At 63.4% G+C, this 226,521-nt stretch carries 220 protein-coding genes, 1 tRNA gene and 1 pseudogene; 140 read left to right on the top strand and 82 right to left on the bottom strand.

Translation table 11 applies throughout. From position 1 onward, the window contains the following. Window positions 1-92 precede the first annotated feature (92 nt). Window positions 93-740 carry a pyridoxamine 5'-phosphate oxidase gene (gene pdxH, locus EA795_RS11200; RefSeq protein WP_122077287.1) on the top strand — a complete coding sequence of 216 codons (648 nt, stop codon included), beginning with the start codon at window positions 93-95 and terminating at the stop codon, window positions 738-740. A 39-nt stretch (window positions 741-779) separates the two neighbouring features. Here pdxH and EA795_RS11195 read toward each other — a convergent pair whose 3' ends face one another. Continuing rightward, on the bottom strand, window positions 780-1,016 hold the full coding sequence (locus EA795_RS11195; protein WP_014853662.1) for a hypothetical protein: 237 nt from the start codon (window positions 1,014-1,016) through the stop codon (window positions 780-782). Window positions 1,017-1,198: 182 nt separating this feature from the next. On the opposite strand from EA795_RS11195, the gene EA795_RS11190 reads away from it, so the two are divergent. From EA795_RS11190 to EA795_RS11160, 7 genes are all read left to right on the top strand, one after another. Further along, entirely contained in the window at window positions 1,199-1,657 is a 459-nt protein-coding gene (locus EA795_RS11190) for an outer membrane lipoprotein (protein WP_058074323.1), read from the top strand. Between the two features lie 307 nt (window positions 1,658-1,964). Further along, entirely contained in the window at window positions 1,965-4,757 is a 2,793-nt protein-coding gene (locus EA795_RS11185) for a monovalent cation/H+ antiporter subunit A (RefSeq protein WP_122077285.1), read from the top strand. Beyond that, window positions 4,757-5,086 (top strand): Na+/H+ antiporter subunit C, encoded by a 330-nt coding sequence (locus EA795_RS11180; RefSeq protein WP_014853659.1) that lies wholly within the window; start codon window positions 4,757-4,759, stop codon window positions 5,084-5,086. The genes EA795_RS11185 and EA795_RS11180 overlap by 1 nt, the downstream gene beginning before the upstream one ends. After that, window positions 5,083-6,585 (top strand): monovalent cation/H+ antiporter subunit D, encoded by a 1,503-nt coding sequence (locus EA795_RS11175; RefSeq protein WP_122077282.1) that lies wholly within the window; start codon window positions 5,083-5,085, stop codon window positions 6,583-6,585. Before EA795_RS11180 ends, EA795_RS11175 begins: the two co-directional genes overlap by 4 nt. Beyond that, window positions 6,582-7,082 (top strand): Na+/H+ antiporter subunit E, encoded by a 501-nt coding sequence (locus EA795_RS11170; RefSeq protein WP_014853657.1) that lies wholly within the window; start codon window positions 6,582-6,584, stop codon window positions 7,080-7,082. The genes EA795_RS11175 and EA795_RS11170 overlap by 4 nt, the downstream gene beginning before the upstream one ends. Next, on the top strand, window positions 7,067-7,336 hold the full coding sequence (locus tag EA795_RS11165; RefSeq protein ID WP_014853656.1) for a K+/H+ antiporter subunit F: 270 nt from the start codon (window positions 7,067-7,069) through the stop codon (window positions 7,334-7,336). Before EA795_RS11170 ends, EA795_RS11165 begins: the two co-directional genes overlap by 16 nt. Before the next feature lie 10 nt (window positions 7,337-7,346). Beyond that, entirely contained in the window at window positions 7,347-7,676 is a 330-nt protein-coding gene (locus EA795_RS11160; protein ID WP_014853655.1) for a Na+/H+ antiporter subunit G, read from the top strand. Between the two features lies 1 nt (window position 7,677). Here EA795_RS11160 and EA795_RS11155 read toward each other — a convergent pair whose 3' ends face one another. After that, on the bottom strand, window positions 7,678-10,380 hold the full coding sequence (locus EA795_RS11155) for a [protein-PII] uridylyltransferase (protein WP_122077278.1): 2,703 nt from the start codon (window positions 10,378-10,380) through the stop codon (window positions 7,678-7,680). Window positions 10,381-10,420: 40 nt separating this feature from the next. Next, window positions 10,421-11,203, bottom strand: a complete 783-nt coding sequence (gene map, locus EA795_RS11150; RefSeq protein WP_014853653.1) for a type I methionyl aminopeptidase — start codon at window positions 11,201-11,203, stop codon at window positions 10,421-10,423. A gap of 282 nt (window positions 11,204-11,485) precedes the next feature. On the opposite strand from map, the gene rpsB reads away from it, so the two are divergent. From rpsB to ispD, 23 genes are all read left to right on the top strand, one after another. Further along, window positions 11,486-12,226 (top strand): 30S ribosomal protein S2, encoded by a 741-nt coding sequence (gene rpsB, locus EA795_RS11145; RefSeq protein WP_014853652.1) that lies wholly within the window; start codon window positions 11,486-11,488, stop codon window positions 12,224-12,226. A 124-nt stretch (window positions 12,227-12,350) separates the two neighbouring features. Further along, the gene (gene tsf, locus EA795_RS11140; RefSeq protein WP_014853651.1) at window positions 12,351-13,220 is read left to right on the top strand and encodes a translation elongation factor Ts; all 870 of its coding nucleotides are present in this window, start codon (window positions 12,351-12,353) and stop codon (window positions 13,218-13,220) included. Between the two features lie 194 nt (window positions 13,221-13,414). Next, a complete protein-coding gene (pyrH, locus tag EA795_RS11135; RefSeq protein WP_014853650.1) occupies window positions 13,415-14,158 on the top strand; it encodes a UMP kinase in 744 nt (247 codons plus the stop codon). Then, window positions 14,155-14,712, top strand: a complete 558-nt coding sequence (frr, locus tag EA795_RS11130; RefSeq protein WP_014853649.1) for a ribosome recycling factor — start codon at window positions 14,155-14,157, stop codon at window positions 14,710-14,712. The genes pyrH and frr overlap by 4 nt, the downstream gene beginning before the upstream one ends. A gap of 155 nt (window positions 14,713-14,867) precedes the next feature. Beyond that, on the top strand, window positions 14,868-15,629 hold the full coding sequence (gene uppS / locus EA795_RS11125) for a polyprenyl diphosphate synthase (RefSeq protein WP_014853648.1): 762 nt from the start codon (window positions 14,868-14,870) through the stop codon (window positions 15,627-15,629). Continuing rightward, complete coding sequence (locus EA795_RS11120) at window positions 15,623-16,438, top strand: phosphatidate cytidylyltransferase (protein ID WP_122077275.1); 816 nt, start codon at window positions 15,623-15,625, stop codon at window positions 16,436-16,438. Before uppS ends, EA795_RS11120 begins: the two co-directional genes overlap by 7 nt. Continuing rightward, window positions 16,435-17,625: a 1-deoxy-D-xylulose-5-phosphate reductoisomerase gene (ispC, locus tag EA795_RS11115; protein WP_122077273.1), complete on the top strand. Its 1,191-nt coding sequence runs from the start codon at window positions 16,435-16,437 to the stop codon at window positions 17,623-17,625. The genes EA795_RS11120 and ispC overlap by 4 nt, the downstream gene beginning before the upstream one ends. A 109-nt stretch (window positions 17,626-17,734) precedes the next feature. Further along, window positions 17,735-19,087, top strand: a complete 1,353-nt coding sequence (gene rseP / locus EA795_RS11110; RefSeq protein ID WP_122077270.1) for an RIP metalloprotease RseP — start codon at window positions 17,735-17,737, stop codon at window positions 19,085-19,087. Between the two features lie 62 nt (window positions 19,088-19,149). Beyond that, complete coding sequence (gene bamA, locus EA795_RS11105; protein ID WP_122077268.1) at window positions 19,150-21,555, top strand: outer membrane protein assembly factor BamA; 2,406 nt, start codon at window positions 19,150-19,152, stop codon at window positions 21,553-21,555. 47 nt (window positions 21,556-21,602) lie between these two features. Further along, window positions 21,603-22,106: an OmpH/Skp family outer membrane protein gene (locus EA795_RS11100; RefSeq protein ID WP_058074332.1), complete on the top strand. Its 504-nt coding sequence runs from the start codon at window positions 21,603-21,605 to the stop codon at window positions 22,104-22,106. Between the two features lies 1 nt (window position 22,107). Further along, window positions 22,108-23,169, top strand: a complete 1,062-nt coding sequence (lpxD, locus tag EA795_RS11095; RefSeq protein WP_122077265.1) for a UDP-3-O-(3-hydroxymyristoyl)glucosamine N-acyltransferase — start codon at window positions 22,108-22,110, stop codon at window positions 23,167-23,169. Window positions 23,170-23,257: 88 nt separating this feature from the next. Beyond that, window positions 23,258-23,698 carry a 3-hydroxyacyl-ACP dehydratase FabZ gene (fabZ, locus tag EA795_RS11090; protein WP_058074334.1) on the top strand — a complete coding sequence of 147 codons (441 nt, stop codon included), beginning with the start codon at window positions 23,258-23,260 and terminating at the stop codon, window positions 23,696-23,698. Beyond that, window positions 23,695-24,471: an acyl-ACP--UDP-N-acetylglucosamine O-acyltransferase gene (gene lpxA / locus EA795_RS11085; RefSeq protein WP_058074335.1), complete on the top strand. Its 777-nt coding sequence runs from the start codon at window positions 23,695-23,697 to the stop codon at window positions 24,469-24,471. The genes fabZ and lpxA overlap by 4 nt, the downstream gene beginning before the upstream one ends. A gap of 1 nt (window position 24,472) precedes the next feature. Then, window positions 24,473-25,606, top strand: a complete 1,134-nt coding sequence (gene lpxB / locus EA795_RS11080; RefSeq protein WP_122077261.1) for a lipid-A-disaccharide synthase — start codon at window positions 24,473-24,475, stop codon at window positions 25,604-25,606. Further along, window positions 25,606-26,247, top strand: a complete 642-nt coding sequence (gene rnhB, locus EA795_RS11075; RefSeq protein WP_014853638.1) for a ribonuclease HII — start codon at window positions 25,606-25,608, stop codon at window positions 26,245-26,247. The genes lpxB and rnhB overlap by 1 nt, the downstream gene beginning before the upstream one ends. 91 nt (window positions 26,248-26,338) lie before the next feature. Next, a complete protein-coding gene (gene dnaE / locus EA795_RS11070) occupies window positions 26,339-29,860 on the top strand; it encodes a DNA polymerase III subunit alpha (RefSeq protein WP_122077258.1) in 3,522 nt (1,173 codons plus the stop codon). Window positions 29,861-30,047: 187 nt separating this feature from the next. Next, window positions 30,048-30,998, top strand: coding sequence for an acetyl-CoA carboxylase carboxyltransferase subunit alpha (locus EA795_RS11065; RefSeq protein WP_122077255.1), 951 nt, complete (start codon window positions 30,048-30,050; stop codon window positions 30,996-30,998). Between the two features lie 114 nt (window positions 30,999-31,112). Continuing rightward, complete coding sequence (gene tilS / locus EA795_RS11060; RefSeq protein WP_205891486.1) at window positions 31,113-32,396, top strand: tRNA lysidine(34) synthetase TilS; 1,284 nt, start codon at window positions 31,113-31,115, stop codon at window positions 32,394-32,396. A 171-nt stretch (window positions 32,397-32,567) separates the two neighbouring features. After that, window positions 32,568-34,199 (top strand): CTP synthase, encoded by a 1,632-nt coding sequence (gene pyrG / locus EA795_RS11055; RefSeq protein ID WP_058077548.1) that lies wholly within the window; start codon window positions 32,568-32,570, stop codon window positions 34,197-34,199. Next, window positions 34,196-35,041, top strand: coding sequence for a 3-deoxy-8-phosphooctulonate synthase (gene kdsA / locus EA795_RS11050; RefSeq protein WP_122077252.1), 846 nt, complete (start codon window positions 34,196-34,198; stop codon window positions 35,039-35,041). Before pyrG ends, kdsA begins: the two co-directional genes overlap by 4 nt. 33 nt (window positions 35,042-35,074) lie before the next feature. Next, window positions 35,075-36,364, top strand: a complete 1,290-nt coding sequence (gene eno / locus EA795_RS11045) for a phosphopyruvate hydratase (RefSeq protein ID WP_122077249.1) — start codon at window positions 35,075-35,077, stop codon at window positions 36,362-36,364. Window positions 36,365-36,781: 417 nt separating this feature from the next. Next, entirely contained in the window at window positions 36,782-37,060 is a 279-nt protein-coding gene (gene ftsB / locus EA795_RS11040; protein ID WP_014853631.1) for a cell division protein FtsB, read from the top strand. Continuing rightward, entirely contained in the window at window positions 37,057-37,755 is a 699-nt protein-coding gene (gene ispD / locus EA795_RS11035) for a 2-C-methyl-D-erythritol 4-phosphate cytidylyltransferase (protein ID WP_058074340.1), read from the top strand. Before ftsB ends, ispD begins: the two co-directional genes overlap by 4 nt. An 18-nt stretch (window positions 37,756-37,773) precedes the next feature. Here ispD and EA795_RS11030 read toward each other — a convergent pair whose 3' ends face one another. Together EA795_RS11030 and EA795_RS11025 are read right to left on the bottom strand one after the other, a co-directional pair. Further along, window positions 37,774-38,940, bottom strand: a complete 1,167-nt coding sequence (locus EA795_RS11030) for a baeRF3 domain-containing protein (RefSeq protein ID WP_122077246.1) — start codon at window positions 38,938-38,940, stop codon at window positions 37,774-37,776. 193 nt (window positions 38,941-39,133) lie between these two features. After that, complete coding sequence (locus tag EA795_RS11025; RefSeq protein ID WP_122077243.1) at window positions 39,134-40,027, bottom strand: LysR family transcriptional regulator; 894 nt, start codon at window positions 40,025-40,027, stop codon at window positions 39,134-39,136. A gap of 124 nt (window positions 40,028-40,151) precedes the next feature. On the opposite strand from EA795_RS11025, the gene EA795_RS11020 reads away from it, so the two are divergent. Further along, window positions 40,152-41,267 carry an S-(hydroxymethyl)glutathione dehydrogenase/class III alcohol dehydrogenase gene (locus EA795_RS11020; protein WP_122077241.1) on the top strand — a complete coding sequence of 372 codons (1,116 nt, stop codon included), beginning with the start codon at window positions 40,152-40,154 and terminating at the stop codon, window positions 41,265-41,267. A 92-nt stretch (window positions 41,268-41,359) separates the two neighbouring features. After that, entirely contained in the window at window positions 41,360-42,205 is an 846-nt protein-coding gene (gene fghA / locus EA795_RS11015; RefSeq protein ID WP_122077238.1) for an S-formylglutathione hydrolase, read from the top strand. Window positions 42,206-42,427: 222 nt separating this feature from the next. Here the strand turns inward: fghA and EA795_RS11010 are convergent, their stop codons facing one another. Continuing rightward, window positions 42,428-43,477 carry an alkene reductase gene (locus EA795_RS11010; protein ID WP_122077235.1) on the bottom strand — a complete coding sequence of 350 codons (1,050 nt, stop codon included), beginning with the start codon at window positions 43,475-43,477 and terminating at the stop codon, window positions 42,428-42,430. 33 nt (window positions 43,478-43,510) lie between these two features. After that, window positions 43,511-43,813, bottom strand: a complete 303-nt coding sequence (locus EA795_RS11005; protein WP_014853624.1) for an ArsR/SmtB family transcription factor — start codon at window positions 43,811-43,813, stop codon at window positions 43,511-43,513. 163 nt (window positions 43,814-43,976) lie between these two features. Between EA795_RS11005 and ispF the strand changes: the two genes are divergently transcribed. The 8 genes from ispF to EA795_RS21035 all read left to right on the top strand — a co-directional run bounded on the left by ispF (window position 43,977) and on the right by EA795_RS21035 (window position 50,514). After that, window positions 43,977-44,450: a 2-C-methyl-D-erythritol 2,4-cyclodiphosphate synthase gene (gene ispF / locus EA795_RS11000; protein WP_014853623.1), complete on the top strand. Its 474-nt coding sequence runs from the start codon at window positions 43,977-43,979 to the stop codon at window positions 44,448-44,450. Beyond that, entirely contained in the window at window positions 44,447-45,487 is a 1,041-nt protein-coding gene (gene truD / locus EA795_RS10995) for a tRNA pseudouridine(13) synthase TruD (protein WP_122077232.1), read from the top strand. Before ispF ends, truD begins: the two co-directional genes overlap by 4 nt. Further along, complete coding sequence (surE, locus tag EA795_RS10990) at window positions 45,487-46,236, top strand: 5'/3'-nucleotidase SurE (RefSeq protein WP_014853621.1); 750 nt, start codon at window positions 45,487-45,489, stop codon at window positions 46,234-46,236. Before truD ends, surE begins: the two co-directional genes overlap by 1 nt. Before the next feature lie 41 nt (window positions 46,237-46,277). Next, the gene (locus EA795_RS10985; RefSeq protein ID WP_014853620.1) at window positions 46,278-46,913 is read left to right on the top strand and encodes a protein-L-isoaspartate(D-aspartate) O-methyltransferase; all 636 of its coding nucleotides are present in this window, start codon (window positions 46,278-46,280) and stop codon (window positions 46,911-46,913) included. Window positions 46,914-46,932: 19 nt separating this feature from the next. Continuing rightward, window positions 46,933-47,868, top strand: a complete 936-nt coding sequence (locus tag EA795_RS10980) for a polyprenyl-phosphate transporter (protein WP_043942642.1) — start codon at window positions 46,933-46,935, stop codon at window positions 47,866-47,868. Between the two features lie 28 nt (window positions 47,869-47,896). Next, window positions 47,897-48,727 carry a peptidoglycan DD-metalloendopeptidase family protein gene (locus EA795_RS10975; RefSeq protein ID WP_014853618.1) on the top strand — a complete coding sequence of 277 codons (831 nt, stop codon included), beginning with the start codon at window positions 47,897-47,899 and terminating at the stop codon, window positions 48,725-48,727. Window positions 48,728-48,824: 97 nt separating this feature from the next. Beyond that, window positions 48,825-49,823: an RNA polymerase sigma factor RpoS gene (gene rpoS / locus EA795_RS10970; protein ID WP_014853617.1), complete on the top strand. Its 999-nt coding sequence runs from the start codon at window positions 48,825-48,827 to the stop codon at window positions 49,821-49,823. A gap of 544 nt (window positions 49,824-50,367) precedes the next feature. Continuing rightward, window positions 50,368-50,514 (top strand): hypothetical protein, encoded by a 147-nt coding sequence (locus EA795_RS21035; RefSeq protein ID WP_014853616.1) that lies wholly within the window; start codon window positions 50,368-50,370, stop codon window positions 50,512-50,514. Between the two features lie 34 nt (window positions 50,515-50,548). On the opposite strand, the gene EA795_RS10965 is transcribed toward EA795_RS21035, so the two are convergent. Next, window positions 50,549-51,373, bottom strand: a complete 825-nt coding sequence (locus tag EA795_RS10965; protein WP_122077230.1) for a GNAT family N-acetyltransferase — start codon at window positions 51,371-51,373, stop codon at window positions 50,549-50,551. Between the two features lie 157 nt (window positions 51,374-51,530). Between EA795_RS10965 and EA795_RS10960 the strand changes: the two genes are divergently transcribed. Continuing rightward, window positions 51,531-53,471 (top strand): sodium:solute symporter family protein, encoded by a 1,941-nt coding sequence (locus tag EA795_RS10960; protein ID WP_122077227.1) that lies wholly within the window; start codon window positions 51,531-51,533, stop codon window positions 53,469-53,471. A 36-nt stretch (window positions 53,472-53,507) separates the two neighbouring features. Here EA795_RS10960 and EA795_RS10955 read toward each other — a convergent pair whose 3' ends face one another. Next, window positions 53,508-54,311 carry an SIR2 family protein gene (locus EA795_RS10955; protein WP_014853613.1) on the bottom strand — a complete coding sequence of 268 codons (804 nt, stop codon included), beginning with the start codon at window positions 54,309-54,311 and terminating at the stop codon, window positions 53,508-53,510. A gap of 9 nt (window positions 54,312-54,320) precedes the next feature. Then, complete coding sequence (locus EA795_RS10950) at window positions 54,321-54,869, bottom strand: non-canonical purine NTP pyrophosphatase (protein WP_014853612.1); 549 nt, start codon at window positions 54,867-54,869, stop codon at window positions 54,321-54,323. Window positions 54,870-54,965: 96 nt separating this feature from the next. Here EA795_RS10950 and EA795_RS10945 point away from each other — a divergent pair, with 96 nt between their 5' ends. Then, window positions 54,966-55,403, top strand: coding sequence for a pyrimidine dimer DNA glycosylase/endonuclease V (locus tag EA795_RS10945; RefSeq protein ID WP_014853611.1), 438 nt, complete (start codon window positions 54,966-54,968; stop codon window positions 55,401-55,403). A 4-nt stretch (window positions 55,404-55,407) separates the two neighbouring features. Here the strand turns inward: EA795_RS10945 and EA795_RS10940 are convergent, their stop codons facing one another. Beyond that, window positions 55,408-55,851: a group II truncated hemoglobin gene (locus EA795_RS10940; protein WP_058074351.1), complete on the bottom strand. Its 444-nt coding sequence runs from the start codon at window positions 55,849-55,851 to the stop codon at window positions 55,408-55,410. A gap of 106 nt (window positions 55,852-55,957) precedes the next feature. On the opposite strand from EA795_RS10940, the gene EA795_RS10935 reads away from it, so the two are divergent. Then, a complete protein-coding gene (locus EA795_RS10935) occupies window positions 55,958-56,380 on the top strand; it encodes a universal stress protein (protein ID WP_014853609.1) in 423 nt (140 codons plus the stop codon). Between the two features lie 20 nt (window positions 56,381-56,400). On the opposite strand, the gene EA795_RS10930 is transcribed toward EA795_RS10935, so the two are convergent. Beyond that, window positions 56,401-56,745, bottom strand: coding sequence for a YajD family HNH nuclease (locus EA795_RS10930; protein ID WP_014853608.1), 345 nt, complete (start codon window positions 56,743-56,745; stop codon window positions 56,401-56,403). Between the two features lie 43 nt (window positions 56,746-56,788). Then, window positions 56,789-57,493: a YebC/PmpR family DNA-binding transcriptional regulator gene (locus EA795_RS10925; RefSeq protein WP_058074352.1), complete on the bottom strand. Its 705-nt coding sequence runs from the start codon at window positions 57,491-57,493 to the stop codon at window positions 56,789-56,791. Between the two features lie 244 nt (window positions 57,494-57,737). On the opposite strand from EA795_RS10925, the gene EA795_RS10920 reads away from it, so the two are divergent. Beyond that, window positions 57,738-58,634, top strand: coding sequence for an EamA family transporter (locus EA795_RS10920; protein WP_122077224.1), 897 nt, complete (start codon window positions 57,738-57,740; stop codon window positions 58,632-58,634). 9 nt (window positions 58,635-58,643) lie between these two features. Here EA795_RS10920 and EA795_RS10915 read toward each other — a convergent pair whose 3' ends face one another. Beyond that, window positions 58,644-58,835 carry a hypothetical protein gene (locus EA795_RS10915; protein ID WP_058074354.1) on the bottom strand — a complete coding sequence of 64 codons (192 nt, stop codon included), beginning with the start codon at window positions 58,833-58,835 and terminating at the stop codon, window positions 58,644-58,646. A gap of 112 nt (window positions 58,836-58,947) precedes the next feature. Here EA795_RS10915 and dgt point away from each other — a divergent pair, with 112 nt between their 5' ends. The 5 genes from dgt to EA795_RS10890 all read left to right on the top strand — a co-directional run bounded on the left by dgt (window position 58,948) and on the right by EA795_RS10890 (window position 62,889). Continuing rightward, window positions 58,948-60,447, top strand: a complete 1,500-nt coding sequence (gene dgt / locus EA795_RS10910) for a dGTPase (protein ID WP_122077221.1) — start codon at window positions 58,948-58,950, stop codon at window positions 60,445-60,447. 189 nt (window positions 60,448-60,636) lie between these two features. Then, the gene (locus EA795_RS10905; RefSeq protein ID WP_014853603.1) at window positions 60,637-61,050 is read left to right on the top strand and encodes an HPF/RaiA family ribosome-associated protein; all 414 of its coding nucleotides are present in this window, start codon (window positions 60,637-60,639) and stop codon (window positions 61,048-61,050) included. Between the two features lie 270 nt (window positions 61,051-61,320). After that, window positions 61,321-61,581: a hypothetical protein gene (locus EA795_RS10900; RefSeq protein WP_058077534.1), complete on the top strand. Its 261-nt coding sequence runs from the start codon at window positions 61,321-61,323 to the stop codon at window positions 61,579-61,581. Window positions 61,582-61,688: 107 nt separating this feature from the next. Continuing rightward, window positions 61,689-61,937 (top strand): DUF2789 domain-containing protein, encoded by a 249-nt coding sequence (locus tag EA795_RS10895; RefSeq protein ID WP_014853601.1) that lies wholly within the window; start codon window positions 61,689-61,691, stop codon window positions 61,935-61,937. A 118-nt stretch (window positions 61,938-62,055) separates the two neighbouring features. Next, window positions 62,056-62,889, top strand: a complete 834-nt coding sequence (locus EA795_RS10890; RefSeq protein WP_122077219.1) for an inositol monophosphatase family protein — start codon at window positions 62,056-62,058, stop codon at window positions 62,887-62,889. Window positions 62,890-63,029: 140 nt separating this feature from the next. Here EA795_RS10890 and EA795_RS10885 read toward each other — a convergent pair whose 3' ends face one another. The 3 genes from EA795_RS10885 to EA795_RS10875 all read right to left on the bottom strand — a co-directional run bounded on the left by EA795_RS10885 (window position 63,030) and on the right by EA795_RS10875 (window position 64,129). Then, window positions 63,030-63,497, bottom strand: coding sequence for a DUF3597 domain-containing protein (locus EA795_RS10885; RefSeq protein ID WP_122077216.1), 468 nt, complete (start codon window positions 63,495-63,497; stop codon window positions 63,030-63,032). Between the two features lie 62 nt (window positions 63,498-63,559). Continuing rightward, on the bottom strand, window positions 63,560-63,646 hold the full coding sequence (locus EA795_RS21695) for a small membrane protein YohP (RefSeq protein ID WP_115028165.1): 87 nt from the start codon (window positions 63,644-63,646) through the stop codon (window positions 63,560-63,562). Window positions 63,647-63,757: 111 nt separating this feature from the next. After that, complete coding sequence (locus EA795_RS10875) at window positions 63,758-64,129, bottom strand: SpoIIAA family protein (RefSeq protein WP_122077213.1); 372 nt, start codon at window positions 64,127-64,129, stop codon at window positions 63,758-63,760. Window positions 64,130-64,438: 309 nt separating this feature from the next. On the opposite strand from EA795_RS10875, the gene EA795_RS10870 reads away from it, so the two are divergent. Further along, window positions 64,439-66,046 carry a methyl-accepting chemotaxis protein gene (locus EA795_RS10870; RefSeq protein ID WP_122077210.1) on the top strand — a complete coding sequence of 536 codons (1,608 nt, stop codon included), beginning with the start codon at window positions 64,439-64,441 and terminating at the stop codon, window positions 66,044-66,046. A gap of 85 nt (window positions 66,047-66,131) precedes the next feature. Here the strand turns inward: EA795_RS10870 and EA795_RS10865 are convergent, their stop codons facing one another. The 5 genes from EA795_RS10865 to EA795_RS10845 form a co-directional block, all read right to left on the bottom strand. After that, complete coding sequence (locus tag EA795_RS10865; RefSeq protein WP_058074360.1) at window positions 66,132-66,413, bottom strand: peptidylprolyl isomerase; 282 nt, start codon at window positions 66,411-66,413, stop codon at window positions 66,132-66,134. A 227-nt stretch (window positions 66,414-66,640) separates the two neighbouring features. Further along, entirely contained in the window at window positions 66,641-68,185 is a 1,545-nt protein-coding gene (glpD, locus tag EA795_RS10860; protein WP_122077207.1) for a glycerol-3-phosphate dehydrogenase, read from the bottom strand. Window positions 68,186-68,464: 279 nt separating this feature from the next. Next, window positions 68,465-69,223: a DeoR family transcriptional regulator gene (locus EA795_RS10855; protein WP_122077205.1), complete on the bottom strand. Its 759-nt coding sequence runs from the start codon at window positions 69,221-69,223 to the stop codon at window positions 68,465-68,467. A 136-nt stretch (window positions 69,224-69,359) separates the two neighbouring features. Next, the gene (gene glpK / locus EA795_RS10850) at window positions 69,360-70,871 is read right to left on the bottom strand and encodes a glycerol kinase GlpK (RefSeq protein WP_122077202.1); all 1,512 of its coding nucleotides are present in this window, start codon (window positions 70,869-70,871) and stop codon (window positions 69,360-69,362) included. A gap of 157 nt (window positions 70,872-71,028) precedes the next feature. Then, window positions 71,029-71,451 carry a DUF1810 domain-containing protein gene (locus tag EA795_RS10845; RefSeq protein ID WP_058077526.1) on the bottom strand — a complete coding sequence of 141 codons (423 nt, stop codon included), beginning with the start codon at window positions 71,449-71,451 and terminating at the stop codon, window positions 71,029-71,031. A gap of 166 nt (window positions 71,452-71,617) precedes the next feature. On the opposite strand from EA795_RS10845, the gene EA795_RS10840 reads away from it, so the two are divergent. After that, entirely contained in the window at window positions 71,618-71,932 is a 315-nt protein-coding gene (locus tag EA795_RS10840; protein ID WP_058077525.1) for a hypothetical protein, read from the top strand. A gap of 92 nt (window positions 71,933-72,024) precedes the next feature. Here the strand turns inward: EA795_RS10840 and EA795_RS10835 are convergent, their stop codons facing one another. Continuing rightward, entirely contained in the window at window positions 72,025-74,463 is a 2,439-nt protein-coding gene (locus EA795_RS10835) for a helicase-related protein (RefSeq protein WP_122077199.1), read from the bottom strand. Window positions 74,464-74,642: 179 nt separating this feature from the next. Here EA795_RS10835 and EA795_RS10830 point away from each other — a divergent pair. Together EA795_RS10830 and EA795_RS10825 are read left to right on the top strand one after the other, a co-directional pair. Continuing rightward, window positions 74,643-75,098: pseudogene (locus EA795_RS10830) on the top strand (DUF72 domain-containing protein); the annotation flags it as partial. Between the two features lie 198 nt (window positions 75,099-75,296). After that, window positions 75,297-75,641, top strand: coding sequence for a DUF72 domain-containing protein (locus tag EA795_RS10825; RefSeq protein WP_432813940.1), 345 nt, complete (start codon window positions 75,297-75,299; stop codon window positions 75,639-75,641). A gap of 67 nt (window positions 75,642-75,708) precedes the next feature. On the opposite strand, the gene EA795_RS10820 is transcribed toward EA795_RS10825, so the two are convergent. Continuing rightward, window positions 75,709-76,572, bottom strand: coding sequence for an SDR family oxidoreductase (locus EA795_RS10820; protein ID WP_014853588.1), 864 nt, complete (start codon window positions 76,570-76,572; stop codon window positions 75,709-75,711). A gap of 236 nt (window positions 76,573-76,808) precedes the next feature. On the opposite strand from EA795_RS10820, the gene EA795_RS10815 reads away from it, so the two are divergent. Beyond that, window positions 76,809-77,246 (top strand): hypothetical protein, encoded by a 438-nt coding sequence (locus tag EA795_RS10815; RefSeq protein WP_058077605.1) that lies wholly within the window; start codon window positions 76,809-76,811, stop codon window positions 77,244-77,246. Between the two features lie 59 nt (window positions 77,247-77,305). On the opposite strand, the gene EA795_RS10810 is transcribed toward EA795_RS10815, so the two are convergent. Both EA795_RS10810 and EA795_RS10805 read right to left on the bottom strand, forming a co-directional pair. Further along, entirely contained in the window at window positions 77,306-79,303 is a 1,998-nt protein-coding gene (locus EA795_RS10810) for a peptidase U32 family protein (protein WP_122077196.1), read from the bottom strand. Window positions 79,304-79,577: 274 nt separating this feature from the next. Beyond that, window positions 79,578-80,111 carry an REP-associated tyrosine transposase gene (locus tag EA795_RS10805; RefSeq protein ID WP_122077192.1) on the bottom strand — a complete coding sequence of 178 codons (534 nt, stop codon included), beginning with the start codon at window positions 80,109-80,111 and terminating at the stop codon, window positions 79,578-79,580. Between the two features lie 445 nt (window positions 80,112-80,556). Between EA795_RS10805 and EA795_RS10800 the strand changes: the two genes are divergently transcribed. Next, window positions 80,557-81,753 carry a sugar transporter gene (locus tag EA795_RS10800; RefSeq protein ID WP_376752515.1) on the top strand — a complete coding sequence of 399 codons (1,197 nt, stop codon included), beginning with the start codon at window positions 80,557-80,559 and terminating at the stop codon, window positions 81,751-81,753. 33 nt (window positions 81,754-81,786) lie between these two features. On the opposite strand, the gene EA795_RS10795 is transcribed toward EA795_RS10800, so the two are convergent. Beyond that, entirely contained in the window at window positions 81,787-82,191 is a 405-nt protein-coding gene (locus EA795_RS10795; protein WP_058077520.1) for a hypothetical protein, read from the bottom strand. 75 nt (window positions 82,192-82,266) lie between these two features. On the opposite strand from EA795_RS10795, the gene EA795_RS10790 reads away from it, so the two are divergent. The 7 genes from EA795_RS10790 (at window position 82,267) to EA795_RS10760 (ending at window position 88,728) form a co-directional block, all read left to right on the top strand. Continuing rightward, entirely contained in the window at window positions 82,267-83,106 is an 840-nt protein-coding gene (locus EA795_RS10790; RefSeq protein ID WP_122077189.1) for a CAP domain-containing protein, read from the top strand. Window positions 83,107-83,185: 79 nt separating this feature from the next. Further along, entirely contained in the window at window positions 83,186-85,126 is a 1,941-nt protein-coding gene (locus EA795_RS10785) for an alkaline phosphatase D family protein (protein WP_122077187.1), read from the top strand. Between the two features lie 126 nt (window positions 85,127-85,252). Beyond that, window positions 85,253-86,038, top strand: coding sequence for a dienelactone hydrolase family protein (locus EA795_RS10780; protein WP_240645004.1), 786 nt, complete (start codon window positions 85,253-85,255; stop codon window positions 86,036-86,038). A gap of 115 nt (window positions 86,039-86,153) precedes the next feature. Next, complete coding sequence (locus EA795_RS10775; RefSeq protein WP_014853579.1) at window positions 86,154-86,396, top strand: hypothetical protein; 243 nt, start codon at window positions 86,154-86,156, stop codon at window positions 86,394-86,396. A 45-nt stretch (window positions 86,397-86,441) separates the two neighbouring features. Beyond that, window positions 86,442-86,993, top strand: coding sequence for a hypothetical protein (locus tag EA795_RS21030; RefSeq protein WP_158601301.1), 552 nt, complete (start codon window positions 86,442-86,444; stop codon window positions 86,991-86,993). An 85-nt stretch (window positions 86,994-87,078) separates the two neighbouring features. After that, complete coding sequence (locus EA795_RS10765) at window positions 87,079-87,507, top strand: transcriptional regulator (RefSeq protein ID WP_122077181.1); 429 nt, start codon at window positions 87,079-87,081, stop codon at window positions 87,505-87,507. A gap of 237 nt (window positions 87,508-87,744) precedes the next feature. Further along, window positions 87,745-88,728 carry a TerC family protein gene (locus tag EA795_RS10760; protein WP_122077179.1) on the top strand — a complete coding sequence of 328 codons (984 nt, stop codon included), beginning with the start codon at window positions 87,745-87,747 and terminating at the stop codon, window positions 88,726-88,728. Between the two features lie 59 nt (window positions 88,729-88,787). On the opposite strand, the gene EA795_RS10755 is transcribed toward EA795_RS10760, so the two are convergent. From EA795_RS10755 to EA795_RS10735, 6 genes are all read right to left on the bottom strand, one after another. Further along, window positions 88,788-89,441 (bottom strand): potassium channel family protein, encoded by a 654-nt coding sequence (locus EA795_RS10755; RefSeq protein ID WP_122077176.1) that lies wholly within the window; start codon window positions 89,439-89,441, stop codon window positions 88,788-88,790. A 9-nt stretch (window positions 89,442-89,450) separates the two neighbouring features. After that, complete coding sequence (locus tag EA795_RS21195) at window positions 89,451-89,735, bottom strand: hypothetical protein (RefSeq protein WP_170162223.1); 285 nt, start codon at window positions 89,733-89,735, stop codon at window positions 89,451-89,453. Between the two features lie 81 nt (window positions 89,736-89,816). Further along, the gene (locus tag EA795_RS10750) at window positions 89,817-90,209 is read right to left on the bottom strand and encodes an MAPEG family protein (RefSeq protein ID WP_122077174.1); all 393 of its coding nucleotides are present in this window, start codon (window positions 90,207-90,209) and stop codon (window positions 89,817-89,819) included. 206 nt (window positions 90,210-90,415) lie between these two features. Continuing rightward, window positions 90,416-92,338 carry a HAMP domain-containing methyl-accepting chemotaxis protein gene (locus tag EA795_RS10745; RefSeq protein ID WP_122077171.1) on the bottom strand — a complete coding sequence of 641 codons (1,923 nt, stop codon included), beginning with the start codon at window positions 92,336-92,338 and terminating at the stop codon, window positions 90,416-90,418. Between the two features lie 58 nt (window positions 92,339-92,396). Continuing rightward, complete coding sequence (locus EA795_RS10740; RefSeq protein ID WP_122077168.1) at window positions 92,397-93,698, bottom strand: SLC13 family permease; 1,302 nt, start codon at window positions 93,696-93,698, stop codon at window positions 92,397-92,399. Window positions 93,699-93,726: 28 nt separating this feature from the next. Further along, a complete protein-coding gene (locus tag EA795_RS10735) occupies window positions 93,727-94,557 on the bottom strand; it encodes an amidohydrolase family protein (protein WP_122077165.1) in 831 nt (276 codons plus the stop codon). Window positions 94,558-94,766: 209 nt separating this feature from the next. On the opposite strand from EA795_RS10735, the gene EA795_RS10730 reads away from it, so the two are divergent. Next, the gene (locus tag EA795_RS10730; RefSeq protein ID WP_122077162.1) at window positions 94,767-95,504 is read left to right on the top strand and encodes a GntR family transcriptional regulator; all 738 of its coding nucleotides are present in this window, start codon (window positions 94,767-94,769) and stop codon (window positions 95,502-95,504) included. Window positions 95,505-95,567: 63 nt separating this feature from the next. Here the strand turns inward: EA795_RS10730 and EA795_RS10725 are convergent, their stop codons facing one another. Next, window positions 95,568-96,203 (bottom strand): hypothetical protein, encoded by a 636-nt coding sequence (locus tag EA795_RS10725; protein ID WP_122077160.1) that lies wholly within the window; start codon window positions 96,201-96,203, stop codon window positions 95,568-95,570. Between the two features lie 180 nt (window positions 96,204-96,383). On the opposite strand from EA795_RS10725, the gene EA795_RS10720 reads away from it, so the two are divergent. Continuing rightward, complete coding sequence (locus EA795_RS10720; RefSeq protein ID WP_122077157.1) at window positions 96,384-97,127, top strand: class I SAM-dependent DNA methyltransferase; 744 nt, start codon at window positions 96,384-96,386, stop codon at window positions 97,125-97,127. Between the two features lie 72 nt (window positions 97,128-97,199). Here EA795_RS10720 and EA795_RS10715 read toward each other — a convergent pair whose 3' ends face one another. The 5 genes from EA795_RS10715 to EA795_RS10695 all read right to left on the bottom strand — a co-directional run bounded on the left by EA795_RS10715 (window position 97,200) and on the right by EA795_RS10695 (window position 101,180). Further along, window positions 97,200-97,895 carry a GNAT family N-acetyltransferase gene (locus EA795_RS10715; RefSeq protein ID WP_122077154.1) on the bottom strand — a complete coding sequence of 232 codons (696 nt, stop codon included), beginning with the start codon at window positions 97,893-97,895 and terminating at the stop codon, window positions 97,200-97,202. Window positions 97,896-98,124: 229 nt separating this feature from the next. Next, the gene (gene eco, locus EA795_RS10710; RefSeq protein ID WP_122077152.1) at window positions 98,125-98,601 is read right to left on the bottom strand and encodes a serine protease inhibitor ecotin; all 477 of its coding nucleotides are present in this window, start codon (window positions 98,599-98,601) and stop codon (window positions 98,125-98,127) included. Window positions 98,602-98,856: 255 nt separating this feature from the next. Then, the gene (locus EA795_RS10705; protein WP_122077149.1) at window positions 98,857-99,378 is read right to left on the bottom strand and encodes an REP-associated tyrosine transposase; all 522 of its coding nucleotides are present in this window, start codon (window positions 99,376-99,378) and stop codon (window positions 98,857-98,859) included. A 214-nt stretch (window positions 99,379-99,592) separates the two neighbouring features. Then, on the bottom strand, window positions 99,593-100,003 hold the full coding sequence (locus EA795_RS10700) for a BRO-N domain-containing protein (RefSeq protein ID WP_122077146.1): 411 nt from the start codon (window positions 100,001-100,003) through the stop codon (window positions 99,593-99,595). Between the two features lie 451 nt (window positions 100,004-100,454). Further along, complete coding sequence (locus EA795_RS10695; protein ID WP_122077145.1) at window positions 100,455-101,180, bottom strand: FMN-dependent NADH-azoreductase; 726 nt, start codon at window positions 101,178-101,180, stop codon at window positions 100,455-100,457. A 117-nt stretch (window positions 101,181-101,297) separates the two neighbouring features. Here EA795_RS10695 and EA795_RS10690 point away from each other — a divergent pair, with 117 nt between their 5' ends. Beyond that, complete coding sequence (locus EA795_RS10690) at window positions 101,298-102,197, top strand: LysR substrate-binding domain-containing protein (RefSeq protein WP_122077142.1); 900 nt, start codon at window positions 101,298-101,300, stop codon at window positions 102,195-102,197. A gap of 382 nt (window positions 102,198-102,579) precedes the next feature. Here EA795_RS10690 and EA795_RS20910 read toward each other — a convergent pair whose 3' ends face one another. The 5 genes from EA795_RS20910 to EA795_RS21300 all read right to left on the bottom strand — a co-directional run bounded on the left by EA795_RS20910 (window position 102,580) and on the right by EA795_RS21300 (window position 110,168). Continuing rightward, window positions 102,580-103,416 carry a hypothetical protein gene (locus EA795_RS20910; RefSeq protein ID WP_147456296.1) on the bottom strand — a complete coding sequence of 279 codons (837 nt, stop codon included), beginning with the start codon at window positions 103,414-103,416 and terminating at the stop codon, window positions 102,580-102,582. Window positions 103,417-103,515: 99 nt separating this feature from the next. After that, window positions 103,516-105,078: an RNA-directed DNA polymerase gene (locus tag EA795_RS10685; RefSeq protein ID WP_122077139.1), complete on the bottom strand. Its 1,563-nt coding sequence runs from the start codon at window positions 105,076-105,078 to the stop codon at window positions 103,516-103,518. Between the two features lie 62 nt (window positions 105,079-105,140). After that, complete coding sequence (locus EA795_RS10680; protein ID WP_122077136.1) at window positions 105,141-106,388, bottom strand: ribonucleotide-diphosphate reductase subunit beta; 1,248 nt, start codon at window positions 106,386-106,388, stop codon at window positions 105,141-105,143. A gap of 453 nt (window positions 106,389-106,841) precedes the next feature. After that, window positions 106,842-109,739, bottom strand: coding sequence for a ribonucleoside-diphosphate reductase subunit alpha (locus EA795_RS10675; protein ID WP_122077134.1), 2,898 nt, complete (start codon window positions 109,737-109,739; stop codon window positions 106,842-106,844). Window positions 109,740-109,883: 144 nt separating this feature from the next. Further along, a complete protein-coding gene (locus EA795_RS21300) occupies window positions 109,884-110,168 on the bottom strand; it encodes a hypothetical protein (RefSeq protein ID WP_205891484.1) in 285 nt (94 codons plus the stop codon). 359 nt (window positions 110,169-110,527) lie between these two features. On the opposite strand from EA795_RS21300, the gene EA795_RS10670 reads away from it, so the two are divergent. Further along, window positions 110,528-111,238, top strand: coding sequence for a winged helix-turn-helix domain-containing protein (locus EA795_RS10670; RefSeq protein WP_058075476.1), 711 nt, complete (start codon window positions 110,528-110,530; stop codon window positions 111,236-111,238). Between the two features lie 53 nt (window positions 111,239-111,291). Then, the gene (locus EA795_RS10665; protein ID WP_014853335.1) at window positions 111,292-112,896 is read left to right on the top strand and encodes an ATP-binding protein; all 1,605 of its coding nucleotides are present in this window, start codon (window positions 111,292-111,294) and stop codon (window positions 112,894-112,896) included. A gap of 144 nt (window positions 112,897-113,040) precedes the next feature. On the opposite strand, the gene EA795_RS10660 is transcribed toward EA795_RS10665, so the two are convergent. Then, entirely contained in the window at window positions 113,041-113,754 is a 714-nt protein-coding gene (locus EA795_RS10660; RefSeq protein WP_122077314.1) for a 4'-phosphopantetheinyl transferase family protein, read from the bottom strand. A gap of 5 nt (window positions 113,755-113,759) precedes the next feature. Beyond that, on the bottom strand, window positions 113,760-114,674 hold the full coding sequence (locus tag EA795_RS10655) for an HTH-type transcriptional regulator ArgP (protein ID WP_122077132.1): 915 nt from the start codon (window positions 114,672-114,674) through the stop codon (window positions 113,760-113,762). A gap of 123 nt (window positions 114,675-114,797) precedes the next feature. Between EA795_RS10655 and EA795_RS10650 the strand changes: the two genes are divergently transcribed. Continuing rightward, window positions 114,798-115,424, top strand: a complete 627-nt coding sequence (locus EA795_RS10650; RefSeq protein WP_014853338.1) for a trimeric intracellular cation channel family protein — start codon at window positions 114,798-114,800, stop codon at window positions 115,422-115,424. 78 nt (window positions 115,425-115,502) lie between these two features. After that, window positions 115,503-118,256, top strand: coding sequence for a response regulator (locus tag EA795_RS10645; RefSeq protein ID WP_205891483.1), 2,754 nt, complete (start codon window positions 115,503-115,505; stop codon window positions 118,254-118,256). A 51-nt stretch (window positions 118,257-118,307) separates the two neighbouring features. Here the strand turns inward: EA795_RS10645 and EA795_RS10640 are convergent, their stop codons facing one another. After that, window positions 118,308-120,101 carry a gamma-glutamyltransferase family protein gene (locus tag EA795_RS10640; RefSeq protein ID WP_122077129.1) on the bottom strand — a complete coding sequence of 598 codons (1,794 nt, stop codon included), beginning with the start codon at window positions 120,099-120,101 and terminating at the stop codon, window positions 118,308-118,310. A gap of 194 nt (window positions 120,102-120,295) precedes the next feature. Between EA795_RS10640 and cysM the strand changes: the two genes are divergently transcribed. The 6 genes from cysM (at window position 120,296) to EA795_RS21190 (ending at window position 126,990) form a co-directional block, all read left to right on the top strand. Next, window positions 120,296-121,198: a cysteine synthase CysM gene (cysM, locus tag EA795_RS10635; RefSeq protein ID WP_014853341.1), complete on the top strand. Its 903-nt coding sequence runs from the start codon at window positions 120,296-120,298 to the stop codon at window positions 121,196-121,198. A gap of 31 nt (window positions 121,199-121,229) precedes the next feature. After that, entirely contained in the window at window positions 121,230-122,588 is a 1,359-nt protein-coding gene (gene rlmD, locus EA795_RS10630) for a 23S rRNA (uracil(1939)-C(5))-methyltransferase RlmD (protein ID WP_122077126.1), read from the top strand. Window positions 122,589-122,675: 87 nt separating this feature from the next. Further along, a complete protein-coding gene (gene relA, locus EA795_RS10625) occupies window positions 122,676-124,919 on the top strand; it encodes a GTP diphosphokinase (protein ID WP_122077123.1) in 2,244 nt (747 codons plus the stop codon). Between the two features lie 206 nt (window positions 124,920-125,125). Continuing rightward, window positions 125,126-125,956, top strand: a complete 831-nt coding sequence (gene mazG, locus EA795_RS10620) for a nucleoside triphosphate pyrophosphohydrolase (RefSeq protein WP_122077120.1) — start codon at window positions 125,126-125,128, stop codon at window positions 125,954-125,956. Between the two features lie 222 nt (window positions 125,957-126,178). Next, entirely contained in the window at window positions 126,179-126,718 is a 540-nt protein-coding gene (locus EA795_RS10615; RefSeq protein WP_058075468.1) for a DUF2058 domain-containing protein, read from the top strand. Between the two features lie 110 nt (window positions 126,719-126,828). Beyond that, window positions 126,829-126,990: a hypothetical protein gene (locus EA795_RS21190; RefSeq protein WP_014853346.1), complete on the top strand. Its 162-nt coding sequence runs from the start codon at window positions 126,829-126,831 to the stop codon at window positions 126,988-126,990. A gap of 137 nt (window positions 126,991-127,127) precedes the next feature. On the opposite strand, the gene EA795_RS10610 is transcribed toward EA795_RS21190, so the two are convergent. Together EA795_RS10610 and EA795_RS10605 are read right to left on the bottom strand one after the other, a co-directional pair. Then, on the bottom strand, window positions 127,128-127,817 hold the full coding sequence (locus tag EA795_RS10610; protein ID WP_014853347.1) for a phosphoribosyltransferase: 690 nt from the start codon (window positions 127,815-127,817) through the stop codon (window positions 127,128-127,130). Window positions 127,818-127,820: 3 nt separating this feature from the next. Next, on the bottom strand, window positions 127,821-129,161 hold the full coding sequence (locus EA795_RS10605) for an erythromycin esterase family protein (RefSeq protein WP_014853348.1): 1,341 nt from the start codon (window positions 129,159-129,161) through the stop codon (window positions 127,821-127,823). A 186-nt stretch (window positions 129,162-129,347) separates the two neighbouring features. Here EA795_RS10605 and EA795_RS10600 point away from each other — a divergent pair, with 186 nt between their 5' ends. Continuing rightward, window positions 129,348-129,581, top strand: a complete 234-nt coding sequence (locus EA795_RS10600) for a hypothetical protein (RefSeq protein ID WP_014853349.1) — start codon at window positions 129,348-129,350, stop codon at window positions 129,579-129,581. A gap of 31 nt (window positions 129,582-129,612) precedes the next feature. On the opposite strand, the gene pdeM is transcribed toward EA795_RS10600, so the two are convergent. From pdeM to EA795_RS10525, 15 genes are all read right to left on the bottom strand, one after another. After that, a complete protein-coding gene (gene pdeM / locus EA795_RS10595) occupies window positions 129,613-130,269 on the bottom strand; it encodes a ligase-associated DNA damage response endonuclease PdeM (protein WP_014853350.1) in 657 nt (218 codons plus the stop codon). Window positions 130,270-130,508: 239 nt separating this feature from the next. Further along, on the bottom strand, window positions 130,509-133,118 hold the full coding sequence (locus EA795_RS10590; RefSeq protein ID WP_122077117.1) for a ligase-associated DNA damage response DEXH box helicase: 2,610 nt from the start codon (window positions 133,116-133,118) through the stop codon (window positions 130,509-130,511). A 139-nt stretch (window positions 133,119-133,257) separates the two neighbouring features. After that, window positions 133,258-133,956, bottom strand: coding sequence for an urea ABC transporter ATP-binding subunit UrtE (gene urtE / locus EA795_RS10585; protein WP_122077113.1), 699 nt, complete (start codon window positions 133,954-133,956; stop codon window positions 133,258-133,260). A 73-nt stretch (window positions 133,957-134,029) separates the two neighbouring features. Continuing rightward, window positions 134,030-134,863, bottom strand: coding sequence for an urea ABC transporter ATP-binding protein UrtD (gene urtD / locus EA795_RS10580; protein WP_058077491.1), 834 nt, complete (start codon window positions 134,861-134,863; stop codon window positions 134,030-134,032). After that, window positions 134,860-135,939 carry an urea ABC transporter permease subunit UrtC gene (gene urtC, locus EA795_RS10575; protein WP_122077110.1) on the bottom strand — a complete coding sequence of 360 codons (1,080 nt, stop codon included), beginning with the start codon at window positions 135,937-135,939 and terminating at the stop codon, window positions 134,860-134,862. The genes urtD and urtC overlap by 4 nt, the downstream gene beginning before the upstream one ends. A gap of 292 nt (window positions 135,940-136,231) precedes the next feature. Then, window positions 136,232-137,803: an urea ABC transporter permease subunit UrtB gene (gene urtB, locus EA795_RS10570; protein WP_122077107.1), complete on the bottom strand. Its 1,572-nt coding sequence runs from the start codon at window positions 137,801-137,803 to the stop codon at window positions 136,232-136,234. A 96-nt stretch (window positions 137,804-137,899) separates the two neighbouring features. Next, window positions 137,900-139,168, bottom strand: coding sequence for an urea ABC transporter substrate-binding protein (urtA, locus tag EA795_RS10565; protein ID WP_122077103.1), 1,269 nt, complete (start codon window positions 139,166-139,168; stop codon window positions 137,900-137,902). 230 nt (window positions 139,169-139,398) lie between these two features. After that, entirely contained in the window at window positions 139,399-139,974 is a 576-nt protein-coding gene (locus EA795_RS10560; protein WP_115028137.1) for a HupE/UreJ family protein, read from the bottom strand. A gap of 67 nt (window positions 139,975-140,041) precedes the next feature. After that, complete coding sequence (gene ureG / locus EA795_RS10555) at window positions 140,042-140,656, bottom strand: urease accessory protein UreG (RefSeq protein ID WP_122077099.1); 615 nt, start codon at window positions 140,654-140,656, stop codon at window positions 140,042-140,044. Window positions 140,657-140,705: 49 nt separating this feature from the next. Continuing rightward, entirely contained in the window at window positions 140,706-141,383 is a 678-nt protein-coding gene (locus EA795_RS10550) for an urease accessory protein UreF (RefSeq protein ID WP_122077096.1), read from the bottom strand. After that, the gene (gene ureE / locus EA795_RS10545) at window positions 141,380-141,880 is read right to left on the bottom strand and encodes an urease accessory protein UreE (RefSeq protein WP_122077093.1); all 501 of its coding nucleotides are present in this window, start codon (window positions 141,878-141,880) and stop codon (window positions 141,380-141,382) included. The genes EA795_RS10550 and ureE overlap by 4 nt, the downstream gene beginning before the upstream one ends. A gap of 307 nt (window positions 141,881-142,187) precedes the next feature. Then, window positions 142,188-143,888 carry an urease subunit alpha gene (ureC, locus tag EA795_RS10540; protein ID WP_122077090.1) on the bottom strand — a complete coding sequence of 567 codons (1,701 nt, stop codon included), beginning with the start codon at window positions 143,886-143,888 and terminating at the stop codon, window positions 142,188-142,190. A gap of 98 nt (window positions 143,889-143,986) precedes the next feature. Next, window positions 143,987-144,292 (bottom strand): urease subunit beta, encoded by a 306-nt coding sequence (locus tag EA795_RS10535; protein ID WP_122077087.1) that lies wholly within the window; start codon window positions 144,290-144,292, stop codon window positions 143,987-143,989. 14 nt (window positions 144,293-144,306) lie between these two features. Next, complete coding sequence (gene ureA, locus EA795_RS10530; protein WP_122077085.1) at window positions 144,307-144,609, bottom strand: urease subunit gamma; 303 nt, start codon at window positions 144,607-144,609, stop codon at window positions 144,307-144,309. A gap of 102 nt (window positions 144,610-144,711) precedes the next feature. Next, on the bottom strand, window positions 144,712-145,545 hold the full coding sequence (locus EA795_RS10525; protein WP_122077082.1) for an urease accessory protein UreD: 834 nt from the start codon (window positions 145,543-145,545) through the stop codon (window positions 144,712-144,714). A gap of 319 nt (window positions 145,546-145,864) precedes the next feature. Here EA795_RS10525 and EA795_RS10520 point away from each other — a divergent pair, with 319 nt between their 5' ends. After that, window positions 145,865-146,314, top strand: coding sequence for an REP-associated tyrosine transposase (locus tag EA795_RS10520; RefSeq protein WP_122077079.1), 450 nt, complete (start codon window positions 145,865-145,867; stop codon window positions 146,312-146,314). Between the two features lie 36 nt (window positions 146,315-146,350). Here the strand turns inward: EA795_RS10520 and EA795_RS10515 are convergent, their stop codons facing one another. Further along, a complete protein-coding gene (locus EA795_RS10515) occupies window positions 146,351-148,054 on the bottom strand; it encodes an ATP-dependent DNA ligase (RefSeq protein WP_122077077.1) in 1,704 nt (567 codons plus the stop codon). Between the two features lie 149 nt (window positions 148,055-148,203). On the opposite strand from EA795_RS10515, the gene leuA reads away from it, so the two are divergent. After that, entirely contained in the window at window positions 148,204-149,877 is a 1,674-nt protein-coding gene (gene leuA, locus EA795_RS10510) for a 2-isopropylmalate synthase (protein ID WP_122077074.1), read from the top strand. Here leuA and EA795_RS10505 read toward each other — a convergent pair. The 5 genes from EA795_RS10505 to mfd all read right to left on the bottom strand — a co-directional run bounded on the left by EA795_RS10505 (window position 149,874) and on the right by mfd (window position 159,450). Continuing rightward, on the bottom strand, window positions 149,874-150,662 hold the full coding sequence (locus EA795_RS10505; protein ID WP_122077070.1) for an AraC family transcriptional regulator: 789 nt from the start codon (window positions 150,660-150,662) through the stop codon (window positions 149,874-149,876). The two genes, leuA and EA795_RS10505, sit on opposite strands and share 4 nt — an antisense overlap. A gap of 46 nt (window positions 150,663-150,708) precedes the next feature. Beyond that, complete coding sequence (locus tag EA795_RS10500) at window positions 150,709-151,740, bottom strand: ligase-associated DNA damage response exonuclease (protein ID WP_058077476.1); 1,032 nt, start codon at window positions 151,738-151,740, stop codon at window positions 150,709-150,711. 268 nt (window positions 151,741-152,008) lie between these two features. Further along, entirely contained in the window at window positions 152,009-152,554 is a 546-nt protein-coding gene (locus tag EA795_RS10495) for a hypothetical protein (protein WP_122077066.1), read from the bottom strand. A gap of 120 nt (window positions 152,555-152,674) precedes the next feature. Then, window positions 152,675-155,950, bottom strand: a complete 3,276-nt coding sequence (locus EA795_RS10490; RefSeq protein WP_122077063.1) for a DEAD/DEAH box helicase — start codon at window positions 155,948-155,950, stop codon at window positions 152,675-152,677. Between the two features lie 56 nt (window positions 155,951-156,006). Further along, window positions 156,007-159,450 carry a transcription-repair coupling factor gene (gene mfd, locus EA795_RS10485; protein ID WP_122077060.1) on the bottom strand — a complete coding sequence of 1,148 codons (3,444 nt, stop codon included), beginning with the start codon at window positions 159,448-159,450 and terminating at the stop codon, window positions 156,007-156,009. 160 nt (window positions 159,451-159,610) lie between these two features. On the opposite strand from mfd, the gene EA795_RS10480 reads away from it, so the two are divergent. From EA795_RS10480 to sthA, 10 genes are all read left to right on the top strand, one after another. Beyond that, window positions 159,611-161,062: a glyceraldehyde-3-phosphate dehydrogenase gene (locus EA795_RS10480; protein WP_058075446.1), complete on the top strand. Its 1,452-nt coding sequence runs from the start codon at window positions 159,611-159,613 to the stop codon at window positions 161,060-161,062. Between the two features lie 342 nt (window positions 161,063-161,404). Beyond that, window positions 161,405-162,742: a Na(+)-translocating NADH-quinone reductase subunit A gene (locus EA795_RS10475; RefSeq protein WP_122077058.1), complete on the top strand. Its 1,338-nt coding sequence runs from the start codon at window positions 161,405-161,407 to the stop codon at window positions 162,740-162,742. A gap of 3 nt (window positions 162,743-162,745) precedes the next feature. After that, on the top strand, window positions 162,746-163,957 hold the full coding sequence (locus EA795_RS10470; protein ID WP_014853374.1) for an NADH:ubiquinone reductase (Na(+)-transporting) subunit B: 1,212 nt from the start codon (window positions 162,746-162,748) through the stop codon (window positions 163,955-163,957). Further along, window positions 163,950-164,738 carry a Na(+)-translocating NADH-quinone reductase subunit C gene (locus tag EA795_RS10465; protein WP_014853375.1) on the top strand — a complete coding sequence of 263 codons (789 nt, stop codon included), beginning with the start codon at window positions 163,950-163,952 and terminating at the stop codon, window positions 164,736-164,738. Before EA795_RS10470 ends, EA795_RS10465 begins: the two co-directional genes overlap by 8 nt. Then, window positions 164,735-165,409, top strand: coding sequence for an NADH:ubiquinone reductase (Na(+)-transporting) subunit D (locus EA795_RS10460; protein WP_170910719.1), 675 nt, complete (start codon window positions 164,735-164,737; stop codon window positions 165,407-165,409). The genes EA795_RS10465 and EA795_RS10460 overlap by 4 nt, the downstream gene beginning before the upstream one ends. Then, the gene (gene nqrE / locus EA795_RS10455; RefSeq protein ID WP_013983269.1) at window positions 165,409-166,017 is read left to right on the top strand and encodes an NADH:ubiquinone reductase (Na(+)-transporting) subunit E; all 609 of its coding nucleotides are present in this window, start codon (window positions 165,409-165,411) and stop codon (window positions 166,015-166,017) included. The genes EA795_RS10460 and nqrE overlap by 1 nt, the downstream gene beginning before the upstream one ends. Before the next feature lie 15 nt (window positions 166,018-166,032). Beyond that, complete coding sequence (gene nqrF, locus EA795_RS10450; protein ID WP_115028114.1) at window positions 166,033-167,256, top strand: NADH:ubiquinone reductase (Na(+)-transporting) subunit F; 1,224 nt, start codon at window positions 166,033-166,035, stop codon at window positions 167,254-167,256. Window position 167,257: 1 nt separating this feature from the next. Further along, complete coding sequence (locus EA795_RS10445; protein ID WP_014853377.1) at window positions 167,258-168,283, top strand: FAD:protein FMN transferase; 1,026 nt, start codon at window positions 167,258-167,260, stop codon at window positions 168,281-168,283. Next, a complete protein-coding gene (nqrM, locus tag EA795_RS10440; protein ID WP_014853378.1) occupies window positions 168,280-168,504 on the top strand; it encodes a (Na+)-NQR maturation NqrM in 225 nt (74 codons plus the stop codon). The genes EA795_RS10445 and nqrM overlap by 4 nt, the downstream gene beginning before the upstream one ends. A gap of 177 nt (window positions 168,505-168,681) precedes the next feature. Continuing rightward, entirely contained in the window at window positions 168,682-170,076 is a 1,395-nt protein-coding gene (gene sthA / locus EA795_RS10435; protein WP_014853379.1) for a Si-specific NAD(P)(+) transhydrogenase, read from the top strand. Between the two features lie 153 nt (window positions 170,077-170,229). On the opposite strand, the gene EA795_RS10430 is transcribed toward sthA, so the two are convergent. Genes EA795_RS10430 through EA795_RS10420 form a run of 3 tightly spaced genes read right to left on the bottom strand, consistent with a single transcriptional unit; the run spans window position 170,230 to window position 171,826 of the window. Continuing rightward, entirely contained in the window at window positions 170,230-170,952 is a 723-nt protein-coding gene (locus EA795_RS10430) for a glycerophosphodiester phosphodiesterase (protein ID WP_122077056.1), read from the bottom strand. Continuing rightward, window positions 170,949-171,254 carry a phosphodiesterase gene (locus tag EA795_RS10425; RefSeq protein ID WP_122077054.1) on the bottom strand — a complete coding sequence of 102 codons (306 nt, stop codon included), beginning with the start codon at window positions 171,252-171,254 and terminating at the stop codon, window positions 170,949-170,951. Before EA795_RS10425 ends, EA795_RS10430 begins: the two co-directional genes overlap by 4 nt. A 2-nt stretch (window positions 171,255-171,256) precedes the next feature. Next, complete coding sequence (locus tag EA795_RS10420) at window positions 171,257-171,826, bottom strand: PilZ domain-containing protein (protein ID WP_122077309.1); 570 nt, start codon at window positions 171,824-171,826, stop codon at window positions 171,257-171,259. Between the two features lie 104 nt (window positions 171,827-171,930). Here EA795_RS10420 and EA795_RS10415 point away from each other — a divergent pair, with 104 nt between their 5' ends. From EA795_RS10415 to EA795_RS10405, 3 genes are read left to right on the top strand one after another with little or no spacing between them, the layout of a single operon-like run. Next, window positions 171,931-173,178: a lipoprotein-releasing ABC transporter permease subunit gene (locus EA795_RS10415; protein WP_122077052.1), complete on the top strand. Its 1,248-nt coding sequence runs from the start codon at window positions 171,931-171,933 to the stop codon at window positions 173,176-173,178. A 7-nt stretch (window positions 173,179-173,185) separates the two neighbouring features. Continuing rightward, window positions 173,186-173,884, top strand: a complete 699-nt coding sequence (gene lolD / locus EA795_RS10410; RefSeq protein ID WP_014853384.1) for a lipoprotein-releasing ABC transporter ATP-binding protein LolD — start codon at window positions 173,186-173,188, stop codon at window positions 173,882-173,884. Continuing rightward, window positions 173,884-175,128: a lipoprotein-releasing ABC transporter permease subunit gene (locus EA795_RS10405; protein WP_014853385.1), complete on the top strand. Its 1,245-nt coding sequence runs from the start codon at window positions 173,884-173,886 to the stop codon at window positions 175,126-175,128. The genes lolD and EA795_RS10405 overlap by 1 nt, the downstream gene beginning before the upstream one ends. 13 nt (window positions 175,129-175,141) lie before the next feature. Here the strand turns inward: EA795_RS10405 and EA795_RS10400 are convergent, their stop codons facing one another. Continuing rightward, on the bottom strand, window positions 175,142-175,657 hold the full coding sequence (locus EA795_RS10400; protein WP_014853386.1) for a DUF2062 domain-containing protein: 516 nt from the start codon (window positions 175,655-175,657) through the stop codon (window positions 175,142-175,144). A gap of 193 nt (window positions 175,658-175,850) precedes the next feature. Here EA795_RS10400 and EA795_RS10395 point away from each other — a divergent pair, with 193 nt between their 5' ends. The 8 genes from EA795_RS10395 to murB all read left to right on the top strand — a co-directional run bounded on the left by EA795_RS10395 (window position 175,851) and on the right by murB (window position 182,694). Then, window positions 175,851-178,076, top strand: coding sequence for a DNA internalization-related competence protein ComEC/Rec2 (locus tag EA795_RS10395; protein ID WP_205891482.1), 2,226 nt, complete (start codon window positions 175,851-175,853; stop codon window positions 178,074-178,076). Between the two features lie 71 nt (window positions 178,077-178,147). Beyond that, window positions 178,148-178,780, top strand: coding sequence for a MotA/TolQ/ExbB proton channel family protein (locus tag EA795_RS10390; protein WP_014853388.1), 633 nt, complete (start codon window positions 178,148-178,150; stop codon window positions 178,778-178,780). Further along, window positions 178,777-179,205: an ExbD/TolR family protein gene (locus EA795_RS10385; protein ID WP_014853389.1), complete on the top strand. Its 429-nt coding sequence runs from the start codon at window positions 178,777-178,779 to the stop codon at window positions 179,203-179,205. The genes EA795_RS10390 and EA795_RS10385 overlap by 4 nt, the downstream gene beginning before the upstream one ends. Beyond that, entirely contained in the window at window positions 179,205-180,212 is a 1,008-nt protein-coding gene (lpxK, locus tag EA795_RS10380) for a tetraacyldisaccharide 4'-kinase (RefSeq protein ID WP_122077050.1), read from the top strand. The genes EA795_RS10385 and lpxK overlap by 1 nt, the downstream gene beginning before the upstream one ends. Before the next feature lie 46 nt (window positions 180,213-180,258). Further along, window positions 180,259-180,444 (top strand): Trm112 family protein, encoded by a 186-nt coding sequence (locus EA795_RS10375; RefSeq protein ID WP_122077048.1) that lies wholly within the window; start codon window positions 180,259-180,261, stop codon window positions 180,442-180,444. After that, window positions 180,441-181,205 carry a 3-deoxy-manno-octulosonate cytidylyltransferase gene (gene kdsB, locus EA795_RS10370; protein WP_122077045.1) on the top strand — a complete coding sequence of 255 codons (765 nt, stop codon included), beginning with the start codon at window positions 180,441-180,443 and terminating at the stop codon, window positions 181,203-181,205. Before EA795_RS10375 ends, kdsB begins: the two co-directional genes overlap by 4 nt. A 2-nt stretch (window positions 181,206-181,207) precedes the next feature. Next, entirely contained in the window at window positions 181,208-181,672 is a 465-nt protein-coding gene (locus EA795_RS10365) for a low molecular weight protein-tyrosine-phosphatase (protein ID WP_122077042.1), read from the top strand. Further along, complete coding sequence (gene murB, locus EA795_RS10360; protein ID WP_122077039.1) at window positions 181,669-182,694, top strand: UDP-N-acetylmuramate dehydrogenase; 1,026 nt, start codon at window positions 181,669-181,671, stop codon at window positions 182,692-182,694. The genes EA795_RS10365 and murB overlap by 4 nt, the downstream gene beginning before the upstream one ends. Window positions 182,695-182,702: 8 nt before the next feature. Here the strand turns inward: murB and EA795_RS10355 are convergent, their stop codons facing one another. Together EA795_RS10355 and rne are read right to left on the bottom strand one after the other, a co-directional pair. Continuing rightward, window positions 182,703-184,307, bottom strand: coding sequence for an FMN-binding glutamate synthase family protein (locus EA795_RS10355; RefSeq protein WP_058075434.1), 1,605 nt, complete (start codon window positions 184,305-184,307; stop codon window positions 182,703-182,705). Window positions 184,308-184,519: 212 nt separating this feature from the next. After that, complete coding sequence (rne, locus tag EA795_RS10350; protein WP_205891481.1) at window positions 184,520-187,606, bottom strand: ribonuclease E; 3,087 nt, start codon at window positions 187,604-187,606, stop codon at window positions 184,520-184,522. Window positions 187,607-188,299: 693 nt separating this feature from the next. On the opposite strand from rne, the gene rluC reads away from it, so the two are divergent. From rluC to EA795_RS10335, 3 genes are read left to right on the top strand one after another with little or no spacing between them, the layout of a single operon-like run. Next, complete coding sequence (rluC, locus tag EA795_RS10345) at window positions 188,300-189,253, top strand: 23S rRNA pseudouridine(955/2504/2580) synthase RluC (RefSeq protein WP_014853397.1); 954 nt, start codon at window positions 188,300-188,302, stop codon at window positions 189,251-189,253. Next, window positions 189,246-189,929 (top strand): HAD-IA family hydrolase, encoded by a 684-nt coding sequence (locus EA795_RS10340; protein WP_122077034.1) that lies wholly within the window; start codon window positions 189,246-189,248, stop codon window positions 189,927-189,929. Before rluC ends, EA795_RS10340 begins: the two co-directional genes overlap by 8 nt. Next, window positions 189,919-190,905 carry a S49 family peptidase gene (locus tag EA795_RS10335; RefSeq protein ID WP_122077032.1) on the top strand — a complete coding sequence of 329 codons (987 nt, stop codon included), beginning with the start codon at window positions 189,919-189,921 and terminating at the stop codon, window positions 190,903-190,905. The genes EA795_RS10340 and EA795_RS10335 overlap by 11 nt, the downstream gene beginning before the upstream one ends. Window positions 190,906-190,927: 22 nt before the next feature. On the opposite strand, the gene EA795_RS10330 is transcribed toward EA795_RS10335, so the two are convergent. Then, window positions 190,928-191,506 carry a Maf family protein gene (locus EA795_RS10330; RefSeq protein ID WP_058075429.1) on the bottom strand — a complete coding sequence of 193 codons (579 nt, stop codon included), beginning with the start codon at window positions 191,504-191,506 and terminating at the stop codon, window positions 190,928-190,930. Between the two features lie 104 nt (window positions 191,507-191,610). Here EA795_RS10330 and EA795_RS10325 point away from each other — a divergent pair, with 104 nt between their 5' ends. The 12 genes from EA795_RS10325 (at window position 191,611) to EA795_RS10270 (ending at window position 200,908) form a co-directional block, all read left to right on the top strand. After that, window positions 191,611-192,138: a YceD family protein gene (locus tag EA795_RS10325; RefSeq protein WP_014853401.1), complete on the top strand. Its 528-nt coding sequence runs from the start codon at window positions 191,611-191,613 to the stop codon at window positions 192,136-192,138. A gap of 12 nt (window positions 192,139-192,150) precedes the next feature. Further along, window positions 192,151-192,333 carry a 50S ribosomal protein L32 gene (gene rpmF, locus EA795_RS10320; protein WP_019342480.1) on the top strand — a complete coding sequence of 61 codons (183 nt, stop codon included), beginning with the start codon at window positions 192,151-192,153 and terminating at the stop codon, window positions 192,331-192,333. 3 nt (window positions 192,334-192,336) lie between these two features. Next, the gene (gene plsX / locus EA795_RS10315; protein WP_058077458.1) at window positions 192,337-193,404 is read left to right on the top strand and encodes a phosphate acyltransferase PlsX; all 1,068 of its coding nucleotides are present in this window, start codon (window positions 192,337-192,339) and stop codon (window positions 193,402-193,404) included. Between the two features lie 63 nt (window positions 193,405-193,467). Next, on the top strand, window positions 193,468-194,406 hold the full coding sequence (gene fabD / locus EA795_RS10310) for an ACP S-malonyltransferase (protein WP_014853404.1): 939 nt from the start codon (window positions 193,468-193,470) through the stop codon (window positions 194,404-194,406). A 14-nt stretch (window positions 194,407-194,420) separates the two neighbouring features. After that, complete coding sequence (gene fabG, locus EA795_RS10305; protein ID WP_014853405.1) at window positions 194,421-195,164, top strand: 3-oxoacyl-ACP reductase FabG; 744 nt, start codon at window positions 194,421-194,423, stop codon at window positions 195,162-195,164. A gap of 191 nt (window positions 195,165-195,355) precedes the next feature. After that, the gene (gene acpP, locus EA795_RS10300; protein WP_003283670.1) at window positions 195,356-195,592 is read left to right on the top strand and encodes an acyl carrier protein; all 237 of its coding nucleotides are present in this window, start codon (window positions 195,356-195,358) and stop codon (window positions 195,590-195,592) included. A gap of 190 nt (window positions 195,593-195,782) precedes the next feature. Continuing rightward, a complete protein-coding gene (fabF, locus tag EA795_RS10295) occupies window positions 195,783-197,027 on the top strand; it encodes a beta-ketoacyl-ACP synthase II (protein WP_122077030.1) in 1,245 nt (414 codons plus the stop codon). 2 nt (window positions 197,028-197,029) lie between these two features. Continuing rightward, on the top strand, window positions 197,030-197,845 hold the full coding sequence (gene pabC / locus EA795_RS10290; protein ID WP_043942631.1) for an aminodeoxychorismate lyase: 816 nt from the start codon (window positions 197,030-197,032) through the stop codon (window positions 197,843-197,845). Next, the gene (gene mltG / locus EA795_RS10285; protein WP_014853408.1) at window positions 197,842-198,909 is read left to right on the top strand and encodes an endolytic transglycosylase MltG; all 1,068 of its coding nucleotides are present in this window, start codon (window positions 197,842-197,844) and stop codon (window positions 198,907-198,909) included. Before pabC ends, mltG begins: the two co-directional genes overlap by 4 nt. Then, window positions 198,906-199,538 (top strand): dTMP kinase, encoded by a 633-nt coding sequence (gene tmk, locus EA795_RS10280; RefSeq protein ID WP_058077453.1) that lies wholly within the window; start codon window positions 198,906-198,908, stop codon window positions 199,536-199,538. Before mltG ends, tmk begins: the two co-directional genes overlap by 4 nt. After that, the gene (locus tag EA795_RS10275; protein WP_115028093.1) at window positions 199,531-200,520 is read left to right on the top strand and encodes a DNA polymerase III subunit delta'; all 990 of its coding nucleotides are present in this window, start codon (window positions 199,531-199,533) and stop codon (window positions 200,518-200,520) included. The genes tmk and EA795_RS10275 overlap by 8 nt, the downstream gene beginning before the upstream one ends. A 31-nt stretch (window positions 200,521-200,551) precedes the next feature. Beyond that, window positions 200,552-200,908 carry a PilZ domain-containing protein gene (locus EA795_RS10270; RefSeq protein WP_014853411.1) on the top strand — a complete coding sequence of 119 codons (357 nt, stop codon included), beginning with the start codon at window positions 200,552-200,554 and terminating at the stop codon, window positions 200,906-200,908. A gap of 52 nt (window positions 200,909-200,960) precedes the next feature. On the opposite strand, the gene EA795_RS10265 is transcribed toward EA795_RS10270, so the two are convergent. The 4 genes from EA795_RS10265 to EA795_RS10250 form a co-directional block, all read right to left on the bottom strand. Further along, window positions 200,961-201,458 carry an RDD family protein gene (locus EA795_RS10265; RefSeq protein WP_115028091.1) on the bottom strand — a complete coding sequence of 166 codons (498 nt, stop codon included), beginning with the start codon at window positions 201,456-201,458 and terminating at the stop codon, window positions 200,961-200,963. 149 nt (window positions 201,459-201,607) lie between these two features. After that, a complete protein-coding gene (locus EA795_RS10260) occupies window positions 201,608-201,820 on the bottom strand; it encodes a cold-shock protein (protein WP_014853413.1) in 213 nt (70 codons plus the stop codon). A 211-nt stretch (window positions 201,821-202,031) separates the two neighbouring features. After that, the gene (locus tag EA795_RS10255; protein WP_115028089.1) at window positions 202,032-202,214 is read right to left on the bottom strand and encodes a hypothetical protein; all 183 of its coding nucleotides are present in this window, start codon (window positions 202,212-202,214) and stop codon (window positions 202,032-202,034) included. A gap of 38 nt (window positions 202,215-202,252) precedes the next feature. Further along, window positions 202,253-202,339 (bottom strand) — tRNA-Leu (locus EA795_RS10250). Between the two features lie 115 nt (window positions 202,340-202,454). Here EA795_RS10250 and queA point away from each other — a divergent pair. The 6 genes from queA (at window position 202,455) to EA795_RS10220 (ending at window position 208,473) form a co-directional block, all read left to right on the top strand. Further along, window positions 202,455-203,504, top strand: coding sequence for a tRNA preQ1(34) S-adenosylmethionine ribosyltransferase-isomerase QueA (gene queA, locus EA795_RS10245; protein ID WP_122077027.1), 1,050 nt, complete (start codon window positions 202,455-202,457; stop codon window positions 203,502-203,504). Between the two features lie 14 nt (window positions 203,505-203,518). Continuing rightward, complete coding sequence (gene tgt / locus EA795_RS10240) at window positions 203,519-204,634, top strand: tRNA guanosine(34) transglycosylase Tgt (protein WP_170162226.1); 1,116 nt, start codon at window positions 203,519-203,521, stop codon at window positions 204,632-204,634. A 42-nt stretch (window positions 204,635-204,676) separates the two neighbouring features. Then, window positions 204,677-205,006: a preprotein translocase subunit YajC gene (gene yajC / locus EA795_RS10235; RefSeq protein ID WP_014853417.1), complete on the top strand. Its 330-nt coding sequence runs from the start codon at window positions 204,677-204,679 to the stop codon at window positions 205,004-205,006. A 69-nt stretch (window positions 205,007-205,075) separates the two neighbouring features. After that, the gene (secD, locus tag EA795_RS10230) at window positions 205,076-206,944 is read left to right on the top strand and encodes a protein translocase subunit SecD (protein ID WP_115028084.1); all 1,869 of its coding nucleotides are present in this window, start codon (window positions 205,076-205,078) and stop codon (window positions 206,942-206,944) included. A gap of 12 nt (window positions 206,945-206,956) precedes the next feature. After that, the gene (gene secF / locus EA795_RS10225) at window positions 206,957-207,865 is read left to right on the top strand and encodes a protein translocase subunit SecF (RefSeq protein ID WP_058075418.1); all 909 of its coding nucleotides are present in this window, start codon (window positions 206,957-206,959) and stop codon (window positions 207,863-207,865) included. Between the two features lie 74 nt (window positions 207,866-207,939). Beyond that, a complete protein-coding gene (locus EA795_RS10220) occupies window positions 207,940-208,473 on the top strand; it encodes a glycine zipper 2TM domain-containing protein (protein WP_014853420.1) in 534 nt (177 codons plus the stop codon). Window positions 208,474-208,532: 59 nt separating this feature from the next. On the opposite strand, the gene suhB is transcribed toward EA795_RS10220, so the two are convergent. Continuing rightward, entirely contained in the window at window positions 208,533-209,348 is an 816-nt protein-coding gene (gene suhB / locus EA795_RS10215) for a type III secretion system regulator SuhB (protein WP_058075417.1), read from the bottom strand. Window positions 209,349-209,490: 142 nt separating this feature from the next. Here suhB and trmJ point away from each other — a divergent pair, with 142 nt between their 5' ends. The 19 genes from trmJ to der all read left to right on the top strand — a co-directional run bounded on the left by trmJ (window position 209,491) and on the right by der (window position 226,062). Continuing rightward, window positions 209,491-210,267, top strand: a complete 777-nt coding sequence (trmJ, locus tag EA795_RS10210; RefSeq protein ID WP_014853422.1) for a tRNA (cytosine(32)/uridine(32)-2'-O)-methyltransferase TrmJ — start codon at window positions 209,491-209,493, stop codon at window positions 210,265-210,267. Then, a complete protein-coding gene (gene cysE, locus EA795_RS10205; RefSeq protein WP_122077022.1) occupies window positions 210,267-211,043 on the top strand; it encodes a serine O-acetyltransferase in 777 nt (258 codons plus the stop codon). Before trmJ ends, cysE begins: the two co-directional genes overlap by 1 nt. A gap of 167 nt (window positions 211,044-211,210) precedes the next feature. Next, window positions 211,211-211,702: a Fe-S cluster assembly transcriptional regulator IscR gene (gene iscR, locus EA795_RS10200; protein ID WP_014853424.1), complete on the top strand. Its 492-nt coding sequence runs from the start codon at window positions 211,211-211,213 to the stop codon at window positions 211,700-211,702. Between the two features lie 30 nt (window positions 211,703-211,732). Then, the gene (locus EA795_RS10195; protein WP_014853425.1) at window positions 211,733-212,947 is read left to right on the top strand and encodes an IscS subfamily cysteine desulfurase; all 1,215 of its coding nucleotides are present in this window, start codon (window positions 211,733-211,735) and stop codon (window positions 212,945-212,947) included. 42 nt (window positions 212,948-212,989) lie between these two features. Next, window positions 212,990-213,382 (top strand): Fe-S cluster assembly scaffold IscU, encoded by a 393-nt coding sequence (iscU, locus tag EA795_RS10190; RefSeq protein WP_014853426.1) that lies wholly within the window; start codon window positions 212,990-212,992, stop codon window positions 213,380-213,382. 15 nt (window positions 213,383-213,397) lie between these two features. Then, on the top strand, window positions 213,398-213,721 hold the full coding sequence (gene iscA, locus EA795_RS10185; RefSeq protein ID WP_014853427.1) for an iron-sulfur cluster assembly protein IscA: 324 nt from the start codon (window positions 213,398-213,400) through the stop codon (window positions 213,719-213,721). Window positions 213,722-213,728: 7 nt separating this feature from the next. Continuing rightward, window positions 213,729-214,250, top strand: coding sequence for a co-chaperone HscB (gene hscB, locus EA795_RS10180; RefSeq protein WP_014853428.1), 522 nt, complete (start codon window positions 213,729-213,731; stop codon window positions 214,248-214,250). Between the two features lie 40 nt (window positions 214,251-214,290). Beyond that, the gene (gene hscA / locus EA795_RS10175) at window positions 214,291-216,153 is read left to right on the top strand and encodes a Fe-S protein assembly chaperone HscA (RefSeq protein WP_014853429.1); all 1,863 of its coding nucleotides are present in this window, start codon (window positions 214,291-214,293) and stop codon (window positions 216,151-216,153) included. 5 nt (window positions 216,154-216,158) lie between these two features. Continuing rightward, complete coding sequence (gene fdx / locus EA795_RS10170; protein WP_058075491.1) at window positions 216,159-216,497, top strand: ISC system 2Fe-2S type ferredoxin; 339 nt, start codon at window positions 216,159-216,161, stop codon at window positions 216,495-216,497. Between the two features lie 14 nt (window positions 216,498-216,511). Continuing rightward, window positions 216,512-216,709, top strand: a complete 198-nt coding sequence (iscX, locus tag EA795_RS10165; protein WP_014853431.1) for a Fe-S cluster assembly protein IscX — start codon at window positions 216,512-216,514, stop codon at window positions 216,707-216,709. Window positions 216,710-216,869: 160 nt separating this feature from the next. Further along, window positions 216,870-217,301, top strand: a complete 432-nt coding sequence (gene ndk, locus EA795_RS10160; RefSeq protein ID WP_014853432.1) for a nucleoside-diphosphate kinase — start codon at window positions 216,870-216,872, stop codon at window positions 217,299-217,301. Between the two features lie 21 nt (window positions 217,302-217,322). Beyond that, window positions 217,323-218,468 carry a dual-specificity RNA methyltransferase RlmN gene (gene rlmN, locus EA795_RS10155; protein WP_122077303.1) on the top strand — a complete coding sequence of 382 codons (1,146 nt, stop codon included), beginning with the start codon at window positions 217,323-217,325 and terminating at the stop codon, window positions 218,466-218,468. Window positions 218,469-218,479: 11 nt separating this feature from the next. Further along, on the top strand, window positions 218,480-219,235 hold the full coding sequence (pilW, locus tag EA795_RS10150) for a type IV pilus biogenesis/stability protein PilW (protein WP_014853434.1): 756 nt from the start codon (window positions 218,480-218,482) through the stop codon (window positions 219,233-219,235). Further along, window positions 219,235-220,215 carry a RodZ domain-containing protein gene (locus EA795_RS10145; protein ID WP_122077020.1) on the top strand — a complete coding sequence of 327 codons (981 nt, stop codon included), beginning with the start codon at window positions 219,235-219,237 and terminating at the stop codon, window positions 220,213-220,215. The genes pilW and EA795_RS10145 overlap by 1 nt, the downstream gene beginning before the upstream one ends. Before the next feature lie 3 nt (window positions 220,216-220,218). Continuing rightward, window positions 220,219-221,331, top strand: coding sequence for a flavodoxin-dependent (E)-4-hydroxy-3-methylbut-2-enyl-diphosphate synthase (gene ispG / locus EA795_RS10140; RefSeq protein WP_014853436.1), 1,113 nt, complete (start codon window positions 220,219-220,221; stop codon window positions 221,329-221,331). Window positions 221,332-221,345: 14 nt separating this feature from the next. Beyond that, window positions 221,346-222,635 carry a histidine--tRNA ligase gene (gene hisS / locus EA795_RS10135; RefSeq protein WP_058075409.1) on the top strand — a complete coding sequence of 430 codons (1,290 nt, stop codon included), beginning with the start codon at window positions 221,346-221,348 and terminating at the stop codon, window positions 222,633-222,635. Between the two features lie 27 nt (window positions 222,636-222,662). Next, window positions 222,663-223,304, top strand: a complete 642-nt coding sequence (locus tag EA795_RS10130) for a tetratricopeptide repeat protein (RefSeq protein WP_122077017.1) — start codon at window positions 222,663-222,665, stop codon at window positions 223,302-223,304. Window positions 223,305-223,307: 3 nt separating this feature from the next. Continuing rightward, complete coding sequence (bamB, locus tag EA795_RS10125) at window positions 223,308-224,456, top strand: outer membrane protein assembly factor BamB (RefSeq protein WP_122077015.1); 1,149 nt, start codon at window positions 223,308-223,310, stop codon at window positions 224,454-224,456. A gap of 118 nt (window positions 224,457-224,574) precedes the next feature. Continuing rightward, the gene (gene der / locus EA795_RS10120; protein ID WP_122077012.1) at window positions 224,575-226,062 is read left to right on the top strand and encodes a ribosome biogenesis GTPase Der; all 1,488 of its coding nucleotides are present in this window, start codon (window positions 224,575-224,577) and stop codon (window positions 226,060-226,062) included. The last annotated feature ends 459 nt before the right edge of the window (window positions 226,063-226,521 follow it).

The raw sequence follows: 226,521 nt of genomic DNA, 5'->3' as shown, positions 1-226,521 counted from the left end.
TGCCGTTAGTTCCAGCTGCTTTGCCTTGAATCAAGTGAGGCGAACGGCCAGGCAGGCTAAGCTTTCAGCCCGATCGTTTCAGGAAGCTTGTGATGACCCAGACTCTGGCTGATATGCGCCGCGATTACACCCGTGACGGGCTCAGCGAGGCGAACGCCCCGGATGACCCCTTGAGTCTGTTCCGGCAATGGTTCGACGATGCCGTGCAGACCGAGCAGCTGCCGGTGGAGCCGAATGCCATGATGCTGGCCACTGTCGATGCCGAAGGGCGGCCGCATTGCCGGGTGCTCTTGCTCAAGGCACTGGACGATCGCGGTTTCAGCTTTTTCAGCAACTACGAAAGCGACAAGGGACGGCAGCTGGAAGCCAACCCGCTGGCTGCCATGACCTTCTTCTGGCCGACCCTGGAGCGCCAGGTGCGGATAGAGGGACGGGTGGAGAAGCTGACGGCGCAAGAGTCGGATGCCTACTACCAGGTCCGTCCTTTGGGTAGCCGTCTCGGTGCCTGGGCGTCTCCGCAGAGCCGGGTCATTCGTGATCGCGCCGAGCTGGAGCGGAGCCTGGCCGAGACGGAGCAGCGTTTCCTCGAGCAGATGCCGCATCGCCCGCCGCACTGGGGCGGTTATCTGCTGCTGCCAGAGCGTATGGAGTTCTGGCAGGGCCGTCCGAGCCGGCTGCATGATCGGCTCAATTATCTGCGTATCGCCAACGACTGGCAGCGAGAGCGTCTCGCTCCCTGATCGCTCGCACTGGCGGGCTTTCTTTGCCTCACGCGGATTTCAGCGTGGGGCGTAGCCGTCCAGTTCACGTCTCAACCAGCTCTCCAGCTCCTTCCTCCGAACACCCTCGGCTTTCGCCTGCGCCAGGCGCTCCAGCGCCCAGGCGCGCTTTTGCGGGTCATTGCCGGCCAGCGAAAGCGCCAGATCCCGATCCGCCCACCGTCTGAAGCGAACGAACAGCCAGCCATGGAAAGCCAGCCCGGCCAGGGTGGTGACGGCTATGATGAAATAGTCCATGAAAATGAATCTCGTATACGACTTAGGCAGGGCGGATCATGCGAGGCGGGAGCGTGTGGCGTAAAGTAGCGTCCAATGGAGACGGATGCTGAACCAGGCAGAGGGACTCCGCCAAGCGTTCCATCGCCGCAGGCGCCTGCCTGGCGACCGGGATCATCAATTCGCGACTCAGGAGCACACCAATGCGTAACGCCATTTTCATCGCATCGTTCACCGCTATGGCTCTTGCTACGGGTTGTACTTCCAACCTGACCGGCGACAGTTATTCCCGTGACGAGGCGCGTACCGTGCAGACCGTTCGTTACGGAACCATCGAGTCGTTGCGCCCGGTCAAGCTCGAAGGCACCAAGACCCCCATCGGCACCGGCGCAGGTGCAGTAGTGGGGGGTATCGCCGGTAGCGGCGTCGGTGGCGGCCGTGGCAGTGCCGTGGCTGCAGTGATCGGCGCCGTAGCCGGTGGCATGCTGGGCGCGGCCGCCGAAGAGGGCATCACCCGTGCGCAGGGCGTCGAAATCACCGTCCGAGAAGACGACGGCAATATGCGCGCCTATGTCCAGGAAGTGGAGCCCAACCAAGTGTTTCGGGTGGGGCAGCGGGTTCGCATCATGACCGTCAACGGAACCAGCCGGATAGCGCCATAAGGCAACGGCGCTCGAGCCTGCCGCGCAGACTGGTTACTTCATCGACTCCGCGTGCGGCGAGGGCGTGCCGGAGATGAGGCTGATGGTCCGCCGGAAGCTTGGCGGACCGACATCTGTTTTTTCTTATCTGTCAGATGGTTGGGGCTGACAGCGGGCCGGCTTTTTGTTTTTCAAAATGCACGATTTCAGGACGCTGGCCTGGGCAATATGGATAATCGGCCCGCTGCACTTTTTATGGCTTGGGGCCGAAAGCTGGTCTGCCAGGGAAAACATGCCTACGTTTTGTCGGCTTAAAGGGGTTTAGGTCATGGCGCTTGCGCTGATAATCGCTCTGCCATTCTTGGGGATCTTCCTGCCTCTGTTGCTGGAGCGTACCGGGAGATCTGCCTGCGCATTCGGCGCCGGGCTGGCGCCTCTGGCGGCGCTGGTTCTGCTGTTGTCGAAGCGCGAAGAAGTGTTTGCCGGCGAAACGGAAATCCAGACGTTGCCATGGCTGCCCGAATTGGGATTGAACCTCAGTTTACGGCTCGACGGGCTGGGCTTCCTGTTCGCCCTGCTGATTCTCGGCATCGGGCTGCTGGTCATCCTTTATGCGCGCTATTACCTTTCGAAGAAGGACCCGATGGGCCGCTTCTTCGGGTATTTCCTGCTCTTCATGGGCTCAATGCTGGGCGTCGTGCTTTCTGAAAACCTCCTGCTGATGCTGATGTTCTGGGAGCTGACGAGCCTGTCGTCGTTCCTGCTGATCGGCTACTGGAGTCATCGTTCGGATGCGCGCCAGGGCGCGCGCATGGCGCTGACGATCACCGGCGGTGGCGGCCTGGCGTTGCTCGCCGGCATTCTGCTGATCGGTCACATCGTCGGCAGCTACGAGCTGACTACGGTACTGGCTTCCGGTGACCTGATCCGTGCCCACGGGCTCTATCCGCTGGCCCTGATCCTGGTGCTGCTGGGCGTCTTCACCAAATCCGCCCAGTTTCCCTTTCATTTCTGGTTGCCGCAGGCGATGGCGGCACCGACGCCGGTCTCGGCGTTCCTGCATTCGGCGACCATGGTCAAGGCAGGTGTCTTCCTGCTTGCTCGTTTGTATCCGGCCCTGGCCGACTCGGAGTGGTGGTTCTATCTGGTCAGTCTGACGGGCCTGACGACCTTGTTGCTGGGTGCGGTCATGGCGTTGTTCCAGCACGACCTCAAGGGCTTGCTGGCTTATTCCACGATCAGTCACCTGGGACTGATCACTCTGCTGTTCGGGCTCGACTCACGCCTTGGCGCCGTTGCCGCCATCTTCCATGTCATTAACCACGCCACATTCAAGGCTTCGTTGTTCATGGCGGCAGGGATCATCGATCATGAGACCGGAACCCGCGATATGCGCCGTATCAACGGCATGTGGAAGTACATGCCGCACACGGCGGTGCTGGCCATGGTGGCGTCGCTGGCAATGGCTGGCGTGCCGCTGCTCAACGGCTTCCTGAGCAAGGAAATGTTCTTCGCCGAGACCCTGGAGCAGCATCTGCTGGGCAGCTTCTACTGGACCATTCCGGTGATCGCGACTCTGGCAGGGGCGTTTTCGGTGGCCTATTCGCTGCGCTTCGTCCACGACGTGTTCTTCAATGGCGAGCCGATCGACCTGCCCAAGTACCCCCCTCACGAGCCGGCGCGCTACATGAAGATACCGGTGGAAATCCTGGTACTGCTGTGCCTGCTGGTGGGCATGCTGCCGGCCTATACCGTCGCGCCCCTGCTGGCTGCTGCGGTAAACGGGACGCTCAACGGCAACGTGCCGGAGTACAGCCTGGCGATCTGGCATGGCCTGAACCTGCCGTTGCTCATGAGTTTCATCGCACTGGGTGGCGGCATCCTGATCTATGCGCTGCGCAAATGGTCGTTTAGCTGGTACGAGGGCTTGCCCGAGGTGGACTCGTTGCAGATATTCGGGCAGTTCATACGCAGCCTGGCCGCGAGTGCCCGCAGGATTACCGACACGCTGGAAAGCGGCTCCCTGCAGCGTTATCTGGCCTTGATGCTGGTCAGTACGCTGGTCCTGGTGATCTATGCGCTGATGCCGCTGGAATCCCTGCGCGGCTCGCGGCCCCTGACATCGATCGATGGCGGCACGCTGCTCGGCATGGGCATCCTGATGGTTTCGTCACTGCTCACCGTGTTCTTCCATCGGCGCCGCCTCGTGGCCTTGATGATCCTCAGCGTGGCCGGCCTGCTGGTGGCGCTGGGCTTCGCGCGTTTTTCCGCGCCGGATCTGGCTTTGACCCAGTTGTCCGTCGAGGTGGTGACGATCATCCTGCTGATCCTCACGCTGTTCTTCATGCCCGACCGTACCCCCGCCGAATCCAGCAGCCTGCGCAGCATGCGCGACCTGGTGTTGGCCAGCGGCGTCGGCGTCATGATCGCGCTGTTGAGCTATGCGGTGCTGACACGCCCGTTCGACAGCATCGCTTCGTTCTTCCTCGAGAACAGCGTGTCGGGCGGCGGCGGGACCAACGTGGTCAACGTGATTCTGGTGGACTTCCGCGGCTTCGATACGCTCGGCGAGATCAGCGTGCTGGCGATCGCCGGCGTGGGTATCTACAGCCTGCTGTATGGCCTGCATCTGCCTCACCCGACCCGTGATTACGGTGGCCGCCTGTGGTCGACCGACAGCCATCCGATGATCCTCGATAACCTGTCGCGGGCGATCCTGCCGATGGCCTTGCTGATTTCGTTCTTCATCTTCCTGCGTGGCCACAATCTGCCGGGCGGTGGTTTCATCGCCGGCCTGATCACGGCCGTGGCGCTGATCCTGCAGTACGTGTCTCACGGGGTCACCTGGGCGCAGGAGCGCCAGCCGTTGAGCTACCACGGCATCGCCGGTTCCGGCGTGCTGATAGCGGGGCTCACGGGGCTGGGTAGCTGGGCCTTCGGCTATCCGTTCCTGACGTCGTCCTTCGGCCACTTCCATATACCTCTGATCGGCGAGATCGAGCTGGCGACCGCCATGCTGTTCGATCTGGGCGTCTACCTGGCCGTAGTGGGGGCGACTCTGCTGATCCTTTCCAATATCGGTCACGTCAGCCAGGACGAGTCGGCCAAGGAGGTGCTGTGATGGAAGCCTTGTTTGCAATCACGCTGGGTGTCATGACCAGCAGCGGCGTCTATCTGCTGCTGCGCGCACGCATCTTTCCGGTGGTGATGGGGCTGACGCTGATCTCCTATGCGGTCAACCTGTTCATCTTCTCCATGGGAAGGCTGCCGACCGGGATGCCGGCAGTTATCGGCAAGAGTGCCGAATACGGTGACCCCTTGCCCCAGGCCCTGGTGCTGACCGCCATCGTCATCGGCTTCGCCATGACGGCCTTCGTGGTGGTGCTGGCGCTGCGTGGGCTCGGTGAATTGCGCAGCGATCATGTGGACGGTCGGGAGACGCGCGAATGACGCATGCACTGATCCTGCCGATTCTGCTGCCGCTGTTCATGGGCAGCCTGCTGCTGGTGCTGCACCGTCTGGAAAAACCTGCCAAGCGCGTCCTGTCGCTGCTCGCGACCTTTGTGCTGGTACCGGTCGCTGTCTGGTTGTTGCTGCTCGCCGGCGATGACCAGCTGCGCATCTATGCCCTGGGCAATTGGCAACCGCCGTTCGGTATCATCCTGATGCTCGACCGGTTGAGCGCGTTGATGCTGCTGGTCACAGCCGTGCTGGCGGCAGGCGCGGTGCTCTATGCCAGCCGCGGCGACGATGCACGAGGCCCCAACTTCCATGCGCTGTTCCAGTTCCAGCTGGTGGGCATCAATGGTGCCTTCCTTACCGCGGACCTGTTCAACCTGTTCGTCTTCTTCGAGATTCTGCTGATCTCCTCCTATGCCTTGCTGCTGCATGGCAACGGTGCCGCGCGGGTGCGTGCGGGGGTCCACTACGTGGTGCTGAACCTGCTCGGCTCGGCGTTTTTCCTGATTGGCGTCAGCATGCTCTACGGGCTGACCGGCACGCTCAACATGGGCGATCTGGCCGTCCGGATCAGCATTGCCGATGCGGCGGACGGTCCGTTGCTGGCGGCGGCGGGTTTTCTGCTGCTGATCGTGTTCGGGCTCAAGGCGGCGCTGCTGCCGCTGTATTTCTGGTTGCCCAGCTCCTACGCCTCGGCCACCGCGCCGGTCGCCGCGCTTTTCGCCATCATGACCAAGGTCGGGCTCTACGCCATCCTGCGGGTATTCACCCTGCTGTTCGGCAGCGCGGCGGGCTCGTTGAGCTTCATGGCCAACGATTGGCTCTGGCCGCTCGCCCTGCTTACCGTCGCGGCGGGTGTCATCGGCGCCTTGGCGGCCCGGGGGCTGCAGGTGTTGCTGTCGTACCTGGTGATCGTCTCTGTGGGTACCTTGCTCGCCGGCATCGCGCTGGGTACCGAGCAAGGGGTGAGCGCGGCGCTCTATTATCTCGTTCACAGTACCTTCGTGGCGGGTGGGTTGTTCTTGCTGGCCGACCTGATCGGTCGCCAGCGCGGTGACAGCGAAACCCGGCTGGTAGTGGCGCCCGCTCTGCGTCAGCCGTTGCTGCTGGGCGCGCTGTTCTTCATGGGGGCGATTTCCGTGGCGGGCCTGCCGCCGTTCTCGGGTTTCATCGGCAAGGTGATGCTGCTCTCCGCGGTTGCGCCCGGCATCCAGGCGTGGATGCTTTGGTCCGTGCTGCTGGTGGGCGGACTGGGAATGGTGATTGCGTTGAGTCGTGCCGGCAGTCTGGTGTTCTGGCTGCCCAGCGAATCGGCCCCGGTCGGGGCGCCGGCCGATCCGGTCAGGTTGATCGCGGCTGCCAGCCTGCTGCTTGGCAGCCTGGTTCTGGTGATCTGGGCCCAGCCGCTGCAGGCCTACGCGCAAAGCACGGCAAGTCAGTTGCTCGATCTCGGGCCTTATCTGCAGATCATTCAAGGAGAAGGGGCATGAAAGCTCGCTGGCTGCCTAATCCTGCTCTGTCCCTGATGCTTGCGCTGTTGTGGCTGCTGTTGAACAACACGCCGAGCCTTGGTCATCTGTTGCTCGGGCTGTTCCTGGGCTGGGTGATTCCGCTGCTGGTGCGCGGTTTTCTCGTGGAAGTGCCGGCGGTGCGCAGACCCTTGCGGCTATGCGCGTTCATGCTGATGGTGTTCTACGACATCGTGCGGGCCAACCTGACCGTGGCCCGACTGGTGCTGGGGCCGACGCGCAATCTGCAACCCGCGTTCATCGAAGTGCCGATGCTGATCGAGAACGAGTTCGTCCTGTCGGTACTCACGAGCATCATTTCGCTGACGCCCGGCACTGTCTCTTCGGGCCTCAGCCCGGATCACAAGATGCTGCTGCTGCATGCGCTGGACGCGCCGGATATCGAGGCGCTGGTCGCCGAGATCAAGACCCGCTACGAAGCCCCGCTGCTGGAGATATTCCAATGCTCGCGTACGTGATCCTGCTGTGCATGGCCATTCTCGGCGTGGCCGCGGTACTGACCCTGATCCGCCTGGTGGTCGGGCCGGAGATGCCGGATCGCGTGCTGGCGCTCGATACGCTTTACATCAACGCGCTCGCCCTGATCGTGCTGTTCGGCATCTGGCTGGCGTCGGACCTGTTCTTCGAGGCAGCGCTGCTGATTGCGGTGATGGGCTTCGTCAGCACGGTGGCGGTGGGCAAGCATCTGCTGCACGGCGAAATCATCGACTGAGGAGATTCACGTGTCTTTCTGGCTCGAATTGCTCATCTGTTTCTTTCTGCTGACCGGCAGCCTGTTCGCCTTGATCGGGGCGATCGGATTGTTCCGGCTGCCGGATTTCTTCACCCGTCTGCATGGCCCGACCAAGGCCACCACTCTTGGCGTCGGCGGCATCATCATCGGCTCGGCGATTTTCTTCAGCCATCATGGCGAGGGCCTGAGCCTGCATGAGCTGCTGATCACCCTGTTCCTGTTCATCACCGCCCCGGTCAGTGCGCACATGCTGGCCAAGGCAGCCATGCAGCAGAAACTCGAAACCATCGAGCGCACCCGCGGCAAGCCGTGGGACTGATCTAGATCACGATGCTGCTGGGGGAGGGTTGATGCTCGTTCTCCTGGCTCAGCTGCTTGACCAGCGCCTGCTGTAGCTGCGTGCACAACTGCAGGTCCGACAGCGGCTGATTGTCGGCGTTGGTCACGAAGAAGACGTCTTCGACCCGTTCACCCATTGTGGCGATCTTGGCGTTCTGCACGGAAAGGTCGAACTCCAGGAACAGCTGGCCGATGCGTGCCAGCAAGCCGGGGCGATCCGGCGCGATGACCTCGATGATGGTCTGTGGCCGCTGGGTGTCGTTGTGGATGGTGACCTGTGGCGGAAAGGCGAAGTGCTTGAGCTGCCGCGGGACGTGCCGCTTTATGATCGTCAGGTAGTCCTCGGGATTGCGCAGCGCCTCGGTGAGGCCCTGGCGGATCTCCTGGATGCGCTCGGGATCGTTGCCGATCGGTGCGCCATCGGCGTCCAGCACGATGTAGGTGTCGAGGGTGAACTGGCTGCTGGAGGTGATGATGCGGGCGTCGTGGATGTTCAGGTTGAGCTGGTCCATCGCCGCCACCGTCACGGCGAAGAAGTCATGCTGGTCGGCGGCATAGATGAATATCTGCGTGCCACCCTCGAATTCGTGCTGGGTGGTTTCCTTGATCAGAACCAGAGGCTCGCTGCTGTCGCCGTGCCGGAGGATCGCCTGGGTATGCCAGGCCACGTCGGTCGATGAGTGGCGCATGAAGTAGTCGTCACCCAGTTGCGCCCACAGTTGCTCGGCCTCGTCCGGGTCGGTGCCGTTGCGCACCAGGCTGTCGAGCCCCGCCCGTTGGGTCTGGCGAATCTGCTCCTCGCGCTCCAGCGGGTTTTCCAGCCCGCGCTTGAGTGCCCGCTTGGTCGCGGTGTACAGCTGACGCAGCAGGCTGGCCCGCCAGGAATTCCACAGTGTCGGGTTGGTGGCGTTGATGTCGGCCACGGTGTGCACGTACAGATAGTCCAGGTGGGTTTCATCGCCGACCGCCTGGGCGAAGTCGTTGATCACCTGCGGGTCGGAGAGATCCTTGCGCTGGGCGGTCGTCGACATCACCAGGTGGTTCTCAACCAGCCAGACCACCAGGCGCGTATCCCAGGCCGGCAGCTTGTGGCGGATGCAGAACGCCTGGGCGTCCACGGCGCCGAGCTCGGAGTGGTCGCCGCCGCGGCCCTTCGCGATGTCGTGATAAAGGCCGGCGATATAGATCAGCTCGGGCTTGGGCAGGCGCTCCACGATCTTGCTGGCCAGCGGATACTTCTCCGCGACGCCGGGTTTGCTCAGCTTGCGCAGGTACTTGATGACGTTGAGGGTGTGCGCATCCACGGTATAGATGTGGAACAGGTCGTGCTGCATCTGCCCGACTATATGACCGAACTCGGGAAGGTAGCGGCCGAGGATTCCGTAGCGATTCATCCGACGCAGGTTGCGATGGATACCTTCCTTGCACTTGAACAGCTCGACGAACAGGCTGGTGTTGCGGATATCGCTGCGGAACTCGTCGTCGATCAGGTGCCGGTGGTCGCGCAGCAGGCGGATGGTTTCGGCGCGCACACCCTGAATCCGAGGGTTCTGCGCCAGCAGCACGAAGACCTCGAGGATGGCGAAGGGCGTGCGTTTGAATACCGAGTCGTTGGCGACCTCCAGGTAGTTGTCGCGCACCAGGAAGCGGCTGTTGAGCGGCACGGCCGGCCCGCTGTCGCCTTCCCAGAGAATCACCTCGGCAAAGTGCTGGCCCACCAGGTCGCTGAGTTCGGAAACGCTCATCACCACCCGGTAGTACTTCTGCATGAAACGCTCGATCGCGAGCTTGGCGTCGTTGTCTTCGTAGCCGAGCAGAGCGGCGAGGCTGCGCTGGTGATCGAACAGCAGGCGATCCTCGGCACGGCCGGCCAGCATGTGCAGCCCGTAACGGACGCGCCAGAGAAACGCCTGGGCCGAAACCAGCAGCGAGTTTTCGCCTTCGGTGAGAAAGCCCTGGTCGACGATGGCGTTCAGGTTCAGCGTGCCGAACTGGCGGCGTGCGATCCAGAGGATGGTCTGGATGTCGCGCAGCCCGCCCGGAGAGCCTTTGACATTGGGCTCCAGGTTGTACTCGGTATTGTTGTACTTGGAATGACGGGCGCGTTGCTCGTTGCGCTTGGCGAGGAAGAATTCCTTGCTCGGCCACATTTCGTTCGGGCTGGTGACCTTCAGCATGTCTTGCCGCAGGTGCTCGGGGCCGGCGATGGTGCGGCTTTCCATCAGGTTGGTGACCACCGTCAGGTCCGCGCGCGCCTCTTCGGCGCATTCGGCCACCGAACGCACGCTCTGGCCGACCTCCAGGCCGATGTCCCAGAGCAGGGTCAGAAAACCTTCGATGGCCTCGCGGAAAATTTCCCGGTCGCTGTCATCGAGCAGGATCAGCAGGTCGATGTCGGAGTAGGGGTGCAACTCGCCGCGGCCATAACCGCCCACCGCCACCAGCGCGATATCGGCATCTTCGTTCCAGTCGAAGCGCTGCCAGGCGGCGCGCAGGATCTGGTCGACGAACCAGGCCCGGTCTTCCACCAGGCGCCGGATATCCCGTCCGGCCAGGAAGCGCGCATCGAGAATCTTGCGCGCCTTGCCGATCACCTTCTTGAAGGCGGCGATGGGGCTGGACTTGAGCGCCAGCTCGGCCTGGAATTGACTGCGATCGAACAGCTCGGGGTCAACCTGCGGCATGCGCTGGCCCTCCTTCGAGGAAGCTGGCTGGGGAAATGGGTCAGGCCGATGTGCGCGCGATGGTGTCGTCCTTGCGCAGCGTGAATATCTCGTAGCCATCGGCGGTGACCACGATGGTGTGCTCCCACTGCGCCGACAGTTTCCGATCCTTGGTGATGGCGGTCCAGCCATCGCCCAGCAGGCGGGTCTCGGCGCGTCCCTGATTGATCATCGGCTCGATGGTGAAGGTCATGCCTTCCTTCAGTTCCAGGCCGGTGCCGGCGCGGCCGTAATGCAGCACCTGCGGCTCTTCGTGGAAGACCTTGCCGATGCCGTGGCCGCAGTATTCGCGAACCACGGAAAAACCGTTCTTCTCCGCATGCTTCTGGATCACCTCGCCGATATCGCCGAGACGGGTGCCGGGGCGGACGATCTCGATACCCTTGTAGAGGCATTCCTGGGTGACGCGGCACAGTCGTTCGGCCCATTCGGGAACCTTGCCGACCATGAACATCCGGCTGGTGTCGCCGTGGTAGCCGTCCTTGATCACGGTGATGTCGACATTGAGGATGTCGCCATCCTTCAGTGGCTTGTCATTGGGGATGCCATGGCAGACCACGTGGTTGATCGAAGTGCAGATGGACTTGGGAAAGCCCTTGTAGTTGAGCGGTGCCGGAATTGCCTGCTGCACGTTGACGATGTGATCGTGGCAGAGGCGGTCCAGTTCGTCGGTGGTGACGCCGGGGCGAATGTGTTCTTCGAGCATTTCCAGCACCTCGGCGGCCAGGCGGCCGGCGATACGCATCTTCTCGATATCTTCAGGCGTCTTGATGGTGACAGTCATTGGGAACTCTCGGGGTGCGGAAAGGGAAAGGCGCTATGTTAGCAGCTTGAAACAGGGCGGTGCGGGTGGGGCGAAGGAGCGGCATCGCGCGCCGGATATCGGTTCCGCGCTTGCCGCCTATGGCGTCCAGCTTTGCGTTTGTGCTATAAAACGCGCCGCTCAACGGGGACCACCGTTTTGCTTGAATTCCACACACGTGTCGACACGGTATCCTGGGTGCTCGAAAGAGTTGGATATCGGGGCGCGTGGAGGCCTAACCCGACTTATCTGAGGAAGTACCAAATGACTCAAGTCACCATGCGCGACATGCTGAAGGCCGGTGTGCACTTCGGCCACCAGACCCGTTACTGGAACCCGAAAATGAACAAGTACATTTTCGGCGCGCGCAACAAGATCCATATCATCAACCTCGAAAAAACCCTGCCGATGTTCAACGACGCGCTGCAGTTCGTTGAAAAGCTGGCTGCGGGCAAGAACAAGATCCTGTTCGTCGGCACCAAGCGCTCCGCTGGCAAGATCGTTCGCGAAGAAGCTGCACGTTGCGGCTCGCCGTACGTCGATCATCGCTGGTTGGGCGGCATGCTGACCAACTACAAGACCATCCGTGCGTCGATCAAGCGCCTGCGCGAGCTGGAAACCCAGTCCCAGGACGGTACTTTCGACAAGCTGACCAAGAAAGAAGCGCTGATGCGCACCCGTGACCTCGAGAAGCTCGAGCGCAGCCTGGGTGGTATCAAGGATATGGGCGGTCTGCCGGACGCCATGTTCGTCGTCGACGTCGACCACGAGCGCATCGCCATCAGCGAAGCCAACAAGCTGGGCATCCCGGTCATCGGCATCGTCGATACCAACAGCAGCCCGGAAGGCGTCGACTACATCATCCCCGGTAACGATGATGCAATCCGTGCCGTGCAACTCTATCTGGGCTCCATGGCCGACGCCGTGCTGCGTGGCCGCCAGAACGGCACCGGCGGTGCCGAGCAGTTCGTCGAAGAAGCCGCCCCTGAGGCTGCTCAAGGCTGAGCGAGTAGTACGCCTAGTTGATACCCGGTGAACAAGAAGGGGGCTATGCCCCCTTTTTGCCACTTCCGAATTGATCGCCCGAGCGAAGGGCGATGTCGATAACGAATCGAGAGGATTTGCGAACATGGCAGAGATTACTGCAGCCCTGGTTAAAGAACTGCGCGAGCGCACCGGCCAAGGCATGATGGATTGCAAAAAGGCACTCACCGCCGCTGGCGGCGACATCGAGAAAGCCATTGACGACATGCGTGCCGCTGGCGCCATCAAGGCCGCCAAGAAAGCCGGCAACATCGCTGCCGAAGGCTCGATCGCCGTCAAGGTCGCCGATGACAACAAGCGTGCCGTGATCATCGAAGTCAACTCCCAGACCGACTTCCTGGCTCTGCAGGAAGACTTCAAGAACTTCGTCGCCAACAGCGTCGAGCAGGCCTTCGCCGAGAACATGACCGATGCCGCTCCGCTGATCGCCGCTCAGGAGAGCAATCGCGAAGCGCTGGTCGCCAAGTGCGGCGAAAACGTCAACATCCGTCGCCTGACTGCCGTTTCCGGCGAAACCGTGGGTGCCTATCTGCACGGCCACCGCATCGGTGTTCTGGTCGTTCTGAAAGGCGGCAACGAGGAGCTGGCCAAGCATGTCGCCATGCACGTCGCTGCTTCCAACCCGGCGGTCGTCTCTCCGGATCAGGTCTCGGAAGAGCTGGTCGCCAAGGAGAAGGAAATCTTCCTGCAGCTGAACGCCGAGAAGATTGCCGGCAAGCCGGAAAACATCGTCGAAAACATGGTCAAGGGCCGTATCAACAAGTTCCTGGCCGAAGCCAGCCTGGTCGAGCAAGCCTTCATCATGGATCCGGAAGTCAAGGTCGGTGACCTGGTGAAGAAAGCCGGTGCCGAAATCGTTTCCTTCGTGCGTTACGAAGTGGGCGAAGGCATCGAGCGCGCCGAGGTCGACTTCGCCGCTGAAGTCGCTGCCCAGGTCGCCGCTACCAAGCAGTAAGGTCTCCCTGCTGTCCTCGAAGAGGCTGCCCGCTCACGCGCGCGGCCTCTTTGTCGAATTGGGCGGCGGAATAGTTTTTTTCGTCACGTTATAGTCACCGCCTGGCACCAATCCACGGCTGCGCTGTCATAGCGCCGTTGTTCGCTGGTTGGAACGCCAGTTCAGTCATGTACGCCGCAGGAGAGACAACGCCAATGGCTCAGCAGATGAGTGCACGCAATCCTCGCTATAAACGCATTCTGCTCAAATTAAGCGGCGAAGCCCTGATGGGCTCGGAAGATTTCGGCATCGATCCCAAGGTGCTCGATCGTATGGCGCTGGAAGTCGGCCAGCTGGTCGGAATCGGCGTCGAGGTCGGTCTGGTCATCGGCGGCGGCAACCTGTTTCGCGGCGCGGCGTTGTCGGCGGCCGGGATGGATCGCGTCACTGGCGACCACATGGGCATGCTGGCGACCGTCATGAACGCCCTGGCCATGCGCGATGCGCTGGAGCGCTCGAATATTCCCGCGCTGGTGATGTCTGCCATCTCCATGGTCGGCGTCACCGATCATTACGACCGCCGCAAGGCCATGCGCCATCTCAAGAGCGGTGAAGTGGTGATCTTCTCGGCTGGTACCGGCAATCCGTTCTTCACCACCGATTCGGCCGCCTGCCTGCGCGCCATCGAGATTCATGCGGACGTCGTGCTCAAGGCCACCAAGGTCGATGGCGTCTACACGGCCGATCCGTTCAAGGATCCGAATGCCGAGAAATTCGAGCAGTTGACCTATGATGACGTGCTCGACCGCAAGCTGGGTGTGATGGACCTGACGGCCATCTGCCTGTGTCGTGACCACGACATGCCGCTGCGGGTATTCAACATGAACAAGCCCGGCGCCCTGCTCAATATCGTACTTGGCGGCGCTGAAGGAACCCTGATCGAGGAACCGAATCAATGATCAACGAGATCAAGCAAGACGCGCAGGAGCGCATGAAGAAGAGCCTGGAGTCCCTGGGGCACGCATTCGCCAAGATCCGCACCGGGCGCGCGCATCCGAGCATCCTCGACGGCGTGATGGTTTCCTACTACGGCAGTGATACGCCCCTGCGCCAGGTCGCCAACGTCACCGTCGAGGATTCCCGCACGCTGGCGCTGACCGTGTTCGACAAGAGCATGATCCAGGCTGTCGAAAAAGCCATCATGACCTCCGACCTGGGCCTGAATCCGGCCACTGCCGGTACCACCATTCGCGTGCCGATGCCGGCGCTGACCGAGGAAACCCGCAAGGGCTTCACCAAGCAGGCGCGTGCCGAGGCCGAGAACTCCCGGGTTGCAGTGCGCAACATCCGCCGTGATGCGCTTGCCCAGCTCAAGGAGTTGGTCAAGGAGAAGGAGATCAGCGAAGACGAAGAGCGTCGCGGCCAGGACGACGTGCAGAAGCTGACCGACAAGTACGTTGCGGAGATCGACAAGGCGCTGGAAAGCAAGGAACAGGATCTGATGGCGGTGTGATGCCGTTTTCGATCTCGTCCATCCGGACCGCTCGTGTCGGAACCTGTCGGCCTGAAACGGGTCGGCAGGCTAGGGGATTTCGTTATACCCCAGGGGGTCGTTCGGCGACTCCTCCAATTGTTTGCAGCGTGAATGAGCGCAGGTAGAGTCGTTTGATGGAAAAGGTCAGGCAGATTGCCCGGTGGAACGTACCCCGCCATGTGGCAATCATCATGGATGGCAACAACCGCTGGGCAAAGAGGCGTCTCCTGCCGGGCGTGGCTGGACACAAGGCCGGTGTCGATGCGGTTCGGGCCGTGATCGAGGTGTGTGCCGAGTCCGGTGTCGAAGTCCTTACACTGTTCGCCTTCTCCAGCGAGAACTGGCAAAGGCCCGCCGACGAGGTGGGCGCGTTGATGGAGCTGTTCCTGACGGCCCTGCGTCGGGAAGCCCGCAAACTCAACGAGAACGGCATCCGTCTGCGCATCATCGGCGATCGCAGCCGCTTCCATGCCGATCTGCAGGCCGCCATGCTCGAAGCGGAGGCCATGACCGCCGGGAACGACCGTTTCGTTCTGCAGGTGGCCGCCAATTACGGTGGCCAGTGGGACATCATGCAGGCCGCACAGCATGTGGCCCGAGAGGCGCAGGCAGGCCGGCTCGACCCGAATGCCGTGACTCCCGAGCTCTTCCAGAGCTTTCTCGCCACCGGAAACATGCCGCTGCCGGATCTGTGTATCCGTACGGGCGGCGAGCGGCGCATCAGCAATTTCCTGTTATGGCAGCTCGCCTATGCCGAGCTGTACTTCTCCGACCTGTTCTGGCCGGATTTCAAGCAGCGCGCCATGCGTGAGGCATTGGCCGATTTCGCCAAGCGTCAGCGGCGTTTCGGTAAAACCAGCGACCAGATCGAAACCGAGGTCCGTGCGGAATGTTGAAGCAACGCATCATCACGGCTGCCATTCTCCTGCCGATCGCGCTGATCGGCTTTTTTCTTCTCGAAGGCCTGGCCTTCGCCCTGTTCATTGGTCTGGTCGTGTCGCTCGGAGCCTGGGAGTGGGCGCGCCTGGCCGGGTTCGCCGGGCAGCCGGTGCGAGTCGGCTATGCGCTGGTGGTGGTGCTGCTCCTGGCTCTGCTCCACCAGGCACCGGCCCTGGCGCCCTGGTTGCTGGTCGCCGGCGGTATCTGGTGGCTGGCCGCCACGGCACTGGTGCTGAGCTATCCGGACAGCCGCAGATACTGGGGCGGCGCGCCTGGTAGCCTGATCATCGGGCTGTTGGTGCTGCTGCCTGCCTGGCAGGCGCTGGTCGTGCTCAAGCAATGGCAGCTGGGCAACTGGCTGATCCTGGCGGTGATGGTGCTGGTGTGGGCGGCCGATATCGGTGCCTATTTCTCCGGCAAGCGCTTCGGGCGCCGCAAGCTCGCGCCGCAGGTCAGTCCGGGCAAGAGCTGGGAAGGGCTTCTCGGTGGTCTGCTGACCAGCCTGCTGATCACTTTCTGCGTCGGGCTTTATCGCGGCTGGTCCATGGGCGAACTGGTCCTGGCGCTGCTGGGTGCCGCGCTGGTGGTGCTGATCTCCGTGGTAGGCGACCTGACCGAAAGCATGTTCAAGCGCAGCTCTGGCATCAAGGACAGCAGCCAGCTGCTGCCAGGGCATGGGGGCGTGATGGATCGTATCGACAGTCTCACCGCCGCGGTTCCGGTGTTCGCCTTGTTGTTGTGGATGGCTGGCTGGGGTGCCTGGTGAACAGACCCTTACAGGTAACGGTACTCGGGGCGACAGGCTCCATCGGCTTGAGCACGCTGGATGTCGTCGCTCGCCATCCGCAGCATTACCAGGCTTTCGCGTTGACCGCCTTCAGCCGTATCGCCGAACTGCGAGCACTCTGCCAGCGGCATGCGCCGCGCTATGCCGTGGTTGCCGACGCCGAGCAGGCGCGCGCGTTGCAGGCGCAACTGCTCGCTGATGGCCTGCAGACGCGAGTGCTGGTCGGCGAGGGTGGGTTGAGCGAAGTCGCCGTGCATCCTGAAGTGGATGTGGTGATGGCGGCCATCGTCGGTGCTGCCGGGTTGCGCCCGACGCTGTCGGCGGTGCAGGCCGACAAGCGCGTGCTGCTGGCCAACAAGGAAGCGCTGGTGATGTCCGGCGCGCTGTTCATGCAGGCGCTGCGTGACAGCGCCGCGGTATTGCTGCCGATCGACAGTGAGCACAACGCGATCTTCCAGTGCCTGCCCGGCAACTATTCCAACGGGCTGACCAAGGTCGGCGTGCGCCGCATTCTGCTGACCGCATCCGGTGGTCCGTTCCGTGAACTGCCCGTCGAGCGATTGGCTGCCGTGACGCCCGAACAGGCCTGTGCGCATCCGAACTGGTCGATGGGGCGCAAGATTTCGGTGGACTCGGCCAGCATGATGAACAAGGGGCTCGAGCTGATCGAGGCCTGCTGGCTGTTCGATGCGCGGCCCGATCAGGTGGAGGTCGTCGTTCATCCACAGAGCGTGATCCATTCGATGGTCGACTACATCGACGGCTCGGTGCTGGCGCAGCTGGGCAATCCGGACATGCGCACGCCGATCGCCCATGCGCTGGCATGGCCCGAGCGGATCGACTCCGGTGTGTCGCCGCTGGATCTGCTGCAGATCGGACAGCTCGAATTCCGCGCGCCCGACGAGCAGCGCTTCCCCTGTCTGCGGCTGGCGCGGCAGGCCGCAGAGCAATGCGGGACGGCTCCGGCAATGCTCAACGCCGCCAACGAGATCGCCGTCGAAGCCTTTCTGCAGGGGCGCATACGCTTCACCGAGATCGCGAGTATCATCGAGAGCGTTCTGGAGCGGCAGGCGTCGGTCGCGGTGCGCTGCCTGGAAGACGTGCTCGCCGCCGACGAGCAGGCTCGCCGCCTGGCCATGGGCTGGCTGGATGGCCGCGGTTGCTGATCGATCGCTCAGTCAGGCAGGTGCTGCAGCGACTGTCGTTCGTGTTACCGGCTCGAACCCGATCCCGCGAGGATTCGATGCCTGAAGGCCTTTCGAGGCAGAGGTTTTTATGAGCGCGCTGTACATGATCATCGGCACCCTGGTCGCACTGGGTGTGCTGGTTACCTTTCACGAGTACGGTCATTTCTGGGTGGCACGGCGTTGTGGCGTCAAGGTGCTGCGCTTCTCGGTGGGCTTCGGCAGCCCGCTGCTGCGCTGGCATGACCGGCATGGCACCGAGTTCGTGGTGGCGGCGATTCCGCTCGGCGGCTACGTGAAGATGCTCGACGAGCGCGAAGGCGAGGTTCCCGAGAGCTTGCTGAGCCAGGCGTTCAATCGAAAGAGCGTCAAGCAGCGTATCGCGATCGTTTCGGCAGGGCCGCTGGCCAACTTCATTCTGGCGCTGCTGTTCTTCTGGGTGCTGGCGATGCTCGGCAGCGAGCAGATCCGGCCGGTGGTCGGCGCGGTCCAGCCCGGCAGCATGGCCGAGCAGGCTGGACTGATGCCGGGGCAGGAAATCGTTGCGGTCAATGGCGAACGTACCGAGGGCTGGGCCGGCGTCAACCTGCAGTTGATTCGCCGTCTCGGGGAGAGCGGTGTGCTCGACCTGCATGTGCGTGATCTGCAGGGCTCCGCCGAACAGCATCTGCAACTGCAGCTCAGCGACTGGTTGAAAGGAGTCGAGGAGCCCGATCCCATCGGTTCGCTGGGAATCCGCCCCTGGCGCCCGGAAATCCCGCCGGTCATTGCTCAACTGGATCCCGAGGGCCCGGCGCAGAAGGCTGGCATCGCCCTGGGGGATCGCCTGCTGAGCCTCGACGGCCAGCCATTGAATGAGTGGCAGGAGGTTATCGATCAGGTCGGCCGGCTACCGGGCAAATCGGTGTCGTTGCAGGTCGAGCGCGACGGTCTGCAGCTGGAGGTGCCGCTGACGCTCGCCGTGCGTGGCGAAGGCGACAGTCAGCGAGGTTACCTGGGTGCCGGCGTCGAGGCGGGTGAGTGGCCGGCGGAAATGCTCCGCGAAGTGAGCTACGGCCCGCTGGCGGCGGTGGGCGAGGGGCTCGAGCGCACCTGGACGATGAGTGTTCTGACCCTCGATTCGCTGCGCAAAATGCTCTTCGGGGAGCTCTCGGTAAAAAACTTGAGCGGCCCGATAACCATTGCTAAAGTGGCGGGCGCTTCTGCCCAGTCGGGGTTCGGGGATTTTCTCAACTTCCTTGCCTACCTGAGCATCAGTTTGGGGGTTCTCAATCTGTTACCGATCCCGGTGCTTGATGGGGGGCACCTGCTGTTCTATCTCGTCGAATGGGTCCGTGGACGTCCCTTGTCGGACAGGGTGCAGGGGTGGGGCGTACAGATCGGTATCAGCCTGGTGGTTGGGGTGATGCTGCTAGCGCTGGTCAATGATCTTGGCCGCTTGTAATGCCGAAATGTCACCGCGCCAAGCGCAAGTTCAATTATCAGGTTTGAATAAGAAAGGACTTCATGAAACGTCTGCTGCTACCTGCGGTGATTTCCGCATTGATGATCGCCGAGGTTCACGCCGAGTCTTTCACGATTTCCGATATCCGCGTCAACGGTCTGCAGCGGGTTTCCGCCGGTAGCGTATTCGGTGCATTGCCTCTGAACGTGGGGCAGGCAACCGACGATGCGCGCCTGGTCGAGGCGACCCGCGCATTGTTCCGGACCGGCTTCTTCGAGGACATCCAGCTCGGTCGCGAAGGCGACGTGCTGGTGATCAGCGTGGTGGAAAGACCATCGATTTCGAGCATCGAGATCGACGGCAACAAGGCGATCAAGACCGAAGACCTGCTCTCCGGACTGCAGCAGTCGGGGCTGGCCGAAGGCGAGATCTTCCAGCGAGCCACCCTCGAAGGCGTGCGCAACGAACTGCAGCGCCAGTACGTCGCCCAGGGCCGCTACTCGGCGACCATCGAGACCGAGGCCATTGCCCAGCCGCGCAACCGGGTCGCCCTGAAGATCAAGATCAACGAAGGCTCGGTGGCGGCGATCAAGCACATCAACGTCGTCGGCAACAGTGTCTTCGCCGACGAAGACCTGGTGGACCTGTTCGAGCTGAAGACGACCAACTGGCTGTCGTTCTTCCGCAACGACGACAAGTATGCCCGCGAAAAACTCTCCGGCGACCTCGAGCGCCTGCGCTCCTACTACCTGGATCGCGGCTACATCAACATGGATATCACCTCGACCCAGGTATCCATCACGCCGGACAAGAAGGACGTCTACGTCACCGTGAACATCGCCGAAGGCGAGCGTTACACCGTGCGCGACGTCAAGCTCAGCGGCGATCTCAAGGTACCGCAGGAAGAGCTGCAGGCACTGCTGCTCGCCAAGGAAGGGCAGGTGTTTTCGCGCAAGGTCATGACCACGACCTCCGAACTGATCACCCGCCGCCTGGGCAACGAGGGCTACACCTTCGCCAACGTCAATGGCGTGCCCGAAGCCCATGACGAAGACAACACCGTATCCATCACCTTCGTGGTCGATCCGGGCAAGCGCGCATACGTCAACCGCATCAATTTCCGCGGCAACACCAAGACCGAAGACGAAGTGCTGCGTCGCGAGATGCGCCAGATGGAAGGCGGCTGGGCCTCGACTTACCTGATCGACCAGTCCAAGGTCCGCCTCGAGCGCCTGGGCTTCTTCAAGGAAGTCAACGTCGAGACGCCCCAGGTGCCGGGTACCGACGACCAGATCGACGTCAACTACAGCGTCGAGGAACAGCCGTCCGGTTCGATCATGGCCAGTATCGGCTTCGCCCAGAACGCGGGCCTGATCCTCGGTGGCTCGATCAGCCAGAACAACTTCCTCGGTACCGGCAACCGTGTGAGCCTCGGCCTCAACCGCAGCGAATACCAGACGCGCTACAACTTCGGCTTCGTCGATCCCTACTGGACCGAAGACGGCGTGAGCCTCGGCTACAACGCCTTCTATCGCACCACCGACTACGACGAGCTCGATTACGATGTGTCCAGCTACTCGGTGGACAGCCTGGGTGGCGGCGTCAATATCGGTTATCCGATCAGCGAAACCTCACGCCTGTCCTTCGGGCTTACCGTGCAGCAGGACGACCTGGACACCGGCCGCTATACCGTCGACGAGATATACGACTTCATGGAGGAGGAAGGCGACAGCTTCCTCAACTTCAAAGCATCGGTGGGCTGGTCCGAATCGACGCTAAACCGGGGCGTGCTGGCGACTCGTGGCCATTCGCAGAGCCTGGTGTTCGAAACCACCATTCCGGGCAGCGATCTGTCGTTCTACAAGCTCGACTACAACGGCCAGTTGTTCGTGCCCATGACCCAGAACTACACCCTGCGCATGCATACGCGCCTGGGTTATGGCGACGCCTATGGCTCCACCTCGCGCCTGCCGTTCTACGAGCATTACTATGCCGGTGGCTTCAACTCGGTGCGTGGCTTCGAAGACAGCAGCCTCGGCCCGCGCAGTACGCCGAGCCAGGCCTATCACCCTGTTACCGGAGCTCCGTTGACGGGTGAAGGCCAGTGCGGTGTCGATAGACAGGGGCGGCCTACCTGTACCGATGATCAGGATCCGAGGCCCTTCGGTGGTAACGTGCTGGTCCAGGGTGGTCTCGAGGTGCTGTTCCCGATGCCGTTCGTCAAGGATCAGCGCTCGCTGCGCACCTCTTTCTTCTGGGATGTTGGTAATGTGTTCGATACCAACTGCCCGTCCGGTTCGAACAATTGTAGCGATATCGATTTCGGCGACATGGCCAGTTCGGTCGGCGTGGGTCTGACCTGGATCACCGCCATGGGGCCGCTGAGTTTCAGCCTGGCGATGCCGGTGGTGAAGCCGGACGATGCCGATACGCAGGTGTTCCAGTTCTCCCTGGGGCAGACTTTCTAATCAACTGGTGCCGCCGGTATCAGGGTTTTTCAGGAGTGGTTTAAATCGTGCGCAAGTTGACTCAACTGTTTCTCGTCGCCGCCGCGCTGGTAGCGACCCCGGCATTCGCCGACATGAAGATCGCCGTCATGAACTACCAGATGGCGCTGCTCGAGTCCGACGCGGCCAAGCGTTACTCGGTGGATGCCGAGAAGAAGTTCGGCCCGCAGCTGGAAAAGCTGAAGAACCTCGAGAGCGATGCCAAGCGTATCCAGGACCGCCTGGTCAAGGATGGCGACAAGATGCAGCAGGCCGAACGCGAGCGCCTCGAGCTCGAGTTCAAGCAGAAGGCCCGTGACTTCCAGTTCCAGTCCAAGGAGCTCAACGAGTCCAAGGCCGTGGCCGACCGCGAAATGCTCAAGCAGCTCAAGCCCAAGCTGGACAAGGCGGTGGAAGAAGTCATCAAGAAGGGCGATTACGACCTGGTGTTCGAGCGCGGCGCGGTGGTCGATGTCAAGCCGCAGTACGACATCACCCGTCAGGTCATCGAGCGCATGAACCAGCTGCGTTGATATGGCCGATTCAATCGCATTGACGCTCGGGCATTTGGCCGGGCACTTGGGCGCCACGCTTCGTGGCGATCCGGACAAGGTCGTTACCGGGCTGGCTACCTTGCAGGATGCCGGGCCCGGGCAGCTGAGTTTTCTCGCCAACGCACAGTACCGCCGTTACCTGGCCGATTGCCGCGCCGGCGCGGTATTGCTGACCTCGGCCGACGCCGAAGGTTATCCGGGTGCGGCGCTGGTCGTCGATAATCCCTATCTGGCCTATGCCCGCGCCTCGCACCTGTTCGAGACGCGCCCGCAGGTCACGCCGGGCATTCATCCCAGCGCAGTGGTGGACGCCGAGGCCGAGGTGCATCCCTCCGCCAGCATCGGTGCGCAGGTGGTCATCGAGGCCGGTGTGCGAATCGGTGCGGGCGTGGTGATCGGCGCGCAGTCCTTCATCGGCGCGCGCAGCTGCATCGGTGCCGGTGGTCGTCTGGCGCAGCGGGTCACGCTCGGGCATGACGTGATCATCGGTGAGCGGGTGGTGATCCAGCCGGGCGCGGTGATCGGCGGTGAAGGCTTCGGCTTCGCCAATGCCAAGGGCGTCTGGGAAAAGATCGCCCAGATCGGCGGCGTACGCATCGGCGATGACGTGGAGATCGGTGCCAACACCACCATCGACCGCGGCGCCCTGTCGGACACCCTGATCGGTAACGGCGTCAAGCTGGACAACCAGATCATGATCGCGCACAACGTGCAGATCGGCGATCACACGGCCATGGCGGGATGCTGCGGTATTTCCGGCAGCACCAAGATCGGCCGCCATTGCATGATCGCCGGGGGCGTCGGCATGGTCGGTCATATCGAGATCTGCGACAACGCCTTCATCACCGGCATGACCATGGTCACGCATTCGATCACCGAACCGGGCAGCTATTCGTCCGGTACCGCCGTGCAGCCTGCTGCCGATTGGCGCAAGAGCGTCGCCCGGTTCCGTCAGCTGGACAAGTTGGCTCGTCGTCTGCAACAGCTGGAAAAACGCCTGGATACCGTGACCCCAGCGGGAGATACGGCTTCTGATGCCTGACCTTATCGTCTGATTGTGGTTTTTCTGGACGATGCAGCCGTGCCGCCGCACAGGCGAGCCCCATAATTCTTACAGGCTTTTTCCTGACATGATGGACATCAACGAGATTCGCCAATACCTGCCTCACCGCTACCCGTTCCTGCTGGTCGACCGGGTCAGTGAGCTGGACATGGACGCCAAGCGTATTCGCGCCTACAAGAACGTTTCGATCAACGAGCCCTTCTTCGAGGGGCATTTCCCGCGCCATCCGATCATGCCGGGCGTGTTGATCATCGAGGCGATGGCGCAGGCGGCGGGTATCCTCGGCTTCAGAATGATGGAAACCAAACCCGACGACGGCACGCTCTACGTGTTCGTCGGCTCGGACAAGTTGCGCTTCCGCCAGCCCGTGGTGCCTGGCGATCAACTGGTTCTCGAAGCCAGCTTTCTCAGCGCCAAGCGCGGCATCTGGAAGTTCGAGTGCCGGGCCAGCGTCGATGGCAAGACGGCCTGCGCCGCCGAGATCATCTGTGCGGAACAGAAGATATGAGTCTGATCGACCCCCGCGCCATCGTCGATCCGACGGCCCGGCTGGCTGATGACGTCCAGGTCGGACCCTGGTCGATCATCGGTCCGGACGTCGAGATAGGCGAGGGGACGGTGATCGCCTCACATGTGATCGTCAAGGGGCCGACCCGTATCGGTCGCCACAACCGCATCTACCAGTTCTCGTCGATCGGCGAGGACACCCCGGATCTCAAGTACAAGGGCGAACCGACGCGACTGGTCATCGGCGATCACAATGTGATTCGCGAGGGTGTGACCATCCATCGCGGCACCATTCAGGATCGCTCCGAGACCACCATCGGTCACCACAACCTGATCATGGCCTATGCCCATATCGGTCACGACAGCGTGATCGCCGATCACTGCATCCTGGTCAACAACACCGCGCTGGCGGGACACGTGCATGTGGGCGACTGGGCGATCCTGTCGGGCTATACGCTGGTCCATCAGTATTGCCATATCGGAGCCCACAGCTTCGCCGGCATGGGCACTGCCATCGGCAAGGACGTGCCGGCGTTCGTCACCGTGTTCGGCAATCCGGCCGAGGCGCGCAGCATGAATTTCGAAGGCATGCGTCGGCGCGGTTTCAGCGCCGAGGCCATCCATGCCCTGCGCTGTGCCTACAAGACTGTTTACCGCAAGGGCCTGACGGTGGAAGCCGCGCTGGCCGAGTTGGTCGAGGACGCGCTGGCATTCCCCGAGGTCGCGCTGTTCCGTGATTCGGTCCAGTCTTCCACGCGCGGTATCACCCGCTGATATGAGCAGGCCGCTGACAGTGGCGCTGGTTGCCGGCGAGTCGTCCGGTGACATTCTCGGCGCGGGCCTGATGCAGGCACTCAAGGTCCGGCATCCGGACGTCGAATTCGTCGGGGTCGGTGGTGCGCGGATGGAAGCCGAAGGGCTGAAATCCTATTTCCCGCTCGAGCGTCTGGCGGTCATGGGGCTGGTCGAAGTGCTGGGGCGCCTGCCCGAGCTGCTGTCGCGCCGCAAGCGCCTGCTTCGCACCCTGCTGGATGTCAGGCCGGACGTGTTCATCGGCATCGATGCGCCGGATTTCAACCTGGATCTCGAGCTCAAGCTGCGTCGCGCCGGCATCAAGACGGTGCACTATGTCAGTCCCTCGGTATGGGCCTGGCGGCAGAAGCGCGTGCTGAAGATTCGCGACGGCTGCGATCTGATGCTGACGCTGTTTCCCTTCGAAGCGAAGTTCTACGACGCCCATCAGGTGGCGGTGCGCTTCGTCGGTCATCCGCTGGCCGACGCCATTCCGCTGTGTGCGGATCGGGACGCCGCGCGAGTGTTGCTGAACTTGCCGGCGGACGCGCCTATCGTTGCGCTGATGCCTGGAAGTCGTGGTGGCGAGGTGGCGCGTTTGGGTAGCCTGTTCCTGGATGCCGCCGAGCGGTTGCGTGGCTTGCGGCCCGGCATTCGCTTCGTCATGCCCTGCGCCAGCCCCGAGCGGCGTACGCAACTGGAGCAGATGCTGGCCGGACGGGACTTGCCCCTGACCCTGATCGACGGTCGTTCTCACGAGGCGCTCGCCGCCTGTGATGCGGTACTGATCGCATCGGGCACGGCAACGCTCGAGGCGCTGCTCTACAAGCGGCCGATGGTGGTGGCCTATCGCGTTGCGCCGCTGACCTTCAGCATCCTCAAGCGCATGGTCAAGAGCGCCTACGTGTCCCTGCCCAACCTGCTGGCACAGCGGCTGCTGGTGCCCGAGCTGTTGCAGGAGGCCGCGACCCCTGAGGCCATGGCTCAACTGCTCTCGCCGTTGCTCGAACATGGCGAGGTGCAGACCGAGGGTTTCGATGAAATCCATCGCACTCTGCGTCGCGATGCGTCCAGCCAGGCGGCCGATGCCGTGCTCGAGCTGGTTGGGAGACCGTGATGCAGTTCGGGCTCGATTTCAATCTCGTCGAAGAACTCGTCGCCGGCGTCGACGAGGTCGGTCGTGGCCCGCTCTGTGGTCCGGTGGTCACCGCGGCGGTGATTCTCGATCCGGCGCGGCCGATCCTCGGTCTCAACGACTCGAAGAAACTCAGCGAGGTTCGTCGCGAGGCGTTGTTCGAGGAAATCTGCGAGAAGGCCCTCGCCTGGTGCATCGCGCGTGCCGAGGTCGAGGAAATCGATCGGCTGAACATCCTTCACGCCACCATGCTGGCGATGCAGCGTGCGGTCGAAGGACTCAGCGTGACGCCGCGTCTGGCCCTGATCGACGGCAACCGCTGCCCACAGCTGTCGGTGCCCAGTGCGCCGGTCATCCAGGGCGATGGACAGGTGCCGGCAATCGCGGCGGCGTCGATACTGGCCAAGGTCAGTCGTGACCGCGAAATGTGCGCGCTGGATCTCTGTTACCCCGGCTACGGGCTGGCCGGCCACAAGGGTTACCCGACCGCGGCCCATCTGGAAGCCCTGCAACGGCTGGGGCCGACCATCATTCACCGGCGCTCCTTCGCGCCGGTGCGCAACCTGCTGGAGCAGGCTGCTCCGGTCGCCGAACCCCTCGTCGACAGCGCCTTGCTCGTCTGAGCATTCATCGGGCGCGCTAGCGGCAACCTGCCCGCGAGCTGTTTTCCGGTACAATCCCGCGCTTGTCGTTTCGCCAGCCCAGGGTTCGTTCATGCCTGTTTCCTTCGTCCACCTCCGCGTGCATACCGAATACTCACTGGTCGATGGGCTGGTGCGCGTCAAGCCACTGGTTAAGACGGTGGCGTCCGCGGGCATGCCGGCGGTGGCGGTTACCGATCAGAGCAACATGTGCTCGCTGGTCAAGTTCTACAAGGCGGCGCAGGGCGCCGGCGTCAAGCCGATCTGTGGCGCCGACATCTGGTTGGCCAGCCGCGACGAGGACGGTCCGCTGAGCCGGCTGACGCTGCTGGCGATGAATGGACAAGGCTATCGCAACCTCACCGAGCTGGTGTCCCGCGGCTGGGCCGAGGGGCAGCGCAACGATCTGGTGATCATCGAGCGCGACTGGGTCAAGCAGGCCGCCGACGGCCTGATCGCCCTGTCGGGTTCCAAGGAAGGGGAGGTCGGTCAAGCGCTGCTCAATGGCGAGCAGGGCCTGGCGGATGCGCTGCTGGCCGAATGGTGCGAAGTCTTCCCCGAGCGCTTCTACCTGGAGGTTCAGCGCACCAGTCGGGTCAACGACGAAGAGCATTTGCACGCCGCCGTCGCCCTCGCCGAACGCAGCGGCACGCCACTGGTGGCGACCAACGACGTGCGCTTCCTCAAGCAGGAAGATTTCGAGGCCCACGAGACGCGCGTCTGTATCGGCGAAGGGCGCGTGCTGGGTGATCCGCGTCGGCCGCGCACCTACTCGGACCAGCAATACCTGAAGACGCCGGCGGAAATGGCCGAGCTGTTCGCCGACCTGCCCGAGGCGCTGGAAAATACCGTCGAGATCGCCAAACGCTGCAACATCGAGGTGCAGCTGGGCACCTACTTCCTGCCGAACTTCCCCGTGCCCGAAGGCATGACCATCGACGACTACCTGCGCCAGGTGTCGTTCGAGGGCCTGGAGGAGCGCCTGGAGGTCCTGCTGCCCAGGGACACGCCCGATTATGAGGCGAAGAAGCAGGTCTACGTCGACCGCCTCGAGTTCGAGCTGGGCACCATCATCCAGATGGGCTTCCCCGGTTACTTCCTGATCGTCATGGACTTCATCAAGTGGGCCAAGAACAACGGCGTGCCGGTCGGCCCGGGCCGGGGTTCGGGCGCCGGTTCGCTGGTGGCCTATGTGCTGAAGATCACCGACCTCGACCCGCTGGCCTACGACCTGCTGTTCGAACGCTTCCTCAACCCGGAACGGATTTCCATGCCCGACTTCGACGTCGACTTCTGCATGGACGGCCGCGACCGGGTGATCGACTACGTGGCCGAGGCTTACGGGCGCAACGCGGTGAGCCAGATCATCACCTTCGGCACCATGGCGGCCAAGGCGGTGGTACGCGACGTGGCGCGGGTGCAGGGCAAATCCTACGGCTTGGCCGATCGGCTGTCGAAGATGATCCCCTTCGAAGTCGGCATGACCCTGGAAAAGGCCTACGAGATGGAGGAGCCGCTGCGCGACTTCCTTGCCGTCGACGAGGACGCCAAGGAAATCTGGGACATGGCGCTCAAGCTCGAAGGCATCACCCGCGGCACCGGCAAGCACGCCGGCGGCGTGGTGATCGCGCCGACCAAGCTCACCGACTTCGCGCCGATCGCCTGCGACGAGGAAGGCGGTGGTCTGGTGACCCAGTTCGACAAGGACGACGTGGAACAGGCCGGCCTGGTGAAGTTCGACTTCCTCGGCCTGCGCACCCTGACCATCATCAAGTGGGCGCTGGAGACCATCAACCGCGAGCAGGCCAAGAAGGGCCTGGAGCCGGTGAACATCGACTTCATCCCGCTGGACGACAAGCCGACCTATCAGCTGTTGCAGAAGGCCGAGACCACCGCGGTGTTTCAGCTCGAATCGCGCGGCATGAAGGAGCTGATCAAGAAGCTCAAGCCGGACTGCCTGGAAGACCTCATCGCACTGGTGGCGCTGTTCCGTCCCGGCCCGCTGCAGTCGGGCATGGTGGACGACTTCATCAACCGCAAGCATGGTCGCGCCGAGGTTTCCTACCCGCATCCGGACTATCAGTACGCGGGTCTCGAGCCGGTGCTCAAGCCCACCTACGGCATCATCCTGTACCAGGAACAGGTGATGCAGATCGCCCAGGTCATGGCCGGCTATACCCTCGGCGGCGCGGACATGCTGCGCCGCGCCATGGGCAAGAAGAAGCCCGAGGAGATGGCCAAGCAGCGCGGCGGTTTCATCGAAGGCTGCACGAACAATGGCATCGAGCCTGAGTTGGCGGGCAACATCTTTGACCTGGTAGAGAAGTTCGCCGGCTACGGCTTCAACAAGTCGCACTCGGCCGCCTACGGCCTGGTTTCCTACCAGACCGCCTGGCTCAAGGCACACTATCCGTCGCCGTTCATGGCTGCGGTGCTTTCGGCGGATATGCACAACACCGACAAGGTGGTGATCCTCATCGAGGAATGCCGCAGCATGAAGCTGCGCATCGATCCGCCGGACGTCAACGTTTCCGAGTTCAAGTTCACCGTCAACGACGACGGCCGCATCGTCTACGGCCTGGGTGCGGTGAAGGGGGTCGGCGAAGGGCCGGTCGAGGCCATCGCCGAGTGCCGTGCCGAGGGCGGGCCGTTCAAGGATCTGTTCGATTTTTGCGCGCGAATCGACCTCAAGCGCATCAACAAACGCACCCTCGAGGCGTTGATTCGATCCGGTGCGCTGGATCGCCTTGGACCGTACTTCCATGACGAGCCCAAGGCCTACCAGGCCAATATCGACCGCAACCGCGCGGTGCTGCTGGCAGCCATGGAAGAAGCGGTGCAGGCCGCCGAACAGACGGCGCGCAGCGAGGAAAGCGGCCATATGGACCTGTTCGGCGGTTTGTTCGCCGAACCCGAGGCGGATGTCTACGCCAACCACCGCAAGGCCCGCGAGCTTTCGCTCAAGGAGCGTTTGAAGGGCGAGAAGGACACCCTCGGTCTCTACCTCACAGGCCATCCGATCGACGAATACGAAGGCGAGGTGCGGCGCTTCGCCCGCCAGCGCATCATCGACCTGCGGCCGGCGCGCGATACCCAGACCGTGGCGGGGCTGATCGTCAACCTGCGGGTGATGAAGAACAAGAAAGGCGACAAGATGGGTTTCATCACCCTCGACGATCGCTCCGGGCGCATCGAGGCCTCGCTGTTCGCTGAGGCCTTCAATACGGCTCAGGCGCTGTTGCAGACCGATGCCCTGGTGGTGGTGGAGGGCGAAGTCAGCAACGATGACTTCTCCGGCGGCCTGCGCCTGCGCGCCAAGCGCGTGATGAGCCTGGAAGAAGCACGTACCGGCCTGGCCGAAAGCCTGCGGGTGAAGGTCGCCAGCGAAGCACTCAAGGGTGATCGCATGCGCTGGCTGGCCGATGTCTGCGGCCGTCACCGCGGTGCCTGCCCGATCACCCTGGAGTACACCAGCAGCGATGCGCGGGCGCTGCTGCAGTTCGGCGAGAGCTGGCGAATCGATCCGGCGGATCAGTTGATTCAGGTATTGCGTGACCAGTTCGGACGCGACAACGTCTTCCTCCAATACCGATAGCGGCCAGCCTCGGTTCGTGACCAGGATCGCTGGCGCCTGGCCGGCCGCTACCCGAGCGACCCGATCACGATCGAGTCATGATTGCGAACATTTTTTGTTCGACCTGAAAGCGTCCGTCCCGTAAGGTAGGGCGCAAAAAAACGGAACAGCTTCCCGGCCCCTGGCCGTCGACGCATGACGGATGACTATGAACCCGAATTTCCTCGATTTCGAACAGCCGATCGCCGACCTGCAAGCCAAGATCGAAGAATTGCGCCTGGTTGGTAATGACAACTCGCTGAACATCGGCGATGAAATCGCCCGCCTGCAGGACAAGAGCGAATCGCTCACCGAGAGCATCTTCGGCAACCTGACCAGCTGGCAGATCGCCCGCCTGGCCCGGCACCCGCAGCGGCCCTACACCCTCGATTACATCAAGCACCTGTTCACCGAGTTCGAAGAGCTGCACGGTGATCGCCATTTCTCCGATGACGCCGCCATCGTTGGTGGTACCGCGCGTCTGAACGGTGAACCGGTGATGATCATCGGTCATCAGAAAGGCCGCGAAGTGCGCGAGAAGGTGCGTCGCAACTTCGGCATGCCGCGTCCGGAAGGCTACCGCAAGGCCTGTCGTCTGATGGAGCTGGCCGAGCGCTTCAAGATGCCGATCCTGACCTTCATCGACACCCCCGGCGCCTACCCGGGCATTGATGCCGAGGAGCGCAACCAGAGCGAGGCCATCGCCTGGAACCTGCGCGTGATGGCGCGGCTGAAGACGCCGATCATCGCCACCGTGATCGGCGAGGGCGGCTCCGGCGGTGCGCTGGCCATCGGCGTCTGCGACCAGTTGAACATGCTGCAATATTCCACCTACGCGGTGATCTCGCCGGAAGGCTGCGCCTCGATTCTCTGGCGCACCGCCGAGAAGGCGCCGGAAGCGGCCGAGGCCATGGGTGTGACGGCCGAGCGCCTGAAAGATCTGGGGATCGTCGATCAGGTCATTTCCGAGCCGCTCGGTGGTGCCCATCGCAATCCGGTCGCCACCGCGGCATCCGTTCGCGAAGCGTTGACCGCGCAACTCGAGATGCTCAAGGGGCTCGATACCGACGCCCTGCTCGCGCGCCGCTACGAGCGCCTGATGAGCTACGGCATCGCCTGAGTATGACGGCATGATGAGAACGGCGGGCCTGGCTCGCCGTTTTCTTTTTGAACCCGCACCCTGCGGGCGCGTTCAGTCCTATCCTTGGCGTCTCGTCTTTCCGAGCGTGCGCGCATGGCACTTGAGTCCCATCTCCTCTCCGTTCTGAAGCCTTGGCTGGATGCGCCAGCATGGCGTGTCGCCTTTTCCGGCGGGCTGGATTCGACCGTCCTGCTCGATGCACTGGTTCGCCTGGGACGGCTGCACCGGTTTCCGACGCTCAGCGCCATCCACGTCCATCATGGTTTGCAGCCCGTCGCGGATGGCTGGCCCGCGCATTGCGAAAGGATCTGCGATCGCCTGGGCATAGGGCTGGAGATCGTTCCGGTGCAAGTCGCGGCAGGTGCGAGTGTCGAACGCCAGGCGCGCGTGGCTCGCTACCGGGCGTTCGCCGACCGGCTTGGCGAGGGCGAGGTGCTGCTCATGGCCCAGCATCGTGATGACCAGGCCGAAACCCTGCTGTTTCGTTTGCTGCGCGGAACGGGCGTGCGCGGCCTCGGTGCGATGCCCATCAGCCGCGAACTGGGGCAGGGCAGCCTTGTTCGGCCGCTGCTCGGCATCGATCGCGCCGAGCTGGAATCCTATGCGCGCGCACAGCAGCTGGAATGGGTCGAGGATCCCTCTAACGCAAGCCTCGAACATGCGCGCAACTATCTCCGTCACCAGGTGATGCCGGTGTTGACACGGCGCTGGCCGCGCGCATCGCTCAGCATGGCGCGAACCGCTGCGCATCTGGTCGAGGCGCAGGCGTTGCTCGACGAGCTGGCCGATATGGACCTGCAGGGCGCCCACGGGCCGGACGACTGGTCATGGGTGTCGCGGCCGAGTCTGGCGTTGTCGGCTTTGCGCGCGCTGAGTCCTGCTCGTCAGCGCAACGCCCTGCGGCGCTGGCTGGCCGCCTTCACGCTGCTGCCCGACAGTGATCACTGGGCCGGCTGGGAAGCGATGCGCGATGCGGCTCCGGATGCTGCACCGCTGTGGCGTCTGGCCGGCGGCGAACTTCATCGGGCAGGGGATCGTTTGTGGTGGCTGAGCGGCGCCTGGCTCGATGCGGTCGATGGGCGTTTCGACTGGCCGCAGGACTCCGCCATGTTGACGCTTCCCGGCAACGGCTCGGTGAGCCTCGCGAATCGACCGCAAGGCAGGCTTGAGGTGCGCTACCGGCAAGGCGGAGAAGCGATGGCCTTGCCCGGTCGCGGCAGGCGCGATCTGAAGCGATTGCTCAACGAGGCCGCCGTTCCCGGGTTCGTGCGCCCGCGCTTGCCGCTGCTCTACCGCGACGGCGAGCTGGTCGCCGTCGCCAATCTGCCGCAATTCGATGCCGCCCAGGTGTCACTCGTCTGGACGCCACCGGCTTGATGTCTGTTTGAGCTGATGGGGTCTTTCCAGTAGACTACGCTCCCGTCTCAATACAGCTTCTACGGTTTCCTCGAATCCGTGGCAGTTGCGCTATTGCCGATTGACGAGCAGTGGCACCTTCGCTTTCCCCTGGCGGCGCCGGCCGCTTAACGCAGACTTCTAGGGTTTTTCATGACGCGCTACATCTTCGTCACGGGTGGTGTTGTTTCTTCATTGGGGAAAGGCATCGCCTCGGCTTCATTGGCGGCCATCCTGGAGGCGCGGGGCCTGAAGGTCACGATGCTCAAGCTGGACCCTTACATCAACGTCGATCCGGGCACCATGAGCCCGTTCCAGCACGGTGAGGTGTTCGTCACCCACGACGGCGCCGAGACCGACCTCGACCTGGGCCATTACGAGCGTTTCATCCGCACCCGGATGACCCAGAACAACAACTTCACCACCGGCCGCGTCTATGAAGACGTGATTCGCCGCGAGCGTCGCGGCGATTACCTGGGCGCAACCATCCAGGTCATTCCGCACATCACCGACGAGATCAAGCGTCGCGTCATCAAGGGCGCCGGCGATGCCGACGTGGCCCTGGTGGAAGTGGGCGGCACCGTGGGTGACATCGAGTCGCAGCCGTTCCTGGAGGCGATTCGCCAGTTGCGTGTCGAAGTAGGCGCCAAGCGCGCCATGCTGATGCACCTGACGCTGGTGCCCTACATCGCTACCGCCGGCGAGACCAAGACCAAGCCGACCCAGCATTCGGTGAAGGAGCTACGCTCCATCGGCCTGCAGCCGGACGTGCTGGTGTGCCGTTCGGAAGTGCCGATCGACCTGTCCTCGCGGCGCAAGATCGCCCTGTTCACCAACGTCGAAGAGCGAGCGGTGATCAGCCTGCCGGATGCCGACACCATCTACAAGATTCCTGGCATGCTGCATGCCCAGGGTCTGGACGACTATGTGCTCGAGCGTTTCGGCCTCGAATGCCGTGGCGCCGATCTCTCCGAGTGGGACCGCGTGGTCGATGCCAAGCTGAATCCCGAGAAGGAAGTCACCATCGCCATGGTCGGCAAGTACATGGAACTTCTCGATGCCTACAAATCTCTGATCGAGGCCATGAGCCACGCCGGCATCCAGAGCCGTACCAAAGTGAATCTCCGTTACATCGACTCCGAAGACATCGAGAACCAGGGCACCAGTCTGCTCGAAGGCATGGACGCGATCCTGGTGCCGGGCGGTTTCGGTCTGCGCGGCGTCGAAGGCAAGATCGCCACGGTGCAGTACGCTCGCGAGAACAAGATTCCTTACCTCGGCATCTGCCTCGGCATGCAGGTGGCGGTGATCGAGTTCGCCCGCAACGTGCTGGGCTGGGCCGACGCCAACTCCACCGAGTTCGACAAGGACAGTGGCCATCCGGTTGTGGGCCTGATCACCGAGTGGGCCGACGCCACCGGCGCCGTGGAAACCCGCGACGATGCTTCCGACCTGGGCGGTACCATGCGTCTGGGCGCCCAGGAATGCGGCCTGGAAGCCGGTTCCAAGGTATTTGCCTGCTACGGTGCAGAGCGAATCGTCGAGCGCCATCGCCATCGTTACGAAGTGAACAACAACCTGCTGCCGCAGCTGCAGGACGCCGGCCTGAAGATCACCGGGCGTTCCAGCGACGGTGCGCTGGTAGAAGTGGTCGAGGCTCCGGATCATCCCTGGTTCGTTGCGTGCCAGTTCCACCCGGAATTCACCTCCACGCCCCGTGACGGTCATCCTCTGTTCAGCGGCTTCGTCCAGGCGGCGCTGGACTACAAGGCGGGCAAGGCATGAGCCAGAAGATCATTCGCGTCGGCAATATCGAGATCGCCAACGACAAGCCGTTCGTGCTGTTCGGCGGCATGAACGTGCTGGAGTCCCGCGACCTGGCGCTGCAGATCTGCGAAACCTATGTGAAGGTGACCGAGAAGCTCGGCATCCCCTACGTGTTCAAGGCCAGTTTCGACAAGGCCAACCGTTCGTCCATCAACTCCTTCCGTGGCCCGGGGCTGGAAGAGGGCATGCGGATTTTCGAGGACGTGAAGAAAGCCTTCGGCGTGCCGGTGATCACCGACGTGCACGAGCCGCACCAGGCGCAGCCGGTGGCCGATGTCTGCGACATCATCCAGCTGCCGGCCTTCCTTTCCCGCCAGACCGATCTGGTGGTGGCCATGGCCAAGACCGGCGCCGTCATCAACATCAAGAAGGCACAGTTCCTGGCCCCCCAGGAAATGAAGCACATCCTGAAGAAATGCGAGGAAGCGGGCAACGACCAGCTGATCCTCTGCGAGCGCGGCTCGTCCTTCGGCTACAACAACCTGGTGGTCGACATGCTCGGCTTCGGCATCATGAAGCAGACCAACTACCCGGTATTCTTCGACGTGACCCATGCGCTGCAGATGCCGGGCGGTCGTGCCGATTCGGCTGGCGGGCGCCGCGCCCAGGTGACCGAGCTGGCCAGGGCCGGCCTGTCCCAGGGCCTGGCCGGACTGTTCCTGGAAGCCCACCCCGATCCCGATAACGCCAAGTGTGACGGCCCCTGCGCGTTGCGCCTGGACAAGCTCGAGCCATTCCTCTCCCAGCTCAAGCAGCTGGATGACCTGATCAAGAATTTTTCGCCAATCGAAACTGCTTGAAGCCTTGAAGCTATCTACGGAGTGTTAATAAAAATGGCAAAGATCGTCGACATCAAAGGGCGTGAAGTTCTCGACTCCCGTGGCAACCCCACCGTGGAAGCGGACGTTATCCTCGATAACGGCATCGTCGGCAGCGCCTGTGCGCCGTCCGGTGCGTCCACCGGTTCGCGCGAGGCGCTGGAGCTGCGCGATGGCGACAAGAGCCGTTACATGGGCAAGGGCGTGCTGAAGGCGGTCGGCAACATCAACGGCCCGATTCGCGATCTGCTGCTGGGCAAGGACCCGGCCGACCAGAAGGCGCTGGACCGCGCGATGATCGAGCTGGACGGCACCGAGAACAAGGCCAAGCTGGGCGCCAATGCCATCCTCGCCGTGTCCCTCGCCGCCGCCAAGGCCGCTGCCCAGGATCAGGACCTGCCGCTCTACGCGCACATCGCCAACCTCAACGGCACGCCGGGCCAGTACTCCATGCCGGTGCCGATGATGAACATCATCAACGGCGGCGAGCATGCCGACAACAACGTCGACATCCAGGAATTCATGGTCCAGCCGGTCGGCGCCAAGACCTTTGCCGATGCGCTGCGCATGGGCACCGAAATCTTCCATAACCTCAAGGCCGTCCTCAAGGCCCGTGGCCTGAGCACTTCCGTGGGCGACGAAGGCGGTTTCGCACCGAACCTGGCGTCTAACGAAGACGCCCTCGGCGCTATCGCCGAAGCGGTCGAGAAGGCCGGCTACACGCTGGGCACCGACGTGACCCTGGCGCTGGACTGTGCTTCCAGCGAGTTCTACAAGGACGGCAAGTACGACCTGGCCGGCGAGGGCAAGGCATTCGACGCTGCCGGTTTCGCCGATTATCTGGCCGGCCTGGCTCAGCGTTATCCGATCATCTCCATCGAAGACGGCATGGACGAGTCCGACTGGGCCGGCTGGAAGGTGCTCACTGACAAGATCGGCGAGAAGGTGCAACTGGTCGGCGACGACCTGTTCGTGACCAACACCCGCATCCTCAAGGAAGGCATCGAGAAGGGCATCGGCAACTCGATCCTGATCAAGTTCAACCAGATCGGCTCGCTGACCGAGACCCTGGAAGCCATCCAGATGGCCAAGGCCGCCGGCTACACCGCAGTGATCTCGCACCGCAGCGGCGAAACCGAAGACCACACCATCGCCGATCTCGCCGTGGGCACTGCCGCTGGTCAGATCAAGACCGGCTCACTGTGCCGTTCGGACCGCGTTTCCAAGTACAACCAGCTGCTGCGCATCGAAGAGCAGCTGGCCGGCAAGGCGCCGTATAAGGGACGTGCCGAGTTCCGCGGCTGACAGGCTGTTGAAAAACTAGCTGCGTTGGCAATACTGCGTTAAAAACAGGCTCGGAAAGCCGCTTGCGGCTAACGCGCTTTAGCGCGGCCCGGTAGGGCGAACGAAGTGAGTACTGCTCATTTAGATCACTAAACTCCGCNGAACGAAGTGAGTACTGCTCATTTAGATCACTAAACTCCGCGTCCTCGCCTGTTTTTGCCTTGTCTTGCCTGCCTCGCTTACGTTTTTCCACTAGCCTGTTAAACCCGACGTGGTAGAAAGGGCGGCGTAAGCCGCCCTTTTTTGTGAAAGCTTAAGTCCGGTTCTGATGCGGGTGACCAACATCGTGGATCAATCGGCGATTGAAAGGGTCGGATGATGTCGCCGCTTGCCTTTACACCCTCATTGGAACCCAACCGAATTCATTCAATGCCGTCCATGCGTACTCCCTACTGGTTGTTCGTCGTTCTGATCCTGCTGCTGGGTGGCCTTCAGTATCGCCTCTGGGTGGGCGAGGGCAGCATGGCCCAGGTCAGCGGGCTGAACCGTCAGATAGCCGAACAGAAGGGCGAGAACCAGCGCCTGCTGGAACGCAATCGCATCCTCGAAGCCGAGGTGATGGAGCTCAAGCAGGGCATGGAAACCGTGGAAGAACGCGCCCGCCAGGAGCTGGGCATGGTCAAAGAGGGCGAAACCCTCTATCAGCTCAGCGAATGAGCGCCGCGCCATCCTTCTGGGTCGTGATCCCGGCGGCCGGTGTGGGCAGTCGCATGCGCGCCGACCGTCCCAAGCAGTATCTGCCACTGGCCGGGCGCACCATCCTCGAACACACCCTCGATTGTTTTCTCGGGCATCCGGGCTTGCGAGGCCTGGTTGTAAGCCTGGCTAGCGATGATCCCTGGTGGCCATCCCTCAGCTGCGCCAGGGATCCGCAAGTTCGGCGAGCCGAGGGCGGTGCCGAGCGTGCCGATTCGGTATTGAACGGGCTGCGCCTGCTGGGTGAGCTGGGTGCCCGTGCGGATGACTGGGTGCTGGTTCACGATGCGGCGCGACCCAATCTGACACCTGAGGATCTCGACAGGCTGCTGACCGCGTTGGCGGACGACCCGGTCGGAGGCCTGCTCGCCGTTCCGGTGCGCGACACGCTCAAGCGTGCCGGCCCTGACGGTCGCGTGCTGGAAACCGTGGACCGCAGCGTGATCTGGCAGGCCTATACGCCGCAGATGTTCCGTTTCGGCGCGCTGCAAGCGGCGCTCGCCGGTGCGTTGGCGGAGAGGGTGGCGATTACCGATGAGGCTTCGGCGCTGGAGTGGGCGGGGCAATCACCGCGCCTGATCGAAGGTCGGGCGGACAATCTGAAGATCACCCGCCCGGAAGACCTGCAGTGGCTGGAGCAGCGCTGGAAATCCTGACCAACGCTGCTTTCCCGATCAGAAGCGATAGATCGCCGCCGCACCGCTCTGTGTGGGCATTCGTTCCACCGGAACGACAATGACCTCGCCACCTTGCTCCAGCGTCCAGATGGTCAGTTCGTCCAACAGGTCGGGCGTTGTCGCGTCCCCATTTTCTGCTGGTGTTGCCTTGCCTTCGGCCTTGTCGACGCAGCCGGGTATCTGCCGCTCGGCCTCCACCAGCAACGTGGCCACGCGGCCTTGTACCGCCGCCTGGCCGATTTCCTCCAGCTGATCCGAGGCCAGTCCTTTGCCGTGAGAGGTGCCGAACTGGTTGACCAGCCCTTCGAGCCGCTTCAGGTAACGCGGCTGCATCACCAGCCAGCTGTCTTCCCTGATTTCGTTGAGCGTCAGCGCGCCCTGGCCGACCTCGATGCCTTCGGGCAGCAGGTACTCGTTGTGGCTGATGCGACGGAAATGCGACTGCTGCTCCGGCAGTGCGGCCAGGATCAGCGGCAAGCCGCTGGGGCGCGAGTGATGTTCGAGAATGGTTCGGTCCACCTCGCGGAAGTAGCGGTCGCGGTCGCGATCGATTTCCGCCTGCTTGCCGCTGCCGCCTGCTTCGGTCTGCATGGAGTCGCCTCGTTCGCTGGCGCGACTGTAGCCTTGCGAAAAACCGCTCTGGCTCTTGCCGGTCAACTCGCTGCCCAAGGCATCCGCGAGGGTGCGCGGTACGTTTTCATGCAGGGGAATTTCATCCAGCGCATCGCGGTTGCCGCCCAGCAGCCGTACCGAGTCCCGTGACAGGCAGAGGATCTGATAGCGGTCCGCGGACTGCGCGATGCGTACCAGGGGTTTGACGTGCATACGGTCATTGGCGACGGCCAGTTCCGGCACCCTGCGCTGCAGCCGAAAGAACTGGAAATAGCCGCGGCAGCCGAATACCGCCAGCCCGTCCAGGTTGTGATTCCAGAAATCACCGTCTTCCATCAACGCCAGAAAAGGGCGTAGCAGGGACTCGGTCTGATCGCCCCAACCCTGTTGCTTGAGCGAGTCCTCCAGTTGGCGAACCAGGTGCCTGAAACGGATGGGGTCCTGCTGGCGTTCAGGAAAGCTGCGGTGGGTGGGCTGGTACAGGGAAAGGCAGGGGGCCTCACGTTGGGCCAGCAACTCGTTGAGGGTTTTGCTATCGAGCAGTCTGTTCATGCACGGCCTCGTTCGGTTGAGTGGTTTGGTCCTCGCGAATGTGCCAATGACCGGTTCGGTCAGATGGGGGTGCTGCGCGCCAGGATAGGAAAAGCGCGAAAGTTGGCAGCTACCTCATATCGACGTGACCACCGATGGGGGGTTCCGGGCGAGGTCTGGCCGTCGGACGCGCGGCCAGGATGATGCTGAGCAATCAGGCCCGGCGGTATTCCGGACGATTGGCCAGGCCTTCCTTTAACGCCTGGATCAGCAGGCGTACCTTGGGCAACGGGTAACGGCGCTGTGGGTAGACGGCCCAGACGGCGGTGTTGGGCGGCTGATGGGCTTCGAGCAGCGACACCAGTTCGCCCCGGCGCAACGGCTCCTGCACGTAATAGTCCGGGAGCTGACACAGGCCGAAGCCGCGCAGGGCCGCGTCCAGCACCGCCTGGCCGCTATTGCAGCGCCAGTTGCCGCTGGGCTTGAAGGGTTGCTCGCGGCCATCGACCTGCAGCATCCAGGTATCGCCGGTGCCCACCAGGCAGTTGTGTCGCGCCAGTTCGGAAAGGGTGTGCGGGCGCCCGTAGCGTTCCAGATAGGCCGGTGCGGCACACAGGTACATGGCCCGTGGCGCGATGCGGGTCGCCACCAGCCGCGATTCGCCGAGACGGCCCAGGCGTATGGCGAGGTCGAAGCCTTCCTGCACCATGTCCAGGGTGCGGTTGGACAGCTCGATCTCCACCCGCAACTGTGGATGCTGCGCCATGAAGTCGTTCACCAGCGGCACGATGAAGCGCTCGCCGTAAGCCACAGCGGCGGTCATGCGCAGCAGCCCGGTGGGTGCCGTGTGCAGGTCGCTGATGGCATGGAAGGCTTCGTCGCGTTCTTCGATCAGGCGCTGGCAGCGCGCCAGAAAGGTGTGTCCCGCCTCGGTCAGCGAGACGCGCCTCGTGGTGCGGTAGAGCAGGCGGGCCTGCAGCCGCTCTTCGAGACGCGCCACCTGGCGGCTGACGTGGGAGGACGATACCCGCAGCTGTTCGGCGGCGCGCATGAAACTGCCACACTCGGCAACGGCGACGAACTCGTCGAGACCTTCCCAGCGATTCATATCGGCTTCCTTCTGCGAGCTTCGGATTATCCCTGGGGAGCAACAATGTTTCCACGATTGGCTCATTAACCCAGCAAGTGAATGAAACTACACTCTGCCGCATCCATCCAGGAGGACATCGTTCATGACCATCAAATCGCGCGCCGCCGTCGCCTTCGGCCCCAACCAGCCTCTGCAGATCGTCGAGGTGGACGTCGAACCGCCCAAGGCCGGCGAAGTGCTGGTACGCATCGTCGCCACCGGTGTTTGCCACACCGACGCCTATACCCTGTCCGGCGAGGACTCCGAAGGCGTCTTCCCCTGCATCCTCGGCCACGAGGGTGGCGGCATCGTCGAGGCGGTCGGCGAGGGCGTGACCTCGGTAGCGGTGGGCGACCACGTGATCCCGCTGTATACCGCCGAGTGCCGCCAGTGCAAGTTCTGCACCTCCGGCAAGACCAATCTCTGCAGCTCGGTGCGCGCCACTCAAGGCAAGGGCCTGATGCCGGACGGCACCACCCGCTTCAGCTACCAGGGCCAGCCGATCTATCACTACATGGGCACCTCGACCTTCTCCGAATACACGGTGCTGCCGGAAGTCTCCGTGGCGAAGATTCCCAAGGAAGCGCCGCTGGACAAGGTCTGCCTGCTGGGCTGTGGCGTGACCACCGGCATCGGCGCGGTGCTCAATACGGCCAAGGTGGAAGCGGGTGCCACGGTGGCCATCTTCGGCCTCGGCGGCATCGGCCTGGCGGCGATCATCGGCGCGAAGATGGCCGGCGCCAGCCGCATCATCGTCATCGACATCAACCCGTCGAAGTTCCCCATCGCCGAGGAGCTGGGCGCCACCGATTTCGTCAATCCGAAGGATCACGACAAGCCGATCCAGGAGGTCATCGTCGAGATGACCGATGGTGGCGTGGACTACAGCTTCGAATGCGTGGGCAACGTGCAGCTGATGCGCGCCGCGCTAGAGTGTGCGCACAAGGGCTGGGGCGAGTCGGTGATCATCGGCGTCGCTGGCGCGGGGCAGGAGATCAGCACCCGTCCGTTCCAGCTGGTCACCGGCCGGGTCTGGCGCGGCAGCGCCTTCGGTGGCGTCAAGGGTCGCACCGAACTGCCGGGTTACGTGGAGAAGGCGCAGAGCGGCGAGATCCCGCTGGATACCTTCATCACCCACAACATGGGGCTCGATGAAATCAACCAGGCCTTCGATCTGATGCACGAAGGCAAGAGCATCCGCACCGTCATCCACTACTGATCCGCAGGGTGGATAACGCCGTCGTCAGACGGCTTATCCACCCGACTGGTGGAGAACGCTTCGCGGTTTTCCACCCCACGCGAGGCACAGCCATGACCCTTGAAAACATTTCCTGCCAGAAAAGCTTCGGCGGCTGGCACAAGCGTTACCGGCATCGCTCCAGCAGCCTGAACTGCGACATGGTGTTTGCCGTGTACCTGCCGCCGCAGGCGGAACAGGGCGAGAAACTGCCGGTGCTGTACTGGCTGTCGGGCCTGACCTGCACCGACGAGAACTTCATGCAGAAGGCCGGCGCGCATCGGCTGGCCGCCGAACTGGGGCTGATCATCGTCGCGCCGGATACCAGCCCACGCGGGCCGGACGTGCCGGATGACCCGGACGGCGCCTGGGATTTCGGTCTGGGCGCGGGCTTCTATCTGAACGCCATCCAGCAGCCATGGGCGCAGCACTACCGTATGTACGACTACGTGGTCGACGAGCTGCCGGCGCTGATCGAGGCGAACTTCCCGGTATCCGACAAGCGCGGCATCAGCGGGCATTCCATGGGCGGCCATGGCGCGCTGGTCTGTGCATTGAAGAATCCCGGTCGCTACCGCTCGGTGTCGGCTTTCGCGCCCATCACCAATCCCCTCAATTGCCCCTGGGGCGAAAAGGCGTTTTCCCGCTACCTGGGCGAGGACCGCTCGCGCTGGCGCGAATGGGACGCCTGCGCGCTGTTGGCCGAGGCGGGCGAGAAGCTGCCGCTGCTGGTGGACCAGGGCGACCGAGACGATTTCATGGCCAACCAGTTGAAACCCGAGGCACTGGAAGCTGCGGCCAAGGCGGCGGAGCATCCGCTGACGCTGCGCATCCAGCCGGGTTATGACCACAGCTACTACTTCATCGCCAGCTTCATCGATGACCACCTGCGGCATCATGCCGAGGCGTTGAAGGCGTAGGGTGGATGACCGCGCAGCCTCATCCACGCGTCGGGTTCGGCCGGCGACCATGTTGGCCGGGTGTTTGCGTGATGTGCTGGCTGCGTGGAAAACGCTTCGCGGTTTTCCACCCTACGAAGCTGCAACCGCGGCATCGAGGGCGTCTGTTCGCTTGACGTCTGTTCCGATTGTCATAAAAAAGGCCCGACCGAGTGGCCGGTCGGGCCTTTCCATCGCCGGGAGCTAGAGCGATGGATAATCGGTGTAGCCTTCCGCGCCCTTGGCGTAGAACAGCTCAGGCTTGGGCTCGTTGAGCGGCGCATCCTGGCGCAGACGCTCGACCAGATCCGGGTTGGCGATATAGGGAATGCCGAACGCCACCGCGTCGGCCTTGCCTTCGGCCAGCCATTCGTTGGCCTGTTCCCGGGTGAAGCGTTCGTTGGCGATATAGACGCCACCGAAGATCTGCTTTAGCTGCGGGCCGAGGCTGTCTTCGCCAGCCTGTTCGCGGGTGCAGATGAACGCCACGCCGCGTTTGCCCAGTTCACGAGCCACATAGCCGAAGGTCTCGGCGCGGTTGGAGTCGCCCATGTCGTGGGAGTCGGCGCGCGGCGCCAGGTGCATGCCGACGCGTCCGGCGCCCCAGACGCTGATGGCGGCATCGGTGACTTCCAGCATCAGTCGAGCACGATTTTCCAAGGAGCCGCCATATTGGTCGGTACGCTGGTTGGTGCTGTCCTGCAGGAACTGGTCGAGCAGATAACCATTGGCGCCGTGGATTTCCACGCCGTCGAAGCCCGCTTCCTTGGCATTCTCGGCGCCCTTGCGGTAGGCCTCGACGATGTCGGCGATCTCTTCGGTCTCCAGTGCGCGTGGAGTCTCGTAATCCTTCATCGGCCGCACCAGGCTCACATGCCCGGCGGGCTTGATGGCGCTGGGCGCGACCGGCAGCTGGCCGTCGAGGTAGATCGGGTCGGAGATGCGCCCCACATGCCAGAGCTGCAGCACGATCTTGCCGCCCTTGGCATGCACGGCATCGGTGATCTTCTTCCAGCCTTGCACCTGCTCGGCAGACCAGATGCCGGGCGTGTCCGGGTAACCGACGCCCATGGGCGTCACCGAGGTGGCTTCGCTGATGATCAGGCCGGCATCGGCGCGCTGGCGGTAGTACTCGACCATCAAGTCACCGGGTACCCGGCCAGGTTCCGCACGGCAGCGGGTCAGGGGCGCCATGATGATGCGGTTGGTCAGTTCCAGATCGCCGATGCGGATCGGGTCGAAGAGTGTAGGCATGCGGTGTTGCTCCTCTACAGGGTGCGAAAGGGTTCAGAGTTCCTGGCCGATGCGAGCCAGAAAGTCCTGGATGAGCGGCTCGTTGCGCTTGAAGAAATGCCACTGACCGACCTTGCGGCTGGTGATCAATCCGGCTCGCTGCAAAGTGGCCAGGTGTGCCGATACCGTCGATTGCGAGAGGCCGGCCCGCTGGTCGATCTGTCCGGCGCAGACGCCGTTCTCGAGGGAATGGTGCTGCTCGGAAAAGTAGCGTTGCGGCTCCTTCAACCACTGCAGGATTTCCCGGCGCAGTGGGTGGGCGAGGGCCTTGATGATGTCGTCGAAATCGTCGGGCATGGCGTTCGTCTGGTTCGGTATATCGCGATGGGGCGAACTATATATCGTTGAATTCCGATACGGGATCGATTCGGTCGATGGTGACTATCGCGCCCATCGATACCGGCGCAGGCCCTAGCAGCTCCTGTAGAATCCGCGGCTGATCTTTTCAGGGGTTCTGACTATGCGTATTGGCCACGGCTATGACGTACACCGCTTCGCCGAGGGCGACTTCGTGACCCTCGGTGGCGTGCGGATTCCTCACCGGTTCGGCTTGCTGGCGCACTCCGATGGTGACGTGCTGCTGCACGCGCTCAGCGATGCGCTGCTCGGTGCCGCCGCGCTGGGCGACATCGGCAAGCATTTCCCGGATACCGACCCGCAGTTCAAGGGCGCCGACAGCCGCGTGCTGCTGCGCCACGTGCTCGAACAGGTGAAGAGCAAGGGCTGGAAGGTCGGCAACGTCGACGCCACCATCATCGCCCAGGCTCCGAAGATGGCGCCGCATATCGAAACCATGCGCGCATCGATCGCCGAGGACCTGCAGGTCGAGCTGGATCAGGTCAACGTCAAGGCCACCACCACCGAGAAGCTGGGCTTCACCGGGCGTGAAGAGGGCATCGCCGTGCATGCCGTCGCCCTGCTGGTTCGCGCATGACCGAAGAACAGCTGCAGGGGCCACGGGCACACGGTGGGCCGTGTGGCAGCGCCGTGCTCAAGGCCGTGGCCGAGGATTTCCAGGTCGATGAGGTGCTGGACATTCCCCTGTCCGGCGAAGGCGAGCATCTCTGGCTCTGGGTCGAGAAGCGCAACCTCAATACCGAGGAAGCGGCCCGTCGCATCGCCCGCGCTGCCGGCGTGCCGCTGCGCAGCATCAGCTATGCGGGCCTCAAGGACCGCCAGGCGCTGACGCGCCAGTGGTTCAGCCTGCACCTGCCGGGCAAGGCCGACCCGGTCCTCGGCAAGGCCGAGGACGAGACCCTGAAAATCCTCGAGACTCGCCGCCACCAGCGCAAGTTGCAGCGCGGCGCCCACTCGGCCAACGGCTTCACCCTGCGCCTGACCCAGTTGGACGCCGATCGTGCCGACCTGGAGGCGCGTCTCGAGCGCATCAAGGCGCAGGGTGTGCCCAACTACTTTGGCCTGCAGCGCTTCGGCTTCGAGGGCAGCAACGTTCATGGCGCACGCGAATATGCCGAGCGGCAAGAGTTGCCGGTACAGCGCAACCTGCGCTCGCGGCTGCTCTCGGCTGGGCGCAGCCATCTGTTCAACCGGGCCCTGGCAGAGCGTGTCGGCAATGGAAGCTGGAACCAGGCGCAGGTGGGCGATCTGCTGGCCTTCACCGACAGTCGCAGCTTTTTCCCGGCGGGGGAGGCCGAATGCCAGGACCCGCGCCTGGCCATCCTCGATCTGCATCCTACCGGCCCCTTGTGGGGTGCCGGTGAATCACCCGTAAGCGGTGAAGTACAGGCGCTGGAAGCCGAAGTCGCGGCGGCCGAACCGGCAATCGCCAAGTGGCTCGCAGAAGCTGGAATGAAGCATGAGCGGCGTATTCTTCGCCTCCCCATCGGCGGCTTGTCGTGGCATTATCCCGGGCCTGACATTCTGCAACTTGAATTCGTCCTGCCGACCGGATGCTTCGCCACCGCCGTGGTGCGCGAGCTGGTCAGCCTGGCAGGGCAGACGGACATCTGATGCGTATTCTGATCGCCAACGACGACGGGGTGTATGCACCCGGGCTCGCCGCGCTTTACGACGCGCTGGCGGACTATGCCGAGTGCCGGGTCGTCGCCCCCATCCAGGACATGAGCGGTGCCAGCAGCGCACTGACCCTGGATCGCCCGCTGCACCCGACGACCATGCCGAACGGCTTCATCGGTGTGAACGGCACGCCCACCGACTGTGTTCACCTGGGTATCAACGGTTTGCTCGAAGAGGCACCCGACATGGTGGTTTCGGGCATCAACCTGGGTGCCAACCTGGGTGATGACGTGCTCTATTCCGGCACCGTGGCCGCTGCCATCGAGGGACGCTTCACCGGCAAGCCGGCCTTCGCCTTTTCGCTGATCTCGCGCTCACCGGACAACCTGCCGACGGCGGCCTACGTCGCCCGCAAGCTGGTGGAGCGGCACGACCAGCTCGATCTGCCGCCGCGTACGGTGCTCAGCGTCAACGTACCCAACTTGCCGCTGGATCATATCCGCGGTATTCAGCTGACCCGGCTCGGGCATCGCAGCCGGGCCAAGCCACCGGTGCGCCAGGCCAACCCGCGGGGTAAGGACGGTTACTGGATCTCCGTGGCTGGCGACGTCGAGGACGGCGGGCCGGGAACCGATTTTCATGCAGTGATGCAGGGCTATGTCTCGATTACGCCCCTGCAGCTCGATCGAACCTTTCGTGAGGCGTTCCAAGGCCTGGAAAGCTGGCTGGAGAAGGTGCTGTGAACCATCTTGGACAGGAGAATCTGATGCGCCACGGAACCGGGATGACTTCGCAGCGTACCCGCGATCGCTTGATTCAGCGCCTCTACGAGGAAGGGCTGTCCAACGCGCACGTGCTGGAAGTCATTCGTCGCACGCCACGCCATCTGTTCGTCGACGAGGCGCTGTCGCATCGCGCCTACGAAGACACCGCGCTGCCCATCGGTCACAACCAGACCATTTCCCAGCCGTTCATGGTCGCGCGCATGAGCGAACTGCTGCTGGCCGACGGTCCGCTGGACAAGGTGCTGGAGATCGGCACCGGCTCGGGTTACCAGACCGCGGTACTGGCGCAGCTGGTGGAACGGGTGTTCTCCGTCGAGCGGATCCAGGCGTTGCAAGAGCGCGCCAAGGAGCGGCTCGGCGAACTGAAGTTGCGCAACGTGGTCTTTCGCTGGGGTGATGGCTGGGAGGGGTGGTCCGCATTGGCGCCTTACAACGGCATCATCGTTACCGCCGCAGCAGCCGACGTGCCGCAAGCCCTGCTCGATCAACTGGCGCCTGGTGGGCGTCTGGTGATTCCGGTAGGGGTAGGTGAAGTGCAGCAACTGATGCTTATCGTTCGTGAGGAAGGCGGTTTTTCCAGGCATCTGTTGGACACCGTACGCTTCGTGCCGCTGCTAAATGGACCCGTAGTTTGAGTATTCAGCGGAAGGAAGCATGAAGAACGCGTTAATGCTGTACATCAAGGGTATCGCCATGGGCGCCGCCGACGTGGTACCTGGCGTATCCGGCGGCACCATCGCCTTCATCACCGGCATCTACGACGAGTTGCTGCGGTCGATTGGCGCGATTCCCGGTGCTGCGATGCTGCTGTTCCGCGGTCGCGTTCGGCAGGCATGGACGGCTGCCAACGCCAACTTTCTGCTTGTTCTGCTGGGCGGCATCCTTACCAGTGTCGTCAGCCTGGCCAAATTGATTTCTTACCTGCTCGATACCCATCCGATCCCGGTATGGTCGTTCTTCTTTGGACTGATACTGGTCTCCGTGCACCTGGTCGGCAAGGAGATCCAGCGTTGGGATCTGTCGCGTGTCGTCGGGTTGATACTGGGTGTCGCATTCGCCTATGTGATCACCGTGGCCGCTCCGGTACAGTGGAGCAGCAGCGGTTTGAGCCTGTTTTTCGCCGGTGCCATCGCGATCTGCGCGATGATCCTGCCGGGCATCTCCGGCAGCTTCATTCTGGTATTGCTGGGCTTGTACCCGGTTGTACTGGGCGCGGTAAAAGACCTCGACGTGGCTGTACTGGCGATTTTCGCCTCCGGCTGCCTGGTCGGTATCCTGAGTTTCGCGCGCATCCTCAGCTGGATGCTCGATCGCTGGCGCGACCTTACCCTGGCTTTTCTCACCGGGCTGATGCTGGGCTCGTTGAACAAGGTCTGGCCGTGGAAGGAAGTGCTGACCTGGCGCATCGACTCGCAGGGTGAGCGCACGCCCGTGCTGGAGCAGAACCTGCTGCCGGGCAGCTTCGCGGAGGTTACCGGTCAGAATCCGCAGCTGTTGCTGGCGGTGCTGATGGCGGTTGCGGGGATCGTGCTGGTACTGGGACTTGAATGGTTCGCCGGACGACGTCAGCCTATGGCGCAAAGCGTCTGAACAGACACGGCAATGTAGGGAGCGGGCATTGAAGCTCACAGCAGTTGCGCGGTGGATCCGCCATCCGTCGGTTCGCTGCGTCCTGGTCGCAGCAGTCGTCGGGACGCTGCTGGCTGGTTGCGCCAGCCCACCTCGGGGCGGTGTGCAGGTCGTCGACCGCAACAACCGTGATCGTGTGACGACGGGGCATTACATCGTTCAGCGTGGCGACACGCTATGGTCCATCGCCTTTCGTTTCGGTTGGGACTGGAAAGAACTGGCTCAACGCAACGGTATCGCTCCTCCCCATGTGATTCATCCGGGTCAACAGATCCGCTTCGACGGTCGTGCGCCGCGCAATGTCGCTGCTGCTCCAGCGCCGAAGGTATCCACGCCGCGGACCACAGCGCCGGTCGTGACCACGCCCGTACCGATCCCACCACCCATCACCAGGGCTCCGCAGGCCCCGCCACCGGCCAGTACGCCGATCAAACGGGTGACTCGCTCGGCCAGCGGCTGGGCATGGCCGGCGAATGGCCAGATCATCGGCCGATTCTCGTCAAACGGTAGTTTGAATAAAGGCATTGATATCGCCGGGGAATTAGGACAGCCTGTTTTAGCTGCTTCTGATGGCGCTGTTGTGTACGCCGGTAGTGGTTTACGGGGTTACGGCGAACTTGTGATCATCAAGCACAGCGATACCTATGTAAGCGCCTACGGTCACAACCGCAGGCTGCTGGTTCAGGAAGGCCAACAAGTCAAAGCTGGGCAGAGCATTGCCGAGATGGGATCGACTGGAACCGACCGGGTGAAGCTGCACTTCGAGATTCGCCGCCAAGGCAAACCTGTTGATCCTCTGCAATACCTGCCGAAACGTTGACCTGAAGCTCGCCTGCTCCGGCACTAGGGGGCTCGAGTGACGCCAGGGACAGGGTGCCATCCGAGCCTGTTGTCGAACTCAGAACAGGACAACAATAATGGCTCTCAAAAAAGAAGTGCCGGAGTTTGACGTAGACGATGCCGTTCTACTCATGGAACCCACCGCTGGGTCGAAACGCCCCAGCGAAGCCTCTCGCGTTCGTTCGATTGGTGCCCGATCCAAGACCACGGTCGCCAAGCAGCACAAGTTCATCGATTACAACCGGGCGCTCGACGCCACGCAGCTGTACCTCAACGAAATCGGCTTTTCCCCCCTCCTGACTCCCGAAGAAGAAGTGCATTTCGCTCGCCTGGCCCAGAAGGGCGATCCGGCGGGTCGCAAGCGCATGATCGAGAGCAACCTGCGGCTGGTCGTCAAGATCGCCCGTCGTTACATCAACCGCGGACTTTCCTTGCTCGACCTGGTGGAGGAGGGCAACTTGGGGCTGATCCGCGCGGTAGAGAAGTTCGACCCGGAGCGCGGCTTCCGCTTCTCGACCTACGCGACCTGGTGGATCCGGCAGACCATCGAGCGGGCCATCATGAACCAGACCCGCACCATTCGTCTGCCGATTCATGTGGTCAAGGAGCTGAACGTCTATCTGCGCGCCGCCCGAGAGCTGACCCAGAAACTCGACCACGAACCCAGCCCGGAAGAGATCGCGCATCTGCTGGAACGACCGGTAGGCGAGGTCAAGCGCATGCTGGGCCTGAACGAACGAGTGACTTCGGTGGACGTCTCGCTGGGGCCGGATACCGACAAGACCCTGCTCGATACGCTGACCGACGAACGGCCCACCGATCCCTGCGAGCTGTTGCTGGATGACGATCTTGCCGCCAGCATCGATCACTGGCTGTCGGATCTCACCGAGAAGCAGCGCGATGTGGTCATCCGCCGCTTCGGCCTGCGGGGGCATGAGAGCTGCACCCTGGAGGAAGTCGGCAAGGAAATCGGCCTCACCCGCGAGCGGGTCCGGCAGATTCAGGTCGAGGCGCTCAAGCGTTTGCGCGAGATATTCGAGCGCAATGGCCTGTCCAGCGACGCGCTTTTCCAGTAATCGGCGAAGCTGTCCGACCGGCAGAACGGTCGGGCAGCGAGTCGGCAGTTTATCGCTCTGCGCTGTTCCCTCTACGCGACAGCCCGATGGTTAATTCCTCCCCCGTTTCCATTTCCCAGGATGCACCGCTGCTTGTAGGTATTTGCTTACAAGGTATGTAAGTAAATATGTGGGAATGGATTCAGCTGTTCTCCCTTCGAATGAATGCTGCTCGTAACTTGCAGGCATCAAAGGACTTTTTCAGCGCTACGGCGACGAAGCGGCCTCCTGAGACCTGTCCGAGTGAAGTTGCCGCAACCGTACGGATCATTAATATCGGCTCCGTGCTGACGGATCAGCGCGGGCCATCAGGATGACGGTCGGGAACAATCGCTGGAAGCGATTTCATCAGGACGATGAGCAGGAAACAAAGGGAGCAAGGAAGGAGGCGGGCGGGCTTAGTCCCGCCCCTTTTTTTGGGCAATACGCCGGCGGCATCGAACCTGTCGCCTCAATGGCAGCCTAATCGTTCAGAGCGTCTCGTATCACCACGAGGAGTAGCGTCATGAACGGTAACGAACCGCGGAACCCCATCCCCCCGGCCGAGGAACAGGACGATCGCATCGAGCGAAGTCCGGACGAAGCCGACGAAGATCAGCTGGATGAAGCCCTGGAAGAAACCTTTCCGGCCAGCGACCCCATTTCCCCATGAACCCTGCGCTGACGGCAGCAGGTGATAGCGCGCATCAGTGGGCTGTGGTTGCACGCTCGCTCAGCACCGGCAGGATCTTTTCCCGCAGCAAGGGTGCAAGCCGAAGTGCCTCCGGTGCGTCCAGTTCGAGCCAGCCCGTCTCTTCGATTTCCGCCTGAACCCGTGGGGTTTGGGTGAGCTTGCCGATGAATACCTGAGCTTCTACCCAATGTCCCGGCTCGTTGGCCGCGGGTGCCTGGAAATGTCCGAGCCACTGCAGGTCGGCATCGTCGAGTTGCAGCGCGAGCTCTTCATGCAGTTCGCGCCGGACGGTCATGAGCGCGGTTTCGTCTGCTTCGGCCTTGCCGCCCGGCAGCATGAAGTAGTGAGTGCCGCGTTTGCGTACCAGCAGGATGCGGCCCTGCTCGTCGTGCAGGCAGGCGGTGGCGATTCTCAGGACGGGCTGGGTCATTTCGTTCCTCACGAGGGCAATCAACGGCTTGTGCCGGGCGTATCGCTGCAGGCGGTCGCGCAGTGGCTCCGGCAAGTCTAATGTCTGTACGAACCCCAGCCGTGCATAAAAACCGGCCAGCCGTGGATGGCAGAACAGCCATACCGGTGATCGAACACTTTCCAGTGCTTGCTCGATCAGCCGCCGTGCCAATCCCTGACTGCGGTATTCAGGCGCGACCAGCAGCCCGGTCAACCAGTGTCCCTCCGCGACGGGGGTGAGGCACAAGCCGGCGATGATGTCCCGGTCGGTCGCCACCCAGCAGCTTGCCCCCGGCATGCCACGCATCTGGCTGCGCTGAGCGCGATAGAACTTGTTCAGCAAGGGCTGCAGCTCGGCAGGAAGCTGGCGAATGGCAGGGGTTGGCATGGCCTGGGGAAATCTCGTTCGAACGACGCATGTTAACCCACCGGGTGCTGAGATACCGAGGCCTGCCGGCCGCCCCAGCCGTTCATCAGGACAGTGCAATTTTCGGGAACCCGCCAGGCTCTCAAGCTGAGATCGTTCCAACGAAAGGAAGAACAAGATGTTGGACTTGCTGATTGTGCTGGCCTTCGTGCTCTACGGTCTGGGCTCGGGGCTACGTGCCCGGAACAAGGCCTCGCAAAGCCTCGATGAGTACTTTCTCGCCGGCAAGACCATCAAAGGCTGGAAAGCCGGATTCTCCATGGCAGCAACGCAGTTCGCGGCGGATACGCCTTTGCTGGTCACGGGCCTGGTTGCCACCGCCGGCATCTTCGCGCTCTGGCGCCTGTGGATCTATGGCCTGGCTTTCCTGCTCATGGCCTTCGTCTTCGCGGTGTGCTGGCGCCGTGCCGGCGTACTGACCGATGCCGAACTGACCCGAGTACGCTACAGCGGGGCCGGCGTCACGCCGTTGCGTTTGCTCAAGGCGATCTATTACGGAACGGTGATCAACTGCGTGGTGCTGGCGATGGTGCTGGTGGCTGCGGTCCGTATCGCCGAAGTGTTTCTGCCATGGCACGACTGGCTGCCGGCGGGCATTTACCAGCCCGTCGTGGGGTTCATCGCCGCGACCGGCATTCAGCTGGGCGAAAGCATCACCGGGCTCGAACCGGCGATGATGAGTGCCAACAATCTGATCTCGATCCTGCTGATCCTGGCATTTACGGCCATGTACTCCATAACCGGCGGGTTGCGGGCCGTGGTGCAGACCGACGTGGTTCAGTTCAGCCTGGCGATGATCGGCACCCTCGCTTATGCCTGGTTCGTCATCGATGCGGCAGGCGGGCTGAGCGGCCTGACCGATCGTATCGTCGAGCTGTACGGTATCGAGCAGGCGAGCAAGATGCTGTCGTTCGCCCCGCCTGCCAATGCCAGTGACGCCCTGATGCCCTTTCTCGTGATCATCGGCTTGCAGTGGTTCTTTCAGATGAATTCCGACGGCACCGGTTATCTCGCACAGCGAAGCATGGCCTGTCCGACCGATCGGGACGCCCGGATGGCGGGTCTGGTATTCACCTGGTTGCAGATACTGCTGCGCAGCCTGTTCTGGATGGCGATCGCCATCGGCCTGCTGGTGCTGTATCCCTTCACGCCGGCCGAGATGGAAGGCGCGGGCTTTACCGCCGGCCGTGAGGCGCTGTTCGTCCAGGGCATCGAGGAACTGCTGCCGCCGGGCGTGCGGGGCCTGATGCTGGTGGGCTTGCTGGCGGCGCTGGCTTCCACGGTCGACACCCACCTCAACTGGGGCGCCTCTTACTGGAGCAACGATGTCTATGCCGGCGTCGTGGCGCCGCACGTGCTCAAGCGCAAGCCGAAGGATCGCGAGCTGGTCCTGGTCGCGAGGCTGTCCAACGTGCTGATCCTGGTGATCGCGATGATCATCATGGCCAACCTGGGCTCGATCCAGACCGCATGGTTCATATCCCTGCTGTTCGGCGCCGGGATGGGCTCGGTGCTGGTACTTCGCTGGCTCTGGGAGCGCATCAATCTCTATTCGGAACTGACCGCCATGGGGGTATCGCTGATCACCGCACCGCTGCTGCTCTACTATCTGGGCACCGATCCGGAGGGCGAGTGGATCCGTCTCGGCATCATGGCGCTGGTAACGACGTCGGCGGCAATCCTGGTCACCCTCATCACACCGGCGACCGACGATGCCACCCTGAAGCGGTTCTATCGCCGGGTGCGGCCGTTCGGTTTCTGGGGGCATGCCGCCGCGCTCAACAACGTCGGTGGCGACGTATCGGTCAAGGCGCTCGGCAGGCGTCTTTATGCCGTCGCGGCAACGGCGATATCACTGTTCACGCTGTTGGTGGGCATAGGCCGGCTGCTGTTCCCGGCGCCCGAAAGCAGCCCCGTCATCAGTTGGGTCTGCATTGCGATCGGCCTGGCGCTCATTCCCTTGTGGTTGCGCATGGCGCTGTCGAAGGACTTCGACGTCGATCCGGAGGATGAGCCCGTTACCCTGGGGGCAGGGGAGCGGTCACCTCGGCAGGCGTGAGCTCAGGATGCCGGGGCGGTTCTGCCCCGGTGGACTTCAGGGCTTGATGTCGCCCTCGACCAGGTCTTCGAGAAAGCGTTGCAGCGCCAGGCCCGGCTGGTCGTCCTCGGAGGCGATCATGCGTATGCCCCACTGGCTGAGGATTTCCTGCTGCACGGGGTTGGGCTTGTGCGAGAACACGTAGGAAATGGGTCGCACACCCTTGGTTTCCCGCTCGTTCCACATCTTCGACAGTTTGTAGAACAGCAAGCGGATGTTGGTATCGGAAAGGCTGTAGCCGATGAACAGCACGGCCTTGCTCAGGGTATCGGCGCGCAGCTTGATGTCCAGTGGCGTCTCGAATTGCAGTCGCTCGTAGTAGCTGGTTTCGTCGAGCACGATGGAGTCGTCGTCATCGAAATCGCCGTGAAACTTGACGATCTGCCGCACGCCGGTCTGCGCCTTCACCAGATCGCTGGCGTTGGCGATCTTGATGTAATCGACCCCGTGAGCATCGTGGGCGTTTTCCAGCCAGCGGTCGTAGTTGGTGGTGTAGATCGCCGGAAAACGGCCCTGGACGATCAGGCGATGGATCTCCGAGTTGCGGATCTCGATGTCGCGATGCCATTCGCGATCCATCCAGCTGCGCAGCGGGCCGATGTTGCCCTTGCGGATACGGTAGTACTCGGCCAGGGCGAGAAAATTGCCGTAGGTATCGAAGACTTCCGGATCGTAGTCCAGCTGCGTGGCGATCTCGTCGATCAGCTCGCGCCAGGGCGGCAGCCCGATATTCGCCGAGACACCGGAACCCACGAAGAGAATCAGCCGATTGTTTCGGTACGCTTCTCTGAGCTTGTCCATCGGTTGTCCTCACTGTGCCCGCAGAAAGGCGACGAATTCGTCGAGCGCCTGCTTGCGCATGGATATGCCGTTCTTTCGCTCGCCCAGTTCCGCGAAGGTCTCCGAGTGGCCGTCGGGAATGAATACGTTGTCCCATTCGAACCCATGGACGCCGGCCGGTTGGCGCGCGATCCGCCCGCTTACCGAGCCTTCGAAGAAGTGCCGCTTGCGGCCATCGCAATAGCCGATCAGCGTCCTGGCTATCGCGGATGGATCATCCAGCCCGCCGATCAGCTTGCAGAACCCCGCTGCCTGCAACCGTTCCCAGAAGGCCTGCGTCAAGCCGCCGGGAAAACCGTTCAGGCTGTTCACGTAGAGCGCGGTATGCTCGACGAAGACCGGTTTGCCGATCAGCTTGAATGCCACCAGCAGCTTGTCGCTCACCAGCTGCTGCAGGTCTTCGGTACGCATCTCCTCGATCTTGACCGGAAAGGGCAGAATCTCGATGCCGCTTGGTTCGAGGATGTCCCGGACTTCGGAAATTTTCTGTTGATTGACCGAGGCGAAACGGATTTTCATGCAGATCCCGAGTATCGGCTGCCCTGTGTATGGATGCGGCAAGCCATGCTTGGATAGACGTGCGCCGGGCTCATCGGTTCGGTAGAAGGAGATTCGATGCGACTCTGGTCACTACATCCCAGGTACCTGGACAGCAAAGGGCTGGTTGCGCTGTGGCGCGAGGCACTGCTGGCCCAGGCCGTGCTGGCCGATCTGACGCGTGGTTACCGCAACCACCCTCAACTGCGTCGCTTCCGGCAATGCGATGATCCGTCGTCGCAGATCGCGGCCTATCTGGCCGAGGTGCATGCCGAGGCCACGGCCCGTGGCTACCGTTTCGATGCCAGCAAGATCGGTCGGGTCGAACAGGCGCAGCCCATGCCGGTGAACCGTGGTCAGCTCGATTACGAAACCCGGCATCTGCTGGCCAAGCTGGCCGTGCGCGAGCCTGCGAAGATGCCGGCGCTGGCGTACGGTGATCCGCGGCCGCACCCGTTGTTCCGGGTCGTCGAAGGAGGCGTGGCGGAATGGGAGATAGTGACGCCGCCGGACTGACGACTCAGTCCGTAGGCCGCGCAGGAGGCCGTATCGCCAGACCCGCCTGGCGAATACGCTCGGCCGGTACGCGCAGCTGGGTCAGCAGATAGTCGGCGAACGCCGGCGAGTACGGCTGCAGGGCGATGGCCCGCTGCATGCAATCCAGCCAGGCGTCCCGCTCGGCCTCGCCGACCGGCCAGCGGGTATGGAATTGCGGAATACTGATGCTGCCGAATTTCTCGGCATAGCGGCGCGGCCCGCCCAGCCAGCCGCTGAGAAAGGCGGCCAGCTTTTCGCGGGCCAGCGTCAGGTCTTCGGGGTACATGCTGCGCACGCCTTGCGCGGCCTCGGATTCATCCATGATGCGGTAGAAGTCCGCGACCAGGCGTTCGATGCCGGCGCTGCCTCCGGCTGCCTGGTAGGAAGCGTCGCCGACGCCGAACAATGGTTGGCTGGGTGTATTCATCGTGATGCCTTTGGCGATATCTGACGCACTGGCTGAGTCATTCTGACGCTGACAGACCGCGGGGGCCGTGGTCTATGCTGGTGGCAAAGCATACAGGAGATTGAAAATGCGCAAGATTCTGCTCGCCTTTGACGGTTCCGAAAACTCGAAACGAGCCGTGCAATACCTGATCGATCTCGACACGCCTCCTGTCGAGGTGCATGTCGTCAACGTGCAGCACGAGCCGGTGATCTATGGGGAATACGTGACGGCCAACATGCTCGAGGAGCTCAACAACAGCCTGCTGACCAAATCGCGCAACGTGCTGGCAGAGGCGGCCGATGCGCTACAGGCCGCAGGTATCGCGCATCAGACCCACGCGGTGCTGGGCAATGTGGCCGAACAGGTCAACGAGGCCGTGAAGCGGTTGGGTTGCGATACCGTCGTCATGGGCACACGTGGCCTGGGCAGCTTCGGTGGATTGCTGCTGGGCTCGGTGGCCACTCGGGTGATTCATGAGGTCTCGGTGCCGGTACTGCTGGTGAAGTGACCGGCACGCGAAGGGCGGGCTCAGTCGGGCTTGCCCTTGAGCAGATCGGCCAGGTTGGCGAAGGCTTTGAAGGTTTCCTTCGGGCCCAGGTCGCTGCCGGGCCTGGCTTCGGCCTGGTACTGGTTGTCGGTATAGCGCGAGTGCTCGTTGTCGTGGCAATACAGGCAGAGCAGCTCCCAGTTCGAGCCGTCTTCGGGGTTGTTGTCGTGGTTGTGGTCCTTGTGATGGACCGTCAGCTCGCTGAGTCGCTTGCCCGAGAACTCGCGGGCACAACGTCCGCAGACCCAGGGGTACATCTTCAGCGCCTTTTCGCGATAACCCTGTTCGCGCTGGGCGTAGGGGGTGTTGGGCTTCTGGGTACTCATCGTCGTGACCTGCTCCCGATTCGTCGAATGATGGGCGTCGGCCTCAACCGGCCAACCCTACGTACAGGTTCTGCACATCGTCATGGGCGTCGATGGCGGCGAGAAAGGCTTCGACTTCCTCGAGCTGTGCCGCGGACAGGGTCGTGACCGGATTCTTCGGCCGATAGCCCAGCTGTGCCGACTGCACGCTGAAGCCGAACTCGGGTAGCGCACGGCAGACCACGTCCAGGTCGGCAGGATCGCTGACGAACAGTGTGGTTCCGTCTTCACCCGCTTCGAAATCCTGCGCGCCGGCCTCGATGGCGGCCAGTTCCGGATCGGCATCTGCCGTGCTCGGCGCCGCTTCGATCATGCCGCAGTGGTCGAAATCCCAGGCGACCGAACCGGAAGCACCGAGCTGGCCCTTGCGAAACAGCACGCGGATCTCGGCCACGGTGCGGTTGATGTTGTCCGTCAGGCACTCGACGATCAGCGGCACCTGATGCGGGGCGAAACCTTCGTAGGTGGTGCGTTCGTAATGGACGCTTTCACCCAGCAGGCCGGCGCCTTTCTTGATCGCACGTTCCAGCGTTTCGCGCGGCATCGAGGCCTTCTTCGCCTGCTCCACCACCAGGCGCAGGCGCGGGTTCATGTCCGGATCGGCACCGCTGCGCGCGGCGATCATGATCTCTTTCGACAGCTTGCCGAAGGTACGTCCCTTGGCGTTGGCTGCCGCTTCTTTATGCTTCGCTTTCCACTGTGCGCCCATGGCTGCTCTCTTGGTTCGTTCAGAAGGGGATTTTAGCTGTTGCGGCGGTCGCTGGCACGGCGCGCGATGATGATGGAGGGGCTGTTCCCGGCGCGGACGCGTACGAAACGGGAACAGACCCTGGTCGGGATTGCCGAGCATGGTAGCGACACCGGCAACTGTATGACCGAATCCGCTGTCGGCTGTACGAGTGCAAGTGGGTCGCGCTCGGTTCTAATGAATCCTTTATCCGGAACGCTTTGCCATGTCGCCCAAAGACCTGTTGCTGGCCCTGGTGGTGATCGTCGTCTGGGGCATGAACTTCGTGGTGATCAAGGTCGGCCTGGAGGATATCCCGCCGATGCTGCTGGGCGCCCTGCGTTTCATGCTGGCGGCCTTTCCGGCGGTATTCTTCATCCGGCGCCCGCAGTTGCCGCTGCGCTGGCTGTTCGCCTACGGCGCGACGATTTCCCTGGGCCAGTTCGCCTTTCTCTTCTACGCGATGAACGTCGGCATGCCCGCCGGGCTGGCCTCGCTGGTGCTGCAATCCCAGGCGTTCTTCACGCTGTTCTTCGCGGCGCTGTTCCTGGGTGAGCGCCTGCGCGCGAGCAACCTGATCGGGCTGCTGATCGCTGCGGGCGGTTTACTGTTGATCGGCCTGCAGGGCGACCGCAGCATGACCCTGGCCGGTTTCGTGCTGACCATCTGTGCGGCCTCGATGTGGGCGCTGGGCAATATCGTCACGCGCAAGGTGGGCAAGGTGAATCTGGTGGGGTTGGTAGTCTGGGGCAGTCTGATTCCGCCACTGCCATTTCTCGCCCTTTCCTGGCTGCTGGAAGGGCCGGTACGCATCGAGACGGCCCTGCGGGGCATCGGACTGGATTCGATCCTGGTGCTGGCCTATCTCTCCTTCGGCGCGACCATTCTCGGCTACGGCCTGTGGAGCCGGTTGCTGTCGCGCTATCCGGCCGGAACCGTGGCACCGTTCTCGTTGCTGGTACCGGTGGTGGGGCTTACCTCGGCGGCCCTGCTGCTCGACGAGCACCTGGGGCTGCTGCAGACCTTCGGCGCGCTGCTGGTGATGCTGGGGTTGGTGATCAACGTCGGCGGCGGCTGGTTGCTGGGGCGGATGCGCACGGCGCTGGGCCACTCGTCGATCTGAGGCGGGTCATCAGTCACCTGCATTCAGGCGTTGCAGCTCGCGGCGCACCATGGCCGCATATTCCGGTGGGGACAGCTGATAAAGCTCGGCGGCGACCCAGGTCAGCCAGCGGCTGCCCAACACTTCGCGTTGGTCGAACAGGCGCTGTGCCTCGCTGCGGGCGCGCTCGGCGTGTTGCTGGTGAAAGTCGAAGCGGCTCATGGCAAATTCCTGATTGTGACAGGCGATTCTAAGCCACTCGCAGCGGAGCAATCTTGGTAAACCCGCCAGCCCGCGTTAGGCTCCGGTTCTCTTCATCGACGAGTGCGAACTCATGCCCGGGCCTGTGAACTTCAAGGACAAGATATCCCGCCAGCGGCCTTACGGTCGTTCGGAGCCGGGTATGCGCGCATCGGACGGCAACCTGCAGGCGGTGATCGACCAGCTGGAAAGCGACCGAGGTCGCATCATGCATTCGGCCGCCGTGCGCCGGCTGCAACAGAAGACCCAGGTATTCCCGCTGGAGCGCAACGCGGCGGTGCGCAGTCGCCTGACTCATTCATTGGAAGTGCAGCAGGCCGGTCGTTTCATCGTTCGCACGCTCTACAAGCAGCTGGGCAACAGCGCCAGCGACCATGGCCTGGACGGTCTCGAAGGCGCGCTGGAAAGCCTGGTGGAAATGGCCTGCCTGATGCACGACATCGGCAATCCCCCGTTCGGCCACTTCGGCGAGTTCGCCATCGGCGAATGGTTCGAGCGTTCGCTCGATGAGCTTTTCGCCAGCGCCGTGCCGGCAGACCAAGGGGATGCCGCGTTGCGCCAGCGCATGCTGACCGACCTCAAGCGCTTCGAGGGCAACGCCCAGGGCATTCGCCTGGTGGTGACCCTGCAACGCCTGAATCTGACCTATACCCAGACCGCCGGATTGCTCAAGTACGTGCGGGCCGCCTATGCGCCGCGGCCCGAGAAGGGCAGCCTTGGAGCCTATCTGCACAAGAAACCGGGTTTCTACCTGTCCGAAGAGCCCTTCATCGACGACCTGCGCCGCGCGCTCGATCTGCCGCCCGGCACCCGGCATCCGCTGGCCTACATCATGGAAGCCGCGGACGACATCGCTTACTGCCTGGCCGATATCGAGGATTCGGTGGAGAAGGGAATCTTCAGCATCGAGCAACTGGCGCAACTGCTGCTCGACAAGTTCGCCGATCACGGCTCGCCCGACGAGGCGATCGCCGGTCCCAATCGCAGCTTCCGCAGCATGGTGAACTACGCGCTGGAGCGGGCGGCGAAGGAGCCCATCAACAAGGTGGGCGAATTCTTCATCTGGCTGCGGGTGACCCTGGTCCACCCGCTGGTGCAGCACGCCGCCCAGCAGTTCATCGACAACATCGAGGCGGTCTATCACGGCACCCTGGATCGTGCCTTGCTGGAAGATGCCAGCCTGCCCAACGCGATCGTGCAGACCTTCAAGGACGTGGCGATGGACAGGGTGTTCTGTCATCGCGAAGTGGAGACGCTACAGCTGCAGGGCTATCGCATCCTGCAAGGACTCCTGGACGCCTATGCGCCACTGCTGCGCACCAGCCCGGCGACCTTCCATGAGCTGACCGAAGGCCACTGTCGCCGCGAGCCGCACCTGCAGATGCTCGCCCGGCGCCTGCCCAGCCAACTGGTCAAGGCCTACCACGAGGCGCTGAAGAAGATTCCCGAAAACTCGTCCGAGCAACCTTTGTGGGAGTTCTACTACCGCAGTCGGATGCTTCAGGACTTCATCAGCGGCATGACCGATCAGCATGCCCAGGACGAGTACCGCACCTTGTCGGCGCAGCGCTGAGCGGATCGACCGAAAGGTGCCAGTGCGCAGCTGGGTTGAAAGCGGCACGCTGCCGGCTCACAGCCTGCGGGGAAATGTCGCGAGGGGACCAAACTGCCGGGCTTGCTTAAAACTTCCATTAGTGGCTATCTAGGGTTGCCGTTTGAGCAAAGCGGTGTGACCCAGGAATATGCAGAAGGAAAGACGTTTATGCAGATTCAAGTCCACAGCGATAACCACATTGAAGGAAGTGCCCGGCTCGTAGAGTGGGTAAGCGCCAGCGTCGCCGACAAGCTCGACCGTTTCGATGATGAAATCACCCGCGTTGTCGTGCACCTCAATGACGAAAACGGAATCAAGGCAGGCTCGCAGGACAAGCGCTGCCAGATCGAAGCGCGGCCGAAGGGGCTGCAACCCATTTCCGTCACCCACAAGGCCGAATCGCTCGACCTGGCCGTGGAGGGTGCCATCGACAAGCTGGGCAATGCCCTGAACCATCAATTCGGCAAGCTGCGCAGCAAGCGTGTCACCGGTCCCGCGCCCGTTGCGGAGGAGGCCGTCGAAGGCCAGGACGCGCTGCTGGAGGAAGATTTCCTGGCTGACGAGCAACTGCGCTCGTCCTGATCCTGTAACGGCAACAGACCCTGCCCATGCATGCGGGAGCGCCCAGTCGCTCCCGCTTTCCTTTCGCCCTCTGCTAGATCGGGCGCTTCGCTCCCCACCTTCGCACTCGACCACCGGCATGCTGTCGCGGTTTTCACTGTGCTATACACAATCGACCCGAATTGGCATGAGCGCCGAGTATCCGCGCGCGCTCACAGGGGAGAAAGCAACGGGAAACCAGGCAGGTATCGCTTCGCCGTCTGATAGCTGCCTTCGGTAAGGAGGTGAATCATGAGCTTGATGCAATGCGAATACCGCGGCCACGTCATTTCGGCCGCCGTCATGGAACATCCCGGCAGCCCGACGCCCTGGGCCGGCGGCTGCCGTATTGCCGATCCGAATGGCAACCAGACACGGCGCCTGCCGCTTCCGGTGGGGCATGCCTTCATGGCCGAGCTGGACCAGGCCCAGCGCGCGTCCATCGCCCATGGCAAATGGCTGGTGGATCAGTGCCTCGATCATGGCAGGCCGCTTTTCGACCAGGCGGCATAGGGGCGACAGCTCCGGGGAACTGTCGCTGCCCGCGGCGGCTCTACTCAGGACATGCCGTACCGCTGCCAGGCGGTGCGGCATCCGCCCGCCACCTGATGGAGCCTGCCATGGAACTGCCCAACAAAGATCTCGGTACCCTTTTCGAGCAACTGGGAATGCCTTCGGATCCCGCCAGTATCGACGCCTTCATCGCCAGCCATGCTCCGCTACCGGAGCACATGAAGCTTGCCGAAGCCCCCTTCTGGAACGAATCGCAGCGTACCTTCTTCGAGCAGGAATGGATCGAGGATGCCGACTGGGCGCCGATCGTCGATGAGCTCAACGTACGGCTGCACGAAACGCCCCATACGGCCTGATGGCGCAGGCCGCTTCGCCCGGTAACGGCATAGCCGGTAAGCTTCGTGGCCAGCGTATCCCTGACCGGCATTTGCCGGCGGGGTCGCGTTTCCCCACTGGCCAAACCAAGGATCACCCATGACCACGACCCCGCCCACCGCGCAAGACGGCCTGGACATCGATGCCCGTTACGCCTTCGCCAGGCGCGTCGCGCTGGAGGCGGCGCGCATGGGCATGAATTACTACCGCGATCGCAACGCGCTGGTAGTCGAGCATAAAGGCGACCCGCAGGATGTCGTCAGCCTCGCCGACAAGGAGATCGAGCAGTTCATCCGCCACCAGCTGTCGGCGCATTTTCCCGAGGATGGCTTTCTCGGCGAGGAAAGCGGCTCGGCCGCGCTCGCGGCGCGCTGCGTGTGGGTGATCGACCCGATAGACGGAACTGCCTGCTTTCTCAACGGACTGCACAACTGGTGCGTGTCGATCGGCCTGCTGATCGATGGCGAACCTTATCTGGGCGCCATCGCCGACCCCAATCATGACGAACTCTTCCATGGCTGCCTGGGGCGCGGTGCGTTCGTCAACGATGTGCCGCTGGCTGTGAGTGCGGCACAGCATGTACGAGAGGGGCTGACCGGCACCGGCACTTTTCACCCGCGCGGCAAGCAGCATTTCATTCCTTTTCTGCAAGGCCTGCTGGGCGAGGGCGGGATGTTTCTGCGTAACGGTTCCGGCGCGCTGATGACCGCCTATGTGGCGGCGGGACGGTTGATCGGCTACTACGAGACCAACCTGAAAAGCTGGGATTGTCTGGCCGGCCTGGTGCTGGTCAGGGAAGCGGGTGGGCTGGTCAACGACTTCTTTCGCGATGACGGGTTGCTGCGGGGCAATCCGTACCTGGTCGCCTGCCCGGGTGTTTATGACCAATTGGCGGCGTTGATTGGCCCGTCACTGGATGGCGCCGTCGATTAAGCCTGGTTCGGAGCCGGTGTATTCAGATGCAGCTTCAAAAGCTTCGCCCCGAGGGCGGGGCTCCCACGAGTCACGCATCGCTCGTGTGGGAGCCGCACCCTCGGAGCGAAGGCAGGCATAGAGGCTCACGGCTCAACAGCTCAGATGCGCAACTCCGGCGGCACCGTCCCGCCATGTTCGGCGAGCTGATGCATGACGGCCTTGTGCAGCCACATGTTCATCGCCGCCGAGTCGCCCATCTGCTCCTGCGGGCAGCCGAGTTCGGTGGCCAGCTGCTTGCGCGCTTCCAGGCTGCTGTCGAGTCCCAGCAGCTTGAGCAGGTCGACGATGGAAGTGCGCCAGTTCAACTGCTCGGAATGAGCGGCCGCCATGCCGTCGAGCTTCGCCGGCACGTCCACGGCACTGACGTTTGCGGCCGTCGTGCCTGTCAGCGGTGCGCTACCCGGCGGTGTGGTCGTGGCGTTGTGAGCGGCCGTGGGCCGCTGCGAGTCGACCACGGTGTCGGTGGCATGCTGATTGGGTGTAGTGGTTGGATCGACAGGTTTGTGCGCCTCGTTGCTGACGCCGCCCATCCCCAGTTTCTCTTTGATCTTGTCGAACAGGCCCATTTTGCGATTCCTCGAGTTGTGGTGGGTCCGCATTGGACCCGTGTGGCCTGCAATCGGCTCGTTCAGAAAATCAGCATGAACAGACCGATGACGACCAGCAGGCCGATCAGGAAGATGATGCCGACCGTGCTACCGATGAACTTCAGCATGGCGATGACTCCTGTGCATTGGGTTCACTATCTGGGACTGGCAGCAGAAGGCATCGTTCAGCGTGGCGATCGATGAGCGACGGCGCGTCAAGGTCCTGGGGGCCCTAGACCCTAGGATCGGGCCTCGAGCCACTGATGCGCCTGTTCCACCTCATGCAGGTCGAACGCCTTGATCGTCAGCCCGGGGATCATGATGCCCTCGATCTCGCTGGCCCGCCGGACCCATTCCTTGCCCGCGACGACCGCGCAGCGATCGAAGCGTCGGACGAAACGGAACAGTTCGGGGATGCGCGACAGCTCGACGCCCACGGCGCCCAGCGTGGGCATGTCGAAATCGCCGATTCGATAGAGCATCTGTCCGTGGGAAATGCCCTCGGATTTGAGCATCAACTCATCCAGCGCGAAGCGCATGTCGTTGCTGTCGAGCTTGCCGGAGAAATCCACGTCGATGCGTTTGTCGCCTATGCGTGTTACCTGGAACATCACATCGCTCCTCTATCAGGGTGGGGCGGGCAATCAGTCCTGCACTTCGTTGACCATAGCGTCTGGTGGGGTGTTCAGCTGGAAAAATAACTTCTTAGGTCCATTTGATTGACGTGGGTCAAAACACGTCAAGGATGTTTGTGATTATCCGCTAATAGGAAAAATTTCTTTATGAATCAATTGGTTAAGAATGGACGAACGGTCTAAGGATCATCCTCTACAGGCCGAGAAAGAGATAACGGCGCCATGCCGATGAAGGTTGTTCACGGCTATGGCGCGCTCTTTCTATTCGGCTAACGGACGATCTCCATGACCAGTACCCTGGCGAACGCGATCCAGACCCTGTTGCGCGGCATTGGCCTGCGCACCATCAATCTTCAGTTCTTCTTTTCCTACAGCCTGATTTTTCTTTGCGCGGCGATCACCGCCGGGGTGTTGTTCCTGTCCAGCAAGGATGCCTCCCAGCTCGACATGGCTGGTGCCCAGCGAATGCTCAGCCAGAAGATGGTCAAGGAAGCGCTGCTGGCTGCCCAGGGCGTGGGCTCGCCGAGTGATGTGGAGGCAACCGTGCGGAGCTTCGAGACGTCCCATCGTCTGCTGATGCAAGGCGATGCGGCCAGGAACATCGCACCGGTGAAGCTGCCCGCGGCCAGGCCGCACCTGCAGCGCGTCGATCAGATCTGGCAGCGTTATCGCCCGGCGGTGATTGCACTCGCGGCGGGGCGGTCTACGAATACCGCCGTCGATCTTGCTGCTCTGGCGGCCGACGCCGAGGCCATCCTCGCGGCGAGCAATGAGGTGGTGACGTTGATCGCCGCCGAAACCAACCGTAGCTCCGCGCAGCAGCTCTGGGTGGCGATGGCCTCGACGCTGTCGATCCTCCTGCTGGTGATCCTCGGGCGTATCGCCGGGATGAACTGGTTGATGCAGCAGATCGACGAATTGCGCGGACGCCTGGAAAAGGTCAGCCAGGGTGATTTCTCCTCGCCGATTCAGGTGCGTTACGCCGATGACGAAATGGGCATGATCACCACCGCCTACAACCGTTTGCTGGGGCAGGTGGGCGAGATGATCCGCGGGGTGCGGCAGGCTGCCGACGAGGCCGATGGCCAATGCGCGCGCATGGCCAGCCTGGCCGACGACAGTGCTCGCAACGTGGAAGGGCAGCAGGCCGAGATCGGTCAGGTCGCTACCGCCATGAACGAGATGCTGGCGACTTCCCAGGAAGTTGCGCGCAGCACCGTGGAGGCGGCCAGCGCAGCCGACCTGGCCGAGCACGAGACCAGCAGGGGCAGTGCCGTGATGAGCGAGTCGGTCGACGCCATCCGTACGCTCGGTAGCCACGTCGAGGGGCTGTCGGGCGTGATGCAGCGGCTGGTCGTCGATAGTCACGAAATCGGCAAGGTGCTGAGCGTCATCAGTGGCATCGCCGAACAGACCAACCTGCTGGCGCTGAACGCGGCCATCGAGGCGGCCCGAGCCGGCGAGCAGGGGCGTGGTTTTGCGGTGGTGGCCGACGAGGTACGCAACCTCGCCAGCCGCACGCAAGCTTCGGCCAAGGAGGTGGAAGTGCTGGTCGAGCGGCTGCAGAGCCAGGCGGTTCAGGCCGGCGAAGCCATGGATGCGTCGCGCCAGAGCAGCGGCGAGACGCTGTCGCGGATCGAGGCTACGCAGGATGCGCTGCGCCAGATCGTCGGCGCGGTGCTCACCATACGCGGCATGACCAACCAGATCGCCACGGCGGCGGAAGAACAGTCGCAGGTGGCCGAGGAGATGAATTGCTCGCTGACGCGTATCGCCCAGGTGGCGGATCAGGCCGCCACGGTAACGCAGGACACCGCGCGTTCCGGCACGACCATCATGCAGAGCATGAATGGCCTGAAGCGTCTGACCGGGCGTTTCCGCCTGGAGGCGTGAGAGGGCGCTGGCTTGGCCTGTTCAGGCCGAACGATGAGAGATAAGCGGGAAAACATCCCCCGCGTCCGAACGCGGGGGAGCGGCATCAGTCCTGGCGGCTGGTGACTTCCAGCAGGTGGTAGCCGAACTGGGTCTTCACCGGACCCTGCACGACGTTGAGCGGCGCGCTGAATACCACGGTGTCGAACTCCTTGACCATCTGGCCGGGGCCGAACGAGCCCAGGTCACCGCCCTGGCGGCTGGACGGGCAGGTGGAGTTGTCCTTGGCGACCTGGGCGAAATCGGCGCCGCCTTCGATGGCAGCTTTCAGCTCGTTGCACTTAGCTTCGGTGGGAACCAGGATGTGGCGGGCGGTGGCTCGGGCCATGGGGTAATACTCCGTCTTGAGAAGTCGTCGAGCCTACCGCAATCGAATGCGATCCGAAATGCCGCGTCGCCTAGGGTCTGTTGCCATTTCGTGCGTGGCCGCGCCGGCGCCTGTTTTTACGCGAGGCAAGGCATGAGAGAAGTTTGGCGGGCTATGGCGAGGAGCAGCAACGCCGTATCGGAGCCCTGAGCGCCGAAATTGACTAACTGAACTGACCAGACAGACCACTAGGCTGCCTGCTCCTTCGCCTTCGTCATGGCGAGGTAGTGCTGCAGCCGGGCCGTTTCCTGATCGGTGAAGACCAGGCCGAGCTTGGTGCGGCGCCAGAGGATGTCGTCCGGGCGGGTCGCCCATTCCTGATGGCGCAGATAATCCACTTCCTGCGTGTACAGGTCCTGGCCTATCAGCTCGCCCAGCTCGTTCACCGCGCGCGCTTCGCCCAGCATGTGCCAGACCCGGCTGCCGTAAAGGCTTGCCCAGCGCCGCGCCAGCGCCAGGTCGATGCCCTCGATCTTCGCTACCAGCTCTTCGGCCAGCGCATCGGGGCCGCTCAGGTCTTCGCCGCCAGGCAGTGGTGCGGTTCGCGTCCAGCGTCCGCCCATGTTCGGGAAGAAGGGCGCGAGTTGCACCAGCGCCGCCTCGGCCAGTTTGCGATAAGTGGTGAGCTTGCCGCCGAATACCGAGAGCAGCGGCGCCTGGTGCTGTTCGGCCGACAGGGACAGGGTGTAGTCACGGGTGATCACCGAAGGGTTGTCCGACTCGTCGTCACACAACGGCCGCACGCCGGTGAATGTATGCAGGATGTCCTCGCGCTCCAGCTGCTTGCGGAAATGCGCGTTGGCCACACCCAGCAGGTAGGCGATCTCTTCCTCGCTGATGCGCGCTTGTGCCGGGTCGCCGTGGTGTTCGCGGTCGGTGGTGCCGATCATGGTGTAGCGGCCCATGTAGGGGATGGCGAAGACGATGCGGCGGTCCTCGTTCTGCATGATGTAGGCCTGCTCGCCCTCGTACAGTCGCGGCACGACGATATGGCTGCCCTGGATCAGGCGAATGCCGTACGGCGAGCGCTGCTGCAGGTTATCGTCGATGAACTGCGCCACCCAGGGGCCGGCGGCGTTGACCAGCGCCTTGGCGCGCAGGGCGAAACGGGTGCCGTCTTCGCGCTGCAGCTCGACGTGCCAGATGCTGCCGGCACGCCTGGCGCTCAGGCATTGGGTGCGGGTATGGATGTGCGCACCATTCTCGCGGGCGGCCATGGCGTTGAGCACTACCAGTCGCGCATCGTCGACCCAGCAGTCGGAATATTCGAATCCGCGCCGGATCGCCGGCTTCAGCGGGCTGTCGTCGCCAAAGCGCAGGCTGCGCGAGGCGGGGAGCTTCCTGCGTTTGCCGAGGTTATCGTAGAGGAACAGGCCGGCCCGGATCATCCACGCGGGGCGCAGGTGCGGCCGATGTGGCAGCACGAAGCGCATCGGCTTGACCAGGTGCGGCGCCTTGGCCAGCAGCACTTCGCGTTCGGCCAGCGCTTCGCGGACCAGGCGGAACTCGTAATGTTCGAGGTAGCGCAGCCCTCCGTGGATCAGCTTGCTGCTGGTGGAGGAGGTGTGGCTGGCAAGGTCGTCACGTTCGCAGAGGAATACCGAAAGTCCGCGTCCGGCCGCATCGGCGGCGATGCCCGTGCCGTTGATCCCGCCGCCGATGACGGCGATATCGTAGAGCTCGGAGATGGCACGGGCGGCATCGGTCACGGAATTCTCCTCGGTTACGAACATTCATTTTCGAATGTGAACATCGTAGTGCGGGAAGATTCCACTCGCCAGAGTTTTGATTTCGCTTTTTATGCTTAAAGAAAATAAACGAAACAAATCTGGCTTCTATTGCGGCTGGTCAAACGGGCGGGTGCGTTCGTAGACGGCATGCGTTCACTCAAGCACGTTCGCCCCGAGATCGGGGCTCCCACGAAGTGATGGTGCCCGGAAAATCCGTGGGAGCCGCGCCCTCGCGGCGAAGGCAGGCGTTGCGAACTGGAAGTCGAGCCCAGATGCGTTGTGTCAGCCGGTCACTTCCAGCCTGACTTCGTGGCGGGCCAGCAGCTCTCTGAAAGCCTCCGTCGGCTGGGCTTCGGTGAACAGCATGTCGATCTGGTCGAGCGAGCCGAGGCGCGTCATGGCGTTGCGGCCGAACTTGCTCGAGTCCGCCGCCAGGTAGACCTTGCGTGCGTTGTCGATGATGGCCTGGGACACGCGGACTTCCTGGTAATCGAAATCCAGCAGGGTGCCGTCCTCGTCGATACCGCTGATGCCAATCAGGGCGAAGTCGACCTTGAACTGGCTGATGAAGTCGGCGGTGGCCTGGCCGACCACGCCGCCGTCGCTGCGCACGTTGCCGCCCGCGATCAGCACATCGAAATCTTCCTTGGGGCTGAGGATGCTCGCCACGTGCAGGTTGTTGGTGATGATCTTGAGGCCGCGATGGTTGAGCAGGGCGTGCGCGATGGCTTCGGTGGTGGTGCCGATGTTGATGAACAGCGACGCCTGATCGGGAATGTGCGTGGCCATGGCATCGGCGATGCGCCGTTTCTCGTCGCGCATCTGCCGGGCGCGCTGGGTGTAGGCGGTGTTCTGCACGCTGGAATCGTGGGCCGCGCCACCGTGGTAGCGGCGCAGCAGGCCGGCCTCGCCGAGCTGGTTGATGTCGCGGCGGATGGTCTGTGGCGTCACCGTGAACTGCTGCGCCAGCTCCTCGATGCTGACGTAGCCGCGTTCGCGCACCAGTTCGAGAATGCTCAGCTGTCGTGGGGCCAGGTTCATGGGCGCTTCCTTGTTGTCGACTGGCGGGAAGCATGCCGCAGTCCGGCGCTCGATAAAAGAATTGTTCGTTTGCGAACAGGTCCCGGCCCCGAAGGCATGCCGGGGCCGGGGTTGGCAATGGACAGTGCCGCTTGCGTCAATCCTCCGCCCAGTCGCGGGTTCGGCTGACGGCTTTCTTCCAGCCCTTGTAGAGCGCTTCGCGTCTGTCGTCGTCGCAGGCGGGTTCGAAGACGCGTTCGATGCTGGCCTTGCTGCGCAGCTCTTCCAGGCTGCTCCAGAAGCCGGTCGCCAGACCCGCCAGGTAGGCGGCGCCCAGTGCGGTGGTTTCCTTCATGCGCGGGCGTTCGACCCGGGTGCCGAGCAGGTCGGCCTGGAACTGCATGAGGAAGTTGTTGGCCACCGCGCCGCCGTCCACCCGCAGCGAGCGCAGCTGCTCGCCGGCGTCCTGCTGCATGGCATCCAGGACGTCGCGGGTCTGGTAGGCGATGGATTCCAGCGCGGCGCGGATGATGTGGTCGACCTTGACGCCACGGGTCAGGCCGAACAGCGCGCCGCGCGCACGCGGGTCCCAGTAGGGCGCGCCGAGGCCGGTGAAGGCGGGCACCAGGTAGACGCCATTGCTGTCCGGCACCTTGGTGGCGAAGTATTCGGAATCGAGCGAATCGTTGATCACCTTCAACTCGTCGCGCAGCCACTGCACGGTGGAACCGCCGTTGAAGATTGCGCCTTCCAGCGCATACTGGACTTCGCCCCGGGGGCCGCAGGCGATGGTGGTGAGCAGGCCGTGCCGGGACTGCACCGCCTTGCCGCCGGTGTTCATCAGCAGGAAGCAGCCGGTGCCATAGGTGTTCTTGGCCTGGCCCGGCTCGACGCACATCTGCCCGAACAGTGCGGCCTGCTGGTCGCCGGCGATGCCCGCGATGGGAATGCCGGTGCTCTGGCCCGAACCCAGGTAGGCGTGGCCGTAGATTTCCGACGACGAGCGCACCTGCGGCAACATCTCGCGCGGGATATCCAGTGCCTGCAGCATGACCGGGTCCCAGTCCAGCTTGTGAATGTCGTAGAGCAGGGTGCGCGAGGCGTTGGTGTAGTCGGTGACGTGGGCCTTGCCCTGGGTCATCTTCCAGATCAGCCAGCTGTCGACGGTGCCGAACAGCAACTCGCCGCGCCGCGCACGCTCGCGGCTGCCCTCGACGTGATCGAGAATCCACTTGATCTTGGTGCCGGAGAAATAGGGGTCGATCACCAGCCCGGTGGTCTGGCGGATGTGCGCTTCCAAGCCGTCACGCTTGAGCTGATCGCAGACCGACGTGCTCTGGCGGCTCTGCCAGACGATGGCGTTGTAGATGGGGCGGCCGGTGATCCTGTCCCAGACGATGGTGGTCTCGCGCTGGTTGGTGATGCCGATGGCCGCCACCTGCTCGTTGGTGATGCCGGCCTGGGCCAGGGCCTCGACGAACACGGCGCTCTGGGTGGCCCAGATTTCCATGGGGTCATGCTCGACCCAACTGGGCTGCGGGTAGATCTGCGCGAATTCGCGCTGGGCGATGGTGACCACGTTGGCGTTGCGGTCCAGCACGATGGCACGGGAACTGGTGGTGCCCTGGTCGAGGGCGACGATGAATTGCTTGTTGTTCGGGTCGCTCATGATGAGATTCCTTGACGAGCCTCTTGGGCTTTGACATCGATTTACGGAGCGCTCGCCCCAGGCGCCTCGGCGATCATCTTCAGCAGAATAGCGGGTTCGAAAATGTTCGGAATCGAAAACTTAGTGTTCGGGACGGGACCTGTCAAAGAAACCCGGCTCACTCTTCAGCTTGCAGCCTGATCAGCGTTTCCCGATCGGCTTCGCCGCCATAGAAGGCATCCAGCACTTGCTGGAAAACGGTCCGCTCGGGGGCCACCGCCGCGAACAGCGTCATACTCGAGCGCAGCTTGAGATCGTCCGGCGAGCCGAGGATCTGCCGTGCGGTGCGCTCCCTGTGCGGCAGCAGTGCTCGCGCGCATTCATCCAGTCGCGGCCCCAGCAGTGGATGCCGCAGGTAGGCGAGCGCCTCGTCGCGATCGGCGATGGCGTAGCGCTGGGCCCTGGCGCTATGGCCCAGACCCGCGATCTGCGGGAAGACGAACCACATCCAGTGGCTCTGCTTGTACCCCGCCTGCAATTCCGCCAGGGCGCGCGCGTAGAGGGGGTGTTGGGCATCGACGAAGCGTTGCAGGTCAGGCATTCAAACGTCCCCTTGAACATCGAGCGTTCTCATCGGATTCGCTGGCGCAGATCGGGTTCATGGCGGTGCGCGTTTACCCTCCGTTTACACCGGACTGACGGCAACTGACGCTGCGGCGGCGTTTCATGGAGACGGGGAATGTCCCCTGTCGTGAAAGGAGAGTCCCATGTTCAGTCGCATACTCAAGGTCGGCCTGTTGGCCGGTTGTCTGGTCGCTGCCGGAACCGCCTCGGCCGCCGACCGCAACGTCGTGGTTCCGGTGCTGGCCGGCGCGGCGGTCGGTGCGGTGCTGGTCGCGGTGTTGGCGGATTCGTCGGATGATCGCCACCGCCATCACACCGTGCGTCACCATCACCGGCCAGCACCACCCAGGTATCACCTTCACCATCCCCGACATGCGCCGCGCGGGGTGAAGCACGGCTACCCGCGCAAGCACTACGTCGTGGTGGAACGCCATGGATACCGGGGAGGGCGGTACTAAAAGCTTCGCGCCGGGGCGGCGCTCCCAAGGGACGGTGTGCACCGAGTTTGCCCATGTGAGCGCCGCGCCCTCGCGACGAAACGGCAACAGGCCTACGGGCGCTGGTTGCGAAAGCAGCCCTGGCACAGGCGGAACTGCCGGCTGAGCACCGGCATCGCTTTGCCGCACTTCTGGCAGTTGCTGGATTCCCCCGATACGCGCCGGCGGTCCGAGCTACGCGGTTTGCGCCGTCGTGACAGCTCGCGGGTGATCGCCTCGTTGAGCAGGCTGCGGTGTCCTTCGGCCTGTTCCAGCGCGGGGAAGTGCGCCGGCAGCGTGCGAGCCAGGTGCAGGTAGGTCTCGATGATGTGCAGCGTGCTTTCCAGGGTGGCCAGGTCGGCCTCGATGAACAGGCGCGGCAGCTCGACCGGCTTGTCTTGCGCGACCTTCTTCAGCCATTGCTGGGCGTGGGTAGCGGCCGGGCTGTCGAGGCCGCCGCGGATCGGCGTGCAGGCGAATATCCAGCGTAGGCGCAGGTCGATCTGCGGGTCGTCGATCAGCTTGATCCATTCGGCCAGCTCGTCCGGCAGGATGGAGATGAATTCCGCGCCGTAGTTGATGTTGCGGTTGAAGGTCAGCCAGGCGCGCAGCAGGCTGGGGTCGCCCATCAGTTCGGCGATGGCCTGCAGGTGCTCGATGGAGGGTCGCACCTGGAACTGCGACAGGTCCACCGGCTGGTCCGGGGTGTAGAACAGCTGCCGGATCGCTTGCAGCGTCTGGCCATCCAGCGCGGTGATGGTGCCGCTGTCGTGATGGCCGAAGCGCCCGGCGCGCCCGCCGATCTGCTTGACCTCCTGCACCCTGAGCTGGCGGTTCTGGATGCCGTCGTATTTTTCATCCGTGTAGAAACACAGGGTATGCGCCGGCAGGTTGAGGCCCATGCCCACCGCATCGGTGGCCACCATAAGATCCGCTTCGCCTTCGCGAAAACGCCGGGCCTGCTCGCGGCGCACTTCCGGCGACAACGCGCCGTAGACCACCGAGACGCTCTTGCCGGTCATCTCCAGCAGCGCCTTGAGTTCCAGTACCGTCTTGCGGCTGAAGGCCACCAGCATCGAGCCTTCGTCCAGTTGCTTGAGCGAGGTGGCGCGGCGAGCCACTTCCACCGGTGACAGACGCTTGGTGCGCTTGACCACCAACTGATCCTCGCAAAGGTCGCACAACGTCTTCAGCGAGGGCTGGATCAGCATCGGCCCGGTCATCATCAGCTCCGGCGTGTAGGCGCTGACCAGCGCATCGACCCAGGCCCAGCCGCGTTGCGAGTCGGCCATCATCTGCACTTCGTCGACCACCACCACGTCCCAGTGCTGGTGGCGAAAACGGGCGAACTCCTCGACGGTGCAGCAGAAATGGGTGGCGCCCTCGCGAATGATCTCTTCCTCGCCGGTGACCAGCGAGCAGGGCACGCCCATGGACTCGATGCGCTCCTGGTTCTCCAGCGCCATCAGCCGCAGTGGCGAGAGGTAGATGGCGCGCTCGACGCTGGTCATCGCCTCGATGGCCCGGTGCGTCTTGCCGCTGTTGGTGGGGCCGAGCAGGGCGGTCCAGGTACGGGTGATGCGCCGCGCCGCGTAGAGCTTGTGGTAGTGCATGAAGCGCGGGTCGTTCTCCAGCAGCACCGCGAAGGCCATCTTTTCCTTGTGGTTCTGGCGGGCGAAGCGGAGGGTGCGGCGCAGCTTCTTCGGCTCCATCATGAAGACTTCGGTCAGGCGCTTCTCGCCCAGTACCTGCAGGTCGAAGTCGTCGGCTTCCTCGATCATCATCTCGAACTTGGCGACCAACGCCTGGCGATCCTCTTCCTTGAGTTCGGCCACTTCCCGCGTGCTGAGCACATGGCCCTGGCCGGACGGGATGCGCCGCTGCATGTCCAGCGCGAGCTCGCCGTGACGCAGCTCCACCACATAGCGCAGCTCGTGCATCACCTCGTTGACGATGTCGGCGGCCTTGGCGGTGAAGTCGTCGAGCCGGGCCAGGCGGGGCGGCACCCGGTCGAGAATGCGTGCCTTCTGCTCTTCACCGAGGCTGGCGAAGGGCTTTTCCAGGATGCGCAGGCGGCTCAGGACCAGCTCCTCGATGGCACTGCGGACATGGGCTTCGAATTCATCGGCCGACGTGCTGTCGGGAATGCGCAGCGCCAGCTCGGGCTCCAGCAGGTTCTGTACCGGGCCGCAGTCGAACGCTTTCTCGATGCCGTGGACATCGACATTGCAGCTGAATTCGTTCAGGTCGCGCTTGAGCAGCCGGCCAAGCAGCCCGGCCGGCTCGTCGGCCAGCAGCACGGAGTCGACCGCTGCCTTGTCCAGCCCCAGCCAGAACAGCCGGGCGGCGCGACCGATCTCCGGCGGCTGGTGGCCGATGTAGGTGGTGAACCATTTTTCCGGGTGTTTCTTCTTCGGGACGAAGTCGGGATGGCGCTCGGTGGTCCAGTCCAGGAAGCGTTGCAGCCGCTCCAGGCTGATGGTGTTGCGGTGTTTACCTTCGGCCCTGCGCATGATCGACGCCTCACTGATCAGTTGAGCTGAGAGTTTGGACAATCGAGGAGGCAAATGCGATCACCAATGGATTGCGTCCTGCACCTGCCAGGTGCCGGCGGTCAGTCGGGCGGATAGCGAAGCGCCCGTCAGGGTCATTCATACGAACCCGCGCGAACGGGGAGAACGGAGCCTGGCACATGATTAGCGATAGCCCGATATTTCTCGGCACGGCCGGCTGGAGCCTTCCGCGCGAGCACTGGGCGGCCTTTGCCTCCGAAGGCAGCCAGCTGCAACGCTACGCCGGCCGTTTCGCGGCGGTGGAGATCAACAGTTCCTTCTACCGTCCCCACCGACCTGCGACCTATGTGAAGTGGGCCGAGAGCGTGCCGGCGGCGTTTCGTTTCTGCGTCAAGGTGCCCAAGCAGATCACTCACGAGCGGCGGCTGGTCGACTGCGACGAGCTGCTGGCGCGTTTCCTGTCCGAATGCGGTGAGCTGGGTGAGAAGCTGGGTTGCCTGTTGCTGCAGTTGCCGCCGTCGCTGGCCCTTGACCCGGCCAGCGCTGCCCGCTTCGTCGAGGCGCTGAGGGCGCGCCATGAGGGGCCGGTCGTCATCGAGCCCCGACATCGCAGCTGGCTCGACGCCGAAACGCTGTTAGGGTCTGTTCCCGTTTCGTACGCGTCCGCGCCGGAGCCTGTTTTTGCGCGAGGCAAGGCATGAGGAGGGAGGTTTGGTCATTCCACATGAACGACGAATAACGCTGCATCGCGCAAAAACAGGCCCGGCCCGAAGGGGTGCGCGGCAAATGTCGCCGGGCGGCGTTGCGGGACTTGGCAAGGGAGCAACCATTGCCTGCGTCCCGCGCCTTGCCGGGCGACATTTGGCGCAGCAGCGCGGATTGCGACGAAACGGGAACAGACCCTAGAGCAGGCGCGCATCGCACGCGTCGCCGCCGACCCGGCACCCTTTGCCGAAGCGGCCAGGCCAGGCGGCTGGACAGGGTTTCGTTATTACCGCCTGCACGGTTCGCCGCGCATCTACTACTCCGCATATGGCGGTGACCGCCTCGCCTCCCTGACCGAGCGCCTGGTCGAAGCGCCGAAGGGCGTCGATACCTGGTGCATCTTCGACAACACGGCCAGCGGGGCGGCGGTTGCCGATGCGCTGCACATGCAGCGTTTGCTCAGCGCGCATTAGCAGGCCGTTGAAAAACTACCTACGTTTCAACGACCTGTTACGTCGCCGCAAAGAACACGCCACGATCTCAGCCGTTCACCACCTTGCCACCGTTGATATGGATCGTCTGTCCGCTGACATAGGACGAGTCCTCGCACGCCAGATAGACATAGGCCGGACCCAGCTCGGAAGGCTGGCCGCAGCGGCCCATGGGCATCTGGCTGCCGAAACCTTCGAGCATCTGCGGGTCGTACCGGCCGATGGTGGCCGGTTGCAGCGGGGTCCAGATGGGGCCGGGCGCGATCTGGTTGACGCGTATCTCGCGCTCGATCAGTTGCTGGGAAAGCGCACGGGTGAAGCCGTCGATCGCGCCCTTGGTCGCGGTGTAGTCGACCAGCAGTGGGTGGCCGATGAACGAGTTGATCGAGGTGGTGTTGATGATCGAAGCACCGGCCTTCAGGTGGGGCAGGGCGGCGCGCGTAAGGTAGAAATAGCCATGGATGTTGGTGGCGAACGTCGTCTGCCACTGCTCGTCGGTGATGTCCTCGAGCCGTTTCTGCACGACCTGGCGCCCCGCGTTGTTGACCAGCACGTCGAGCCGGCCGAAGGTCGCGATGGTGCGTTCGACCGCACCGTTGCAGTAACGGCTGTCGCGGATATCGCCGGGCAGCAGCAGGCAGCGTCGACCCTCGGCTTCCACCATGCGCCGGGCGTCTTCGGCATCCTCGTGTTCGTCGAGGTACATGATCGCCACGTCCGCGCCTTCGCGGGCGAAGTGCACCACCGCCGCCCGGCCGATGCCACTGTCGCCGCCGCTGACCAGCGCGACCTTGCCGGCCAGCTTACCGCTGCCTTCGTAGCCGTCGCGGATGAACTCGGCCGGCGGCTGCATCTCGCGCTCCAGACCGGGCTGACGGTCCTGTTTCTGAGCAGGAATCTTCGGGTAAGCCATACGCGCTCCAGTGAGAGTGGATTCAACAGGTACGGCTGATGCCGGGCAGGAAAGTTTCGGCAGGACGCTGAACGGTGAGGTGAATTGACGATGATCAACAAGCGCTGGATGGCCGCTTGTGGCACATGGCCATAGGCGGCCTGCTGGCTTATAGTCGCGCTCGCCACGGATGGCCGTCGGCTCCCAGCGCAGGAGTCGATCGGCGCCGTTCGCCAATACTCACGAGGGAACAGATGATGAAACTCAAACAACTGCTGGTGGTGCCACTGACCGCCGTACTGCTGTCCGCCTGTACCGCTACCACCTCGCTACGCTCCAGCGATCCGAGCCTCGCGGTGAAGATCAACAATGACGCGCCGCTGGTGCTGAAGAACCCCGTCAGCAAAACCTACAAGGCCACCAGCTTCGGCCAGTACCGCTTCCGTGCCACGCAGGAAGGCATGGAGCCCATGTACGGGCTGATGCCGCTCAAGTTCAACAGTGGTTATCTGGTCGCCGACATCCTGTTCTTCGCCCCGGCTGCCTTCTACAACCTGCGCGAGGTCTACCCGTTCTACGAGTTCGACGTGGCTCAGGGTGTGGTGCGTTACAAGAAGAAAGAGAGCGATCAGTGGACCAGCTACAAGCCGACCGCCGCCGAGGTAGAGCGAGCGCAGGCCTACTTCTCTGAATAAACTCGCCTTCATCGCCGCTTCTCTCCCGCCGAGAGGAGCGGCTGCGGTGAAAGATTTCGTCAGCGCTGCGGCCGGCGAATGGTCTTCATCAGGTCCTCGGGGCTGATCTGCCCGACCACGCTGGCCGCGCTGCCCGGCTGCGGCAGGTTGAGGATGTTGCCCTTGATCTTGCCGATCACATGCATCTCGCAGGGCTTGCAATCGAACTTCAGCGTCAGCACCTCGTCGCCGTGCACCAGCTGCATCGGCGCGACCTTGGTGCGCACGCCGGTGACGCCCTTGGCCTGCTTGGGGCAGAGGTTGAAGGAGAAGCGCAGGCAGTGCTTGGTGATCATCACCGGCACTTCGCCAGTTTCCTCGTGGGCCTCGTAGGCCGCATCGATCAGCTGCACGCCGTAACGGTGGTAGAAGGCCCGGGCCTTCTCGTTGTAGACGTTGGCAAGAAACGACAGATGCGACTCGGGGTATACCGGCGGCGGCACGCTGACCGGCTTGCGGCTGCCGAGTGGGCGCATGGCTTCGCGGGCGACGGTCAGCGCCTCGATGGCTTCGCGGCGCAGGGCCTTGAGTTGTGAGTTGGGAATGAAGAACGCCTGGGGTGCGTCGATTGCCACCTCTTCGGCGTGGTAGATCGTCGTACCCAGCTGGCGCAGCAGGTCGGTGATCTGGGCGGGCATCTGCTCGGGCTTCTTCGCCTCGCCGAAGGGGCCGGGCAGAGCCACCGTGGCATAGGCGCCTTCTTCGCTGGTGACGTGCAGCTCCAGCCCGTCCGCGCGCAACTTCGCCAGCCAGCGCACGCCCACGCGACGTTCGGCGGAAGTCTTCAACAGCGCCTGCTGCCAGTTGTGGTCCAGGTTGCGATTGAGCGGATGGTTCGGTCGCAGCTGCTTGAGCGCTGCCGGCATCTCGTTGGGCTCGACACGGTACTGCCAGCGGGTTTCGCCGTCTTCTTCGAGTTCCTTCAGCGGCTCGACCACGCTGGCGCGAAAGCCCACCACCTCGCGCTTGACCAGCACATTGAGGCCATCGCCATTGCTCAGCGGCTCGCTGGTCTGGGCGATGAAATCATGCTTGCCGACCTTGAGCACTTCGCCTACCGGCAGGCCGGTGAAGGTCGGCGAATCGAAGGCGCCGATGTCGATCTTGCGGTCGGTGACGAAGTAGTCGGTGCTGCCGCGGTGGAAGGTCTTGTCCGGGTCCGGCACGAAGAAATGCTCGGTGCGGCCGCTGGAGGCGCGAGCCAGGTCGGTGCGGTCTTCGAGGATGTCGTCGAGGCGCTGGCGGTAGTAAGCGGTGATGTTCTTCACGTAGCTCACATCCTTGTAGCGGCCTTCGATCTTGAACGAGCGCACGCCGGCCTCCACCAGCGCGCGCAGGTTGGCGCTCTGGTTGTTGTCCTTCATCGACAGCAGGTGCTTGTCGAAGGCCACCACGCGTCCCTGGTCGTCCTTCAGGGTGTAGGGCAGGCGGCAGGCCTGGGAGCAGTCGCCGCGGTTGGCGCTGCGCCCGGTCTGCGCATGGCTGATGTTGCACTGCCCGGAGAACGCCACGCACAGCGCGCCATGGATAAAGAATTCCAGGGTCGAATCCACCTGCTCGTGGATGGCGCGGATTTCCTGCAGGTTCAGCTCGCGCGCCAGCACCAGCTGGGAGAAGCCGGCCTGGTCGAGGAACTTCGCCCGCTCCAGGGTGCGGATGTCGGTCTGGGTGCTGGCGTGGATCTCGATGGGCGGCAGGTCCATTTCCATGATGCCCATGTCCTGGATGATCAGCGCGTCGACGCCGATCTCGTGCAACTGGTGGATCAGCGTGCGCGCGGCTTCCAGCTCGTCGTCGTGGAGGATGGTGTTGAGCGTGACGAACACCCGCGCATGGAACAGATGGGCGAATTCCACCAGCCCGGCGATATCCTCGACGCTGTTCTCGGCATTGTGCCGCGCGCCAAAACTCGGCCCGCCGATGTACACGGCATCGGCGCCATGCAGGATGGCCTCCTTCGCGATGGAGACGTCCCGTGCGGGACTCAGCAGTTCGAGGTGGTGCTTGGGTAGGGACATGCGCGCGGACCGGGTGCAAGGCGAAAAGGAGCATTGTAATGGCTTGGGACGGGTTTGGGTTTTGCATCGGCTGTGTGGTGGTCTGGGGTAGTGCGACTGGACGCGGGAGCGGCCGGGGGCGTTCCCACGCGGGAGCGTGGGGACGATCATGGAAAGTACCGGCCCGATCGTTCCCATGCACCCGCGTGGGAACGCTAACGGCCTGGGACCGGCTGACGTGCTCGCTCCTACGCTCCCGCGCGGGAGCGCCAACCCAGACGCTCCGCGTCACTGCTCAATACCATCGCGCGATCTGCAGAAGCCCCGGCTCTCCGGCGTAGCTGCGCGCGCTGGAGTAGCGCCAGTGCTCCGGTCGATCCACATAACCCCGCCGCACCGGGTTGTAATGGATGTAGTCGAGCTTCTGGCGCATCACCGCTTCGCTGCAAACCAGCTCCGCGTGGCTGCCTTCCTGCCAGAACTGATGGTCGCGATCCTGCTTGTGCGCTCTTTTGCTCATGCGCAGCCGTTTCAGTGCTAGCCCGGCACCGATATCGTGCAGGTGTTCGATGATCTTGCGAGCCGTGAAAGACTTAAAGCCGGACACGCTACGAGACAGGTCGTCCGCTTGGGCCAGACAGTGCAGATGGTTCTCCATCACAACGTAGCCGTAGAGCTGCAGGCCTTGGTTTTCTTGCTGGTATCGCCAGCAGTCCAGAACGATCTCGACGAGGGCCGGACGGCTGAACAGTGGCAGCCACTCCATCACCGTGCAGGTGAGAAAGTGCGGCTGGTTGGGTTCCGTGATGATGTAGCGGCTGCGACCCATGAGTTCCTCCTTGAACTGGGTGAATGGACGCGGAGCATCCGGGGTGCGTTCCCACGCGGGAGCGTAGGAACGATCATAGGTCAGCGATCGTTCCCATGCTCCTGCGTGGGAACCTCACTGCGGCTGGTTGGGTTCGGTGATGATGTAGCGGCTGCGACCCATGAGTTCCTCCTTGAACTGGGTGAATGGACGCGGAGCGTCCGGGGTGCGTTCCCACGCGGGAGCGTAGGAACCATCATAGGTCAGCGATCGTTCCCATGCTCCTGCGTGGGAACGTCATGTCCTGGTCGCAGTGACGTTGTCGTGCTGCGCCGTGGGGCATAGAATTCGCGTTTCCAGCCCTCTACCTAGCGCTGTTCGCGAATCGGCAATCTTTTCGCGGCTATGCTGTTGGCTTCCCGGGGGCTGGTTCGCCTCCTTGCATCTCCCCAGGCTCGATCACCTCATGACCAATATGGAAACGACCGCTGCGAGCGGTCGCTGGCTCAGCGTCGTCGCGCTGGCGCTGGCCGCATTCATTTTCAACACTACCGAGTTCGTGCCGGTGGGGCTGCTCAGCGATATCGGGCGCAGCTTCGAGATGTCCACCGCTCACGTGGGGCTGATGCTGACGGTCTACGCCTGGATCGTCGCGCTGGCCTCGCTGCCGCTGATGTTGCTGACGCGCAACATCGAGCGGCGCAAGTTGCTGATCGGCCTGTTCCTGCTGTTCATCGGCAGCCATCTGCTTTCGGGTATCGCCTGGAGTTTCGAGGTGCTGCTGGTAAGCCGCACCGGCATCGCTTTCTCTCACGCGGTGTTCTGGTCGATCACCGCTTCGCTGGCGGTACGCGTGGCGCCGCAAGGCAAGGCCGCGCAGGCGCTGGGCCTGCTGGCCACCGGCACCACCATGGCGATGGTGCTGGGCGTGCCGCTCGGTCGGGTGATTGGCGGCATGCTGGGCTGGCGCACGACGTTCCTGATCATCGCGGTACTGGCGGGTCTGGCGCTGCTATGCCTGGCGCGAACCTTGCCGTTGTTGCCCAGCCAGAATTCGGGATCATTGCGCAGCCTGCCCGTGCTGTTCAAAAGGCCGCTGCTGGTGACCGTCTATGCGCTGACGGTGCTGGTGGTCACCGCCCAGTTCACGGCCTACAGCTACATCGAGCCGTTCACCCGGCAGGTCGCGCAGATGAGCGGCAACATGACCACCGTGGTGCTGCTGCTGTTCGGCGGGGCCGGCATCCTGGGATCGGTGCTGTTCAGCCGCTACAGCCCCCGTTATTCGCGCCCGTTCCTGTTCTGCTCCATCCTGATTCTGGCGCTGTGCCTGCTCTTGCTGCGTCCCTTGTCGGGCTCTATGCCGGCATTCCTGGCGATGAGCGTGGTCTGGGGGGCGGTGGTGCTGTGTTTCGTGCTGGCGTTACAGTCCCGGGTACTGCATTTCGCCTCGGATGCTACCGATGTGGCCATGTCGCTGTTCTCCGGGATATTCAATGTCGGCATCGGTGCCGGTGCCCTGCTCGGCAGCGTGGTCAGCCAGCAGATCGGGTTGGGGAGCATCGGCTTCGTCGGTGGCGGGCTGGGGCTGGCAGCGCTGCTGCTTTGTGGCGTCATGATGAAGCGCTTCCCGGCGGCGCCCAGGGTTTCACCTGCTGGTTAGTCGCCTCTGCCGGAATAACGCATGCGATGCGATTCAGGCATCGCGCAGCAGGTCATGGGCATCGAGCAGGCGGTAGGCGATCTCCGGTTGTCTTTCGAGGCCGCGGCGAATCGCGGCCGGGATCGCCTGTCGGGTCTTGCGGCACAGGCCCGGCTGCTGCTCGACGAAGTCGATGGCGATGCCGCGCATGCTGCGCACTTCGTTGTGGCTGGGGGAGATGCTCAGGCGGATGCCGAGCTGTTCGTACATCCGTTGCTGGAGGCGTTCCAGATCGGCCAGGCTGCGGATATTCTCCAGGCGTTCGAGCAGGCGCTGTTCTTCGTGGCGGGTCAGGCGCAGGATGCGCAGGTCCGCGCCGGGCTCTTCCAGCAACTCGTCGCGCCTGCAGGTGCAGGTGCCGGGTGGACAGGGTTGGCGAAGGGGCGGCAGGCTGTTCATGGCGTTCGATCATAGCCGAAGAACGGCCGGCTGCTCGCGCGATCACAGGTACTGTCCAGGTTGGGGGAAGGCTTCATGCGCATCGGGTCGTCGGTCATGGGTTTCGCTTTGCTGCTGCTCGCCGGTAATGCCGGCGCGGTCGAGGAGGTGCGGCTCGTCGAGTCGATTAACCTCTATCGCGGCGAGGTGCGCAGCTGTGCGGGGCAGTCGTTCGAGGCGTTGCCGCCGCTGGCAGCCGACGAGCGCCTGGTGCTGCCGGCGCAAGGGCGCGCGGAGCTGCATCGGGCGTTGGGCGCCAAGGCCTATCCGTTCACCAATGCGCAGGCGATCAGCCTGTCCGGGCCGCGCGACAGCCAGGCGGCCATGACCGCGCTGCAGGAAAGCTATTGCCAGATCCTGCTGGACCCGCAGTTCGTCGATATCGGCGTGAGCCGCGAAGGGCGCGACTGGCGCATTGTGCTGGCGCGGCCGCTGTTGAGCGGCAAGCTGGGTGCCTGGCAGGCGGAAGGGCAGAAGTTGCTCGAGGGGATCAACGCGGCACGCAGCCAGGCGCGACAGTGCGGAGCGCAAGCCTTCGACGCGGCGCCGCCACTGGCCTGGAACGCCACGCTCGGCGCGGCGGCCGAGGGTCACAGCCGGGCGATGGCCAACGGCAATTTCTTCAGCCATCTCGGCGATGACGGCCGCACGCCGGGCGACCGCGCGGAGCTGGCCGGCTATGAAGGCGGTGTGATCGGTGAGAACATCGCCGCGGCACTGGATACGCCGCGCCTAGTGGTCGAGGGTTGGCTGGCCAGCCCGGGGCACTGCGCGAACCTGATGAACCCGCACTTCAGCGAACTGGGCGCCGCCTATGCGGTCGATCCGCAGAGCGATGCCGGTATCTACTGGACCGCTCTGTTCGGAGCGCCCTGATCGGCAAATACCAGCGGCGGGCAGGCGTCCACCGCTGGCATGACGAGCCGAGCGCTCGAACCTCCGTTTCCCACTGCGAATGCCTTCCTTGACTGATCTTTCCCCCGTTACCGAAACCTTGCCGCCGGTTCTTGCCGGCCCATTGCTGCGCCGTGTCGAGCCCGCTCGGCTGGTGTTCTGGCTGGTCGCTTCCCGCCCGCTGGCGCTTGCGCTGGTTCTGCAGGGCGGGGCACATGCCCAGCCGCGCGTCATCCCGCTGGACGAGACGAACTGCCAGCGTCTGCCCATCGGTCGCGATGCGCTGCTGCATCTGGTCGATGTGACGCTGGATGAGGCGCTGCCGAGCGATTGCGTGATCGAGTACGACTTGCGCATCAGTGGCGAAGGGCTGGCGGAGCAGGGCATCGCAGACTGGGCGCCGCATCTGTTGTACGCGGGGAGGGCGCGGCCCAGTTTCGTCATCAAGTCCCGGCTCGACCGTGTGCTGCATGGCTCCTGTCGCAAGCCGCACCACCCGGCGGCGGATGGTCTGCTGTGCGTCGACGAGCTGCTCGCCCGCGAGCTCGACAATCCCACGAGCCGCCCCGCAGTGCTGCTGATGACCGGCGACCAGGTGTACGCCGACGATGTCGCCGGGCCGATGCTGGTGGCCATTCACGGGCTGGTGCGCCGCCTCGGTCTGTGCGGCGAGCGGCTGGAGGGCGCGGTGGTCGCCGACAGCGAGGAGCTGTTCAACCACCCGGCCACCTATTACCGGCGCGAGGATCTGCTTCCGGCGTTCAAGTCCAACGAGGCGCTGCGCGAACGCTTCTTCGGTGGCGTGGAAAAGCCGGTGTTCACCACCGCCAACGGGCACAACCACCTGATCACCCTCGGCGAAGTCATGGCCATGTACCTGCTGGTCTGGTCGCCGCTGCCCTGGTCGCTGATCGAGCCGGCGATGCCGCCGCTCGATGCCAAGCAGGCCGAGCGCTACCGCAGCGAAGAGAACTGCCTGCAAGGCTTCCGGCAGGGCCTGCCGCAGGCGGCCAGGGCGCTGGCGCACGTTCCTTCGCTGATGATCTTCGACGACCACGACATCACCGACGACTGGAACCTCTCGGCTCGCTGGGAGGAGACCGCCTACGGTCATCCGTTGTCGCGACGGATCATCGGCAACGCGCTGATCGCCTACCTGCTGTGTCAGGCCTGGGGCAACCAGCCGGAACGCTTCGGCGAACGGCTGGAGCAGACGCAACGGCTGCTGGAAACGGCGGCCGCCGGCCGGCTCGATTGTGCCGCCCAGGATCAACTGATCGACGAGCTGTTCCGGCTCGACGGCTGGGGCTATGAGCTGGCCACCGATCCGCCGCTGGTGGTGCTCGATACGCGCACCCGGCGCTGGCGCAGCGAGCGCAACCTCAGCCGCCCTTCGGGCCTGATGGACTGGGAAGCGCTCAGCGAACTGCAGCAGAACATTCTCGACAAGCCGTCGGTGCTGATCGTCTCGCCGCCGCCGATGTTCGGCGTCAAGCTGATCGAGGTGATCCAGCGCATCTTCAGCTGGGCCGGGCAGCCGCTGCTGGTCGATGCCGAGAACTGGATGGCGCACCGTGGCGCCGCTCACGTGATGATGAACATCTTCCGTCACTCGCGAACGCCCGGTAACTACGTGGTGCTGTCCGGCGACGTGCATTACTCCTTCGTCTACGAAGTGCACATCCGCTCCCGCGACAGCGGTCCGCAGCTCTGGCAGATCACCAGCAGCGGCGTGAAGAACGAATTCCCGCGGCGCCTGCTGGACTGGTTCGATCGCCTCAACCGCTGGCTCTACGCGCCCTGGTCGCCACTCAACTGGTTGACCAAGCGTCGGCAGCTGGAGGTGGTGCCGCGCCTGCCCGACCGCAGAAACGCCGGCGAGCGGCTGTGGAACGGTTCGGGCATCGGCCTGCTGGTGCTCGACCCCAGCGGCCGGCCGCTGGAGATTCATCAACTGAACGCCGATGGCTCTCCGCCAACGGCATTTCTCGCCGAGAGCTGAAAGCGCAGGCCTGCAATCGCTCCGCGCCTCCCACCATATGTGGGTGCGGCAATGATCTGTGCTCACAGGGCGGCGTGCATCCGTTGCAGCGGCTACTGTTTGAGCACACTCAACGGAGATCAGCCGATGAACAAGAGGTTACTTTCCATGGCCCTGGCCGGCACGGTCGGGTTTGCCGAGGCGGCGGTGGTGGCCAAACCAGTGGCTTATGAAATCGACGGCGAGGCCTTCGAGGGCACGCTGGTCTACGACGATGCGGTGACCACGCCACGGCCGGGGCTGGTCATGGTGCCCAACTGGCTCGGCGTTACCGACCGCGCCGCCAAGAAAGCGGCGCGTGCGGCCAGCGACAAATACGTGGTGTTCGTCGCCGACCTCTACGGCAAGGCGGTGCGGCCCAGCAACGCGGACGAGGCGAAAGCCGCGGCCTCGAGCGTGCGCGCCGACCGGCCGCTGATGCGCAAGCGCACCCAGGCCGCCGTCGATGCCCTGAAATCGCAGACCGGCAGCGTCGCGCTGGACAGTCGGAAGCTGGCCGCGATCGGCTTCTGTTTCGGCGGCGGGGCGGTTCTGGAGCTGGCCCGTTCCGGCGCCGACCTGTCCGCCTTCGTCTCCTTCCATGGCAACCTCGACACACCCAACCCCGCCGATGCGCAGAACATCAAGGCGCCGGTGCTGGTGCTGCACGGCGCCAATGACCCGAGCGTGCCGCAGCAGCAGGTCGATGGCTTCATTGCCGAGATGAAGGCCAGCTCCGCCGATTGGCAACTGGTCAGCTACGGCGGTGCGGTGCATTCCTTCACCGACCCTTACGCCAAGGTACCGGGGCGCAACGAATACCATCCCGTCGTGGCTGCGCGCGCATTCCAGGCGATGAACGCTCTGCTGGATGAAGTATTCGCGCAGCCCTGAGGTGGGGCACGGACTGCAGCCGGAAAACTGGATGATCGGTAGCCGGGCCGCCGAACGCGCGCGGCTGCCGGCCCCTCGAAGTAAATGACACTTCGCTTCCACAGAGGGATGCAGCATGGCCATCGACCCCAAGAACCCGAGCCCGGAACAACATCCCGATTCGCCGATGCCCGGCGAGCCGGACCCGCTCTCGCCCGGGCGCACCGATGTGAACCCGGACCGGGAACCCGGCATCAACGATCTGCCCGGCAACGAGGGCGTTCGGCCCATCGACCGGCAGGAAGGCATCATCGACCCCGAGCGCGTGCAGCAGGAAACCGACAACGCCGAGCGCGATGGAGTGATCAACCCGCGCTGAGCGGCGGCGAAATCAGGGAAGTGTGTGGTTCAGCGGCGGCGCCTAGTGGCACCTGCTGCGCAGTTCGGCGAGGGCGTTCAGCAGTGCCTGGTCCGCGCCGTCGAGGAGCGGCAGGGTATCGCCGAGACGGAGCCAGCATTCGTCCTGCCAGTTGAGTACGTTCAGCTGCCGCTCCCCCACAGCGACCCGACGGCGGCGCGGTTGCGAGCGTCGATCGCCGAAGTACGGCAGCAGCCGGTGGCTGATCCAGTGCATCAGGCGCTCGGCCACCGGGGACTCGCTGTGGAGTGCCAGGAGATGGACGTTGCGGATATCGATCCAGATGGTCGGACGTGGCTGGTTACCGAATACGAACCCTTCCAAATGGCAATGAGCGTGCAGCGCGCCGATGACATCGGCATAACCGAGCAGGCGAGCCAGGGGAGTACCTTCAAACAGCAGGATCCCGTCTCGACGGTGCAATACGGGAAGGGTGTGGCCTTCAAAGGCAAGATGATGAAGGACAGGCATTTCCATTACCTCGTGTCTTCAGTTTGCCGCCATTTCGCCGAGCACATTGCGGCAGAAATGACGCCAGGTGGGGCGGTGATCCGTTAGGTGGCTATTAATGAAATCACAAATTTCATCGTTTATGCAATTGAATGTTCAGAAGGCATGAGGGCGGAACTTAACGTCCGCCTCCATGAACGAAAAAACCGAATTTGCCCAGCGCTTGCGCAAGGCCATGCTCGCGGCCGGGTACCCTGATCGTCCTGCCGTTCTTGAACGGGAGTTCAACTCCCGTTATTGGGGACGCTCGGTTACCTTCCAGGCCGTATCACGTTGGCTGGGTGGAAAATCCATTCCCTCGCAGGACAAGCTTCAGGTCATCGCGCAATGGCTGAAGGTCGAGCCCCAGGCACTGCGTTTCGGTGATCAGGCCGTGTCGGCCATCCGCGAGCAGCGGGCGAAATGGCAGGACCCGGGCTTCTATCAGGAGCGCGAGGCCATCGATGCCTTCCTGGCGTTGCCGGTCGAGCAGCGCAAGGTGGTCCGCGAGGTGATCATGGCCTTCGCCAGGGCGGGCGAGGTCGATGAGCCGTCGGGCAAGGACGGCCGGAAGACCCGCTGACGGAATGCTCCACCAGCCGTCGCTACGACCCCCACCGAAGCCATGGGGAACCGCCGAGCCTGGCTCGTCTCGAGCTGCCGAAAGAGACGAAAGCGCTCGCTGGTGACAGCGGATATTTCTTTCAACTATGCTTGCCCGCACGTGGCGCCGGGCCCCTCTGGCGGTGAGCAATCCTCACCGTGATGTCGGAGTCACTAAGTTGATTTCTTGACTTAGGCAGACATACAGGGAGGGCTCATGACAGCTCTGCATGCGTTTTTGGCGACCCCGTTCCTCGGTACACCCTACTGGTTCTGGCTGGCATTCCTGGCCATCGTGCTCGCGCTGCTGGTCTTCGATCTCGGCGTGCTGCACCGCGACCAGCACGAAATCGAGATGCGCGAAAGCCTGCTGCTGTACAGCGGCTATTTCAGCGTCGGCATGGCGTTCGGCGGGTGGGTCTGGTGGCAGCTCGGCGCGACCAAGGCGCTGGAGTTCTACACCGGTTTCCTGGTCGAGCAATCGTTGTCGATGGACAACGTGTTCGTCATGGCGATGATCCTCGGCTTCTTCGGCATCCCCCGCAAATATCAGCACCGCGTCCTGTTCTGGGGCATCCTCGGGGTGATCGTGCTGCGTGCCATCATGATCGGCCTGGGCACGGCCCTGGTGCAGCAGTTCGACTGGATTCTCTACGTGTTCGGCGCGTTCCTGCTGTTCACCGGCGTCAAGATGCTGCTGAGCAAGGACCATGAAGAGCACCCGGACCTTTCACAGAATCGCCTGCTGGTGTTCCTGCGCCGGCACATCCGCGTGACTGACGAGCTTCACGAAGGGCATTTCCTGGTACGCCTGCACGACAAGGCCAGCGGCAAGACGCTGCTTTACGCCACGCCGCTGCTGCTGGCGCTCGTGCTGATCGAACTGGCGGACCTGGTGTTCGCCGTGGACAGCGTGCCGGCCGTGTTCGCCATCACCCAGGATCCGTTCATCGTCTACACCTCGAACATCTTCGCCATCCTCGGCCTGCGCGCGCTCTACTTCGCGCTCGCAGCGCTGATGCACCGCTTCGTGTACCTGAAGTACGCGCTCGCGATCGTGCTGATCTTCATCGGCGGCAAGATCTTCCTGCATGGCTTCATCAAGGTACCGGCGCTGCTGTCGCTCAGCGTGACGCTCGGCGTGCTGGCCGGCGGCGTGCTGCTGTCGCTGCTCAGGACGTGCGCCAGGGTCGATGGTTAGCGATGAAAGCCGTGCGACCGTAGGGTGGAAAACTCGCGCAGCGATTTTCCACCGAGGCATCAACGCCGAATCGTCAGCCCGATCAGCCGCGAAACCACCAGGGCGATGTACATCACGCCAGCGAACTGCTCGAGCATCACCAAGGCACGCGCCATCGGCGTAACCGGCAGGATGTCGCCAATGCCAACGCCGGAGAGGATGGTGAAACTCAGAAACAGCAGCTCCAGCCAGGTGCGTGGCGCATCGGGCTCATGCAATGCGGTGAAGCTGCCTGGTATCAGGAGTTGGCAGACGACGAAGCTGTAAGCGAAGGCCCAGGCCAGCAGGGTGAAGGTCGCGCCGACGGCGAACAGTTCGTCGGTGGTGGCGCGCTGGTCCTCCATCATGTAGGCGATCAGGCTGGCGGCGGCGTAGAAGTAGAAGGCCGCCTCCAGCGCTGCCAGTGTCAGCCTCAGCACAGGGTCGCTGCGCACTTCGCCGATGATGGTCAGCGCCAGGATGCATCCCGCCAGGGTGAGGGCTATCCAATGGATCGTCGGGCTGCGCCGCACCATCCGCAGGGCCGCCACCAGCACTACGATGCCGAACGCGCCCATGACCGCCCGCCCGCGGGACAGCTCCTCCAGAAAGGGATAGAGCAGGATGCCCAGCAGCTGGATGAACAACAGGCTGGCGGATGGATAGCGGACCAGAAACGATTGCTGGGCGTTCATGGGGGACGATCACCGGGAAGGGATTGAAGCGTACTGGTTCGCCTGCGCGCCTGGCCAGCGTTCGGCGCTCTGTTCATCGGCATCCTGGTGATCGCCAACGTTCAGGCCCTTTCCCTTTTTGCTCCCATGAAGCAGGATGCCGCCCGGCATGCGGTAGCAGGTGCCGTGCATGCGTTCCGTTCCAATCGAAGGCAGGTGAGTCGTGAGAAAGAAGAAGCCCGTGGACCCGGTTCGCCAGGCCGAAAAGAACCGTGCGCACCGGATTGGCTGGCTGATTGCGCTGGCAGGGATCATCTGTGGCTTCGTGCTGCTTGCGTTGAAGCCTGGCGCGTAGCGCGGTGCGGGGCGCCCGGGCTGGATGCCAGTCCTGGCGGGTTAGCCGATGAAAAACATCGCGATGCAGCACGCGAGCCCCAGCGTCCAGAGAATCGACCTCGTATTGGCCCAGTCGGCGAGATAGGCGCCGATGTATCCGGCCCTTGCGGCGACGAAGGCCATGGCCAGAGCGTCGAGCAGCGGCTGTGAGGCTTGCTGGTGCTCGGCGACGAGAACGCCGGCGATGAAGATCGGCAGTGTTTCGAAGCTGTTCAACTGAGCGGCGTTCGCGCGCGCCTGCCACCCTTGCAGGCTGGCCAGCCACTGGCGCGGGCTGTGGTTATCGAAGCCGCCGTCACGGCGCGGCTTGCCGAAGCCTTTCGACTTGGCGATCCAGGCGCAGGCGATGGGAAGCAGGCAGGCAACCAGAATGCAGCCTTCGGCGATGGTCATTGTGCACCTCAAGAGCGTGGGAACGTGCCGTTCCGTTGAGTCGGTCGCTCCAGACTAGCTCACGCGTGGGCAGGCATTGAGTGCCGAGCCGTTTATTTGCCCGACTTTACCCATCGCGCCACCTCGTTCCGCCGTCGCATTGGTGCGCAGTGCCGACGCTCGCTCACCACGGCGATGCATGGTGAGCGATGAGCGCGTGCTACTTCCTACACGCGGAAGCGGCTGACCAGCGCCTGCAGCTCGTTGCCGAGGCGAGCCAGCTCGATACTCGATGCGGCGGTTTCGTCGCTGGCCGTTGCGGTCTGTTCGGAGATGTCGCGCACATTCACCACGCTGCGGCTGATCTCCTCGGCCACGGCGCTCTGCTCTTCGGCGGCGGTGGCGATCTGCTGGTTCATGGCCTGGATGTTCGAGACCTTGGCGGTGATGTCGTTGAGCGCCAGCCCGGCCTTGCGGGTGAGCTCGACGCTGCTTTCGGTCAGTTCGTGGCTGTTCTGCATAGCGACGGCGACCTGTTGCGTGCCCTGTTGCAGGGCGGCGACCAATTGCTCGATCTCTTCGGTCGATTTCTGCGTCCGCTGAGCCAGGCCGCGTACCTCGTCGGCCACCACCGCGAAGCCACGTCCCGCTTCACCGGCGCGCGCCGCCTCGATGGCCGCGTTGAGCGCGAGCAGGTTGGTCTGCTCGGCGACCGTCTTGATCACGTCCATGACGCTGCCGATCCGGTTGCTTTCGGACTCCAGCCGGGCCATGGCTTCGGTCGAGCGGAGCATCTCCTCGGACAATCGTTTGATCTGGCTGACCGCCTCGGAAACCACCGCGTCGCCCGCGCGTGCTTCGCGATCCGCCGCGCTGGCGGCTTGCGAGGCATCCTCGGCGTTGCGCGCCACTTCCTGCACCGTGGCGGACATCTCGTGCATGGCCGTTGCGACCTGGTCGGTCTCGACCTTCTGGCCGTTCATGCCGGCGCTGGTTTGCTCGGTGACTGCCGACAGCTGCTCGGCGGCGCTGGCCATCTGCGTGACGCTGTCGCGGATACCGCCGATGAGCTCGCGCAGGGTCGCCGCCATGCCCATCACGCCCTGCTGCAGCGCACCGATTTCATCCTTGCGCTGGATGCGGCGCTGGTCGGTCAGATCGCCGGCGGCGATGTTCCTGACGACCACCAGGGTATCCGCCAGAGGGCGGGTGATCTGCCGGGTGATCAGCCAGGCGGCCAGCAGGCCGATGAGCAGGGCCAGCACCGCCACCGTGAGCTGGGTGATCCGGGCTTTGGCGGTGTCGTGCTCGAGTCGGGCGGTCTGGGCCTGGGTCAGGGCCTGGCCGAGGCGGTTGATCTCGTTGGTCTCGCGCTCCATTTCCTCGCGGGCGGCGGCGATCGCTTCGGTCTGGGCGACCACGGCCTCGAGCGCTACGAGATAGCCGTCGAGCGCCTGCTCGGTGACGGCCACCTGAGTGGAAACGCCGTTCCCGAGTACCGTCTTCAGGCGTGCGGCCGACTGCCGGGCCAGGCCGATCTGCTGCTCGACCTGGGCCGCGACCTCGGCGGTGGGGGTGATGTTGTAGCCGCGCATCTGATAGCGCACCAGTTGCCAGTTCATGCGCAGGTCGGCAATCGCCTCGAGGCCCGCGTAGCGATTGTCCGCATGGATCGACGACTGCTCCACCGCCTTGCCCATGGCGGCGATCGGCTCGCTGGCCAGCGCGGCGTGCTTGCCCATGTCCGCACGGGCCGCGTTGCCGGTGACATAGGCGTCGCGCATCCTGTTCAGCGATGCGCGGTAGTGCTGGATCTGCTCGCGCTGCTTTTGCAGAAGCGCCGTGTCTTCCGGGTCGGTGAAGCTCGGCGAGACCTCATCGAGGCGGGTCGCAAAGCGCTCCAGAGCCTGGTTGACGGCCTCGGCCGACTTCGCATCGCCGTTGGCGAGCATGTACTGCAGGCGCGTGACCCGCAGGTCGCTCAGCGCGGCGTTCAGCGAAGCGATCTGCTCCATCAGGGCGCTGCGCTGCGTCACGCTGCCCAGGCTGAGCCAGCCGGAGGCCGCCAGCACAGCCGTCAGCAACAGCACCGAGCCGAAGCCGATCGCCAGCTTCCGGGTCATGCCGAGGTCGGCGAACCAGTTCTTCATTCGATTGTTCTCCTGAACATGGATGGGTTCCTTGTGCCTCCCTCGGCCTGACGCTGGCTCAGTAGACGAACGTCAGCAGCGCGTTGAAGATCAGCGCCGCGACGAAACCCAGCGGCGCCGCGCGGAACAGCAGCTGCGGGAAGAGCGAGGTGCGGCTCTGCTCCGTGGGGCACGAGCCGAGGATCAGGCTGCCGCCCGAGGAGAACGGCGAGATCGAGGTGGCCTGGGCGCCGACGACGATGGCGATGAACAGGATCATCGGGTCAATCCCCAGCGCCGAGGCGATCGGCGGCACCATCGGGAACAGGGCCGGCGTGACCACCCCCAGCGTGCTGGAGAACAGCGACATGAACGCCGCCACCACGCCGAAGACGATCGGCACCAGGATCGGCGGGATGCTGTTGCCGATCCACGACGCCAGGATGTCGATGGTGCCCGCCTTGATGGCCACCGAGATGAGCATGCCGACACCGCAGATCATGATCAGCGTGGCCCAGGGCACCGAGGCCATGGCCTTGCGCTCGTCGCCCAGCTTCAGCAGCAGCGCGATGACCGAGAACAGGCTGGCGATCAGGCCGATGTCCATCTTCGAGTTGATGAAGCCGACCGTCGCGTTGTCCGGCAGGGCGATGCTGGCGATCGGCGCCGCCAGCACGATGGTCATCATCGCCAGCGTCAGCCACAGCGTCATCTTCTGCTCGCGGTTGAGCGGCGTCGGCTCGGTCGCAACGTAGGCCGAGGCCTTCATCGCCTTGCCATGCCCGGTCATGAACACCAGCACGGAGATCACCAGCAGCGGAATGATCAGCGTACTGACGAAGATGCCCGCGGCATTGATGAAGGCCTCGTTTTCCGGGATGCCGGCGTTCGCCATCAGGCCGCGGAAGATGATGCCGCTCTGGCTCGAAACGAAGTTGGCGCCACTCAAGGCACCGTAGTTGACCGCCATCCCGCCGGTGATCAGGCTCATGCCGGTGCGCTCGCAGAGCAGCAGGGTGATCGGCGCCATGAACGCCAGCACCGTGTAATACCCCGCGCCCATCGCCGAAATGACCGTTGCGGTGAAGAACACCGCGAACGGCAGCAATTGCGGCACCGTGCGGCATTGATAGATCAGATGCTCGGCGAGTTTCTCCAGGGTGCCGTTGACCGTGGCGAAGCTGTAGAACAGGCAGACCGAGAAGATGATGAAGAAAATCTTCAGCGGCCACAGGCTGATGACTTCGGAAGGGCTGAGGCCCATCCCGAAACAGCCGATCAGGTAGGCGAAGGCAATGGCGAACAGACCGATGTTGATCTTGGTCTTGTAGCCGAGGGCGACGGCGACGACGATAGCCGCGACAACGAGCAGGCTCATCATGTGGAAGTGTCCTGTTGTTATGGATCGTTTAGCGGTTGACGCCGAAGCCGAACAGCTTCGCCGGGTTATCCGTCAGCACCTGGGCGCGTTCGTCCGCGTCCGGCAGCAACGCCTCGATGAATGCAACCTGCCGGTCGTAATCGGTCTGGTCCTCGAACTGCGTATTAGGCCAGTCGCTGCCCCAGAGGAAGCGCCCGATGCCACCGCTGGCCTCGCGTACCTGCGCCAGCACCTGCGCCGCCTGGGCCAGGTCGGATTGGCTGCGGTACGCGGCAGACAACTTGAGCCATACGCGCTCGTCGCTCAGCAACTCCAGAAACGCCTGGTGGCTGGGTTTACCAGTGTCGATGCCGCCAGTCGGCAGCCCGAAATGGTCGATCACCACGTGGACGCCGCAGGCCAGGATGGCCGGCACGATAGACGCCACGTCCTCGATACCACGCTGGATCTCCACCTGCCAGCCGCGAAGGGCCAGTCGCTCGAACAGGGCGGTCCAGGCCGGGCCACTGTAGTTGGCCAGTGACTTGCCGATGAGGTTCAGGCGGATGCCGACCACGCCGGCCTCGGCCAGCTCATCCAGCTGGTTCTCGCTGACCTCCGCGTCGACCACCGCAACGGCACGCAAACGCTGCGGATAGCGACGCAGCGCATCCAGCATGAAGCTGTTGTCGGTGCCGAGGAAGCTCGGCTGGATCAGCACGCCGTGGGACAGGCCGTGGCGATCGAGATGCTCGAGGTACCGCTCCACCGGTGCATCGTAATCCGGGCTGTAGCGACGGTTCGGGACCATCGGCAGGTCCTGGCGAAAGATGTGAGCATGTGTGTCCACGCCGGTGAGGGCGGATGGATGGCCGGTCATAAGCGATAACCCTGGTCGATTGTTGTCGTGGCAAGCCGCCGTTCGGCATTGATCGCCTCGGGCCGGAATGCGAAGCCAAGGCTCGCTGCCACTTTTGTACTGACATGTAGTCATATATATGAATGGATGACCATATATTCGGAGAAGGATATCTGTCAATCGATGGGTCGGTGTTAAAGTGGCTCCGCTTTGCAAACGAACGGATCGACATGAACGCCCCGACACTCGGATTCGACGAGCGCCTGCCGCTCTATCAGCGCCTGCGGGAAGAAATGCTGGCCAAGATCGCGGCCGGCGAGTGGACGCCCGGCGCGCCCATTCCCACCGAAGCGGAACTGACCAGGCTTTATGGCGTGGCCATCGGCACGGTGCGCAAGGCCGTGGATACGCTGGTCAACGAAGGCTTGCTGCTGCGCAGCCAGGGTCGCGGCACCTTCGTGCGCCGGCCCAACTTCGACGCCTCGCTGGCGCGCTTCTTTCGCCAGGTGAATGCCAGCGGCGGCCGTGAGATCCCCGCCAGCCGAATTCTCGCCAGGACGGTGCAGGAGCCGTCGCCGACGGTGGCCGCGGCGCTGGAGCTGAACGCCGGCGAGCAGGTCATCCACCTGGAGCGCCTGCGCACGGTCGAAGGCCGCACCCTGTTCCACGAGGAAATCTGGCTGCCCGCCACGCGCTTCGGCGCGTTGCTGGATATCGACACCGAGGACTTCGGCGAGCTGCTCTATCCGTTCTACGAGAAACAGTGCGGCCAGTGCATCGCCTCGGCCAGGGAAACCCTCACCGTCGGCGCCGCCGACAACGCCATGGCCAGCATCCTCGCGATCGACGAGGGCGCGCCGGTGGTCAGCATCGAGCGCACCGCCCTGGGCTACGACCGCTTCCCGCTGGAATACCGCCTGTCCCGCGCCGCCGCCGAGGGCTTCCGCTACCAAATCGATATTTCATGAGCGAAAACCGTAGGGTGGAAAACGGCAAAGCCTTTTCCACGCGTCGCTTCCAGGTTGCTCCGCTCAACTGACCGGGAGCGGCGCTGCCCCGGCACTCGACACCACGGATACGCTGCGGCTCGGATAGACCTTCGTCATTACCGCCCATTGCAGGGGCGGCGCCGCATCCAGCGTCAGCGTGTTCACTTCGAGCTGGACCTGGGCCGGATCGTTGCCCGCATAGGCGACCGCCTCGTCGATGGCCCGCCGCCAGGCATGTTCATCGAAACCTGCACCCAACAGGATTGCACTTCCCGTCGCGGCAGATTGGTCGCCTGCCAGAAGGCGAGACATGTACCAGAAATCATCCGAGGCGCTGAGGAACAACTTGCCCTGGTTGTAATTGGCGAACGGGACCTTCAGTTCGATGTAGTGGTAGTAGCCAGGCGCCTCGGCATCGCGTACCCACAGGTCGCACTGCTTGGTCGCCCGGTCCATCTGACCGCGCCGCTGATCGAGCCAGACCTTGTACTCCACCCCGACATCATCACCGGCCCGCAACCCGTAGCGCTCGATCAGCCAGAGATACAGCTCGATCTTCAGCCAGCCCTCGAAGCCGTTGCGCAACCGGGAAAGCTCGGACAACGACGGCGCTCGGCGCAACTTCAGGTCGGTGAGGAACGCCAGGAAGGTGTGGGCGACATGGCTGATGCCGGGCATGGAAGATCCTTTTCTCGAGCGGTCAGGGATGAAGTATGGCGGGTAGCGGCGTAACGGTCGTCATTCTCCCGCGTCCCGTCGCATCGTGGGAGAAGAAAACGGCGAAGCCTTCTCCACGCCTTGCCTCGGACTCGCTTATGATGCGCCGCCTCAACAGCCCCGCTTAATCGTCAGGTCACCATGTCCGTCAATGCCCTCTATACCGACCTGTCCGGTTATTACGACCTGATGTGCGCCGATATCGACTATCAGGCGCAGAGCCACTGCGTTCATCGGCTGCAGCAGCTTTTCGGTAACGGTGGCTCCAGGCATCTCGACCTGGCCTGTGGAACTGGGCCGCATGTTCGTCATTTCATCGATAACGGCTATGACAGCGCCGGGCTCGACATCAACCAGCCCATGCTGGACAGAGCGGCCATTCGCTGCCCCGAAGCGCGCTTTTCCCTGCAGGATATGTGCGAGTTCAGGTTGAGCGAGCCGGTGGACCTGATTAGCTGCTTCCTGTACTCCATCCACTACAGCACCGGGATCGAGCGGCTGAAGACCTGCATCGCCAGCGTGCATGGCGCGCTCGAAACGCAGGGTGTCTTCTGCTTCAACGCCGTCGACAAGCACAAGATCGACAACGATCTATTCGTGAAACATACCGCCCGGCATGAAGGCAGCCGATTCACCTTCAGCTCCGGCTGGAATTATTGCGGCGTCGGCGAGAGGCAGTCGCTGAGGCTCAGTATTGAAAAGGCGAGCGCGGAGCAGACCCAGGTATGGCACGACGAGCATCCCATGGTCGCGGTGGGTTTTGGCGAACTGATTGGGCTGTTGGAGCCGTACTTCGAAGTGCATGTGCTCGAGCACGACTACGGGAAGATCGTTCCTTGGAACGAAACGTCGGGGAATGCGCTGTTTGTCTGTGTGAAGATCTGATCCGCGCGGCTTCAGCTGCCGAGGCGTCGGAAAATACGCAGCAGGGTTCGTTGGTGCCCGTCCGTCGGGCGATCAATGCAAATGCTTGGCTACCGCATAGGTCTCGGTGAGGTGCAGTGCCTGTCGGGCCAGTTGGTCGAGCAGGCGATCGCGCTCTTTCTCCGCGTCGCTCATGGCTTTTTCGCCGTGTTGTTTCACGAGGTAGCCGTGAATCTGCCGGACTTCCTTGGAGTGGAAGATCGGCTCCAGGTCCTGAACCGCCAGCATGCCGTTCGAGGCCTGGCTGCGGGTATTCATCACCACCTGGGGGCCACGAGCCGCCAGCGGCAGGAAACCCAGGGCTTCGAAGTACGGCACCTTGCCGGCTACGCAGGCCACTTCCGCGTGGGGGTAACGCGCCACCATCTCTTCGACCATGGCCCGACCGATGCCTTGCCGACGATGACTTTCCTGCACTGCCAGATAGACCAGCGAGCAGGCGTCGGGATCATCGACATACGGCAGGTACAGCGCGAAGCCGAGCAGGCGAACCGGGTCGTCGCCATCCAGTGCCATGATCAGTTCGGGCTTGCCTGCCTGCGCGCCATCCATGCTGTCGAGGTAGCGATGCACCTCGAACCCCACCACGTACTGATACAGCGGGTACAGCGGGTTGCCGGATGTCAGCGAAACCGCGCTGATATCGCCGAGGTAGTCCACCACCATCTGCAGCACCTGGCTTTTCATCGACTCGGGCGGCGGGGTGTCCAGGTGGGTGAGGGTGAACATGTGATGGCTCCGGGTGGCTCGGAAAAGGCAGCATTGTATCGGGCGCCATGCGCCGAGCGGGGAGAGATGACCGATGGCTGACTGATGGCTCTCACGCTCCTGCGTGGGAGCAAACCACCTGACGCTCTGCGTCGCTGCACGGTAGGCGGCGCGTTGTTACCAGTGCGCGACGTGGAGCGTCGAGGGCAGCGTTCCCACGCGGAGCGCGGGAACGATCGCTGTCAGTCGCTCACTGGCGTGGGGCGGGGGTGGCGTCTTGCGCCGCGGACCAGATGCGGTAGCGCACTTCCATGTCGGCGGGCGCGTAGATCACCAGTGGCAGCTTGCTGTTGTAGCGCACCAGTTGAGGCTCGCCGCCCACGTGCACGAAGGCCTGCTTGCGGCTGTCATCGGGGCAGGCCATCAGGGTGCTGACGGCCGGGCCGACCTGGCCCAGTTCGTAATAGGTATAGCCCCAGCCTTGCACGGTCTTTTCCTGCCATTGGCCACCGAGGCGCTGGTGGTTGCAGTCCACTTCCAGAGTCTTGCCGGCAATGATTTCCACCTTGTGCCCGGCTTCGTTGGCCTGGGGCGGCAGGTCGATCACGTGGCGCTGGTAGCCCTCGGCGGCGGTGGGGTAGGGCTTGAGCGCTTCGGGCGTGGCGGCGCAGGCTGCCAGCGGCAGGGTGCAGAGAAGGGCGATCAGAGGCAGTTTGGGCGAGGTCATGAGGAGTCCTTATCGTAGGCCTTGTGGGCCTTCCGTTGATGGCTGTTGCCGGGTTGGCTGAAGCCAGTGACTGTTTTGAGCAATTCCTGAGCCCGGCAAGGCTGCGGTCGTCGGTAGGATACTCGGCACTTGCGGGTGTTCAGGCGCTGATGCGCGATTTCACACGCTTTGCTGTGGTAGCGCAAGGCGCGATCATGCCCGTCGTCTCGTAGGGTGAAAACGGCGAAGCCTTTTCCACGCGTTGCTCAGCATCACCTACGCATCCTGTCCGGTACTGTCGTCGCCGCACCAATCCCCGGAATAGAAACCAGCCCTGACGGCTCGATGGAAACTGGAATAAGGCCAATCGGCAACGCGGTCCACCAAGCCGTGCTTCCGTGGATTCAGATGCACATAGTCGACGTGATGCCGGTAATCGCGTTCGTCCTGAATCAGGTGCTCCCAATAGCGCCGTTGCCAGATACCTCGCTCACCGCGGACGTGTTGGGTCGCCGTCAGCACCTCGGTTTTCGGCAACCTTTTGGCGAAACCGAACTTGATCACCTTCCAGCGCAGAGCGAAATCGGCGTCACCGGCCGGTAACGTCCAGACGCAATGCATGTGGTCGGGCAGCACGACCCAGGCGTCGATATGAAAGGGATGGCGCGCCAGGGTGGCACGTACCGTATCGCGCAGCAGATCGATATGGCGCACAAGCAGATCGCTTCTGCGGTTCAGCAGATTGACCGTGAAGAAATAGGTTGCACCCGGCACCCGTGCGCGGCGGTATCGAGACATGGCGGCTCATCCTTGAGCGTGGCGTGGTCGGTTGATGCGTATCGGTGGATAAGCAAAGCGCTATCCACCCTACGTCATGCACACCCCTGATTCCGTCAACGCATCCGCATGTAGGGTGGAAAACGGCGAAGCCTTTTCCACGCGTCCCTTCCAGGCTCTCTGATCAGACAAGTCTCTGCCCCGACACCTGCTGAATACCGAACTAAATGTGGGCTCAGGCTCCGTCGTCGTGGTCGCTCAGGCTTATCCAATGCTTGCCTTGCCACCACAACACTTCCACGTAGCGTTTTTCCAGCTTCGGCCCGTCGCTCTGCGATGGCCGCGCGAAATCGACGAAGTGCGGCAAGCAATCCTGGCGTAGCCAGCTCTCGAAGCGTTCCGCCTGGGCGGTTGGGCTGTTGACGATCAGACGGTACACGTTGCCCAGGTCGATCAGGCGTAACGGGCGCGTCCCGCTGCCGAAGTTCAGGCCCTGTTGATTGCAGTGACGATGCAGCGCCTCGATGACGTCCGCATAACCCAGAAACAGCGCGAGGTCGCGGCCGTTGAACCAGAGCTGGCCGTCGACGAAATGATGGATGCGAACAGGCTTGCCTTCGAAATGAAGGGTATGAGTGGTAGGCATTTCCTTTACCTCTGTGTGATTGGTCAGCTTTCTTAGGGCTGGCTGGTGCCGGGAGCTAAGAAACCCCACACAGAGGGCCGGACGTATTTCCCTTTCGGGTCTTGTATTAGCCCACTCCCGACGTCGCAGAGGTGTTTTTCTTGCGCGCACGGGCGGGCCGTAGGCACAAAAAAGCCGCGATGTCGGAAGCGGGCAGGCCGCTGTGTGAGGCGTTTCTTAGGCGCCAGCGGCTAGGGTAGGGGGCGTGTGGGAGGTGGTCAAGCTACGAGCCCAGGAACAAGACGCTCGGGGGGGAGCGATACTGATGGTTCCCACGCCGGAGCGGCTGATGGCTCCCATGCTCCTCCTGCGTGGGAGCCAATTCGCGGTGCTCTGCGCAAGCAAGTGTTCCAGACCATCCGGTAGCGAGGAGCGCTGGGCATCAACGCTGCGTAACGATCGATGATCGCTACTAGCAAATGAGCTCGGCCTGCGTCTGGTGAGCCAAGGCCGGAGCGGTGCGCTCAAGTTCCGCCTGAAGCTCTGCCACCAGGACATCAACCCGACGTTGCGCCTGGGCCACCGAGGCAGCCAACAGTTCGCCACCGACTTCCTGGCCTTCGATCGCGATCTGGTGGATGCGAGTGATCCCGATAAACTCAAGCGCTGTCGCCAGGCTGGATTCCAGATGGTTCATATGTGCCATCTCCCCACCGGCGCCAAAGCCTACGCCGCCCCTGGCGGTGAGGATGACCGCATGCCGTGGCCGCTCTGCGAGCAAGGGGACGTAGGGATCGATTGGTTTGGATTCGTCGACCTCAACCGTCCGGCCCAGACGCACGACCTGATCGATCCAGGCCTTGAGCGCCGCGGGCATGCTGAAGTTGTATAGCGGCGTCCCGATTACCAGCACATCGGCTGCTATCAGCTCATCCACCAGTTGGTCGCTTTCCGCCAGCGCGTTCCTCATCCACGGCTCACGGCGCTCTACCGATGTGAAGGCCGAGGCGATCCAGTCATGGTCGATGAACGAGGGCGGGTTCTGGCCTATGTCTCGATAGGTCACGCTGTCCTGCGTATTGCGGGACAGCCATTGGCTGACGAAACGCTGGCTGAGATTGCGGCTGTGGGAGCCGTGGGCGTCCTTGCCGGCAAGGCCGGGGCGGGCGCTGGCATCGAGGTGCAGAAGGTGCGTCATGGTGGGTCTCCTCTGTAGATGAATTCATCTGTCATTCGCGGTAGACCCAGGCTAGGTTTAGGCTCTGTAAGCGACAAACGATCATTATTTCCGGGTACAGATGAGGAAAACTCAGCCATGGCGAACCGCCGCTTGCCCTCGCTTTCCGCCTTGCGCGCCTTCGAAGCGGCCGCCCGCCATGAGAGCGCCAAGCAGGCGGCGGAAGAGCTTTCCGTCACCGCCACGGCCATCAGCCACCAGATTCGCTTGCTGGAAGAATCGCTCGGCGTAGCGCTGTTCCTGCGCAAGCCGCGCAAGCTGGAGTTGACCGATCAGGGCCGTGAGCTGCACCAGGTGCTGGAAACGGCGTTCGACTCCATCGCCACAACGGTCGACCGCCTCAGTGCGGGGCCCTGCCGCCAGGCGATCACGCTCAGCACCACACCAGCGATAGCGGTCCGCTGGCTGGTGCCCTGGGTGTGCATGCTGCGCGATTCTCACCCGGAGATTGATCTGCGCTTTCACACCTCCCACGAACCGGTAGCGCTGGATGGCGTCACGGCCGATATCGCCGTCCGCTATGGCGACGGCCGCTGGCCAGGGCTGGTGGCGGAGAAGCTGTTCGACAACACCTTCGTCCCGACCTGCAGCCCGCTGCTTGGCTTGCATGATGTGGCAGAGCTGCCCAAGCACTCCCTGATCCACTTCCGCGCCCAAGGCGCGACGTCCGCCCCGATTCATTGGTCTGCCTGGCAGAAACTGGCCAACGTGTCAGGCCTGGACGTCAGCGCCGGGCTGGTTTTCTCCGACGAGACCCACGCCATTTCAGCCGCCATCGGTGGGCAAGGCGTGGCGCTGATGAGTCGGCAGTTGATCGAGGATGAGTTGAGGGAGGGGAGGTTGGTGCAGCCGTTTGGGCCGGTGATGCAGGGAAAGCCGTTTCATCTCGTTTATCCGGAGGGGAGGCGGGATGATCCGACGATTAAGGCTGTGAGGGATTGGGTGGTGGGGGTGCCGGGTGGGTTGTGTGAGTTGTAGTTGCGCGTTTGTGGCGCTGCTGTTTTACGAGGTGGGTCGAAACATTGGTTCCGCCCTGCTGGGCGGGTCACTTTTGTCAGTCGCGACAAAAGTAACCAAAAACGCGTGCCCCGCCATCCGGCCCTACGCTTCGCTCCGGGTTCGTTCGCTGCATCGCCGCTTCAGGGGTCGGTTTAAAGGGCCATCCTGGGCCCTTTAAACCTTTCGCCGCATCCATGCGGCTCAACCCCTTACGCAACGATTGCGCTCACTCTTCTGAAAGGGGCGTTTGGTGGCGCCTGTCAACATTTGCATTGGTAGAACCGTAGGGTGGAAAACGGCGAAGCCTTTTCCACGCGTCACTTCCAGGCTACCTCGCTCAATTCCCCCCTTTTGCAGAGGCCTAGGTGTTTAGGTATCGCTTCGTCCAAGCATCATCGAGCTTTTTCAGCCGCGTTTTGCTTAGCCCTCTCCGCCAAGGAACGTGGCGCCATTCCGAATGACGCAGATAGTTAGCTAATCGAAGACACTTCCTCCAAGACCACCACCGATTTAACCTAAACGCTTCCGTGCGAAGCCTAGCCCGATTTAGATGACCAGTTCCCTTCTTAATATTGGCGGCTTGTATTAATTCATAAGGAGGAAGATCTTCAAGCCTCGCTGCCTCGGCCCAAAGTAAATCAATCATGATCAAACAGCGTCTTCGTATTCCATCGTGACAAACGAGCCACGTCGTCATCTCTCTGCGAAGAATATCGTGACGCTTCTCTTCTTCTGTCGGTCCCAACCTTCCGTAAGCTTGCAAATGACTTGAGTTCCCATCAAGGAGCACTCGTAACGGAGCTCCCTGCCTGAGCAGTTCACTTCCAAAGATCGGATAGACGTCTTGTACTTGAATATGACCTTGGAGTACCCGGGAGCAGAGGTCGCTTAGCATCCCGCAAATATTACGTACCGATGCTTGAGCCCACGATGAGGCTACGCTATTGGAAGTGGCCTGCGTCGCCTCGCGAAGGCGTTGCAAGTCTTCATGATGGGCTACTTGGTAGTAATCAGAAGCTCGTCGTCCAAGAAACACTACCGTTGCCCAATCTCCCTTTAGCTCAATCCACCTGCGTCGATACATCTCTGCCCAGTCGAGCCGTTGTTGTTGCCGCTGTCCCAAAAGAATACCAACTTGCGCGCCGCCCACGAGAACTAAAAGCACGGTTGCCAACGCCGTCAGCTGAGCTTCATTCATGCTAGAGCCTTTCGTGTATGTATGACGATAATAGAGGGAGGAGTCGTTCTCGGTTTTTTATTTTTCTGAGATGGAATTTTTCATCTAAGCGGGAAGGTATTACCCAAATATATCATCAAGGTCAACAAAGTCTAGCTCTGGGCAGCCATCTTTGACCCACTTGCAAACCCACTTGTCGGTTGCTGTCATTGTCGGGTTTTGCATTATGTGTGAGATAAATTTGTTCTTCTCGTCATTGGATAGCGCACTTAGCGAATAGATAGAGGCTCGGCGATTCCAAGAGGCAAGGCTAAGTAAATTTTGTTTTGCTTGTTTGGCCCATGCTTGGTTCTTTTGAATGATTGCTGCAGATGAGGCGGCTATGGTGTTCCCTGAGTACACATATTTTCGAATGGCCTGCTCTTGAAGGAGATCGGGATGCCTCGTTAGGAGCCATTCCATCCATACTCTTGTGCTCAAGCTTTCGAGCTTTCTATCGCTACACAAACTAGAAAATAGCGCCTTCAGCTTCAACAAAGCTGCCGAAGGTAGCGAGTCTAAGTACAAGGCTACGTCATTTATCACTGGCCTGAAAAAGGCGATATCGGTGAGTATGAATTCCGCTAGATCTGGGATTTTTTGTGATTTCGCCCTTCGAATGATAGCGCGCAAAACGGCAAGATCGACATAGCCAAAATTCTTGGCTCTCACCAGAGCATCCAGCAGGGTCTGCGATAGATTATCTTCGCTAGTGTTGTCCTCAGCATCATCTAACGCATCGGCATCTTCAGGCTCTTCATATATTTCATACGGATTCCCTGCTTCAATGTCGTTTAGAATTTCTAGCTTCTCGAGTTGATATTGGTTTTGAAGCTCTTCATGAAGAAATTCGTCAGTGGTTCTGATGCTGGTTTTTTCACCGGACAAGCTAAGTCGATGTTGGTCGTGCAAGTAAATAACCAATCTTTCAAGGATTTCTTCTAGCTCTTTCTGCGAGTCGGAGAATATACGGATGTCATCTACGTACCGAACATGCTCCACGTGGTTGTTTGCAATGAATTGATCGATGTCAATCAATATAGCTTCTGCAAGTACAACTGACGCGGCAGGGCCAACGGGGATTCCTTGGGAAGCCTTGTTATTTAATCGCATCAAAAAGTTTTCGATGGTGGATCCGATCTTCGGAAAGGTGCTTACAGCTTCAATAGAGTTGGCGATGCGATGAAGGTATATTTGATTATAAAAATCACTAATGTCGGTAGAGAGTACGTAATTGTGCCGGCTGGATAGAAGTTCGCAGCTATTTCGATATAGCGGGAACCCTGAGCCATGGGCGAAGAAACTCGAGTCGGTCGGAGATATGCGGTAGGAACAAGCAACGGAAGGTACCATTCTTGCTTGTTCTATGTCGGCGGCGCAAATATAGACGAGGGCTGTGTAGATGAGGGCGTCTAAGGGTTCAAGTTGGTGTACCACACGATAGCCACCCTTCGCTTTGAGCCAAGGTAGTACTTTCGGATTCGTCGTCTGAAGTTGTTGTATGGGAGTTGAGATCAGGTACTGTTTGACTTCTTCCCATGAATGCCAAAGCGCCTTGAACTCGAATGGCTTGGGGTAGAAGTCAGTGTCGTAAAACCAGAAAATATGTTGCCTTGCAAACTCAAGCGATTCATCCGTGAGCATGAAGCCACCTTCAGGCAATCTTAGATGAGCCAAGGCAACACGCTGCCTTGGCTTAAAGAGGGTCAATCCCAGCTCAACGCCCCACCCGTCTGATACTCAATCACCCGCGTCTCGAAGAAGTTCTTCTCCTTCTTCAAATCCATGATCTCGCTCATCCACGGGAACGGGTTGGTGGTGCCCGGATACTCTTCCTTCAACCCGATCTGCGTCAGACGCCGGTTGGCGATGAATTTGAGGTAGTCCTCCATCATCGCGGCGTTCATGCCGAGGACGCCGCGGGGCATGGTGTCGCGGGCGTATTCGATTTCCAGTTGGGTGCCCTGGAGGATCATCTGGGTCGCTTCGTCCTTCATGGCGGCGTCCCACAGGTGTGGGTTTTCGATCTTGATCTGGTTGATCACGTCGATGCCGAAGTTCAGGTGCATGGACTCGTCGCGCAGGATGTACTGGAACTGCTCGGCGGTGCCGGTCATCTTGTTGCGGCGGCCCATGGAGAGGATCTGGGTGAAGCCGCAGTAGAAGAAGATGCCTTCCAGCACGCAGTAGTAGGCGATGAGGTTGCGCAGGAATTCTTTGTCGGTCTCGACGGTGCCGGTCTGGAAGGTCGGATCGGAAATCGAGCGGGTGTACTTGAGGCCCCAGGAGGCCTTTTTCGCGACGCTCGGGATCTCGTGGTACATGTTGAAGATCTCGCCTTCATCCATGCCCAGCGATTCGATGCAGTACTGATAGGCGTGGGTGTGGATCGCCTCTTCGAAGGCCTGGCGCAGGATGTACTGGCGGCACTCGGGGTTGGTGATCAGGCGGTACACGGCCAGCACGAGGTTGTTGGCGACCAGGCTGTCGGCGGTGGAGAAGAAGCCGAGGTTGCGCTTGACGATGCGGCGCTCGTCCTCGGAGAGGCCGTCCGGGCTCTTCCACAGGGCGATGTCGGCGTTCATGTTCACTTCCTGCGGCATCCAGTGGTTGGCGCAACCATCCAGATACTTCTGCCAGGCCCAGTCGTACTTGAAGGGTACGAGCTGGTTGAGGTCGGCGCGGGCGTTGATCATCTGCTTGTCGCCGACGTGAACGCGGGCGGATTCGCCTTCCAGTTCGGCGAGGCCTTCGCGGATGTCGAGCTCGTTGAGCGCCTGCTTGGCGCGGGCGATGGCAGCGGAGTCGTCAGCGGCGACGGCGCGGGCTTCTTCGACGGAGCCGGCGGCTTCGTTGTCCAGCTTGGCGGTGTTCTGTTGCGCGGGCTGTGCGGCAGCGGCGGCCGGCGCGGCAGTGGTGGTTTCTTCTTCGTCGAATTCGTCCCAGCTCAGCATGGCGGTTTCTCCTGATTGGGGACCGGTGGTAGCCGGTCGGAAGTGTTCGGGTGGCTTTTGGTTTGCACGCAAAAGCGGTGTTCCTTCAGGGGAGGGCGGTGGTGCCCGGGTCCCGGTGTTCTGTATTAGGTCGGGGTTTAGGGCCGGCCTTTTGTGTTGTCTGGTGGGGCTGCCCCTCACCCTAGCTCTCTCCCCGGAGGGGCGAGGGGATGGGTTTTGAGGTGGCTTCGGCTATGCGTTAACTCAGGTTGTGAGTTGGCGGATAGCGTTTCGCGAACAAGTTCGCTCCTACGAAGAGCACGCTTATCAGCGGCAGCTCGGTGCGAGCGCGAAACTGAGTGAGTGAGCGCTAGGCGCCGGGTTGCTTTGGCCCCGGAGCGTACTGTTGTACGTGAGGAGCCGAAGCGGCCCGGCAACAACGCGGGCGCCGCTCAGGTTCGTGCGCCAGTTAACTCACTGGCAGGCTTCGCAGTCGGGCTCATCGATGGCACAAGCTTTTGGTACCGGTGCCGGGCCGGCGGACAGTTCCGGGGTCGGAGCCGCCTTCGCCGGACTGCCGCTGAAGCCGTCGCCGCTGCCGTTGGACACGGCGTTGAGCTTGCCGGTGTTGACGGTGGACTTCTCGGTGCTGGTCGCGGCCAGGGCACGGAGGTAGTAGGTGGTTTTCAGGCCACGGTACCAGGCCATGCGGTAGGTCACGTCGAGCTTCTTGCCGCTGGCGCCGGCGATGTAGAGGTTCAGCGACTGCGCCTGGTCGATCCACTTCTGGCGGCGGCTGGCGGCGTCGACGATCCACTTGGTTTCCACTTCGAAGGCGGTCGCGTAGAGGTCTTTCAATTCCTGCGGGATGCGCTCGATCTGCTGCACGGAACCGTCGTAGTACTTGAGGTCGTTGATCATCACCGCGTCCCACAGGCCGCGCGCCTTGAGGTCGCGTACCAGGTAGGGGTTGATCACGGTGAATTCGCCGGACAGGTTCGATTTCACGTACAGGTTCTGGTAGGTCGGCTCGATGGACTGCGACACGCCGGTGATGTTGGCGATGGTCGCGGTCGGCGCGATGGCCATGATGTTCGAGTTGCGGATACCGTTCTTGACGCGGGCACGTACCGGGGCCCAGTCCAGGGACTCGGAAAGGTCGACGTCGATGTACTTCTGGCCACGAGCTTCGATGAGGATCTGCTGCGAATCCAGCGGCAGGATGCCCTGGCTCCACAGCGAACCCTGGAAGGTCTCGTAGGCGCCACGCTCGTCGGCCAGGTCGCAGGAGGCCTGGATGGCGTAGTAGCTGACCGCTTCCATGGACTTGTCGGCGAAATCGATGGCGGCATCGGAACCGTAGGGGATGTGCTGCAGGTACAGCGCGTCCTGGAAGCCCATGATGCCCAGGCCCACCGGGCGGTGCTTGAAGTTGGAATTGCGCGCCTGCGGCACCGAGTAGTAGTTGATGTCGATGACGTTATCGAGCATGCGCACGGCGGTGCGCACGGTGCGCTCCAGCTTGGCGGTGTCGAGCTTGCCGTCGACGATGTGGTTCGGCAGGTTGACCGAGCCCAGGTTGCAGACGGCGATTTCGTCCTTGTTGGTGTTCAGCGTGATCTCGGTGCAGAGGTTGGAGCTGTGCACCACGCCGACGTGCTGCTGCGGGCTGCGCAGGTTGCATGGGTCCTTGAAGGTCAGCCAGGGGTGGCCGGTCTCGAACAGCATGGAGAGCATCTTGCGCCACAGATCCTTGGCCTGCAGGGTCTTGTGGTTCTTGATCTTGCCGTACTCGATCATCGCCTCGTAGTACTCGTAGCGCTCCTCGAAGGCCTTGCCGGTGAGGTCGTGCAGGTCGGGTACTTCGCTCGGCGAGAACAGGGTCCACTTGCCGTCGTCGAACACGCGCTTCATGAACAGGTCCGGAATCCAGTTGGCGGTGTTCATGTCGTGGGTGCGGCGGCGGTCGTCACCGGTGTTCTTGCGCAGCTCGAGGAATTCCTCGATGTCCAGGTGCCAGGTTTCCAGATAGGCGCAGACTGCGCCCTTGCGCTTGCCGCCCTGGTTCACGGCCACGGCAGTGTCGTTGACCACTTTCAGGAAGGGCACGACGCCCTGGGACTTGCCGTTGGTGCCCTTGATGTAGGCGCCCAGCGCGCGCACCGGGGTCCAGTCGTTGCCCAGGCCGCCGGCGAACTTGGAGAGCAGGGCGTTATCGCGGATGGAATCGTAGATGCCGCCCAGGTCGTCCGGCACGGTGGTCAGGTAGCAGGAGGACAGCTGCGGACGCAGGGTGCCGGCGTTGAACAGCGTCGGCGTGGAAGCCATGTAGTCGAAGGACGACAGCAGGTTGTAGAACTCGATGGCGCGGGCTTCGCGCTGTTCTTCCTCGATGGCCAGGCCCATGGCGACGCGCATGAAGAAGATCTGCGGCAGCTCGAAGCGGATGTTGTCCTTGTGGATGAAGTAGCGGTCGTAGAGCGTCTGCAGGCCGAGGTAGGTGAACTGCTGGTCCTGCTCATGGTTGATCGCGGCGCCCAGCTTGGCCAGGTCGAACTCCTTCAGGCGCGGGTCGAGCAGCTCGAACTCCACACCTTTTTCCACGTAGGCCGGCAGCGCCTTGGCGTAGAGGTCGGCCATCTCGTGGTGGGTGGCGGCTTCGGCAACGTCGAGGAAGCCCAGCGCTTCGGCGCGCAGGGTGTCCATCAGCAGTCGGGCGGTGACGTAGGAGTAGTTCGGCTCGCGCTCGACCAGAGTGCGCGCGGTCATCACCAGGGCGGTGTTGACGTCTTTTTCCGCGACACCGTCGTAGAGGTTCTTCAGGGTTTCACGTTCGATCAGCGCGCCATCGACTTCGGCCAGGCCTTCGCAGGCTTCGCGGATGATGGTCTGCAGACGGCCCAGGTCCAGCGGGCGCTGGCTACCATCGGCCTGGGTGACACGAATGCTCGGGTGCGGCTGGGCGATGTCGCTGCCGGCATTGGCGCTCTTGCGCTTGGTGGCCTGGGCTTCGCGGTAGATCACGTAGTCGCGGGCGACCTTCTGCTCGCCGGCACGCATCAGGGCCAGTTCGACCTGGTCCTGGATTTCCTCGATATGGATGGTGCCGCCGGAGGGCATGCGGCGCTTGAAGGTGGCGGTGACCTGCTCGGTCAGGCGCGCGACGGTGTCATGGATGCGCGAGGAAGCGGCGGCGCTGCCACCTTCCACTGCGAGAAAGGCCTTGGTGATGGCAACGGTGATCTTGTCATCGGTGTAGGGCACCACGGTGCCGTTGCGCTTGATCACGCGTAGCTGGCCCGGCGCGGTGGCGGCCAGATCCGGTGTGGTATCGGCTGCCTGCGAATTCTCGCGAATGGACTCGTTCTGCATGGGGGTCTCCGGATTCTCTTTATGTCGCTGTCGCACGTTAGGTATCAAGGCCATTCTGCCGCGGCCCGTGGTCTCGGTTATTACAGTGGCGCGCGCTGGTGCGCGACGCATGGGATGTCTCTGAAGGACGCTACGAATCGAATGTCACGAAGCATAGTCATCACCCGTGAGGATCACAACCTTGAAACACAACATATAGTGTGATGCGCTTGGTGGGACAACCATCCATGGGCATCGGGAGAGGCATCGCCCCGGTACCTCCATCTGCTGCCGAACGCGCTGTTTCCTGGCTTGCGGGGCGATGTCGTGGGTGCCGGGTGAGGCGTTGAAATAAATGCCTTGCTTTTTTGCGATCTTGTGTCTTTGGCTGATTTCAGCCCCAACATATTGGGCCTGATCGCAAGCGGGCGACACGATAGTGCCGATCATGACCTAAATCAAGGCGCGGAGCAGGAACAACCTGTGGATAACATGTGGGCGATTTGTGGGTGAAAAAGGCCGGCGCCAAAGCAGGCCGCATGGGCCAAGGGATAGCGGGCAACCGACGAAATGCCGTGGGAATTGAGCCTGCTCAAGGCCTTTCGCCCGCATTGCGAAAACACTATATGTAGTGTTCGGAAAAATGACCGCTTGGGGCGCTCCGGCTATTGTCCGCAGCGCTGGCCGGTTACCTGGCCTGGTAGGGAGCTCGCCGTCATCACGGCGATGAATCCGGTGGGGCTGTCGCGATTGCCATCCCGCTGCGCCGTGAAGATACAATCGGCCGAAGCATTGAGGGAGTGAAGTAGATGGAACAAGGTGCCTGGCGCATCCTGATCGTCGAGGACGATCAGCGGCTGGCCGAGCTGACCCGCGAGTATCTGGAAAGCAACGGCCTGCAGGTTTCCATCGAGGCCGATGGCGCACTCGCGGCGCAGCGCATCGTCGAGGAGGCGCCCGATCTGGTGGTGCTTGACCTGATGTTGCCCGGCGAAGACGGCCTGTCGATCTGCCGCAAGGTCCGAGATCGTTATGACGGCCCCATCCTGATGCTCACGGCGCGGGCCGACGATCTCGATCAGGTGCTGGGGCTGGAAACCGGCGCCGATGACTATGTCTGCAAGCCGGTGCGCCCACGGCTGTTGCTGGCGCGGATCCGGGTCTTGCTGCGCCGCCGCGAGAGCCCAGAGGGCGTGGCAGTGAACGCCAGGCGGCTGCAATTCGGCCCGCTGGTGATCGACAGCGCCCTGCGCGAGGCCTGGCTGCGCGAACAGCTGATCGAGCTGACCGGCGCCGAGTTCGACCTGCTCTGGTTGCTGGCGTCCAATGGCGGGCGCATTCTTTCCCGCGAGGAGATCTTTGCCCAGTTGCGCGGCATCGAATACGACGGCCAGGATCGTTCCATCGACGTGCGCATTTCGCGCATCCGGCCGAAGATCGGCGATGACCCGGAGCATCCGCGCCTGATCAAGACCGTGCGTGGCAAGGGCTATCTGTTCGTCTCCGAAGCCTTTGCCTGAGCGATGCCGCCGGTGATCCCGCTGTGCGTCGCGCGTGAGACCCTGGACGCCTGATGAATTCCATCTTCCTGCGTATCTACGGCGGCATGCTGGCAGTGCTGGTGCTGGTGGCACTGCTGGGCGCTGGCGGCCTGCAGCTGCTCAACGAGGTCCGCGCCGACAAGCATCGCGAAAGCCTGGCCGGCGGCACCTTCCGCCTGATGGCGTACAACATGCAGAGCATGACGCCCATCGAAAGGCGCCAGGCGGCCAATCTCTGGGGGCGCCTGCTGGGCATTCCGCTACGGGTACGCACCCTCTCGGACGTGAGTTTGGAGAGCCGCCTCGAAGCCCGCCTGCTGCGCGGCCAGGTGCTGGTCGAGTCGCTGCATCCGGGCCGAGTCACCGTGTACGCGCTGGTCAGGGCCAGCGACGGGCTGGTGCTGACCGGCGATGTCGAGCAGGTCAGCGAACAGCTGGCGCGGGCCACCATCTACCTGCTGATCGACGAACTGGTGCGTTATCCCGAGGAGGAACAGCCCCAGCGGCTTGCGGAGCTCAAAGCCAGGCACGGTTTCGGTTACGAGCTGAGCCTGTTGACCCGCGACAATGCCAACCTCGACGACGATCAGCGCCGCCGCCTGGATGAGGGCGATACGGTGATGGCGCTCGATCGCGGCGGCGACGCGATCCGGGTGTTCGCCGCCGTCGCCGGCACACCCTGGATCATGCAGCTGGGGCCGCTGTACCAGATGAACCCCTATCCCGCGCAGTTGCTGCTTTTGATCGGAGTATTGGGGCTGTCGCTGATCGGCCTGACGGTCTATCTGCTGGTGCGTCAGCTGGAACAGCGCCTGAGCGAGCTGGAAGGCGCAGCCACGCGCATCGCCAGCGGCAATCTGGAGGTGCGCGTGCCGGATGCCGGCACCGATTCGGTCGGGCGTCTGGCGGCCGCCTTCAATGACATGGCCAGGCATCTGCAGCGCCTGCTGGCGGTCCAGCGCGAGATGGTCAGCGCGGTCGCGCACGAGTTGCGCACGCCGGTCGCGCGGCTGCGTTTCGGTCTGGAGATGGCCGGTGATGCGGAAGACGCGGCCACCCGCGGCAAGTACCTCGATGGCATGGACACCGATATCGAGGACCTGGACCGGCTGGTGGACGAGATGCTGGTGTACACCCGCCTCGAACGCGGTTCGCCGGCGCTGGCCTTCAGCGCGGTCGACCTGGCGGCGCTGGTCGATCAGGTGATCGGCGAGCTGGCGCCCCTGCGTGCGGACGTGACGGTAGAGCGCGGTCATTGCCTCGTGGTGGCCGACGGCGGCAGTTGGGCCCAGGCCGAGCCGCATTATCTGCGGCGCGCCTTGAGCAACCTGGTGACGAATGCCATGCGCCACGCCGAAACGCGGGTGCAGGTCAGCTTCATCATCGACGCGCAACAGGCTCGGCTGGTGGTCGACGACGATGGGCCGGGCGTACCGGAGGAGGCCTGGGAGCGCATCTTCACCCCCTTCCTGCGGCTCGACGACAGCCGCACACGTGCGTCGGGCGGGCATGGCTTGGGGCTGTCGATCGTGCGCCGGATCATCTACTGGCATGGCGGCCGCGCCGGGGTCGGCAGCAGCGAGCTGGGCGGCGCGCGTTTCAGCCTGACCTGGCCGCGCGAGCAGGTTGTCCCGTAGGGTCGAATTCATTCGACCGCAGAGAGGGCACAGGTCGAACAAGTTCGACCCTACATGTGCTCGTGCTCTGTAGGGCCGAATTTTTTCGGCCGCAGAGGCAACAGGCTGAACCCGCTCGGCTTGATCCTCTAGTGAAACGCCGACCTATCTCGGAATGCTGACAAGGCTCAGCAGATAACCCTCGAACAGCGCGAACTGGCCTTCGAGCTCGGCGCCGGTCCGCCACTCTCGAGACAGATCGTTGAGCAGGCGCAGGCGCGCATGGCCGTCGGCATCATGCTGAATCAGCTCGGCTTCCTGAAAGTAGAAACGCTTCTGCACCAGCGGGTAGAGCGCCTTGAACAGGCTCTCCTTGATCGAGAAGGTCAGGGTCACCCGCAGCGCGCGCTGTGCTTCGGGCAGTTCGGCGTAGCCCAGCAGTTCAGCGGGCGTGAGAATTTCCGCAGCCAGGCGATCGGCGCGGGTGCTCGGCAGCAGTTTCTCCACGTCCAGCCCAAGACCGCGCCAGTGCTCGGCGCGGGCTGCCACCGCAGCGGCCCAACCGGCACCGTGAGTAATGGAACCCACCACGCCGGCGGGCCAGCAGGGCGAGCGATCCTCGGCTACCGGGAGAATCAGCGGTGCCCCGGTGAGCCGTCGCAGCGCCTCGTGCGCGCAGATCCGCCCGGCGAGGAATTCGGTCTGGCGCTTGTTCACCGCCTTGAGCGGCGCGATGCCCCAGCGGGTGAAATCCTCGGGGTCAAGCCGTTCCGGGTCGAAGCGGGTACTGAGTAGTTGCACGCCGGGCAACGCACGGGGCAGCGGCCAGTGATCAAGCAGCGGCGCGCAGCAGGCTGGAAGAGTGGGTGGCTGGGTCATGTGGCTCATTGTGCCTCAACTCCCGCGGGTGGAGGCGCGAGGATGCGTGGCGCGGCTTCGATGATCTGCCGTGACAGGTTTTCCATCCGCGGCGACTGCACCTTCCAGGTATGCCAGTAGAGGGAGATGTCCAGCGGGGCATCCGGCGCCAGGTCGACGACTTCGCCTCGCGCCAGGGCGTCCTGCGCCAGCGACTCGGGCACCATGCCGTAGCCCAGGCCATGGCGAATGGCGCTGAAGTGCGGTTCGGAGCCCGGTACGTAGTGGCAGGGGTAGGCACCTTCGGGCAATCCCATCCATTGCAGCAGGCAGGATGAGGTCAGGCTGTCCTTGTGCGAATAGGCCACCACCGGCGCCTTGCGCGCGGCGTTGCGGCTCAGGCCGTTGGCGAAGTGGCGGTCGCGAAACGCCACGCTGGCGAGCAGCCGATAGCGCATGCTGCCCAGCGGGCTCGCGGTGCAGCCGCGCAGCGGCTTGGGTTCGGTGCTGATGCAGCCGACCGCCAGGCCCGATTCGAGCAGGTTGTAGGTGTGGTCCTGATCCTCGACGATCAGGTCGAGCAATACCTGCTCGCGAATCAGCACCTCGGCCAGCGCCGGGAAGAACCAGGTGCCCAGGGTGTCGGCATTCAGCGCGGCGACCACCATCAGCGGCGCGTCGCTGCGTTCGGCGAGTTCGGCCATCAGGTCGGATTCGAGCAATCGCGCACGCTTGAGGTATTGCAGCAGGCGCTGGCCGGTCGCGGTGGCGCGACAGGGCCGGCTGCGTACCACCAGGGCGCTGCCGAGTGCGCTTTCCAGCGCACGCACCCGCTGCGAAATCGCCGGCGGGGTGAGGTGCAACCGTGCGGCGGCCTGTTCGAAGCTGCCGGTCTTGATGACGAAGCGGAAGGCCTCAGTCTGCCTGGGATCGAGATTCATGCGGTGGCGCCAGATTAAGAAAATGTTTGTATAGCCTAAAAATACTTACTCGTGCGTCATGAGTATGGATTTGCCTCATAATCGCGCCGCTTTCATTCCTGCCTGTCCATTCCGGAGTCGCCCGTGACGTTGCTGCATATCATCTACCTGGTCGCCATCACCGCCGAAGCCATGTCCGGTGCCATCATGGGGATGCGCCGGGGCATGGACCTGTTCGGCATCTGCCTGCTGGGCACCGTGACCGCACTGGGCGGCGGCACTGCGCGCGACATCCTGCTGGGGCACTATCCGGTGGGCTGGATCGCCAACCCCGAGTACCTGACCTTCACCATCGGCGCGGCCATCGTGACCGGCTTCGTCGCGCGGCACATGCATCATCTGCGCAAGGTGTTCCTCATCGTCGACGGCCTGGGGCTGGTGGCGTTCACGGTGATCGGCTGCGGCGTGGGCATGGAGATGGGGGCGCACCCTTCGATCGTGGTGCTGGCCGGCGTGATCACCGGTATCTTCGGTGGCCTGCTGCGCGACGTGCTGTGCAACCAGGTACCGATGGTGCTGCAGCGCGAACTCTACGCCACGGTGGCGCTGTTCACCGGCGTGCTCTACGTGGGGCTGCTGTGGTTGGGCATCGGCAACAGCATCGCGTCGCTGGTCGCGCTCTGCGCCGGCTTCCTGTTCCGCATGCTGGCGATGACCTTCCAGTGGAAGCTGCCGGATTTCCAGGGCAAGGAAATCCGCGGCCTGGATTGAGTCCGGCGGTACCATGCGTTGCAGATTCAGGGAAGTCGAGCGCTACACTAGGTGCCAGTCAACCAGGGAAACGGAACCGTGCTGAGACATCTGGGAATCAAGAGCCGCGTGCTGGTGCTGTCGTTGCTGCCCGGCACGCTGCTGGCAGTGGTGCTGGGCATCTACTTCACCGCGATGCAGCTCTCGGAGATGCGCCTGCAACTGCAGGAGCGCGGTCATCTGCTCGCCGAGCAACTGGCGCCGCTGGCGGCCCCGGCAATGGCCCAGGGTTACAGCAAGCGCTTGCAGCGCATCCTCAATCAGATACTCGATCAGCCCGACGTGCGCTCGGTGGCGGCGCTGGATACCGGGCGCAACCTGCTCGCCCACGCCGGGCCGAACATGATCACCCCCTCGCCGCCGGCCGATCCCGAGGCGCTGACCCAGGTCAGCAGCCTGGAAACCACGCGCATCCTGATGCCGGTGCAGGGGCGCCATCTGAACTTCGCCACCGAGGCGCCGGGCAACGTGGAGCGCCAGGTCGGCTGGCTGGAGCTCGAGCTGTCCCACCAGGGCACCTTGCTGCGCGGCTACCGCAGCCTGTTCACCAGTCTGTTGCTGATCGGCGCGGGCCTGATCGTCACCGCCTTGCTGGCGTTGCGCATGAGCAGCACCATCAGCGCGCCGCTGCACCGGGTGAAGGCGGCGGTGGCGCAGCTCAAGGACGGCTATCTGGAAACCAGGCTGCCGGCGCTGGGCAGCCACGAGATGGATGAGCTCGCCTCGGGCATCAACCGCATGGCCGAGGCGCTGCTCAGTGCACGCGAGGAGTTGCAGCAGAGCATCGACCAGGCCACCGAGGACGTGCAGCAGAACCTGGAAACCATCGAGATCCAGAACATCGAACTGGATCTGGCGCGCAAGGAGGCGCTGGAAGCGAGCCGGATCAAGTCCGAGTTCCTCGCCAACATGAGCCACGAGATCCGCACGCCGCTCAACGGGATCCTGGGCTTCACCCACCTGCTGCAGAAAAGCGATCTCACCCCGCGTCAGCAGGATTACCTGGCGACCATCGAAAAGTCCGCCGACAGCCTGCTGGGCATCATCAACGAGATTCTCGACTTCTCGAAGATCGAAGCCGGCAAGCTGGTGCTGGAGAGCGTGCCCTTCAACCTGCGCGACCTGATCGAGGACACCCTGACCATTCTCGGCCCGGCCGCGCACGCCAAGCAGCTGGAGCTGGTCAGCCTGGTCTATCGCGACACGCCGCTGTCGCTGGTGGGCGATCCGCTGCGGCTCAAGCAGGTGCTGACCAACCTGGTCAGCAACGCCATCAAGTTCACCAACGAAGGCACCGTGGTGGTCCGCGCGATGGTCGAAGACGAGCGCAGCGACCGTGCTCAGCTGCGCATCAGCGTGCAGGACACCGGCATCGGCCTGACCGATCAGGACCTGCGCGCGCTGTTCCAGGCGTTCAGCCAGGCGGACAATTCGATCTCCCGGCAGCCCGGGGGCACCGGCCTGGGGCTGGTGATTTCCAAACGCCTGATCGAGCAGATGGGCGGTGAGATCGGCGTCGACAGCATTCCCGAGGAAGGTTCCGAATTCTGGGTCAGTCTGAGCCTGCCCAAGGCGCGCGACGATGCCGAGGACCTGCCGCGTGCCGCGCTGCTGGGGCGCCGGGTGGGACTGCTGGAACAGCATCCGCTGGCGCGCCAGGCGTTGCAGCATCAGCTGGAGGCCTGCGGGCTGGCGGTACTGCCGTTCGACAGCCTCGATCAGTTGCAGGATGCGGTGGTCGCCGCGCGGGCGAGCGAGCAGCCGATCGAGATCGCGGTGCTGGGTGTGACCATGCGTGAAATCTCGCCGCCGCAGCTGTGCCAGCGGCTGTGGGACTTCGAGGCGTTGGGCTGCAAGTGCATCGTGCTCTGTCCCACCAGCGAGCAGGCGCAGTACCACGACGCCCTGCCCGAAACCCACACCCATACCCAGTTGCAGGGCAAGCCGGCCTGCACCCGCAAGCTGCAGCAGGTGTTGCTGGAACTGCTGCGTCCGCCGCAGGCATTGGTCGAGCAGATGCCGGTTTCCGATAGCCGACCGCCCAGCGTGCTCTGTGTCGATGACAACCCGGCCAACCTGATGCTGCTCGAAACCCTGCTGACCGACATGGGCGGCGAGGTGGTGGCCGTCAGCAGCGGGCAGCAGGCGCTCGAAGTCGTGCAGCAGCAATCGTTCGACATGGTCTTCATGGACGTGCAGATGCCCGGAATGGACGGCCGGCAGACCACCGAGGCGATCCGTCGCTGGGAGCTCGAAAGCGGTCAGCCGCCGCTGCCCATAGTCGCGCTTACCGCCCACGCGCTCTCCAACGAGAGGCGCTCCCTGCTGCAGAGCGGCCTGGACGATTATCTGACCAAGCCGATCAGCGAGCGGCAGTTGGCCCAGGTGGTGCTGAAATGGACCGGCCTGCCGTTGCGGCGGGGCGCTGTCGCGGTACCGGCCGAGAGCATCGCGGCGGAGAGCGAACTGAAGGTGCTGGATGCCGAAGAGGGGCTACGCCTGGCCGCCGGCAAGGCCGACCTGGCGGCGGATATGCTGAGCATGCTGCTGGCGTCGCTGGAGGGCGACCGCCAGTCGATTCGCGAGGCCCGTGCCGCCGAGGATCAACAGGCGCTGATCGACCGCGTGCATCGCCTGCACGGCGCCACCCGTTACTGCGGCGTGCCGCAGCTGCGCGCGGCCTGCGAACGCAGCGAGACCCTGCTCAAGCAGCACCACCCGAGCGCCGGCAGCGCACTGGATGAACTGGACAGCGCCATCGAGCGACTGGCGCGCGAGGCTCGGGTCTTCTAGTCACGAAGCCTCAGGCCTTTCGACCTTCGGGGCCTTTAGCGTCTCTTGCCTTCATTCCCCCATGACCAGGCCCTCGCGGCGAGGGTCGGCGCCGCCGAACCAGCCGCTGGCCGTACGCTGGATGGCCTGCAGGCCGCTGGTCATCTCGCTTTCGCGCACCTCGTGGCCGCGTGCTTCCAACGCCTTCAGGCTGCTGCGCGGAAAGCGTCCGGCCTCCAGCATCGTCGGGCCGTTGTAGCTGGCGAAGTTCGGCAGGTCGATCGCCCGCTGCGCATCCAGGCCCCAGCCATACATGCCGAGCAGGGTTTTCGCGGTGAAGTGGATGATCGCCGCGCCGCCCGGCGAACCGACGCTGGCCAGCAGCCGGCCGCTATCGGCCTCGAACACCAGTGTCGGGCTCATGCTCGAGCGTGGCCGCTTGCCCGGTTCGACGCGATTGGCCACCGGTTTGCCCTGGGCGTCACGCGGCTCGAAGGCGAAGTCGGTGAGCTCGTTGTTCAGCAGGTAGCCGCCCGGCAGCCCGGTGCCGCCGTCGTTGAGCAGGCGCGAGCCGAAGGCCTGTTCGATAGAGGTGGTCATCGCCAGCGCGTTGCCGTCGGCGTCGACGATGCTGATGTGGCTGGTGCCGTACTCCGGCTGCTCGGGTTGCGGCGCGAAGGCCAGCGGCAGCGGCCCCGGGTTGCCCGGCTCGGCGGTACCCATGCTGGTCGGGCCGATCAGGCTGGCACGTTGCTTCAGGTAGCCCGGGGCCAGCAACGTATTCCAGTCGCCGCCCGGCGCCGGGGTGAAGTCCGGGTCGGCCAGGTACTGCGCGCGGTCGGCATAGGCCAGGCGCGCCGCCTCGGTGTAGCGGTGCAGGAAGTCGGCGGACGGCAGGCCCTGCTCGAGAGGTGCCAGCGGCCCCAGTTGCTCCAGCAGGCCGAGAATCTGCATCTGAGCGATGTGTCCCGAGGAAGGCGGCGGGAAGCCGCAGACCTGGTAGCGCTGCTGCCACAGGGTACAGATGGCTTCGCGCTGGCGCGGCTGATAGCCATCCAGGTCGCTGAGCGACAACCGCCCCGGATTGCTCGGGTGTCGATTCACCTGTTGCACCAGCGCCTCGGCGTTTTCGCCCTGATAGAAAGCGGCGCTGCCGTGTTCGGCGATCTCGCGCAACAGCGCGGCGAGGGCGGGATTGCGCAACCGATGGCCGACTGGCCAGGGGTTGCCGTCGGCCTGGTAATAGAAGGCCGCGGCCTGTGGATCGTCACGCAGGGCCGGGTCCTTCTGCAGCAGGCCATGCAGGCGCGGGCTCACCGGGAATCCGTCGTCGGCGAGGTGGATGGCGGTCTGGAACAGCGATTTCCAGGGCAGCTTGCCGTGCTCCCGGTGCGCTTGTTCGAGCATCTTCACCGCGCCGGGCACGCCTACCGAACGGCCGCCGATCACTGCCTGCTGGAAGTTCATCGGCGTGCCGTCCGGTTGCAGGAACAGTGTTTCGTCGGCGGCGGCCGGAGCCGTCTCGCGGCCGTCCAGGGCGACCACGCGCTCACCGTCCCAGTGCAGCAGAAAGGCGCCGCCACCGATCCCGCTGGATTGCGGCTCGACCAGGGTCAGCACCATCTGCACGGCCACGGCGGCATCCAGCGCGCTGCCGCCCGCCTTGAGGATTTCATAACCGGCCTCGGTCGCCAGCGGATTGGCCGCCGCCACGGCGAAGCGCTCGGTGGCCCAGCCGGGTTTGGCGGTATAGCCGGTAGCGGCTTCGGGAAGAGCGGGTACCGACACGTCCGTTTCGGGACTCTGGCAGGCCGCCACGCCCAGTAGCAAAAAGCCTGAAAGAAGTGCCGTGCGGGTATCGAGCATGGAATTTTCCCCGATGCAGAAGAAAAGAATCAGCAGCTTACAGAACGGGATGACTCCCGCCGATGGGGGCGGGTTCGTTCATGCCCTGCGCCTGGGTCGTGGAACCACCTCGGACATGGGCCCAGCGGTCTGCCCGTGATCGGTCGATGCCGGTATCATGTGCGCCTTTTCACGCCGTGCGGTTCAACCACGCCATGACAATTCAGTACCCGACCATTGCCGACTGCGTCGGCAACACTCCGCTGATTCGCTTGCAACGCCTGCCGGGCGAAACCACCAACACGCTGCTGGTCAAGCTCGAAGGCAACAATCCGGCTGGTTCGGTCAAGGATCGTCCGGCGCTGTCGATGATCGCCCGTGCCGAGGCGCGTGGCGACATCAAGCCCGGCGACACCCTGATCGAGGCGACTTCGGGCAATACCGGCATCGCCCTGGCCATGGCGGCGGCGATCAAGGGCTACAAATTCATCCTGATCATGCCGGACAACTCCAGCGCCGAGCGCAAGGCGGCGATGACCGCCTACGGTGCCGAGCTGATCCTGGTAAGCAAGGAAGAGGGCATGGAAGGCGCCCGCGACCTGGCGCTGAAAATGCAGGCCGAGGGGCGCGGCAAGGTGCTCGACCAGTTCGCCAACGGCGACAACCCCGAAGCGCATTACAGCAGCACCGGCCCCGAACTCTGGCAGCAGACCGGCGGCAGCATCACCCATTTCGTCAGCTCCATGGGCACCACTGGCACCATCATGGGCGTGTCGCGCTACCTCAAGGAGCAGAACCCGGCGGTCCAGATCATCGGCCTGCAGCCGATGGAAGGCGCGGCGATTCCCGGTATCCGCCGCTGGCCGCAGGAGTACCTGCCGAAGATCTACCAGGCCGAGCGCGTAGACCGCGTGGTCGACATGTCCCAGGCGGAGGCCGAACAGGTCATGCGCCGTCTGGCCCGCGAAGAAGGCATCTTCTGTGGGGTTTCCTCGGGTGGCGCGGTGGCGGCTGCGCTGCGGCTGTCGCGCGAAGTGGAGAATGCGGTGATCGTGGCGATCATCTGCGACCGGGGCGACCGCTACCTGTCGACCGGCGTCTACGACGAACCGAAATGAGCAACCTTTTCCCAACTGGCTGGAGCAACTGATGGCCCGTCACGGCGGCGGCCTGCGCTTCCAGCCCAGCGGTGGCGAAAGGAAACCGCAGATTCCGGTGGGCAAGAAACAGCGCCTGAGCGTCGAGCGCCTGGCCAACGATGGGCGCGGCATCGCCTTCGTCGAGGGGCGTACTTGGTTCATCGAAGGGGCGCTGGCGGGCGAGCAGGTCGAAGCACGGGTGCTGGCGGCACGCAGTCAGGTGGTCGAGGCGCGGGTCGAACGGGTGCTCGCCGGCAGTGCCCAGCGACGCGCCGAGCCCTGTCCCCATGCACGTGTGTGCGGCGGTTGCACCTTGCAGCACCTTTCCGCTGAGGATCAGCTGGCGCTCAAGCAGCGCAGCCTGGCTGAGCAACTGTCCCGTGTGGCCGGCGTCGAGCCCGAGCAGTGGGCCGCGCCGCTGACCAGCCCCGAGTTCGGCTATCGGCGCCGCGCGCGCCTGGCGGTGCGCTGGGACAACAAGGCGCGGCGGCTCGACGTGGGCTTTCGCGCCAGCGCCAGCCAGAACATCGTTTCCATCGAACAGTGCCCCGTGCTGGTACGGCCCTTGCAGTTGCTGTTGCCGGCGCTGCTGGCGGTGTTGAAGGCGCTGGACAAGCCGCAGGCGATCGGCCATGTCGAGTTGTTCAGCGGCACGGCCGAAGCGGTGCTGGTGCGGCATACGGCCCCGCTGAGCGATTTCGACCGCCAGCGACTGGTCGCTTTCGCCGGCGAGGCGGGCGTCCAGCTCTGGCTCCAGGGTGAAGGGCCGGCGGCACCGCTGCGGCCCGCACAGGTGCTGGGTTATCGCCTGGCCCAGTGGGACCTGCAGCTGGAATGGCGGCCGGGCGATTTCGTCCAGGTCAACGAGCCGGTGAACGAGGCGATGGTCGCCCAGGCGCTCGACTGGCTGGCTCCCGTGCAGCATGCACGCGTGCTGGACCTGTTCTGCGGGCTGGGCAATTTCGCCTTGCCGCTGGCGCGTGCCGGGGCGCAGGTGACGGGTGTGGAAGGCGTCGAGGAGATGGTCGAGCGGGCGCGCACCAATGCCGTGCACAACGGCTTGGAGAATGCGCACTTTTATCGAGCGGACCTGTCGAAGCCGCTGGCCGAAGCCGGCTGGGCATGCGAAGGTTTTCACGCCGTGCTGCTCGACCCCCCGCGCGACGGGGCCTGGGAAGTGGTGCGGCAAATGGCGACACTGGGTGCGGAGCGTATCGTCTACGTTTCCTGCAACCCGGCAACGCTGGCGCGCGATGCGGCCGAGCTGGTGCGCCAGGGTTACAGGCTCAAGCGTGCCGGGATGCTGGACATGTTCCCGCAGACGGCCCATGTCGAGGCCATGGCGCTGTTCGAGCGCCCGGCGGGTTAGACGGGCGAACCGCCCGTGGATCAACCGACCGGCACAGAGAATGTCGGCGTACGCGACGCAGTTGCTGCGTAGAAGGAAGGTAATCAGATGGTCCAGGTCAGAGCTCTTCAGCCGATCAACACCGACGGCAGCATCAATCTCGATGGCTGGCTCGATCACGTGCTGGGCATGGACCCGGCACTCGACCGCGCAGCGCTGAAGGAAGCCTGCGAGTTCGCCCGCGAAGCGGAGCAGCAGGCCAACGCCGCGCAGAATCTCTGGAGCGAGGGCACCTCCAGTTACCGGATAGGCCTTGAGATCGCTGAAATCCTCGCCGACCTCAAGCTCGACCAGGACAGCCTGGTCGCCGCGGTGATCTATCGCGGCGTGCGCGAAGGCAAGGTGCAGCTCGCCGACGTGCATCAGCGTTTCGGTCCGGTGGTGGCCAAGCTGATCGAGGGTGTGCTGCGCATGGCGGCCATCAGCGCCAGTCTCAATCCGCGCGAATCCCTGGTGCTGGGCACCCAGACCCAGGTGGACAACCTGCGCCGGATGCTGGTGGCCATGGTCGACGACGTGCGTGTCGCGCTGATCAAGCTGGCCGAGCGCACCTGCGCCATCCGTGCGGTGAAGAATGCCGATGACGACAAGCGCCACCGCGTGGCGCGCGAGGTGTTCGATATCTACGCGCCGCTGGCCCACCGGCTGGGCATCGGCCATATCAAGTGGGAGCTGGAGGACCTGTCCTTCCGCTACCTGGAACCCGAACAGTACAAGCAGATCGCCCAGTTGCTGCATGAGCGACGCCTGGATCGCGAGCAGTACATCGACAACGTGGTGCAGCAACTGCGCGACGAGCTGACCGCCGCCGGCATCCAGCCGGAGATCGACGGTCGCGCCAAGCACATCTATTCGATCTGGCGGAAGATGCAGAAGAAGGGCTTGCAATTCAGCCAGATCTACGACGTTCGCGCCGTGCGCGTGCTGGTGCCGGAAGTGCGCGATTGCTACACCGCGCTCGGCATCGTGCATACGCTGTGGCGACACATCCCCAAGGAATTCGACGACTACATCGCCAATCCCAAGGAGAACGGCTACCGCTCGCTGCACACGGCGGTGCTGGGCCCCGAAGGCAAGGTGCTGGAGGTGCAGATCCGCACCCTGGCCATGCACGAGGAGGCCGAACTGGGGGTGTGCGCGCACTGGCGCTACAAGGGCACCGACGTCAATTCCAGCTCCGATCATTACGAGGAGAAGATCGCCTGGCTGCGCCAGGTGCTCGAATGGCACGAGGAGCTGGGCGACATCGGCGGCCTGGCCGACCAGCTCCGGGTCGATATCGAGCCCGACCGGGTCTATGTGTTCACCCCGGACGGCCACGCCATCGACCTGCCCAAGGGCGCCACGCCGCTGGACTTCGCCTACCGCGTGCACACCGAGATCGGCCATAACTGCCGCGGAGCCAAGGTCAACGGGCGCATCGTGCCGCTCAACTACAGCCTGCAGACCGGCGAGCAGGTGGAAATCATCACCAGCAAGCAGGGCTCGCCGAGCCGCGACTGGCTGAACCCCAACCTGGGCTACATCACCACCTCGCGCTCGCGGGCGAAGATCGTCCACTGGTTCAAGCTGCAGGCGCGCGACCAGAACGTCGCGGCCGGCAAGGCGTTGCTGGAGCGGGAACTCGGCCGGCTCGACCTGCCACCGGTGGATTTCGACAAGGTGGCGGAAAAGGCCAACCTGAAGAACGCCGAAGACATGTTCGCCGCCCTCGGCGCCGGCGACCTGCGGCTGGCCCATCTGGTCAACCTGGCGCAGCAACTGGTGGAGCCGGAGCGCGGTTACGACCAGCTGGAGCTGATCCCGCGGCGCTCGGCGCCCTACAAGCCGGGCAAGCGCGGCGACGTGCAGATCCAGGGCGTGGGCAACCTGCTGACGCAGATGGCCGGCTGCTGCCAGCCGCTGCCGGGCGACCCCATCGTCGGCTACATCACCCTCGGGCGTGGCGTCAGCATCCACCGCCAGGACTGCCCGTCGGTGCTGCAGCTGTCTGGCCGCGAACCGGAACGGATCATCCAGGTCAGCTGGGGGCCGGTGCCGGAGAAGACCTATCCGGTGGAAATCTTCATCCGCGCTTACGACCGCGCCGGGCTGCTGCGCGACATCTCGCAGATGCTGCTCAACGAGCGGATCAACGTGCTGTCGATGAATACCCGCTCCAACAAGGAAGACAGCACCGCGCAGATGTTGCTGACCATCGAGATTCCCGGGCTGAACGCGCTCGGGCGACTCCTGAGCCGGATATCGCAGTTGCCGAACATCATCGAGGCCAAGCGGCAGAGAGCGTCCTGACCTACTGCGCTCGGCCAAACTGCGTTGAAAGCCCGTTGGAAAATGCTCATTGGCAACAGCCAACTCCGCTTTTCCAACGGGCTTCCGCCTTGTCTGGCCTTCGCTCGCTACGGTCAGGGTTCACTTAAACCTGTAGGGTGGATGTCGCTTTTTACATCCACCATGATGCCCACGATGATCTCCGCTCAGCTTCACCGAGGAATCCCATGTATCAACTCAACGACCTTCTGCACCTGATGGCCCGGCTGCGCGACCCGCAGCATGGCTGTCCCTGGGACCTGCAGCAGGATTACGCCAGCATCGTGCCGCACACGCTGGAAGAGGCGTACGAGGTGGCCGATGCCATCGAGACCGGCGATTTCGAGCACCTGCCCGGCGAGCTGGGTGATCTGCTGTTCCAGGTCGTCTACTACAGCCAGCTGGGTCAGGAAGAGGGGCGTTTCGATTTCGCCACGGTGGTCGATGCGATCACCCGCAAGCTGGTCCGGCGTCATCCGCATGTCTTCCCCGACGGCGATCTGTACGGCTCGTTCGATCTGCCGCGCCTCGACGAGGCGGCCATCAAGCAGCGCTGGGAAGAGATCAAGGCCGAGGAACGCGCCGAGAAATCCTCCGCGCCCGAGCAGTTGTCCCTGCTCGACGATGTGCCTGGTGCGCTGCCGGCATTGAGTCGCGCCGCCAAGTTGCAGAAGCGCACGGCCCAGGTCGGTTTCGACTGGCCGGACGCACTGCCGGTGGTCGACAAGGTGCGCGAGGAACTCGATGAGGTGCTCGTGGCGATGAGCGAGAACGATCCCGAGGCCATGGCCGAGGAGATCGGCGATCTGCTGTTCGTCACCGTCAACCTCGCGCGGCACCTGAAGGTGGACCCGGAAAATGCCCTGCGCGGCGCCAATGGCAAGTTCGAGCGGCGCTTCCGCTTCATCGAACAGGCCCTGCGCGAGCGCGGCCGACCCATCGAGGCCTGCGATCTGGCTGAGCTGGATGCGTTATGGGATGAAGCCAAGAAGGCCGAACAGCCGCTTTCCTGCGGTTGACGGCACTGAGGATTTCGTAGGATGGAAGTCGCTTTTCACGTCCACCACAATCCCTCCATGCCTGTAGGGCCGAATTCATTCGGCACGGTGCCCCAGGCCGAACAAGTTCGGCCCTACGCGGGTCCAGCAGCCACGGGCTGCAAGTACTTGGTGGATGTGGCTTTTCATATCCACCACAATCGACCCTTCGCTTAATCCCAATCACGACAGACGAGCCGAAACATGAGTCTTTCCCTTCGCGACCAGTTGCTCAAAGCGGGGCTGGTCAATGAGAAGCAGGTCAAGCAGGCCGGCAAGCAACAAAAGAAACAGCAGCGTCTGGTGCACAAGGGCCAGGCCGAGAAGGATGACTCGCAACGCGAGGCAGCGCTCAAGGCCCAGGCCGAGAAGCAGGCGCGCGACCAGGAGCTCAACCGCCAGCAGCAGGAGAAGGCCGAGCAGAAGGCGCGCACCGCGCAGATCAAGCAGCTGATCGAGACCAGCCGCCTGCCCAAGCTGACCACCGAGGATTACTACAACTTCGTCGACGACAAGAAGGTCAAGCGCCTGTCGGTCAACAAGCTGATGCGCGACAAGCTCTCCAGCGGCTCGCTGGCGATCGTCCGTCACGGCGGTGGCTACGAGGTGATTCCGCGCGAGGCCGCCTTGAAGATCCAGGAGCGCGACCCGCGCCGGATCGTGCAGCTCAACGTGCAGACCGAAGCGCCGGATGCCGACGACCCCTACGCCGCCTACCAGATTCCCGACGACCTGATGTGGTGAGTCGCCGACGGAAGGAGGGATAGAACCCGGCCGCTGCTCCTCTACAGATAGACCCCCGGTCCGGCTGGACCTGACCGGACCGTCCGATTACAGCCGTGGAGGGCAGCGACATGGGTAATGAAGCCATCCGTCATTCCGACGAGCTCGACAGACTCGACCTGAACGCCGGTGGCGTACCGGGCGATCCCGAGGAGCCCGGCGTACCGGATCTGCCCACCGAACCGGGCGAGCCGACGATCCCGGATCAGCCGCCACCGGCGCCGGTGGCCTGAGTCAGAGGACACCAGGCACCTTAGGCATCGCATCAGGCCGAACGAGTTCGGCCCTACGGTTTGGCAAGCTCCACCCGTAGGGCCGAATTCATTCGGCCAGCCGTTGCATAAGGGCGGACAGGTCAGCCCACGCAGCCCTAGTCCGCCGCGGTATTCGCTGCCAGGCCCTCGGCCCGCCGCAGCAGGTCGATCACTTCCTCGTCGCTGGTCTGGTCGAAATTGGCGTAATGCCGGCCGACGCCGATGAAGGGCTCGGGCATGGCCAGGCAGATCAGCTCATCCACTTCACCTTGCAGCACTTCGATCACGTCGCGTGGGCCCACGGGGGTCGCCAGCACCATTCGCCGTGGGCCGGCCTGGCGCAGGCCCTTGAGCGCTGCCCGCACGGTCGCGCCAGTGGCGATGCCGTCATCGATGACGATCACACAGCGACCTGCCACCGAAGGTGCCGGACGATCGCCGCAATAATGCTGGCGCCGCCGCTCCAGTTCGGTCAGCTGGCGCTGCATCTCTTCCTCGAACCAGCTCGGCGGCGGATTTATCTGCTGCAGCAACGCCTGGTTGACCACCCATTGCGGATCGGCGCCGTCGATCACCGCACCCAGCGCCAGTTCCTCATTGCCCGGCGCGCCGATCTTGCGCACCAGCACCAGATCCAGCGGCGCCTTGAGCAGGCTGGCCACCTCGAAGGCGACCGGCACGCCGCCGCGCGGCAGGGCGAGCACCAGCGGCTGTTCGCTCGCCAGATGGAGGAGGGCTTCGGCCAGTTCCTGACCGGCGTGGACACGGTCGCGGAACAGGCTCGATTCAGGAACGAACATGCGCATGGCTCATTCTCCGAACGGGTAGGTGTCGGGCACGGTGGTTTCGTCGATACGGCGCGGGCCGATGGGTGTAACTGCCGTGGTCTGTTCCAGCCAGAGCAACGCGTCGAATTGCTCGGCCAGGATCGCCTGGAAGTAGTGGCTCTGGCGTTCGGTCTGGGGCCGGTAGATGACGCCGATCGCCCGTTCCAGGCGTGGCCGCGCCAGTGCCTGGCGCAGCTCGCGATGGTTGTCGCCGCGCCACTCGGTCAGCGAGGCGGGATGGCCGGCCTGCAGGAACAGCTGCTCCCAGCTGTCCGGTCGGGACGGGCGCACCTGCTTGAGCTGCATGGGCTCGTCCCAGTTGTCGGCGGCGGCGACTTCGCCGCGGTCCGTGGCCATGCCGATCAGCACCGCCTCACGACCGAAGGCGGTGCGACAGAGCTCGCCGATGTTGAACTCGCCGCCCCAGCCCATGGAAGTCGCGGCGGCATTACCGATGTGCGAATTGTGCGCCCAGACCACCGCACGGGCGTCCGCGCCGCGATGCTCCAGCAGTGCGCGCAAGGTGTCGAACATGTGCCGGTCGCGCAGGTTCCAAGACTCGGTGGAGCCGCGATACATGGCGCGGTAATAGTGCTCGGCGGCCATCACCACACGGGCGTTGCGCTCGGCATCGAAGAAGTCGCCGTCGTCGCGGCCCATGTATTCCAGGCGCTGCGCCAGCAGTGCGCTGAGCTGCTCGGTCACCGCCTGTTCGCAGGATGGCTGGCCGAGCATCACGTTGTGGCCGTAGCCGGCCGGTTCTTCGTGCCAGGGGCTCAGACAGCCGTAGCGTCGGCGGGCGGCGCTGGCCGCCGCCGGGTCGACCTGGTCGAGATAGCTCAGCACCTCGCGTATCGAGGCGCCCAGGCTGTAAACGTCCAGCCCGCGAAACTCCACACGCCGCTCGGTCGGCAGAGCATCGTTGTGCCGGCGCAGCCAGCGGGTGAAGTCCGCCACCTCGCGGTTGCGCCACATCCAGGCGGGGAAGCGCTTGAAAGAATCCTCGACCCAGGAGGCGGGCTGGCGCTGGCGCACGTGGCGGTCGATCTGCGCGGCGTCCGGCCAGTCCGCTTCGGCGGCGACGATGTTGAAGCCGTGGCGCTCGATCAGGCGCCGGGTGATGGCGGCGCGGGCGCGATAGAACTCCGAGGTGCCATGGCTGGCCTCACCGATCAGCACCACGCGGGCATCGGCGAAGCGCTCGAAATGGTCGGCAAAATGCGGGTCGTCGATCGACGGAAGCGCGATTGCATGGGCACGCAGCAGGGCCACCAGTTGTTTTTCGCTGACCTCGGCAGAGGCTCTAAGGCGGGGTTCGCTCATGGCCTCGCTCCTCTTGGTGGGGTGTCTATCAATGACCCAGCCCCACAGGCCCTGTTCATTCGGCTCGACGGAAGGCCGAAGTAATCCGAACCGCCGAACTGAAAGTGGCGCGCGGGCCTCTAACGGATGGACGTCGATGTCGGCGGGCTTTTCCGGCCGAAGGCGCTATTTAGAGAGGGGCTGCCCATGACCACCTGGATCATCGCTTATAACAAGGACGGCAATACCGAGACCCTGAAAACCGAGTCCGATCACCAGCCGGATATCGACGAGGCGGTCGAACTGGTCACCCAGATGGCCCGGCGCGAATTTGGCGAAGGGGATCTGGATCACGAACATGACCCGGACCTGGAGGACACGCCGGCCACCCGCCTGGCCGAGCGCTACGGCATCACCATCACGGGGATTTCCCAGGCCTGAGGCGCGACTCGCGACGAAACGGGAACGGACCCTAGCGCACTCTCCAGACGCTGTCCTCGCCCACCACATAGATGCGCTGAGCGTCTTCGGCGCCGACTTCCAGCATGCCGGTGAAGGCGCCGAAGGCGGGCAACAGGCTGATTCGCTCGCCGATGCAGAAGCATGGCAGGCGCAGGCTTTGCCGGCCGCGCCCCTGCAGGCGAAAAGCGGGATGCAGGTGGCCGGCCAGCACGTGGTGGCTCGGGTGCGGTTCGGGTTCGTGCTGCAGGGCGAAGGGGCCGAGCAGCAGCGGTTCGGGCACGACGCCGATGTCCAGCTCCATGGGCGGATCGCCCGCGCGGCGGTCATGGTTGCCGCGTATCAGGGTGATTTCCAGCCACGGATGTCGTTGGCGCCAGGCGAGCAATTGTGCGTGCGTCGCCGGCGTGCGGGATTCGGGGGCGTGCAGGAAGTCGCCGAGGAAGATCAACCGACGGCTGGGGTACTGCGCCAGCAGTGCGTCGAGGCGTTGCAGGTTGGCCTGGGTGGTGCCTTGGGGCACCGGCTGGCCGAGCCTTCGATAGGCCGCGGCCTTGCCGAAATGAATATCGGCGATCAACAGCGCCCGTTCGCCCGGCCAGTAGACAGCCTTGTCGGCGAGCAGCCAGAGTTCGGTCTGTTCCAGTTCGATGGGAAGGTAGGGGTTCATCGTTGTCCTGTCGCTGGCCGTTTTCGTCACCTATCGGGTCGAACCCGTTCGGTCGGTCGTTGCGTGCGGCTTGTAGGGCCGAATTCATTCGGCCAGCGGTTGGGCAAGGCCGAACAAGTTCGGCCCTACGGGTTCGGGGTCAGCTTTGCCGGAGCGCTTGAAGGCACCACCTTTCCTGTAGGGCCGAATTTATTCGGCCAGCGGTTGTGCCAGGCCGAACAAGTTCGGCCCTACGGTCGTCATCTTCGCGGTCTCGGTGTGCCGTCCTTGCGCACGCGGGGTTTGCGTTTCGGGCCGGTTTCCTTTTCGACGGCGATGGCGGCGTTCCGTTCGGGCTGATAGCCGCCGGGGCCGGCGGCCTTGTCCAGCTCGGCGACCATGCGGCGGATGCGGTCGGCCAGCTTTTCCGAAGTCAGGCTTTCGCGAAAACGCTCGACCATCAGTGGAAAGGCCAGCGGGGTGGTGCGTTTGACCTGATGCACGTCCAGCCGGCGCTGCTGCAGGCGCGTCAGGGTCTGTTCCAGCCGCTCCACATCCAGCTCCTGGCGCAGCACTTCTTCCTCGGCCTGGGTCAGCAGCAGGTTGGCCGGGTCGTACTGGCGGAACACGTCGAAGAACAGCCCGCTGGAAGCCTGCAATTGTCGCGCGCTCTTCTGCGCACCGGGATAACCGGAAAAGACCAGTCCGGCGATGCGCGCGATCTCGCGAAAGCGCCGGCGCGCCAGCTCGCCGGCATTGAGGCTGGCCAGCACGTCGTGCAGCAGGTTGCCTGTGTCGAACAGCGCCGGGGTCAGCCCCTGCAACCAGTCCACTTCGGTGGCCGAGAGCAGTTCCAGGCCATAGTCGTTCACCGCGATGGAAAAGGTCAGCGGCTGACGCTGGCCCATGCGCCAGGCGAGCAGGCTGGCCAGGCCGAGGTGCACGTGGCGACCGGCGAAGGGGTAGAGGAACAGGTGCCAGCCCTCGCGGGATTTCAGCACCTCGGCCAGCAGCGTGGTTTCGCTGGGCAGCGCCGACCAGTTCATCTGCACCTGCAACAGCGGTTGCACCAGGCGCATCTCCTGGCTGTCGAAGCGCCCCCGCGCGGCGGCGCCCAGCTGCTCCACCACGGCATCGGCCAGTTCGCTGGAAAGCGGCATGCGCCCGCCGTTCCAGCGTGGCACGGCGGCCTTCCTGCCGCTGGCGCGGTTGACGTAGACGGTCATGTTTTCCACCCGCACCAGCTCCAGCAGGCGCCCGGCGAAGAGGAAGTTGTCACCCGGCCGCAGGCGCGCGATGAAACCTTCCTCGACGGAGCCCAACGAACGCCCGGTGCCGCCTCGGGCCCAGAATTTCACCGTCAGGCTGGCATCGCTGACGATGGTGCCGATGCTCATGCGATGGCGCAGCGCCACGCGTTTGCTCGGCACTTTCCACAGGCCGCTTTCGTCCGGCTCGACGCGTTGATAATCCGGGTAGGCCGTCAGCGAATGGCCGCCGTGGCGCACGAACGCCAGCGCCCATTGCCACTGGTCGTCGTCCAGCTGGCGATAGGACCAGGCCTGGCGCACTTCGACGAAGAGTTCTTCGGGGCGGAAACCGCCACCCAGCGCCATGCTGACCAGATGCTGCACCAGCACATCCAGCGGTCGCTGCGGGGCGCTGCGGGCCTCGATCCGGCGTTCGGCGACCGCCACCTGCGCCGCGGCGGCTTCGATCACTTCCAGGCTGTGGGTGGGCACCAGCGTCACCCGTGAGGTGCGTCCCGGCGCGTGACCGGAACGCCCGGCGCGCTGCATCAAGCGGGCGACGCCCTTGGGCGAGCCGATCTGCAGCACGCGTTCGACCGGCAGGAAATCCACCCCCAGGTCCAGGCTGGACGTGCAGACCACGGCCTTCAGCGCACCCTGTTTCAGGCCCAGCTCGACCCAATCGCGCACGTCGCGGGCCAGCGAGCCATGGTGCAGAGCGATCAGCCCGGCCCAATCCGGGCGTGCATCGAGAATCGCCTGATACCAGAGCTCCGACTGCGAGCGGGTGTTGGTGAACACTAGTGAGGTGGCGGCCGATTCGATCTCCTCGACCACCTGCGGCAGCATGCGCAGGCCCAGGTGCCCGGCCCAGGGAAAGCGTTCGAGGCTGGGTGGCAGCAGGGTGTCGACCTTGAGCGCTTTGTCGATGCGCCCCTGGATCAACCGCCCCTGTCCGGGGTGCAGCAGTACGTCGAGCGCGTGGGGCTGGTTGCCCAGGGTGGCAGACAGGCCCCAGACGATCAGCTCCGGTATCCAGCGGCGCAGCCGCGCCAGCGCCAGTTGCAGTTGCACGCCACGCTTGTTGCCCAGCAGCTCGTGCCACTCGTCCACCACCAGCATGCGCAGGCTGCCGAAGGCCTGGCGGGCATCGGCGCGGGTCAGCAGCAGCGTCAGGCTTTCCGGCGTGGTGATCAGCGCGCTGGGCAGGCGTCGGCTCTGGCGTGCGCGTTCGGCACTGCCGGTGTCGCCGGTGCGCAGGCCGACGCTCCAGGCGATGCCGAGATCGTCCAGTGGCGCCTGCAATGCTCGCGCGGTATCGGCGGCCAGGGCGCGCATGGGCGTGATCCAGAGGACGCTGAGTGGGGCGGGTTTGTCCGATGGTTTGACAGGTGCCTGTGGCTTCTTCTCGGGCAAGCCCGCTCCTACGGAAGCGAAACGATCGAGCGCGCCGAGCCAGACGGCATAGGTCTTGCCCGAGCCGGTGGTGGCGTGGAGCAGACCGGACTCGCCGTTCTGCACGGCTTGCCAGACGTCCCGCTGGAACGCAAAGGGTTGCCAGCCATGGCGGGCGAACCAGGTTTCGGCGAGAGGGCCAGTTTTCAGCGGGGACTGCGTCATGTGCCATTCCGTCTGGTGGGATCTTGCCTGCCGGACATTCAGGCCCTCGCAGGGCCTGGCCGGCCATGACGGGCCGGCCTTCCGTAAGCACCACCTGGTCTGACAGCGCGCGGCGCCGCCTAGCTCGACCGCGCTGTCCTCAGATTGCCACCAGCCCGCGCACGCCGTCGGCTTCCATGGTTTCGCCCCGGCCCTGCTGGACGATCTCGCCGCGGCTCATCACCAGGTACTGGTCGGCCAGTTCCGCAGCGAAGTCGTAGAACTGCTCCACCAGCAGGATCGCCATATCGCCCTTGGCGGCGAGTTTCTGGATAACGGCGCCGATCTCCTTGATCACCGAGGGCTGGATGCCTTCGGTGGGTTCGTCGAGGATCAGCAGGCGTGGGCGGCTGGCCAGGGCACGGCCGATGGCCAGCTGTTGCTGCTGGCCGCCGGAAAGGTCCCCACCGCGACGATGCTTCATTTCCTCGAGGACCGGGAACAGCTCGTAGATGAACTCGGGTACTTCCCTGGCCTCCTTCGCGCTGAAACGGGAAAGCCCCATCAGCAGGTTTTCCTCGACGGTGAGGCGGCCGAATATCTCTCGCCCCTGAGGCACATAGGCGATGCCTGCATGCACGCGCTGATGGGGCTTGAACCCCGTGATCGGCTTGCCTTCCCACCTCACCGAACCTTCCTTGGCCGGGATCAGGCCCATCAGGCACTTGAGCAGCGTGGTCTTGCCGACGCCGTTGCGGCCCAGCAGGCAGGTGACTTCGCCGATCTTCGCCTCGAACGAGAGGCCGCGCAGGATGTGGCTGCCGCCGTAGTACTGATGGAGTTGCTCGACTGTAAGCATGTCGATGTCCTTGCTGGTGTTGTACGCGTGAAAAAGGCTTCGCCGTTTTCCACCCTACGGTTCGGCCGCTCGTTCAGCGCCCCAGATACACTTCGATCACACGTTCATCCGCCTGTACCTGGGCCAGTGAGCCCTCGGCCAGTACCTGGCCCTGGTGCAGCACCGTGACGTGGTCGGCGATGGTCTCGACGAAGCCCATATCGTGCTCGACCACCATCAGCGAATGCTTGCGGGCGAGGGACTTGAACAGCTCGGCGGTGAACTCGGTCTCCGCATCGGTCATGCCGGCCACCGGTTCGTCGAGCAGCAGCAGTTGCGGGGCCTGCATCAGCAACATGCCGATCTCGAGGAACTGCTTCTGGCCGTGGGAGAGCAGACCGGCCGGGCGGTGGCGGGACTGGCCCAGGCGAATGGTGTCGAATACTTCGTCGATGCGGTCGCGTTGCTCGCCGCTGAGCCTGGCCCCGAGGCTGGCCCACACCGATTTGTCGGTCTTCTGCGCCAGCTCCAGGTTCTCGAACACGCTCAATGCCTCGAACACGGTCGGCTTCTGGAATTTGCGGCCGATGCCGGCCTGGGCGATCTCCACCTCGCTCATGCGCGTCAGGTCCAGGGTGTCGCCGAACCAGGCGCTGCCGCTGTCGGGGCGGGTCTTGCCGGTGATGACGTCCATCATGGTGGTCTTGCCGGCGCCGTTGGGGCCGATGATGCAGCGCAGCTCGCCGACGCCAATGTACAGGCTGAGGTTTGTCAGCGCCTTGAAGCCGTCGAAGCTGACGTTGATGTCTTCGAGGCTGAGAATGGTGCCGTGACGGGCATCCAGGCCTTCGCTTTTCATGCGGCCGAGGCCGATGGCGTCGCGGCCTCGGCCGTCGGCCATCAGTTCGGCTACGGGGGCGGTTTTCATTGCTCGTTCCTCCGGCGCAGCAAGCCGATGACGCCCTTGGGCAAGTACAGGGTGACGACGATGAACAGCGCGCCGAGGGCGAACAGCCAGTACTCGGGGAAGGCCACTGTGAACCAGCTCTTCATCCCGTTGACGATGCCGGCGCCCAGCAGCGGTCCGATCAGCGTGCCGCGTCCGCCCAGGGCGACCCAGACGGCGGCTTCGATGGACTGGGTCGGCGCCATCTCGCTGGGATTGATGATGCCTACCTGAGGCACGTAGAGCGCGCCGGCCAGGCCGCAGAGCACAGCCGACAGCGTCCAGATGAACAGCTTGTAGCCCCGCGGATCGTAGCCGCAGAACATCAGGCGGTTCTCCGCGTCGCGCAGCGCGGTCAGTACCCGACCGAACTTGCTGTGCGCCAGCCGCCAGCCGAGATACAGGCTGCCGGCCAGCAGGGCCACGGTGGTGAGGAACAAGACGGCGCGGGTCGCCGGGGCCGATATCGAGAAGCCGAGGATGGTCCTGAAATCGGTGAAGCCGTTGTTGCCGCCGAAGCCGGTCTCGTTGCGGAAGAACAAGAGCATGCCGGCGAAGGTCAACGCCTGGGTCATGATCGAGAAGTACACGCCCTTGATCCGCGAGCGGAAGGCGAAGAAACCGAACACGAAGGCCAGCAGGCCCGGTACCAGTACCACCAGGCACATGGCCCAGAGGAAGCTCGAGGTGCCGTACCAGTACCAGGGCAGCTCGTTCCAGGCGAGGAAGCTCATGAAGGCGGGCAGGCCGTCACCGGCGCTCTGGCGCATCAGGTACATGCCCATGGCGTAGCCGCCGAGGGCGAAGAACAGCCCGTGACCGAGCGACAGCAGCCCGGCGTAGCCCCAGACCAGGTCCAGCGCCAGGGCGACGATGGCGTAGCAGAGGATCTTGCCTACCAGCGTCAGGGTATAGGCCGAGACATGGAAGGCGTTGTCAGCCGGTAGCAGATGCAGCAGGGGCATGGCGACGAGGATGGCGAGAACGGCGCCGAGAACGATGACGGTCAGTGCCGGGCCGGCTTTCTGTGCGGCGGTGAGGGTGATTGGCTGGTTCATGGGCGACAGCCTCGAATCTGGGCAGCGAATGTAGGGCCGAATTCAGTCGGCCGGGCAGCCGGCGAGGCTGCCCATGTGGAGGGGCGAGGGGAGCCATGGCCGAACAAGTTCGGCCCTACGCAAGCCGCTGATTCGGCTACGAGATCAGCCTGTAGGGCCGAATTCAATCGGCCAGGGGCGCCGGCAAGATGCAGGCCCGGATTTACCCGAGCGGTGACGCATGCGAACTGTAGGGCCGAATTTATTCGGCCAACGGAGCTGACGCCGAACGCATCGATGGAAGAGAGCGCTTTCAATCGATCACCCTCCCTTTCAGCGCGAACAGCCCCTGGGGACGCTTCTGGATGAACAGGATGATCAGCGCGAGGATCAGGATCTTGCCCAGCACCGCGCCGATCTGTGGCTCGAGGATCTTGTTGGCTATCCCTAAGCCGAAGGCGGCGAAGATGCTACCGGCCAACTGGCCGACGCCACCGAGCACCACTACCAGAAAGGAATCGATGATGTAGCTCTGGCCGAGATCCGGGCCGACGTTGCCGATCTGGCTCAGCGCCACGCCGCCCAGCCCGGCAATGCCGGACCCCAAGCCGAACGCCATCATGTCGATACGGCCGGTGGGCACGCCGCAGCAGGCGGCCATGTTGCGGTTCTGCGTCACGGCCCGGACGTTCAGGCCCAGGCGGGTCCTGTTCAGCAGCAGCCAGGTCAGCGCCACGACGAACAGCGCGAAGCCGATGATCACCATGCGGTTATACGGCAGCACCAGGTTCGGCAGCACCTGCAAGCCACCGGAGAGCCAGGCGGGGTTGGCCACCTCGACGTTCTGCGCGCCGAACAGCACGCGCACCAATTGAATCAGGATCAGGCTGATGCCCCAGGTCGCCAGCAGGGTTTCCAGCGGGCGGCCGTAGAGGTGGCGGATCACCGTGCGCTCCAGCGCCATGCCGATGCATGCGGTGACGAAGAAGGCCACCGGTAGCGCCACGAGCGGGTAGAAGGCGAGCGCCTCGGGCGCGAGTCGGGCCATCAGTACCTGCACCATGTAGGTGGTGTAGGCGCCGAGCATGAGCATTTCGCCGTGGGCCATGTTGATCACTCCGAGCAGGCCGAAGGTGATCGCCAGGCCGAGCGCGGCCAGCAGCAGGATCGAACCCAGGGACAGGCCGCTGAAGGCCTGGCCGAGCAGTTCGCCGAACAACAGCTTGCGCTTGACCTGCGCCAGGCTGGTTTCGGCGGCCTTGCGCACGGCGGCGTCGGTTTCAGCCTCGTCGGCCAGCAGGTTTTCCAGCCGCACCCGGGCAAGCGGTGCGCCAGTTTCGCCAAGCAGGCGCACGGCGGCCAGGCGTACCGCGGGATCGCCAGCACTGAGCTGCAGATTGGCGAGTGCCAGTGCCAGGGCCTCGCTCACGGCCGGGTCGTCTTCGGCTTCGAGGCGCTGCTGGAGCAGGCCGAGTTGTTCGGGCTGGCCGCTGCGCTGGAGGCGCTTGGCGGCACTGAGACGCTGCGACGTTTCCTCGGAAAACAGCTGGTGGCTGGCCAGCGCCGTATTCAGCAAGCCGCGCAGGCGGTTGTTCAGGCGCAGCTTCTTCGGCGTGCCGTCGGGTTCGGCCTCGCCTTCGAGGGCGCGGTAGCCGCCGTTCTCCTCGACGAAGGGGGTTTTGTTGCGGTCGATGGCGACGCGGTTGGCGCGCAGCGCTTCGATCAATTGCAGGCGCTCGGGTATGGGCGCGACGGCCCAGCTTTCCAGCAGTTTCGCCTGCTGCGCCGGGCTGGCGCTGGCATAGTTGGCTGCGTCTCCGGCCTGCGCCACCCAAGGCAGGGCCAGCAGGAGCAACAGGAGGATTCGGTGCAGGGCAGTGTTCATCTGTGTATTTCCCAGGGAGGCCGCGTGCTCTCTTGATGGAGCTTGTGGCGGCCGACAGGTGGATGGCGTTTCATCCATCCACCACGAAGGACATCCTCAGTTCGACTTAACCGCGTAATCCGGCTTCTTGTCGTTGCCGGGGATGTACGGGCTCCACGGCTGGGCGCGGACCGGGCTTTCGGTCTCCCAGACCACCGAGAACTGGCCGTCTTCCTGTACCTCGCCGATCATCACCGGCTTGTGCAGGTGGTGGTTGGTCTTGTCCATGGTCAGGGTGTAGCCGCTCGGCGCTGCGAAGGTCTGCCCGGCCAGGGCATCGCGCACCTTGCCGACGTCGGTGCTGCCGGCCTTCTCGGCCGCCTGCGCCCACATGTGGATGCCGACATAGGTGGCTTCCATCGGGTCGTTCGTTACCGCCTTGTCGGCGCCCGGCAGGCCCTTGTCCTTGGCGTAGGCCTTCCACTTGGCGACGAACTGCTCGTTGACCGGATTCTCCACCGACTGGAAGTAGTTCCAGGCGGCCAGGTGACCGACCAGCGGTTTGGTGTCGATGCCGCGCAGCTCCTCTTCGCCGACCGAGAAGGCGACCACCGGCACGTCGGTGGCTTCCAGGCCCTGGTTGGCCAGTTCCTTGTAGAACGGCACGTTGGAGTCGCCGTTGATGGTCGACACCACCGCTGTCTTGCCGCCAGCGGAGAACTTCTTGATGTTGGCGACGATGGTCTGGTAATCGCTGTGGCCGAAGGGGGTGTAGACCTCTTCGATGTTCGCTTCCGGCACGCCCTTGCTGATCAGGAAGGCGCGCAGAATCTTGTTGGTGGTGCGCGGGTAGACGTAATCGGTGCCCAGCAGGAAGAAGCGCTCGGCGCTGCCGCCATCCTCGCTCATCAGGTATTCCACCGCCGGGATGGCCTGCTGGTTCGGCGCGGCGCCGGTGTAGAAGACGTTCGGCGAGAGCTCTTCGCCTTCGTACTGCACGGGATAGAACAACAGGCCGTCGAGTTCTTCATAGACCGGCAGCACGGACTTGCGCGACACGCTGGTCCAGCAGCCGAAGGTCACCGCGACCTTGTCCTGGGTGAGCAGCTGGCGGCCCTTCTCGGCGAACAGCGGCCAGTTCGAGGCAGGGTCGACCACCACCGGCTCGAGCTGCTTGCCGAGCACGCCGCCGTTGGCGTTGATCTCGTCGATGGTCATCAGCGCCATGTCCTTGAGCGAGGTCTCGGAGATGGCCATGGTGCCGGACAGCGAATGCAGGATACCGACCTTGATGGTCTCGGCGGCCTGCAGGGTGAACGGGAACAGGCCGCTGAGCATCAAGGCGCTGGCGGCGAGGGTGGACTTCAGTAGGGGACGGCGTTTCATCGTGAATGGCTCCTTGGCTGTCCGTGCGCAACTGTGGGTGGGTCCGTGGGGACCTGGAGCGTTATCGCAGCATCCGTGCCAGTTTTGCGGGGAGCCTTCTAGATCGGGGCTTTGCCGCCGTTTTCGCCCATGCGCCACGACAATGTGGCGGGCTGGGGTGGTGCGAAAACGGGGCAATGGACCTGCGGTGGGGCGTTGTGTTGCGCGCTCGTGGTGCGGCTGGCTAAAGGTCAGCCTGCCAGCAGCCAGGCGCCGGTCAGTGCCGAGGCGGCACCGGCTATGCGGATCAGGGGCGCGGCGGCTTGCGGCAGGTTGCGTGCAACGAGGTAACCGGCGGCATGCAGGAACGCCGTAGCGGCGATGAAGCCGACCGCGTAACCCCAGGGGCTGGCCAGCTCCGGCAGCTCCAGTCCGTGCGCCATGCCATGGCTGAGCGCGAACAGGGCAGTCAGACCGGCCGCCAGCGGCAGCGGCGGACGTACCGCCAGCGCCACCAGCAGGCCGAGCGCCAGGACCGAACCGGCGATACCGGTTTCCATGAGTGGCAGTTCAATGCCAGCGAAACCGAGCAGGCCGCCGATGAGCATCGTCGCGACGAAGGTCAGCGGCAGCGCCAGCCGCGCCTTGCCCTGTTGTTGCGAGGCCCACAGGCCGACGGCAAGCATCGCCAGCAGATGATCGAGACCCAGGATCGGATGCGTGATGCCGGACATTACCCCGGCATGGTCATGGCCCGGGTGGGCGAAGGCCAAAGCCGGGCTGAGCAGCAGGGCGAAAGCGAAGGCGAAATTTTTCTGCAGGTTCATGCGGTGTTCCTCTGACGGTCGGTTGCGATTTGCGGTTGCAGGCGTCACGCCTACGGGATGCTTCTGCTCAGGCGCTACGGAGCATTCCCTGTCGTTCGATGAAGGCGATGATGTCGTCCAGGCCCTGGCCGATTTTCTGGTTGCTGAACACGAAGGGCTTGTCGCCGCGCATCGTGCGGGTGTCGCGCTCCATGACTTCCAGCGAGGCGCCGACCATGGGCGCCAGGTCGATCTTGTTGATCACCAGCAGGTCGGACTTGCAGATGCCCGGTCCGCCCTTGCGCGGCAGCTTGTCGCCGGCCGAGACGTCGATCACGTAGATCGTCAGGTCCGACAGCTCGGGGCTGAAGGTGGCCGACAGGTTGTCACCCCCGGATTCGACTAGGATCAGATCCAGCCCCGGAAAGCGCCGGTTGAGTTGCTCGACGGCCTCCAGGTTGATCGAGGCATCCTCGCGGATCGCCGTGTGCGGGCAGCCGCCGGTTTCCACGCCGATGATGCGCTCGGGCACCAGCGCCTCGTTGCGCACCAGAAACTGGGCGTCTTCCTGGGTGTAGATGTCGTTGGTGACCACGGCCAGGTTGTAGCGCTCGCGCAGCGCCAGGCACAGGGCGAGGGTCAGCGCGGTCTTGCCGGAGCCGACCGGGCCGCCGATGCCGACACGCAGGGGTTGGGCGTTCATGGTGATGTCCTCTGTTGCGGTAATAGGGTGATTGCGATGCCTGTCGCGCTCATGAGCGAAACAGTCGGCTGTACTGGCGCTCATGGGCCATGCTCGCCAGCGCCAGGCCGAAAGGAGCGCTGCCCCAGTGCTCGGGGGCGATTTCGCTCGCGGTGCGCTGGGCCTGCCCCAGCGTCGGCAGCAGTTCGGAAGTCAGCCGCTGGGCGGCCTGCTGGCCTAGCGGAAGGGTCTTCATCAGCACGGCCAACTGGTTTTCCAGCCAGCCCCAGAGCCAGGCCGTGAGCGCATCGGCGGGCGGGATGGCCCAGGCGCGCGCGGCGAGCGCCCAGCCCAGGGCAACGCCGGGTTCGTCGATGCGTTCGAATAGCGCGCGGGCAGGCTCGTCCAGTTCCGGCAGATTGCTCAGCAACTGCTTGAGCGAGTACCCCATCTGCCGACTTTCCAGGCGCAGCTCCCGCGTTTCGCGGCTGGCGCGATGGCACGCGGTCAGCCGCTCCAGTGCGTGCCAGTCGTCAGCGGCGGCCGCGTCGCAATGGGCCAGCAGCAAGGGCATCTCGAAGCGCGCCAGATTGAACAGCATCTGGTCGCCGAGCCAGCGTCGGGCGCTGGGCTCGTCACGCACCAGACCCCGTTCCACCGCCATTTCCAGACCCTGGGAATAGCTGTAACCGCCGATAGGCAACTGCGGGCTGGCCAGGCGCAGCAACGCGAACGCAGGCGGATTCACCGGCGCGCGCCGAACTGGTGCAACCTCGGCGCATAACTGAACTCGGCCTCGCCGGCGTGGGAGTGGTGGTGGCCGCCGCCGTAGGCGCCATGTTCCGGCTGGAAGGGCGCTTCGATGGCTTCGACGCAGGCGCCCAGTTGCAGCAGCATGTCCTTGAGCACGTAATCGTCGAGCAGGCGCAGCCAGCCGTCACCGATCTGGAGGGCCACGTGACGATTGCCCAGGTGGTAGGCCGCCCGTGTCAGCTCGAAGCTGTTGGCGCAGGTGACTTGGAGCAGCTGTTCCGCACGGGCGCGCACAATGACGATGCGTCCGTCCTGGGCCAGCAGGCATTCGCCCTCGCGTAGCGGCGGCTGGCCGCGTTCGAGGAACAGACCTACCTCTTCGCCTGTGGTGGAAAAACAGCGCAGGCGCGACTTGCTGCGCGCCTCGTAGCTCAGTTCCAGCTCGGCGTCGCCGTTGGCCTGCGCAGTGGTGCGTTGGTGAATGACCAGCATGGGGCAGTTCCGCTTGTTTGATGAACGCAAAGCAGAGCAAGGCCCTTGCCAATCTGTGGGGCTCGACCTGTCGTGCGGGCTGTGGCAGCCGGATTGCCTGAAAATGGCGCATGGACTGTGTCGTCCTGGTGCGTGGCGGTGCGTCGCGCATCACGTTGGTGCGTGATAACCACGCGATGGCGGATTGAAATCCGCCCTACATGTGCCGCGCCGCGAACCGAGGAGCGGAACATCGTCGGGCGCGCTGCCGCGCGCATAGCGCAAATCCGTAGGGCGGAAATCTTTCCGCCGCTGCGGCGCGTGGGGATCAGAACAGAAAGTAGCGCTGCGCCATCGGCAGTACCTCGGCCGGCTCGCACCAGAGCAGCTGGCCGTCGGCCCTGACCTGATAGTTCTGCGGATCAACCTCGATCTGTGGCGTGTAGTCGTTATGAATCAGGTCCTTCTTCTGCACCTCGCGGCAACCCTTGACCACACCGATCCTCTTCTTCAGCCCCAGTTGCTCGGGCACGCCGGCCTCGAACGCGGCCTGGCTGATGAAGGTGAAGCTCGACGCGTGCAGCGAGCCGCCGTAGCTGCCGAACATCGGCCGGTAGTGCACCGGTTGCGGGGTCGGGATCGAGGCGTTGGCGTCGCCCATCAGGCTGGCGGCGATGACCCCGCCCTTGAGGATCAGCGTCGGCTTGACGCCGAAGAAGGCCGGGCGCCAGAGCACCAGGTCGGCCCACTTGCCCACTTCGATCGAGCCCACTTCGTGACTGATGCCGTGGGTGATCGCCGGGTTGATGGTGTACTTGGCGATGTAGCGCCTGGCGCGGAAGTTGTCGTTGCCCGGCGCATCCTCGGCCAGTGGCCCGCGCTGCTTCTTCATCTTGTCGGCGGTCTGCCAGGTGCGGGTGATGACCTCGCCGACGCGGCCCATGGCCTGGCTGTCGGAGCTGATCATGGAGAAGGCGCCCAGGTCGTGGAGGATATCCTCCGCCGCAATCGTTTCCCGGCGGATGCGGCTTTCGGCGAAGGCCACGTCCTCGGCGATGCTCGGGTCGAGGTGGTGGCAGACCATCAGCATGTCCAGATGCTCGTCGATGGTGTTGCGGGTGAACGGCCGGGTCGGGTTGGTCGAGCTCGGTAGCACATTCGGGAACCCGCACGCCTTGATGATATCCGGCGCATGGCCGCCGCCGGCGCCCTCGGTATGGTAGGTGTGGATGGTGCGCCCCTTGAACGCGCCGAGGGTGGTTTCGACGAAGCCGGACTCGTTCAGCGTGTCGGTGTGGATCGCCACCTGGATGTCGTACCGGTCGGCGACCGACAGGCAGTTGTCGATGGCCGCCGGGGTGGTGCCCCAGTCCTCGTGCAGTTTGAGGCCGATGGCGCCGGCCTCGATCTGCTCCACCAGCGGTCCGGGCAGCGAGACGTTGCCCTTGCCGGTGAAGCCGATATTCATCGGGAAGGCTTCGGCCGCCTTGAGCATCTGCGCCATGTGCCACGGCCCTGGCGTGACCGTGGTGGCGAAGGTGCCGGTGGCCGGCCCGGTGCCGCCGCCGATCATGGTGGTGGTGCCGCTCATCAGCGCCTCTTCGATCTGCTGCGGGCAGATGAAGTGGATGTGGGTGTCGATGCCGCCCGCCGTCAGGATCATGCCCTCGCCGGCGATCACTTCGGTGGCGCCACCGATAGCGATGGTCACGCCGGGCTGGATGTCCGGGTTGCCGGCCTTGCCGATGGCGGCGATGCGCCCGTCCTTGAGGCCGACGTCGGCCTTGACGATGCCCCAGTGGTCGAGGATCAGCGCGTTGGTGATGACCGTGTCGACCACCTCAGCGGCGCCCAACTGGCCCTGGCCCATGCCGTCGCGGATGACCTTGCCGCCACCGAACTTCACTTCGTCGCCATAGACGGTGAAGTCCTGCTCCACTTCGATCCACAGCTCGGTATCGGCCAGGCGCACCTTGTCGCCGACGGTGGGGCCGAACATGTCGGCATAGGCTTGGCGGGAAATCTTCATTCGTTTCGTCTCGGTAGGGTGGATGGCCGAAGCCATCCACCGGTCAGGGGCACGGTGGAAAAGCCTTCGGCGTTTTCCACCCTACGAATCGGGTCGCGTCAGAGGTCGCCCATCACCCGTCCGGCAAAGCCGAACACGCGGCGATTGCCGGCCAGTTCGACCAGTTCCACTTCGCGGCTCTGGCCCGGTTCGAAGCGCACCGCGGTGCCGGCCGGGATGTTCAGGCGCATGCCGCGCGCCTGTTCGCGGTCGAAGGCGAGGGCGTCGTTGGTCTCGAAGAAGTGGTAGTGCGAGCCGACCTGGATCGGCCGGTCGCCGCTGTTGGCCACGTTCAAGGTCAGGGTGCGGCGGCCGGCGTTGAGTTCGATGTCGCCGTCCTGGATCTGGTATTCGCCGGGGATCATGGCGGGAATCCTGTTCAGGGGATGGGTTGATGGACAGTGACCAGCTTGGTGCCGTCAGGGAAGGTGGCCTCGACCTGAATCTCCGGAATCATTTCCGGCACGCCTTCCATGACCTGTTCGCGGCTGAGCAGAGTGGTGCCGAAGTGCATCAGCTCGGCGACGGTCTGGCCATCGCGGGCGCCTTCGAGCAGCGCCGCGGAGATGTAGGCCATCGCTTCCGGGTAGTTGAGCTTTACGCCGCGCGCCAGGCGTCGCTCCGCCACCAGGCCGGCGGTGAAGATCAGCAGCTTGTCTTTTTCTCTTGGCGACAAATCCATAACGGCTCCAGTCGTTGGGCGAACAGTGGCAAGCCTTGTCCGCCAGGGAAGTTTCGTCCGCTGGGTGAAAAGCGTTGCGTGATTCCACCCGGCGGAGTTGTTTCAGGTGCTCCAGATACGTGGCGGCATGGCTTGGCGTCCCAGAAGTTCCGGGCGCAGCAGACGCCACAGTTCGATCAGCCAGGCGCGGGCATGCAGCGCTTCGTGGGCCAGGCAGCGCCCGACGAGCAGGCCCGGCAATTGCGTCAGGTCGCCGCGAACCTGGCTCGGCACCTCGCGGCAGCGTTCCAGCAGCGCGGCATCGATTTCGCCGCTGGCGATCAGCGTGGCGAACACCGGCTGGCCGTCGAGCCCGATCGGCGAGTCCAGCAGCCCGTCGCCGCCTGCGACGCGCTGGCGCTCGTGCCAGAGCAATTCACCGTCACGGCGAATGTCCAGCCGTGCCTGGAAGTGCCCGGTATCGAAGCGTTCGCTCGCGGCAGGGCGACCTAGGGCGGTGACGTCCCAGTAGAACAGGCGCGCATCGCCTTCCAGTTCGATGAGCGTGCTCAGCTCGGCCTGGGCGCCGCAATAGACGATGGTTTCCTGTGGCAGCCATTCCAGCGTGGCGCCGGCTTCGACGTGCAACTGTAAGTGCTGAGACGCAGGACCCGTGGCGCGATACCACTTGGCCGCACCGGGGCTGGTCAGCTGCGCCCAGGCACTGGCGCCTACCCGCGCTTGGATGTCCAGGCGGTCGCCGCCGGCAATCCCGCCGGGCGGATGCACGATGATGTGCTGGCAGACCTCCGGGCCTTCGGCATACAAATGCTTCTGCACCCGCAGCGGGCCGCTATGGCGGCGCAATACCGGGCGCGTCGTCTCGCCGAAACGCGTGTAACCGAGTTCCAGTTCGGCGTGCCAACGAGGGGTGAACAGGGGCGTCAGCGCGGTCATCGAAAAGCATTCTTGGGCAGTTGAAAGGCCGTTCAGCAATAGTCGTGCCTTGCGAGCGGTATGGCCGCTGCACCTTGATCGCAGCCAGTAGTAACAGGATTGGGGTGTCAGGCTTTGCACCAGCCTGGTGCTTGGTGCGCGCGGTTTCTTTGTTGCGCCCGAAATTGGTGCGGCGACCGGAGCGGCCGAATGAATTCGGTACTACAAGGGTAGGCATTGCGCTGGTGTGGCAGCGATCACACGCCCGTAGGGCCGAACTTGTTCGGCCGACATGCACGCTATAGGGTTTCGCATCTCTCCACCGCACGGACATACGGACATGTCGCGCGATGCTCTACGGCGGGGTCGTTATTCCGCGCCCGGTCAGCTTTACCACGTCACTAGCTGTACAAAAAACCGTCAGCCACTGTTCTCGGACCCGGCCTGCGCGCGCCTGGTCATTGGCCAGATGCGCGTCTTGAATGACGCCACTTGGGTTTCCACGCTCGCCTGGGTATTGATGCCGGATCATCTGCACTGGTTGTTCGAGCTTGGTGAGCAGCGCTCGCTCGATCAGGTGCTGAGATGCTTCAAAGGTCGCAGCGGGCAACTCCTCAGCCGAGCGCTGCAACGACCTGGTTCGGTCTGGCAACCGGGCTATCACGATCATGCCTTGCGTTACGAAGAAGACGTCCAGGCGATTGCACGCTACATCGTCGCCAACCCGCTGCGTGCCAGGCTGGTGGAGCGTATCGGCGATTATCCCTGGTGGGATGCGGTGTGGTTGTGAGAGTTGGGGCCTAGCGTTGGGTTGGCTAGGGCGCAGTCATCCCAGCAGCTCCTTGAGCGTTTCCAGCGTATCGGCTTCCTCGACCGGTTTATCGAGACGCCAGCGCAGCATCCGCGGGAATCTCACCGCGATGCCGCTCTTGTGCCGGCTGCTGGTGGCGATGCCTTCGAAGCCCAGCTCGAACACCAGCGTCGGTGTCACGCTGCGCACCGGGCCGAACTTTTCCACGGTGGTCTTGCGGATGATGGCATCCACCTGGCGCATCTCTTCGTCGGTGAGGCCCGAATAGGCCTTGGCGAAGGGCACCAGCTTGCGCTCGGGCTCGCCCGGTTCGCCGTCCCACACGGCGAAGGTGAAGTCGGTATAGAGGCTGGCGCGGCGGCCGTGGCCGCGCTGGGCATAGATCAGCACGGCATCCACCGAATAAGGGTCGATCTTCCATTTCCACCAGAGCCCCACGTCCTTGGTGCGGCCGACGCCATACTGGGCGGCGCGCGCCTTGATCATCATGCCCTCGACGCCCAGGGCGCGAGAGGCTTCGCGCTGGCGGGCCAGGTCCTGCCAGTCGCTTCCGGTGACCAGGGGCGAAACCATCAGGCGCGGGTTGGGGCATTGCGCGGCCAACGTTTCGAGCTGCTGTCGGCGCTCGTGGTGAGGGTGTTGCCGCCAATCCTCGCTTTGCCATTCCAGCAGGTCGTAGGCGAGTACGGAGACGGGCGCCTCTTCCAGCACCTTGGCGGTGAGGTTCTTGCGGCCGATGCGCTGTTGCAGCAGGGCGAAAGGCTGCACGCCGAAACTTTCGAGGATGGGCGCTGCGGTATCGATGCCGGGCAGCGCGGCGGGCGGCTGCTCGGGCGGATGTCTCCAGACCAGGATCTCGCCATCGATCACCGTGCCGTCCGGCAGGCAGCTGGCCAGCTCGCACAGCTCGGGAAAGCGCTCGCTGACCAGCTCCTCGCCACGCGACCAGATCCAGATCTGCCCGTCACGCTTGACCAGTTGCGCGCGGATGCCGTCCCACTTCCATTCGACCAGCCAGTGTTCCGGCGCTCCGAGCAGCGTGTCGAACTCGTCCACCGGCGCCTGTAACGAATGGGCGAGGAAGAAGGGATAGGGCTGGCCACCGCGCTGGGCATGCTCGTGTTCCGATTCGTCGGCGATCAGCGCCAGGTAGCCTTCGGCGCTGGGCCGGTGGGAGAGGTCGGTGTAGCCCACCAGGCGCTGCGCTACCCGTTTCGGATCGAGGTCGGCCAGCGCGGCCAGGGCACGGGTGACCAGCAGCTTCGAGACCCCGACCCGGAAGGCGCCGGTGATCAGCTTGATGCTGACCATCAGGCTGAGCCGGTCCAGTTGCGCCCAGAGCTCGGGCAGGCGCGCGGCCTGCTCTTCGGGTGGCAGGCCGCGCAGGGACAACAGCCTGTCCTGCAGCCAGACGGCCAGGCCTTCATCGGAGCTGTGGCTAACCTCGGGCACCAGCAGGGAAATGGTTTCGGCCAGGTCGCCAACGGCCTGGTAACTCTCCTCGAACAGCCATTCGGGCAGCTGCGCGACCGCTATGGCTGTCGCGCGCAGCACCTTAGCCGGCACCAGCTGGCGTGGCCGGCCACCGGCCAGGAAGTACACCGCCCAGGCCGCATCGGCGGGGTCGGCTGCGCGGAAATAGTCGCGCATGGCGGCCAGCTTGGCGTTGTTCGAGGTGGTGGCATCGAGACGGCTGTAGAGGGTGGCGAAGGCTTTCATCGGATTCTCTGACGATGCAGCGTTGCTATTCAGACGCGCAAGGGCAGGAGGGGTTCGTGTCCGTTTCGCGACGGCGACCGTCCGCTGCGCCTGCGCAGCGAGGCGTCATACGCGGCGATGCTGTGCTGCCAGCCACTTGGAGCACGCTCATGCTGAAACGACCGCAAGACAAATACCGTCCCTTTCCCGCTGTATCCCTGCCGGACCGCCAGTGGCCGTCCCGTACCCTGACGCACGCCCCGCGCTGGTGTTCCACCGACCTGCGCGACGGCAACCAGGCCCTGATCGAACCCATGAACGCCGAGCGCAAGGCGCGCTTCTTCAACCTTCTGGTCGCGCTCGGCTTCAAGGAGATCGAGGTGGCGTTTCCTTCGGCCTCGCAGACGGACTTCGACTTCGTCCGCCAGCTCATCGAGCAGCGACGCATCCCCGAGGACGTCTGCATCCAGGTCATCACCCAGGCCCGGGAGGACCTGATCCGCCGGACCTTCGAGTCCTTGCGTGAGGCACCGCAGGCCATCGTCCATCTCTACAACGCCACGGCGCCGCTGTTCCGCGAAGTGGTCTTCCGCCAGGACAAGGCCGCGACCATCGATCTGGCGGTCAGGGGCACGCGGCTGATCCGCCAGTTGTGCGAGGCGCAACCGCAGACCCGCTGGACCTACGAGTATTCGCCGGAAACCTTCTGCTTCACCGAACTGGAGTTCGCCCTGGAAATCTGCGAGGCAGTGGCCGAAGCCTGGCAGCCCGATGCGCAACGGCCGCTGATCCTCAACCTGCCGGCCACCGTGGAAGTGTCGCTGCCCAACGTCTATGCCGACCAGATCGAATGGTTCTGCCGGCGGTTCGGGGCTCGCGAGGCGGTGACCATCAGTGTGCATCCGCACAATGACCGGGGCACGGGGGTGGCCTGTGCCGAGCAGGCTCAACTGGCCGGGGCGCAGCGGGTGGAAGGCTGCCTGTTCGGCAATGGCGAGCGTACCGGCAACGTCGACCTGGTGACGCTGGCGATGAACCTCTACACCCAGGGGATCGATCCGGGGCTGGATTTTTCCGATATGCGCGAAGTGGTGCGGCTGGTGGAGGCCTGCAACCAGTTGCCGGTGCATCCTCGTCATCCCTATGCGGGCGAGCTGGTGTTCACCGCCTTTTCCGGCTCGCACCAGGACGCGATCAAGAAGGGCTTCGCGGCGCAGGCCGAACGCAGCGACGGGCTCTGGTGCGTGCCCTATCTGCCGCTGGACCCGGCCGATGTCGGCTGCAGCTATGAGGCGGTCATCCGGGTCAACAGCCAGTCGGGCAAGGGCGGCATCGCCTGGCTGCTGGAGCAGGATCACGGGCTGCGGCTGCCACGCCGGTTGCAGATGGAGTTCAGCCGCATCGTCCAGCTGCGGGCCGACGAAACCGGCCGGGAACAGTCCTCGGCGCAGCTCTGGCAGCTGTTCCGGCAGACCTATGGCTTGCATGGGCAGGCCGAGCTGAGCCTGCTGGATTACCGGATCAGCGGGTCCGGAGATGCCGACCGGCTGCATGGCTTTTCCGGCCAGGTGCGCCGCCGCGACGAGGTCATCTCGCTGCAGGGGCAGGGTAATGGTGCACTGAGCGCCGCGGTCAATGCCTTGCGCGGCGCCTTCGACCTGCAGCTGGAAATCCTCGACTATCAGGAGCACAGCCTCGGTCGCGACACCGCCAGTCGGGCGGTGAGCTATGTCGAGTGCCGGGGGCCGGAGGGCCGGAGCCTGTTCGGCGTGGGCATCGATAGCGATGCCACGGCGTCCGCGATTCGTGCGCTGATCAGCGCCACCGCGCGGTTGTTGCGCTAGTCACCCTCGGCGCCATGCGCCGGGGTGTCGCCGAAGTACTGGCTGGGTGGCACGCCCAGGGTGCGTCGGAACATGGCGCTGAAGGCGCTGGGGCTGTCGTAGCCGAGATCCAGCGCTACCTCGATGATCGGGCGCCCGGCGGCCAGCGCATCGAGACCCGCCAGCCGGCGGGCCCGCTGCAGCCACTGGCTGAAGCTCAGCCCGGTTTCGCGCTGGAACTGCCGGGTCAGGGTGCGTCCGCTGATACCCAGCCGCTCGGCGCTTCGCTGCAGGCTCCAGTCGTCCGCCGGCCGACGGCGTATGGTCCGGCACAGCTCGGCCAGCGCCGGATCGATCGGCAGCGGGACGTGCAGCGCGAGGATCGGCAGTACGCGCAGCTCATCGAGGATCAGCTCCATGATCCGCTCCTCCCGACCTCCGGGCGGGTAATCGTGCGCGACCCGCATGGCGGCGATGATCAACTGGCGCAGTAGAGGCGTGATGTCCACCACCCGGCAGGCGGACGGTAGATCGGCCCTGGCCAGGCTGTCGACGAACAGGGTACGCATGCGCACCCGCCCGGCGAATTTCAGATCGTGCTCCACCTGCGCCGGTAACCAGACACCGCGACCCGGTGGCACCACCCAGCTGCCCAGCGCGGTATTCACCGTGACCACGCCGCTCAACGCATGGACCAGCTGCGCCCGGGAGTGCCGGTGTACCGGCACGCGCTCGCCATGGGCATAGTCCTGGGCGATGGCGCAAACCGGACTGGCGAAAGGATCATCGAAGGGATCATGGAGCATCGGGGAGGGCTTCCCTTGGAACGAGCGCCCATTGTGGACCAAGTGCCTATCGGGCATCACCCGCAGAGGTTCCTTCGTCGGCCTCGGACTCGTCCTCGTCGCCGTATTCGGTCTCGAATGCCTGCGCATCGAGGCCCTGTTCGCGCAGGTAACGCACCAGTATCGGTACCGAACCATGGGTGACCATCACCCGTTCGGCACCGGTCTCGCCGATGGCCCACAGCAGACCCGGCCAGTCGGCGTGGTCGGACAGCACGAAGCCGCGGTCGACGCCACGCCGCCGGCGGGTGCCGCGCAGCATCATCCAGCCGCTGGCGAAGGCATCGGCATAATCGCCGAAGCGGCGCATCCAGTTGCTGCCGGCGGTCGACGGCGGGGCGAGCACGATCGCCTTGCGCAGCAGCGGATCGCTCTTCTTCAGGTCGCCGGCATAGACGGTGGGCGGCAGGTATACGCCCGCGTCGCGGTAGACCTTGTTCAGCGGTTCGACCGCGCCGTGCACCACCACTGTGCCGATGCTTTCATCGAGCCCGTGGAGGATGCGCTGGGCCTTGCCGAAGGCGTAGCAGAACAGCACGCTGGCGCGGCCCGCGGCGGCGTTGGCGCGCCACCAGTCGTTGATGTCGCGGAACACTTCGCTTTGTGCGGGCCAGCGGTAGATTGGCAGGCCGAAGGTGGATTCGGTGATGAAGGTATGGCAGCGCACCGGTTCGAAGGGCGCGCAGGTGCCATCCGGCTCGACCTTGTAGTCGCCCGAGGCGACCCAGACTTCGCCGCGGTATTCCAGGCGTATCTGCGCCGAACCGAGCACGTGGCCGGCGGGGTGGAAGCAGAGTTTCACACCGTGATGGTCGATGGCTTCGCCGTAGGCCAGCGTCTGCAGCGGCATGTCGGCGGCGATACGCGAACGCAGGATGCCTTCGCTCTCGGCGGCGGCGAGGTAATGCCCCATGCCCCAGCGCGCATGGTCGCCGTGGGCGTGGGTGATGACGGCACGCTCCACCGGTCGCCAGGGGTCGATGTAGAAATCACCGGGCGGGCAATAGAGGCCTTCGGGGCGGGCGACGACGAGATCCATGGGCACAGGCGTTCTGAGGGCTTGCAGCTTTGGAACCTGTCGGGGTTGCGTGAGTTCGGCTGTCGCGTATGCCTGAGCGCCGTGAATCCGTAGACGGAAGTTCCTTGTTCACGAAGCATCGTCAGGTTGCGTGAGCCGGCGGATTTAAATCCGCCCTACGGGACGAGCCATGGTTGGCTCCGTAGGGCGGAAATTTTTCCGCCATCCGACCGTTGCCGGGCGGCGTGCGCTTGGCGGATCGAAGCCGTTCCAGGTCAGCGAATCGCGCTCAATCCGCCAACTTCAGGTGCGAGGTATCCGGTGCGGGCAGGTCGGTTGCCCGGCGGCGCTCGCTCATGTCGCTGCCCAGCGGTGCCAGGCTGAACTGGGACAGGTCCAGCGCCGGTGTCTGTATGGGCGCGCGCGTGTCCTGCAGGTCGGCGCCGACCGGTGCGATGCCGAAATCCGGTGCCTCGACGTCGACGAAAGCGGCCATGTATTCGTCGCGCGGTGCGACTTTCAGCGGTTGGGGCGCGACTGCGGATTCCGAGGGCACCGGTGCCGCTTCGACAGGCGGTGGCGCCAGTTCGATTTCTTCGACGTCGACCGGCATCGGCCTGACTTCGACCTGGGCGCCGGCGCGCTCCATGGCCTGGCGATACTTCTCCACGGCGGCGAAATCCAGGTTCTGCTTGATGACGATGCGCCGCCCCGAGAACAGCTGCGCGATGCGCTGGGCATCGGCCTGGAACAACTTGCTCAGGTTGGCTTCGACCTGCTCGAGGCGGGCACCGGGAAGCAGTTGGCCGGAGAAGGCGATTTCGTAGAGGCTCATCGGCATGTCCTTGTCTGGTTCGATGGCGTGGTGGTGAGAGCTTGGACTAAAAGCAAAGCGTCAGCCAGCCCGGAAAGACGCCGCTGTGCACTGGATTGCTTGTGCGCTACGAGGGAAATTTCAACCTTCAAGCGGTGCCAGCAGCGCGTCGATATCGCTCTGTTGCAGCCGCCAATCCGCATCACCAGTACCCTCGAGCACGCTGGCGGCCAGCTCGGCCTTGCGGGTCTGCAACTGCTGGATTTTCTCTTCCACCGTACCCCGCGCGATGAGTTTGTAGACGAACACCGGCTTGTCCTGGCCGATGCGGTAGGCGCGGTCGGTGGCCTGGTTTTCCGCCGCCGGGTTCCACCAGGGGTCGTAGTGGATCACGGTATCGGCAGCGGTCAGGTTGAGTCCGGTGCCGCCGGCCTTGAGGCTGATCAGGAACACCGGCACCTCGCCGTTCTGGAAGCGTCGTACCGGGGTGCGACGGTCACGGGTGTCGCCGGTGATCTGCACGTAGTCGATGCCGCGCTGCTGCAGGCTTTCCTCGATCAGCGCCAGCATCGAGGTGAACTGCGAGAACAGCAGCACACGGCGGCCCTCGGCGAGCTGTTCCTCGAGCATCTCCAGCAGGCTGTCCAGCTTGCCGGAACTGCCGCCACGCGGGCGTTCCGTGGCGCCCTTGATCAGGCGCAGGTCGCAGCACACCTGGCGCAGCTTGAGCAGGGCTTCGAGGACGACGATCTGGCTGCGCGCCAGGCCCTTGCGGTCGATCTCATCGCGCACCTTGTGGTCCATGGCCAGGCGCACCGTCTCGTACAGGTCGCGCTGTGCTGGGGTCAGCTCCACCCAATGCAGGATCTCGGTCTTGGGTGGCAGCTCGTGGGCGACCTGCTCCTTGCGGCGTCGCAGCAGGAAGGGCCGGATACGGCCGATCAGGTGCTGCAGCCGGTCGCTGTCGCCGTGCTTCTCGATAGGGGTGCGATAGGTCCGGGTGAACGTCCTGGCATCGCCCAGCCAGCCGGGCAGGAGAAAATGGAATAGCGACCAGAGCTCGCTCAGGTTGTTTTCCAGCGGCGTGCCGGTCAGGCACAGGCGCTGTCGGGCCACGAGCCGGCTGGCGGCCTGCGCGGCCTTGCTGCTGGCGTTCTTGATGTTCTGCGCTTCGTCGAGCACCAGCACGTGCAGCGGCAGTTCGAGCCACTGCTCGATATCACGTGGCAGCAACGCATAGGTGGTCAGCAACAGGTCGTAGCCCGCGATCTCGGCGAAGTGCTTCTGCCGGGAGGGGCCGTGCAGCGTGAGTACCCTCAGCTCAGGCGTGAAGCGCGCGGCCTCGTCCTGCCAGTTGGGAATCAGGCTGGTGGGCATCACCACCAGAGCGGGACGATCCAGGCGTCCGGCCTGTTTTTCCAGCAGCAGATGGGCAAGGGTCTGCAAGGTCTTGCCCAGGCCCATGTCGTCGCCGAGGATGCCGCCCACTTCCAGCGCCCGTAGCGTTTGCAGCCAGCTCAACCCTTCCAGCTGGTAGGGCCGCAGTTCGGCGTTGAGGCCGGTCGGCGCCGCGCAGGGTTGTCGAGCGAAATCCTGCAGGCGGCGGGCGAAGTCGCGCAGCCGCTCGCCGCCGTGCCATTCGAGTGGCAAGGCTTCGAGGCCGCCCAGACGCGCGGCATCGAGCCGTTCCAGGCGCAGCCTGTCGCCGCTCGGCTGTTCGCGCAGGTAGAGCTCGCCGAGGGTGGCGAGGATGGGTTTCAGCCGGCCGAAGGGCAGCAGCACCTGCAACGGCCGGTCATCCACCGCGCTGCGTTTGCCCAGCGGCACCCGCAGCATCTCGTCGTCCGCGCGCCTGGCCAGGTTGGTCGGGGCGAGCAGCGCCGGATTCTTGCGGATCACGTCGAGCAGCACCGGCAGCAGGCTGATGCGCTCGCCCTCGACCAGAATGCCCAGCTCCAGATCGAACCAGCGCTGTTCGGGCGTCTCGCCCAGCTCGGCATACCAGTCATCCACCGAGGCCAGGTCATAGGCGAAACCTGGCTGAACGACGATCCGCCAGCCTTGCCGGCGCAGCTCCGGCAGCTGCTCCTGGGTGAAATGCAGCCAGGCGGCCTCGTTGGGCAACTCGTACATTTCGCCCGAATCCTTGGGCAGCGCCTGGCTCTGGCGCAAGGCCGCGCGAAAGCCCAGCTGCTGCAGCTGCTGGCGCAGTGCCTGTTCGGCCCCGGGCTGTCGGGCGATGCTGAGTATGTGGTCGCCCTCGGCCTGGCGCAGGCGCTGCTCGCCCTTGAACTTGCCGTGGGCCGCCACTTTGCCGTAGACAAAAGCCAGGCCGGCGCGATGCTGCTGTTCGTTGACCATCCGCCCGCTCCCCGGATGATAGACGCGGGACTGGTGACTGCCGAGGGTCAGGCGGGCGATGGGCTGCAGCGTATCGATGCGGCGTTCCTCGGCTCGGGCCGGGGCCGGCAGCTGGGGTGCGATCTCGTTGAGCGACAGGCTGAACAGGCCCGCCTGGCTGGAGGTCACCGGCGGGGCTTCGAGCAGATGACGGGCCAGCGGCGCGGCCAGGCCGTGCTGGATCAGACCGACTTCGTTGGTGGTTTCGTCGAGGTAGTAAAGCGGGTCGACGGCGGTGAGGGCTGTGGCCGTATCCTCTTCCAGCACCAGCTCGGGCCGAAGGGAACCGTCGGTCCGTTGCATCCAGTCGAAGCGGGCCGGGCGGTTCTGGCCGGCCTTCAATGGCGGTCGTTCCCAGTCAAGGAAGGCGCGCCCGCTTTCCAGCAGCAGGCGCAGGGCTTCGCCGCCGTTCTCGCCGCTGAGCGTGAAATGGCTGCCTTGGTGCCGGCACAGCGTCAGCAGGGCCGCGATGTGCAGATCCAGCGGTTGCATGAAGCGCGGTTGGCGGAAGGTCGCTTCGTGCATCGCCTGGTAGGGCTCCCTTGCGGCTATCGTGCCATCCTTGTGCAAGCGGACCTTGGAGACCTCGACCTGTACGTCCGCTCCGATCCGGTAATGAAGACAGCCCTGCGGGGTGTCGGGGTTGTCGCCCAGCGCCCTGGGCAGTTGCGAAAGCCATTGGCGCAGGGTGTTCGGAAGCTCGCCGTCGGCCTGGGCATCGTCATCGGCGGCGTGCCGCATCTGTTCGAGATGAAGGATGACGGCGGCGGCATGTTTGCAGGAAAGGCCGACCGGGCAGGTGCAGACGCAGCTGAGCCTGTCGCGCTTGTCGAGCATCAGCGACTGGCGGTAGCGATTGCCGCCGGAGCCGCGACAACTCGCCTCGACGAAGCGATCCTCCTCGCGCATGAGGATGACGCGGTTCTCATCGGCGTATTGCCGCCCTCTGGCCAGGGCTCCGTCGGAAAACGACAGCTGCCAGCCGGGCGGCAGGTGGGCGAGAAAGTCACCGGGCATGGTTCAGCGGCTCGCCGCGACGGCGCGCCAGGGTCGTCGCGACCCGTGGCATTGCCTCATTCCGCGGGTGCCAGGCGTTCGAGCAGCGCTTCCAGCGTGTTGAAGCGCTCTTCGGGCCGCTCCATGGGCACCTGGAATTTGAACACCGTCGCCCCCTCGAACTTGTAGCGCTTGGGCTGGGTCTGGATCAGCTTGATCAGCGCCATCGGGTCGACCGGCGTATCGGCGGCGAACTCGATGCGCCCGCCCTGCGGGCCGGCGTCGATCTTGGTGATGCCGAGCTTCTCGGCCTGCAGCTTGAGCAGCGTCAGGCGGATCAGGTGCTTGGCCGGTTCCGGCAGCAGGCCGAAGCGGTCGATCATCTCCACCTGCAATTCGTTCAGGCCGTCTTGGTCGGTGGCGTTGGCGATGCGCTTGTAGAGGATCAGTCGCGCGTGCACGTCCGGCAGATAGTCTTCGGGGATCAGCGCCGGAATGCGCAGGTTGATCTCCGGGCCACCGCCCAGCGGCTGGTCCAGGTTCGGCTGTTCGCCTTTCTGGATGGCCTTGACCGCACGTTCGAGCATTTCCATGTAGAGGGTGAAGCCGACCGCCTGGATCTGCCCGCTCTGGCCTTCGCCGAGCAGTTCGCCAGCGCCGCGGATTTCCAGATCGTGGGTGGCCAGGACAAAGCCGGCCCCCAAGTCCTGGGCATTGGCGATGGCCTCCAGGCGCTTTTCCGCATCTGGCGTCATCTGCTTGCGCGGCGGCGTCAGCAGGTAGGCATAGGCCTGGTGGTGGCTACGGCCGACGCGGCCGCGCAGCTGGTGCAGCTGGGCCAGGCCGAACTTGTCGGCGCGCTCGATGATGATGGTGTTGGCGCTGGGCACGTCGATACCGGTCTCGATGATGGTGGAGGCCACCAGCACGTTGAAGCGCTTGTGGTAGAAGTCGCCCATCACCTGTTCCAGCTCGCGCTCGCGCATCTGCCCGTGGCCAATGCCGATACGCGCCTCGGGCACCAGTTCGGCGAGGTCGGCGGCGCATTTCTCGATGGTCTTCACATCGTTGTGCAGGTAATAGACCTGGCCGCCGCGCAGCAGCTCGCGCAGCAGTGCTTCCTTGATGGTCGGCTTGTTGGCCTCCATGACGAAGGTGCGCACCGAGAGGCGGCGTGCCGGCGGTGTGGCAATGATCGACAGGTCGCGCATGCCGGCCACGGCCATGTTCAGGGTGCGTGGAATCGGTGTGGCGGTCAGCGTGAGGATGTCCACCTCGCTGCGCAGCGCCTTGAGTTGCTCCTTCTGGCGCACGCCGAAACGGTGTTCCTCGTCGATGATCACCAGCCCCAGGTTGGTGAACTTCACATCATCCTGCAGCAGCTTGTGGGTGCCGATGAGAATGTCCACCTTGCCTTCGGCGAGTTCGTTTACCGCCGCTTGGATTTCCTTCGCCGACTTGAAGCGGCTCATCACCTCGACCTTTACCGGCCAGTCGGCGAAGCGGTCGCGGAAGCTGTTGTAGTGCTGCTGGGCGAGCAGCGTGGTGGGGACCAGTACGGCGACCTGCTTGCCGCTGTGAACGGCGATAAAGGCCGCGCGCATGGCCACTTCGGTCTTGCCGAAGCCGACATCGCCACAGACCAGGCGATCCATGGGTTTCGGCGCGAGCAGGTCGGCGCGCACCGCGTCGATGGCCGCCTGCTGGTCCGGGGTTTCCTCGAAGGGGAAGCCGGCGCTGAAGGTGTCGTAGTCCAGCTGCGGATCCTGGAAGGCATAGCCTTGCCGGGCGGCGCGGCGGGCATAGATGTCCAGCAGTTCGGCGGCAACGTCGCGTACCTGTTCGGCGGCCTTGCGCTTGGCTTTCTGCCATTGCTCGGAGCCGAGTCGATGCAGCGGCGCCAGGGCGTCGTCGCTGCCGGTGTAGCGGGCGATCAGGTGCAGGCTGGCTACCGGCACGTAGAGCTTGGCTTCCTCGGCGTATTGCAGTTGGAGGAATTCCGCCGACTGGCCTTCGATCTCCAGGGTGATCAGACCCTGATAACGGCCCACGCCGTGGTCGATATGCACCACTGGTGCGCCTTCACGCAGCTCAGTGAGGTTCTTGATGACGTTCTCGCCGGCATCGCGGATCTTCTCGCGCCGGCGGCGCTGCATGATGCGCTGGCCGAACAGCGGGCTTTCGGCGATCAGCGCCAGCTGCGGCTGTTGCAACAGCAGGCCGTCGTCCAGCGGCGCGATGCTGATCGCCAGGCGTTCCTTGCTCTGCAGGAATGCCGGCCAGCCATCGACTTCCTGCGGACGCAACTTCAGGCGGGCCAGCAGTTCCAGCAGTACTTCGCGGCGACCGGCCGATTCGGCGGTGAGCAGCACGCGACCGGGGAATTCGTCGAGAAAGCGCCGCAGCGCCCCCAGCGGTTCGCTGGCCTTGGCTTCGATGGCCAGCTCCGGCAGCGGGCTGGCGGGGAAGCGCTCACGGCCGATGCCGGTTTCCACATCCTCCTGGCTGGCGATTACGCGCGGCCACAACTTGAGACGGGCGAAGCAGTCCTCCACCGGTACGAACAAATCGGTGGGCGGCAGTAGCGGGCGCTCGGGATCGACGCGGCGTTCCTCAAAGCGGTTGCGCACATCCTTCCAGAACTGCTCGGCGGCCTGCTCGATGCCCGGCAGGGAGAACACCTGAGTGTCCTCGGGCAGGTAGTCGAACAGGGTCGAGGTCTCGTCGAAGAACAGCGGCAGGTAGTACTCGATGCCCGCCGGTGTGATGCCGGTGGAGAGGTCCTGATAGACCGGGCAGCGGCGGAAATCCACGTCGAAGCGCTCACGGAAGCGTGCGCGAAAGCCAGTGACCGATTCCTTCTTCACCGGGAATTCGCGGGCCGGCAGCAGGCGCACCGAATTGACCTTTTCGATGGAGCGCTGGTTTTCTGGGTCGAAGGTGCGCAGCGTCTCGATCTCGTCGTCGAACAGATCGATGCGATAGGGCAGGGTACTGCCCATCGGGAACAGGTCGATCAGCGCGCCGCGCACGGCGAACTCGCCATGCTCGTACACCGTGTCCACGCAGCGATAACCCGCGGCTTCCAGGCGCGAACGCATCTGCTCGACATCGAGCTTCTGGCCGACGTCCAGCACCAGGCTGGAGCCCAGCAGAAAGCGCTTGGGCGCCAGGCGGTGTAGCGCAGTGGTGATCGGAACTACCAGTACCCCATGGGTCAGTTCAGGCAGCTGGTAGAGCGCCGCGATGCGCTGGGAGATGATGTCCTGGTGCGGCGAGAACACGTCGTAGGGCAGCGTTTCCCAGTCAGGGAAATGCAGCACCGGCAGCTCGGGGGCGAAGAAGGCGAGTTCTTCCTTGAGGCGCTCGGCGCTCTGGCTGTCGGCAGTGAGAAGAAGGGTGAAGCGCTTTGCGCTGCTGGCGGACTCGGCGATGGCCAGGCTCAGCGCGGCTCCGGGAAGATTGCCCCAGGTTTGCTTGCCGCTGGCGGCAGGCATGGGCGGAAGGCGCAGTACGGACACGAGTGGACGTGACTCCGGGTCAGTAAAAATGGACCGCCGGGATTGTAACTATCGCGGGGTACGGCTGTCAGTGTTTCGTCCGTTGCAATTGCCCGAGTTGGGGTGCGACGGCATAATGTAGCCCTTTTTCTCTGCCCCTACATGTTGGAAGGAACTGCCCGTGACTCAGAAGCCCGACCAGTGTCTTGGTGAATGGATTGACCGCGAAGCGCTCGCTGAAGCGATGATTCCGCTGATTGGTCAGTTGTACCGCAACAATAACGTGGTGACTTCCATCTACGGCCGTGGCCTGATCAACCGCTCGGTGATCGCCATTCTCAAGGCACATCGCTTCGCTCGCCACCGCCAGGCCGACGCGGCGGAACTGTCCGTCCACGAGACTCACCAGATCCTGACCACCATGAGCGAGATGAACCTGGGCGCCGCTTCGGTGGACCTGGGCAAGCTGGTGGGCAAGTTCAAGGCCGAAGGCAATGGCCGCACTCTGGACCAGTTCGTCCGTGAGGAGCTGGCCGAAGTCGCCGGCAAGCGCACCACCGCCGCGGGCCACAAGGGCACCGACGTGGTGCTCTACGGCTTTGGCCGCATCGGCCGCCTGCTGGCGCGCATCCTGATCGAGAAGACCGGTGGCGGCGACGGCCTGCGCCTGCGTGCCATCGTCGTGCGCAAGGGCGCCGAGAACGACCTGGTCAAGCGCGCCAGCCTGCTGCGCCGCGATTCGGTACATGGCCCGTTCGACGGCACCATCCATATCGATGCCGAGAACAACACCATCACCGCCAACGGCAACCTGATCCAGGTGATCTACTCCAACGATCCGGCTTCGGTGGACTACACCCAGTACGGCATCGAGAACGCGCTGCTGGTGGACAATACCGGTAAGTGGCGCGACGCCGAAGGTCTCGGCCAGCACCTCAAGTGCCCTGGCGTCGCGCGCGTCGTCCTGACTGCGCCGGGCAAGGGCGAGCTGAAGAACATCGTGCATGGCATCAACCATGGCGAAATCACCGCCGACGACAAGATCATCTCCGCGGCTTCCTGCACCACCAACGCCATCGTGCCGGTGCTCAAGGCGGTCAACGACCAGTACGGTATCGTCAACGGCCACGTCGAGACCGTTCACTCCTACACCAACGACCAGAACCTGATCGACAACTTCCACAAGGGCAGTCGTCGTGGTCGCAGCGCCGCGCTGAACATGGTCATCACCGAGACCGGTGCCGCCACCGCCGCGGCCAAGGCGCTGCCGGTGCTCAAGGGCAAGCTGACCGGCAATGCGATCCGCGTGCCGACGCCCAACGTCTCCATGGCGATTCTCAACCTGAACCTGGAGAAGGCCACCAGTCGCGACGAGATCAACGAGTACCTGCGTCAGATGGCCATGCACTCGGACCTGCAAAAGCAGATCGACTTCGTCAATTCGCAGGAAGTTGTTTCCACTGATTTCGTCGGTTCGCGTCATGCCGGTGTCGTCGATGCCGAAGCGACCATCTGCAGCGACAACCGTGTCGTGCTCTACGTCTGGTACGACAACGAGTTCGGCTACAGCTGCCAGGTGGTGCGCGTGATGGAAGACATGGCTGGCGTCAACCCGCCTGCCTTCCCGCGCTGAGGCAACGTCAGCGAAAGAACGGGAACTTCGGTTCCCGTTTTTTTTGCCTGCCGGAAGGTGATGCTGAGCGTCTGGATGATGAGAGAAGGTGAAGCGAAGGGACGCTATCGATTATCGGCTCATCGATAGGTTCGACATCGCTATGCACTTGTCGCCAGTCAAAAAATTGGAATGGCTTGGGTGGCCAGTGCGGGGTCGCGGCCTCTATAATCGGGCGGATTTCTACCTCGACTCTGCGACATAGCGTCGCGCCAATACCGTATTGGCGCGCGTTGCGCAATTGGACTTTGCGCTAGTCGTCGGAGTTCCTAAGTTTCTAAAAATCAGTGGTTAGGCGAACCGATGATCAATATAAAACGTGGGCTCGATTTGCCCATCGCAGGGGCGCCGACGCAGCGTATAGAGGCCGGCAGGCCTGTGCGAAGCGTCGCCGTAGTAGGGTTCGATTACCCCGGCATGAAGCCGACCATGGAAGTCCAGGTTGGCGATCGAGTGAAGCTGGGGCAGATCCTGTTCTCCGACAAAAAGACGCCGGGCGTCCACTTCACCGCGCCAGGCGCAGGCGTCGTCAGCGCGATTCATCGCGGTGAAAGGCGTGTGCTGCAATCGGTGGTGATTGATCTCGAAGGCGACGACGAGCTGACCTTCGCGCAGTATCCGAGCGCCGAGCTGGACGGCATCGGCGAGGCCAAGGTGCGTGAGAATCTCCAGCAGTCCGGTTTGTGGACCGCGCTGCGCACCCGCCCCTACAGCAAGGTGCCGGCGGTCGACGCAACGCCCAATTCGATTTTCGTGACGGCCATCGACACGCATCCGCTGGCAGCCGATCCGGCCGTGGTCATCGCCGAGCAGGCGGCTGATTTCGAAGCGGGGCTCAAGGTGCTCGGCAATCTGGCTAGGGTTTTCCTGTGCAAAGCGCCGGAAAGCACCCTGCCGGGCGAGAGCCTGACCAAGGTGCAGACCGAAGCCTTCGCGGGCCCGCACCCGGCGGGCCTGGCCGGAACGCACATTCACTTCCTCGACCCGGTGAGCGCCAGCAAGAGCGTCTGGAGCATCGGCTATCAGGACGTGATCGCCATGGGCAAGCTGTTCACGACAGGGCGCCTCTCGGTCGAGCGCGTCGTATCGCTGGCCGGCCCCGTGGTGGAAAATCCGCGCCTGGTGCGCACCCGTCTGGGTGCCAACCTGGACGAGCTGAGCGCTGGCGAACTGCAGCCTGGCGCCAATCGCGTCGTTTCCGGCTCGTTGCTGGGTGGTCGTACGGCGCATGGCGCCTTCGCCTATCTCGGTCGCTATCACCAGCAGGTGTCCTGCCTGCGTGAAGGCAAGGAACGCGAGATGCTGCACTACATGCGGCTGGGACGGACCAAGCACTCGGTACTCAATATCTTCATTTCCAAGCTCAACGCCGGCAAGAAATTCGCGTTCTCCACCTCCACCAACGGCAGCCCGCGCGCCATGGTGCCGGTGGGCAACTACGAGGAAGTGATGCCGCTCGACATTCTGCCGACCCAGTTGCTGCGCTCGCTGATCGTGGGCGACACCGAGGTGGCGCAGAAGCTCGGCTGCCTGGAACTCGACGAAGAAGATCTGGCGCTGTGCAGCTATGTCTGCGCTGGCAAATACGAATACGGCCCGATCCTGCGGGACAATCTGACCCGCATCGAGAAGGAGGGGTAAGGCATGGGCATTCGCGCATTCCTCGACAAGATCGAGCACCATTTCGAAAAGGGTGGCAAGTACGAAAAGTGGTACGCGCTGTACGAAGCCGCCGATACCTTCCTTTATCGTCCGGGCAGCGTCACCAAGACCACCGCGCACGTGCGTGACGGCATCGACCTCAAGCGCATGATGATCACCGTCTGGCTGTGCACCTTCCCGGCGATGTTCTTCGGCATGTGGAACACCGGTTACCAGGCCAACCTGATCTTCGCGCAGAGCCCAGATCTGTTGGCGGCGCAGGAAGGCTGGCGCTTCGCGCTGATCGGCGCGCTGGCCGGCTTCGACCCGGGCAGCCTGTGGGATAACTTCATCCAGGGTGCGGCCTACTTCCTGCCGATCTACGCGGTGACCTTCATCGTCGGCGGTTTCTGGGAAGTGCTGTTCGCTTCGATCCGCAAGCATGAAGTCAACGAGGGCTTCTTCGTCACCTCGGTGCTGTTCGCGTTGATCCTGCCGCCGAGCATTCCGCTGTGGCAGGTGGCGCTGGGCATCAGCTTCGGCGTGGTGATCGGCAAGGAAGTCTTCGGTGGTACCGGCAAGAACTTCCTCAACCCGGCGCTCACCGGTCGTGCCTTCCTGTTCTTCGCCTACCCGGCGCAGATGTCCGGCGACATGGTGTGGACCTCGGTGGACGGCTTTGCCGGCGCCACCGCGCTGAGCCTCGGCTTCGCCGGCGGCATCGAGAATGTGGTCAACAACGGCATCACCTGGATGGACGCCTTCATCGGTACCATGCACGGTTCGATCGGCGAGACCAGTACGCTGGCCATCTTCATCGGTGGTGCGGTGCTGCTGCTGACCAAGATCGCTTCCTGGCGAATCGTTGCCGGTGTGATGATCGGCATGATCGCCCTGAGCTACCTGTTCAATATGATCGGCTCGGATACCAACCCGATGTTCGCCATGCCGTGGCACTGGCACATGGTGGTGGGTGGTTTCGCCTTCGGTCTGATCTTCATGGCGACCGATCCGGTTTCGGCCTCCATGACCAACACCGGGAAATGGGTGTTCGGCATCCTCATCGGTGTGATGGTCGTGCTGATCCGCGTGGTTAACCCGGCGTTCCCGGAAGGCATGATGCTGGCGATCCTGTTCGCCAACCTGTGCGCACCGTTGATCGACCACTTCGTCATCCAGGCCAATATCAAGCGGAGGCTGGCACGCAATGTCTAGTCAAAAAGAATCCACCGTCCGTACATTGACGGTTGCCTTGCTGGTCTGCCTGGTCTGCTCGGTATTCGTTGCTGGCGCAGCGGTGGCGTTGCGCCCGACGCAACTGGAGAACCGCCAACTGGACAAGCAGCGCAGCATCCTGGCGATCGCCGGGCTGGGCGAGGCGGGCATGTCCGCCAATCAGGTCAAGGCGCTGTATAACGAGCGAATCATCGCCAAGCTGGTCGATCTGGAAACCGGCACGTTCAGCGACGAGTTCGATCCGCAGACCTTCGACCCGCTCGTGGCTGCGAAGGATCCGGCACTCTCCGAGGCGCTTCCCGGTTCGGAAGACATCGCTTCCATCAAGCGCCGTGAGCGTTACAGCACTGTTTATATAGTGGAAGAAGATGGCCAGCTCGACACGCTGATCCTGCCGGTGCGGGGTTATGGTCTGTGGTCCACGCTGTACGGCTTCATGGCCGTCAAGGGTGACCTGGATACCATCGCCGGCTTTGGCTTCTACCAGCATGGCGAAACCCCCGGTCTCGGTGGCGAAGTCGATAATCCGAAATGGCGTGGTCTGTGGACGGGCAAGGAGTTGTTCGACGACAACGACAAGCTGGCCATACAGATCGTCAAGGGCAACGTAGATCCGCAGAGCGCCAAGGCAGATCATCAGGTCGACGGCCTGGCAGGCGCGACCCTGACCAGCAACGGCGTGAACAACCTGTTGCACTTCTGGCTGGGCGAGAACGGCTTCGGCACCTTTATCGCTAAACTGCGCACAGGGGAGGCATGAGCATGTCGCAACCCACTATCAAACAAGTTCTGTTCGATCCGATCTTCAATAACAACCCCATCGGCCTGCAGATCCTCGGCATCTGTTCGGCCCTGGCGGTCACCTCGAACCTGAAGACCGCGCTGGTGATGTCCATTGCCCTGACGCTGGTCACCGGGTTCTCGAACCTGTTCATCTCGATGATCCGCAGCCAGATCCCCAGTTCGATCCGCATGATCGTGCAGATGGTGATCATCGCCTCGCTGGTGATCGTGGTCGATCAGGTGCTCAAGGCCTATGCCTATTCGCTGTCCAAGCAGCTGTCGGTGTTCGTCGGCCTGATCATCACCAACTGCATCGTGATGGGCCGGGCGGAAGCATTCGCCATGCAGAACCCGCCCGTGGTGTCGTTCTTCGACGGTATCGGCAACGGTCTGGGCTACAGCGCCATGCTGATCGTCCTGGGGGTCATCCGCGAGCTGTTCGGTGCCGGCAAGCTGATGGGTTACACCATCATTCCGGTGGTCAACGATGGCGGCTGGTATCAGCCCAATGGCCTGTTGCTGCTTCCCCCTTCGGCCTTCTTCCTGATCGGCCTGATCATCTGGGGCATTCGTACCTGGAAGAAGGAGCAGCTCGAAAAGCCATCGTTCAAGATGGCCCCGCAAGTCTCTAACAAGGAGGCTTACTAATGGAGCATTACATCAGCCTGTTCGTCCGCGCCGTGTTCATCGAGAACATGGCCCTGGCGTTCTTCCTCGGCATGTGCACCTTCATCGCCATCTCGAAGAAGGTGGAAACGGCAATCGGTCTGGGTATCGCGGTCATCGTGGTGCAAGCCATTACCGTACCGGCCAACAACCTGATCTACGCCTACCTGCTGAAGGCCGGGGCCTTGTCCTGGGCCGGTCTGCCGGACGTCGATCTGAGCTTCCTCGGCCTGCTCAGCTACATCGGCGTGATCGCGGCGATCGTGCAGATCCTCGAGATGCTGCTGGATAAATACGTACCCAGCCTATACAACGCCCTCGGCGTGTTCCTGCCGCTGATTACCGTGAACTGCGCCATCATGGGTGGCACGCTGTTCATGGTCGAACGCGACTACAACCTCGGCGAGAGTGTGGTGTATGGCGTGGGCTCGGGTCTGTCCTGGGCACTGGCCATCGCCTTGCTGGCGGGTATCCGCGAGAAGCTGAAGTACAGCGATGTACCGGATGGCCTGCAGGGGCTGGGCATCACCTTCATCACCATCGGCCTGATGTCGCTGGGCTTCATGTCATTCTCTGGCGTACAGCTCTAAGGACGGGATGAACAGATGAGTTACGAAATTTTCCTCGCCATCGGCATGTTCACCGCCATCGTGCTCGCGCTGGTGGTGATCATCCTGGCGGCACGCGCCAAGCTGGTTTCCAGCGGCGACGTCAGCATCGAGATCAACGGCGAACGCACCATTACCGTTCCTGCCGGTGGCAAGTTGCTGCAGACACTTGCCTCCAACAACATCTTCCTCTCGTCCGCCTGTGGCGGCGGCGGTACCTGCGCGCAGTGCAAGTGCATCGTCGAGAGCGGGGGCGGCGAGATGCTGCCTACCGAGGAGTCGCACTTCACCCGTCGCGAGGCGGGTGAGGGCTGGCGCCTGTCCTGCCAGACCCCGGTCAAGGCGGACATGAAGATCGAGGTGCCGGAAGAAGTCTTCGGTGTGAAGAAATGGGAATGCACGGTGGAGTCCAACCCCAACGTGGCCACCTTCATCAAGGAGCTGACCCTCAAGCTGCCCGAAGGCGAGAACGTCGATTTCCGTGCCGGCGGCTACGTGCAGCTGGAATGCCCGCCACACACCGTCGCCTACAAGGATTTCGACATCCAGCCGGAGTTCCGCGCCGACTGGGACAAGTTCGACCTGTGGCGTTATGTCTCCAAGGTCGACGAAACCACCATCCGCGCCTATTCCATGGCCAACTATCCGGAAGAACGCGGGTTGGTGAAGTTCAACATCCGTGTGGCTTCGCCGCCACCAGGGCGCGACGACCTGCCGCCAGGCAAGATGTCGTCCTGGGTGTTCAGTCTCAAGCCGGGTGACAAGGTCACCGTATATGGCCCCTTCGGTGAGTTCTTCGCCAAGGACACCGATGCCGAGATGGTGTTCATCGGCGGTGGAGCCGGCATGGCGCCGATGCGCTCGCACATCTTCGATCAGCTCAAGCGCCTGAAATCCAAGCGCAAGATGAGCTTCTGGTACGGCGCTCGCTCCATGCGTGAGGCCTTCTACGTCGATGAATACGACACGCTGCAGGCCGAGAACGAGAACTTCAAATGGCACCTGGCGCTGTCCGACCCATTGCCGGAAGACAACTGGGAAGGTCCGACCGGCTTCATCCACAACGTGCTGTACGAGAACTACCTGAAGGACCATCCGGCTCCGGAGGATTGCGAGTTCTACATGTGCGGCCCGCCGATGATGAACGCCTCGGTCATCAAGATGCTCACCGATATGGGCGTGGAGCCGGAGAATATCCTGCTCGATGACTTCGGCGGCTAGCATGGGCCGAGCGTCACTCCAACCCGTCATCGCTGTCGCCCTGGCGGCAGCCCTGACGGGTTGTCTGTTTCAGGACAAGGTAGAAGACTTCGGTGGCCCGACCATGGGCAGTACCTACTCGGTGAAGTACGTTGCCAGTGATGGTGCGGCTGCCAAGGCACAACTGCAGCGCGAGACCGAATCGATTCTGGCCCAGCTGGACGAGCAGTTGTCGACCTACCGCGCCGATTCGGATATCGAAGCCTTCAATGCCCTCCCGGCAGGGCAGTGCATGGCCATGCCCGAGTCCGCCCGCGAGCTCGTGCTGGCTGGGCAGCAGCTGTCGCAGGAAAGCGACGGCGCACTGGACCTGACCATTCAGCCGCTGCTCAACCTCTGGGGGTTCGGCCCGCAGGGGCGCCGTGAGCAGGTACCTTCTGCCGAGGAAATTGCCAGGGCCCGCGAGACTGTCGGTCACCGGCATCTGCAGGTTGTCGGCGAGCAGCTGTGCAAGGATGCGGCCGTCGAGGTCGATTTCAACAGCATCGCTGCGGGTTACGCTGTCGATCTGGTGGCGCAAAGGCTGGAAGCGCTCGGGGTCGAAAGCTATCTGGTGGAAATCACTGGCGAGCTCAAGGCACGAGGCCGAAAGCCGGGTGACGCGCCGTGGCGGATCGCCATCGAAGCGCCGCGGGATAATGAGCGTGTGGCGCAGCGCGTCATCGAGCTCGATGGCTATGGCGTTTCCACCTCGGGTGACTACCGCAATTATTTCGAGCGTGATGGCAAGCGCTACTCGCATACGCTGGATCCGCAAACCGGTGCCCCGATCGAGCATCGCCTGGCGGCCGTGACGGTCGTCGATCCATCAGCACTGCGCGCGGACGGGTTGTCTACCGTCCTGATGGTGCTGGGGCCGGAACGTGGCCTGGCGTATGCCGCGGAGCACAGGATCGCAGCGCTCTTCGTGATTCATGAAGAGCAGGAATTCATCAGCAAAAGCACCGCAGCCTTCGATGAGCTGTTCGGTGCGGGAGCAGAGCAATGACCTGGTTGATCGTGTTTCTCGTGATGGTACTTGTCGTGTTCGGCATGGCCATCGGCGTCATCATGGGCCGCAAGCCGATTGCAGGCTCGTGCGGCGGTATCGCCAACCTGGGGATCGAAAAGGAATGTTCGATCTGTGGCGGCAGCCGCGAGAAGTGTGAAGAGGTGAATGCCGGCAAGGATGACGAGGGCGGGCTCGCATATGACGCGACCCGATCCTGAGGATCGATAGCTCGAGGAGCTGCAGCCGGTAACCATTGGCATCAGGTCTGCGAATTAGCCGATGCCGAGGTGCGCTGCGGCGTATCGAGAAAGGCGAAGCGGGCGCACGCGTCCGGCTTCGAGGTTTTCGTCAAGGGTGACAGGACACTCCCTGTCGCCTGTTTCGGGGGAGTTCATATGGCTGTCTATAACTACGATGTGGTGATACTGGGTTCGGGGCCCGCGGGTGAAGGCGCGGCGATGAATGCGGTCAAGGCGGGGCGCAAGGTCGCCGTAGTCGACAGTCGGCCAAAAGTAGGCGGCAACTCCACTCACCTGGGGACCATTCCGTCCAAGGCGCTGCGTCATTCGGTGCGGCAGATCATGCAGTACAACACCAACCCGCTGTTCCGGCAGATCGGCGAACCGCGCTGGTTCTCCTTTCCCGATGTGTTGAAAAGCGCCGAAGACGTCATCGAGAAGCAGGTGACTTCCCGTACCGGCTACTATGCGCGCAATCGCATCGATATCTTTTTCGGCACGGCCAGTTTTTCCGACGAGCAATCGGTCGAGGTCGTCAGCGGGAACGGTATGGTCGAGCGGCTGGTCGCGGCCCAGTTCATCATCGCCACCGGTTCGCGGCCTTACCGCCCCGCGGATGTCGATTTTTCCCATCCGCGCATCTACGACAGCGACACCATCCTGACACTGAGCCACACGCCGCGCCGCCTGATCATCTACGGAGCGGGCGTCATCGGTTCCGAATACGCGTCCATCTTCAGCGGGTTGGGGGTGCTGGTCGATCTCATCGACAACCGCGATCAGCTGCTCAGCTTCCTCGATGACGAGATATCCGACGCGCTCAGCTACCACCTGCGCAACAACAATGTGCTGATTCGCCACAACGAAGAGTACGAGCGCGTGGAAGGGCTGGATAGCGGTGTGATCCTGCATCTCAAATCGGGCAAGAAGATCAAGGCCGATGCCTTCCTCTGGTGCAACGGGCGCACCGGCAACACCGACAAGCTCGGGTTGGAGAATATCGGTCTGAAGGTCAACAGCCGGGGCCAGATCAAGGTCGACGAGCATTACCGTACCGACATCGGCAATATCTATGCAGCCGGTGACGTGATCGGCTGGCCTTCGCTGGCCAGCGCCGCCTACGACCAGGGGCGCTCCGCCGCCGGCAGCATCGTCGACAATGACAGCTGGCGTTTCGTCAACGACGTGCCCACCGGCATCTACACCATTCCCGAGATCAGCTCCATCGGCAAGACCGAGCGCGAACTGACTCAGGCGAAGGTGCCCTACGAGGTCGGCAAGGCATTCTTCAAGGGCATGGCACGCGCGCAGATCGCCGCGGAGAAAGCCGGCATGCTGAAGATCCTGTTCCACCGCGAGACGCTGGAAGTGCTGGGTGTGCACTGCTTCGGCTACCAGGCCTCGGAGATCGTGCACATCGGCCAGGCCATCATGAACCAGCCGGGCGAGGCGAATACGCTGAAGTACTTCGTCAACACGACCTTCAACTACCCGACCATGGCGGAAGCCTATCGCGTCGCGGCGTTCGACGGGCTCAACCGGCTTTTTTGAGCGGCTCCGACCAGTGGCCTGAGACGGTCGGAGATGACTCCCGGAACTGGCGCTGGCCAAACCGGGAGAGCTTTTGATCAGGTAGAAGCAGTTGGAAGCCTGAGCTGGAAGTAAAAAGCGGAAGCTTGAGCGCCGCGCTTCCAGCTTCAATCTTTATCCCTTGCCGAGCGTTTCGACAGCCAGGCCCGGGAAATCGGTGATCAGGCTGTCGACGCCGAAATCGGCCAGACGCCGCATCAGCGCGGGTTCGTTTACCGTCCATACCGATACGTGCAGACCCTGTGCCTGGGCCTTGGCGATGCGCTCGGGGGTGCACAGCGTCCACTTCAACGCCAGCAACCGACAGTCGTACTGCCGGGCTACCTTGAGCGGATCGAGCCAAGTGTATTCGGCAACCAGGCCTCGGGGAATTTCCGGCGTCAGGCGCATCAATGCGCGCAGCACCTCACGGGAGCTGGAGGTGACGGTGATGCGATCGAGCAGCTGGTGCCGCTCGGCCAGCGCCTTGATCGCCAGCACGGTTCGGGCCGCACGAACGCGTGAGGCGCTCTTGACTTCCAGTTGCCAGTGCTCGAAATCGCATTTCTCGAACAGTTCGCTCAGACGTGGAATGGGGCAGGGCTGTTTCCAGCCCGGGCCGCCGCTGCGTGCGTCGTAGCGGGTCAGCTCTTCGGCATCGTGCTCGACCACCTTGCCGCGTCGCCCGGTGGTGCGTTTCAGGGTGGGATCGTGGATCACCATCAGCTCCCCGTCGCGCGACAAGTGCAGATCCAGTTCGCAGCGCCGCACGCCGTGTTCCAGGCATCGTTGGAATCCGACGAGGGTATTTTCCGGTGCTTCACCTTTGGCGCCGCGATGGCCGTAGATCGACGTCACTGTGGTACCTCTTGTTGAGGAGGGCTGCTGCGTTGGTGGTGGCGCACGCTGTTGATGACGTGCTTGTCCTCGAAGTAGACCGAGAAGGTTCGATAATCCCAGCGGCTGATGGGTGGCTTGCCGACGGCGGGGTGCTCCTGGTCGGCCAGGCCGAAGCGCTCCAGTACGCTGGCTTTCGACTGGCCACGGCTGGGCATTGGCGTTTCAGCCTGGCCCTGATGGCCCACCGGTATGCGGATGGTCTCGGCGATCGATGGCGTGGTGAGTGTCAGCGTGAACAGTGCGATGAACAGGCGGTGCATCCTCAGTCTCCTTGCAGGGTTTCTCGGGCCAGGCGGCGTTCCGTCGCCTGTTTCTGCAGGATATGTCGTGCTAGGAGCTGCCGTTGTGCATCAGTCAACGCTTCGAAGGATGTGCCTATGGCGAACCGCCCGTCAGTGCGCGGTTGGCAGCCGAGGACTCGCGCCTGCAGCAGCAGGCCAAGGCCCTGAGGCATCAACACCATCTTCAGTCGGCAGTGCGAGTCTTCCTCCAGCGGCTGATCGTGCGTGAAGCTGATGCCTCCTTCGGAGAGTATGACCGGCCGCACCGGCCCGATGTCCTTGAGCAGCCCCTGGGCCAGTGCCTGGCCCAGCAGGTCGATGCGCTTGTTCTGTACCTTCAGGTAATTGGCCAGGGTGCGGTTGCCCTCGGCTATCTGACGCAGCAGATACTGGGCCTCGAAATCGAGCTGATGAAGTTCGCCGAGCAGATCGAAAAGCTGGGACGAACCCGATCCGGGGACCGTCTGCGCCTCCTCCGAGGGGAGGATTTGCAGTGCGACCACGTCCTCGATGCGGTAGTATTCGCGACGATCTTCAGTGTCTTCGGTCATGTCGATCACCGGGTTGGTTGATGAGTCGAGTGTATCAGGCCGCCCGGCAACAGCAGTCGTCAGTTGCTCTTCCTTCCCGCCAGCGAAAGCGAACCCGTCGATCTATGTTCAGACCGCTATCCGTATATATCGGAGCGCGTTACACCCGCGCCAGGCGCCGTGGCCTTTTTGTTTCCTTCATTTCCTTTACCTCCATGATCGGTCTCGCGCTGGGCGTGCTGGTGATGATCGTGGTGCTTTCGGTGATGAACGGCTTCGATCACGAGATGCGCACCCGCGTGTTGGGCATGGTGCCCCACGCCACTATCGAGAGTCCGCAGCCCATCGGCGACTGGCAGGCGCTGGGGCAGCGCCTGATGGCGCATCCGCAGGTCGCGGCCGTGGCGCCGTTCATTCAGATGCAGGGATTGCTGACGCACCGTGGCGAGGTCAGCAAGATCCTCGTCAATGCGGTGGATCCGGAGCGCGAGCCGGATGTCTCGATCATCGGCGAATTCTTCCGCGAAGGTTCACTGCAGAGCCTCGAACCGGGCGACTTCGGCATCGTCATCGGCGACAAGGCGGCCCAGACGCTCGGCGTCGGCGTCGGCGACAAGGTGACCTTCGTCGCCCCGGAAGTGACGGTGACGCCGGCGGGCGTGTTCCCGCGCATGAAGCGCTTCACGGTCCGGGGAATCTTCCATGTGGGCGCTGGCGAGATCGATGGCTACGTGGCGATGACGCACATCGCCGACATGGCGCGCCTGCACCGCTGGCAGCCTGACCAGGTCCAGGGGCTGCGCCTGCGCTTCGACGATCTGTTCCAGGCGCCGAGCATCGCCTGGTCGCTGGCCGGCCAGCTGGGCGACGACTTCTATTCGCGCGACTGGACTCGCACCCACGGCAACCTGTACCAGGCGATCCGCATGGAGAAGGCGATGATCGGCCTGTTGCTGCTGCTGATCGTCGCGGTCGCGGCCTTCAACATCGTCTCGACGCTGGTCATGGTGGTGACCGACAAACGCGGGGATATCGCCATTCTGCGTACCCTCGGTGCCACGCCCCGGCAGATCATGGCGACCTTCATGGTCCAGGGTACGGTCATCGGTGTCGTCGGTACCCTGGTGGGTGCGTCGCTGGGCATATTCGCGGCGCTCAACGTGAGCAGCTGGATTGCGGCGCTGGAGCGTCTGATCGGCCACAAGTTTCTCAGTGCGGACGTCTATTTCATCGACTACCTGCCGTCACGGGTGATGACCGCGGACGTGGTGCAGGTGTGCGTCGCCGCACTGCTGCTGAGTTTCCTTGCCACCCTGTATCCGGCCTGGCGCGCCGCGCGCACCCAACCGGCCGAGGCGTTACGTTATGAGTGAAAGGGCTATGAACGAGCGGTCTTCGAACGAGCAGGCGGTGCTGAGCTGTCGCAACCTGGGCAAACGCTACGAGCAGGGGCCGGAATCGGTAGAGGTGCTGGCAGGGCTGCAACTGGAGTTGTATCCGGGGCAGCGCGTGGCGATCGTCGGCAGCTCCGGCTCGGGCAAGAGCACCTTGCTGAACTTGCTGGGCGGCCTGGATACGCCGAGCGAAGGCAGCGTCTGGCTGGCTGGCGAGGAGCTCTCGGCGCTCAACGAAAAGCAGCGCGGCCTGCTGCGCAACCGGGCGCTGGGCTTCGTCTATCAGTTCCATCATCTGCTGCCGGAATTCACTGCTCTGGAAAACGTGTGCATGCCGCTGCTGATCGGCAAGACGGCGATTCCCGAGGCGCGTGAGCGTGCCAGCGAGCTGTTGCAGCGAGTGGGGCTGGGGCATCGCCTGGCGCACAAGCCCTCGGAGTTGTCCGGTGGTGAGCGGCAGCGTGTGGCGATCGCGCGGGCGCTGGCCAACCGCCCGGCGCTGGTGCTGCTCGACGAGCCCACCGGCAACCTCGATCATCACACCGCCCAGGGCATCCAGAGCCTGATGCTCGAATTGAGCTCCACGCTGCGCACGGCGTTCCTGGTGGTGACCCACGACCCGCAGCTGGCTGCGCAGATGGATCAGGTGCTGCGCCTGGAAGACGGCCGGCTGGTGGCCGAATGATGTTCAGGCCGCTGAGCATCTTCATTGGCAGCCGCTACACGCGGGCCAAACGTCGCAACCATTTCATCTCCTTCATTTCGCTGACCTCGATGATCGGCCTGTCGCTGGGTGTGCTGGCGATGATCATGGTGCTGTCGGTGATGAATGGCTTCCAGCGCGAGATGAGCGGCCGCATCCTCGGCATGGTGCCGCATGCGGTGCTCGCGACCGAGCAGCCGCTCGATGACTGGCAGGCGGTGGCCGAGCGCGTACGGGAAAACCCGCAGGTGCTGGGAGCGGCGCCCATCACCCAGCTGGAGGGTATGTTCTCGTTCCGCGGTGTGATGCAGCCGATTCAGGTCAGTGGCATCGAGCCCGAAGCGGAAGGCGATGTCTCCATCGTCGGTTCGAAGATGGTCGCAGGGCGGCTCGAAGACCTCGAGCCAGGCGAGTATGGAGTGATCGTCGGGCTGATGACGGCGCGTCGTTTCGGCCTGAAGCTGGGCGACAAACTGACCCTGATCGTGCCCGAAGCCAGCGATTCGCCCAGTGGCATCACGCCGCGCATGCAGCGTCTGAATCTGGTCGGTGTTTTCAAGGTCGGCGCCGAACTGGATGGCAGCCTGGCGATGATCCACCGCGCCGATGCGGCGCAGATGCTGCGTTGGCAGCCGGAGCAGGTGGAGGGTGTGCGGGTGCGCCTGAGCGATCTCTACCGGGCGCCGGAAATCGCCGGTGGCATCGCTGCGCAACTGGGCGAAGCGTTCCACGCCGAGGACTGGTCGCGCACCCAGGGTAGCCTGTTCAGCGCCATGAAGATGGAGAAAACCATGATCGGTCTGTTGCTGATGCTGATCGTGGCGGTGGCGGCCTTCAACATCATCGCGACCCTGATCATGGTGGTCGCCGACAAGCGCGCGGACATCGCGATCCTGCGAACCCTGGGTGCCACGCCGCGACAGATCATGGCCATATTCGTGGTCCAGGGCAGCATCATCGGCTTTACCGGCACCTTGATAGGCACGCTGCTGGGTGTGCTCGGCGCCTTGAATGTCAGCGCCCTGGTCGGCTGGCTGGAGCGGGTCTCGGGTCAGGCGATCTTCAGCTCCGACGTGTACTTCATCAGTACCTTGCCTTCCGAGCTGCGCCTGGAGGATGTGGTTCTGGTTTCGGCCGTGGCGCTCGGCCTGAGCTTTCTGGCCACGCTGTATCCGGCCTGGCGCGCCGCACAGACCCAGCCGGCCGAAGCCCTGCGTTACGAATGATCGCTGGCGAAGCTCAGCGGCGGCTGTGTTGCCGCCTGCGCCAGCTGCGACCCACCCACCAGCGCCAGTAGGCCAGGGTGAGGCTGTAGCCGAGCACGGCGAAGACGATCGCCATGACCAGCGAGCCGAGATAGAGCGGTTGCCAATGGGTGTTCAGCATCTGGGCCACCCAGGCGAGGGTCAGATGTTCCGGCATGGCCATGGCTGGTGTATCCATCAGCCAGGCGCCTACCTTGTAGTTGCAATAGAAGACCGGCGGCATGGTCAGCGGGTTGGTCAGCCAGACCAGTCCGATGGCAATCGGCAGGTTGGCGCGCGCCGGAATCGCGCACAAGGCGGAGGCGAGCATCTGCATGGGCATCGGGATCATCGCCCAAAACAGGCCGATCGCCATCGCACGGGATACCGAGTGGCGATTGAGATGCCAAAGGTTGGAATCGTGAATCAGCGCGCCGAGAAAACGCAGGGACTTGTTACCCTTGATGCGGTCGGGGTGCGGCATGTAGCGCTTGAAGAAACGACGCGGCATGAAGGCTCTCTGGCAGGCTTAAGCCTGCCAATTATGCCTGAGTTGAGCTCGAGGCCTATCAGCAGTTTGTGACATTTGGTCTTCCATGCCTGGCGCCGTTACACGACGGACGACCTGGATAGCGTAAATTCGTCGAAGCCGGCCGCATGCGCGGTACCACCACCGTTCCGGAATGGATTCCAGGAGAGACACCATGCGCGCAGGGATGCTGGCGCTCGCGGCAGGCCTGTTGCTGCTGCGCTTTCTGCCCCAATTGCCTTCGTTCGGCTGGCTGCTGGCGCTCGCGCTGGTCGGCCTGCTGCTGTTGCCGTTTCGCTGGCGGCCGCTGGCGTTCTTCCTTTTCGGTCTGGTCTGGGCCTGCCTCAACGCTCAATGGGCGCTCGATGACCGTTTGCCGGTAGACCTCGACGGGCGAACCTTCTGGCTGGAAGGGCAGGTGACCGGGTTGCCGGACAGGCGCGGCGATGTGGTGCGGTTCGAATTGGAGGACATCCATTCCCGACATGCCGGCCTGCCGTCCCGGATACGCCTGGCCTGGTATGGCGGGCCGGAAATCCGCAGCGGCGAACGTTGGCGCCTGGCGGCCAGGCTCAAGCGTCCCAGCGGCATGGTCAATCCCAGCGCTTTCGATTACGAAGCCTGGCTACTGGCGCGGCGCATCGGTGCCACTGGCACCATCAAGGCGGGGGAGCGGATTGCCGAGGCGGCAAGCAGCGGTGCCTGGCGCGACCGCCTGCGCCAGCGGTTGCTGACGGTCGAGGCCCATGGCCGAGCGGGCGCCATCGCCGCGCTGGTGGTGGGGGATGGCTCGGGTCTGTCCACGGCCGATTGGCGGGTTCTGCAGGATACCGGCACGGTGCACCTGATGGTCATCTCGGGCCAGCACGTCGGCATGCTGGCCGGCCTCCTTTATGCGCTGGTGCTTTTGCTGGCTCGCTGGGGTATCTGGTCGCAGCGTCTGCCCTGGCTGCCTTGGGCGTGCGGACTGGCCTTCGCCGGTGCGCTCGGCTACGGCTGGCTGGCGGGCTTCGAAGTGCCTGTCCGACGGGCCTGCCTGATGGTGGCGATCGTCCTGTTATGGCGCCTGCGCTTTCGCCACCTTGGCGTCTGGCTGCCGCTGCTGATCGCGCTGGTCGGGGTGCTAATGGTCGATCCGCTGGCCAGTCTGCAGCCCGGTTTCTGGTTGTCGTTCGTCGCGGTGGCGTTGCTGATCTGGATCTTCCGTGGTCGGCTCGGCGTTCCCTCATGGTGGCGGGCGTTGCTGTACGCGCAATGGGCCATGGCGCTGGGGTTGTTGCCGGCGATGCTGGTGCTGGGCCTGCCGGTCAGCCTGAGCGGGCCGCTGGCGAATCTGCTGGCGGTTCCCTGGATCAGCGCGCTGGTGGTTCCGCTGGCCTTGCTCGGCAGTTTCCTGTTGTGGATTCCCTGGCTTGGCGAGGCATTGCTATGGCTCGCCGGCGGCTTGCTGGCGATTCTGTTCGACCTTCTGGCGCTGATCGCCGGCTGGCAACCGGCCTGGCTGGCGGCGGCGCTGCCACTGTGGGCGTGGGGCCTCGTGGTACTGGGTACCCTGATCCTGCTGCTGCCCGCCGGTGTGCCGCTGCGGATGCTGGGCGCGCTGCTGCTGGCACCGCTGCTGTTCGCACCCGACAGCAGACCGGAGCAAGGACGTGCCGAGGTCTGGGTGTTCGACGTGGGGCAGGGGCTTTCGGTGCTGGTGCGCACTCGGGATCATGCGCTGCTGTATGACGCAGGGCCGCGCTACGGCGATTTCGATATCGGTGAGCGGGTGGTGTTTCCTTCGTTGCGCCAACTGGGGCTGGCGCGGCTGGATCTGATGATGCTCAGCCACGCCGACAGTGACCATTCGGGCGGGGCGCTCGCAATCCAGCGGGCCATGCCGGTTGGCGCCGTGCTCAGCGGCGAACCCGAACGACTGCCGGCGGTGCTGGCTGCCCGTTCCTGTCGGAGCGGACAGCGCTGGTCATGGGATCAGGTCAATTTCAGTGTCTGGCGCTGGCCGCAGGCGACCAACGGCAACCAGGCCTCCTGCGTGTTGATGGTCGAGGCGGCCGGCGAACGGCTGCTGCTCACCGGGGATATCGACGCGCAGGCCGAGCGCGCGCTGGTCGATGGCGAAATGGAGGTGAACGCCCGGTGGCTGCTGGCGCCGCACCATGGCAGCAACAGCTCCTCGTCCGCTGTGTTTCTGGCAGCCGTGGCAGCGGATGGCGCGCTGATTTCACGCAGCAGGCACAACGCGTTCGGCCATCCGCATCCGGCGGTGCTCAAGCGGCTGCAAAACGCGGGCGCGGAACTCCACGATACGGCCGAGCATGGTGCGCTGAGCCTGCAGCTGGGTGCGTTTGACGGTGCGCGAAGAATGCGTGACGAACCACGCTTCTGGCGGGAAAAATGAGAACGGCAACCGACGGAGGCAGGCCGACCCTATGCTAGAGTGGCGCCACTTTTCCGAGGGGGATTCATCTCGTGTGGGAGCTGGTCAAAGCGGGCGGCTGGATAATGCTGCCGATCATTCTGTGTTCCATCGCGGCACTGGGCATCATCGTCGAGCGCCTGTGGACATTGCGGCCTAGCCGCGTCACGCCTCCGCATCTGCTCGGGCAGGTATGGAAATGGATCAAGGACAAACAGCTCAGCAACCAGAAGCTCAAGGAGTTGCGTGCCGACTCCCCGCTGGGGGAAATCCTGGCTGCCGGCCTGGCCAACTCCAAACGTGGCCGAGAGATCATGAAGGAATGCATCGAGGAGGCGGCTGCTCGTGTCGTGCATGATCTGGAGCGTTACCTCAACGCGCTGGGCACCATCGCCGGCATCGCACCCCTGCTGGGCCTGCTCGGGACGGTGCTGGGGATGATCGAGATTTTCAGCGCCTTCATGGGCTCGGGAATGGCCAATGCGCCCTTGCTGGCCGGCGGTATCTCGAAGGCCCTGATCACCACCGCGGCGGGCCTGATGGTCGGCATACCGGCCTTGTTCTTCCATCGCTTCCTGCTGCGTCGTGTCGACGAGCTGGTGGTGGGCATGGAACAGGAAGCCATCAAGCTGGTGGAAGTGGTACAGGGCGACCGTGACGTCGATCTGGGTGAGGGCAAGGCGTGAAGTTTCGGCGCAGGCGCAGGGAAAACGTCGACATAGGCCTCGCGCCGCTGATCGACGTGGTATTCATTCTGCTGCTGTTCTTCGTGGTCACCACCACCTTTACCCGCGAAACCCAGCTCAGGGTGGATCTGCCCGAAGCGGCCAGCGGCACGCCGCCGGAGGCGACCGAGATCAAGCAGCTGGAGGTGGTGATCGATGTCGACGGTAACTACACGCTCAACGGCAAGGCGCTGGTGAAGCACGACCTGGATACGCTGATGGCCGCCTTGAACAAGGAATCCGCGGGTGATCGAACCCTGCCGATGATCATCAGCGCCGACGGCAAGACGCCGCACCAGGCGGTGATCACTGCCATGGATGCCGCCGGCAAGCTGGGTTTTGCGCATTTGCGCATTACCACCGTCGAGGCTCAGGCAGCGCCCTGATGTCCTTCGCCGACCGTTTGCAGCGGGCCTGGTATCGGGGCCATCCCTTGCTGGGCTTGCTGACGCCGCTGGAAGCGTTCTATCGCCGCGTGGCTACAGCCAGGCGCCAGCGTTTTCTCGCAGGCGGCGCTGACAGCTATCGTGCGCCGGTACCGGTCATCGTGGTGGGCAACATCACGGTGGGCGGCACCGGCAAGACGCCGCTGATCCTCTGGCTGATCGAGCATTGCCGCAGCCGTGGACTGAAGGTCGGGGTGGTCAGTCGTGGGTACGGCGCGAAACCGCTTTCGCTGCCCTGGCGCGTGATGCCTGATCAGTCCGCTGCCGAAGCTGGCGACGAACCATTATTGATCGTTCAGCGAACCGGCGTGCCGCTGATGATCGACCCCGATCGGGCGCGTGCGGTGCGCGCATTGCTTGAAAGCGAGTCGCTGGATCTGATCCTTTCCGACGATGGCCTGCAGCATTATCGTCTGGCGCGTGATCTGGAGCTGGTACTGATCGACGCGGCGAGAGGCTTGGGCAATCGCCGCTGCCTGCCAGCCGGGCCGCTGCGTGAGCCGGTCGAGCGGCTGCAGAGCGTGGATGCCGTACTGCTCAATGGCGCGTCCGAGGATTCCACCACCGGTTACGCCTTCGGCCTGCGACCTTCGGCTTTGATCGAGCTGAGCAGCGGTGCGACCTGGCCTCTAAATCATTTTCCGGTCGGTCAGCGGCTGCACGCGGTGGCTGGTATCGGCAACCCGCAGCGTTTCTTCGCCACGCTCGAGGCGCTACACTGGTGCCCGATTCCGCACCCCTTTGCCGATCATGCCGCCTACAGCCGCGAGCAGCTGGATTTCAGCCCCGCGTTGCCGCTGGTGATGACCGAGAAGGATGCGGTCAAATGCCGGGCATTCGCACCACCGGGCTGGACGTATCTGCAGGTGCAGGCCGAGCCATCGAAGGCGTTCGTCGCCTGGTTCGATGCCCAGCTGGCCCGTTTACTGCCCGACCACACCACATAAAGCCGCTCGACAGCCTGATGCGGTCGGCTGCTTTCAAGGACTGCACATGGATACCAAACTGCTCGATATTCTGGCCTGCCCGCTGTGCAAGGGGCCGTTGAGGGTCGCCGACGACAAATCCGAACTGATCTGCAAGGTGGATGCCCTGGCGTTCCCGGTGCGCGATGGCATTCCGGTGATGCTGGAAGGTGAAGCCCGCACCCTGGATGTGGACGAGCGCCTGGATAAATGAGCACCGCCTTTACCGTAGTGATTCCGGCGCGTTACGCATCCAGCCGCCTGCCGGGCAAGCCGCTGCAGGATATCGCCGGCAAGCCGATGATCCGCCACGTCTGGGAGCAGGCCTGCAAAAGCGCCGCGCAGCGGGTCGTGGTGGCGACCGATGACTCGCGCATTCTCGAGGCTTGCAAAGCCTTTGGCGCCGAGGTGCTGCTGACGCGCCCCGATCATGAATCGGGCACCGACCGGCTGGCCGAAGTTGCAGCAACGCTGGGCTTGCTCGCCGACGCCATCGTGGTCAACGTACAGGGCGACGAGCCGATGATTCCGCCGGCGGTGATCGATCAGGTTGCCGCCAACCTTGCAGCACATACCGAAGCGGCCATCGCCACCCTGGCCGAGCCGCTGGCTGACGTCCAGGCGCTGTTCAATCCCAATGTGGTGAAGGTGCTCAGTGACATCGATGGACTTGCGCTGACTTTCAGCCGGGCACCGCTGCCCTGGGCGCGTGACGAGTTCGCCAACGACCGCAATCAGTTGCCGGCCGGCGTGCCTTACCGCCGTCATATCGGCATCTATGCCTACCGCGCCGGCTTTCTCGCCGACTTCGTCGCCTGGGGCCCGTGCTGGCTGGAAGGCACCGAGTGTCTGGAGCAGCTGCGTGCGCTCTGGCATGGCAAGCGGATTCACGTCGCAGATGCCGTCGAGGCGCCGCCGACGGGGGTGGACACCGCGGAAGATCTGGAACGTGTTCGTCGGTTGCTGGGAGGCTGAACGTGAAGGTCCTGTTCGTCTGCCTGGGCAACATCTGTCGTTCTCCCACCGCCGAGGCGGTGTTTCGCCACCAGGTACAGGCGGCGGGGCTGGAACGGCGGATTCATATCGATTCCGCCGGAACGGCCGACTGGCATCAGGGCAAGGCGCCGGATAGCCGCAGCTGCCAGTTCGCCAGCCGCCGTGGCTACGCTCTCGAGTCGTTGCGGGCACGCCAGGTTTGCCCCGAGGATTTCGACCGTTTCGATCTGATACTGGCGATGGATCACGACAACCTCGCACGCTTGCAGCAGCTGCGACCGGCTTCGGCGCGTGCCGAGCTGGATCTGTTCCTGAAGCGCTACGACCTGGGCTGCGATGCCGTGCCGGATCCCTATTACGGCGGCGACGACGGCTTCGAGCATGTGCTGGATCTGGTCGAGCGGGCCAGCGCCGCGCTCCTGGCTGAAATCAAGGGGCGGCTGTGAGTCTGCTCATCGAAGAGAATCGCTCGCTCAAGCCGTTCAACACCTTTGCGGTCGAAGCCCGTGCCAGCCGGTACGCCGAAGCGCATGACGACCAGGACGTGCGTGAGGCGATGGCTGCCGCGGCGCGTCTGGGGTTGCCGTTGCGTGTGCTGGGCGGGGGCAGCAACCTGTTGCTCACCGCGGACGTGGATGCGCTGGTGCTGCGCCTGGTCAGTCGCGGCGTCCGGGTGCTTTCGGATGATGGTGAGCGAGTCGTCATCGAGGCGGAAGCCGGCGAGCCCTGGCATCCTTTCGTGCTGCACAGCCTCGAGCTGGGACTGGCCGGTCTGGAAAACCTGAGCCTCATCCCCGGAACCGTGGGGGCGGCGCCGATCCAGAACGTCGGAGCCTACGGTGTGGAGATCAGCGACGTGTTCGCCGGCTTGAGCGCGCTGGACCGCGAGACCGGTGAGTTGCGTGAATTCGATCTGCAGGCCTGCGCGTTCGGTTATCGCGACAGTCTGTTCAAGCAGCAGGCAGGGCGCTTCATCATTCTGCGGGTGCGTTTCGCGTTGCACCGGACCGCGCGCCTGCAACTGGATTACGGTCCGCTGCGGCAACGGCTGCAGCAGGCCGGTGTGGACGTGCCGACGCCGCGCGACGTCAGCCGGGCGGTATGTGCCATTCGCAGCGAAAAACTGCCCGATCCGCAGGTTTTGGGCAATGCCGGAAGTTTCTTCAAGAATCCCTTGGTGCCGCAGGCGCTCGCCGACGAACTGGGCGCTCGCTTTCCCGGCTTGGCCACCTATCCTCAGCCTGACGGCAGGGTGAAGCTCGCCGCCGGCTGGCTGATCGATCAGGCCGGCTGGAAAGGCTTCCGCGAAGGCGATGCGGGCGTGCACAAGCTGCAGGCGCTGGTCCTGGTCAACCACGGCCAGGCTAGCGGCAGGCAGATTCTGGCCCTTGCGCGGCGCATCCAGGCGGACATCGCCGCGCGCTTCGGAGTGGAGCTGGAAATCGAGCCGAACGTCATCGAGGGCTGATCAGCCGCTTACGGAGTGCGTGGTTCGAAGCTCTCGGCCTGGGCCATCTCCCACATCTTCGGATAGAAATCACCTTCCAGCTGTTCGCGCAGCAGCGCTCCCGGCTCAAGGAAGATGTGCAGTTGGGAAAACAGGCTGATCTGGGTGGCCGATACGCGGCGTACCAGATGCTTGGCCTCCAGTTGGCTTGGGTGTTCGAGGCCGGCGGCGGCGAGCATTTCGGACAGAGCTTGGAGCGTATTGCGGTGGTAGTTATAGACGCGCTCGGCCTTGTCCGGCACCACCAGTGCGCGCTGGCGCAGCGGATCCTGGGTGGCCACGCCGGTCGGGCACTTGTTGGTGTGGCAGCTCTGCGACTGGATGCAGCCGATGGCGAACATGAAGCCGCGTGCCGAGTTGGCCCAGTCGGCGCCGATGGCCAGCACGCTGGCGATATCGAAAGCACTGACGATCTTGCCGCTGGCGCCCAGCTTGATGTACTCGCGCAGGTTCAGGCCCACCAGGGTGTTATGCACGAACAGCAGGCCCTCGCGCAGCGGCACGCCGATATGGTTGGTGAATTCCAGAGGCGCGGCGCCAGTGCCGCCTTCCTTGCCGTCGATCACGATGAAGTCCGGCAGAATGCCGCTCTGCAGCATGGCCTTGGCGATCGCCATGAATTCCCAGGGGTGACCCAGGCAGAGTTTGAACCCCACCGGTTTGCCACCGCTGAGCTCGCGCAGCCGGGCGATGAATGCGAGCAACTCCAGGGGCGTCGAGAAGCTGCTGTGGCTGGCGGGGGAGACGCAATCGCGGTCCATTGGCACGCCACGGGTGGCGGCGATTTCGGCGCTGATCTTGTGCTTCGGCAGGATGCCGCCGTGCCCGGGCTTGGCGCCCTGGCTGAGCTTTATCTCGATCATCCTGACTTGCGGCTGTCGTGCCTGCTCGGCGAAGCGTTCCGGATCGAAATTGCCCTGCTCGTCACGGCAGCCGAAATAGCCGCTGCCCAGTTCCCAGATCAGGTCGCCGCCATGTTCGCGATGGTAGGGGCTGATGCTGCCTTCCCCGGTGTCGTGGGCGAAGCCGCCCATCCTGGCGCCACGATTCAGCGCACGGATGGCGTTGGCGCTGAGCGAGCCGAAGCTCATCGCCGAGATGTTGAAGATCGAGGCACTGTAGGGCTGGCTGCATTGCGGCCCGCCGATGGTCACCCGGAACGTCCGTGGATCGCTGTGCGAGGCGGTGCGGATCGAGTGGCTGATGAACTCGAAACCCGTGCCGTATACGTCGCTGAGTGTGCCAAAGGCCTTGTCGGCGACCTGGTTCTTGGCGCGGGCATAGACCAGCGAGCGCTGGGCACGGGAGAAGGGCAGGGGGTCGCTGTCGTTTTCCAACAGGTACTGGCGGATCTCGGGCCGTATGGTTTCGATCAGGTAGCGCAGATTGCCCAGGATGGGGTAGTTGCGACGGACGGCCTGGCGTGTCTGCAGCAGGTCGTTGATACCGATCAGGCTGAGCAGGGCAGTACTCAGCGTCAGCGGCCACAGGCTGCCAAGCCAGGGCAGGCTCGCTAGCGTGATCAGCACGCAGCCGGCAAAGAATGCGTAGCGGTTGGTCAGCGACAGGTTCATTCGGCGTCCTTGAACGATCGGGCGGGATTTACTGAGCCGTCCATGTTCGGTCGCCGGCGATGTGTTTGGCAAACGCTGCCTTGGTCGTCTTGAGAAGTGGAGTCGATCAGGCGATGTGCTGATCACATCCCTGAAAGACATAACCCCGCCATGGGGGCGGGGTTATGTCAGCGATCAGGATGCCGCAGCATCCTTTTCATCTACGCCGCGCTTCAGCGCTGGCGATTCTCCTCGTCGTCAGCCTTCACCTCGGGTTCCTGGCTAGCGGCCGGCTCGGTCTGCGCCGTGGCTGCAGCGGCCTCGCTGAGCTGTTCCTCGGTCTGCGCAGCGGTGGGCTCTTCCAGGCTGGCAGTTGGAGTGTTTTCCAGCGGCTGCTCGATTGGCGCATGGCTGGCGGCAGGCTCGCTGGCAACGATTTCTGGACTGGCCAGCGGCTGCGCGACCTCGGCCGGCGCCTCGGTGACGGCAGCGGCGGCCTTGGCCTCGGCTTCAGCAGCTTCCTTGGCCAGGCGCTCTTCCTCGCGGCGACGGCGACGCACTTCGCGTGGATCGTTCGGAGCACGGCCCGAAGGCGTCAGTCCCGGTGCCGGAGCAGCTGGTTGGGCTGGCGCTACGGGCGCCGGCTCGACAACGGCAGGTTCGGCAGTTGCAACCACTGGCGCCACCACGGCTTCAGCTGCAGGCTCGCTCGGCGCCGGCTCTTGCACCGGCGCCTGGGCAGCCGGGATCGCAGCGGTGGGTTCTTCTGCCGCTGCTTCAGGCTTGGCCTGTTCAGCCGGTGCTGCTGTCACCGCCTCCTCGATCGTCTCGGTCGGTGCCTGTACCGCTGGCTCGGCTTCGACTACCGGCGCCTCAGTGGCTGGCTCGGTATCGGCCGTGTTGGCCGCAAGCGCCGCGGCAGTCGAGGCGATGGCTACCTGCTCGGACTTGACGGGTGCGTTGCTCTCGCTGACCGCGTTCGCCACCTCTTCTGCATCGTTTTCGCCTTCGATCTCGTTGCCATTGGCATCGCGCTGACGATCACGACGGTTGCTGCGGCGACGCTGGCCACGCGAGCGGCGACGCGGACGATCGCCGCCTTCGGCTGCATCCTGCTCGTTCTGAGCGTTCTCGGCCGCTTCTTCTGTCTGCTGCACTTCTTCGTTCAGGTTCTGCTCGTTGCGCGGCTTGCGTTCTTCACGCGGCTGACGAGGCTTGCGCTCGACGCTTTCTTCGCTCGGCGCCTGTACGTTATCGACGACCTCATCGAGGGGCGCACGCAGTTCACGCTTGCGCTCTTCGCGTGGCTGACGCTCCTCGCGGGGTGCGCGTTCACGGCGGGCTTGTGGCTGGGCGTCGTTCGTTTCGAGCTGCTCACGTGGCTTGCGCTCTTCGCGTTGACGCGGCTGACGCTCCTCGCGCGGGGCACGTTCCTCACGTGGCTGGCGTTCGGCGCGAGGTGCGCGCTCTTCCCGCGGCTTGCGCTCCTCGTCGCGAGCGCCTCGGGTATCGCGGCGGCGGTTCTGCTGGCGACCGCTACGGCGTTCGTCGTTACGCGGCGCGCGGCTGCTGCTGGAGGTTTTCTTCTCGACTTCCGCGGTGGGTTCTTCCGCCTTTCCGGCGAACAGGCCGACCAGCGACTTGACCAGGCCCTTGAACAGGCTGGGTTCCTGCGCAGCCGGTGCTGCGCTGCTGGCAGTGGGCGCGGGAGTGGGGGCCGGTGCGGTGCGGTGTGGTGCGGTCTTCACGGCCGCTTCCTGACGAACCAGGGTGCGGGTCGAGGCCGCTGGCTGAGCGTCTTCGGCTTCGGTCTGGCTCATCTCGTAGCTGGCTTGGCCGGCCATGATTTCCGGGCTGTCATCGCGCAGGCGCTGCACTTCGAAGTGCGGTGTTTCCAGGTGGTCATCCGGCAGGATGAAGATCCGCGCGCGGGTGCGCAGTTCGATCTTGGTGATGGCGTTGCGCTTTTCATTGAGCAGGAAGGCGGCGACTTGGAAGGGCACACGGGCGCGGACTTCGGCGGTGCGGTCCTTGAGGGCTTCTTCCTCGATCAGGCGCAGGATCGCCAGCGACAGCGACTCGACGTCGCGGATGATGCCCTGGCCGTTACAGCGCGGGCAGACGATGCCGCTGGTTTCGCCGAGCGACGGACGCAGGCGCTGACGGGACATCTCCAGCAGGCCGAAGCGCGAAATACGGCCGACCTGGATGCGCGCGCGGTCGGCTTCCAGCGCTTCACGCATTTTCTCTTCCACGGCGCGCTGGTTCTTGGCCGGGGTCATGTCGATGAAGTCGATGACGATCAGGCCGCCGATGTCGCGCAGGCGCAACTGGCGCGCGATTTCCTCGGCGGCTTCCAGGTTGGTCTGCAGTGCGGTTTCCTCGATGTCGCCGCCTTTGGTGGCGCGCGCCGAGTTGATGTCGATGGAGACCAGGGCTTCGGTCGGGTCGATGACCAGGGAGCCACCGGAGGGCAGCTTCACCTCGCGCTGGAAGGCGGTTTCGATCTGGCTCTCGATCTGGAAGCGGTTGAACAGCGGTACGCTGTCTTCGTACAGCTTGATCTTGCTGGCGTACTGCGGCATGACCTGCTGGATGAAGCTCAGTGCTTCGTTCTGGGCTTCCACGCTGTCGATCAGGACTTCGCCGATGTCCTGGCGCAGGTAATCGCGAATGGCGCGGATGATGACATTGGATTCCTGGTAGATCAGGAAGGGCGCCTGGCGCTCGGCCGAGGCTTCCTTGACTGCGCTCCACAGCTGCAGCAGGTAGTCGAGGTCCCACTGCATCTCTTCGCTGGAACGGCCCAGGCCGGCGGTGCGAACGATCAGGCCCATGTCGGCGGGAATGTTCAGGCCGTTCAGCGCCTCGCGCAGTTCGTTGCGCTCCTCGCCTTCGATGCGCCGCGAAATGCCACCGGCACGAGGGTTGTTGGGCATCAGCACCAGGTAACGGCCGGCCAGGCTGATGAAGGTGGTCAGGGCTGCGCCCTTGTTGCCACGCTCTTCTTTCTCGACCTGGACGATGACTTCCTGGCCTTCGCTCAGGACGTCCTTGATGTTCACGCGACCTTCGGGTGTCTTCTTGAAGTATTCGCGGGAAATTTCCTTGAGGGGGAGGAAGCCGTGACGGTCGGAGCCGAAATCGACGAAGGCCGCTTCCAGGCTGGGTTCGACGCGAGTGATCTTGCCTTTATAGATGTTGGCTTTCTTCTGCTCGCGAGCGCCGGACTCGATATCGAGATCGAACAGGCGTTGACCATCGACCAGTGCGACACGCAACTCTTCAGGCTGAGTTGCGTTAATTAGCATTCTTTTCATGTAGTACCGTCGGTTTCCATGGCATCGGGAAACGGCGTTCGGCACACACGACTCTCGCAGTCGGTGTCAGGTGAGTCAGGAATGGTTGTAAGGCACTCCAGTGTCCAGCGATGTAGGGCCAGTACGGCCGGCGTCGCGACGACATCTCCTGCTTGCTGTCGGAACAGCAGCACTACTGGGGTAATGCACGAAAGCGCCTGCGCACCGGAAATGTGCGTAGAAACCGGCCTGGACTGCTCGTTACAAGCCGTTGCGCCTACTCGCCGGCTTTCGCCTTGCCTAACCTTCGTTTGGGCTGGCCTTTCGTACAAAAAACCCTTGGGAGGAGGAATCAGCCATCGGTAGCGGACGGAATGAAGCGTCTGTGAAAGCCTTTGCTACGCATTCCGATGACTGTGCATCTCCACCCAACACTCATACTTTGAAAATCGGGTGCCGCTCGTCGAATCCGGGAGCGGGTTATCGATTGTCGCGATTCCCCAGCGGGGGCACGCATCATGTCTTCAAGGCTTGTTTCGGGGCTTCACCGCAATGAGAAGGAAGCTCCGTCGGACGGCCTCACGTCCTGTACATTTTGCTGAGCCGGAATGGCGGTATCGCTGGCATTCGCGGCCTGGCCGCTTTTGGCGGCGTTCGCGACTATAACAGCAATGCCCAAGTGCTTCAAATCGGTGGAATTGCTATCATGCCGCGATGACCAATACCCCTTCTCAGGCCTCCAGCGTGCAAATGCTCGAGGTGTCGCCGGAGTTTGCCGGCCAGCGTATCGACAATTTTCTTCGCAATCAGCTCAAGGGTGTGCCCAAGACCCTGATTTACCGCATCTTGCGCAAGGGTGAGGTGAGGGTCAATAAAGGGCGGATCAAGCCCGAGTACAAGCTGCAGGCGGGGGACCTTGTGCGCGTTCCGCCGCTGCGGCTGGCCGAGCGCGACGAGCCCGCGCCGCTGGCGCAGGGCCTGCTCGAGCGCCTGGAGGCGGCGATTGTCTACGAGGACAAGGCGTTGATCGTGCTCAACAAACCGGCCGGTATCGCCGTGCATGGCGGCAGCGGCCTCAGCTATGGCGTGATCGAGGCGTTACGCCAGTTGCGGCCCGATGCCAAGGAGTTGGAGTTGGTGCATCGCCTCGATCGCGATACCTCCGGGCTGCTCATGGTCGCCAAGAAGCGCAGTATGCTCCGCCATCTGCACCAAGAGCTGCGTGGTGACGGGGTCGACAAGCGCTACATGGCCCTGGTGCGTGGTCGCTGGGAAACCGGCAAGAAGCAGGTCAGTGCGCCCTTGTTGAAAAATACGCTGCGCTCCGGTGAGCGCATGGTAGAAGTGACCGACGAAGGCAAGGAGGCCCTGACCCTGTTTCGCGTGCTGCGACGTTTCGGTGATTTCGCCACGCTCGTCGAGGCCAGGCCGGTCACCGGGCGAACCCACCAGATCCGAGTGCATGCCCGGCATGCGGGGCACGCCATCGCCGGCGACAGCAAATATGGCGATGAAGACTTTTCCCGCGAGATCCGCGAGCTGGGCGGCAAGCGGCTGTTCCTGCATGCCTATGGGTTGAAGGTGCCGTTGCCGGATGGTGGCGAACTCAATCTCGAGGCGCCGGTCGATGAGGTCTGGTCGCAGACACTGGGGAAGCTCGTTGAGTGACTATGAGGTTCTGATTTTCGACTGGGATGGAACTCTGGTCGACTCCATCGGACGCATCGTCGAATCCATTGGCATGGCGGCGGATGTCTGTGGTCTGCCCAGGAGGGACGAGGCGCGGGTACGCGGCATCATCGGGTTGGCGATGCCGGAGGCGATCGCTTCGTTGTACCCGGATGTAACGGATCCGAAGGTGGTCGAGGTTTTTCGTCGTGCTTATGGTGAACACTATCTGACGCTCGAGACGGAGCCTGCGGTCCTGTACCCGGGTGTCGCGCAGACCTTGCAGGCACTCCGCGAGCGTGGGCACGTTCTCGCGGTGGCCACTGGAAAAGGTCGGACCGGTCTCGATCGGGCGTTGGTGGCGCAGGGGTGGGAGGATTTCTTCGATATCACCCGTTGTGCGGACGAAACGGCAAGCAAGCCGGATCCGCTGATGATCCATGAAATCCTGGCTCACTGCGGTGTGCGGCCCGAGCGCGCATTGATGGTCGGTGATTCGATTTTCGACCTGCAGATGGCCAATCGAGCGGGACTGGATAGCGTGGCTGTCACCTATGGTGCGCAACCTGTCGAAACATTGCTGGCGTGTTCTCCGCGCCTGGTCGTGAATGAGTTTTCGGAGATCGGCGACTGGCTGGGCTCCGTGAGTATCGCTGAGGTTGATTATGTCGGATGAGTGGAAAGCGCCGGTTGGCGAGGATAAGGAAGAGCGCAGCAGCTGGAGGCTGCTCGAAAAGACTCTGCTTGCTGGTGTTCAGGAACAGCGTCGCGCCCGGCGCTGGGGGATCTTCTTCAAGCTGTTGACCTTCATCTATCTGTTCGGCGCGCTGGCATTGTTCACGCCGATGCTGCAATTGGGTGGCGACAAGGCCGCCAGCAGCAGTGGACATACCGCCATCATCAATGTGCGGGGCATGATCGCCGACGAGGAATCGGCGAGTGCGGACAAGGTGGTGGGCGCATTGCGGGCCGCTTTCGAGGATGCCAACACCAAGGGCGTGGTGCTGCGGATCAACAGTCCGGGCGGCAGTCCGGTGCAGTCCGGCTACATCTACGACGAGATCGGCCGCCTGCGCGCCGAGTATCCGGCGATCAAAGTCTATGCAGTGATTACCGACCTCGGTGCCTCGGGTGCCTATTACATCGCGAGCGCGGCGGATGAGATCTACGCCGACAAGTCCAGTCTGGTGGGCTCCATAGGCGTGACTGCGGCGACCTTCGGTTTTGTCGATACCCTGGAAAAACTGGGTGTCGAGCGGCGCGTCTATACTTCCGGCGAGCACAAGGCGTTTCTCGATCCCTTCCAGCCCGAGAAGCGGGAAGAGACCGAGTTCTGGGAGGGGGTGCTGGCCACGACGCATCGGCAGTTCATCGACAGCGTGAAGAAGGGGCGCGGCGACCGCCTGCAGGATGCCGAGCATCCGGAGTTGTTCTCGGGGCTGATCTGGTCCGGCGAGCAGGCGCTCGAACTGGGTCTGATCGATGGCCTGGGCAGTGCCAGTCATGTCGCCCGGGAGGTGATTGGCGAGGAGGAGATGGTCGACTTCACCGTCAAGGATTCGCCGCTGGATCGCTTCACCAAGAAGCTGGGTGCGAGCGTGGCCGAGCGGCTGGCGATGCTGGTCGGTGTGTCCGGGCCGACCCTGAGGTAAGGCATGGCCCTGCAGGGTAGGGCTAGGGAATCTGCACGCCCTCTGCGAGCAGCATGTCCACCAGTCGTATCAGTGGCAGGCCGATCAGACTGGTGGCGTCGGTGCCTGAGGTGGAGCGGAACAGGCTGATGCCCAGGCCCTCGGCCTTGAAGCTGCCGGCGCAGTCGTAGGGTTGTTCGATTCGCAGGTAGCGCTCAATGCGCGCTTCGTCGAGCTCCCGGAAATGCACGGTGAAGGGCACGCAGTCGACCTGCAGCCTGCCGCTTCGGCTGTCCAGCAATGCGAGGCCGGTGAGAAAGCTGACGCTGTGACCGCTGCAGGCTTTCAGCTGCGCCATGGCCCGCTCCAGCGTATGCGGCTTGCCCAGTATGTCGCCACCCAGTACGGCGACCTGGTCGGAGCCGATGATCAGATGGTCCGGGTGGCTCGCTGCAAGTGCCAGGGCTTTCGCGCCGGCAAGTCGTTGTACCAGGCGCTCGGCCGGCTCGTTGGCATACGCCGTTTCGTCGATATCCGGAGCGCAGCAGTCGAAAGGCAGTTGCAGGCGCGAAAGCAGGTCGCGTCGATAGGGCGAGCTTGAAGCGAGAAGCAGTCGACGCATTTTCCTTCCTTTATATACAGGTGCCTGATGCTGGTCGGCAGCGCGCGATTATGGGGTTGAATTCCTTTGACAGTCGAGGGGCGCATCCCTAGAATGCCGCGCTTATGTTGAAAGGACCGATACCTCCGCACGTTGATCCGCGCAAGCTCGCTGACCGCGCGGCTGCCCTTGAGGGTGAGCTGCAGTTGTCTGAGCTGAAGCGGCTTGTCGACCCTCTCGAGGACGACAAGGGTGTGGTGCGTGCCCGTTTCGATTTCGGGCGCGACGAACAGCATACCGTGGTTATCCGCAGTGAGCTGGATGTTGAGGTCACGATGATTTGCCAGCGTTGTCTGGAGCCGGTTGTTCTACCCATTCACAGCGAGTGCGAATATGCCGTCGTGAATGAAGGGGCGAACAGCCAGCACCTGCCCAAGGGCTACGATGTGCTGGAAGTGGGAGAGGATCCTCTGGATCTGCTGGCGCTGGTTGAAGAGGAGCTCTTGCTCGCTCTTCCGATTGTTCCACTCCATGACCCTGAAATTTGCCAGCCGCCGGCTGGGCCCGATGAGCCCGAGCCGAGTGAGAACGAGGTATCGCGGTCCAACCCGTTCAGCGTACTGGCGCAGTTAAAGCGTGACCCAAACGTTTAGGAGTTGATCCCAATGGCTGTTCAGCAGAACAAAAAATCCCGTTCCGCCCGCGATATGCGCCGTTCGCACGACGCGCTCGAGCCGAACGCCCTGTCCGTGGAAAAGAGCACTGGTGAAGTTCACCTGCGCCACCATGTTTCCCCGGAAGGTTTCTACCGTGGTCGTAAAGTGATCGACAAGGGCGCTGACGAGTAAGTCTTGTCCGCTCCGATCATCGCGATCGATGCAATGGGCGGGGACTTCGGTCCTCGCTGCATTGTTCCGGCCAGTCTCGAGTGTCTGGCTGAGATCCCCTCGCTGCATCTGACCCTCGTCGGTCAATCCTCCCTTATCGAAGAAATCGTTGCCCTGCACCCGGGGACCGATCGTGCGCGTCTGCAGATCGTTCATGCCGATGAAGCGATTGGCATGCATGAGCGGCCCGCCCAGGCCTTGCGCGGCAAGCCAGGCTCTTCCATGCGTATCGCCCTGGAGCTGGTGCGCGATGGCAAGGCGCAGGCCTGTGTCAGCGCCGGTAACACCGGAGCCTTGATGGCGCTGGCCCGGCAGGTGCTGAAAACCCTGCCGGGCGTCGACAGGCCTGCCATGGTCACAGCCATCCCCACGAGGGCCAATCCCTGTCTGCTGCTGGATCTGGGGGCGAATGTCGACTGCACGGCCGAACAGCTCTACCAGTTCGCGGTCATGGGCTCGGTGGCGGCGCAGGTGTTGGGCGTGGAGCGCCCCAAGGTCGCCCTGCTGAATGTGGGGACGGAGGACATCAAGGGTAACCAGCAGGTCAGGCAGGCGGCGGCCCTGCTGCAGCAGGCCGATCTCGACTACAGAGGCTTCATTGAGGGCGACGGTCTGTATCGGGGCGAAGTCGACGTCGCGGTTTGCGACGGTTTCGTCGGCAATATCCTGCTCAAGTCGAGCGAGGGGCTGGCGCAGATGGTGTCCGAGCGCGTCGAACTACTGTTCAAACGATCCCTTCTTGCCCGGTTGGTCGGTGGGCTGGCATTGCCGTTGTTGCGCAAGTTGCGCGCCGATCTCAGGCCTGCGCAATACAACGGAGCCAGCTTTCTTGGGCTGCAGGGGATTGTCGTCAAGAGCCATGGCGGTGCGGGGAAGGAAAGCTTCAAGTGGGCGATCCGACGTGCCACGCAGGATGTTCGCTACAATCTTCCGGAGCAGTTGCACGAGCGGCTCGAGCACAGATTGGTCTGCGCTCGAGCCACTGAGCGAGGCGATGATGTGACCGCATCCGATGGATCGCCATCCAACTGACTATTCGATGCGCCGCGACGAGGGCGCGTTTCCCGACGAACAGAACTAGAAGAGAGTCGTTTCATGTCCGCATCACTCGCTTTCGTCTTTCCAGGGCAGGGTTCGCAGTCCCTGGGCATGCTCGCAGAGCTGGGCGCGCAGCAGGCTATCGTTCGAGATACCTTCGCCGAGGCTTCGGCCGCGCTGGGCTATGACCTCTGGGCGCTGACCCAAGAGGGCCCGGAAGACCAGCTGAATCAGACCGACAAGACGCAGCCGGCTATTCTGACGGCCTCGATTGCGCTGTGGCGCCTCTGGTTGAACGAGGGAGGGGCGAAGCCGGCGTTCGTCGCGGGGCATAGCCTGGGTGAGTATTCCGCGCTGGTCGCGGCCGAGAGCCTGTCGTTCGGTGCGGCCGTGAAGCTGGTGGAGCTGCGTGGCCAGTTGATGCAGCAGGCGGTTCCTGCGGGGGCGGGCGGAATGGCCGCCATTCTCGGTCTCGAGGATGCCGACGTGCTGGCAGCCTGCAGTGAGGCTGCGCAAGGCGATATCGTCAGCGCCGTCAACTTCAACGCGCCGGGGCAGGTGGTGATCGCAGGTAGCGCAAAAGCGGTCGAGCGTGCCATCGAGGCCTGCAAGGCGCGCGGCGCCAAGCGCGCGATGGCGCTCCCGGTGAGCGTGCCTTCGCATTGCGAACTGATGCGTCCGGCTGCGGAGCGCTTCGCTGAGTCGGTTGCGGCGGTGGCCTGGCAGGCCCCGCAGATTCCTCTGGTGCAGAACGTCAGCGCCGCTGTCGTTGCCGATCTGGATGCGCTCAAGCGCGACCTGTTGGCGCAGCTTTACAGCCCGGTCCGCTGGGTCGAATCCATGGTCGCGTTGAGCGAGCGTGGCGTCAGCGATCTCGTGGAATGCGGGCCCGGCAAGGTGCTTTCGGGGCTGAACAAGCGTTGCGTCAAGGGCATCAACACCTACAATCTCGACACCCCTGAGGCCTTTGCTGCCGCACGCGGTGCATTGGTTTGAACAAGGAGCAAATTATGAGTCTGCAAGGCAAAGTGGCGCTGGTAACCGGTGCCAGCCGAGGTATCGGCCAGGCGATCGCCCTTGAACTGGGCCGTCAGGGCGCGATCGTCATCGGTACCGCTACGTCGCCTTCCGGCGCCGAGCGAATCGCCGAAACCCTGAAGGACAATGGCATTCAGGGCGCGGGGCTGGTGCTGGACGTTACCAGCGACGAATCCGTGGCCACCACGCTCGAGCATATCCAGCAGCATCTCGGTCAGCCGGCGATTCTGGTCAACAATGCTGGCATCACCCGTGACAATCTGATGCTGCGCATGAAAGACGATGAGTGGCACGATGTGATCGACACCAACCTCAGCAGTCTCTATCGCCTTACCAAGGGCGTTCTGCGTGGAATGACCAAGGCGCGCTGGGGACGGATCATCAGTATCGGTTCGGTGGTTGGTGCCATGGGCAACGCCGGGCAGGTAAACTACGCCGCAGCCAAGGCGGGGCTGGAGGGTTTCAGTCGTGCCCTGGCGCGCGAGGTGGGTTCGCGAGGTATTACCGTGAATGCGGTTGCGCCCGGATTCATCGACACGGACATGACGCGAGAGCTGCCTGAAGCTCAGCGTGACGCATTGCTGGGGCAGATTCCTCTGGGACGTCTCGGTCAGGCGGAAGAAATTGCCAAGGTCGTCGCTTTCCTGGCTTCTGACGGTGCTTCCTATGTCACTGGCGCTACGGTTCCGGTGAACGGCGGCATGTACATGAGCTGAATGTGACGTCCAATGCATGTTTGCAGTCTTAGGGCTGATTATTCGTTTATAAAACTGCGGTGTTTTTATAGACAGAAGGTTGGAAGCAAGGGCATGCTTGCCCGCTTTCAGCTTGAAATGCGGAAAACGCTTTCTATAAACTACCGCGCAGACCAGCTGCCTGGATTTTTCCATAGGAGTGAAAACAAGGTATGAGCACCATCGAAGAACGCGTCAAGAAAATCGTTGCCGAGCAACTTGGCGTCAAGGAAGAGGAAGTCACCAACAGCGCTTCCTTCGTTGAAGACCTGGGTGCCGACTCCCTTGACACCGTCGAGCTGGTGATGGCTCTGGAAGAGGAATTCGAGACCGAAATCCCGGACGAGCAAGCCGAGAAGATCACCACTGTTCAAGAAGCCATCGACTACATCAACGCGCACGCGCAGTAAGTCGTAACCTCGCTTCGAGTCAGTAGAGCCGCACTGCCTTGAACAAGGTAGTGCGGCTTTTCTTTGAGCTAGACATAAAAATGCAAGCCGGCTCCGTTTCACTCGTGCGGTGCCTTGGCAATGGCCTTCTCTCTTCTGCCTGACGGGCGAATGGCGGAGATGAGCCGAACGTAACGTAAGGAGAATTGCTGTGTCGCGTAGACGCGTCGTGGTTACCGGGATGGGCATGGTATCGCCACTGGGTAACGATGTGCCGAGCAGCTGGCAGGGGATTCTCGCCGGCCGTAGTGGTATCGGCCTGATCGAGCACATGGATCTGTCCGCCTTCTCCACCCGTTTTGGCGGATCGGTCAAAGACTTCGATGTCGAGGAGTATCTCCCGGCCAAGGAAGCGCGCAAGCTGGACCTGTTCATTCAGTACGGTCTGGCGGCCAGTTTCCAGGCCGTGCGCGATTCCGGCCTGGAGGTCACCGATGAGAACCGGGAGCGGATCGGCGTTGTCATGGGTTCCGGGATCGGTGGGCTGACGAATATCGAGAACAGTTGCCGAGCGCTGTTCGAGCAAGGCCCGCGGCGCATCTCCCCGTTCTTCGTGCCGGGCTCGATCATCAACATGGTCTCCGGCTTCCTGTCGATTCACCTGGGGCTGCAGGGGCCGAATTACGCCATCGCCACCGCCTGTACCACCGGTACACATTGCATCGGCATGGCCGCCCGCAACATCGCCTACGGCGAGGCGGACGTGATGATCGCCGGTGGCTCGGAAATGGCTGCCAGCGGTCTGGGGATCGGTGGTTTCGCTGCCGCCCGTGCCTTGTCCACTCGCAATGACGACCCGGCGGCAGCGAGTCGCCCATGGGACAAGGGGCGTGACGGTTTCGTGCTGTCCGACGGTGCCGGTGCGCTGGTGCTCGAGGAGCTGGAGCATGCCAAGGCGCGTGGTGCGACCATCTACGCCGAACTGATCGGTTTCGGCATGAGTGCCGATGCATTCCACATGACCTCGCCACCCGAAGATGGCGCCGGCGCCATGCGCTGCATTCGCAATGCCTTGCGCGATGCCCAGTTGAACACCGACCAGATCCAGTACATCAACGCCCATGGCACCTCCACGCCGGCGGGCGACAAGGCCGAAGCGGCAGCGATCAAGACGGTTTTCGGCGATCACGCCTATGAGTTGTCGGTGAGCTCGACCAAATCCATGGTGGGCCATCTGCTGGGTGCGGCGGGTGCCGTCGAGGCGATTTTCAGCATCCTCGCCATTCGCGACCAGGTCGCACCGCCGACCATCAACCTGGAAGAGCCGGACGAAGGTTGCGACCTCGATTTCGTGGCGTTGCAGGCCAAGCCGAAAGCCATCGATGCGGTGATTTCGAACTCCTTCGGCTTCGGCGGCACCAACGGCTCGCTGGTGTTCCGTCGGTTCGCCGAGTGAAATTGAGCTGGGTGGACGGCAAGCCCGCTCCGGGTTTGTCCGTCCACGATCGCGGTCTGGCCTACGGTGATGGGTTGTTCGAGACGATCCGGGTCCGCTCCGCTCGGCCGCAACTGTTCGAACGCCATCTTCAGCGCCTGCAGGATGGTTGCCAGCGCCTCGGCCTTGCCTGTGACCTGCCTGCGCTGAGCGCGGAAATCCTCGCCTTCAGTGCCGCCCTGGGCGATGGCGTCGCCAAGCTGGTCATCACCCGCGGCGAAGGGGAGAGGGGCTATGCCATTCCCCGTGCTTCTGCGCCGAGGCGCGTGCTGCTCGGCTCCCCCGCGCCGGCCTATCCGATCGAAAATGCCGAACAAGGTGTGCATCTGTTCGCCTGCGCTACGCGCCTGGCCGAGCAGCCCCGGCTTGCCGGCCTGAAACACCTCAATCGCCTCGAGCAGGTTCTGGCCAGAGCGGAGTGGCAGGATCCGGCATTTGCCGAAGGTCTGATGAGGGATATGTCGGGACGGGTGGTCGAAGGCGTCTTCAGCAACATTTTCCTGGTGCGCGACGGTCGGTTGTCGACGCCGGCATTGCATCGTTGCGGTGTGGCCGGGGTCATGCGCGCGGAGATCATCGAGCAGGCCCGGCAGCTGCAGCTGGCCGTTCAAGTGCAGGACATCGCCTTCGAGCAACTGCTGTGCGCCGACGAGGTATTTCTCTGCAACAGTCTTTTCGGTATCTGGCCGGTACGGGGCTTGATGGAGCATCGCTGGTCGGCGGGTCCGCTCACCCGTAAACTTCAGGGTCGTCTAGTCGAACTGTCAGGTAATTCGTGATTCGCAAGCTGTTGTCGTTACTCTTTTGTGCTGCGCTGCTCATGGTGGTGGCAGCGGGTCTGGCTGCCTGGAAGCAGCGCTCGGTGCTCGAGCAGCCGCTGGCGCTGCATGAGGTTCGTCTGCTCGACGTTCAGGCTGGGGACACGCCCGGTGGCCTGTTTCGCCAGCTGGAAGCGGAGGGGCTGCTCCAGGATTCGCTCTGGCTGCGGCTGTACTGGCGGATGAATCTTGCGGAGCAACCGCTGCACAGTGGGGAGTATCGACTGACGCCAGGCATGACTGCCCGTGACATGATCACGCTATGGCAAAAGGCCGAGATCGTTCAGTACAGCCTGACGCTTGTCGAGGGCTGGAATTTCCGCCAGCTGCGTACGGCGCTGACAGCACAGTCGAAGCTGCAACAGACCCTGCAGGGACTTTCCGACGAGGAAGTCATGGCGCGGTTGGGGCAGGCCGGTCTGCATCCGGAGGGGCGGTTCTTTCCCGACACCTATCGCTATACGCGCGGGGTCACTGATCTCGAGCTGCTCCAGCGGGCCTTTACACGGCTGCAGACCGTGCTCGCCGAGGAGTGGGAGCAGCGCGATAAGGATCTGCCCTACAAGGATGCCTATCAGGCGCTGATCATGGCGTCGATCATCGAGAAGGAAACCGGCGTGCCCCACGAGCGCGGGGAGATCGCTGGCGTCTTCGTGCGCCGGCTTGCGCGTGGCATGCTGCTGCAGACCGATCCCACGGTGATCTACGGCATGGGCGAGCGCTATCGAGGAAAAATCACTCGCAACGACCTGCGTCGACCGACGCCCTACAACACCTATACCCAGGCCGGGCTGCCGCCAACGCCGATCGCTATGGTCGGACGCGAGGCGATTCATGCCGCGCTGCATCCGACCGAGGGCAAGAGCCTGTATTTCGTCGCCCGCGGCGACGGCAGCCATGTGTTCAGCAATACCCTGGCCGAGCATAATCGTGCCGTACGTGAATATCAGCTCAAGCGGCGAGCGGATTACCGTTCCAGTCCGCCTCCCCGACAAACGCCTACGCCAAGCGAGACAACCCAGTGAGCGGACTCTTCATTACGCTGGAAGGCCCGGAAGGCGCTGGCAAAAGCACCAATCGCGAGTATCTGGCCGAGCGGCTGCGCGAGCGTGGGCAGGAAGTCTTGCTGACACGGGAGCCGGGCGGTACGCCGCTGGCCGAGCAAATTCGCGAGCTGTTGCTGGCGCCGAGCGACGAGCCCATGTGCAGCGACACCGAGCTGTTGCTGGTCTTCGCCGCCCGCGCGCAGCATCTTGAGCAGGTCATCCGGCCGGCTCTGGCACGTGGTGCGCTGGTGCTCTGTGATCGTTTTACCGATGCGACTTATGCCTATCAGGGCGGTGGCCGCGGGCTGTCCTTTCAGCGCATCGAGCAGCTCGAAACCTTCGTGCAGGGCGAGCTTCGCCCCGATCTGACGCTTATCTTCGATCTTCCCGTCGAGATCGGCCTGAGCCGCGCCGCGGCGCGAGGGCGCCTGGATCGTTTCGAGCAGGAAGGGCTGAGGTTCTTCGAGTCGGTGCGCAATGCCTATCTCGAGCGCGCGAGACAGGCGCCGCATCGCTACCGAGTGATCGATGCGGGGATGCCGCTGGAGGTCGTTCAGCAGTGCTTGCAGGCACTGCTGCCGGAGTTGCTGGAGCGTGCGCGTGGCTGACGGCATTCTCGCCTGGCAGGCCGGGCTCTGGCAGTTGCTCGCCGGTCGACAACAGCATGCCCATGCCTATCTCTTGCATGGCCCTGCGGGTATCGGCAAGCGGGACTTCGCCGAGCGGTTGATGGCGCTTCTGCTTTGCCAGCGTCCTTCACTGGAGGGTGCCTGTGGCGCCTGCAGGGGCTGTCAGTTGCTTGCCGCGCAGACCCACCCCGATCATTACATTCTCGAGCCCGAGGAGGTCGACAAGGCGATTCGTGTCGATCAGGTGCGCGATCTGGTTGACTTCATTACCCAGACCGCACAACTGGGCGGGCGCAAGGTGGTATTGCTGGAGCCGGCCGAGGCGATGAATATCAATGCCGCCAACGCCTTGCTCAAGAGCCTGGAGGAACCTGCCGGCAATACGGTGCTGCTGCTGGTGAGCCACCAGCCCAGCCGTCTTCTGCCAACACTCAAGAGTCGTTGCGTGCAGCAGGCCTGCCCACTGCCCGAGCGGCAGCAGAGCCTGGACTGGCTGTCGGCCAAGCTGCCGGACTTGCCGGAGCGGAGCAGGGAGGAGCTGCTGGCTCTGGCGGCCGGCTCACCCCTGGCCGCCTTGCAGCTGCATGGGGCGGGTGCATTGCAGATGCGCGCGCAGGTCATCGAAGGTATCAAGCAATTGCACAAGCAGCAGCAATCGCCGAGTCAGTTGGCCGAGGGCTGGAATGCGCTGCCGCTTCCATTGCTGTTCGATTGGTTCTGCCAGTGGGCTCATCTGATCCTGTGCTGTCAGATGGCGGGTGATGCGGCGGCGGCAGGGGCGGCGGACATGCATAAAGTGGTGCAGTACCTGGCGCAGAAGTCCTCACCGGCGAAAGTGCTGGCTTTGCAGGAGTGGCTGCTGGCCCATCGTCAGAAAGTGCTGGGTAAGGCCAATCTCAACCGTGTCTTGCTTCTCGAAGCGCTGCTGGTGCAGTGGGCAAGCCTGCCCGGGTCACGGTAGACTCCTTCCGAACAGACCCTAGGAACCTCGCATGAGCCTGCCTGCAAATCTCGGTCCGCGTAATGGCATCCTGTCCTTGACGATCAAGGACAAGTCCGTGCTGTACGCTGCGTTCATGCCCTTCATCAAGCATGGCGGGTTGTTCATTCCCACCAACAAGAGCTACAAGCTTGGTGATGAGGTGTTCATGCTGCTGAACCTGATGGATGAGCCGGAGAAGATTCCGGTGGCCGGCAAGGTCGTCTGGATCACCCCCAAGGGTGCCCAGGGCAACCGCGCTGCAGGTGTGGGCGTGCAGTTCAATGAAGGGGACTCGACGGCGCGCAACAAGATCGAAACCTACCTGGCCGGCGCACTGAAGTCTGATCGCCCGACGCACACCATGTAAGAGCCTCTCGGCTGTGTTGCCGCTTGAATATTCTCAAGCGTTTCGCTGCACCTCATTTCTTGTGCACGTTCTTCGGCAGACGTACTACCTGGGTCTCCGAGTAGATGTCATGCCAGGTGCGTTGGTACTTGTCCCAGAGCATCCACCAGTAGCCCAGACCGAGGCTCAGCCAGGACGGGATCGCGATCAGGAAGCGCAGCAGTGCCTGCCACAGGTCGATGGCGCTGCCGTCGGCATTCTGTACGCGAATGCCCCAGACCTGCATGCCGAGTGTCTGGCCGGTATGGGTCCAGAACTTGGCGAAGAAACCGAACAGGCTGAACAGCAGTAGCGTCGAAAGAATCGGGTCGATATCCAGGCCGCCGCTTTCGGAAAGGGCCTTGAGGCCTTCGCTGCCATACAGCAGGCGAAGCACGACCTGCTGATAGAGCAGGGTGACCACCATCATCAGCGCGACTGAAAGCAGCAGGTCGTAGAACATGGCAGCGAGCCTGCGGAACAGGCCCGCAGCGGGGAATTGGCCCTGGGGGTTCAGCAGAGGTTTGCGCATCGGGACACTCGTTCGTGGGGCAGGCGCGTATTCTAGGGTTTGGTAACGTTCGGTGCGAGTCGCGAGCGAAGAAGCGTCAGCAGTTCCTGCGGAACGCGCGCATAAAAAAGCCCCTGATGTTGCCATCAGGGGCTTTTCGGAGCGGCGGCTTATTCCTGGATTTGAACCTGGTCAGCCTGCATGCCCTTTTGACCTTGCACAGCGATGAAGCTGACTTTCTGGCCTTCTTTCAGGCTCTTGAAGCCATTGCCTTCGATCGCGCGGAAGTGCACGAACAGATCCGGACCGCTCTCGGGAGTGATGAAACCAAAACCTTTCTCGTCGTTAAACCACTTGACGGTACCGTTCTGACGATTCGACATGTCTTTGTATCCTTGAAGCTCAATAGTAGAAGCGCACCTGCGCGGCAGGAGCGGGAACTGGTTGCAAGGAGTAGTCGAGCGGGATGTAGCGGATCGGATGATCTACCGCATCAGGTCACGATTCAACAGCGACCCATGCAAACACAGTGGGCACACTCTACGATAACTCGCTAGGAGTTCCAACCCCTCGGAGCCATAGAATTTGCCCAGTTCAGGCGGCGCTTTTCGGCGCGATGTGGACGGTCAGAAGCCCGTCGGAGGTGGTGCTGTCGAGCCTGGTGTCAATCGTGATGGCGCGGGGTTCGAACCGCCGAAGCCGGGTACTGCGAGGACTGCCGAGCCGAACGCTGTCGTGCAGGATCCTGTCTGAAGCGATGCCGAGCTTGGCGAGCATTCGGCGCTCAACGAATGCGATGTTCGTTGAAATGATGATGGTGCCTCGAGAGAGACTCGAACTCTCACGTTGTTACCAACGGCGGATTTTGAATCCGCTGCGTCTACCGATTCCGCCATCGAGGCACAGTGGCGGCGCAGTATAGGGACGCGGAGCGAGTCGGTCAATCGTCTGGCGTGGTCAGATCGCGGTGTTTCCGCTAAGCTTTGCGCCCCTTGCGCTTCGACCGATCATCTGCTGATGCACGTCTCCGCTTTTTCCTTTGAGTTGCCCGATTCACTCATCGCCCGCCATCCGCTCGCCGAGCGCCGTGCCAGTCGGTTGCTGGTGCTCGATGGCGCGACCGGGCAGCTCGCTCATCGCCGCTTCGCCGATCTGCTCGAGTACGTACGCCCCGGCGACCTGATGGTGTTCAACGATACCCGGGTGATTCCGGCGCGCCTGTTCGGCCAGAAGGATACCGGCGGCAAACTCGAAGTGCTGGTCGAGCGAGTGCTGGACAGCCATCGCGTGCTGGCTCATGTGCGCTCGAGCAAATCGCCGAAGCCCGGTACGAAGATCCATCTCGACGGCGGTGGCGAGGCGCTGATGCTGGCCCGGCACGATGCGCTGTTCGAGCTGCATTTTGCCGAAGAAGTGTTGCCGCTCCTCGAGCGTGTCGGCCACATGCCGTTGCCACCTTATATAGACAGGCCGGACGACAGTGCCGACCGCGAGCGCTACCAGACCGTCTATGCCCAGCGCGCCGGTGCAGTCGCGGCGCCCACGGCCGGCCTGCATTTCGATGACGCCCTGCTGGCTGCGTTGCGCGAAAAAGGCGTGAAAACGGCCTTCGTCACGCTGCACGTGGGTGCGGGTACCTTCCAGCCGGTGCGTGTCGAGCGTATCGAAGAGCATCACATGCACAGCGAGTGGCTGGAGGTCGGCCAGGATGTGGTCGATGCGGTCGCGGCCTGCCGTGAGCGGGGTGGGCGTGTCATTGCGGTGGGTACCACCAGCGTGCGTTCTCTGGAGAGCGCGGCGCGCGACGGCACGCTCAGACCTTTCAGTGGCGATACCGATATCTTCATTTATCCGGGCAGGCCCTTCCATGTGGTGGATGCCTTGGTGACCAACTTCCATCTGCCCGAATCGACCCTGCTGATGCTGGTTTCGGCGTTCGCCGGCTACCCGGAAACCATGGCGGCCTATACCGAAGCCGTCGCCGAGGGCTATCGCTTCTTCAGCTACGGCGATGCCATGTTCATCACGCGCAACCCGGCCCCGCGCGGCCCCGAGGAAACCCCATGAGTCGTACCTGCCATATGTCCTTCGAACTGCTCGCCACCGATGGCAGGGCTCGGCGCGGGCGCCTGACTTTCCCGCGCGGCACGGTGGAGACGCCGGCGTTCATGCCGGTGGGTACCTACGGCACGGTCAAGGGCATGTCGCCACGCGATGTCGAGGAAATCGGTGCCGAGATCATTCTCGGCAACACCTTCCACCTGTGGCTGCGCCCCGGCACCGAGGTGATCAAGGCGCACGGCGACCTGCACGATTTCATGCAATGGAAAGGGCCGATCCTGACCGACTCGGGTGGCTTCCAGGTGTTCAGCCTGGGGGCGATGCGCAAGATCAAGGAGGAGGGCGTCTACTTCGCCTCGCCGGTCGACGGCGCCAAGGTCTTCATGGGGCCGGAGGAGTCGATGCAGGTCCAGCGCGACCTGGGCTCCGACATCGTGATGATCTTCGATGAATGCACGCCCTATCCGGCCGACGAAGAGGTGGCGCGGCGCTCCATGGAATTGTCGCTGCGCTGGGCCAAGCGTTCCAAAGAGGCGCACGGCGACAGCGTCGCGGCGCTGTTCGGCATCGTCCAGGGCGGCATGCACGAATCGCTGCGCATGCGTTCGCTGGAGGGATTGTGCGAGATCGGCTTCGACGGTCTGGCGATCGGCGGGTTGTCGGTGGGCGAACCGAAGGAGGAGATGATCCGGGTGCTGGATTTCCTGCCGTCGCGGATGCCGGCTGACAAGCCGCGCTATCTCATGGGCGTCGGCAAGCCGGAGGATCTGGTCGAGGGGGTGCGACGCGGTGTGGACATGTTCGATTGCGTGATGCCGACCCGCAACGCCCGCAACGGCCACCTGTTCACCGATGCCGGGGTGGTGAAGATCCGCAACGCGGTGCATCGCCATGACGATTCGCCGCTGGAGCCGGGGTGCGATTGTTACACCTGTAAACACTTCTCCCGCGCCTATCTGCACCATTTGGACAAATGCGGCGAAATGCTGGGCAGCATGTTGAATACAATCCACAACCTGCGGCATTACCAACGTTTGATGGCTGGTTTACGCCAGGCTATTCAACAAGGTACATTGGCGGCCTTTGTCGATGCTTTCTATGCAAAACGCGGCCTGCCAACGCCACCGCTCGCATGACGAAATCCTAGAAAAATCCAATCTCTGCAACAGGAGTGCTACATGAGCTTTCTGATTCCCGCCGCCTACGCCCAAGAGGCTGCCGCTGGTCCTGCCGGCAGCGGCTTCGAGTGGCTGTTCCTGGTCGGCTTCCTAGTCATCTTCTACCTGATGATCTGGCGTCCTCAGGCCAAGCGCGCCAAGGAGCACAAGAACCTGATCGGTGGCCTGCAGAAGGGTGACGAAGTGGTCACCTCCGGCGGCATCGCCGGCAAGGTCACCAAAGTAGCCGATGACTTTGTCGTGATCGAGGTTTCCGACAACGTCGAACTGAAGTTCCAGAAAGTAGCGATTGCCGCGACCCTGCCCAAGGGTACCCTGAAGGCCATCTGAGCTGACTTCATACTTCAACACCAACGACGGGGCGCGCAAGGCGCCCCGCGTCATTAGACGGGCTGCGTCATGCTCAATAGATTCCCCCTCTGGAAATACCTGCTGATACTGGTGGTGCTGGCGGTTGCCTGCATCTATTCGGCGCCCAATCTCTATCCCGACGACCCGGCTGTCCAGATCACCGGCGCGACCACTTCGCTGAACGTGACCGAGGCTGATCTGAATCGAGCCGGTGCAGCGCTCGAAGAGGCCGGGATCGAGGTCAAGGAGGCTTCGCTGGACGAACAGGGCCGCGGTGGCCTGTTGCGGTTGGTGCATCAGGACGATCAGTTGCCGGCCAAGGACGTGATCCGTCGCGCCCTCGGTGACGCCTACGTCGTTGCCCTCAACCTTGCACCGACCACGCCCGACTGGTTGCGCAATCTCGGCGCGAGCCCGATGAAGCTCGGCCTGGACCTGTCCGGCGGTGTGCACTTCCTGCTCGAAGTGGATATGGACAAGGCCGTCGAAACGCGCCTGAACGTCCACGAGGGTGAGGTCAAGAGTCTTCTGCGCAAGGAGCGTGTTCGCTATCGCAGCCTGCCGACCCAGGGCAATGCGGTGCAGCTGGGCTTTGCCGATCAGGCCACGCTGTCTTCTGCCCAGGCGCTGATCCGCAAGAATTTCAACGATTTCGAGATCACCTCCAGTGAGCGCAATGGCCAGCAGGTGCTGCGCCTGGCTCTCACCGAGGCGAAGCTGGCGGAGATTCGCGAATACTCCATCAAGCAGAACCTCACCACGGTTCGCAACCGGGTCAACGAGCTGGGCGTTTCCGAGCCGCTGGTGCAGCGCCAGGGCGCCAACCGTATCGTGGTCGAATTGCCGGGCGTGCAGGATACTGCCGAAGCCAAGCGCATCCTCGGCAAGACCGCAAACCTGGAGTTCCGTCTGGCAGCCGAAGCGGATGCTCCGCGCGCGACCACCGAGACCTTCGAGTTCCGCCAAGAAGGTCGCCCGCCAGCGCAGCTGGAGCGCACGCTGATCATCACCGGCGATCAGGTCACCGATGCCCAGGCCAGCTATGACGAGAATGGTCGTCCGCAGGTCAACATCCGTCTGGATGGCCACGGCGGCGAGCTGATGAACCGGGCCACACGTAACAATGTCGGCCGCAGCATGGCGGTTGTCTTCATCGAGCAGCGGCCGCAGACGCGTTACGTGAAGCGGATGGTCGACGGCGTCGAGCAGGAAGAGCGAATCGAGACCTTCCAGGAGGAAAAGAAAATCATCAGCCTGGCGACCATCCAGTCGCCGCTGGGCAGTCAGTTCCGTATCACCGGGCTCGATGGCCAGGGTGAGTCCTCCGAGCTGGCCCTGTTGCTCCGTGCCGGTGGTCTCGCGGCGCCGATGTATTTTGCCGAAGAGCGCACCATCGGTCCGAGTCTGGGCGCCGAGAACATCACGCTGGGCGTCCAGGCGGCGCTGTGGGGCTTCCTGTTCGTCGCGATCTTCATGGTGCTGATCTACAAGGTGTTCGGGCTGCTGGCAACCGTGGCACTGCTGTTCAACATGGTGGTGTTGATGGCGCTGATGTCGCTGCTGGGTGCGACGCTGACGCTGCCGGGTATCGCCGGTATCGTGCTGACCATGGGCATGGCGGTGGATGCCAACGTGCTGATCTTCTCGCGGATCCGCGAGGAGATTCAGAACGGCATGTCGGTGCAGCGAGCCATTCACGAGGGTTTCGATCGCGCGCTTTCCGCCATCGTCGACGGCAACCTCACCACGCTGCTGGTGGGTGGCATTCTCTTCGCCATGGGCACCGGGCCGATCAAGGGCTTCGCGGTCACGCTGTCGCTCGGCATTCTGACGTCGATGTTCACGGCGGTTATCGTGACTCGCGCCATGGTCAACCTGATCTATGGTGGCCGCGATCTCAAGAAGCTGTGGATTTAAGGGGCTAGCACGATGAAACGCGTAATCAATTTCATGGCGGTGCGTCACCTGGCCTTCGTTCTGACGATGCTGCTGACCGTTGCCTCATTGGCCAGTCTGGCGGTGAAAGGCCTGAATTTCGGCCTGGATTTCACCGGCGGCACGCTGGTCGAGCTGACCTATGAGAACCCGGTTCCTCTGGATCAGATACGTGTCCAACTGGCCGAGAGCGGCTTCGAGAATGCGCTGGTGCAGAGTTTTGGCGCCACCACCGATGTGCTGATCCGGATGCCTGGCGACGACCCGTTGCTGGGTGAGCATATTGCCGAGGCGCTGCGCGGCCAGAATGCCGGTGGCGAGATCCTCGTCAAGCGCGCAGAGTTCGTTGGCCCTTCGGTGGGTGAAGAGCTGCGCGACCAGGGCGGTCTGGGCATGCTGCTGGCGCTGGGTGGAATCCTGGTCTACGTGGCGTTCCGCTTCCAGTGGAAATTCGGCTTCGGCGCCGTGCTGTCGCTGTTCCATGACGTGATCGTGGTGCTGGGCGTCTTCTCGTTCTTCGAAATATCCTTCGATCTGACGGTGCTGGCGGCCGTGCTGGCGGTGATCGGTTACTCGCTCAACGACACCATCGTGATCTTCGACCGCATTCGGGAAAATTTCCGGCTGTTGCGCAAGACCGAGCTGGTCGAGAACATCAACATCTCCACAACCCAGACCCTGCTGCGTACGTTGGCGACTTCCGTCTCCACATTGCTCGCGGTTGCGGCGTTGATGGTGTTCGGTGGCGAGAACCTCTGGGGTTTCTCGCTGGCGCTGATGATCGGCGTCGGGGCGGGCACTTATTCCTCGATCTATATCGCCAGCATTCTCCTGATCTGGCTGAAGCTGACCCGTGAGGATCTGATTCCACCGGTCGTGGAAGAAGCTGACGAGCGCCCCTGAGGCATCGAACTTCTGGCGGGTTCGGTTGCCTAACGGCGCAGCGGGACCTTGCCCGTCGGAAGAAGGAAAATGCAGTGAACAAGTCAATGATGGTGGGTGCGGTTCTGGGAGCCGTAGTCGTTACCGCCGGCGGTGCATTCGCCACCTATACCCTGGTCGATCGTGGCCCGGCATTCGCCGAGGTGGTCGGGGTCGAACCCGTGAAGGAAGTCATCAAGACTCCGCGCGAGGTCTGCAAGGATGTGACTGTTACCCGGCAGAAGCCGGTGCAGGACCAGCATCGGATCGCGGGCACCGCAGTGGGGGCCGTGGTCGGAGGGCTGCTCGGCAACCAGGTTGGCGGCGGCAGTGGCAAGAAGATCGCGACGGTCGCGGGTGCAGTGGGCGGCGGTTACGCCGGTAATCAGGTGCAGGGGCGCATGCAGGCCAACGATACCTACACCACCACGGAAACCCGCTGCAGCACCGTGACCGATACTCACGACAAGGTCGTGGGCTATGAGGTCAAGTACGATCTGGATGGCAAGATCGGCACCGTGCGCATGGATCGTGATCCCGGTAATCGAATTCCGGTACAGGACGGCCAGTTGGTGCTGACGCAGCAGTAGGTTTCTTTCGCTTCAAACAAAAAACGCCCTGAGGGGCGTTTTTTGTTTCTGCCGATCGTTCAGCGTTTCAGCGAGGGCGTGAGGTGCGGCTGGATTGCAGTCAGCACTGCCTTGAAGCACTTGGTGTTACCTGCAACGATCTGTCCCTTCTCGAGGAAGTCGTGACTGCCACTGAAGTCGCTGACCAGGCCGCCTGCTTCCTGGATCAGCAGTGCACCGGCGGCCATGTCCCATTCTGAAAGGCCGAACTCCCAGAAGGCGTCGTAACGACCGGCTGCGACGTACGCCAGGTCCAGGCTCGCGGCGCCGGCGCGACGGATGCCGGCGGTCTGACCTGTCAGGCTGCGGAACATGCCGAGATAGGCGTCCAGATTGTCCATCTGCCCGTCGCGGAACGGAAAACCGGTGCCCAGCAGTGCGCCTTCGAGGCTCTTGCGCGAGCCGACACGCAGGCGGCGCCCGTTGAGCGCTGCACCACGGCCACGGCTGGCGGTGAATTCTTCCTGGCGAACCGGGTCGAGCACTACCGCGTGCTCGAGGCGACCACGGTATTTGCATGCAATGCTCACGGCATAGTGCGGAACGCCGCGGACGAAGTTGGTGGTGCCATCCAGCGGATCGATGATCCAGAGGTAATCAGCACCTTCTCCGGTGCCCTGCGAGAGCCCGCTTTCCTCACCGAGGATGCCGTGATTGGGGTAGGCCTTGCGTAGCGCGGTCACGATCAGTTGTTCGGCGGCGCGGTCGATCTCGGTGACATAATCCTTCGCATCTTTCTCATTTACCGAGATCACGTCCAGGCGCTCGGTGGAACGAAGAATCAGTTCGCCGGCGCTGCGGGCGGCGCGCAGCGCGATATTCAGCATGGGCTGCATCGATCAAATACCTGGTCGTTTAAAGAAAGCCGGCAATTCTAGCAGAAAGCGTTTCACGCATGTTGTGCGCTCCGATGGTTAATGGCGAAGAACGGCGTGGTTCCTGTAAGATTTCGGTTCGCTTTCTGGCCGAGAAGAACAAGTGTCGCTTCAGAACATTCGCGTGGTGCTGGTCAATACCAGCCATCCGGGCAATATCGGCGGTGCCGCCCGAGCAATGAAGAACATGGGGTTGTCTCGGTTGGTGCTGGTCGATCCCGTTGAGTTTCCCAGCTCCGAAGCCGTTGCACGGGCTTCGGGCGCAACCGATATTCTCGATGCGGTACGGGTGGTCGGAACGCTCGAGGAGGCGCTGGTGGGGTGCAGCGTGGTGCTGGGCACCAGTGCGCGGGATCGGCGCATTCCCTGGCCCTTGCTGGATCCGCGCGAGTCGGGCGCTACCTGCATCCGGCAGGCGGAGCAGGGTGGTGAAGTGGCGCTGGTGTTCGGCCGCGAATATGCGGGGCTGACCAACGAAGAATTACAGCGCTGCCATTTTCATGTGCACATCCCTTCCGATCCGCAGTTCAGTTCGCTGAATCTTGCGGCGGCCGTGCAGGTTCTTGCCTACGAGGTGCGCATGGCCTGGCTGGCAGCGCATGACCAGCCGAGCAAGCAAGAAAAGCTGGAGACCACTTCGCTGCTCAATGCCCAGCCGGTTACGGCCGATGAGTTGGAGCATTACTACGGGCACCTCGAGCAGACGCTGATCGACATCGGCTTTCTCGATCCGGCCAAGCCGCGACATCTGATGCCTCGATTGCGCCGGCTCTACGGTCGCAGCGCTATCAGCAAGCTGGAGATGAATATCCTGCGTGGCATCCTTACCGAGACCCAGAAGGCCGTCCGCGGCGAGCCTCACAAGCGGAGACAAGATTGATGTTCGAACGCATGCGCGAAGATATCCAGAGCGTATTCCACCGCGATCCCGCGGCGCGCAACGCCTTCGAAGTGATGACCTGCTATCCGGGGCTGCATGCGATCTGGTTCCACCGGTTGTCGCATTGGCTCTGGCAGCGTGACTGCAAGTGGCTGGCGCGGATGAATTCCAATCTGGGGCGCTGGCTCACCGGCATCGAGATTCATCCCGGCGCGCAGATCGGCCGGCGTTTTTTCATCGATCATGGCATGGGTATCGTCATCGGTGAGACGGCGGAGATCGGCGACGACGTGACGCTTTATCACGGCGTTACCCTGGGTGGCACCAGCTGGAGCAAGGGCAAGCGCCATCCGACGCTCGAGGATGGCGTGATTGTCGGTGCTGGCGCGAAGATTCTCGGGCCGTTCACTGTCGGTGCCGGCGCTAAGGTTGGCTCGAACGCCGTCGTGACTCGTGCGGTTCCGGCGGGGGCGACCGCGGTGGGCATCCCGGGCAAGGTCATCGTCAAGTCCGATGATGCGCAGGAGGCCAAGCGCAAGGCGATCGCCGAGAAGATCGGTTTCGATGCCTATGGGGTCAGTGAGGACATGCCTGATCCGGTCGCGCGAGCCATCGGGCAATTGCTCGATCACGTGCAGGCGGTGGAGGAGCGCATGGAGGGCATGTGCGAGGCGCTCACCGCGCTGGGTAGCGATTATTGCGCGAAGAAGATGCCCGAGCTGCGTGAGGAGGATTTCGCCGAGATCAAGGAGGATGGCGAGTCGCCCCGCGCCTGATGGGCGAGGCGGGGGCGAACTGGTATGATGTCGCGCCGTTGCCGGACTGGCGGGTCGAAGTGAGCGGGGGCGATGACAAAGGTTGAGTGAATCGATCGGACTTATAGTTGATCTAAACACTCGGGTATTGCATACTTGCGCCAAACCTTGATGCTTGGTGCAAACCGATGCGATTGACTACCAAAGGACGCTACGCCGTAACCGCGATGCTCGATCTGGCGCTACATGCGCAGCAGGGTCCGGTCTCCCTTGCGGATATTTCCGAACGGCAAGGCATTTCGCTTTCCTACCTCGAACAATTATTCGCCAAGCTGCGCCGTGGCAGCCTGGTAACCAGCGTTCGCGGGCCGGGTGGTGGCTATCAGCTGTCCCGTGAGATGGCCGACATACAGGTCGTCCAGGTAATCGATGCGGTCAACGAGTCCGTTGACGCCACCCGTTGCCAGGGGCTCGGCGATTGCCATTCGGGCGACACCTGTCTGACTCACCACCTCTGGTGCGACCTGAGTCAGCAGATTCACGAATTCCTCAGTGGCATCAGTCTGGCCGATCTGGTCAACCGGCGCGAGGTGCAAGAGGTTGCGTTGCGCCAGGATATGCGTCGTGCCAATGGCCGTGCCCCGCAGCTGGAAAAGATCGAAGCGTCCGCCATCGAATGAGCCGGACGACAGCCTGATAGGAGATACCTGATGAAATTGCCGATTTACCTGGACTACTCCGCTACAACGCCGGTCGACCCTCGTGTGGCCGAGAAGATGATCGAGTGCCTGACTGCCGACGGCAACTTCGGCAACCCAGCCTCGCGCTCGCATGCCTTTGGCTGGAGAGCCGAGGAAGCGGTGGAGAATGCGCGTCGCCAGGTGGCCGAGCTGGTCAATGCCGACCCGCGGGAAATCGTCTGGACCTCGGGTGCGACCGAATCCGATAACCTTGCCATCAAGGGCGTTGCCCATTTCTACGCCTCCAAGGGCAAGCACATCATCACCAGCAAGATCGAACACAAGGCGGTGCTGGATACCACCCGCCAGCTGGAGCGCGAAGGTTTCGAGGTCACTTACATCGAGCCGGGCGAAGACGGCGTGATCACGCCGGAAATGGTCGAGGCCGCTCTGCGCGAGGACACCGTGCTGGTGTCCATCATGCATGTGAACAACGAGATCGGCACCATCAACGATATCGCCGCCATCGGCGAGCTGACCCGTGCCCGCGGCGTGCTGTTCCACGTCGATGCGGCCCAGTCCACGGGCAAGGTGGAAATCGATCTGGAGAAGATGAAGGTCGACCTGATGTCCTTCTCCGCCCACAAGACCTACGGCCCGAAAGGCGTCGGTGCGCTCTATGTCCGCCGCAAGCCGCGCGTGCGCCTCGAGGCGCAGATGCACGGTGGTGGTCACGAGCGCGGCATGCGTTCGGGCACGCTGGCTGCGCATCAGTCGGTGGGCATGGGCGAGGCGTTCCGTATTGCCAAGGAAGAGATGGCGGCGGAGAACGAGCGCATCCGTGCGCTGCGCGATCGCTTCTTCAAGCAGGTCGAGCACCTCGAAGAGTTGTACGTCAACGGCAGCATGACCGCGCGCGTGCCGCACAACCTCAACCTCAGCTTCAACTACGTCGAAGGCGAGTCGCTGATCATGGCGCTCAAGGACCTGGCGGTGTCGTCCGGTTCGGCCTGCACCTCCGCTTCGCTGGAGCCGTCCTACGTGCTCCGTGCGCTGGGGCGCAACGACGAGCTGGCACACAGCTCGATTCGTTTCACCTTCGGCCGTTTCACCACCGAAGAAGAAGTCGACTATGCCGCGCAGAAGGTCAGCGAGGCGGTCATCAAGCTGCGTGAACTTTCACCTTTGTGGGACATGTTCAAGGAGGGCGTAGACCTCTCCAAGGTCGAGTGGGCAGCCCACTGAGGCACCACGCTGCGCATAGTCTGAATCAACGAGGATTGCACCATGGCATACAGTGACAAGGTCATCGACCACTATGAAAACCCCCGCAACGTCGGCAAGTTCGACGCCGAGGATCCTTCCGTCGGTACCGGCATGGTCGGCGCTCCGGCTTGCGGCGACGTGATGCGTCTGCAAATCAAGGTCAACGAGCAGGGCGTGATCGAAGACGCCAAGTTCAAGACCTACGGTTGCGGCTCGGCCATCGCGTCCAGCTCGCTGGCAACCGAGTGGATGAAGGGCAAGACCCTGGAAGAGGCGGAAACCATCAAGAACACGCAGCTCGCCGAAGAACTGGCCCTGCCACCGGTGAAGATCCACTGCTCGGTGCTGGCCGAGGACGCCATCAAGGCGGCGGTGCGTGACTACCGCGAGAAGAAAGGCCTGAATCAGGCATAAGCGAAGGAGGTTTCGATGGCTATCAGCATGACCAGCGCCGCAGCCGATCATGTACGCCGCTCCCTGGAAGGGCGCGGCAAGGGCGTCGGTGTAAGGCTGGGGGTACGTACTACCGGTTGTTCCGGGCTGGCCTACACGCTCGAATTCGTTGACGAGACGGCTCCGGAAGACTCGGTCTTCGACAGCCACGGCGTCAAGGTCGTCATCGATCCCAAGAGCCTCGTCTACCTCGATGGCACTGAGCTCGATTTCGTTCGTGAAGGCCTCAACGAGGGCTTCAAGTTCAACAATCCCAACGTGCGTGGCGAATGCGGCTGCGGCGAGAGCTTCAATATCTGAGGGCGCTGTGGGCATTCCCTGTCATTACGCTTTGTTCGAGCTTCAGCCGGCATTCGATCTCGATCTGGAGCGGCTTTCGGTGCGTTATCGCGAGCTGGCTCGCAAGGTTCATCCCGATCGATTTGCCGACGCTGGCGAGTCGGAGCAGCGCAAGGCCATCGAACAGTCAGCGAATCTCAACGAGGCCTACCAGACGCTGAAGAGCCCGTCGCGGCGCGCCCGCTATCTGCTGAAACTGCAGGGAAGGGAAATGCCGCTCGAAGCCACCGTGCAGGATCCGGCGTTCCTGATGCAGCAGATGCAGTGGCGCGAGGAGCTGGAAGACCTGCAGGACGAGGCGGATCTCGCCGGCGTCGCGGTTTTCAAGGCCCGGCTGAAGGCCGCACAACAGCTGCTCAATGACTCCTTCGCCGCCATCTGGCAGGACGAAGCGCAGCGTGAGGAGGCGGAGCGACTGGTGCGGCGCATGCAGTTTCTCGACAAGCTGACGCAGGAAGTGCGCCAGCTGGAAGAACGCCTCGACGATTAACCTACGTAGCGCCTGGCGTTACGCTCGATATCAGATAGATATGGCCTTACTTCAGATTGCCGAGCCAGGACAAAGCCCTCAGCCTCACCAGCGTCGTCTGGCCGTGGGCATCGACCTGGGCACCACCAATTCCCTCGTGGCAGCGTTGCGCAGCGGCATCACCGCGCCGCTGGCCGATGCCGAAGGGCGACTGATACTGCCCTCGGCCGTCCGCTATCACGCCGATCGCATCGAAGTCGGTCATGCCGCCAGGCAGGCCGCTGCCAGCGATCCGCTGAACACCATCGTTTCGGTAAAGCGCCTGATGGGGCGTGGCCTTGGCGACGTCAAGCAGCTGGGTGGCCAGCTGCCGTATCGCTTCAGCGAAGGCGAATCGCAGATGCCTTTCATCGAGACGGTGCAGGGCGCGAAAAGCCCGGTGGAAATCTCGGCCGAAATTCTTCGTGCGCTGCGTGAGCGCGCTGAGGCGACCCTGGGTGGCGATCTGGTGGGTGCGGTGATCACCGTTCCGGCCTATTTCGACGATGCTCAGCGCCAGGCCACCAAGGACGCCGCGCGTCTGGCCGGTCTGAATGTACTGCGACTGCTCAACGAGCCCACGGCGGCGGCCGTGGCCTACGGCCTGGATCGCCAGGCCGAGGGTGTGGTGGCGATCTATGACCTGGGCGGTGGCACCTTCGATATCTCCATCCTGCGCCTGACCAAGGGTGTGTTCGAGGTGCTGGCCACGGGTGGCGATACCGCGCTGGGCGGTGATGATTTCGACCACGCCGTGGCGGGTTGGATTCTCGAGCAGGCAGGCGCGTCGGCCGATCTCGATCCTGGTGCCCAGCGCGCGCTGCTGAAGATCGCCTGCGATGCCAAGGAACAGCTGACGAATGCCGAGTCGGTGGATCTGGCCTATGGCGGCTGGAGCGGCGTGCTGACCCGCAACCAGTTCCACGACCTGATCGATCCGATGATCGCGCGCAGCCTCAAGTCCTGCCGCCGTGCCCTGCGTGATTCCTCGCTGGAAGCGGAGGAGGTCAGCGCCGTGGTGATGGTGGGCGGCTCGACGCGCGTGCCGCGGGTTCGTGAAAAGGTCGGCGAGATGTTCGGGCGTCAGCCGCTTACGGATATCGATCCGGATCAGGTCGTTGCCATCGGTGCGGCGATCCAGGCCGAAACCCTGGCCGGCAACAATCGCGATGGCGAGGAGCTGTTGCTGCTCGACGTGATTCCGCTGTCCCTCGGGCTGGAAACCATGGGCGGGCTGATGGAGAAGGTCATCCCCCGCAACACCACCATTCCGGTGGCCCGTGCGCAGGAGTTCACCACCTACAAGGACGGTCAGTCCGCGATGATGATTCACGTGCTCCAGGGTGAGCGCGAACTGATCGCCGACTGCCGTTCGCTGGCGCGTTTCGAGTTGCGCGGCATTCCGCCGATGGTGGCTGGCGCGGCGAAGATTCGCGTCACCTTCCAGGTCGATGCCGACGGGTTGCTCAGCGTTTCCGCGCGCGAGCTGGCGTCGGGCGTGGAGTCCAGTATTCAGGTCAAGCCTTCCTATGGACTGACCGACGGCGAAATCGCGCGGATGCTCGAGGATTCCTTCCACAAGGCCGGCGAAGACAAGGCCGCCCGCGCACTGCGCGAGCAGATCGTCGATGCGCAGCGTTTGCTCGAGGCAGTGGAGGCGGCCCTGGCGGCGGATGGCGAACGTCTGCTCGACGAGGAGGAGCGCCTGGCGATCGACGTTCAGATGCAGGCGCTGCGCGAGCTGCTGGACAGCCAGGACGGCGTGGCGATCGAGCGACAGATCAAGCGCCTGAGCCAGATTACCGATGCCTTTGCGGCTCGCCGACTAGATTCCACCGTCAAGGCCGCGCTCGCCGGCCGACGGCTCAACGATATCGAGGATTGATCCAGATGCCGCAGATTATTTTCCTGCCCCATGCCGACCATTGCCCCGAGGGCGCGGTGGTCGAGGCGCAACCCGGTGAAACCGTGCTGGATGCGGCGCTGCGCAACGGCATCGATATCGAACACGCCTGCGAAAAGTCCTGTGCCTGCACCACCTGCCACGTGATCGTGCGCGAAGGCTTCGGGTCGTTGGAGGAGTCCGACGAGTTGGAGGACGACATGCTGGACAAGGCCTGGGGGCTGGAGCCCCATTCGCGCCTGTCCTGCCAGGCGCAGGTGGCCGACGTTGATCTGGTGGTGGAGATCCCGAAATACACCATCAACCAGGTTTCCGAAGGCCACTGAAGGCGAGGTGATACATGGCGCTTAACTGGACGGATGTACTGGATATTGCCATCGAGCTGGCCGAGAGCAAGCCGGACGTGGATCCCCGCTACGTCAATTTCGTCGAGCTGCATCGTTGGGTGACCGAACTCCCCGACTTTTCGGATGATCCGACGCGTGGTGGTGAGAAGATTCTCGAAGCCATCCAGGCAGCCTGGATAGAAGAGGCCTGACCGGCAGCGTCGAGCTGCAGGTAAAGGCAGGCGCGTGGCGGCGTTTCGCTGTTGCCCTGCGCGCTGATCGGCTTCAGGCTGCCCTTATATTTTTACCCCGGACCCGCGTATAATCCGCGGGTTTACTCGTTTGCTTTAACCCATCAGTCTGGAGTTTCAAATGGCCCTGCAACGCACCTTCTCCATCATCAAGCCTGACGCCGTCGCCAAGAACGTCATCGGCGAAATCACCACCCGTTTCGAGAAGGCCGGCCTGCGCGTCGTCGCTTCCAAGATGGTTCAACTGTCCGAGCGCGAAGCCGCCGGTTTCTACGCCGAGCACAGCGAGCGCGGTTTCTTCAAGGATCTGGTCGCCTTCATGACCTCCGGTCCGGTCATCGTGCAGGTGCTGGAAGGTGAGAACGCCATCGCCAAGAACCGTGAGCTGATGGGTGCCACCAACCCGAAAGAAGCTGCTCCGGGCACCATTCGCGCCGACTTCGCCGTATCCATCGATGAGAACGCCGTTCACGGTTCCGACTCCGAAACTTCCGCTGCTCGCGAAATCGCCTACTTCTTCGCCGAAACCGAAGTCTGCGCGCGCATTCGCTGAGTTGAGCGACAGGTGAATTCCATGATTGCCACCACCGGTAAAGTCAATCTGCTGGGGCTGACCCAGCCCCAGCTGGAAAGCTTCTTCGAGTCCATCGGGGAGAAGCGCTTTCGTGCCGGTCAGGTCATGAAGTGGATTCACCACTTCGGCGTCGATGACTTCGATGCCATGAGCAACATCGGCAAGGCCTTGCGCGAAAAGCTCAAGGCCTCGTCCGAAATTCGCGGGCCTGAAGTGGTCAGCGAAGACATTTCCAGCGACGGCACCCGCAAATGGGTGGTGCGCGTCGCTTCGGGCAGCTGTGTCGAAACCGTGTATATCCCGCAGAACGGCCGCGGAACGCTGTGCGTCTCCTCGCAGGCGGGCTGTGCGCTGGATTGCAGTTTCTGCTCGACCGGCAAGCAAGGATTCAACAGCGATCTGACGGCCGCCGAGATCATCGGCCAGGTGTGGATCGCCAACAAGTCGTTCGGCAGCGTGCCGGCCAAGATCGACCGTGCCATCACCAACGTGGTGATGATGGGCATGGGTGAGCCGCTGCTCAATTTCGACAACGTGGTCGCCGCCATGAATCTCATGATGGACGACCTCGGCTACGGTATTTCCAAGCGCAAGGTGACGCTTTCCACCTCGGGTGTGGCGCCGATGATCGACCGCCTGGGCGAGGTGATCGACGTCTCCTTGGCGCTGTCGCTGCATGCGCCCAACGACGAGCTGCGCAACCAGCTGGTGCCGATCAACAAGAAGTATGCGCTGGCCGTGGTGCTGGGCGCTTGCCGTAACTATATCTCCCGGCTGGGCGAGAAGCGCGTGCTCACCATCGAATACACCCTGCTCAAGGGCGTCAACGACCAGCCCGAGCACGCCGAGCAGATGATCGCCTTGCTGGCGGATATTCCCTGCAAGATCAACCTAATTCCGTTCAATCCCTTCCCTCATTCCGGATATGAGCGGCCCAGCAACAATGCGATCCGCCGTTTTCAGGACATCCTGCACAAAGCCGGGCACAATGTGACGGTACGTACGACCCGCGGCGAAGACATCGATGCGGCTTGTGGCCAGTTGGTCGGGCAGGTGATGGATCGCACACGTCGAAGCGAGCGTTACATCGCTGTGCGTGAATTGCGGGCCGACCCTGCGGCGTCTGCTGCTGGCAACCGATCCTGAGGGGGATGCTGATGATTCTGCGCTCTGCGCTGCTGCTGTTACTGGCCGGCCTCATGGCCGGCTGCGTTTCTTCGGGGAACGTCAACCCCATGCGCACCGAGCAAGGCCGTTCCGAGGCGCGCGATGCCTACATTCAGCTCGGAATCGGCTATCTTCAGCAGGGCGAGACGGGGCGGGCCAAGACCCCGCTGCGCAAGGCCCTGGAAATCGACTCGCGCAGCGCCGATGCGCATGCGGCACTGGCCCTGGTGTTCCAGAGCGAGATGGAGAACGATCTCGCGGACCGGCATTACCGGGATGCGCTGTCGAGCCGCAACGATGCGCGCATCCTGAACAACTACGGCAGCTTCCTGTACGAACAGAAACGCTACGCCGAGGCGCTGGAGCGTTTCACCCAGGCTTCCACCGATCACCTCTACCCCGAGCGTTCGCGGGTATTCCAGAACATGGGCATGACTGCTCTTCAGCTGGGCCAGAAGGAGCAGGCCGAAACCTACTTCACCCGCGCCCTGCGTCTCGACAGCCGCCAGCCGCTCGCCCTGCTGGAGCTGGCCATGATGGCCTACGAGGACAAGCAGTACGTACCTGCGAAACGCTATTACGACAGTTTCAGCCAACTGTCCGAACAGAATGCCCGCAGCCTGCTGCTGGGAATCCGTTTGGCCAACATCCATCAGGATCGCGATACGGCAGCGAGTCTCGCCCTGCAACTCAAGCGTCTGTATCCGGGCACCCCTGAGTATCGGCATTTCCTTTCGGAGCAATGATGATAGCGCCCCAATCCGAAGCCGCTGTCCCGTCCTCGAACAACCCTGGCGAAACGCTGCGTATCGCGCGTGAGAGCAAGAACCTGTCGCTGCAGTCGGTCGCGCAACAGCTCAATCTTTCCGAGCGTGCGCTGGCTCGCATCGAGGCGGGAGATTTCAGCCAGTTGCCGGGGCATACGTTCGCCCGCGGTTACGTGCGCGCCTATGCCAAGTTGCTGGGGCTGGATCAGAATCGCCTGGTCCAGGAGTTCGACCAGCACACCGGAACCACCGCGACCGGCAGCAGCGTCAACAGCCTTGGTCATATCGATCAGCCGGTGCGGCTGTCGCGGAACATGGTGCGCTTCTTCCTGTTCGCACTGCTTCTGCTGTTGATCGGTGGCGGATTCTACTGGTGGCAGGATCAGCAGCTCGCTGTCCAGTCCGGACCGGCCGTGACGGCCCTGGAGCGAATCGAGGTCGAGGCGGCGGATGGCACCACCGAGATCCATCTGCTCGATCGAACCGACGAAGAGGCAGGGCAGGTCGAGTCGGAAAGCGAGGCCGCCGAGCCTTCGTCGACACCTGAAGAACCGGTGCCTTCGATTGATCCCGAGGCGGCAGCCGACGAGCCGCAGGTGATCGACGAAACTGCATCGACTGACCAAGCGCCTTCCGATTCCGTATCGCAACCCGTCGATGCGCCCGTGGTGGCCGAGGCCCCGGTACAGAATCCGCAAGCAGCGGCTGCGGCGCCCGGTGAAGGCGTGCTGGAGTTGCGTTATACGGCCGATTGCTGGACGCAGGTCACCGATGCGGATGGTCGCGTGCTGCTCAGCGTGCTGGCGAAGGCGGGCACCTCTCGTACCGTCAGCGGCAAGGCGCCGCTCGACCTGCGCCTCGGCTATGCCTCCGGCGCACAGGTCACCTACAACGGCGAAGCCGTCAGCCTTTCCGGCCAAACCCGTGGCGAGACTGCTCGCCTCAAGCTCGGACAGTAAAACATGCACAGTGAGTCTCCCATCAAACGCCGCCACACTCGCAAGATCTGGGTGGGCAGCGTACCGGTCGGCGGCGACGCACCCATTGCCGTGCAGAGCATGACCAACACCGAAACCTGTGACGTCGATGCGACCGTCGCGCAGATTCAGCGGTTGCAGGATGCCGGTGCCGATATCGTGCGGGTGTCCGTACCCTCCATGGACGCCGCCGAAGCCTTCGGCAAGATCAAGCAGCGCGTACAGCTGCCGCTGGTCGCCGACATTCATTTCGATTACCAGATCGCTCTGCGCGTGGCCGAACTGGGTGTCGATTGCCTGCGCATCAATCCCGGCAACATCGGACGCGAAGATCGCGTCCGAGCGGTGGTCGACGCGGCGCGCGATCGGGGTATTCCGATCCGCATCGGTGTCAATGCCGGTTCGCTGGAGAAGGACCTGCAAAAGAAATATGGCGAGCCGACACCGGAAGCGCTGGTCGAGTCCGCGCTGCGCCATGTCGAGCATCTGGATCGCCTGAATTTCCCAGACTTCAAGGTCAGCGTGAAGGCCTCCGACGTGTTCATGGCGGTTGCCGCCTACCGCCAGCTGGCCGACCAGATCGAGCAACCGCTGCACTTGGGCATCACCGAAGCCGGCGGCTTGCGCTCGGGCACGGTGAAGTCCGCGGTGGGCCTGGGCATGCTGTTGGCCGAAGGCATCGGCGACACCATCCGCATCTCGCTGGCCGCCGATCCGGTGGAAGAGATCAAGGTCGGCTTCGATATTCTCAAGTCGCTGCGGCTGCGTTCGCGCGGGATCAACTTCATCGCCTGCCCGAGCTGCTCGCGGCAGAATTTCGATGTGGTCAAGACCATGAACGAGCTGGAAGGGCGCCTGGACGACCTGCTGGTGCCGATGGACGTCGCGGTGATCGGTTGCGTGGTCAATGGCCCTGGCGAAGCCAAGGAGGCTCATATCGGCCTGACCGGCGGCACGCCGAACAATCTCGTGTACATCGACGGCAAACCGGCACAGAAGCTGAACAACGAACGACTCGTCGACGAGCTGGAGCAACTGATTCGTCGCAAGGCGGCCGAGAAGGTCGAGGCCGATGCCGCGCTGATCGTGCGTAGCTGATTTAAGGAACCGAATTGAGCAAGTCCCTGCAAGCCATTCGTGGCATGAACGATATCCTGCCGGCGCAGACGCCGGCCTGGCGTTACCTGGAAAGTACTTTCGCGCAATTGCTCGACAGCTATGGCTACAGCGAGATCCGTCTGCCCATCGTCGAATACACGGAGCTGTTCGCCCGCGGCATCGGCGAAGGTACCGATGTGGTGGACAAGGAGATGTACACCTTCCTGGACCGCAACGAGGAATCCCTCACGCTGCGTCCCGAAGGCACCGCCGGTTGTGTGCGCGCCGTTCTGGAACATGGCCTGACGGGTGGTGGCCAGGTGCAGAAGCTCTGGTACACCGGCCCGATGTTTCGCTACGAGAAGCCGCAGAAGGGCCGTTACCGCCAGTTTCACCAGGTCGGTGTGGAAATCTTCAACCAGCCCGGGCCGGATGTCGACGCGGAGCTGATCGTGCTTACCGCGCGCCTCTGGAAACAGCTGGGCATGGCCGATGCGGTGACCCTGCAACTGAACAGCCTGGGCTCCAGCGAAGCCCGTGCGATCTATCGCGACGCGCTGGTTGCCTACCTGCAGGAGCGTTTCGACCAGCTCGACGAAGACAGCCAGCGGCGCCTGACGACCAACCCGCTGCGCATCCTCGACAGCAAGAATGCGCAGACCCAGGCACTGCTGGCGGATGCGCCGACGCTCGCCGATTTCCTCGACGAGGAGTCGCGCGCTCATTTCGAAGGACTCAAGGCGCGACTCGATGCCGTCGGGATCGCCTATGAGATCAATCCGAAGCTGGTGCGCGGGCTGGACTATTACGGCCGCACGGTGTTCGAGTGGGTCACCGACAAGCTCGGCGCCCAGGGTACCGTCTGCGCCGGTGGCCGCTACGATGGGCTGGTCAGCCAGTTCGGCGGCAAGCCGACGCCGGGTGTTGGTTTCGCCATGGGCGTGGAGCGGCTGGTGCTGCTGCTGGAAACCTTGGCGCTGCTGCCTGAAGAGCTGAATCGCCCCGCTCATGCGTTCATCTGCGCCTTCGGTGAAGCGGCCGAACTGGCTGCGCTGTCGTTGGCCGAGCGCCTGCGCGATGCGCTGCCCGGTCTGCGCCTGCTGGTGAACGCGGGCGGCGGCAGCTTCAAGAGCCAGTTCAAGAAGGCCGACAAGAGCGGCGCGCGCTTTGCGCTGATTCTGGGTGAGGACGAACTGGCCGGGCGCGTGGTAGGTTGCAAGCCGCTGCGCGACGACAGCGAGCAACAAAGCATTGCCTGGGATGCTCTGCCCGAGCGTCTGGCCGCCTGCATCGAGCAGGCCTGAGACTAAGCGAATGAAAGGAGTGACAGAGTGACCTCGGGTACCGAAGAAGAACAACTGGCGCAGATCAAGGAATGGTGGCAACGCAACGGCATGCCGCTGCTGCTGGGTGCCGTGCTGGCACTGGCATTGGTGTTTGGCTGGCAGCTCTGGCAGAAGCATCAGCTCAATCAGGCGCATGGCGCCTCGTCCCTCTATCAGCAACTGCTGAACGCCGCGCTCGATGCCGGCGAGGTGGACAGTGCCGAAGTCGCCCGTCTGGGCAACCTGCTGCAGAAGGAGTTCGCTGGAACTCATTACGCGCAATACGGCTCGCTGTTCGTCGCCAAGGTCGCCGTCGAAAGCGGGCGTCTGGACGAGGCGGCTGCCGAGCTGCAGCGGGTCGTCGACAAGCCGGCCGACGCTACACTGGGTGAGCTCGCCCGCCAGCGCCTGGCTCGCGTGCTGGCCGCGCAGGACAAGGCCGAGGACGCGTTGAAGTTGCTCGAAGGCGACGCGGATAAGGCGTTTGCCGCCAGCCGCGAAGAATTGAAGGGCGATCTGCTGGTGCAGCTCGGTCGCGACGAGGATGCCCATTCCGCCTATACCAAAGCCAAGCAAGCGTTGTCGCAGGATGCGGCCGTTGGTGGCCTGCAACTGAAGCTGGATGACCTGGCTCGTGGGGAGGCGTGATCGATGCGTTTGAAGACATTGGCGCTGTTGACCCTGACCCTGCTGGCGGTCGGCTGCAGCAGCAACGACACGAAGGAGCTCGAACCCGCGGAGCTGCCCAAATTCAACGCTGAGGTTCAGCTGAAGAAGGAATGGAGTCGCTCCATCGGCGATGGCCAGGGCGAGACCTACAACCGTCTGACGCCTGTGGTCTACGGCGACCAGATCTACGCCGCGGATGTCACCGGTCTGGTGGTTTCCATGGACCGCCTGACCGGCAAGGTCAACTGGAAGCAGGATCTGGAAGTGCCGATCTCCGGCGCCGTCGGTGCCGGCTACGGTCTGGTGCTGGTGGGCACGCTGCGTGGAGAAGTGCTTGCGCTTGACGTCAGTACCGGCGAGGAGCGCTGGCGCAGTCAGGTCAGCAGCGAAGTGCTCGCCGCGCCTGCGGTGAACGGTGATGTGGTGCTGGTGCAGACCCAGGATGATCGGCTCATTGCGCTGGATATCGATACCGGCAACCAGCGTTGGAGCTACGAGAGCTCGCCCGCGGTACTGACCCTGCGTGGCACCGGTGCGCCCTTGCTGACCAACCAGCTGGCGGTTGCCGGCCTATCCAGCGGCAAGGTCATCGCCCTGGATACGCAGCGTGGCCTGCCGGTCTGGGAGCAGCGCGTGGCGATTCCGCAAGGCCGCTCTGAGCTGGAGCGGGTGGTGGATATCGACGGCGGCCTGCTGCTTTCCGGCGGAACGCTCTATGTCGCTACCTACCAGGGCCGCCTGGCGGCGCTCGACCTGGAAAGCGGACGGATTCTCTGGCAGCGCGATGCGTCCACGTCCTCGGGTGTCGCGCTCGGCTACGGCAGCGTCTACCTGAGCCAGGCCAGCGGTACGGTGGAAGGCGTCGACGAGCGCTCGACCACCGTCCTCTGGAGCAACGACGCTCTGGCGCGTCGTCAGCTTTCGGGGCCTAGCGTGTTCTCCAGCTATGTCGCCGTGGGCGACATGGAAGGCTACCTGCACCTGTTGAGCCAGGTGGATGGCCGTTTCGTTGCACGTACCCGTATCGACAGTGCCGGGATGCGCGCTCATCCGGTGGTCGAGGGTGACTGGCTGTATGCCTACGGCAACGGTGGCAAGCTGGTCGCTCTGACCATCCGCCGGCAGGACTGAGGGCCAAGGCCCTCTTCAGTCCGGCGACCCCGCCCTGGCGGGATGGCGGGATGCTGAATGTTCGGCCGCTGCTTGCAGCGGCCTTCGTGTTTTCTGAAATATCGCAGTGGAGAGCCGCATGGTTCCCGTAATCGCCCTGGTGGGCCGCCCGAACGTCGGCAAATCCACCCTGTTCAACCGCCTGACCAAAAGCCGCGACGCCATCGTTGCCGAGTATGCCGGCCTGACTCGTGATCGCCAGTACGGCGAGGCCAAATGGCAGGGTCGCACCTATATCGTGATCGACACCGGTGGCCTGACGGGCGACGAGGAAGGGATCGACGCCAAGATGGCCGAGCAGTCGTTGCAGGCCATGGAAGAAGCCGATGCGGTGATGTTCATCGTCGATGCGCGGGTGGGCATGACGCCGGGCGACCAGATGATCGCCGAGCACGTGCGCAAGCTGAACAAGCGCTACTTCCTGGTGGCCAACAAGGTCGACAGCATCGACCCGGACCTCGCCCGCGCCGAATTCAGCCCGCTGGGCCTGGGCGATGCGCTACCCATCGCCGCGGCACACGGGCGTGGCGTCAGCTACATGCTGGAGCAGGCCCTGGGCAGCTTCCCGAAGGATGCCGCCGAGCAGGACGTAGCCGAACAGGAAGGCGAGGGCGCCGAGCAGGTTGCCGAGGGCGAGGAGCACAAGCGGATTCCCGGCCCCAGCGACAAGGATGGCATCAAGATCGCCATCATCGGCCGCCCCAACGTCGGCAAGTCGACGCTGGTCAACCGGATGCTCGGTGAAGAGCGCGTGATCGTCTACGACCAGGCCGGCACCACCCGCGACAGCATCTACATTCCCTTCGAGCGCGGCGAGGAAAAGTACACCCTGATCGATACCGCGGGCGTTCGTCGTCGCGGCAAGATCTTCGAGGCGGTGGAAAAGTTCTCCGTGGTCAAGGCGCTGCAAGCGATCCAGGACGCCAACGTGGTGATCTTCGTCATGGACGCGCGCGAAGGCGTGGTCGAGCACGACCTGAACCTGCTCGGTTTCGTGCTCGACAGCGGTCGCGCGCTGGTGATCGCGCTGAACAAGTGGGACGGTATGGAGCCCGGTGAGCGCGACTACGTGAAGACCGAGCTGGAGCGCCGGCTGTTCTTCGTCGATTTCGCCGACATCCACTTCATCTCCGCCAAGCACGGCACCGGCGTCGGCAACCTCTACAAGTCGGTGCAGTCCTCGTTCCAGTCGGCGGTTACTCGCTGGCCTACCAGCCGCCTGACGCAGATCCTCGAGGATGCAGTGCGCGAACACCAGCCGCCGATGGTCGCCGGCCGCCGCATCAAGCTGCGCTATGCGCACCTGGGGGGGGCGAACCCGCCGATCATCGTGATTCACGGCAACCAGGTCGATGCGGTACCCAAGTCCTACTCGCGCTATCTCGAGAATACCTACCGCCGTGTGCTCAAGCTGGTCGGCACGCCGATCCGCATCGAGTACAAGGGCGGCGAGAACCCCTACGAGGGCAAGAAGAACACTCTGACCGACCGTCAGGTGAACAAGAAGCGGCGGCTCATGTCGCACCACAAGAAAGCCGAGAAGAAGCGTCGCGACAAGAAGCGTTGAGCGTTTCGAGCCTGTTTTGGGGCTCTTCGCGTTTCATTAAGACATGGTTTGCCTGATACCGGACTGGCAAGTTTGTATGAAAGTTGCGCTTTCATGAACGTTTATCGAGGGGCTTGATGACGCGGGTTTCGCCCTGCTGGGCGAGTCACTTTTTTCAGTCGCGAAAAAAGTAACCAAAAACGCTTGCCCCTCCATACGGCCCTGCGCTGCGCGCAGGGTTCGTTCGCTCCACCGCTGCTCCAGGGGCCGGCTTACAAGGGCCGTCCTTGGCCCTTTAAGCCTCTCGCCGCATCCATGCGGCTCGCTCCCTTACGCAACGGTTCCACTCACCCTCCTGAAAGGGGCGGTTGGTGTCGCCTGTTAACTTGTGCAAAAAAAGCAAAGCCAACCAAGCGATACCAACCGCCTTCCAGGCGACTCGGACCCCATTCCCCGTCAGGAGGCCGAGTGGAGGTGTTG

This window comes from Stutzerimonas nitrititolerans, assembly GCF_003696285.1.
GTDB classification, from domain to species: Bacteria; Pseudomonadota; Gammaproteobacteria; order Pseudomonadales; family Pseudomonadaceae; genus Stutzerimonas; species Stutzerimonas nitrititolerans.
This window is presented reverse-complemented; position numbering and strand designations above follow the sequence as displayed.

Coding starts and splice junctions, on each gene's coding strand:
- pdxH (WP_122077287.1), top strand. CDS start 93: ATGACCCAGACTCTGGCTGATATGCGCCGCGATTACACCCGTGACGGG.
- EA795_RS11195 (WP_014853662.1), bottom strand. CDS start 1,016: ATGGACTATTTCATCATAGCCGTCACCACCCTGGCCGGGCTGGCTTTC.
- EA795_RS11190 (WP_058074323.1), top strand. CDS start 1,199: ATGCGTAACGCCATTTTCATCGCATCGTTCACCGCTATGGCTCTTGCT.
- EA795_RS11185 (WP_122077285.1), top strand. CDS start 1,965: ATGGCGCTTGCGCTGATAATCGCTCTGCCATTCTTGGGGATCTTCCTG.
- EA795_RS11180 (WP_014853659.1), top strand. CDS start 4,757: ATGGAAGCCTTGTTTGCAATCACGCTGGGTGTCATGACCAGCAGCGGC.
- EA795_RS11175 (WP_122077282.1), top strand. CDS start 5,083: ATGACGCATGCACTGATCCTGCCGATTCTGCTGCCGCTGTTCATGGGC.
- EA795_RS11170 (WP_014853657.1), top strand. CDS start 6,582: ATGAAAGCTCGCTGGCTGCCTAATCCTGCTCTGTCCCTGATGCTTGCG.
- EA795_RS11165 (WP_014853656.1), top strand. CDS start 7,067: ATGCTCGCGTACGTGATCCTGCTGTGCATGGCCATTCTCGGCGTGGCC.
- EA795_RS11155 (WP_122077278.1), bottom strand. CDS start 10,380: ATGCCGCAGGTTGACCCCGAGCTGTTCGATCGCAGTCAATTCCAGGCC.
- map (WP_014853653.1), bottom strand. CDS start 11,203: ATGACTGTCACCATCAAGACGCCTGAAGATATCGAGAAGATGCGTATC.
- rpsB (WP_014853652.1), top strand. CDS start 11,486: ATGACTCAAGTCACCATGCGCGACATGCTGAAGGCCGGTGTGCACTTC.
- tsf (WP_014853651.1), top strand. CDS start 12,351: ATGGCAGAGATTACTGCAGCCCTGGTTAAAGAACTGCGCGAGCGCACC.
- pyrH (WP_014853650.1), top strand. CDS start 13,415: ATGGCTCAGCAGATGAGTGCACGCAATCCTCGCTATAAACGCATTCTG.
- frr (WP_014853649.1), top strand. CDS start 14,155: ATGATCAACGAGATCAAGCAAGACGCGCAGGAGCGCATGAAGAAGAGC.
- uppS (WP_014853648.1), top strand. CDS start 14,868: ATGGAAAAGGTCAGGCAGATTGCCCGGTGGAACGTACCCCGCCATGTG.
- EA795_RS11120 (WP_122077275.1), top strand. CDS start 15,623: ATGTTGAAGCAACGCATCATCACGGCTGCCATTCTCCTGCCGATCGCG.
- rseP (WP_122077270.1), top strand. CDS start 17,735: ATGAGCGCGCTGTACATGATCATCGGCACCCTGGTCGCACTGGGTGTG.
- bamA (WP_122077268.1), top strand. CDS start 19,150: ATGAAACGTCTGCTGCTACCTGCGGTGATTTCCGCATTGATGATCGCC.
- lpxD (WP_122077265.1), top strand. CDS start 22,108: ATGGCCGATTCAATCGCATTGACGCTCGGGCATTTGGCCGGGCACTTG.
- fabZ (WP_058074334.1), top strand. CDS start 23,258: ATGATGGACATCAACGAGATTCGCCAATACCTGCCTCACCGCTACCCG.
- lpxA (WP_058074335.1), top strand. CDS start 23,695: ATGAGTCTGATCGACCCCCGCGCCATCGTCGATCCGACGGCCCGGCTG.
- lpxB (WP_122077261.1), top strand. CDS start 24,473: ATGAGCAGGCCGCTGACAGTGGCGCTGGTTGCCGGCGAGTCGTCCGGT.
- rnhB (WP_014853638.1), top strand. CDS start 25,606: ATGCAGTTCGGGCTCGATTTCAATCTCGTCGAAGAACTCGTCGCCGGC.
- dnaE (WP_122077258.1), top strand. CDS start 26,339: ATGCCTGTTTCCTTCGTCCACCTCCGCGTGCATACCGAATACTCACTG.
- EA795_RS11065 (WP_122077255.1), top strand. CDS start 30,048: ATGAACCCGAATTTCCTCGATTTCGAACAGCCGATCGCCGACCTGCAA.
- tilS (WP_205891486.1), top strand. CDS start 31,113: ATGGCACTTGAGTCCCATCTCCTCTCCGTTCTGAAGCCTTGGCTGGAT.
- pyrG (WP_058077548.1), top strand. CDS start 32,568: ATGACGCGCTACATCTTCGTCACGGGTGGTGTTGTTTCTTCATTGGGG.
- kdsA (WP_122077252.1), top strand. CDS start 34,196: ATGAGCCAGAAGATCATTCGCGTCGGCAATATCGAGATCGCCAACGAC.
- eno (WP_122077249.1), top strand. CDS start 35,075: ATGGCAAAGATCGTCGACATCAAAGGGCGTGAAGTTCTCGACTCCCGT.
- ftsB (WP_014853631.1), top strand. CDS start 36,782: ATGCGTACTCCCTACTGGTTGTTCGTCGTTCTGATCCTGCTGCTGGGT.
- ispD (WP_058074340.1), top strand. CDS start 37,057: ATGAGCGCCGCGCCATCCTTCTGGGTCGTGATCCCGGCGGCCGGTGTG.
- EA795_RS11030 (WP_122077246.1), bottom strand. CDS start 38,940: ATGAACAGACTGCTCGATAGCAAAACCCTCAACGAGTTGCTGGCCCAA.
- EA795_RS11025 (WP_122077243.1), bottom strand. CDS start 40,027: ATGAATCGCTGGGAAGGTCTCGACGAGTTCGTCGCCGTTGCCGAGTGT.
- EA795_RS11020 (WP_122077241.1), top strand. CDS start 40,152: ATGACCATCAAATCGCGCGCCGCCGTCGCCTTCGGCCCCAACCAGCCT.
- fghA (WP_122077238.1), top strand. CDS start 41,360: ATGACCCTTGAAAACATTTCCTGCCAGAAAAGCTTCGGCGGCTGGCAC.
- EA795_RS11010 (WP_122077235.1), bottom strand. CDS start 43,477: ATGCCTACACTCTTCGACCCGATCCGCATCGGCGATCTGGAACTGACC.
- EA795_RS11005 (WP_014853624.1), bottom strand. CDS start 43,813: ATGCCCGACGATTTCGACGACATCATCAAGGCCCTCGCCCACCCACTG.
- ispF (WP_014853623.1), top strand. CDS start 43,977: ATGCGTATTGGCCACGGCTATGACGTACACCGCTTCGCCGAGGGCGAC.
- truD (WP_122077232.1), top strand. CDS start 44,447: ATGACCGAAGAACAGCTGCAGGGGCCACGGGCACACGGTGGGCCGTGT.
- surE (WP_014853621.1), top strand. CDS start 45,487: ATGCGTATTCTGATCGCCAACGACGACGGGGTGTATGCACCCGGGCTC.
- EA795_RS10985 (WP_014853620.1), top strand. CDS start 46,278: ATGACTTCGCAGCGTACCCGCGATCGCTTGATTCAGCGCCTCTACGAG.
- EA795_RS10980 (WP_043942642.1), top strand. CDS start 46,933: ATGAAGAACGCGTTAATGCTGTACATCAAGGGTATCGCCATGGGCGCC.
- rpoS (WP_014853617.1), top strand. CDS start 48,825: ATGGCTCTCAAAAAAGAAGTGCCGGAGTTTGACGTAGACGATGCCGTT.
- EA795_RS21035 (WP_014853616.1), top strand. CDS start 50,368: ATGAACGGTAACGAACCGCGGAACCCCATCCCCCCGGCCGAGGAACAG.
- EA795_RS10965 (WP_122077230.1), bottom strand. CDS start 51,373: ATGCCAACCCCTGCCATTCGCCAGCTTCCTGCCGAGCTGCAGCCCTTG.
- EA795_RS10960 (WP_122077227.1), top strand. CDS start 51,531: ATGTTGGACTTGCTGATTGTGCTGGCCTTCGTGCTCTACGGTCTGGGC.
- EA795_RS10955 (WP_014853613.1), bottom strand. CDS start 54,311: ATGGACAAGCTCAGAGAAGCGTACCGAAACAATCGGCTGATTCTCTTC.
- EA795_RS10950 (WP_014853612.1), bottom strand. CDS start 54,869: ATGAAAATCCGTTTCGCCTCGGTCAATCAACAGAAAATTTCCGAAGTC.
- EA795_RS10945 (WP_014853611.1), top strand. CDS start 54,966: ATGCGACTCTGGTCACTACATCCCAGGTACCTGGACAGCAAAGGGCTG.
- EA795_RS10940 (WP_058074351.1), bottom strand. CDS start 55,851: ATGAATACACCCAGCCAACCATTGTTCGGCGTCGGCGACGCTTCCTAC.
- EA795_RS10935 (WP_014853609.1), top strand. CDS start 55,958: ATGCGCAAGATTCTGCTCGCCTTTGACGGTTCCGAAAACTCGAAACGA.
- EA795_RS10930 (WP_014853608.1), bottom strand. CDS start 56,745: ATGAGTACCCAGAAGCCCAACACCCCCTACGCCCAGCGCGAACAGGGT.
- EA795_RS10925 (WP_058074352.1), bottom strand. CDS start 57,493: ATGGGCGCACAGTGGAAAGCGAAGCATAAAGAAGCGGCAGCCAACGCC.
- EA795_RS10920 (WP_122077224.1), top strand. CDS start 57,738: ATGTCGCCCAAAGACCTGTTGCTGGCCCTGGTGGTGATCGTCGTCTGG.
- EA795_RS10915 (WP_058074354.1), bottom strand. CDS start 58,835: ATGAGCCGCTTCGACTTTCACCAGCAACACGCCGAGCGCGCCCGCAGC.
- dgt (WP_122077221.1), top strand. CDS start 58,948: ATGCCCGGGCCTGTGAACTTCAAGGACAAGATATCCCGCCAGCGGCCT.
- EA795_RS10905 (WP_014853603.1), top strand. CDS start 60,637: ATGCAGATTCAAGTCCACAGCGATAACCACATTGAAGGAAGTGCCCGG.
- EA795_RS10900 (WP_058077534.1), top strand. CDS start 61,321: ATGAGCTTGATGCAATGCGAATACCGCGGCCACGTCATTTCGGCCGCC.
- EA795_RS10895 (WP_014853601.1), top strand. CDS start 61,689: ATGGAACTGCCCAACAAAGATCTCGGTACCCTTTTCGAGCAACTGGGA.
- EA795_RS10890 (WP_122077219.1), top strand. CDS start 62,056: ATGACCACGACCCCGCCCACCGCGCAAGACGGCCTGGACATCGATGCC.
- EA795_RS10885 (WP_122077216.1), bottom strand. CDS start 63,497: ATGGGCCTGTTCGACAAGATCAAAGAGAAACTGGGGATGGGCGGCGTC.
- EA795_RS21695 (WP_115028165.1), bottom strand. CDS start 63,646: ATGCTGAAGTTCATCGGTAGCACGGTCGGCATCATCTTCCTGATCGGC.
- EA795_RS10875 (WP_122077213.1), bottom strand. CDS start 64,129: ATGTTCCAGGTAACACGCATAGGCGACAAACGCATCGACGTGGATTTC.
- EA795_RS10870 (WP_122077210.1), top strand. CDS start 64,439: ATGACCAGTACCCTGGCGAACGCGATCCAGACCCTGTTGCGCGGCATT.
- EA795_RS10865 (WP_058074360.1), bottom strand. CDS start 66,413: ATGGCCCGAGCCACCGCCCGCCACATCCTGGTTCCCACCGAAGCTAAG.
- glpD (WP_122077207.1), bottom strand. CDS start 68,185: ATGTTCGTAACCGAGGAGAATTCCGTGACCGATGCCGCCCGTGCCATC.
- EA795_RS10855 (WP_122077205.1), bottom strand. CDS start 69,223: ATGAACCTGGCCCCACGACAGCTGAGCATTCTCGAACTGGTGCGCGAA.
- glpK (WP_122077202.1), bottom strand. CDS start 70,871: ATGAGCGACCCGAACAACAAGCAATTCATCGTCGCCCTCGACCAGGGC.
- EA795_RS10845 (WP_058077526.1), bottom strand. CDS start 71,451: ATGCCTGACCTGCAACGCTTCGTCGATGCCCAACACCCCCTCTACGCG.
- EA795_RS10840 (WP_058077525.1), top strand. CDS start 71,618: ATGTTCAGTCGCATACTCAAGGTCGGCCTGTTGGCCGGTTGTCTGGTC.
- EA795_RS10835 (WP_122077199.1), bottom strand. CDS start 74,463: ATGCGCAGGGCCGAAGGTAAACACCGCAACACCATCAGCCTGGAGCGG.
- EA795_RS10820 (WP_014853588.1), bottom strand. CDS start 76,572: ATGGCTTACCCGAAGATTCCTGCTCAGAAACAGGACCGTCAGCCCGGT.
- EA795_RS10815 (WP_058077605.1), top strand. CDS start 76,809: ATGAAACTCAAACAACTGCTGGTGGTGCCACTGACCGCCGTACTGCTG.
- EA795_RS10810 (WP_122077196.1), bottom strand. CDS start 79,303: ATGTCCCTACCCAAGCACCACCTCGAACTGCTGAGTCCCGCACGGGAC.
- EA795_RS10805 (WP_122077192.1), bottom strand. CDS start 80,111: ATGGGTCGCAGCCGCTACATCATCACGGAACCCAACCAGCCGCACTTT.
- EA795_RS10800 (WP_376752515.1), top strand. CDS start 80,557: ATGACCAATATGGAAACGACCGCTGCGAGCGGTCGCTGGCTCAGCGTC.
- EA795_RS10795 (WP_058077520.1), bottom strand. CDS start 82,191: ATGAACAGCCTGCCGCCCCTTCGCCAACCCTGTCCACCCGGCACCTGC.
- EA795_RS10790 (WP_122077189.1), top strand. CDS start 82,267: ATGCGCATCGGGTCGTCGGTCATGGGTTTCGCTTTGCTGCTGCTCGCC.
- EA795_RS10785 (WP_122077187.1), top strand. CDS start 83,186: ATGCCTTCCTTGACTGATCTTTCCCCCGTTACCGAAACCTTGCCGCCG.
- EA795_RS10780 (WP_240645004.1), top strand. CDS start 85,253: ATGAACAAGAGGTTACTTTCCATGGCCCTGGCCGGCACGGTCGGGTTT.
- EA795_RS10775 (WP_014853579.1), top strand. CDS start 86,154: ATGGCCATCGACCCCAAGAACCCGAGCCCGGAACAACATCCCGATTCG.
- EA795_RS10765 (WP_122077181.1), top strand. CDS start 87,079: ATGAACGAAAAAACCGAATTTGCCCAGCGCTTGCGCAAGGCCATGCTC.
- EA795_RS10760 (WP_122077179.1), top strand. CDS start 87,745: ATGACAGCTCTGCATGCGTTTTTGGCGACCCCGTTCCTCGGTACACCC.
- EA795_RS10755 (WP_122077176.1), bottom strand. CDS start 89,441: ATGAACGCCCAGCAATCGTTTCTGGTCCGCTATCCATCCGCCAGCCTG.
- EA795_RS21195 (WP_170162223.1), bottom strand. CDS start 89,735: ATGATCCCTGCCAGCGCAATCAGCCAGCCAATCCGGTGCGCACGGTTC.
- EA795_RS10750 (WP_122077174.1), bottom strand. CDS start 90,209: ATGACCATCGCCGAAGGCTGCATTCTGGTTGCCTGCCTGCTTCCCATC.
- EA795_RS10745 (WP_122077171.1), bottom strand. CDS start 92,338: ATGAAGAACTGGTTCGCCGACCTCGGCATGACCCGGAAGCTGGCGATC.
- EA795_RS10740 (WP_122077168.1), bottom strand. CDS start 93,698: ATGATGAGCCTGCTCGTTGTCGCGGCTATCGTCGTCGCCGTCGCCCTC.
- EA795_RS10735 (WP_122077165.1), bottom strand. CDS start 94,557: ATGACCGGCCATCCATCCGCCCTCACCGGCGTGGACACACATGCTCAC.
- EA795_RS10730 (WP_122077162.1), top strand. CDS start 94,767: ATGAACGCCCCGACACTCGGATTCGACGAGCGCCTGCCGCTCTATCAG.
- EA795_RS10725 (WP_122077160.1), bottom strand. CDS start 96,203: ATGCCCGGCATCAGCCATGTCGCCCACACCTTCCTGGCGTTCCTCACC.
- EA795_RS10720 (WP_122077157.1), top strand. CDS start 96,384: ATGTCCGTCAATGCCCTCTATACCGACCTGTCCGGTTATTACGACCTG.
- EA795_RS10715 (WP_122077154.1), bottom strand. CDS start 97,895: ATGTTCACCCTCACCCACCTGGACACCCCGCCGCCCGAGTCGATGAAA.
- eco (WP_122077152.1), bottom strand. CDS start 98,601: ATGACCTCGCCCAAACTGCCTCTGATCGCCCTTCTCTGCACCCTGCCG.
- EA795_RS10705 (WP_122077149.1), bottom strand. CDS start 99,378: ATGTCTCGATACCGCCGCGCACGGGTGCCGGGTGCAACCTATTTCTTC.
- EA795_RS10700 (WP_122077146.1), bottom strand. CDS start 100,003: ATGCCTACCACTCATACCCTTCATTTCGAAGGCAAGCCTGTTCGCATC.
- EA795_RS10695 (WP_122077145.1), bottom strand. CDS start 101,180: ATGACGCACCTTCTGCACCTCGATGCCAGCGCCCGCCCCGGCCTTGCC.
- EA795_RS10690 (WP_122077142.1), top strand. CDS start 101,298: ATGGCGAACCGCCGCTTGCCCTCGCTTTCCGCCTTGCGCGCCTTCGAA.
- EA795_RS20910 (WP_147456296.1), bottom strand. CDS start 103,416: ATGAATGAAGCTCAGCTGACGGCGTTGGCAACCGTGCTTTTAGTTCTC.
- EA795_RS10685 (WP_122077139.1), bottom strand. CDS start 105,078: ATGCTCACGGATGAATCGCTTGAGTTTGCAAGGCAACATATTTTCTGG.
- EA795_RS10680 (WP_122077136.1), bottom strand. CDS start 106,388: ATGCTGAGCTGGGACGAATTCGACGAAGAAGAAACCACCACTGCCGCG.
- EA795_RS10675 (WP_122077134.1), bottom strand. CDS start 109,739: ATGCAGAACGAGTCCATTCGCGAGAATTCGCAGGCAGCCGATACCACA.
- EA795_RS21300 (WP_205891484.1), bottom strand. CDS start 110,168: ATGATCGGCACTATCGTGTCGCCCGCTTGCGATCAGGCCCAATATGTT.
- EA795_RS10670 (WP_058075476.1), top strand. CDS start 110,528: ATGGAACAAGGTGCCTGGCGCATCCTGATCGTCGAGGACGATCAGCGG.
- EA795_RS10665 (WP_014853335.1), top strand. CDS start 111,292: ATGAATTCCATCTTCCTGCGTATCTACGGCGGCATGCTGGCAGTGCTG.
- EA795_RS10660 (WP_122077314.1), bottom strand. CDS start 113,754: ATGACCCAGCCACCCACTCTTCCAGCCTGCTGCGCGCCGCTGCTTGAT.
- EA795_RS10655 (WP_122077132.1), bottom strand. CDS start 114,674: ATGAATCTCGATCCCAGGCAGACTGAGGCCTTCCGCTTCGTCATCAAG.
- EA795_RS10640 (WP_122077129.1), bottom strand. CDS start 120,101: ATGCTCGATACCCGCACGGCACTTCTTTCAGGCTTTTTGCTACTGGGC.
- cysM (WP_014853341.1), top strand. CDS start 120,296: ATGACAATTCAGTACCCGACCATTGCCGACTGCGTCGGCAACACTCCG.
- rlmD (WP_122077126.1), top strand. CDS start 121,230: ATGGCCCGTCACGGCGGCGGCCTGCGCTTCCAGCCCAGCGGTGGCGAA.
- relA (WP_122077123.1), top strand. CDS start 122,676: ATGGTCCAGGTCAGAGCTCTTCAGCCGATCAACACCGACGGCAGCATC.
- mazG (WP_122077120.1), top strand. CDS start 125,126: ATGTATCAACTCAACGACCTTCTGCACCTGATGGCCCGGCTGCGCGAC.
- EA795_RS10615 (WP_058075468.1), top strand. CDS start 126,179: ATGAGTCTTTCCCTTCGCGACCAGTTGCTCAAAGCGGGGCTGGTCAAT.
- EA795_RS21190 (WP_014853346.1), top strand. CDS start 126,829: ATGGGTAATGAAGCCATCCGTCATTCCGACGAGCTCGACAGACTCGAC.
- EA795_RS10610 (WP_014853347.1), bottom strand. CDS start 127,817: ATGCGCATGTTCGTTCCTGAATCGAGCCTGTTCCGCGACCGTGTCCAC.
- EA795_RS10605 (WP_014853348.1), bottom strand. CDS start 129,161: ATGAGCGAACCCCGCCTTAGAGCCTCTGCCGAGGTCAGCGAAAAACAA.
- EA795_RS10600 (WP_014853349.1), top strand. CDS start 129,348: ATGACCACCTGGATCATCGCTTATAACAAGGACGGCAATACCGAGACC.
- pdeM (WP_014853350.1), bottom strand. CDS start 130,269: ATGAACCCCTACCTTCCCATCGAACTGGAACAGACCGAACTCTGGCTG.
- EA795_RS10590 (WP_122077117.1), bottom strand. CDS start 133,118: ATGACGCAGTCCCCGCTGAAAACTGGCCCTCTCGCCGAAACCTGGTTC.
- urtE (WP_122077113.1), bottom strand. CDS start 133,956: ATGCTTACAGTCGAGCAACTCCATCAGTACTACGGCGGCAGCCACATC.
- urtD (WP_058077491.1), bottom strand. CDS start 134,863: ATGAAAACCGCCCCCGTAGCCGAACTGATGGCCGACGGCCGAGGCCGC.
- urtC (WP_122077110.1), bottom strand. CDS start 135,939: ATGAACCAGCCAATCACCCTCACCGCCGCACAGAAAGCCGGCCCGGCA.
- urtB (WP_122077107.1), bottom strand. CDS start 137,803: ATGAACACTGCCCTGCACCGAATCCTCCTGTTGCTCCTGCTGGCCCTG.
- urtA (WP_122077103.1), bottom strand. CDS start 139,168: ATGAAACGCCGTCCCCTACTGAAGTCCACCCTCGCCGCCAGCGCCTTG.
- EA795_RS10560 (WP_115028137.1), bottom strand. CDS start 139,974: ATGAACCTGCAGAAAAATTTCGCCTTCGCTTTCGCCCTGCTGCTCAGC.
- ureG (WP_122077099.1), bottom strand. CDS start 140,656: ATGAACGCCCAACCCCTGCGTGTCGGCATCGGCGGCCCGGTCGGCTCC.
- ureE (WP_122077093.1), bottom strand. CDS start 141,880: ATGCTGGTCATTCACCAACGCACCACTGCGCAGGCCAACGGCGACGCC.
- ureC (WP_122077090.1), bottom strand. CDS start 143,888: ATGAAGATTTCCCGCCAAGCCTATGCCGACATGTTCGGCCCCACCGTC.
- EA795_RS10535 (WP_122077087.1), bottom strand. CDS start 144,292: ATGATCCCCGGCGAATACCAGATCCAGGACGGCGACATCGAACTCAAC.
- ureA (WP_122077085.1), bottom strand. CDS start 144,609: ATGGATTTGTCGCCAAGAGAAAAAGACAAGCTGCTGATCTTCACCGCC.
- EA795_RS10525 (WP_122077082.1), bottom strand. CDS start 145,545: ATGACCGCGCTGACGCCCCTGTTCACCCCTCGTTGGCACGCCGAACTG.
- EA795_RS10520 (WP_122077079.1), top strand. CDS start 145,865: ATGTCGCGCGATGCTCTACGGCGGGGTCGTTATTCCGCGCCCGGTCAG.
- EA795_RS10515 (WP_122077077.1), bottom strand. CDS start 148,054: ATGAAAGCCTTCGCCACCCTCTACAGCCGTCTCGATGCCACCACCTCG.
- leuA (WP_122077074.1), top strand. CDS start 148,204: ATGCTGAAACGACCGCAAGACAAATACCGTCCCTTTCCCGCTGTATCC.
- EA795_RS10505 (WP_122077070.1), bottom strand. CDS start 150,662: ATGCTCCATGATCCCTTCGATGATCCTTTCGCCAGTCCGGTTTGCGCC.
- EA795_RS10500 (WP_058077476.1), bottom strand. CDS start 151,740: ATGGATCTCGTCGTCGCCCGCCCCGAAGGCCTCTATTGCCCGCCCGGT.
- EA795_RS10495 (WP_122077066.1), bottom strand. CDS start 152,554: ATGAGCCTCTACGAAATCGCCTTCTCCGGCCAACTGCTTCCCGGTGCC.
- EA795_RS10490 (WP_122077063.1), bottom strand. CDS start 155,950: ATGCCCGGTGACTTTCTCGCCCACCTGCCGCCCGGCTGGCAGCTGTCG.
- EA795_RS10475 (WP_122077058.1), top strand. CDS start 161,405: ATGATCAATATAAAACGTGGGCTCGATTTGCCCATCGCAGGGGCGCCG.
- EA795_RS10470 (WP_014853374.1), top strand. CDS start 162,746: ATGGGCATTCGCGCATTCCTCGACAAGATCGAGCACCATTTCGAAAAG.
- EA795_RS10465 (WP_014853375.1), top strand. CDS start 163,950: ATGTCTAGTCAAAAAGAATCCACCGTCCGTACATTGACGGTTGCCTTG.
- EA795_RS10460 (WP_170910719.1), top strand. CDS start 164,735: ATGAGCATGTCGCAACCCACTATCAAACAAGTTCTGTTCGATCCGATC.
- nqrE (WP_013983269.1), top strand. CDS start 165,409: ATGGAGCATTACATCAGCCTGTTCGTCCGCGCCGTGTTCATCGAGAAC.
- nqrF (WP_115028114.1), top strand. CDS start 166,033: ATGAGTTACGAAATTTTCCTCGCCATCGGCATGTTCACCGCCATCGTG.
- EA795_RS10445 (WP_014853377.1), top strand. CDS start 167,258: ATGGGCCGAGCGTCACTCCAACCCGTCATCGCTGTCGCCCTGGCGGCA.
- nqrM (WP_014853378.1), top strand. CDS start 168,280: ATGACCTGGTTGATCGTGTTTCTCGTGATGGTACTTGTCGTGTTCGGC.
- sthA (WP_014853379.1), top strand. CDS start 168,682: ATGGCTGTCTATAACTACGATGTGGTGATACTGGGTTCGGGGCCCGCG.
- EA795_RS10425 (WP_122077054.1), bottom strand. CDS start 171,254: ATGCACCGCCTGTTCATCGCACTGTTCACGCTGACACTCACCACGCCA.
- EA795_RS10420 (WP_122077309.1), bottom strand. CDS start 171,826: ATGACCGAAGACACTGAAGATCGTCGCGAATACTACCGCATCGAGGAC.
- EA795_RS10415 (WP_122077052.1), top strand. CDS start 171,931: ATGTTCAGACCGCTATCCGTATATATCGGAGCGCGTTACACCCGCGCC.
- lolD (WP_014853384.1), top strand. CDS start 173,186: ATGAACGAGCGGTCTTCGAACGAGCAGGCGGTGCTGAGCTGTCGCAAC.
- EA795_RS10405 (WP_014853385.1), top strand. CDS start 173,884: ATGTTCAGGCCGCTGAGCATCTTCATTGGCAGCCGCTACACGCGGGCC.
- EA795_RS10400 (WP_014853386.1), bottom strand. CDS start 175,657: ATGCCGCGTCGTTTCTTCAAGCGCTACATGCCGCACCCCGACCGCATC.
- EA795_RS10395 (WP_205891482.1), top strand. CDS start 175,851: ATGCGCGCAGGGATGCTGGCGCTCGCGGCAGGCCTGTTGCTGCTGCGC.
- lpxK (WP_122077050.1), top strand. CDS start 179,205: ATGTCCTTCGCCGACCGTTTGCAGCGGGCCTGGTATCGGGGCCATCCC.
- EA795_RS10375 (WP_122077048.1), top strand. CDS start 180,259: ATGGATACCAAACTGCTCGATATTCTGGCCTGCCCGCTGTGCAAGGGG.
- kdsB (WP_122077045.1), top strand. CDS start 180,441: ATGAGCACCGCCTTTACCGTAGTGATTCCGGCGCGTTACGCATCCAGC.
- EA795_RS10355 (WP_058075434.1), bottom strand. CDS start 184,307: ATGAACCTGTCGCTGACCAACCGCTACGCATTCTTTGCCGGCTGCGTG.
- rne (WP_205891481.1), bottom strand. CDS start 187,606: ATGAAAAGAATGCTAATTAACGCAACTCAGCCTGAAGAGTTGCGTGTC.
- rluC (WP_014853397.1), top strand. CDS start 188,300: ATGACCAATACCCCTTCTCAGGCCTCCAGCGTGCAAATGCTCGAGGTG.
- EA795_RS10335 (WP_122077032.1), top strand. CDS start 189,919: ATGTCGGATGAGTGGAAAGCGCCGGTTGGCGAGGATAAGGAAGAGCGC.
- EA795_RS10330 (WP_058075429.1), bottom strand. CDS start 191,506: ATGCGTCGACTGCTTCTCGCTTCAAGCTCGCCCTATCGACGCGACCTG.
- EA795_RS10325 (WP_014853401.1), top strand. CDS start 191,611: ATGTTGAAAGGACCGATACCTCCGCACGTTGATCCGCGCAAGCTCGCT.
- rpmF (WP_019342480.1), top strand. CDS start 192,151: ATGGCTGTTCAGCAGAACAAAAAATCCCGTTCCGCCCGCGATATGCGC.
- fabD (WP_014853404.1), top strand. CDS start 193,468: ATGTCCGCATCACTCGCTTTCGTCTTTCCAGGGCAGGGTTCGCAGTCC.
- fabG (WP_014853405.1), top strand. CDS start 194,421: ATGAGTCTGCAAGGCAAAGTGGCGCTGGTAACCGGTGCCAGCCGAGGT.
- acpP (WP_003283670.1), top strand. CDS start 195,356: ATGAGCACCATCGAAGAACGCGTCAAGAAAATCGTTGCCGAGCAACTT.
- EA795_RS10270 (WP_014853411.1), top strand. CDS start 200,552: ATGAGCCTGCCTGCAAATCTCGGTCCGCGTAATGGCATCCTGTCCTTG.
- EA795_RS10265 (WP_115028091.1), bottom strand. CDS start 201,458: ATGCGCAAACCTCTGCTGAACCCCCAGGGCCAATTCCCCGCTGCGGGC.
- EA795_RS10260 (WP_014853413.1), bottom strand. CDS start 201,820: ATGTCGAATCGTCAGAACGGTACCGTCAAGTGGTTTAACGACGAGAAA.
- EA795_RS10255 (WP_115028089.1), bottom strand. CDS start 202,214: ATGCTCGCCAAGCTCGGCATCGCTTCAGACAGGATCCTGCACGACAGC.
- queA (WP_122077027.1), top strand. CDS start 202,455: ATGCACGTCTCCGCTTTTTCCTTTGAGTTGCCCGATTCACTCATCGCC.
- tgt (WP_170162226.1), top strand. CDS start 203,519: ATGTCCTTCGAACTGCTCGCCACCGATGGCAGGGCTCGGCGCGGGCGC.
- yajC (WP_014853417.1), top strand. CDS start 204,677: ATGAGCTTTCTGATTCCCGCCGCCTACGCCCAAGAGGCTGCCGCTGGT.
- secD (WP_115028084.1), top strand. CDS start 205,076: ATGCTCAATAGATTCCCCCTCTGGAAATACCTGCTGATACTGGTGGTG.
- secF (WP_058075418.1), top strand. CDS start 206,957: ATGAAACGCGTAATCAATTTCATGGCGGTGCGTCACCTGGCCTTCGTT.
- suhB (WP_058075417.1), bottom strand. CDS start 209,348: ATGCAGCCCATGCTGAATATCGCGCTGCGCGCCGCCCGCAGCGCCGGC.
- cysE (WP_122077022.1), top strand. CDS start 210,267: ATGTTCGAACGCATGCGCGAAGATATCCAGAGCGTATTCCACCGCGAT.
- iscR (WP_014853424.1), top strand. CDS start 211,211: ATGCGATTGACTACCAAAGGACGCTACGCCGTAACCGCGATGCTCGAT.
- EA795_RS10195 (WP_014853425.1), top strand. CDS start 211,733: ATGAAATTGCCGATTTACCTGGACTACTCCGCTACAACGCCGGTCGAC.
- iscU (WP_014853426.1), top strand. CDS start 212,990: ATGGCATACAGTGACAAGGTCATCGACCACTATGAAAACCCCCGCAAC.
- iscA (WP_014853427.1), top strand. CDS start 213,398: ATGGCTATCAGCATGACCAGCGCCGCAGCCGATCATGTACGCCGCTCC.
- hscA (WP_014853429.1), top strand. CDS start 214,291: ATGGCCTTACTTCAGATTGCCGAGCCAGGACAAAGCCCTCAGCCTCAC.
- fdx (WP_058075491.1), top strand. CDS start 216,159: ATGCCGCAGATTATTTTCCTGCCCCATGCCGACCATTGCCCCGAGGGC.
- iscX (WP_014853431.1), top strand. CDS start 216,512: ATGGCGCTTAACTGGACGGATGTACTGGATATTGCCATCGAGCTGGCC.
- ndk (WP_014853432.1), top strand. CDS start 216,870: ATGGCCCTGCAACGCACCTTCTCCATCATCAAGCCTGACGCCGTCGCC.
- rlmN (WP_122077303.1), top strand. CDS start 217,323: ATGATTGCCACCACCGGTAAAGTCAATCTGCTGGGGCTGACCCAGCCC.
- pilW (WP_014853434.1), top strand. CDS start 218,480: ATGATTCTGCGCTCTGCGCTGCTGCTGTTACTGGCCGGCCTCATGGCC.
- EA795_RS10145 (WP_122077020.1), top strand. CDS start 219,235: ATGATAGCGCCCCAATCCGAAGCCGCTGTCCCGTCCTCGAACAACCCT.
- ispG (WP_014853436.1), top strand. CDS start 220,219: ATGCACAGTGAGTCTCCCATCAAACGCCGCCACACTCGCAAGATCTGG.
- bamB (WP_122077015.1), top strand. CDS start 223,308: ATGCGTTTGAAGACATTGGCGCTGTTGACCCTGACCCTGCTGGCGGTC.
- der (WP_122077012.1), top strand. CDS start 224,575: ATGGTTCCCGTAATCGCCCTGGTGGGCCGCCCGAACGTCGGCAAATCC.